This window comes from Streptomyces viridifaciens (assembly GCF_001888885.2).
GTDB classification, from domain to species: domain Bacteria; phylum Actinomycetota; class Actinomycetes; order Streptomycetales; family Streptomycetaceae; genus Kitasatospora; species Kitasatospora aureofaciens.
On sequence record NZ_CP090841.1, the window covers coordinates 6,496,734 to 6,727,419 of the forward strand.

Genomic DNA, 230,686 nt, shown 5'->3' on the forward strand with positions numbered 1-230,686 from the left:
TGCCCAGCTCCCGGCCGTCCCGGCTCTCCAGGTAGACCGCGTCGCCGGGGTGGCGGCGCGGCCGGTAGGCGTGGTGGGCGTGCAGATGGGCGGCGAAGACGCGGTGGCGCGCCGTCCAGGCCTCGCTGCCGGACTCGGCGGGCGGGGCGCCGGTGAGTGCCAGGGCGTCCCGCAGGAGTGCCTCGGTGGTGCGGGCGTCGTCCAGTCCGGCGAGCTGCCCGGGGTCGGGGAAGGCGGCGTCGACCATGGCGAGGGTGACCTCCCGGCCGGCCTCCGTCAGCAGGCCCGCGGTCTCGAAGGCCAGCACCGCGCCGAAGGACCAGCCGGCCAGGTGGACCGGTCCGGCCGGGTGGTCCCGCCCGATCCGGGCCGCGGCGGCCGCGGCCATCTCCTCGACGGTGGCGCCGACCGGCTCGGCGCAGTCCAGCCCGTACACGGCCAGCCGCGGGTCGAGCGCGGCGGTCAGGGCCAGGTAGCCCAGGGCGCTGCCGCCGACCGGCGGGAACAGCCACAGCGGCGCCGCGCCGGAGGGGCGCAGGGCCAGCACGTCCCAGCCGCCCGGGGCGTCCGGTGAGGGCGCCTCCAGCAGGGCGGCGAGGCGCTCGACCGTGTCGTGGGCGAACAGCTCGGCGACGCTCAGCCGGCGCTCGAAGTCCCGGCGCAGCCGCCCGATCAGCCGGACGGCGGCCAGCGAGTGCCCGCCGACCTGGAAGAAGCCCACGTCGACGCCGAAGTCCGCGGTGTCCAGCACGTCCGTCCAGGCGGCGGCGACCAGGCGCTCGGCCCCGGTCAGCGGCCGGGTGGGTGCGGTGGGCCTCCCGGTGTCCGCGGGGGAGGGGAGCCGCTTGCGGTCGACCTTGCCGCTGCCGGTCAGCGGCAGCTCGGGCAGCGGCTGCCAGGCGGCGGGCACCATGTGCCGGGGGAGCAGTCCCTCGGCGTGCCGGCGCAGCTCCGCGACCGGCAGCGCGCCGCCCGGCCGGACGGTGAAGTACCCGACCAGCCGCTCGCCGTCGAAGGTCACGGCGGCCGAGCCGCAGTCCGGGTGCGCCGACAGCGCGGCCTCGATCTCGCCCGGTTCGACCCGCATGCCGCGGATCTTCACCTGGGCGTCGGTCCGGCCCAGGTACTCGATCGCGCCGTCCGGGCGGCGCCGGGCGAGGTCCCCGGTGCGGTAGAGGCGCTCGGTGCTGCCGTCCGGCAGGGTGTGCTCGCGGAAGCGCTCGGCGGTCAGTTCCGGGCGGCCGTGGTAGCCGTCGGCCAGGCAGACGCCGCCGATGAACAGCTCGCCGGCGGTGCCGACCGGGACGGGGTGGCCGGACGGGTCCAGCAGGTGGATCCGGGTGTTGGCGATCGGACGGCCGATCGGCACGGTGTCCGCCTCGTCGCGTGAACAGTGCCAGCAGGTGACGTCCACGGCGGCCTCGGTGGGGCCGTACAGGTTCGCCAGGGCGGCCTTGGAGCGGTCCAGGAAGTCGCGCCGGAGGTCGGCCGGCAGCGCCTCGCCGCTGCACACCACCTGCCGCAGCGCGGTGGCGGCGGAGACGTCGGCGGCGTCCAGGAAGGCCCGCAGCATCGAGGGGACGAAGTGCGCCACGGTGATCGACTGCCGGGACAGCACCTGTTCCAGGTAGCCCGGGTCCCAGTGGCCGCCGGGCTCGGCGACGACCAGCCGGGCGCCCTCGCGCAGCGGCCAGAAGAACTCCCACACCGACACGTCGAAGGTGTACGGGGTCTTCTGCAGCACCCGGTCCTCGGCGGTCAGCCGGAACTCCTCCTGCATCCAGTCCAGCCGGTTGGCGATCGCCCGGTGGGACACCACCACGGCCTTGGGGCGGCCGGTGGAGCCGGAGGTGTGGATGACGTAAGCCGGGTCGCCCGGGCCGGTCCCGACGCCCGGGGCCCGCTCGCCGCACGCCGGATCGTCGGGCACGAACTCGACCCGCACGCCGGGTAGTTGGAGTCCTTCCGTTCCGGCGGCGGTCAGCACCACCCGGCAGTCGGCGTCGCTGAGCAGCCGGGCCGTGCGCTCCGCCGGGTCCGCCGGATCCAGCGGGACGTACGCGCCACCGGCCTTGAGCACGGCCAGCAGCGAGACCACCAGCTCCGCCGAGCGGTGCTGGACGATCCCCACGTGCTCGCCGGGCCGTACGCCGAGCGCGACCAGCCGGTGCGCCAGGGCGTTGGCCCGGCCGTCCAGTTCGGCGTAGCTCAGGACGCGGTCGCGGAACAGCACTGCGGGTGCCTGCGGGGTGGTCGCGGCCTGCCGTTCGACCGCCCGGTGCAGCAGCCGCGGACCGGGGTACTCCCGTTCCGTCCGGTTCCACTCCCGCAGCTCGGCCAGCTCCGCCCGGTCCAGCAGCGGGACGGCGGTGGGTGCGGCGGCCGGATCGGCCAGCAGGGCCCGGATCACGGCCACGTGGTAGCCGAAGTAGCGGTCGGCGTCGTCGGCGGCGATCCGGTCGGCGTCGTAGCGCAGGGCGAGCCCGATCAGGTCGGTCCCGGTGTCGCGGGAGAACTCCGAGCCCAGCAGGAAGTCGGTGGGGGTCCGGCTGCGCTCCTCCAGGACCTCCAGGTCGCCGGTGGGGACGGCCGACTCGTTGCGGAAGTGGGTGTAGTTGAAGAAGGTCTCGAAGGCGGCCGCGCCGGCCACCCGGCCGCGCAGTTCGGCCATCGGGAAGCGCCGGTGCGGCTGGACGGCGAGGTCCGTCGCGGCGACCTGCCGGATCAGCTCGGACCAGCTGCCGACCGCCAGGCGGCAGCGCACCGGCAGGGTGTTCAGGAACAGGCCGACCACCCGGTCCCCGTCCGGCTCGGCGATCCGGCCGTTGTACACGGCACCCGAGACCACGTCCTCGGAGCCGGTCAGCAGCGCGATCACCCGCAGGTGCACGGTGAGCAGCACGATCCGCACCGGGACCTGCAGCCGGGCGGCCAAGGCGACCAGCCCGGCGGAGAGTTCGGCCGGCAGTTCGCGCGGCACCACGGCCATGTCCGGCACCCCCGTGCCCGGAGTGGCCGGTACGGATCCGAGCGCGACGCCGTCGAGCTGCGCCTGCCAGAAGGCGAGCTGCTCAGCGTCCCGCACGGCCGCGCGCTCCAGGGCGACGAAGGAGCGGTAGTGGGCACCGGGCGCCGGCGGCAGGGCGGCCGGGCCGCCGCGCCCGAGGGCGGTGAGGTAGAGCGAGAGCAGCTCGCCGAACAGGATCCGCTCGCTCCAGCCGTCGATCACCGCGTGGTGGACCACCGTCCACAGCTGGACCTCGTCCCCGGCGAGCCGGGCGAGGTGGTAGCGGATCAGCGGAGGCCGCTCCCAGTCGAACAGGTGGCGGCCCTCCCAGTCGGTGCGCTGGTCGATCAGGGCCCGCTGCTCCTGCTCCGGCAGGCCGCGCAGGTCCTCGAAGCTCACCGGCGGCTCGGCGATCCGCCGGTGGACGACCTGGAGGGGTTCGCGGAAGCCGCCGGGGGCGAAGGAGGTGCGCAACAGCTCGTGGCGCTCCAGCAGCCGGGCGACGGCGGTGCGCCAGGCCTCGGCCGAGAACTCGACCCGCAGCCGGGTCAGCAACACGTCGTGGTACATCGCGGTGTGCGCCTGCTGGCCACTGCGGTAGAGCATGCCGGCCTGCAGGGCGGTCAGCGGGTAGGCGGCGACGGCGTCGGCGGGCAGCCGCGGCCGGTCCTCGGGGTGGACCAGCTCGAAGGGTCCGGGGGCCGCGGGGCCCGCGGCGGGCTCCGCGGTGCGCACCAGCGGGGCGAGCTCGCGGACGGTCTGGTTGCGCAGCAGGTCGCGGACCCGGAAGCCGAGGCCGCGGGCGCCGGCCCGGGCGACGATCTGCACGCTGCTGATGGAGTCGCCGCCGAGCTCGAAGAAGTTGTCGTCGATGCCGACGGCGGCGCGACCCAGCACCTCGGCCCACACCTCGGTGAGCACCCGCTCGGTCTCGTCACGCGGCGCGGAGTCCTCGGCGGCGGTGGGCGGCTGGGGGCGTTCGGGCTCGGAGGCCACGGCCGTACGGGCGGTGGCCCGCGGCGGCGAGGCGGAGCCGAGGAAGTCGGTCAGCGGTCGGTCCGGGCGTTCGGCGGCCAGTTCCAGCACCCGGGCGTAGCTCGCGGCGAAGTCGGCGATCCACTCGGGGGTGAACCGGTCGGCGCGGTACTCGAACTCGGCGACCGGTCCGTCCGCGGTCCGGTTGACCTGCAGGGACAGCTGGTACTTGGCGGTGACCGACGGGACCTCGACCGGGCGGAACTCCAACTCCCCGGCCCGCACCGGCTGGAAGAAGTCCTCGCCGACGGTGAAGGCGACCTGGAAGACCGGCGGGTGCCCCCGGTGCCGGGGCGGCCGGACCTCCTTCACCACCGTCTCGAAGGGTACGGCCTGGAGGTCCTGGGCCCGCAGGACGGCGGCACGCACCCGCTCGACCAGCTCCCGGAAGGTCCGCGGCCCGCTGAGGTCGGTGCGGACCGCGACCATGTTGACGAAGCAGCCGACCGTCGACTGGAACTCGGTCCGGCCGCGGTTGGCGGCAGGGGTGCCGACCACGAGGTCGCGCAGCCCGGTGCGGTCGGCGAGCAGCAGGTCGTACGCCGCCAGCAGGACGGTGAACGGGGTGGTGCGTAACCCGGTCGCCAGTGCGGCGAGCTGTTCGACGGCCGCGGCCGGCAGCGGGACGTCCGCGGTGCCGCCGGGGGCGGCGGTGGAGTCCGGGTCGGGCAGCGGGAGGTCCCCGGGCAGCTCCAGCACCGGCAGGTCGCCGGCGAGCAGTTCGGCCCACTCGTGCCGGGCCCGTTCACCGGCCGGGCTCGCCAGCCACTCGTCGTGCCAGAGCGAGTAGTCGCCGTACTGGTAGTTCACCCCGGGCAGGCCGGGCTCCGTCCCGGTGGTGAACGCCCGGTAGTGGGCGGCAAGTTCGTCGAGGACCAGCTTCGCCGACCAGCCGTCGAAGACCGCGTGGTGGGCGCAGAACATGACCACGTGGCTGCCGTCGGCGCAGTGCAGCAGTCCGGCCCGTATTAGTGGCCCGTTCTCGAGGTCGAAGGGGGCGCGGGCGTGGCGCGCCATTCGCTGTTCGCGTTCCTCGGCGTCCCGGCAGGTGGCGAGGCGCCATTCCCAGCGCGGTTCCGGATGGACGACCTGGAGGAGTCCCCGCTCGTGAATGCGGAAAGTGGTGCGCAGCGCCTCGTGCCGGGTGAGCACGGCGTCGAACGCATTGCGCAGCGCCGGGATGTCGACCGTTCCCCGGACTTCCCAGAAGCACGGGATGTGAAAGGTCGGTGCGTCACCGACGGTCTGCTGCGCGAGGAAGAGTTGCTCCTGGACCTTCGACGCCGGGAACGGATCCTCGTCCGCGGCGTCCGATTGGGCGGGGAACTCGCTGTCCACGGCTCGTAGACGCCCTTTCCTCCTGGGTGTGGAGACACGGATCGGCGTCCCCCAGGAACGTCAGCATACAGGCGGGAATTGGCTCGGCAAGGGGTGAGATCTTGCCGTGCCCGTAAGGGATTTGACCTCTGTCATGATCGCATCGAGTAGGGTAGTCTCGCCGCATCTTGCAGCGATGAGAGCGGGGGATCAACCCATGCCCGACCGTGTCGTTCCCATCTCGCCGCAGCAGCGCAGGCTGTGGCTGCTGCACAGCCTGCATCCGCGGCTCCCGCTCTACAACGGGCCCGTGGCGCACGAGATCCGGGGCGAACTCGATGTCCCGATGCTGGAACAGTCAATCCGTGCACTGATATCCCGTCATGCCGCACTGCGGACGGGTTTTTCCGTGGTGGACGACCAGCCCGTACAAGTGGTGGCCGAGCGACTGGAGTTCACCCTTCCCGTGCACGACCTGAGGGGGGATCCCGATTCCCTCCGGGCCCGGGTGCGCGAGGCCGCCGCCGCGCCGTTCGACCTGGAGCGCCCCGGGGTCTTCGACTTCCGGCTGTTCCGGTCGGCGGACGAGGAGTGGACGCTGCTGCTGAACCTCCACCACATCGTCACCGACGGCTGGTCCAACGCGGTGATCGCCGAGGAGATCGGCCGGGGCTACGCGGACGCGCTGGCCGGGCGCCCGCCCGCCGCCGAGGAGCCCGGCCACGGGTACGCCGAGTACGGTGCCGCGCTGGCCGAGCGGCTGGCCGACGGCCTGGCGGAGCGTCAACTCGCCTACTGGTCGGAGCACCTGTCCGGAGCCCCCGACCTGCTGCGACTTCCGCTGGACCGCCCCCGGCCGGCCCGGCAGCGCTTCCACGGCGAACTGCTGGACTTCGCGCTGGACGCCGGACTGGCCGAGCGGGTGCGGCAGACCGCGGCCCGCCACCGCACCACGGACTACGTGGTGCTGCTGGCCGCCTTCACCCTGCTGATGCACACCTACACCGGAGAGCGGGACGTGGTGGTCGGCGCACCGGTGTCCAACCGGGACGACGAGGCCCTCGACCGGACCGTCGGGTTCTTCGTCAACATCCTTCCGCTGCGCAGCCGGAGCCGGCGCGGCGAGAGCTTCTCGGAGTATCTCCAGCGCTGTCGGGCGACGTTCATCGGCGGATTCCGCAACCAGGCGGTACCTTTCGACGAAATCGTCAAGGTGACGGACAGTCAGGGCTTGCTCGGGCACTCTCCGCTGGTGCAGGCGGTATTCGGATACCACCAGCAGAGCGCGCCGGTCCTTCCACTGGAGGGCCTGCGGACGAGCCGCTGGAACGTGCCGACCGGATTCGTCCAGACGGACCTGGAGTTCGACCTCGCACGAGCCGAGGACGGTTCCGTGGCCGGAATCATCGCCTATGACAGCGACCTGTTCGACGAGACGACGATCGCCCGGCTCGGCGCGAATTACCGCGCTCTGCTGGAGGGGGCGTTGGCCGATCCGCAGTCGCCGCTGGACCGGCTCGAACTGCGTTCCGCCGAGGAAATTCGGTTCGACCGCGAGGTGAACGCAACCGCGGCGGAGTTTCCGGCGGACGCCTGCCTGCACGAGCTGTTCGAGGCGCAGGTCGAGCGCACCCCGGACGACGTCGCCGTGGTCTCGGAATCCGCGCAACTCAGCTACCGCGAACTCGACGCCCGTGCCGAGGCGTTGGCCCGGCGGCTGAGGGCGCGGGGCGTCGGCCCCGAGCGGGCGGTGGGCATCTGCCTGGAGCGCTCGGTGGAGCTGGTGGTGGGGCTGCTCGGCATCCTCAAGGCCGGGGGCGCCTACCTGCCGCTGGACCCGGCCAGCCCGCCGGCCCGGATCCGGCAGATCCTGGCCGACGCGGCCGCGCCGGTGCTGCTGGTGGACCGGGCGCTGGGGGAGGAGATCGACGCGGCCTCGGTCGGCGCCGAGCCCCTGGACCCGGCGGCCCTGGACCCGGCGGCCGCCCCGGACCCGGCGGCCCTGGACGCGGCCTTCCCGTCCGAAGGCACCGTGCACCGCCCGCACCCCGAGAACCTGGTCTCCGTCTACTACACCTCCGGCTCCACCGGCATGCCCAAGGGCGTGGCGAGCCGCCACCGCGGCTGGGTGAACCGGATGGTCTGGATGCAGCGCCGGCACCGCCTGGCCAGGGGCGAGACCGTTCTGCACAAGACCACCCTGACCTTCGACGACTCCGCCCTGGAGATCTTCTGGCCGCTGTCGGTCGGCGGCCGGGTGGCCGTGCTCGAACCCGGCCGCCACCGGGACCCGTTGGCGGTGCTGGAGGCCGCCACCCGCTACGAGTCGGTCTACCTCCAGGTCGTCCCGAGCATGCTGAGCTCGGTGCTCGACCTGGTGGAGCAGGCGCCCGAGCGGGTGCCGCCCCGGCTGCGCAACACCACCTCCAGCGGCGAAGCGCTCACCTCGGCGACGGTCGAGCGCTTCCACCGGCTGATGCCGGGCGCGCTGCACAACACCTGGGGTGCCACCGAGGTGTCGATCGACTCGACCTGCCACACCTGCGGCGCGGCCGACGAGACGGCCGCCGGACCGGTGAGCCTGGGCCGTCCGTTCGACAACAACACCGTGCACGTGCTGGACCGCGAGCTGCGGCCGGTGCCGGTCGGCGTGGTCGGCGACCTCTACATCGGAGGCCTGGGACTGGCCCGCGGCTACCTCAACGACCCGGCCCGTACGGCCGGCGCCTTCCTGCCCGACCCGTTCCGCCCCGGCGAGCGGCTCTACCGCACCGGCGACCAGGGCTTCCTGCACCCCGACGGCGGCTTCCGCTTCGTCGGGCGAAGCGACCACCAGGTGAAGATCCGCGGCATGCGGGTCGAACTCGGCGAGATCGAGACCGTGTTGCTCGGCCATCCGCAGGTGAAGGAGGCGGTGGTGGTGATCGCCGAGGAGGGCCCGGTGCAGCGGCTGGTGGCGTTCGTCACCGCCGTCGACCCGGCCGACCCGCCGGGCTTCGACGCCGTCAGGGAGCACGCCAAGGAGTGGCTGCCGCACTACATGATCCCGGCCCAGCTGGTGGTCGAGGACTCCTTCCCGCTCAACGCCAACGGCAAGGTCGACCGGCGGGCGCTGAAGGTGCCCGAGCCGCCGGCCGGCTCGCAGGCCTCCGGGGGCGAGGCGCCGCGGACGCCGTCCGAGCAGTTCGTCGCGGGGGTGTGGCGGGAGCTGCTCGGTGTCGAGCGGATCGGCGCCGAGGACGGCTTCTTCGTGCTGGGTGGGCACTCCCTGGTCGCCACCCGGTTCACCGCGCGGGTGCGCCAGCGCCTCGGCGTCGAGTTCCCGCTGGTCACGCTCTACTCGGAGCCGACCGTACGGGCGACGGCGAGGACGCTGGAGGAGCTCGTCGCGCAGAAGCTCGCCGCCGACGAGCAGGTGGCCGAGCGGTGACCGGCGGCTGGGACGCCGTGGTGGTGGGTGCCCGGGTCGCGGGCGCCGCCACCGCACTGCTGCTGGCCCGGCGCGGTCACAGGGTGCTGCTGATCGACCGGGCCGCGTTCCCCTCGGACACCATGTCCACCCTCTACATCCACCAGCCCGGCGTGGCCAAGCTCTCCGAGTGGGGCCTGCTCCCGGCGCTGCTGGACTCCGGCTGCCCGGTGCTGGACACCATCGGCTACGACGTCGGCGGCGTCCGGCTGGCCGGCCCCGCGCCGGTGATGCCGGGCGCCCCGGCCGCGTTGGCGCCGCGCCGCCTGGTGCTGGACCGGTTGCTGGTCGAGGCGGCCGTCAAGGCAGGCGTCGAGTTCGTGGACCGGGCCAACCTCCAGGAGCTGGTGCACTCCGAGGGAAGGGTCACCGGTGTCCGCTTCCGCACCGCGAGCGGCGTGCGCACCGAGCACGCCCGGCTGGTGGTCGGCGCCGACGGGATGCGCTCCCGGGTGGCCCAACTGGTCGAGGCTCCGGTGGAGTTGAGCGACCCGCGGGCCAGCTGCGTGTACTACACCGGCTGGGCCGGGATCAGCACCGGCTTCGGCTTCCACGAGAGCCCCGGCAACTGGATCGTCCGGATCCCCACCCACGACGACGTGACCCTGATCTCCACCTACTTCCCGCAGGACCGCTTCGCCGAGATCAAGCAGGACCCGTTCCGCCACCACCTGGCGGCCGTGCGCGGCACCGCGCCCGAGCTGTACGAGCAGCTCGCCGGGGCCGAGCAGGTCGAGCAGATCATCGGCACCGGTGACCAGCAGAACTACTTCCGCCGCGGGCACGGCCCCGGCTGGGTGCTGGTCGGCGACGCCGGGCACCACCTGGACACCATCAGCGCCCGCGGCATCACCAACGCCCTGCTCCAGGCCTTCTTCCTGGCCGAGGAGTTGGCGGGCCGGGTGGACGACCCGGCCGCCCCGGCCCGGTTCACCCGGCGCCGCGACGAGGAGCTGACCGAGCCGTACCGGAGCACGTTGGAGCTCGCCAGGCTCACGGTCACGCCCTCGCGGCTGCGGATGCTCCGCGAGATCGCCGGGTCCCCCGAGCTGACCCGCCGGTACTTCGCCGTCGTCGCGGGGATGCTCGGCATCGACGAGCTCTTCGACGAGGACGACCTCTTCGACGAGGACGAGCTCCTCGGCGACGACGACGGCCTCGATGGCGACGATGTGTTCTGATCCCTTTTCTGGAGGAACCGCGATGAGTCCCGCTCCACTCTCGCTCTGGGGCGGCGAGTCCCAACCGCCCTGTCTGCTGGCCGCGTTCCACGAGCAGGCGGTGGCGAGGGGCCCGCAGACCGCCGTCGTGGACGGCGCGCGAGGCGTCACCTACAGCGAGCTGCTGTCCTGGGTCCAGGGCATCGCCGAGGGCCTGACCGCGGCCGGGATCGGCCCGGGCGACCGGGTCGCCGTCACCGGGCGGCGCAGCGCCGCCGTGGTGGCCGCGATGCTCGGCACCATGTGGGCGGGCGCCACCTATCTCCCGCTGGACGCCGAGTACCCGGCGGCCCGGCTCGCCCACATGCTCAAGGACAGCGGCGCCGGCCTGCTGCTGTACGCGGACGAGGAGCCGGAGTTCGAGGTGCCGGTGCCCAGCCTGCCGATCTCCGGCCTGCCGACGAAGGGCACCGTCGATCCGGTGGCCTGCCGGTCCGAGCTGTGGACGTACATCATCTACACCTCCGGCTCCACCGGCCTGCCCAAGGGCGTGGCCGTCCCGCACAGCTGCCTGGACACCATGGTCGACTGGCAGCGCAACCACTCCGTGTGGCCGCACGTGCGCACCGCCCAGTTCGCCCCGCTCAACTTCGACGTCTCCTTCCAGGAGGTGCTGGGCACCCTGTGCGGCGGCGGCACGCTCGTCGTGGTGCCGGAGGAGCTGCGCCAGGACCCGTTCGAGCTGCTGGAGTGGCTGGGCGAGAACCGGATCGAGCGGCTCTTCCTCCCGTACGTGGCGCTGCAGATGCTCGCCGTGGCGGCCGCCGAGGAGGAGTCGCTGGACCACCTGGCGCTGGCCGAGGTCAACGCGGCCGGCGAGCAGCTGGTCTGCACGCCGGACATCCGCGAGCTGTTCGCCCGGCTGCCGCGGTGCCGGCTGAACAACCACTACGGGCAGAGCGAGTCCGCGATGGTCACGGCGCACACCCTGACCGGCCCCAGCAGCTCCTGGCCGGCGCTGCCGCCGATCGGCGCGCCGCTGCCGGGCTGCGAGCTGCTGATCGACCCGCTGGACGCGGCGGAGCCGAACGTCGGCGAACTGCTGGTGGCCGGTGCGCCGTTGTCGCCGGGCTACCTCAACCAGCCGGAGCTGAACGCCAAGCGCTTCGTCACCGTCGACCCGACCCCGCGCGGGCACACCGCCGCCTTCCGCACCGGCGACCTGGTCCGGCTGGAGGACGGTGTGGTGACCTTCCTGGCCCGCCGGGACAAGGACGTGAAGATCCGCGGCTACCGGGTCAACCTGCTGGAGATCGAGGTGCGGCTGCTGGAGCTGCCGACCGTCTCCGCCGCGGTCTGCGTGGCCCTGGACGACGGGCAGGGCTCGCGCTCGCTGCACTGCGCGGTGACGGTCGACTCCGGAGCCGAGCCGCTGGACGGCGCCCGGGCGGCGGCCGAGCTGCGCCGCAACCTGCCGGACCCGTACATCCCGCGCTCCTTCACCACGGTGGCCGCGCTGCCGCGCACCCACAGCGGCAAGGTGGACCGGGACGCGGTGGCCCGTACGCTCGCCGGGCGCTGACCCTCCCCGCACACCGAAAGGGCCGACCGCTGGAAACCGCCCCGCGGAGGTCGGCCCTTTCGGTGGGAGCGGTCAGAGCAGCGACGGCCGGGTGCTGGTGCCGCGCCGCTCGGTGACGATGGCGGCGACCTTGGCGACGGTGTCGGCGGCGATCAGGTCGGCCACCTTCAGCGCGGTGCCGAAGCGCCGGTTCAGCCGGCCGACGACCTGGATCGCGGCCAGCGAGTTGCCGCCGAGGTCGATGAAGGAGGCCGCGGCGCCCGGGACCTCGGCCAGGCCCAGCACCTCGTGCCAGGTCTCACCCACGGCGGTGCGGACGGCCGGGTCGGAGCCGTCCTCCGTCGTGGCGCCACTGCTGGCGGTGGCGCCGGCGGTGGCAGTGGCCTCGGCGGCGAGCCGTTCGAGTTCCGGCCGGGCGATCTTGCCGTTCTGGTTGACCGGCAGCTCGGCGAGCACGGAGACCCGGGCCGGGACCATGCTCTCCGGAAGCCGCTCGCGCAGGTGGGCCCGGAGGCCGTCGACCGAGGCCTCGGCCGGCCCGGCCACCGAGACGTAGGCGGCCAGCGACTGGGCGATGCCCGCCGGGTCGCGCACCGGCACCACGACGGCATCCGCCACCGCCGGGTGCTCGCGCAGGCAGGACTGGATCTCGCCGAGCTCGATCCGCACGCCGCCGATCTTCACCTGGTGGTCGACCCGGCCGATCAGCTCCAGCTCGCCGTCCGCCCGCAGCCGGGCCAGGTCGCCGGTGCGGTACAGCCGGGCGCCGGGGACGGCCGAGAAAGGGTCGGGCAGGAAGCGCTCGGCGGTGAAGGACGGGCGGTCCTGGTAGCCCCAGCCGACGCCAAGCCCGCCGAGGAACAGCTCGCCGAGCTGGTCCACCCCGGCGGGCGTGCCGAAGGAGTCCAGCACGTAGGCGCTCTGGTTGGTCATCGGCCGCCCGTACGGGATCGAGCGCCAGCGCGGGTCGACGTCGGCCACGTCGTAGTAGGTGCTGTCCACCGAGACCTCGGTGGCGCCGCCGAGGCTGATGAAGCGGGCCTGCGGGAACGCCGCGCGGGTCGCCTCCGGCTGGGCCACCGGGATCCAGTCCCCGCCCAGCAGGAAGGCCCGCAGCGCGCCGGTGCGGCCGGTGCCCCAGGTGCGCAGGAACTGGGCCAGCGAGGACGGGACGGAGTGCCAGACGGTGATCCCGGCGTGCTCGACCAGCTCGGCCCAGTGCTCGACGTCGTTCTCCCGCCCGCGCTCCGGCAGGACGAGGGTGGCGCCGGTCATCAGGGCGGCGAACACGTCGTAGACCGTCATGTCGAAGCTCGGCGAGGAGACGCCGAGGATCCGGTCGCCGGGGCCGAGGCCGTAGCGGGAGCTCAGGTCGAGGATCATGCTGGTCCGGCCGACGTGGTCGAGCAGCGCGCCCTTCGGCTCGCCCGACGAGCCCGAGGTGAAGATCACGTACGCGAGGTCCCGGCCGGTCACCTCGACCTCGGGCAGCGCCTCCCGGCCGGCGGTCGGCAGCTCCTCGACCGGGCCGAGCGGGATCACCGGTGCACCGGTCGTCGGGTCCCCGCTGTTGGCGGCGCCCGCGGCGTCGGCGACCACCACGTCCACCCGGCCCAGCCGGTGCAGCACCTCGCGGCGGTGGGCGGGCAGCATCGGGTCGAGCGGGACGAAGGCCGCACCGGTCTTCAGCGCCGCGTACGCCGCCACCACCAGCTCGGCGCTGCGGGTCGCCGCCACGCCGACCCGCCCGCCGGGCCCCACGCCGTGCCCGGCGATCCGGACGGCCAGGGCGTTGGCCCGGGCGTCGAGTTCGCCGTAGGTGAGGCTCAGCGGGCCCTGGACCACGGCGATCCGCTCCGGGCCTGCGGCCACCTGCCGTTCCACCCGGTGGTGCAGGCAGACCGGCTCGGTGAGCGGCGGCTGCGGGCGGTTCACCTCCGCGACCAGCTCGCGTTCGGCGGCGGTGAGGTGCTCGACCTGGTCGATCCGCAGCTCGTCGGGGGCGGCGAGGTAGGCCGCGAGGTGTGCGGCGATCCGGTCGGGCGCCTGCTCGTCGTCGGGGCGGGCGGCGGCCCGCAGGCGCAGCGTCCAGGTGCCGTCCTCGGCGGGGGAGAGGGCGAACACCGCCGGGGAGGACTGCGGGTCCACCGACAGCTCCAGCCCGGCCCCGAACGCCGCCCCGCGCCGGGAGAAGGCGGCCCGGCAGGACAGCAGGGTGGGTGTGGAGGATCCGGTTCCGGCCAGTTCGGCGGGCTCGACCCGCCACGCCGTCCAGGCTTCCGCGTCGTCGGCGCGGCCCCACACGGTGACCGGCCGCACGCCGCCGTAGCGCAGCAGCAGCGCGCACAGCCCGGCGGCGAGGTCCGAGGGCGCTCCGGCCCGCAGCCCGCTCAGCGGAGCGGACTCGACGGCCCCGGTGCGGTCGCTCCACAGCACCGGGAGGACGGGATCGGCGTGCTCGGTCATCGGGAAACTCCCTGGTCGGGTGCGTGAGGGGTGGCGGCGACGGCGGCCGGCAGCCGGGAGACGCGGGCGCCGGGGCGGTCCACGGCCGCCCGGAGCAGCGCCCGCAGCTGGTCGGCCAGGCCGGCCGCCCACGGCGCGTCGAACACCTCGGTCGAGTACTCGATGCTGAGCAGGAAGTCCGGGCCGTCCTCGATGAAGGTCACCGTGGCGTCGAAGGCGTGCTGCCCGGGGTACAGGTCGACGTCCTCGCAGTCCACACCTGGCAGCTCCGGGCGGCCCGGGGCGCTGCCGCCGGTGCGCAGCTGGAGGGTGACCTGGGCCAGCGGGTTGCGCCCGGGCCGGCGGGCGGGGGCGAGGTGGCGCACCACGCTGCCGAACGGTACCTCGTGGTCGATGGCCCGCAGGTTGGCGGCGTTCAGCCGGGCGGCCAGCTCGCAGAAGGCCGGGTCGTCGGCGAGGTCGGCGCGCAGCACCACCATGTTGACGAAGTAGCCGATCAGCGGTTCGAGTTCCGGTTCGCCGCGGCCGGCGAACAGGGTGGCGAAGGCGGTGTCCGGGCGCCCGGTGCGCTCGGTCAGGGCGAGCGAGAAGGCCGCGCCGAGCCAGGAGAACAGTGACACCCGGGCCGCCCGGGCGAGGTCGGTGAGCGCACGGTGCAGCTCCGGGTCGAGCCGTACGACGAGGCGGTCGGCGGCGAAGGACGGCCGCCGGGGGCGCTCCCGCCCGGCGGCCAGGTCGACGGCCGGGACGCCGCGCAGCTCCGTCTCCCAGTGGCCGAGCAGCTGCTCCAGCTCCGGTCCCTGGAAGCACTCGCGCTGCCACTGGGCGTATCGTCGGTACGGCACCGGCAGTTCGGGCAGCGCCGCCTCCGGGTCCTCTCCGGCCAGCAGAGCGGCGTAGCCGGCGGACAGTTCGTCGGTGAGCAGGCGCAACGACCATCCGTCGGTCGCGATGTGATGCATCACCAGACTGAGCACGTGCTCCTCGGGGCCGAGCCGGAACAGCCGCAGCCGGAACGGCCGACCTCCGGCCAGGTCGAAGGGCTCGCGCGCCTCCCGGCGCAGCGCCTCGGCGAGCTCGGCCCCGTCGGCGACCTCGCACAGCGGCACCTCGGCCCCCGCGGGCGGGAGCACCAGCTGGTACGGCTCGCCGTCGTCCTCGCGGAAGGCGGTGCGCAGCACCTCCTGGCGGCGCACGACGAGGGTCAGCGCGGCGTCCAGCAGGTCCGTCCGCAGCGGGCCACGCAGCCGGAAGGCGAGCGGGACGTGGTAGGCGGCCGTGCCGGGCACCAGCTGCTCGAACATCCACAACGCCTCCTGACCGGAGGACAGTTCGTACCGCTCGGCCGGGTCGGTCGCGCCGACGGAACCGGGCATCGTGCTCCCATCGGTGAAGAGTGCCGGGACATCTGTCGGATACCGGGAGGACGTCGCTCCCCGAAAGTCCAGGGTCGGGCCGCGCCGGGACCGAGTGCGCCGGCTGACGATCACCGCCCAGTCTGTCAGCCGTACGCACTCTGCGGAAGATCCTTCCCGCGGGTGGGCCGGAAAGCTCCACGGGAAAAGGTAGTTGGTTGTCATACCTCGGCGTCTGCGGTATCCCTTGATCCCGAACCTGTCCGGTGCATGCTCACTTTCGGGAGTCGCGAATGACCGGCACACACATCGCCGGCGGCCTCTTCACGACGGCGGCCGTGGGCATGGTGCGGTTGCCGTGCGATCGGTGGCTCGCCAATCGGCCGGTCCACCGGAGCAGTTCGCGTACGCATCCGGTCCCGGCACCGGTCCTGGCGCGATTCCTGAGCCTCGCCGAGGAGTCGACCGGCAGCCCGGAGGCCGGTCTCGCGGCCGTGCTCGCGGTGCTGCTGCACCATTACGCGGGCCAGCAGGACGTCCGGCTGGACTTCGACCGGGCGCGGGTGCGGATCGGCCTCACGGAGGACGCCGGGCTGCGCCGGATCTGGCAGGAGGTGGACGGTCAACTGGCCGGTCGGCGTACCGAGGTCGCCGAGACCGAAGTGGCCGAATCCGAGGCCCCGCTCACGGTCCGGCTGCGCCCCGACGGCACCGGCCCGGACGCCGTCCTGGAAGCCGCGTACGACCCGGCACTGCTGGACGGGCCGACCGTCGCCCGCGTCCTGGAGCACGCCGCCCGGCTGCTGGAAGCGCTGGTCACCGACCCCGACGGGCCGGTCCGGCACGCCCGGTTCGGTTCGGCGCAGGAGCGCGCGCGGATCCTCTCCGACTGGAACGGGACGCGCACGCCCTTCCCGGACTCGACCGTGGTGGCCGCCTTCGAGGAGCAGGTGCGGGCGACCCCGTCCGCGCCCGCCGTCGAGTTCGAGGGCGCGGTGCTCGGCTACGCCGAACTCGACCGGCGGGCGGGCCTGGTGAGCCGTCGGCTGCGGTCCGCCCAGGACTCCGGCTTCGTCGGCATCCACCTGGAGCGCTCGCTCGACCTGGTGGTGGCGATCCTCGGGGTGCTCAAGGCCGGGCTGGCCTACGTCCCGCTCGACCCCGAACTGCCCGCCGACCGGGTGCGCTACCTGGTCGAGGACTCCGGCGCCCGCACGGTGCTGTGCCGCCCCGAGGACATCGAGGTGCTCTCCGGCCACGGAGCCGACGCGTTGACCGTGCAACAGGCCGTCGAGGAACCGGGGGAGGAGACCGGAGGCCGCCCGGAGATCACCGGCGACACCCCGATCTACCTGATCTACACCTCCGGCTCCACCGGCCGCCCCAAGGGCGTGCTGAACCGCCACGCCGGGGTGTTCAACACCGTCCACTGGCGCCGGCAACGCTTCGAACTGGGTCCGGACGACCGGGTCCTGCAGAAGACCCCGTTCGGATTCGACGTCTCGGCCTGGGAGTTCCTCTGGCCACTGGTCTCCGGCGCCTGCCTGGTGGTCGCCCGTCCGGGCGGCCACCGGGACACCCGCTACCTCAAGCGGACCATCCGCGAACGCCGCATCACCGTGGTCCACTTCGTGCCGTCCATGCTCGACGCCTTCCTGGAGGAGGACGAACTGGCCGCGCACTGCGGGAGCCTGCGCCTGGTCTTCGCCAGCGGCGAGGCGCTCGCCCCGCCGACGATCCGGGCCTTCTTCGAGCAGCTGGACTGCGAGCTCCACAACCTGTACGGCCCCACCGAGGCCTCCATCGAGGTCTCGCACTGGCAGGCCGGGCCCGGGTTCGCCGGGCGCGACGTACCGATCGGCCGTCCGATCGCCAACACCGCTCTGTACGTCGTCGACGAGCGGCTCGAACCGGTGCCGATCGGCGTGGCGGGCGAGCTGTGCATCGGCGGCGTCCAGGTCGCGCTGGGCTACCACCGGCAGCCGGAGCTGACCCGCGAACGGTTCGTCGCCGATCCCTTCACCCCCGGGGCCCGGCTGTACCGCACCGGCGACCTCGCCCGGTACCGCACCGACGGGCAGATCGAGTACCTCGGGCGGCTGGACGACCAGGTCAAGATCAGCGGCTACCGGATCGAACCGGGCGAGATCGAGACCGTGCTGCGCGGGTTGCCGGGCGTCGGGCAGGCCGCGGTACTCCCGGTGGGGGAGGAGGGCGCCCGGCGGCTGGCGGCCTTCGTGGTGCCCGCGGACCCGGCGGCCTTCGACCCCGAACCCCTGCGGGCCGCGCTGGCCGAGGCACTGCCCGCCTACATGGTGCCGAAGCAGTTCACGGCCCTCGCGGCACTGCCCACCTCGACGAACGGCAAGCTCGACCGCCGTGCCCTGGCCGAACTCGCCCGGCCGACCGATCCGGCCCGGGCCCCCGCCGACGACGCCGGGGACTCCCATGACGTGAAGAACGCCGAGGACTCCGAGGACGCCGGGTCCGAGCTGGAGACGACCCTGCGCGCGCTGTTCGCCCGGTCGCTGGGCGTCGCCGAGGTCGGCCTCCATGACGACTACTTCGAACTGGGCGGCCACTCGCTGGCCGCCGTGAAGCTGGCGACCCGGATCCGGGCCGCGCTCGGCGTGGACCTCGACGTCTGGACCCTGTTCGACTTTCCCACCGTGGCCGAGCTGGCGCGCGAACTCGCCCGGCCGCTCTGACGAAGGACGGTCCCCCATGACAGCCCTACCCGCCTCCGGCCCCGCCGCGGAGGACTCCGACGACGCCGAGGACCCGGTGCGCGACCTGCTGGTCGCGGGCGCCGAGCGGCTCGCCGTCGACGACCCGGTGCTCCACCGGGTGCTGGCCCGCGAGCAGGCCCGGCAGAACGCCACCCTGTCGCTGGTGGCCTCCTCCAGCGTGGTCGACCCCTCGGTGCTGGCCGCCCAGGCCTCCACCGCGGTGAACGTGACCGCGGAGGGCTACCCCGGCCGCCGCTACCACGCCGGCTGCGGTGTCATCGACGACATCGAGAGCCTGGCGATCGAGCGCGCCATGAGCGTCTTCGGCGCCCGCTACGCCAACGTCCAGGCGCACTCGGCGACCACCGCCAACTACGCCGTGCTCTCCGCCCTGCTCGACCCGGGGGACACCCTGCTCGGGATGAACCTGGCCGAGGGCGGCCACCTGACCCACGGCAGCCCCGCCGCGTACGCGGGGCAGTACTTCGACGCCGTCGGCTACGGGCTGGACGCCAACGGGCTGATCGACTACGGCCAGGTGGCCGAGCTGGCCCGGGAGCACCGCCCCAAGGTGATCATCTGCGGGGCGACGGCCTACAGCCGGATCGTCGACTTCGCCCGCTTCCGGGCCGTCGCCGACGAGGTCGGCGCCTACCTGATGGCCGACATCTCGCACGTCGCCGGGCTGGTCGCGACCGGCCTGCACCCGAGCCCGGTCGACCACGCCCACATCACCACCGCCTGCACCCACAAGCAGCTGTTCGGCCCGCGCGGCGGGCTGATCCTGGTCGGCCGGGACCACGACGCCCCGGCGCCCAAGGGCAACGGCGACCTCACCGCCTTCCTCCAGCGCGCGATCTTCCCGTACTACCAGGGCGCCCCCGCGCTCAACAGCATCGCGGCGAAGGCCCGGGCCCTGGCGATCGTGGCCACCCCGGCCTTCGCGGCCACCACGGAGCGGATCGTCGCCTTCTCCCGCGGCATGGCGGCCGAACTCGTCGAGCGGGGCTACCCGATCGTCTCCGGCGGGACGGACAACCACACCGTCCTGGTGGACCTGCGCGCCCGCGGCCTCAGCGGCCTGGTGGCCGAGGAGGCGCTGGAGGAGTGCGGGATCGTGGTCAACAAGAACCGGGTGCCCGGTGACACCACTCCGCCGCTGGTCGGCGGCGGCGTCCGGCTCGGCTCCAACAGCGCCGCGCACCGCGGGATGTCCGGGGCCGAGGCGGCGCGCTGCGCCGAGCTGATCGACACCGTGCTGTCCGCCGTCACCCCGCTCGGCCCGCGCGCCTACCGACTGCCCGACGACGTCCGCTACTCGGTCTCCTCCCAGGTCGCCGAACTGGCGGCCAAGTTCCCCCTGCCCGGCTACGCCACCGTCTAGACACTCCCCAGGTTCCCCCCGAAGGCACCTGAATCCCTGGAAGGGCATGCACATGAGCGAGCTCGACGACGACCGCCGGTACCTGGTGGTCCTCAACGACGAGGAGCAGTACTCCGTCTGGCCGACCGAGCGGGACGTCCCGGCCGGCTGGCGGGCGGAGGGCTTCGAGGGCACCCGCCAGGAGTGCCTGGACCACGTGTCCCTGGTGTGGACCGACATGCGTCCGCTCAGCCTGCGGCGGGCCATGGAGACCGCCCGGGACTGACCGGCCCCGGGCCGTGGAGCCCCGCGCGGACGCCGAAGGACCCGGGGCGGTGCCCACCGCCCCGGGCCCTTCGCACCGCCCTGCTGCCCAGCTCACCCGGCGCTGCCGCCCAGCCGCAGGGCGCGCATGGTGTCGGCCACCTCGCGGTGCAGCCCCGAGCCGCTGGCGGCGAAGCGGTCCAGGACCCGCTGCTGGACCTCGGGGTCCTTCTCCTGGCTCAGCTTGAACATCACGTCGACCTTGGTCACCGTGAAGAAGAGGCCGCCGACCGCGCCGACGATCTGCCGGTGGTACTCCAGCGAGGGCGCGAGCGCCATCCCGTCCCCGAACCGGTCCTCCAGCGTCTGGGCGGTGGTGTGGACGATCGCCAGGGTCTCGTCGTCCCCGGCCAGTTCGACCGTGCCCTCCAGATGGACCGCCACGTAGTTCCAGGTCGGCGCGACCATGTCGGCCGAGTACAGGCTCGGGGTGACGTAGCCGTTCGGGCCGTGGAAGACGAGCTTCGCCGGGCCGCCGCCGGCGGCGGCCAGCTGCTGCCAGTGCGGGTTCGCCCGGGTCAGGTGCGCCCACAGCCGCATGCCCGACAGGGCGTCCTCGGGCGCGGCGTCGGGCGGTGCGATCACCGGGACGTGGGTGGCGTTCGGCACCGGGTCCCCGTTGCTGACCAGCACCGCGAGCGGGTGCCGCTCGATGATCCGCAGCGGCCAGTCGTCGCCGTCCACCTGGTAGAGCTTCGGCGTGAACACTCGTCCTCCTCAATGTCAGCGGGGTCGGCGGGAGCAGTGGGATCGGCGGGTGAGCGGCGCCGCGGGTCAGCCGGACAACGCCTTGACGAGCATGTCGCCGATCTCGCCGGCCCGGACCGCGGACAGGGAGAGCAGGGTCTCGGAGAGCCCGTGGCTGTGCTCGCCGAAGCCCTGGACGTAGATCCCGCACCGCACGCTCTCGTCGGTGACCACCCGGTGCTCCCGGTCGAGCCGCAGCCGGCCCTGGTCGTCCAGCGGGCAGTGCGGCAGCAGACCGTCCAGGAAGACGGCCGGATCGGTGCGGGTGTATCCGGTCGCGCACACCAGCGCCTGCGCCTCGATGACGGTGCTGGTGCCCGAGGACAGCGATTCGACGTCGATCCGCAGGCCGTCCGGAGTTTCCGTCACTTCGCTCACGCGGGAGACGTTGTGGAAATTCAGCCGGGGATTTCCGGCCACCTTTTCCAGATAGGCCTGCTGGAACAGCGAGTGCAGAAGATCGGCGTCCACCACCGAGTAGTTGGTGGAAGCGTGATAATCGATGAGGCGCTGCCGGACGTCGTCGGGCGCGGTGTGGAAACGGTCCACCGCCTCGGGGTTGAACACCTGGTTCGCGAACGGGCTGTCGTCGGCGACACTGAAGCCGTACCGGGCGTGCACCGAGTGGACCTGCGCCCGCGGGAAACGCGCGTGCAGGTGCTCGACCGCCTCCGCGGCGCTCTGGCCCGAGCCCAGCACGACGAAGGAGCGCGGGTCCTGCCGGGCGATCCGGTCCACCTCAGGAAGGAACTTGGCGGTGTGCCAGATCCGGGGCGAGGCCGGCAGGCCGGCGGGCAGCCGCGGCTCGATCCCGGCGGCTATCACCAGGTTGCGGGCGCGCTGGACCTGCCGGGTGCCGTCGGGGGCGACGAAGTGCACGTCGAGGAACTCGACCCCCTGCTCGGCGCTGACCGGCTCGACCGACACCACCCGCGCCCCGTACGAGACGAGGTCCGTGAAGCTCTCCGCGACCCACTCCAGGTAGTCGTGGAACTCCACCCGCAGCGGGTAGGGGGACTTGGTGTTGATGAAGTCCGCCAGTCGGCCCCTGGCCTGCAGATAGCACAGGAACGAGTACGGACTGGTCGGATTCCGCATGGTCACCAGGTCCTTGAGGTACGAGACCTGCATGGTCGCGCCCTCGATCAGCATGCCCCGGTGCCAGCCGAAGCGCGGTTGGGCCTCGAAGAAGCGCGCGCTCACCGGTGCCTCGCCGGCGATCTCCGCGATGGCGGCCGCGAGGGCCAGGTTCGAGGGGCCGAAGCCGATTCCGGCCACGTCGACGATGCCGGTCCCGGCGACCACGCCGGAACGTTGCCGCTCACCCACGGACTTCCCTGCTCTCTCCCTTTTGGGGATGGCCTGTCGGGGTCGACGATCAGTCCGGTCGACCGATGGCGGTGGTCAGGGCAGCACGTTGCCGCGGCTCCTGATCACTCCATGACAGTAGGAGCTGCCCCACCGGCTGTGCAAGCAAATGGGGGAAATCCCGATCCCGGGTGGGGCGTTGACCTTCTGACGGGGATGTGGATCGGGTTCACCCTTGACGGCGCATCGTCACGCTGAATAGCATCCGAAGCGTTCGAGGTGGCATAGCCGCATCCCAAGTCGACGACTCGGCAAAAGAGTTCGTTTCCGGCAATCCGAACTCCATTCACTGACTTATCGTCAAGAACTGACAAGGGCAAGGTTTCGCGCGAAGGGATCCGCGACCGCACCATGTTGGAATCACCGAGCACGACCGAGTCGGATCCCCGGCAGGGGTGGACCCTCGCGAGCCGCTTCTCCGCCGTCGCGGCGGCCTCCCCGGAGGCGACCGCCGTCCGCAGCGAGGCCGGAGACCTCCGCTACGCCGAACTGGACGCGGCCGCCGACGCCCTCGCCGCCCGGCTGCACGGGCGCGGCGTGCGCCGCGGCGACCGGGTCGGCGTCCTGCTGGAGCGATCGCCCCGGCTGATCGTCGCCCTGCTCGGCATCCTCAAGGCGGGTGCCGCGTACGTCGCCGTCGACCCGGGCGACCCGGTGGCCCGGCTGCGCACCGTCCTGGGCGACGCCGAGGTCGCGCTGGTGGTCACCGACGATCCCCAACGGGCCGGGGTGGACGGGGAGTTCCCGTCCCTGGACATCCAGGACACCCGGGGCGCCGGAGCCTGCGCGCCCACGGTCGAGCAGACCCCCGAGGACCTCGCCTACGTCGCCTACACCTCGGGCTCCACCGGCCGCCCCAAGGGCGTCTGCGTGCCGCACCGGGCCGTACTGCGCCTGGTCCTGGACGCCGCCTTCCTGGGCGCCCGGACCGACGACGTCTTCCTCCAGCTCGCCCCGGTCGCCTTCGACGCCTCCACCCTGGAGATCTGGGGCGCCCTGCTGAACGGCGGCTGCCTGGCCCTCGCCCCGGCCGGCCGGCTCGGACCGGCGGAGATCGTCAAGACCGTCCGCGACACCGGCACCACCGTGCTGTTCCTCACCACGGCCCTGTTCCACCAGGCGGTGGAGGCCGGACTGAGCGACCTGCCCGCCCTGCGGGCGCTGTACACCGGCGGCGAGGTTCTCTCCGCCGAACTCGTCGACCGCGCCGCCGCCGCCCTCCCCGGCACCCTGCTGTCGGCGGCCTACGGCCCCACCGAGAACACCACCTTCACCAGCACCCACCCCGTCCGCGAACCGCTCGGCGCGCGCGGCGTCCCGATCGGCGGACCGATCGACGGCACCGGCATGGTCGTCCTCGACGAGCGGCTGGACCCGGTGCCCGACGGCACCGTGGGCCGGCTCTTCGTCAACGGCGCCGGCCTCGCCCACGGCTACCTCGGACTGCCCGGCCTGACCGCCGACCGCTTCCTCCCCGACCCGTACGCGAGCACCCCCGGCGCCAGGATGTACGACACCGGCGACCTCGCCCTGCGCGCCCCGGACGGCGCCTTCGAATTCGCCGGGCGCGCCGACGGGCAGCTCAAGGTCAACGGCGTCCGGATCGAGTCCGACGACATCGAGGCCCGGCTTCGCCGCCACCCGGACGTCCAGGACGCCGCCGTCGTCCTCCAGGACCACGGCCCCGGCGACCGCCGGCTGGTCGCCTTCTACAGCGGCCCGTACGCCGTCTCCTCGGTCGAACTGCGCCGGGGCCTCGCCGAGGACCTCCCGGCCACGATGATCCCCTCCGCCCTGGTCTGGGTCGACCGGCTGCCGCTCAAGGCCAACGGCAAGGTCGACCGGGCCGCCCTCGCCGCCCGGCGCGGCCGGACCCGCCCGGACGGCGAGGTGCCCTACCGCGCGCCCGGCGACCGGATCGAGCGCCGGCTCACCGTGCTCTGGCAGGAGATCCTCGACGTCGAACCGGTCGGTGTCGACGACGACTTCTTCGACCTCGGCGGGCACTCGCTGACCGCCAGCCGGATCACCCGGGAGATCACCGCCGAGTTCGGGGCGGTGATCCGGGCCCGGGCCTTCTACCTCAACCCCACCGTGGCCGGGCTGGCGGAACACATCAGGACCCAGCGGTCGGAACCGGCCACCGATGCCCGGTCGGTTCCGGCCGCTGCACAGCCACCGGCCGTCGCACCGGCATCGAGCGCCGCGCAGGCACCGGCCGCCCCCGGGGCCGCGCAGTGAGGATCACCGTCCCCGGCGGCGCGCCGGAGCACGACCCCGAACGCACGGACCTCAGCGACCCCCACTTCTACGCCACCGGCGACCCGCACGCCGTCTGGCGGCACTACCGGCACAAGGCCCCGGTGACCAGGCTCGCCGTGCCCGGCGGCCGCACCTACGTCTCCGTCACCACGCACGCCGAGACCAGCACCGTCCTGCGCGACCACGCGCGGTACACCTCGCGGCGCGGCAACATGCTGTCCGTCCTCGGCGAGCAGGACCCGGCGGCCGACCGGATGATGGTCGCCAGCGACCCGCCGGTCCACGGCTACCTGCGCCGCCCCGTCGCCCAGGCGCTCTCCGCGCGCGAACTCGCCGCCCGCCGCCCGGCCGTCCGCCGGATGGCCCGGCTGCTGCTGGAGCCGCTGACGGGCGGCGAACCCTGGGACCTGGCGGCCGCGATGACGGCCTTCCCGATGATGTTCACCGGCGCACTGATGGGCCTGCCCGAGGCCGACTGGCCCGAACTGACCAGGCTCACCACGATCGCGATCGCCCCCGCCGACCCGTCCTCCCGGGACGACTCCGGCGGCCACCAGCTGGTCTCCGCCCACCACGAACTCTTCGACTACTTCGCCGAGGTGGCGGCCGCGCGCACTCCGCGCCAGGACCTGATCGGCCTGCTCCAGCAGCTCACCGTCGCGGACCGGACGATCCGGCTCGACGAGGTGATCTACAACTGCTACAACGTGCTGCTCGGCGCCAACGTCACCGCCCCGCACGTCATCGCGACCACGGTGAGCGCCTTCCTGGAGCACCCGGAGCAGTACCGGCGGCTGCTCGACGGCGACGCCACCGTCGCCTCCGCCGTCGAGGAGGGCCTGCGCTGGGCCTCCCCGGCCACCCACGCGATGCGCTACGCCACCGAGGACACCCGCCTCGGCGGCGAACCCGTACGGGCCGGTGAGGCGGTGGTCGCCTGGCTGGGATCGGCGAACCGGGACGAGTCCGTCTTCGACGAGCCGTACCGCTTCGACGTCGCCCGCACCCCCAACCGGCACCTCGCCTTCGGGTTCGGGCCGCACTACTGCGTCGGCGCGCCGCTCGCCCGGATCGCCCTGGCCGAGTTCTTCACCGAGGTCACCGAGCTGGTGGAGCGGTTCGAACCGGCCGGCCCGGTCGAGCACCTGGCCTCCAACTTCATCGCCGGGATCAAGCACCTGCCGGTGACCGCCCGGCTGCGCTGACCGCTCGCCCCCGCCCGGAACCCGGGCACGTGAGAACGAACGCACCATGCAACGAGAGGACCCTCCTGCCGTGATCGAGATGCGCAGTGACACCTTCACACTGCCGACGCCCGAGATGCTCACCGCAATGACCGAGGCGGAGCTCGGCGACGACGTCTACGGCGAGGACCCGACGGTCAACGAGCTCGAACGCCGCTCCGCCGAACTGACCGGCAAGGAGGCGGCCTGCTTCTTCCCCAGCGGCACCATGGCCAACCTGGCCTCGGTCATGGCCCACGCGCCGCGCGGAACCAAGGCCGTGGTCGGCACCGAGAGCGACATCTGGCTGTACGAGGCCGGCGGCGCCTCGGTCTGCGGCGGGGTCGTCTACGAGCCGGTGCCGAACCGGCCGGACGGCACGATCGCGCTGGCCGACCTCGCCGCCGCCTTCCCCGCCGACCCGGACGACCCGCAGTTCGCGCTGCCCTCGCTGATCTGCCTGGAGAACACCCACAACCGCTGCGGCGGCGCGGTGCTGCCGCTCGACTACCTCGCCGAGGTGCGCCGCTTCGCGGACGAACGCGGCGTCGCGGTGCACCTGGACGGCGCCCGGGTGGTCAACGCGGCGATCGCCGCCGGGGTCGAGGTCGCGGAGATCACCGCGCACGTCGACTCGGTGCAGTTCTGCCTCTCCAAGGGGCTCGGCGCGCCGGTCGGCTCGATGGTGGCCGGCAGCGAGGAGTTCGTCGGGAAGGTGCGCCGGCTGCGCAAGATGCTCGGCGGCGGGATGCGCCAGGTCGGACTGCTGGCGGCCGCCGCCCTGGTCGCCCTGGACACCCGGGAGCGGCTCGCCGAGGACCACGCCAACGCCCGGCGACTGGCCGAGGGGCTGGCGCTGATCCCCGGCGTGGAGATGGACCCGGACACCGTGAAGACCAACATCGTGATCTTCAAGGTCACCGACGAACGCTTCACCTGGCGCACCTTCCTGGCCTCGGTGCACCAGCAGGGCCTGGCGGTCACCGAGTTCGGCCACGGCCGGATCCGCGCGGTCGTCCACAACGGGGTGAGCGCCGAGGACGTGACGGCCGCCGTCGGCATCGTGGCCCGGGTGCTCAAGGAGGGCCCGACGGCCGGTTGAACCGGCCGCCGGGGCGCCGCGGGCGGCGGATCACGCCGTCCGCAGCACCTGCTCCACGAACGCGTCCAGGTTGGCGACCGTACGGGAGACCTGCTCCTCCAGCGTCAGGGACTCCTCCGGCCGGCTCACCGACGCCGACCGGCGCCTGCCGCGCACGTACAGCGAGCAGCCCAGGTCCGCGCAGATGTAGGTGCCGACGGTGTTTCCCTCGCGCCCGGCGGCACCGGCCCGCCGGGCGGAGAGCAGCGCCACCCCGCTGCCGCCGTGGATGGTGATGCACAGCGAGCACACGTTGGTCTTGGTCAGGCTGCGCCGGACGTTCGGCGCGCGGAGCGTGATCCCCACCAGGCCCTCGCCCCGTACGGCGACCAGGTAGCCGCGGTCGGGTGCGCCCGGATCCCGCCATCCCAGGAAGTCCAGGTCGTCCCACGGGAGTTCGGACAGGTTGCGGGGAACGCTGAGCCTGCGTGCCTCTCCCTTCGAGCAGTTGACGAAGGATTCACGAATCTCGTTCTCGGCAAGTGGACGCATCCGTCAGAGCCTAGGGCGTGTCCGACGCTTCCCGCCAGACGCACCCCGGTCGACCGCCGAGCGGGCGCCCCCGCCCTGTGCACTTCCCCGAGGCCTGCACCCCGGGCAGCCGGGCGGTGCTCCACCGGCCGCCACCGGCGGCCGGTGGGGCGTGAAGCGGGCGGGCGTGCGCCGGGCGTGACGTTCACGAATCAATGACAACGGGTAGTCGACTGGGTGCGAAAGGTAGCCAAGTGGGGGGTGATGCAGGGAGCGACGATGCCGGAACACGAGGAGCGGGGCGCGCGGGCCGAGTCGGAGGGCCGGGCCGGTCGGCGGGTGCCGCCGCAGGGCAGGCACGGCGAGGCCGCCGACGCCGAGGAGGCCGATCCCGGGAGACCGCTCGGGCCACCGGGGCCCGGGCGGGACGTCGATCCGGCGGCGCGCTGGCCCGACCTGATGCTGCCGCTGCTGCGCACTCCGACCTCCGCCCGCCCGCTGGTCGGTGTCGGCAAGCGCGACCGTGACGGCGCACCGGCCCCCGCCGAGGTCGCCGCCGTCGTTGATCTGGCCCTGCTGGTCGGCGAGTTGATGCTGGCCTACGGGGAGGCCGCGGAGGGGGTCGAGGCGGCGATGCTCGCCGTGGCGCGGACGTACCGGGCCGGCCCCTGCGATCCCCAGGTCACCTTCACCCGGGTGGCGATCTCCTACCAGCAGGGCCCCGGGGAGCCGCCGGTGACGGCCGAGCGGACGGTGCACCACCCCGCCGGGGACTACGCGGGGCTCGCGGCGCTGTTCCGGCTGGTCACCCGGATCACCGCGGGCGGCCTCGCCGTGGAGGCCGCCCACCGGAGGCTGCGGGCCGTGCGCCGGCACTGCCGCCACTACCCGGCCTGGGCCCTGGTGGTGTCCTCCGGTCTGCTGGCCGGTGCCGCGACGCTGCTGATCGGCGGCCGGTCCGACGCCCGGGCCTGGCTGGTGTTCGTCAGCGCCGTGGTGGCGGCGATGGCCGGTCACTGGCTCGCGGCGCTGGTGGGGCGGCACGACCTACCGGAGTTCTACCGGATCGCGGCGGCCGCGACCCCGGCCGCGGTGGTCGGCATCCTGCTGTCCTTCAACCAACTGCACCTGCGCGGCTCGGTGGTGATCACCGGCGGGCTCTACGCCCTGCTGCCCGGCTGGCCGATGGTGGCGGCGGTGCAGGACGGCCTCGCGGGCTTCTACCTCACCGCCGCCGCGCGGTTGCTGGAGGTGGTGTACCTGCTGGCCGGCGTGATCGTCGGGGTGATGACGGTGCTCTACGTCGGCGTCAACAACGGCGCCGACCTCGCCACCCAGAGTGTGCCGACCTCCCTGGCCGACCCGCCGCTCCAGCTGGCGGCGGCGATCCTGCTCGCCCTGGCCTTCGCGGTGCTGCTGAACACCGAGGCGGCCACGCTGCCGGCCGTCCTGGTCAACAGCACGGCCGGCTGGACGACGTACGCCGTGCTGGTCGGCGCCGGTGGGGAGCCGATCATGGCGACCGGGCTGGCCGCCGTGCTGGTCGGCCTGTCCGGCCAGCTGATGGCCCGGTACCGGGGCAGTTCCGCGCTGCCGTTCGTCACCGCCGCCCTGGGCCCGCTGCTGCCGGGTTCGCTGCTGTACTTCGGGATGCTGGCCTTCGTCCGAGGCGAACCGGAGACCGGACTCAGCGGGATGGGTCGGGCCACGGCCACGGCGATGGCCCTCGCGATCGGCGTGAACCTGGGCCGCGAGGCGGCCCGGCTGTTCCTCCCGGCCACGGGGGCGCCCCCGCCCGCCCGCCGGCGCGGGGGCCGCCACCGTCGCTGACCCGCCCGGGCCCGGACCGGTCCGCCGCCGGTCCCGGTCCGTCGCGGGGACGCGTCCCGTCGCGGGGACGCGTCCGTCGCCGGGATCTGTCCGGTGACGGAGGCGTCCGGCGGGCGTGGGCATGAACACGCGGGACGCGGTTAGACGAGTGGGGCAACGACCCCGATCGGAAGGATCCGCCGTGGCCGACCTCTCCCGCCCGCTGCCCGCCGCCCCCGAGCGCCACCGGAGCCCCCAGCCGGCAGGCGCCTGCCACACCTCCGAGGGCGCGGTCCCCTTCCTCCCGGCCCCCGCCCACCGCACCACCGCGAAGGAGGCGAAGGAACGCGAGGCGGCGGCGAAGGCCGTCTGCGCGGGCTGCGCGGTCCGGGTGGAGTGCCGCCGGCACGCGCTCGCGGCGCGGTTGCCGTACGGCGTCCGGGGCGGGCTGACCGCGGCGGAGCGCCGCGCCCTGTTCGCCGTCGATCCCACCCCCACGGCCGCCTGACGACCGCCGCCGAGGTCGGAGGCCGGTCGCGGGTTTGGTTGTCTCGTGCGGCGGTAGACGCGAGTCATGGGCAGGGTCGGAGAGGTGACGGCTCCGCCGCCCAGGGGCGGCTCCGACGCCGTGCGTCGCAGCCGGCCTTCCCGACCGCCGTCCCCACGACCCTCAGGGAGGACCTCGTGATCATCCTCGGCGTCATCCTGCTTATCGTCGGCTTCCTGCTCGGGATTTCGATCCTGTGGACGATCGGCATCGTCCTGGTCGTCATCGGCCTGATCCTGTGGCTCCTGGGGGCCCTCGGGCACGCTGTCGGTGGCCGCCGCCACTACTACTGACCAGCTGGAACGCGGTCGCGCCGGTACGGACCACCGTCCGTACCGGCGCGATTCACGTCCTCCCGGGGAGGACCCGCCTCAGGGCGCCACGGCGTCCGCCGCGGGCGGCTCCGGTTCGTCGTCGTCGCCGTCCGTGCCGCCCTTGTGGCGGACGTCGGCCGGGGTGGGGGCCGTGATAGAGCGTTCCTCGGCGGACCGTTCCCGGTCCCCGACCTTCCCCCGTGCCTTCTCCCGGACGTCGGCCGGGGTCGGCGCGGTGATCGAACGCTCCTCGGCGGACCGTTCCTGGGTCGGTTCGTCCGGCTGGGTCCCGTTCTGGTCACGCGTGGTCATGGCTTCCTCCCTTTCCGAGGCTGTCCGGGCCTTACGAGGCTGTCCGGACCCGTCCGAGTCGTCAGCGAACGGACGACCGGACGGGTGCCCCGAAATCCGCCCCCGAACCCTGGGCCCGGTGGCCGCACGCCGGGATCCACCCGGTCAGACGACGACGCCCGGTTCCAGGCCGTCCGGTTCCAGGCCGTCCGGTCCCAGCCCGTCCGGCGCGGCCCCCGGCCTCGGCGGGAGGACGGCTCCGGTACCGGTGCGGATGAGGACCGCGTGCAGCCGTCGTACGGCGCCCTCGGCGTCGGCGAGTGCCTCGGCGTCCGGTACGACGGTGCCGAAGGACTGCCGCCGGTCGGCGGGCAGGGAGCGCCAGGACAGGACGGGGGCCAATACGGTGCTGGCCCGGGCGAGGAACCAGGCCAGCTGGCCGTGGGTGCGGGCGATGCCGAGGGCGAGGACGGCGAGCGCCTCGCGCAGGCGCTCCAGGCGGTCCATGACCGGCAGCGGCTCCGGTCCGGTCTCGGCCCCGAGCGCCTGCGCGAGGCCCTCGGCGGTCTTCCGGGCCAGTGCGGCGTCCTGCGCGGCGAGTTCCCACAGGCCGTCCCGGAACTGCCGCTCGGCCTCCGCGGCGAGCGCCGCGACCTGCGCGCCCATGCCCGGACCGGGATGCGGTCGGCGGGCGGACGGCGTGCTGCGCGGGGTCATGGAGGCCCTTCCGGTGGGGTACGCACCCGGGCGGGGTGCTGTCCCACCGTGGTGCACCCTCACGCCCGCCCGCAGCTGCGGGAACGAAGCGACCTGCCCGGACGGGCGCCGGAACGAAGCCGGAGCGGGCAGGGAACGAGTGATCGGCTTTCGGTCGCGCCGAGTGGCGCGTAGCCTCGGCACCGATCCCGCAGACGGGGCGGCATGCCGATGGACGGGTGGCGGTGACGGTGGAGGAGTTGTCCTTCGACAGTACGAGCGCGGAGGCCACGGAGGAGTTCCTGTCCACGGCGTACACGCCGATGCGGATCGGCAAGTCGGCGGCGGACGCCAGGACCCGGATAAGCCGCAGGGCGGCGGGCCCGCTCAACGTGGACCGGCTCTCCTTCGGCTACGACATGGCCTACGACGCCGAGAGCCTCGGCCGGGTGTGCCTGCTCAGCATCCACGCCGGCACGGTCGTCGACCGGAGCGGGGCGGACGGGGAGCAGGGGGAGACGGTCTTCGGCCCCGGCGAGACCTTCCTGATCGCCCCGCCGGACGCCCCGTACCGCGGCGAGGTCCGCTCGGCCCGCTACACCATCGCGATGTTCGACACCGCGCTGCTGGACGCCATGGCGCCGGCCGGCGCCGAGGGCGCGCCGGTGCGGCTGACCGGCCTCCGGACCGTCGACGAGGCGGCGAACCGGCAGCTGGGCGCCGCGGTCGCCTACGTGCGCGACCACGTGCTGGACAACCCGGCCGCCTACGGGAACGAGCTGCTCCTCACCACCGCGGCCCAGCACCTGGCGGCGGCCACCCTGGCGGCCCTGCCCCACACCGGCCGCACCGATCCCGTCCCCGCCGACCGGACCGACGCCACGCCGGCCACGCTGCGCCGGGCGATCGCCTTCGTCGAGGCGAACGCGGACCGGGAGATCTCCCTCGCGGACATCGCTGCGGCCGCCTTCGTCACCCCGAGGGCGCTGCAGTACGCCTTCCGTCGGCACCTGGACACCACCCCGCTCGGCTACCTGCGCCGGGTGCGGCTGGACGCGGCCCACCGGGACCTGCTGGCCGCCGACCCGGCGACCGCCACGGTGACCGGGATCGCGATGCACTGGGGCTTCGCCCACCCCGGCCACTTCGCGAGCCTGTACCGCGCCGCGTACGGGCGTTCGCCGGGGTGGACCCTGCGCCTGCGGGACTGAGCGCTGCGCCTGCGGGACCGAGCGCCGTCACCGCGGCGAAACCCCGGGTGCCGACCGCCCGGCCCGGGCCGGGCGGTCGGCACCCGGCCTCAGCCCTCGTGCAGCGCCCACCGGCTGCCGTCGACCTGCGCCGTTCCCGGCAGGGCGATCAGCTCGGGCTTGAACAGCGGCGGCGCGCCCATCGCCGGCTCCCAGGTGGCCAGCGCCTCGTCCTGGGGGACCTCGATCCGCCGGCCGGCGGCCAGGTCGGTGACCACCTTCACCAGCAGCCGCACCCCGAGCGGCGCCAGGTGGTCGTGCCACAGGCTCCGGGCCGTCGAGCCCGGCGGCACGAACAGGTGCTCCTGGGCGGCGATCGGGCCGCCGTCGGTGCGCTCGGTGAGGTGGTAGACGCTGCCGCCGGTCACCTTGTCGCCGTCGCGGACCGTCCACCGGATCGCGTCCCGGCCGCGGTGCAGCGGCAGCAGGCTGGGGTGGTAGCCGATGGCCGCGACGGCGGCCCGGGCACGGGTCTCGCGGCCGAGGAAGGCATGCGAGTGCGCGGCGAGGATGATGTCCACCCCGTCCGGGACGTGCCGCGCGCGCAGTTCCGCCGAATCCGTCCAGGGGATGTCCCGGGGGTACGCCCAGGAGCGCAGGCGGTCCCAGCACATCGCGTTGCCCTCGTCGGACTGTCCCTTGCGCAGCCGGGGGGCGGCCGCGCCGACGATCTTGTGCCCTTCGTCCAGCAGCGCCTCCGCGACCTGCACGGCGAACGCGCCCTGCCCTGACAGGTAGATGTGCATCCTCACTCCTTCGGCCCGGCGGGGGCGTCCAGCCCGGCGGGATCGGGCTCGAACCGCACCGGCAGCGTCGAGAAGCCGGTGAGGAAGTTGGACCGGATCGGCAGCGCCTCGCCGGTCTGCTCGAAACCGGTGGTGAAGTCCCGCAGGGCGATCAGCAGTTCGGCGATCTCCACCTTGGCCAGGTACGAGCCGACGCAGAAGTGCGGGCCGTAGCCGAAGGCCAGGTGCCGGTTGGGGGTCCGGCCGAGGTCGAACACCCCGGGCCGGTCGAAGACCCGCTCGTCCCGGTTTCCGGAGGCGTGCCAGAGGGTGACGATCTCGCCGGGCCGCAGCCGTACGCCGTGCAGTTCGGTCTCCCGGACGACGCTGCGCCCGAAGTGCATGGTGGGCGAGGCCCAGCGCAGCACCTCGTCCACCGCGGTGTCGACGGCGACCTCGTGCCGCTTGAGGCGCCGCCACTCCCCGGGCCGGGCGGCGAGGGTGCGGACGCAGTCGATCATCGTCAGCCGGCTGGTCTCGTCGCCCCCGATGATCAGGCTGTAGCAGTTGAGCACCACGTCCTCGTCGGTCAGCGGCACGCCGTCGATCGCGCTGGCGACCAGCATGCTGATCACGTCGTCGCCGGGTGCCTCGCGCCGTTCCTCGACGAGGTCCATGAAGTACATCAGGATCTCGTTGCGGGCCATCTCGGAGTCGACCTCGTCGACGTCCTCGTCGTCCGTGGACAGCGCGGTCCGCGTCAGGCCGAGCAGGTGGTCCTGGTCCTGCCCGGGCACGCCGAGCAGGTTGGAGATGGTGGTCATCGGGATCCGGGCGGCGATCTGCTGGGCGAAGTCGCAGCCGCCGGACTCGACGGCCTCGCGGATCCACTGCCGGGTGTTGGCCCGGACGGTCCGGGCGACCTCGTCCAGCACCCTGGGGGAGAGCACCCGTTGGAGGATCTTGCGCAGCTCGTGGTGGCGGTGCCCGTCGGTGACGGCGAGCATCCGGCCGGCCCCGGCGTCGCCGCCGCCCAGCAGCGTGACGAGGACGTTGCCGCGCTCGGAGGTGAAGTTCCGGTCGTCCCGGTAGGTGGTCAGGATGTCGTCGTGGCGGGAGAGCACCCAGAAGCCGCGACGGCCGTCGACCGGCGGGTTCCAGTGCACGGGCGCGGTGTCCCGCAGGGTGCGCCAGAACCCGTCCAGGTCGTGGGTCGCGAAGGTGGCCGGGTCGCCCAGGTCCACGGTGGCCGGTGCCGGAGCCGGTGCGCTCATGCTCACCAGTCCGTTCGCCAGAACCGGCGGGGCCGGAACGGGTAGGTGGGCAGCGGCACCCGGTGGCTGGCCTCGCCCACGTGCAGGGCGGCGAAGTCCACCTGACGTCCGGTGACCCAGGCGGCGGCCAGCTCGGAGAGCGCCCGCTCGTCCCGGCCGGAGGGCACGATCCCGTGGTCGGTGCGGGAGAAGCCGTCGGAGTCGGTGCGCGGGGCAGCGGCGGTCGTGGTGGCCGGACCGCGGGCGTCGTCGGCCAGCGCCGCGATCAGCTCGGCGCGGCTGCGGACCACGGCCGCCCAGCGGCGGGGCATCACCTTGCGGCCGAGGTTGAGGCTGAAGCAGACGTCGTCCAGGCGGAGTCCGGGGTTCGCCTCCAGCCACTCCCGGAGCCGGGTGCGCTGCCGGGCCAGGGCGTCGTCGTCCAGGGCGGACAGGGTGGCCAGCCGCGGCCGGCCCTCGACCTCGGGGGCGCGCCGGGCGGGCGTCGGCGCCTCCTCCAGCAGCAGGTGGGCGTTGTAGCCGCCGCCGCCGATCGAGGTGATGCCCGCCCGGCGGATGCCCGCCTCCGGCTCCCAGTCGGCCCCTTCGAGCTGCGGCACGAAGGGGGTGCCGGGGAAGTCGAGGTCCGGGTTGACCTCGGTCAGGTTGATCGTCGCCGGGAGCTTCCGGTGGTACAGGGCGAGTGCGGCCTTGATCGCGCCGAAGCCGCCGGAGACCACACCGCCGTGGCCCACGTTGCCCTTGACCCCGCCGATCGAGGTGGTCGCGGTCTGCTTCCCGAACGCCATGGTCGCGGCGTGCACTTCGAGCTCGTCGGTCACCGGCAGGCCCAGGCCGTTGGCCTCGTACATGGAGACGGTGTCCGGGGCGACGCCGCCGACCTCCATGGCGCTCGCGATGCAGGCGCTCAGCCGTTCGGGCTGGGCCAGGCCGTACGCCATGGCGCTGACGCCGTTGTTGTTGACGGCCGAGCCCTTGACCACGGCGTAGACGTGGTCGCGGTCGGCGACGGCGTGGTTCAGCGGCTTCAGCAGCACGGTGACGACACCGCTGGACAGCGCGGTGCCGGTGCCGTTGGCGTCGAACGGGCGGCAGTGGCCGTCCTTCGACAGGATGCGGTTCTCCTCCCACAGGTGGCCGCGCGGGTGCGGCAGCCGGACCATCGCGCCACCGGCGATCGCCATGTCGGTCTGGCCGAGCAGCAGCGACTGACAGGCCAGGTGCACCGCGTAGTGGAAACCCGCGCAGACGGCCGCGACGGTGACGGCCTCGCCGGTGAGGCCCATGTAGTACAGGGCGTTGGAGGTCATGGTGTCCGGCGACCACGCCAGGCTGGCCTCGATCGCCTCGGGGCCGACCGACACCCGGTCCGGCGGGGAGCTGTAGAGCGCGGCGGTCTGCGGGTTGTTGGCGCCGTACATGCCGATCTCGGCGACGAGCCGGTCCGGGTCGTAGCCGCCGTCCTCCAGCGACTCCCAGGCGCTCTCCAGGAAGAGCCGGTTCTCCGGGGTCATCGCGGCCGCCATCCGGTCGCTGATGCCGAACACCGACGGGTCGAACTTGTCGTAGGTGTCGAGGACGCCGCACGCCCGGACGTAGAACGGGCTGTGGATCAGCGTCTCGTCGACGTGGATGTCGTCCTTGGCCAGGAAGGAGATGGACTCCCGGCCGTGGACGAGGTTGTCCCAGAACTGCTCCTTGGTGCGCGCTCCGGGCGCCCGTAGGGACATGCCGATGACGGCCACGTCGCCCGGGTCGTACTCCTGCTGGGGGCTGTCGGTCATGGGAGGGGGCTCCTGCTCCGTTGTCGAGTGAGGGTGGCTCAGCGGCTCAGCGGCCGACGGTGCCGCGGCCGCGCAGCGCGGCGCGACGGGTGCCGGCGCGCTCGCGGGCCGACCGGACCACCTCGGGGGTGGCGCCGCTCTCGTCGTCGAGCCATCGGGCGAGGGAGGAGATGTCGCGGAAGCTGAAGAGGTCGGGAACCCGGACCCGGCGCTCGAAGCGTCGGGTCATCAGCCGGGCCAGCCGGACCAGCAGCAGCGAGTCGCCGCCGAGGTCGTAGAAGGCGGACTGCACGTCGATGGCCGACGGTTCGAGGCCCAGGAGCTGGCCCCAGATCTCCGACAGGGCCACCTCGGTCGGCGTGCTCGCGGCCGTGAGCGGCCCGTCGGCGCCGGCGGCCGGCGGCTCGGGCAGCGCGTTGCGGTCGAGCTTCCCGCCGGGGCCGATCGGCAGGGCGGGCAGCACCACGAGCGTCGCGGGCACCATGTAGTCGGGCAGTTCGACGGCGAGCCGGCCGGTGACGGCGCTCTGCAGCGCGGCGTCCAGCCGGGGGCGGTCCGGCGCGGCGCCCTCGGCCGCGGGCACGACGTAGCCGACCAGGCGGTTGCCCCGGACGACGGCGGCGGCCTCCCGGACCTCGGGGCAGGCGGTCAGCCGGGCCTCGACCTCCTCCAGCTCGATCCGGTAGCCGCGCAGCTTGACCTGGTGGTCGGTCCGGCCGAGGAAGCGCAGCTCGCCGCCGTCGGTGAACTCGACGACGTCCCCGGTGCGGTACATCCGCTCGCCGCTGCGGAAGGGGTCGGGGAGGAATCGTTCGGCCGTGGTGCCCGGCCGGTTGACGTAGCCGTGGGCGAGGCCGGGGCCGCCGAGGTAGAGCTCCCCGGACGCACCGGCCGGCACCTGCCGCAGCTGCTCGTCGAGCACGTACACCCTGGTGGTCGGCGGGCCGATGGTCGGCTCGCCGGTCCCGTCCGCGGGCACCGGCCCAAAGGAGCAGAACACGGTTCCCTCGGTGGGGCCGTAGGCGTTGAACACCCGCTCGGCGCCGGTCTCCCGGTACGTCCGGTCCACCAGCTTGCGGCGCAGCGCCTCACCGCCGAACACCACCGAGCGTACGTTGGGCGGCAGGGCCCCGGCGTCCAGCAGGCCGTTCATGACGGACGGGACGACGTTCAGGTGGGTGATCCGGTCGGCGTACCGGCTCTCCGCCAGGTGTACCGCGCTCTCGACCAGCACGACGGCGCCGCCGCGGCACAGCGCGTTGAAGATCTCCATCACGGACATGTCGAAGCAGACCGAGCTCGCCGCCGAGATCCCGCTCAGGTCGCAGCCCTCCAGGACCCGGTCCAGCTCGGCGAGCATCGCCGTGCAGCCGCCGTGCCGGACGGCCACGCCCTTCGGCCGGCCGGTGGATCCGGAGGTGTAGATGACGTACGCGGTGTCCTCGGGCACCACCGGTACGGGCCGGGCGCCCGGCTCGGTGGTCACCGCGTCGCCCAGCACGACCACGGTCGGGCCGGGCGGGCAGGCGGCCCGGGAGCCGGGCGTGGTGAGCAGCAGGCGGGCGCCGCTGTCCCGGACCATGAAGGTCAGCCGGTCGGCGGGGTAGTTGGGGTCCAGCGGCAGGTAGCAGGCGCCGGTGCGCAGGGCCGCCAGGATGCCGACCAGCAGGTCGGGGGTGCGCTCGACGCAGATGCCGACCGGGACGCCCGGCGCCGCGCCGGCGGCGGCCAGCTGCTCGGCCAACTCCCGGGAGCGTTCGTTGAGTTCGCCGTAGGTCAGGACTCCGGCGTCGGAGTAGACCGCGGTCGCGTCGGGGCTCTTGACCGCCTGCTCCAGGAACTCCGAGTGCAGGGTCGCGGTCACCGGGCCGTCCCCTCGGGCAGGCCGGTCGGCGCGAGGCCGCCGAGGGGCAGGTCGGGTCGGGCGATCGAGTCGAAGAGCACGCTGCGGTACAGCGCGAGCAGTGCGGTCACGGTGTGCCTTTCCAGGTAACTCGGTTTGAACTGGACGTGGCCGGCCACCTCGCCGTCGATGTCGGCCATCGAGATCTCCAGGTCGAACTTGGCGAGGTGCCTGCGCACTTGGAGCGGCTCCAGCGGCAGGGCGCCGTCGGGAGTGAGGGTGCTGCCGACGCCGTGGAAGAGCTTGACGGAGCGGGGGAAGGCGTCCGAGGACAGCCAGTTCACCACCACGTCGAACCACGGGGAGCGGCCCTCGGCGCGCGGCGGCTTCAGCTGCGAGGCCAGCAGGTCGAGCGGGTAGTTCATGTGCTCCAGCAGGCCGAGCGAGAACGCGTGGACCTCGCGCAGCAGTTCGCGGAAGCTGCGGTCGGCGGCGGGGTTCGCCCGGACCAGCACCGTGTTGAGGTAGTAGCCGATGGCCGACTCCCAACCCGGCTCGGCCCGTTGGGCGATGGCGGTGGCCAGCACCGAGTCCTCCGTCCCGACCGCGCGGTTGAGTGTGGCGAAGAACCCGGCGAGGACGACGGTGCTGATCGACACGCCCTCGCGCAGCGCGAACTCCCTCAGCAGGCGGGTCTCTTCGGCGCTCCAGCGGAACGCCAGGTCGCGGCCCTCGTAGGTGACGCCCGGCGGCCGTTCCTTGTCGGACAGGTCGAGGTGGGCGGGCGGATCGGCCAGCTTCCGCGACCACCAGTCCAGCGCCGCGTCGGCCGCCGGGCTCGCCAGCCACTGCCGCTCCCGGGTGACGAACTCGGTGTACGGGGCGACGGGCGGGCCGGCGGCCGGGTCGGCGCCCTCGTAGTACTCCTGGAGCTCGCGGATCATGACGTCGGCGGAAGCCGCGTCCGAGGCGATGTGGTGGACGAGCACCAGCAGGTAGTGGTCGGCCGGCCCGCGGGTCAGGAGGACGACCCGCACCAGCGGCCCGTTGTCCAGGTCCAGCGGCCGGTGCCCGTGCCGGGCCAGCTCCTCGCGGGCCTGCTCGTCGTCCAGGTCGGAGGTGTCCACCACCAGGAACTCGTACACCGGCTCGTCCAGGATCACCTGGTACGGGCTGCCGCCGGCCTCCACGAAGAGGGTGCGCAGCGCGGGGTGGCGCAGCATGACGGCCCGTACGGCGCGCTCCAGGGCCTTCTCGTCGACCGCGGCCCGGATCCTGGCCGTCACCATGAAGTTGTAGGGCACGGCGTCCGGCGAGACCATCTGCATGAACCAGAGCGAGGCCTGGCCGTGCGAGGCGGGTGCCAGTCGGAGGCCGAGGCCCTCGGCGCGCAGCTGGTCCAGCGCGGGCGCGTCGGTGGCCTCCAGCAGGCCGCGGGCGTCCAGCTCGTCGAGCAGCTCCTCGGCGTCCAGTTCGGACAGCTCGGACAGCTCGGACAGCTCCGACAGCTCGGACAGTTCGGACGGGCCGTCGGGGAGCGTCCGGCCCGGCCCGGCCCCGACGGCCGCGGGCGGACCCGGAACGGCGGCCGGAACCGGGGCTGCGACCGGCGCGTGCTCCACCGGCTCCACCGGCTGCGGCGCGGCGGCCGGTCCGGCGGTGAGCTCGACGAAGTGGCCGACCACCTCGGAGATCGCCCGGCCGTCCAGGAACACCACCGGCGACACCCGGTGCCCGAACAGCGACTGCAGCTTGTTGACCAGCCGGATCGCCAGCATCGAGTCCAGACCGAAGTCGAGCAGGCTGGCGTTCGGGTCGAACCGGCCGACCGGCACGCCCAGCGCGTCGGCCAGCTCGGCGAGGACGACCTCCGCCACCGGCCGGCTCCCGGTCGGCTGCTGCTCCACGGGCCGGGCCTCGGGCACCGCCGCGACGGCGGCGGGCGCGGGCGCGGCCGCGGTCTCCACGGCCGGGGTGCGCGGCTCGGTGTCGATCCAGTAGCGCTCCCGCTGCCACTGGACGAGCGGGGTCTCCACCACCTCGACGTCGTCGGCGAACAGCCCGTCGAAGGTCAGCGGCAGCCCCCGGACGAACAGCGAGGCGGCGGCGCCCAGCAGGCAGCGCAGGTCGCTCTCCTCGCGCCGCAGCGAGTTGATCGCGTGCACCCGGGCGCCGCGGGTCAGGGCGATCTCCTCGACCGCGCCGCGCAGCGTCTCGTGCGGCCCGATCTCGACGAAGGTGCCGACGCCCTGGTCGACCAGTGTGCCGATGGTCTCCGCGAACCGGACCTGGTTGCGCAGGTTGTGCACCCAGTAGTCGACGTCGGCCGTCGGGTTCACCGCGCCGGCCACCGCGGTGGAGTGGAAGTCGATGCCGGGCGGCAGCGGGACGATGCCGTCGAGGGCCGCGCGCAGCGGCTGGATCAGCGGGTCCATGCCCGGGCTGTGCACGGGCCGTTCGACCCGGATCCGCCGGACCGAGATCCCGTCCCGCCCGAGTTCGGCCTCCAGGGCGTCGATCGCCTCGGGGGAGCCGGAGACCGCCGCGCTGGTGGGGCTGTTGACCACGGCGACGGCGGCGTGCCCGGCGTACGGCGCGAGCCGCGGCAGCAGCTCGGCCTCCGGCAGGTCGACCGAGATCATGGCGCCCACCGCGGCCTCGCGCTCCAGCAGGTGCGAGCGGGCGACCACGACCCGGGCGGCGTCCTCCAGCGAGAGCGCCCCGGCGACGCAGGCGGCCGCGACCTCACCCAGGCTGTGCCCGACCACGGCGGCCGGCTCGATGCCGAGGCCGAGCCAGACCTTCGCCAGCGAGACCTGGAGGGCGAACAGCACCGGCTGCTGGAAGTCCATCTCCTCGTACCGGGCCCGTTCGGCCGGGGCGGCCAGCTGCTCCAGCACCGAGCAGCCGCCGGCCGCCCGCACGGCCTCGTCGCAGGCCTGCATCCAGCTGCGGAAACCGACGTGCGAGCGCAGCAGTTCGCGGCCCATGCCGACCCACTGGGTGCCGCCGCCGGAGAACACCAGCGCCACCCGCCGGTCGATGTTGCCGGAGACCGCACCCGTGAGGACGTCGGGGTGCGGCGTTCCGGCGGCGACCCGGGCCAGGCCGTCCAGGACGTCCTGCCGGTTGCGGGCGAACAGCGCGATCCGGTGGCCGTGGTGGCTGCGCCGGGCGGCCAGGGTGTAGGCGAGGTCGGAGACCCGCAGGCCGGGGTCGCGCTCGACGTGGTTGGACAGCTCCCGGCAGGTGTCGGCCAGCGCCTCGGCGGTACGGGCCGTGACGGGCACCAGGTGCAGCCGCTCGTCGGCTGCGACGGCCCCGCGGCTCGGCGTGGTGTGCCGCCCCCGGTCGCCGGCCAGGAACGGGTGGGCGGCGACCGGCAGTCCGGCGGCGTACAGCGCGCCGAGCGAGCCGAGCAGGGTCGCGGCCTCGTCGGCGCCGCGGCGCATCGAGGGCAGGGTGGTCGCCGGGAGGATCTCCGACACCGACTTCAACAGCAGCGGGTGCGGGCTGAGTTCGACCACCGCGTCGACGTCGTGGTCGCGCAGCCTGGTCAGCGCGTCGACCACCCGGATCTCTTGGCGCAGGTTGTCCGCCCAGTAGTCCGGCCCGAGTTCGGCGCCGTCGACGGGCGCGCCGGTGACGGTCGAGATCATCGGGATGCGGGCGGTCCGCGGCCGGATGCCGTCGAGTTCGACCTTCAGCGGGGCGAGCACGTGGTCGACCAGCGGGGAGTGCGGGGCGTGGCCCATCCGTACCCGGTGGTTGGTGACGCCCGCCCCGGTCAGCCGCTGGACCAGGTCGTCGATCTCCTGCGGGGTGCCGGTGACCAGCGTGGAGTGCAGGCCGTTGCGGCCGGAGAGGGTGAGCCCACCGGTCAGGTGCGGCGTGACCTCGTCGGCGGCGGTCATCACCACGATGCCGTCGCCCCGCCCGACGGCCAGCTGCTGGAGCAGCCGGCCGTGATGAGCGGCCAGCCGGGAGGCGTCGTCGAAACCGAGCGCCCCGGCGACGTGGGCCGCGGCGAACTCGCCGACGCTCTGCCCCACCACGACGTCCGGCTCCACCCCCAGCGAGCGCCAGGCGTCGGCCAGGGCGACCTGGAGCGAGAACAGCAGCGGCTGGAAGACGTCCATGTCGTCCAGGCGGCCGTCGGGGGAGAGCAGTTGGTCGACCAGGGAGAAGCCCAGCAGCTCCCGCATCCGCCGGTCCGACCGCATCATCGACCGGCGGAACACGGGCAGGCCGGCGAGCAGCTGCCGGCCCATGCCCACCCACTGGGAGCCGTTGCCGGAGAACAGGAAGGCCACCCGGGGCCTGCGTCCGGGGCCCTCCCCGACGCTGAGCCCGTCAGCCGTCGCACCCCTGCCGAAGGCGTCGAGGGAGGCCCGGAGTTCGGCCATGTCGCGGGCGGTGGCCGCGAGCCGGAAGGCGCCCTCGCCGGGCTTCCGGGCGCACAGTGCGCGCAGGTCGTCCTCGTCGCGCAGCGCCCGGGCCCGTTCGGCCAGCGCCTCCCGGGAGTCCGCGGCGAGCAGCAGCAACGAGGCCTCGGGGCGCGGCAGTTCCTCGACCGCGACGTGGCAGATCGCGCCGCCGAAGCCGAAGGAGCTGACGCCTCCACGGCGGGCGTCGGAGCGCCGCGGCCAGGGCGTCAGCCGGTCCTGGACGGTGAGGTTGTACTCGTCGAACATGATCTGCGGGTTCGGCGCGCTGTAGTGCAGGCTCGGCGGCAGCACGCCGTTGCGCACCGACATCGCCAGCTTGACCAGGCCGACGATCCCGGCGGCCGCCTCCAGGTGGCCGACGTTGGACTTGACCGAGCCGAGCCGCAGCGGCTCCGTCCGGTCGCCGCCGAGCACCGCGCCGATGGCGTTGGCCTCGATCGGGTCGCCGAGGGGGGTCGCGGAGCCGTGGCACTCGATGTAGTCGACGAGGTGGGGTGCGATGCCGGCCCGCCGGTACGCGGTGCGCAGCATCTTCTCCTGCGCCTGGGGGTTGGGCGCCGTCATGCCGTTGCTCGGGCCGTCGTTGTTGGAGGAGCTGCCCTTGATCAGGCAGTAGACCGGCAGGTCGCGCTCCAGGGCGGCGCTCAGCGGGGCGAGCACGACGACACCGGCGCCCTCGCCGCGGACGTAGCCGTTGGCGCGGGCGTCGAAGGACTTGCAGCGGCCGTCCGGGGCGAGCGCGCCCATCTGGTCCATGGCGGTGTAGTAGTCGGAGACGAAGCTCAGGTTCACGCCGCCGGCGAGCACCAGGTCGCTCTCGCCCAGCTGGATCGACTGGCACCCCACGTGCACCGAGACCAGGGATCCGGCGCAGGCCGCGTCGATCGCCATGCTGGGGCCCTGGAGGCCGAGCAGGTAGGAGACCCGGTTGGCGATGATGCCGTCGTGCATCCCGGTCGCGGTGTGCGGGGTGATCTGGCTGTCGGGGCCGCGGTAGTGGGCCAGGGCGGCGTAGTCGCCCCAGCAGGAGGCCATGAACACCCCGGTGTCGGTGCCGACCAGGCTGTGCGGCGCGATGCCCGCGTCCTCCAGCGCCTCCCAGGCCAGCTCCAGGATCAGCCGCTGCTGGGGGTCCATCTGGACGGCCTCACGGGGCGAGATGCCGAAGAACAGCGGATCGAAGCGGTCGATGCCGTCGATGAACCCGCCCCAGCGGACCCGGTCGTTGAGCAGTTCCCGCCGTGCGGCCGGCACCGGTCCGACGGCGTCGCCGCCCTCGACCAGCAGCCGCCAGAACGAGGCCGGGTCCGGTCCGCCGGGGAACCGGCAGCCGATGCCCACGACCGCGACGGGCTCGTTCGCGGTCGTTCGGCGTCCGCCGCGGCGGTCGGCGTCCGGGGCGGGCTCGGCGGCGGGCGGCCCGTCGACCACCGCGCGGGCCAACTCCTCCACGCTCGGGTACTGCCACGGCCAGGTGGCCGGGACGGGCCGGCCGACGAACTCCGACAGAGCCGCGGCGAGGGCCACCGACTTCGCGGAGTCCAGCCCGTACCGGTGCATCGGCGTCCGGCGGTCCACGGCGTTCGCGGGCACGGCCAACAGCTCGGAAACACGGGAGAGCAGGAATTCCGTCACGGCGGACACGTCTCGCGCTGCACGTTCTCGGGGCATGGCGACTCCATGGGCAGGGCGGGTGGAATGGTGGGGTGGAGTTTTTCCGCCGACCGGCAGCCGGCGCATGGACAGCCGGACCGCGGAGGCGAATTCAGCCGCTTCCGGAATCCCGCATCACGAGCGTCACGACAGCTCGGGAGATCGCGGATCAGCGGGCCACTGTGAAGTTCTCGCCGACGCGTGCGGCTCGTGCCGATCGGTCCGGCGGCACGTTCGCCGCCGGGGACTGCGCGGCGTTGCTGTCCCGATCCGCCCTGAGCACGGAGAACGGGGGGGAAACACGGGAAACCCCAACCGGGGTGGGTATCGAAGTCGATCGTGTCAAGCGCAAGGGAATATGCGAATTGAGGTGCTTCGGATCACCGAGCATTTACCGACCAGCGGGTATGAGAGTGCCACTTGGTGAATGGGGAGACAAGCGTCGCCGGAGACTGGTCGGGCCAGTGGCGAGATTCGATCGCCAAAGTGTCCGATTCGATCTCCTAGGGGAGTGGGCGTATGAACCGCCTTGCCGCCGGGCCGAGTTGGCGCGGGGCGGGGTGGACAGCGGACGACCCGCCCGGGCAAGCTGATCCCCATGCCAGTTGCGAGTCTCGAGACGGCGCCAGTCGGCGCCGACCGCTCCTCAGCCGGTCGGCACTTCCCGCGGCCCCGGGTGGCCGCACCCCCCGGTGCACCACGCGGCGCACACCCCGGGATGTGCGAGGGCGGGCTCGCATGACCGACACCGCGGTCACGCCGCTGATCCGACCCGGACTGGCCCTCGGAGTGCTGGCTGGGGCGCTCGCCCTGGACGTGAGCGGCCTCGGGGTGCTCAACGCCGCCCTGCCGTCCATCGGCACGCGTTTCGACCTGAGCGACACCACGCTCCAGTGGGTGATGACCGCCTACGCCGTCACCTTTGCCGGCTTCCTGCTGGTGGGCGGCCGACTGGCCGACGTGCTCGGCCGGCGCCGGGTCTTCGAGGCGGGCGTCGCGGTCTTCACCGCCTCCGCCCTGGTCGGGGCGGTGGCCCCGAACACCGCCGTGCTGCTGGGCGCGCGCGCCGTCCAGGGCATCGGTGCCGCCCTCTCCGGACCGGCCGCGCTGGCCCTGCTCTCCGAGGCGTTCCCGGCCGGCCCGGCCCGCAACCGGGCGTTCAGCGTCTACGCGGCCGTCGGCGCCGCGAGCTTCAGCGGCGGGGTGATGCTGGGCGGCGTCCTGACCCAACTGCTCGGCTGGCGCTCGGTGCTGTGGTTCTCCGTACTGCTGGGGGCCGGCGTCCTGGCCGTCACCCGCATCGGACTGCCCGACGGCGCCGGGCACAGCGGCCGGCTGGACCTGCCTGGCGCCGTCGCGGGCACCCTCGGCCTCACCCTGCTGGTCGTCGGCGTGAGCAGCGGCGGCGCGACGGCCTGGATCGTGCTCGGCGCCGCGGCGCTCTGCCTGGTGCTGTTCGTCGTCCGCGAGCACCGCACCGCCGACCCGGTGCTGCCGCTCGGCCTCTTCCGGCTCACCTCGGTGCAGTCCGCGAGCCTGGCCGCGTTCCTCCAGTACATGGGCTCGGTCGGGATGCTGTTCTTCGCCCCGCTGTACCTCCAGGGGATGCTCGACTACTCCCCGTTCGAGTCCGGCCTGGCGCTGGTGCCGATGTCCCTGGCCGTCTTCCTCACCGCCAACTTCGCCACCGGCCGCCTGCTGGCCCGGTACACCCCGCGCACCCTGATGGCCGTCGGCCTGGTGCTGATCGGCGTGGGCACCGGCCTGTGGACGGCCACCCCGCACTCCGGCGGCTACGTGACGTACGTGCTGCCCGGCCTGGTGCTCAGCGGCGTCGGCCAGGGCCTGAACTTCCCCTCGATGACCACCGCGGGGCTCTCCGGCGTCCCGGCCGAGCAGCAGGGCGTGGCCGGCGCGGTGAACGTGGTGACGCAGCAGATCGGCGCCAGCGTCGGCGTGGCGCTGATGGTCCTGGTCGCCGGGACCCGCGAGGACCAGCTCGGGGGCTACCATCTCGCCTACGTCACCGCCGCCGTCGCGTGCCTCCTCGGCGCGGCGGTCATCGCCGTGGGCCGGCGGACCAGGGCCGCCCGGACCGGCTGACGGAGCTTGAGCACGGGGCGGGCCCGGTGCGCGAAGTGCCGCGCACCGGGCCCGCCCCGGGGAACTGCCGACGGGTCGTCCCGCCGTTATGCCACCGCCGCGCCCGCGCCCGCGGCCGTCACCGCCCGGGCCGCAGGGCCGCGGCCGCCGTCCGGCCGAGCCAGACGCCCAGCAGCGCCTGGACCAGGCCGATCAGCAGGGTGACCGCGACCACCAGCGAGGCGAGTGCCGGCAACCCGGCCAGGGCGGCCACCGTCCGGGCGGTGCCGGCCACGGCGTCGCCGGAGGCGACCCGCCACAGCAGCGGGGTGCCCCAGCCGGCGACCGCCGCCACCGCCGCCACCAGCACCGCCGTACGGGCGCGCAGGCCGCGGACCGCGGTCACCGCGCCGACCGGCAGGCCGACCGCGAAGGGCAGGTACCACAGGCTCCACAGCGAGCCGACGGCCACCAGGGCGGCGGCGCCGACCAGCGTGGCGGGGAGCGCCAGTGCGGCGGGGAGGGCCGGGCCGCCGCCGGCCGGGGCCGGGACCGCCGACTCCTCGGCCGGAGACTGCTTCTGAAGATCCGTCACGGTGCTCACGCTCCCGGTCGCAGGGTCCACACCTTGGTGGAGGCAGGTTGGTCCGCGGCCATCAGCAGCGGCAGTGAACGGCCGTCCCGCCAGTACGGGATGAAGGTTCGGTACCAGGGCGAGGCCGGGTTCTCGCTCTGGCCGCCCGGGTACACGGCCTGGGCGGTGGCGCTGCCCGGGCCCTTCCAGTCGACCACCATGCGCCAGCTCGGCCCGAAGGTGGAGTTCATCCCGCCGTCGGCCGCGTTGACGGTCCAGCGGTCCCCCTCGGCGGGCACCGGCCCGTAGCCGAGGGCGTCGGCGTCGGTCAGGGAGGGGACCTGCCGGGTGTGCACGCGGTCCCAGGTCCAGGTGGCGGGGTCGCTCCCGAGGTCCTGGGAGAGCTCGGAGACGGCCTGGGCGAACGCGGTGCGCATGGCGTCCGGCGCCGTGCGGGTCGGGCCGCCGGGGGAGGTGAACGCCGGGTTGGCGGGATCGTGCAGGGTCCAGGCCTCCAGGTCCTCGTCGAGGCTCGGCAGCGCGCTGGAGACCTTGAGGTACCAGCGGTCCTTCTCGACCGGCACCTTGGCCTGGTCCCACCAGGGCTGGAAGGTGGTCTCCAGGTAGTCGTTCCAGAAGGTCCACCAGATCGGCCCGCCGGCGACGGAGGGCCGCATGGTGGAGTCCCAGCGGTCGAGGACGTCGAGCGCGGCCTGCTGGCGGGCGTCGAGCTTCGTGCCGGCCAGCGCCTCCTTGAGGTGCGGCAGGATGACGGTGGCGAGGTAGTCGGTCGTGTCGTTCTGCAGCGTGGTGAAGTCGGCGGCCGTCATCGCCGGGTGGCTCTCCAGGAACTGGTAGATCCGGGCGGCCCGGTAGCCGTTGTCGAAGGCGTTGAAGGACGTGCCGATGTAGTACGGGTAGTCGGCCGACACCGGGCGCTGGTTGGCCGTCGCGATCACGTGGTTCGGCGGGTTGTAGGCCTGTGGGGTGGCGTCGAAGGGGATGGCGCCGACCACGTCGTACTCGCCGGTGCCGGGCAGCGGGAACCAGGGGTCGCCGGCCTTGGTGAGCGGGAAGTAGCCGGCCGCGACCACGCCGATGTTGCCGCCGCCGTCGGCGTAGGCGAAGTTGAGCGTGGGGGCGTGCCAGTCGGCCAGCGCGGTGCGGAACTCCTGGTAGTTGCGGGCCTTGTCGACGGCGAGCAGCACGGCCAGGTCGGGGGAGGGCACGTTGCCCATCCAGCTGACCGAGGTGGTCTGGCCGGCCCGGGTGATCACGGGCCCGTGCACCGTGAGGTCCACGGCGAGGTGCTCGGTGTCCCCGCCGCGGACCGGGATGGTGTACTCCACCCGCTGCATCGGGTGCCAGGCGTTGTTCCAGAAGTACTGGCCGGGGTGGTCGGGGCTGGTCCGCTCGCTGTAGAAGACGGTCGACTGGTTCTGCGCGTCCGTCAGGGACCAGGAGATGTCGGCGTTGCGGCCGATCAGCACGCCGGGCATACCGGCCATGCTGGCGCCGGTGGCGTTCGTCTCGGGGGAGGAGAGCGCGATCTGGTACCAGTACGAGGGCAGGGTCGTCGGCAGGTGCGGGTCGCCGGCCAGCATCGCGTTGCCGCCGGCCACCGCCGGGCCGTTCGCGACCCAGGCGTTGCTGTCCGGGAAGGTGTGCATCTGGGTGGCGGGCAGCGCGCGGATGGTGTCGAGCAGGGTCCGGGCCGCGGTGGCCTCCCCGGCGGGGTCGGGGGCGCCGGTGGGCGCCACGGGCGCGGGGCGCGGCTGCGAGCGGTTGGCGGCGGCCGGGACGTCGGGCCCCGCGGAGTTGACGTTGGCGGGCAGCGGCGCGGTGCCGAGGTCGCGGTACGGTCCGGGATCGTACGGCCGCTGGTCGTTGGCCGCGTGGACCGGGAACCAGTCCATGGTGCGCTGCGCGCCCAGGGAGTCCCGGAAGATCGCGTAGTCCAGCGGGGTGCTGGTGAAGTCCATGCTCTGGGTGAGGACTTCCTGGATCACCAGGCTGTCCACCGGGGTCCAGTCGGCGGGGTGGACGCCGGTGAGGGAGAAGATCGCCGGCCACTGCCCGTTGTGGCGCAGCTCGGAGATCCAGGCGTTGACGCCCCTGGTGTAGCTGGTGAGCGCGCGGCCCGCCGGGCTGTCGGGCGGGGTGGCGGCCCACTCGGCCTCGGCGGTGCGCAGCAGCCCCATCTGCAGCTCGAAGCGGTCGGATTCGAGGCTGGCCGGCCCGTTCAGCTCGGCCAGCCGGCCGCGGCCCGCGCGCCGTTCCAGGTCGAGCTGGGCGAGCCGGAACCGGGCGTGCAGGTAGCCCTGGGCCTGGAACAGGTCGTCGTCGGAGCCGGCTTTGACGGTGGGGACGCCGTTGTCGTCGAAGGCGACCGTGACGGGTGCCTTGAGCCCGGCCAGGTCGAGGGTCTCGGTGTGCGGGAGTTCGGCGCCCGCGGCGGAGTCCCACACACCCGCCCCGGGGACGAGCGCGGTTCCGAGGGCGGGGACAGGCCCGATGCCCAGCGCGAGCAGCGCGAGGACCAGGCCGGAGACGACGGCTGCCACCGCCGCGTGGGTGGCTGTGCGTATTCGCCGCGGCAAGTTGACTCCAGGGGTGCGAGGTTGAGCGGATGTCGGTGGGGAGGGGGCGGTCTCAGGACCAGAAGGTGTCCATCCGGCGGTGGATGCCCTCGACGGTGGTCCGCAGTTCGGCGTATCCGGCGGCGGAGCCGTAGACCGTCCCGATCAGCCACTCGGTGCCGGCCCGCCAGTCGGCCCGCCAGGTCGGGTCGATCCGGGCGTCGACCAGGTCCACGCCGGGGACGGCCTGGAGGTCGTCGATCAGCTCGCCGCCGCCGGGGGCGAGCCCGTCGGCGGGCGGGGAGAGGAAGTACTGGAAGGCCACGGCGGGGCAGGCTGCGCCCAGGGCGAGCACCGGGGCGGGCGGCGTGAAGTCGCCCAGGGCGAGCCGCAGAGCGAGGAGCAGCAGGTCGGTGCCGGCCGAGCGCTTGAGGACGTCCGAGACGTGCCCGCCCAGGCGTCCGTTGACCTCGATCAGCCGCGGACCGTCGGGGGTGAACTTGATCTCGGTGTGGGTGACGCCCTCGCGGATGCCGAGGGCCCGCAGCGCGCTCCGCTCCAGGGCCACCACCTGCTCGGCCAGGCCGTCCGGGAGCAGCGCGGGCGTGAAGTAGCCGGTCTCCCGGAAGGGGTGGGCCAGTGGCAGCTTGCCGGTGACCGCGACGGTGTGGATCTCGCCGTCCTTGACCGCGGACTCGATCGAGACGTAGTCGCCCCAGAACTCTCCCACCACGGTGGGGTCGCTCACCAGGTACTCCTCCAGCACGAACACCGCGGGGGTGGTCGCGTCGGTGGTGAACTCGGCGTACCGGTCGGCCAGTTCGTCGCTGCTGCGGACCAGGCAGGTGTCCACGCTGCCGGCGCCCGAGCGGGGCTTGAGGACGGCGGGCAGGCCGGTCGCGGCGAGCGCCGGGGCGAGGTCGGCGGCGGAGCGGACCGTCCGGCAGACGGTGGACTGCACCCCGGCCGCGGCGAGCGCCGCGCGCTGCTGGAACTTGTCGACCAGCACCTCGACGGTGGCACGGTCGTGGAACGGCAGCCCGCAGCGCTCGGCCACCGCGGCGGCCGAGCGGAGCAGGTGGTCGCTGAAGGTGATCACGCCGGAGGCGCCGAACCCGGCGGCCCGCTCGACGAGTTGCTCCTCGGTCAGCCCGGCCGTGTCCACCACGGTGGCCGACTTCGGCAGCCCGGCCAGGTCGGCGGCGGCCTTCGGGTCGCCGAGGTCGCCGAGGAAGACCACCGTGCAGAGCCGCCGGGCGGCGCCGAGGATGCCGCGCGGGGTGGCCGAGCCGCGGCCGTAGACGACCAGCAGCACCGGCAGGGGTGCGGCGGCGGGGGACTGGGGCCTGGTGTCGGAGGGTTCCACGGTCACTGCTCCTGGGGCCGGATCGGGGTGAAGGCCGCCCGCTCGGCGGCGACGGAGCGGTGCTCCCAGGCCTCGCGGTCACGCAGGTAGCGCGGCCGGTCGGCGACGATGGCCCGGGTCTCGGCCGAGCCGGCCGCGAGCCGCCAGCGCACCGAACCGGTGACCGGCGCCGAGCAGACGTCGATGAACGCCTGGGCGGCCTGGCGCAGCTCGCCGAACCAGCGGCCCTCCAGCGCCTCGCGGACCCACAGCTGCTCCTGGTGGAGCTTCTCCCGCACCAGCTCGGCGGCGAGGGTGGCGGTCTCCAGGTGGCGGCGCGAGCGCAGCAGCAGCCAGGCGGCGGGCATCTCGCGGATCTCCAGCACCTTCGACCCGTGGTCGAGGTGTTCGAGCCCGCTGTAGCGGCCCAGTCCGTGGGCGCCGACCAGGTGGTTGAGGGTGTCGATCAGTTCGGTCAGCGGCAGCGGCCGGCCGTCCACCGCGACGGGCCGGCCGGCCTCGAAGGCGACCTCGACGGTCTCCGGGGCCCCGGCGGGGCGCAACGCGCTCCAGCGGTAGAGCTCCTCGGGCACGGCGTGGTCCTCGGGGTCGTCGAGGATCCCCGACTCGAACTCCCGGCACCACAGGTTGGAGTCGCCGCTGACCAACCGCTCGCTGAGCTGGTCCAGGCCGACCTCCTTGAGTTCGCGCATCTTCTGCTCCCGGTCGACCGGATCCAGGTCGTACGGGCTGCCGTAGCGGCCGGCGAAGCCGAGCAGGCCGATGGCGCCGTTGAGCCGGCGCAGGGTGTTCTGCGAACGGTTGGCGGTGTGCAGCACCGTGGTGGCGCCGAGCTCCCGGGCGGTGGCGAGGGCGAGCTTGGCGATCAGCGGCCGGCTGAGCGTGGAGCTGACCGGGTGGGTGTCGAGGTAGACGGCGTGCGCGGCGATCGCCGGGCGGACGTAGTCCTCGGCGAACTCCTGCCGGCCGTCGAGCAGGTGGAGCCGGACGCCGAGCCGGTCGGCGATCCGCTGCTTGTGCTCGCCGCTCTCGTCCTCGCCGAGGTCGACGCTGACCGCGTGGACGTTGCGGGCGCCGGCCCGGACCAGGCGGTGCAGCAGGTAGCTGCTGTCCAGCCCGCCGCTGAACAGGGTGACGACCGGGGCGGACGGGTCGCGGGCGATCGTGTCGAGCTCGCCGAAGGAACGCAGGACCTGGGACGTCATCGGGCGGATCCCTCCACCCGGTGCTCGGCCAGGGCGGCGGTGAAGCCCGTCACGGTCGGCTCGTCGAAGGCGAGGTCCATCGGGACCTCGACGCCGAGCAGCGCCTCCAGCTTGCGCACCGCGCGCACCACCTTGAAGGAGTCCCCGCCGATGTCGAAGAAGTCGTCGTCCGGGCCGATCGCGGGTACGCCGAGGACCTCGCACCAGACCCCGGTGACCACGGCGGCCAGGTCGTCGCCGGCCGGCGGCCGCGCCTCGACGGCCGCGGTGGTGGCGGGCAGCACCTCCCCGGCCTGCTCGGTCAGCAGGGCGCGGTCCAGCTTGCCGTTGGCGGTCAGCGGCATCGCGGCCAGCGTGGCGAACGAGGCCGGGACCATGTAGGAGGGCAGCGCGTCGCGCAGCGCCCGGCGCACGGCGGCGGTGACGGCCTCGGGTACGGCGTCCGCCTCCAGGACCAGGAAGCCGACCAGCCGGGCGTCGCTGCCGCGGCCGTGGGCGACCGCGGCGGCCTGCCGCACGCCCGGCACGCGCAGGGCGGCGGACTCGATCTCGCCCAGTTCGATCCGGTAGCCGCGGATCTTCACCTGGAGGTCGACCCGGCCCAGGAACTCCAGGCCGCCCACCGGGTGGGTGCGGACCAGGTCGCCCGAGCGGTAGAGCGGTCCGGTGCCGTCGCCGAGGTGGTCCGGGACGAAGCGCTCCGCGGTCAGCTCGGGGCGGCTGAGGTAGCCGAGGGCCAGACCGGCGCCGCCGATGTAGAGCTCGCCGGGCTCGCCGTCCGGAACGGGCTTGCCGTCCTCGTCGAGGATCCACAGCGTGGTGTCCTCGATGGCCGGGCCGATGTAGACGGTGTCCAGGTCGGGGTCGCGCGGGGGCACCCAGGCGGTGCAGTAGATCGTGCACTCGCTCGGGCCGTAGAGGTTGGTGAGCGGGGCGGTGGACTGGGCGTGGAAGCGGCGGACCAGCTCGGGCGCGAGCGGTTCTCCGCCGGTGAGGACGCGGCGCAGGCCGTCGAAGCGCTCCTCGGGCCCTCGGGCCAGCAGGAACAGCTCCAGCAGCGAGACCACGCAGTAGAAGACGCTGATCTCCGCGGAGCGGATGGTCTCGGCGAGGTAGTCGGCGTCGCGCTGGCGGCCGGGGGCGGCGATGACGACGGTGGTGCCGGTGATCAGCGGCCAGTAGACCTCGATCAGGAACATGTCGAAGCTGCACGCGGTGTGGTGCAGCATCCGGTCGGACGGGCCGAGGCCGTGGCTGCGCTGCAGTGCCCGCAGCCGGGTCGTCACCGCGCGGTGGGGGATCAGCGAGGCCTTCGGGCGGCCGGTGGAGCCGGAGGTGTAGATGACCACGGCGGGCTGTTCGTCGAGGTCGGCCGCGGGTTCGAACGGCTCGGCCGGCTCGGTGGCCGCGCACTCGGCGACGGTGACCACCTCGACGCCGAGGTCGGCGGGGAACCGGGAGCGCAGTTCGGGGGTGGTGACGAGCAGCCGTGGCTCGCAGTCGGCCAGCATGTCGAGGGTCCGGGCGACCGGGTCGTTGACGTCGAAGGCGACCTGGGCGGCGCCGGCCAGGACGACGCCGGTCACGCCGATCACGAAGTCGGCCGAGCGCTCCAGGTAGACCGCCACCCGGTCGCCCGGGCGCACCCCGCGCCCGCGCAGCAGCGAGGCGACCCGCACGGTCCGGTCCCTGAGCTCCCCCGCGGTCAGCACCCGGTCGCCGTCGACCACGGCGGGGTGTGCCGGGTCGGCGTCCCACCGGGACAGCAGCAGGGTGTCGAGCCGTCGTCGGTCGTCGTCGAGGAGGGTGGCCGTAGTGCTAGCCATGGTCGTTCCTGTCCAATCGGTGTGTTCGGTGCGGGGCGTCCCGGCCGGGGTCGGCCGGGACGCCGGTCGGGTCACTGGCCGGCGGCGTCGGAGGCCGGGCCGATGGCCGCGCTCAGTTCGCGGACCGTGCCCGCGTCGAAGAGCAGCTCGATGTCGAGTGCGCGTCCGAGCTCCGCCTCCAACCGGGAGACGAGGCGCAGGGCGCGCAGCGAGTCGCCGCCCAGCTCGAAGAAGTCGTCGTCGGGACCGACCTCCGGCAGGGCCAGGACCTCGGCGAACAGCCTGGTCACCAGCGCCTCGTGGTCCGCGGCCCCGACCGGGGCGGCGGGCGCGGCCTCGTCGCCGGGCTGCGGCGGGGTGGGCAGGGCGAGCAGGTCGGTCTTGCCGGCCGGGGTGAGCGGCAGCTCGGCGAGGACGGCGACCGCCTCGGGGACCATGTACGAGGGCAGCGAGCGGCGCAGCCCGGCCTGGAGGCCGGCGGTGTCGAGCGGGGCGTCGCGGTCGGCGGGCACCACCCAGGCGACCAGGCGGCCCTCCCGTACGGCGACGGCGGAGCCGGCCACCTCGGGCAGGGCGAGCAGCACCTGCTCGATCTCCCCGGGCTCGATCCGGTAGCCGCGCAGCTTGAGCTGGCGGTCCATCCGGCCGAGCAGCTCGATCCGGCCGTCGGGCAGGCGGCGGGCGTGGTCGCCGGTGCGGTACATCCGGCCGCCGGTGAACGGGTCGGTGACGAACCGTTCCGCGGTCAGCTCGGGCCGCTGCCAGTAGCCCTGGGCCACGCCGTCGCCGCCGATGCACAGTTCGCCGACGCAGCCGACCGGGAGCAGCCGGCCGTCGACGGTGTCCAGCACGTGCAGCACGGTGTTGGAGATCGGCCGGCCGACGGTGACCCGGGTGGTGTCGGCGGTGATCGGCTCGACGCTGGAGTACACGGTGGTCTCGGTCGGGCCGTACATGTTCCACACCGAGGAGCCGCGTGCGGCCAGCGGGGCGGCCAGGTCGGCGGGGAAGGCCTCGCCGCAGCTGTAGAGCCGGGGCCGGCCGGCGCCCTGCCAGCCGGAGTCCAGCAGCGCCCGGTAGCGGGAGGGGGTGGCCTGCAGCGCGGTGATGCCGTGCTCCACGGCGTAGCGGTCGACCTCCCGGCCGCTCAGCCCGAGGGCCTGACCGCCCACGTGGACGGTGCCGCCGACCGCGAGTGGCACCAGCAGCTCGGCCAGCGAGGTGTCGAAGCCGAGCGTGGTGAGGGCGAGGAAGCGGGTGTCGCCGTCCAGGCCGGGGTGCCTGCGGGCCAGGCTGTCCACCAGGTTCGCCAGGGCCCGGTGGCCGACGGCGACGCCCTTGGGGCGGCCGGTGGAGCCGGAGGTGAACATCAGGTAGGCCAGCCCGTCCGGGGCGGCTCCCGGGAGCTCGACGGCCGGGGTGGAGGGGGGCTCGCCGGTGAGGTCGGCGGTGGTGAGGTCGAGGACGGTGCCGCCCCACCCGGCCAGTGCGGGCGCTCCGGTCGCGTCGACGAGCACCACGGCGGGCGCGGCGTCCGCCAGGACGAGGCGGATCCGCTCCACCGGGTGGGCCGGGTCGAGCGGGACGAACGCGGCTCCGGCGCGGGCGACCGCCAGCATCGCGGTCACCAGGTCGGCGCCGCGGCCCAGGCAGATGCCCACCCGGTCCGAGGGGCGCACCCCGCGTCCGACCAGCAGCCGGGCCAGGGCGTCGGCGCGCAGGTCCAGCTCCCGGTAGCCGTGGCGGTGGTGCTGGTCGACCACGGCGGGGTGGTCGGGCCGGTCGCGGACCGCCTCGTCGATCAGTCCTGACAGCAGGGCGGCCGGCTCGGTGCGGTCGATCCCGGTGCCGTTCCAGGTGTCCAGCTGCCGGGCGCGGGTCTCCTCGGTGACGGCCAGCAACTCCCCGACGGGGCGGCCGGGTTCGGCGGCGAGGCGGGTCAGCACGGCCACGACGTGGTCGAGCAGTGCCCGCGCCTCCTCCGGGGTGATCCGGCCGGAGTCCACCACCGCCTGCAGCTGCAGGTCGGCCGCGGCCCGGACGACCAGCGTGACCGGGTAGTTGGTCCGGGTCTCGTAGCGGACGTCGTCGACCGTGACCTCGCCGTGGGAGAGCACCGCCTCCGTCCGGTCCGGGTAGTTCTCGACCACCACGACGGTGTCGAACAGCGGCACGCCGGGGGCCGTCCCGGCCCAGCGCTGGATGTCGGTCAGCGCGGTGTGCTGGTGGTCCAGCACGGGGTGGCGGGTGGCGGCGTGCCGGGCCAGCCACTCGTCGCCGGGCAGCTCCCGGTCCACCCGTACCCGTACCGGGACGGTGTTGATGAACATCCCGACCATCTGCTCGGCGCCGTCCAGGCCGACCGGGCGCCCGGAGACGGTCACGCCGACCACGACGTCGTCGCGCCCGGAGTGGCGGGCGACCGTTCCCGCCCAGGCCGCCTCGACCAGGCCGCTGAAGGTGGTGGCCCGGGTGGCGGCCAGTCGCCGCAGGGTGGCGAGGGTTTCGGCGGGCAGTGCGGCCCGTACGGTGTGGAAGCCGCCGGTGGGCTTGGTGCCCGGACGCATCCCGGGCAGGGTCAGGGTCGCCGGCTCGCGGTGCTCCGCCAGGTACTCCGTCCAGAACGCCCGGTCGCGCTCCGGGTCCTGGCGGCCCAGCCAGGCGATGTAGTCGCGGAACGGTGGCGGCGCGGGCAGCTCGTCGGTGGAGCCGGACAGCCCGGCGGTGACCTCCGCCAGCAGCAGGGCCGCGGACCAGCCGTCCAGCAGCAGGTGGTGGTAGGTCCACACCACCAGGTGCTCGCCGGGCAGGCGCAGCACCAGCAGCCGCATCAGCGGCGGCCGGGTCAGGTCGAAGCGCTCGCGGGCCCGCTGCTCCAGCTCCTCGGCGACGGCGGTCGTGCGGGCCGCCTCGTCCAGGCCGGTCAGGTCGCGGAACTCGATCGGCAGCTCCGCCTTCGGCAGCACCACCTGGTGCGGGGTGCGGATGCGCTCCCGGACGAAGGCCGTGCGCAGCACCGGGTGCCGGGCGATCGCCCGCTGCCAGGCGGCGCCCAGCACGGCGAGGTCCAGCTCGCCGTGCACCCGGAAGGTGGTCAGCTCGACGTAGAGACCGTGCTCGGGGGAGGTGGTGCTGTGGTAGAGCATCCCCTCCTGGGTGGGCGAGAGGGGGTAGATGTCCTCGATGTCGTTCACTTGGTGTCCTCTCCTGACCGGAACAGGGCGAATACCCGGGCCAGGTCGTCTTCGCTGAGGTCCGCGTCCGAGAAGGCCTCGCGTGGCCCCGGCGAGGGGGCCGGGGAAGGGCCGGCGGGAGCGGTGGGCGGGGCTGTGGTGTCGGGCGCGGATTCGGCCGCCGGTTCGCGGTCCGCGCGGAGCCGGGCGGCGAGCTGCCCGACGGTGGGGTGGGCGAAGAGGTCGCCGGGAGAGACGGCCAGCCCGAGCCGCTGGAGTTCGCCGGTGATCTGCACGACCAGCAGGGAGTCGCCGCCGAGCTCGAACAGGCTGTCGTCCGGGCCGATGCCGGGCACGCCCAGCAGGCGGGACCAGACCGCGGCGATCCGCTCCTCCAGCTCCCCGGGGCCGTCCGGCCCGGCGTCCGGGGGCGCGGCCGCGACGGTGGCCGCGGCGACGGCGATGCGCTGCGCGGTGCCTCCGGCCGCGCGGGGGCTGACCAGGACGTGCGGGAGGTGACGGTTGGCCAGGATCCGGTCGAGCGCCAGCAGGCCCTCCCGGGTCGGGATCCCGCCCTGCTCGGGCCCGACCGCCCCCGCGGCGCCGGGCGCGCCGCCGTCCGGGCCGCCGGCCGGGGCCGGCCGCAGTACGAAGCCCTCGACGAGCACGCTCGGCACACCGTCCGGCGCGGCCACGACCACGTCGACGACCAGCGTGCCGCCCGCCGCGGCCGCACCGGAGCGGCGCCGGACGTGGACGACGGCATCGGGGCCGAGCGGGCCGAGCACCACCAGCCGCCGGTAGGCCACCGGCAGGTGGCTGCCGGTGCGGGCGGTGACGGCGCCGGTGGCGGTGTCCAGCAGTGCGGGGTGCAGCGGGTGCGCGGCCAGATCGCCGTGGAACGGCTCGGGCAGGCGCAGCCGCAGCATCGCCTCGCCCTCGCCCTCGCCCTGGCGGACCTCCGTGACGCTCTCCCAGCGCGGCCCGGTGCGCAGCCCGCTCGCCCCGCCGGGCCGCTGCCCGGCGGACGGCGCCACGGCGGCGCAGCGTCGCGCGAGCCCGTCGAGGTCGAGGCGCTCCGGGGAAGCGCCCCGGTACGGAGCGATCCGGCCCTGGGCGTGCGGCTTGGACGGCACGGCGCTGGAGCGGACCTCCCACAGGTGCCCGCCGTCGGGCGCCGGACGCAGCCGCACGGTCACCTCCGGGGGCTGGTCGACGGGCAGCCGCAGTGGGTGGGTGAACACCGCGTCCAGTTCGACCGGACCTTCCCCGATCGCCAACCGGTGCCCTGCGACGGCGAGTTCGAGCAGTGCGGTGCCGGGCAGGACCGGGGCGTCGCCGATCCGGTGTTCCTCGGCCGGCCAGGCCGTCTGCCCGCTGCGGCGCAGCCGCAGCTCCACCGTCCCGTCCGGCTCGGTGCGGCGGGCGTCGAAGAGGGCGTGGTCGAGCACCTCTCCCCCGTCGAGCCAGTCCCGCAGCCCGGAGCGGACCGCCATGCCGGTCTGCGACCACCGGTCCCAGCCGATCGACACGGCCGTCCGGGTGCCGGTGGCGAAGCTGTCCAGGAAGGCGTTGGCCCCGGTGTAGTCGGCCTGACCGACCGCGCCGGTGACCGCGAGCGCCGAGGAGCAGAGCACCAGCAACGGACGGTCACGGGCCGTCAGCCGCTCCAGCAGCACGGTGCCGAGCACCTTGGGGGCGAGCACCCGCGCCATCTCCTCGGGTCCGCGCAGTGCGGTGACGCCGCCACCGGCCACCCCGGCGGCGTGCACGACCCCGGCGATCGGGCCGTACGCGGCCCGCACCTCGTCGAGCGCGGCGGCCAGCGCGGCCTCGTCGGTGACGTCGGCCTGGACGAGGCACAGCCGGGCGCCGTGGGCGGTCAGCCCGGCGAGCGCCTCGGCCAGCTCCGGCGGGCAGCTCCCGGCGGGCACGGCGTCCGCGGGCCGCAGGCTGCGCCAGCCCTCGCCGTCGGGCACGGCGCGGCGGGTGAGCAGCACGAGGGTTCGGCCGGCTTCCTCGGCGAGCCGGCCGGCCACGGCCAGGCCGATCCCGCCGAGACCGCCGGTGACCAGCCACGGCCCGGCGGGCAGCGCGGGTTGCGGGGCGGCCGGGTCGGTGAGCACGGGCCGGTCCGGGGCGGGCGCCAGGTGGGCCCGGCCACGGACCGCGGTGAGCGGCGCGGGCGCCTGCTCGGAGCGCAGCCGCGCCACCACCGCGTCGGCGGCCAGGGCCAGTTCGGCGGGCTCCCGGGTGGGGCAGTCCAGGTCGAGCGCCTCGGCGGTGAGGCCGGGCACCTCCTGCGGCAGCACCCGGACGGCGCCGAGCCCGGCGGCTGCCTGCGGGGTGCGGGCGGGCTGCCCGTTGACCCCGTGGGCGGCGTCGGTGACCAGCAGCATCCGCAGCGGCCGGCCCGGGAAGGCCTCGCCCAGGGCGCGGACCAGCTGGGCCGGGACGGTCAGCGCGCGCAGGGCGCCGTCGGCCGCCTCGGCCGGGGTGGCCCGTTCCAGCGGCGGGTCGTCCAGCGCCTGGCACGAGACCACCGCGTCCGGCGGGGTGCCGCGCCCGGCCAGGGTGGCGGCCAGGGCGGTGCAGGAGGCGGGGTCCGCGGGGTCGAGGGTGAGCCCGGTGCCGTCCGGGCCGGCCGCCGCGCCGGGGGCGCGGACCAGGGTGACCAGGGCGCCCGCCGCGGTCAGCCGTTCGGCGACCGGCCCGGCGAGGCCGGCGTCGTCGGCGAGCAGCAGCACCGAGGCCGGGACGGGCCCGGTGCCGGCCGGCGGGAGGACGGGGGTCCAGGACAGGACGTGCAGCCAGGAGTCCACGCCGTCGGCGGCCGGGGTGGCGGTCGCGGCTGATGCGGCCGGGGCGGTGAGGGCGGCGGGCCCGGCGGGGCGCGGGCCGTCCCCGGCCGGTTCGAACCAGTGCCGGACCGGCTCGAACGGGTAGCCCGGCAGCGAGGCGTGCCGGCGCCCGGCCCGCTCCCCGAGGGCCGACCAGTCGAGCTCGGCGCCGCGCTCCCACAGCCGGCCCAGCGCGGTCAGTCGGGCGGGCGGCTGCGATCCGGCCGCGGCGGCGTCCAGGGTGGGCAGGGCCGGCCTGCCGGTGCCCAGGGTGCGCACGGCGAAGCCGGTCAGTCCCCGGCCGGGGCCGAGCTCCAGCAGCGGGCCGTCACCCGGCAGGGCGGCGAGCGCGTCGGCGAAGCGGACGGTGTGCCGCAGCTGGCGCGCCCAGTACTCCGGCGAGACGGCCTCCTCGGCGGTCAGCTCACGCCCGGTCAGGCCGGAGACCACCGGCAGGGCGGGGGCCTGCGCCGGGACGCCCGCCACCAGCCGGGCGAACTCCGCCAGCAGCGGCTCGGCGTCCCGGGTGTGGAAGGCGTGCCGGACGGCCAGCGGCCGGGCCGCGACGCCGCGCGCGGCCAGGCGCTCGGCCAGCCGGGCCACCGCCTCCGGGGCGCCGGCCGCCACGCAGCGGTCCGGTGCGTTGACGGCGGCGAGCTCCGGGCCCTCGGGGTCGTCCAGCAGCGCGCGCAACTCCGCCTCGGGCAGCGGGACGCTCAGCATCGCGCCCGGCTCCATGGCGCCCATCAACCGTCCGCGTTCGGCCACCAGCCGGGCGGCGCCGGGCAGTTCGAAGACCCCGGCGGCGCAGGCGGCCGCGAACTCGCCGACGCTGTGGCCGGCCAGCGCGACCGGCCGCAGGCCGAGCGATGTCCACCAGGCGGTGAGCGCGTACTCCACCGCGAACAGGGCCGGCTGGGCGACCTCGGTGCGGTCGAACAGGTCCGCGTGGGCCGGGTCGAGCAGCAGCGCGCGCAGCGGCGCGGCCGTCCACGGCCGCAGGGCGTCCAGGCAGCGGTCGAGCGCGGCGCGGAAGACCGGTTCGGCGCGGTACGGCTCCGCAGCCGTGCCCGGGCGGCCGGCGCCCTGGCCGGGGTACAGGAAGGCGACCTCCCGGCCGTCGCCGGTGGCCCGGACCGGGCGGGAGTGGTGGTGCCCCCCGGGCCCCGTCAGGACGGTGCGCCGCCAGGGGTGGTGCCTGCGCCTGGTCTGCAGGGTGAACGCGGCGTCGGCGGCCGTGGGTGCGGCCGGTCCGGCCAGTGCCGCGTCGAGTCGTTCGGTGGCCCGGTCGAGCGCCGACTCGCTGCGGGCGGACACCGGCAGCAGCTCCCACTCGCCGGCCGGCGCGGCGGCAGCGACGGGCAGCGGGGGAGCGTCCTGGACGATCAGGTGGGCGTTGGTGCCGCCGATGCCGAAGGAACTGACCCCGGCGATCCGGGTGCCGTCCGCACCGGGCCAGGGCTCGGCCTCGGTCAGCACCCGGAACAGGCGGGGGTCCAGCTCGGGGCTGGGGTTCTCGAAGTGGACGGTCGGCAGCAGCGTGCGGTGCTGCAGCGAGAGCACCGTCTTGATCAGCCCGGCCATCCCGGCGCAGGTGTCCAGGTGGCCGACGTTGGACTTGACCGCGCCGAGTACCCGGCGGGGGTCCGGGGCGTCGCCGAACACCCGGCTCAGCGCGGCGAGTTCGATCCGGTCGCCGAGGGCCGTCGCGGTGCCGTGCGCCTCGATGCAGGAGACCTCGTCGGGCGTGACCCCGGCCACCGACTGAGCGGCGGTGATCACCCGGACCTGGCCGTCCAGGCTCGGCGCGGTGAAGCCGACCTTGCGGTTCCCGTCGTTGTTGACCGCCGAGCCGAGCAGGACGGCCCGGACGGTGTCGCCGTCGGCGACCGCGTCGGCCAGCCGCTTGAGCACCACCACGCCGACGCCGCTGCCGAAGACCGTACCGGTCGCCCCGGCGTCGAAGGGCCGGCAGTGCCCGTCGGCGGAGAGGATCCCGCCCTCGGCGTGCAGGTAGCCGAGCCCCTGGCCGACCCCGGCGGAGACCGCCCCGGCCAGCGCCACGTCGCACTCGCCGCTCAGCAGCGCCTCGGCCGCCAGGTGGACGGCGACCAGGGCGGAGGAGCAGGCGCTCTGCACGCTCAGGCTCGGGCCGGTCAGGCCGAGCCGGTAGGAGGTCTGGGTGGCGAGGTAGTCCTTGTCGCCCGCGGCCAGCCACTGGACCTCGGCGCGGTCCGCCAAGTGGGCGGCGCGCGGCAGCAGTTGGTGCGTCAGGTAGGAGTTGAACCCGGCCGAGGCGTAGACGCCCACGCCGCCCTCGACCCCCTCGGTGGGCTGCCCGGCGTCCTCCAGCGCGGCGACCGCGCACTGCAGGAAGAGCCGGTGCTGGGGGTCCATCAGCTCGGCGTCGCGGGGCGGGATGCCGAAGTACTCGGCGTCGAACTCCGCCAGGCCCTCCAGTACGCCGCCGGCGCCCACGAACCGCGGGTCGGCCAGCCGGTCGGCCGGCACGCCCAGGGCCGTCAGCTCCTCGGGGGTGCGGAAGGTGATGTTCTCCCGACCCGCGACCAGGTCGGCCCAGAAGGTCCCGGCGTCGGGGGCGCCGGGGAACCGGCAGGCGAGGCCGGTGACGGCGATCGCGTCCGGCAGATCCGGCACCGCGGTGGCCGGGCCCTCGGGGGCGTGGGTGGACATCGGACTGCTCTCCTCACAGGTGGTGATCGACGCGGCTGGGGGCCGGCGGCCGGACCGGGCAGGGGTGCCCGGCCCGGCCGCCGGCCGCTCGGGTCAGCCGGTCGGGTTGGTGCCGGAGCCGCCCCGGCGGGCGGCACGGCGCCGTTCGTGGTGCTGCCGGCGGTCGCCGCCGGCGCTCGGTGCCTCCGTCGGTGCCTCCGGCCGGGCGCTGCTCCCGGGGGCCGGCGACGGCTCCGCGGCCGCCGCAGGGGCGGGCCGGTCCAGCAGATCGGCGAGGTGGCGGATCGTCGGCCGGTCGAACATCTCGACCACCGACAGCTCCTGCCCGAAGTCCTCGGCGATCCGCCGCTGGACCCGGACCAGGTGGATGGAGTTGGCGCCGGCCTCGAAGAAGTTGGTGTCGACGTCGACCTCCGCCCCGTCCATCACCTCCCGCCACAGTGCGGTGAGCCGCTCCACCGCGCCCGGCCCGGTGGGCCGCGCCGCCGTGCGCCGCGGCGGAACCGGCGCCGCGGGCGCGGCCGGGACGGCCGCCGGGAGGGCCGTGACGGCCGGGGTGGCCGCCGTGACGGCCGGGGCACCCAGCCTGGCGAGCGCCGCCCGGTCGACCTTGCCGTTGGCCGACAGCGGCAGCGCCTCCACCACCCGGACCAGCTGCGGCACCATGTAGCCGGGCAGCCGCTCGGCGAGCGCCTCCCGCAGTCCGAGCGTCCAGTCGGCGCCGGAGCCCGGCTCCTCGGCCGCCGCGCCCGGCGGCCGGCCGCCGACCAGGGTGTGCAGCACGCTCTGGCCGTCCTCCAGCAGCAGCGCGCCGCGCAGCGGCTCGGGGAACACGTCGCCGATCGGACAGAGCGCCACCGTGCAGTCACCGGCCCGGTGCCGCAGCAGCTGCGCCATCGCCCCGGCCTCCAACAGGCAGAAGCGGTCGGCGAGTTCGCCGTAGACCGGGGTGATCGCGGTGTTCCTGGCGACCAGGAAGAGGGCGAAGCCGGCCCGTTCGACCAGCGGCCGGTTGGCCTCGCTGTAGAGCGCCGGGTCCAGCGCCCGCTCCGCGCCCGGCGCGCCGTCGAGGGCGACCAGGGCCGGTCCGGCGGGGTCGACGTAGTAGGTGCCGGCCGCCAGGCCGGCCACCCCGCCGGGGGCGACGGCCAGGTAGGTCTGGACCGGGTACAGGCCGCCGGCCGACCCGTAGGCGTACCGGGGCACGCCGTCCTCGTCCTGGCGGGCGAGCACGGTCAGCAGCGCGTGCAGGTCGGCCAGGCGCACCGGGACGTCGGCGAAGCCGGTGGCGGCGCCGCGCAGTGCGGCGGCCCGGCGCAGCTCCAGGGTGTCGGCGGGGAGCGCGAAGGGCAGGACCTCACGGCCCGCCAGGTCGGCGCGGCGGCCGGGCTGGCGCAGTCGCGCCTCCAGCCGGCGGACCCGCTCGGCGTCCAGCGCCGGGGCGGGCGCCGGTGCCGGGGCGGCGGGCAGCGCACGGGCGGCCTCGCGGACCACGTAGGCCGCGAGCCGGGCACCGAGCCCGTCGCCCTCGACCAGCGCCGCGGCCTCCCGCACGCCGTCCATCCGGACCAGCGCGGATTCGATCTCGCCCAGCTCGATCCGCATGCCGCGCACCTTGACCTGGGAGTCCTCGCGGCCGAGGAACTCAAGGTCGCCGTCCGGCAGCAGCCGGGCCAGGTCGCCGGTGCGGTAGAGGCGCTCGCCGGTGACCGGGTGGGTCGGGAAGGCGCGGGCGGTGATCTCCGGGGCGTTGCGGTAGCCGACCGCCAGGCCCGCGCCGGTGATGAACAGGGCGCCGGCCACCCCGACCGGACGCGGCCGGAAGGCCTCGTCCAGGACGACCATGCCCTGGTTCCGCATCGGGCGGCCGTACGGGATGCTCGGGCGGTCCGGGTCGACCGCGCCGACCGGATGCAGCACCGACCAGATGGAGGCCTCGGTGGCGCCGCCCAGGCTGATCACCTCGGCCTTGGGCGCGAGCGCGCGGACGTTGTCGGGCATGCCGACCGGAATCCAGTCGCCGCTGAGCATCACCAGGCGAAGCGACTCCAGGTCGGCCGCCGGGTTGCCGTCGGCGTACGCCAGCAGCATCTCCATCAGCGCGGGGACGGAGTTCCAGACCGTGACCCGGTGCTCGGCCACCAGCCGGGACCAGCGTGCGGGGTCGCGTTCCTCACCGGCGCCTACCAGCACCAAGGCGGCCCCGGCGGCGAGGGCGCCGAAGACGTCGTAGACCGAGAGGTCGAAGCCGAGCGAGGAGATGCCGAGGACCCGGTCGGACGGCGTGACCCGGAAGCGGTCGTTGACGTCCACCACGGTGTTCAGCGCGCCCCGGTGGTCGATCATCACGCCCTTGGGGTCACCGGTGGAACCCGACGTGTAGATGACGTACGCGAGGTCCGCCGGGGTGGTCGGGACCGGCGCCGGAGGAACGTCGGCCGGGGTGGCCAGGGCCTGCTCGAAGCCCAGCAGGGTGACTCCGGCGGGCACGGCGTCCTCGGGGGCCCAGGACTCCCGGGCCAGCAGCGCGGTGGCGCCGGCGTGCTCCAGCGAGCGGGCGACCCGGGCGGCCGGGAGGCCGGCGTCCAGCGGCAGGTAGGCGCCGCCGGCCCGGATCACGCCTATCGCGGCGGCCACCTGCTCCCAGCCCCGGTCGGCGCGCACGCCGACCAGCTCGCCGGGGCGAACCCCGGCCGCCCGCAGCGCGTGGGCGACGGCCGCCGAGGCCCGTTCCAGTTCGCCGTAGGTCACCGTGCCGGTGGCCGAGACCACGGCGGTGAGGTCGGGCGAGGTCCGGGCCCGGTCGAGGAAGGGCTCGTGCAGCAGCCCGTCGGGCCGCGGGCCGTCGGTGGCGTTGAGCGCCCGGTAGGCGTCGAGCTGGGCGGCGGGCAGGACGACCAGGTGCGGGTCCGTCCAGGCGCCGGGCTGTTCGGCGAGCGCGGTGAGCAGGCCGGTGTAGGCCTCGAACATGGCGTCGAGCACGCCGTCGGGGAAGAGCTCCTCGACGGCGTCCCAGGTCAGCCGCAGCCGGCCCTCGTCCTCGGAGATCTGGTGGTCCAGCCAGACCTGCGGGGTCTGGGTGATGGTGTGGGCGACCTCGGCGCCCAGTTCCCGGAGCACCCGGCTGCCGCCCACGCCGTCGGCGCCGAGCTCGCTGGTGAAGACGACCGGCATGGCCGCCTCGGCGACCCCGCGCCGGCGGGCGAGTTCGCCGCCGACCCGGACGCCGCTGACCAGCTGGTGGTCGAGGTCCTCCCAGAGCCGGTCCTGCAGTCGGCGGGCCCGGTCGGCGAAGGAGCCGGCGGTCGCGCCGTCCACCTCGAACAGGCTGAGCGCGGTGAAGTCGCCGACCATGGCGGCCAGGTCGGGGTGGTCGCCGACCCGGTTGAACAGGGTGAGGTTGAGGGTGAAGCGGTCGGCCGTCGACCAGGTGCCGATCACGGTGGCGTAGGCGGCCAGCGCGAGCGCCGAGGGGGTGACCCGGCCGGCGGCGGCCCGGCTCTTCAGCCGCTCCCACAGTTCGGCGGGCAGGTGCGCCTCGCGGCGGCGGAACCTGGTCTCGGCCAGCTCCTCGGGGCGCCGCGCCAGCGGCAGGGCGGGGGCGGGCGGCAGGGTGTCCAGCCGCTCGTGCCAGTAGTCGAGGTCGCGCTGCAGGGCCGGGCCCCGGCGGCGGTCCTGCTCGGCCAGCACGTAGTCGCGGAAGGAGAGTTCGAGCGGGCGCGGGTCGAGCGTGCCCTGGTAGACGGCGAGCAGTTCGCGCAGCAGGATCTGCACGCTGCCGCCGTCGGCGATCAGGGTGTCGATGCTCAGGTGCAGCCGGACGTCGGCGCCCGCGGTGCGGCTGGCGCGCAGCTCGAACAGCGGCCAGGCGTCGGCCGGCAGCACCTGGTGCGACATCCGGGCGCGGGTCCCGGCGAGGCGCTCGGCCCGGTCCTGCTCCGGCAGGTCGCGCAGGTCGTCGACGGTCAGCTCGTAGGCGGGCACCTCGGGCAGGACGCGCTGGGTGCCGTCCTCGCCGAAGACCAGGCGCAGGGCGTCGTGCCGCGCCACCATCGACCGCCAGGCGTCCTGGAGCCGGAGCGGGTCGACGTCGGCGACGTCCACCTCCAGGTAGAGGTGGCAGGCGACGTCGCCGCCGACGGCGCCGCTGCGGCCGATCCAGTAGGCGCGCTGGACGTCGGTGAGCGGGAAGGGCTCGTGCCGGCGGGCCGGGTCGGGGACCAGCGCGGCCCGCTCGGCGGGGGCCCCGACGGCCCCGTCCGCGCCGAGCGCGTCCACCGCCCGGGCCAGCGCGGCCACGGTCGGCGAGTCGAACAGGGTGCGCAGCGGCAGCTGCACGTGCAGCTCGTCGCGGATGCCGGCGACCATCCGGGCGGCCAGCAGCGAGTGGCCGCCGAGTTCGAAGAAGTCCTCGCCGGTGCCGACCTCGTCGAGGCCGAGGGCCTCGCGCCAGATCCCGGCGATCCGCTCCTCGGTGGGCGTGGCCGGCGGGGTGCGGTCGCGGCCGGCGGCGGGCACGGACTCGGGCGCGGGCAGCGCCGCCCGGTCGACCTTGCCGTTGCCGGTGAGCGGTAGCGCGTCGAGCGTGAGGAAGCGGGACGGGACCAGGAAGCCGGGCAGCTGCCCGGCCAGGGCGGCCCGCAGCTCGGCCGAGGCCGGCGGCGCGGCCGGGTCCTCCGGCACCAGGTAGGCGGCCAGCGCGGCCCGGGAGGTGCCCAGACCGTAGGCGGTCACCACGCACTGGCGGATCCCGGGCAGCGCGGTGAGCGCGGCCTCGACCTCGCCGGTCTCGATCCGGAAGCCGCGGATCTTGACCTGGTGGTCGTTGCGCGACAGGTACTGGATCCGGCCGTCGGGGCGGGTGCGGACGAGGTCGCCGGTGCGGTACAGCCGCCCGGTCCCGGGGCGGGCCGTCTCGGGGCCGCCCGTCTCGGCGTCGGCCGTCTCGGCGTCGGCCGTCTCGGCGTCGGCCGTCTCCGGGTCGGCGACGAACCGCTCGTCGGTCAGTTCCGGCCGGTCGAGGTAGCCGGCCGTCACCCCGGCGCCGCCGATGAGGAGTTCCCCCGGCACACCGACGGGCACCCGGCGCCCGTACGGGTCGAGGACCCGGACGGTGGTGCCGGCGATCGGGCGGCCGATGGTGACCAGGCCCTCGTCCGGGTCGACCTCGTCGGCGGTGGACCAGACGGTGGTCTCGGTCGGCCCGTACATGTTGAGGATCCGGCCGTCGAGGTGCGCGGCCAGGCGGCGCACCAGGTCGGCGTCGAGTGCCTCGCCGCCGAGCAGCAGCCCGCGCAGGCCGCGCAGGGCCTCCGGGTCGGCCTCGTCCAGCAGGGTGCGGGCCCGCGAGGGGGTGCACTGCAGGTGGGTGACGCCGTGGGTGCGGATCAGCGCGGTCAGCTCGGTGTCGGCCGGGCCGGTGGCGGGTGCGGCGGCCGCGGTGCGGCGCAGCCCGGCCAGCCGGGGCAGGGCAGCCAGTGCGGTGTCGGTGTCGACGCCGAAGTCGACCAGGCAGCCGATCTCGTCGACCCCGATCTCGGCCAGCCGCTGAACCAGCGGCAGGCACTCCTCGGCGGTGCCGATCAGTGAGCCGTGGCCCAGGTAGCGGGCACAGGCGTGGTCGAGCAGCGCCTCCTGGTCCTCCGCGGTGAAGTCGCTGCTGCGGACGTCCATGCCGAGGCCGCGGGCCAGGTTCTCGATCAGGCCGACCGAGCTGCGCAGGTAGTCGCGGAACGGCTGCCGGGCGTGCGCCCGGACGTCGGCCGCGTCGGCGCCGATGTAGCTGTGCAGCATCAGGGTGACGTGCGGCTCACCGGCGTGGCCGGCCTCCCGCCAGGCCTCGCGGTACACGGCGATCTTCCCGGCGAGCTCCTCGGTGCTCTGGCCCAGCAGGTGGGTGAGCAGCCGGGCGCCGACCCGGCCGGCCGTGCGGCAGGTCTCGGGGTTGCCGGAGGAGGTGAGCCAGTACGGCAGTTCGGCCTGGACCGGGCGGGGCAGCACCTCGACGTCGACGGTGCGGCCGCCGGGCCCCTCGAAGGGGAGCCGCTCGCCGCGCCACAGCCGCCGGACCTGCTCGATGCCGCTGACGGTGAGCGCCTGGCGGTCCTGGTAGGCGTCCTTGGCGAGGACGAAGTCGTCGGCGTGCCAGCCCGAGGCGAAGGAGAGGCCGACCCGGCCGCCGGACAGGTTGTCGACGACCGACCACTCCTCGGCCACCCGTACGGGGTGGTGCAGCGGCAGCACCACGCTGCCGGCCCGGATGCCGATCCGCTCGGTCGCCCGGGCGATGGCGGCGGCCAGCACCGAGGGGGCCGGGAACGGCCCGCCGAAGGCGTGGAAGTGCCGCTCGGGGAGCCAGACCGCCGAGAAGCCGTTGGCGTCGGCGAAGCGGGCGCCGTCCAGCAGCAGCCGGTACTGCTCGGGGCCGGGCGCGGCGCCGGCGGTGTCGCTGGCGAAGTAGAACAGGCTGAACTCGGGGACGGCCCGGTCGGCCCGGGGCGCCGGGGCGGCGGCGGGCAGTGCCGTCCCGGGGTCGGGGTTGACCACCACCCGGTGGCCCCGGCTGAGGGTCCAGAGCAGCTCCAGGACGGAGATGTCGAAGGAGACGCTGGTGACGGCCAGCCAGGTCGACGGCTCGGCGGCGGTCGCGCCGTCGGTGCCGTCCGTGCCCTCGGCGAGCACGCGGTCCATCGCCGCCAGGAAGGCGGTGAGGTTGCGGCGCAGGACCACGACGCCCTTGGGGCGGCCGGTCGAGCCGGAGGTGTGGATGACGTAGGCGGGCGCGTCCGGGTCCACCGGCGCGGGCTCGGCGGGGGCGTTGCCGGTCGGTGCCGGGGCGTCCAGGTCGAGCAGCGGGGCGCCGGCCGGTGCCGAGGCCCGGGTCGCGGCGTGCACCAGGACGGCGGTGGGCCGGGCGTCCTCGACCACGTGGGCCAGCCGGGCGGCCGGGTAGTCGGGGTCGAGCGGCAGGTACGCGGCGCCGGCCCGGAGCACGGCGAGCATGGCGGCGGGCAGGTCGGTGCCGCGGCGCAGGCACAGGCCGACCCGGTCGCCGGGGCGCACCCCGGCGGCGCGCAGCCGGGCGAGCAGCTCGTCGACCCGCGCGTCCAGCGCGGCGTAGGTGAGGGCCTGGTCCGGGCGGCCGCCGGGCAGCACGGCCTCGGCGTCGGGGTGGGTGCGGACGGCCTCGGCGAAGGCCGTCACGACGTCCACGGCGTCCTCGGGCAGCGGCCCGCCGTCCCCGGCGGCGGTCAGCAGGGCCCGCTCCACGGCGGTGAGCGCGAGCAGCTCGGAGAGCCGCAGGCCGGGGTCGGAGGCGCCGCGGGCGAGCACCCGCCGCAGCGCCTCCGTCAGCTCGCGCACGGTGTCGTCGTCGAACAGGTCCCGGCTGAACTCGCAGACGCCGGCGGTGGTCGCGCCGTCCCGGGCGAGCTCCAGGCTCAGGTCGGTGCGGCACAGCCCGTTGTCCAGCTCGACGAGTTCGACGTCGACCCCGGGCAGGTCGATGTCCGGCGCGGGGACGTTCCGGTAGCCGAACTGCACCTGGTAGAGCGGTGCGTGGCTCAGGTCGCGGTCCGGGCGCAGCTCGCGGACCAGGCGCTCGAAGGGCACCTGGGCGTGGGCGAGCGCGCCGAGGGCGGTCTCCCGGACCCGGTCGAGCAGCTCGCCGAAGGTCGGGTCGCCGGAGAGGTCCGAGCGCATCACCAGGCTGTTGACGAACATGCCGACCAGACCAGCGAGTTCGGGCCGGTCACGGCCCGCGGTGGGCACGCCGACCAGGACGTCCTGCTGGCCGGAGTGGCGCATCAGGACGGCCTGCCAGGCCGCCAGGGTGACCATGAACGGGGTCGCCCGGGCGGTGCGCGCGGCCTGCTCCACGGCCTCGGTGGTGGCGGCGTCCAGGGTGAAGTGCACCCGGCCGCCCCGGTGGCTGGGCACGGCCGGGCGGGACCGGTCGGTGGCCAGTTCCAGGACGTGCGGGGCTCCGGCCAGGCGCTCGCGCCAGTAGGCGAGCGGCTCGGCCAGCGCCTCGTCGGTGAGTTCGCCGCGCTGCCACTGCGCCCAGTCGGCGTACTGCACGGTGAGCGGCCCGGGCACCGGGCCGCCCTCGCGGAAGGCCCGGTAGCGGCCGCAGAGTTCCTCCACCAGCACCGAGCGGGACCAGGCGTCGCCGACCAGGTGGTGGTTGACCACGACCAGCAGGGCGCGTTCCGGCGTGGAGCGGATCAGCAGGGCGCGCAGCAGCGGCCCGTGCTCCGGGTCGAACGGCAGGGCGGCCTCCCGCTCGGCGAGTTCGCGCTCCTGCTGCTCGCTCCAGCCGGCCTCGCCGTCCTGCGGCTCGACCACCCGGAGCACCGGCCCGGCCTGCTCCAGCACCCGCTGCACCGGTCCGTCCGCGTCGGTGGCCACGACGGTGCGCAGCGCCTCGTGCCGCTCCACCAGGCCGGTCAGCGCGGCCTCCAGGGCGGCGACGTCCAGCGCGCCGGTCAGGCGCAGCCCGACGTACTCGTTGAACACCCCGAGGCCGGGGGTGAGTTGCTCCACGAACCAGAGCCGCTCCTGGCCGAAGGACAGCGGCGCGGGCCGCGAGCGGTCGCGCGGCGGCAGCGTCGGCGCGGCGGCGGGACCGGGGGTGGCGGCGGCGCCCGGGGCCGCGCCGGCGCGGCCCCGGGCGCGCGCCTCGAAGGCGGCGCGCTGCTCGGGGGTGAGCCGGGCGAGGCGGTCCTCGCGGCCCCGGGGGTTGCGGCCTGCGGGGTTGGTCACTGCTGCTCCAGTTCGGCGATGATGCGGTCTTCGATCTCGACGGCGAGGTCGGCGATGCGGCCGCCCTCGAAGAAGAGCCGGGCGGGGACGTCGACCCCGAACTCGGCCCGCAGCCGGGCCGCGACCTGGGCGGCCAGCAGCGAGTGGCCGCCGAGCTCCAGGAAGTCGTCCTCCACCCCGACCCGGTCGAGGCCGAGCAGTTCGGCGTAGATCTGGGCCAGGCGCTCCTCGGTCGCGGTGGCCGGGGCGGTGTACGGGGTGGCGAGCTCGGGGCGCGGCAGGGCGGCCGTCCGGGGCAGGTCGGCGGCCGGGGCGGTGGAGGTGCGCAGCGTGCCGTCGGTGATCCCGGCGCCGACCCGGGCCACCACGGCCCGGCCGGCCGGGCCGTCGAGCAGCGCGGCGAAGGCGCGGGCACCCTGCTCGGGGGTGAGCGCGCCGGCCAGCATCTCGGCCTGGAAGGCCCGCAGGGCCTCCGGGACCTCGGCCTGGCTGGCCATGCCGACCCGGGCCCACATGTCCCAGTCGACGGCCACCGCGAACCGCTCGCCGCGCGCGGCCTCGGCCTCCGCGACGGCGGCCAGGTAGGCGTTGGCGGCCGCGTAGTCGGACTGGCCGTAGGTCGGGATCAGGGTGGCGAGCGAGGAGCAGAGCACCAGCACCTCGGCCTCGCCGGGCCGCAGCGCGGCCAGCAGGTGGCGCAGGCCGGCGGTCTTCGGGGCGAGCACCGCGCGCATGCTGTCGTCGGAGCGCAGCTCCACCGAGCCGCCGCCGGGCACACCGGCCGCGTGGATCACGCCGTCGATCCGTCCGAAGGCCGACCGGGCCTGCTCCAGCGCCCGGTCGAGCGATTCGGCGTCGGTGACGTCGGCGCGCACCGCCAGCACCTCGGCGCCGACCCCGCGCAGTCCCGCCAGGGCGGTCTCGGCGGCCTCGCCGCCGGTCCCGCGGCCGAGCAGGACGAGCCGGGCGACCCCGGCACCGGCCAGGTAGCGGGCCAGGGTCAGGCCGATCCCGCCGAGGCCGCCGGTGATCAGCCAGGTGCTGTCGGCGCGCACCCGGGCCGGGGCCGCGGGGACGGGCCGCTCGGCGCGCTCGACCGTGCGGGAGAGCAGGGCGCCGTCGCGCAGGGCGAGCAGCGGGGCGGGACCGGTGAGCACGGCGCGCACCACCGCGGTGGCGGCCGCCTCGTCCAGAGCGGCCCCGGCGGCGAGGTCGACCTGGGTGCAGCGCAGGTTGCGGTACTCCTCGCCGAACACCTGGACCGGGCCGCTGAGCAGGGCCGCGGCGGGCCGGGGCCGCTCGCCGGGGGCGGCCGGGAAGGCCCCGGCGGTCACCACGCCGAGCCGCACCTCGTGCACCACGCTCTCGGCGGACATCGCCCGGGCGAGGCGGACCAGGCCGAAGTAGCCGTCGGTCTCGTCCGCGGTCTCGTCGAGCCCCCAGGCGTACAGGACGGCGGTGGGCGTGCGGACCAGGGCGCGCAGGTCGGCGAGCAGCTTGGCGTACTGGGCCGGGTCGGCCGGGTCGAGTTCGTAGACGCCCCGGCGCACCCGGCGGTACCCGGTGCCGGGCTGGACGGTGGTGACGATCTGGCCGCGCGCGGTCAGCAGGTCGACCAGCGGCTGGGCGGCGCCGGCCCGGTCCAGCAGGACCAGCCAGGTCTGCCGGCGCCCGCTCAGCGGGTCCTCCCCGGCCGGGCCGGTCAGCGGGTGCCAGCCGATGGTGGCGTGCACCGCGTCGGGATCCGAGGCGGGCAGCGCGGTGGCGGGCGCCCGTCCGGGGACGGTGGGCTCGATCCAGTGCGGCAGCCGCTCGAAGGGGTAGCCGGGCAGGTCGGCGGGGCGGGCCGCGGCGTCGAGCGGCTCCCAGTCGACCGGGGCGCCGTGCGTCCACAGGCTGCCGAGGGCGAGCACGGCGCTGCCGGGCTCGTCCTCGGGGCCGCGGCGGCCGCGGGTGGGCAGTGGCGGCTGGGCGAGCCGCGGTGCGGCGGTGCCGTCGGCGGCCGAGCGGGCCAGGTCGGTCAGGACGCTGCCGGGGCCGGTCTCCACCAGCACCATCCGCTCGTCGAGCGCGGCCAGGCGGGTGAGTCCGTCGTGGAACCGGACCGGGGAGAGCATCTGGCGGGTCCAGTACCCGGGATCGGTGGCCTGCTCCGGGGTGATCCAGTCGCCGGTGAGGTTGGAGAGGAACGGCACGGTGGGCTCGCGCAGCGTCACCTTGGCCAGTTCGGCGGCGAACCGCTCGGCGGCCGGGGCGCACAGGGCGCTGTGGAAGGCCCGGTCCACCGGCAGGGCGAGGGCGCGCAGGCCGCGCTCGCCGAGTTCGGCGGCGGCGCGCTCGGCGGCCCCGGGAGTGCCGGACAGCACGGCGGCGGCCGGGCCGTTGACGGCGGCGAGGTCCAGGCCGTGCCTGGCGGCGAGGTCGGCGGCGGCCGCCTCGTCCAGCGGGACGGCCAGCATCGCGCCGGGCGCGGTGGCCTCCATCAGCCGGCCGCGGGCGGCGACCAGGGCGAGCGCCTCGGGCAGGTCGAGGACGCCGGAGAGCAACGCGGCGGTGTACTCGCCGAGGCTGTGGCCGAGCAGGGCGGCCGGGCGGACGCCCCAGTGCCGCCACAGGGCGGCCAGGGCGTGCCCGACCGCGAGGACGGCCGGCTGGGTGACGGAGCTGCGGCGCAGCTGCTCGGCGTCGCCGCTGCGGAGCAGTTCGACCAGGTCGAGGCCCAGGTGCGGGCGCAGCAGCTCGGAGGCCTCGTCCAGGGCGGTGCGGAACACCGGGTGCGCCGCGTGCAGGCCGAGGGCCATGCCCGGGTACTGGGCGCCCTGGCCGGGCAGCAGGAAGGCGACGGGCGCGGCGCCCTGCCCGGCGCGGGCCCGGACGGACTCCCGGCGGCCGCCCCCGCGCAGCGCGGCGATCGCGTCGGCGGTGTCGCGGGCGACCACGACCCGGCGCTGGACCAGTCGGCGGCGGCCGGTGCGCAGGGTGCGGGCGACGTCCGCGAGCGGGCGGTCCGGGTGGGCGGCGAGGTCCTCGGCGAGCCGCTCGGCGGCGGCGTCCAGGGCGGTGCCGGTGCGGGCGGACAGCGGCAGGGCGACCGGGACGGCGGTCGGTCCGGCGGCCTCCCGGGCGGCGGCCGCGGGGGCCTGCTCCAGGATCACGTGGGCGTTGGTGCCGCCGATGCCGAAGGCGCTGACGGCGGCCCGGCGCGGGCCCTCGGAGACCGGCCAGTCGGTGAGGTCGGCGGGGACGAAGAACGGGCTGTCGGCCAGGCCGAGTCCAGGATTGACGGATTCGGCGTGCAGGCTGGCCGGGATCCGGCCGTTGCGGACGGCCAGGACGGCCTTGATCAGGCCGGTGACGCCCGCGGCGGTGTCCAGGTGGCCGAGGTTGGACTTGACCGAGCCGAGGCCGCACCAGCCGGTGGCCGAGCGCAGCTCGGCGTCCTGTTCGGCGCGGAAGGCGGCGGTGAGCGCCTCGACCTCGATCGGGTCGCCGATCGGGGTGCCGGTGCCGTGCGCCTCGACGTAGCCGATGGTGTCCGGCGCGACGCCCGCGACGGACAGCGCCTCGCGGATCACCGCGGTCTGCCCGGCCACCCCGGGAGCGGTGTAACCCGCCTTGTTGGCGCCGTCGTTGTTGACGGCCGAGCCGAGGATGACGGCGTGCACCCGGTCGCCGTCGGCGAGCGCGTCGGCGAGGCGCTTGAGCACCACGACGCCCGCGCCGTTGCCGAAGACCGTGCCGGCCGCCTCGGCACCGAAGGGCCGGCAGTGCCCGTCCGGGGACTCGATGCCGCCGGGCACCGGCAGGTAGCCGGAGCGGTGCGGCACGGTGACGGTGACGCCGCCGGCCAGGGCGAGGTCGCACTCTTCGGAGAGCAGGCTCTGCACCGCGAGGTGCACCGCCACCAGCGAGGTCGAGCAGGCGGTCTGCACGCTGACCGCCGGCCCGCGCAGGTTGAGCTTGTACGCGGCCCGGGCGGCCAGCTGGTCGGGCTGGTTGCCCTGGAAGAGCATCGGCACGCCGAGCGAGTCCCGCAGGTCGGTGCGCGGCAGCAGGTTGTGGATCAGGTAGGTGCTCAGCAGCGATCCGGCGTAGACCGCGACCGGCCCGCGCGCCCGGTCGGGGTCGCAGCCCGCGTCCTCCAGGGCCGCCCAGGCGCACTCCAGGAAGATCCGCTGCTGGGGGTCGATGACCGAGGCTTCCAGCGCGTTGTAGCCGAACAGCTGGGAGTCGAAGCCGGCGACGTCCGACAGCACGCCCTTGGCGGCCACGTACCCGGGCTTGCCCGACTCCTCGTCCGGCACTCCGTCGGCCCGCAGCTCCTCCGGGCCGAAGCGGCTGATCGCCTCGGTGCCGGCGGCCAGCAGCTCCCACAGCGCGTCGACGGAATCGGCTCCGGGGAAGCGGCCCGCGAGGCCGACGACGGCGACCCGGCCGTCGGTCTCGGCCGCGTCGGGAAGGACCGGCTGTGCGTTCAAGGTGTTCTCCGTGGTGTGGTGGGCTCCGCGCGCGGCGGGGCGGGCAGGACCGGGGGCGACCGGGTACGGGGCCGGGGCTCAGACCGCCATCAGGTAGCGCTGGAAGCGGGGCATGAGGATCTCCAGGGCCCGGACCTCGACGGGCGTCAGCTCGGGGTGCCAGACGTCCCAGAGCAGGACGGCGCGCTGCTGGGTGCCCTTGTTCCACGCCTCGTGGATGAAGCTGTCGTCGAAGAGGATGACCTTGCCCTCCTCCCAGCCGCGCTCGTCGTCGGCGACCTTGATGGCGCAGCCGGGCGGGACGATCAGCGGCAGGTGCGCGGTGAGCAGCAGGTTCACGCCGCCGGTGTGCGGGGTGATGTGCACGCCGGGGTTGAGGATGGTGAACATGCCGTCGCGCGGGCCGTGCGGGGTCGCGGACACGGCGGCGTGGGTCTCGGGGCAGCGCTCGCGGACCTCGTCGCGCCACTCCCCGTTGCGGTAGAGCTGGTAGGTGTCCCAGCCCTGCCAGCCGAGCTCCTTGGTGTACAGGTCCTCGTACGGGGCGAAGCGGGCCTGTTCCTCGCGCAGCGCCAGGAACTCCGCCTTGATCGCCTCGTACGACTCCTCCACCCGTGCCACCCACGGCAGTTCGGCGGTGTCGTGCCAGGGCAGGGCGCTGATCCCGGGGAAGAACAGCCGGGTCGGTTCCTGGTCCTCGTGCAGGTACTCGGGGGCCTGCTCCCCGGTGAGGATGCGCAGGCACTCCTCGACCCGCTCCAGCCCCTCGGTGCCGAGGGCGCCGTGCAGCTCCGTCATCACGCTCTGGACGTCCATGGTTTCAGTCCCTCCCTGTCGGTGTGTACTGGTCGGCGGTGTCCGCCCCCTCGGCCCGGTCGCGGGCCTCGCGGCGGGCCCTGGCCCGGGCGCGGACGGCGTTCTGCCGCCGTTCGCCGCGCGGTTCGGCGGCTGCGGCCGGGGTCCGGTCGCCCGTGCTGCCGGTGCCGTCGGTGAGACCGGCCGCGAACTCGGCGATGGTCGGCCGGCCGAAGACGTCGACCAGCCGGACCGGCCGGTTGAGCCGGCGGGCCAGCTCCAGCTGGAGCCGGGCGGCCAGCAGCGAGTCGCCGCCGGCTTCGAAGAAGTTGGTGTGCCGGCCCACCGGGCCGCTGCCCAGCAACTGTTGCCAGGCGTCGGCGACGAGCTGTTCGACGCCGGCCAGCGGGGTGGCGTCGGTGGGCCGCGCGGCGGCCCCGGGGAGCGGCAGCCGGGCCCGGTCCCGCTTGTTGGTGCGGGTCCTGGGCAGGGCGTCCAGCAGCATCACGGTGTCCGGCACCACCGCGGCGGGCAGCCGTTCGGCGAGGTGGGTCCGCAGGTCGGCGCCGGTGACCCCGGGCGCGGCGACCGCGTAGCCCACCAGCCGTCGGGCCGGACCCTCGCCGTGCGCGGCGGCCGCGGCCTCGCGCACCCCGGGGTGCAGCTCCAGCAGGGCTTCGATCTCCTCCAGCTCGATCCGGTTGCCGCGGATCTTGAGCTGGCTTCCGATCCGGCCGGTGAACGCCAGTTCGCCGTCCGGCAGCCGGCGGCCGAGGTCCCCGGTGCGGTACAGCCGGCCGCCGTCCTCCCAGGGGTCGGCGACGTACGCCCGGGCGCTCTCCTCGGGGCGGCGGTGGTAGGAGCCGGCCAGCAGGTCGCTGCGCAGGTGGATCTCGCCGACCACCCCGACCGGGCAGAGCCGGCCGCGGTGGTCCAGGACGACCGCCTCGCGGCCCGGGATGGGCAGGCCGATCGGCACCCCGGTGGGGAACTCCTCGCCCGGCGCCAGCTCGCGGTGGGTCGCCAGCACGCACTCGGTGGGCCCGTACAGGTTGTGCAGCCGGGGCCGGTCGGGGCGGTGCGCCCAGGTGGCGGCCAGGGCCACCGGGAGCACCTCGCCGGCCATCAGGACGTGTTCCAGGTCGGGCAGTCGCGTCCCGGTCGCGTCCAGTGCCTCGGTGACCAGCTGGAAGAAGGCCGGGACGGTCTGGATCTGGGTGATCCGCTCGGCCCTCAGCCACTCGGCCACCGCGAGCGGGTCGCGGCGCAGTCCGTCCGGCGGCAGGCAGAGCACCGCCCCCGAGCAGAGCGCGGCGAACACCTCGGTGTAGGCGGCGTCGTATGTGAACGGCGCCCACTGGGCGATCCGGCTGTCCGGCCGGATGCCGAAGCGTTCGCGCTGCCAGTCGGCGAACTGGGCGAGCGCGGCGTGCGGCAGGGCGATGCCCTTGGGGGTGCCGGTGGAACCGGAGGTGTAGACCAGGCAGAGCGGGTCGCCGGGGGCCGCGGGGGAGGCGGCCGGGGCGGGGCCGGCGGGGGCTCCGGTGTCCGGCGGGCACGGGTCGAGGGTCTCGACCGGGACGCCGGCGAAGTCCCCGCCGTCCCCGCGCAGCCCGGGGCGGCGGGCGAGCGCCGTCTCGGCGGCCAGCAGGCAGACCGGTTCCGCGTCGGCCAGCAGGGTCGTCAGCCGGGCGTCCGGGTCGGCCGGGTCGAGCACCGCGAAGGCGGCGCCGGTCTTGGCCACGCCGAGGATCGCGGCGGTCTGCACCGGACCGGCGGGCAGCAGCACCGAGACGAACCGGCCGGGTCCGGCGCCGTGCGCCAGCAGCCGGGTCGCGACGGCGTCGCTCCAGGCGTCCAGCTGTCGGTAGTCGACCGTCAGGCCGTAGGCGCGGATCGCGGGGGCGTCCGGGTGGGCGGCCGCTCGGGCCCGGAACAGCTCGGCGACCGACCGGGCGTACTCGGCGCGCACCCGGCCGGCCGGGCGGCCCGGAGCGGGGGCGGGCAGTCCCGGGTCGGCGAGCTCGACCGCGTCCAGCGGGGCGTCGGGCGCGGCCAGGGCGGCCCGCAGCAGGGTGTCGAAGTGCCGGGCGAACCGGGTGGCGAAGTCCGGGCCGAAGCGGTCGGCGGCGTACTCCAGCCCGCCGTCGATCCGGTCGGCGTGCTCGTCCAGGGCCAGCGTGAGGTCGTACTTGGCGGTGCCGGTGGGCAGTTGCCGCAGCACGCCGGTGGCCCCGCCCAGCCGGACCGCGGTCGGCGGCGCGGCCTGGAACACCAGTGAGGCCTGCGCCAGACTGGGCCGGCCCGGCTCGCGGGGCAGTCCGAGGCCGGCCACCAGCCGGTCGAAGGCGACCAGCGGACGGCCCAGGTCGGCCGCCAGCGCTCCGCCGGTGCGGGCGACCAGCTCGGCGAAGGAGGGTGTGCCGGACAGGTCCACCCGCACCGGCAGGGTGTTCACCAGGGAGCCGACCAGCGGCTCCAGTTCGGGCCGGTCCCGGTTGGCCGCGGGGACCCCGACGACCACGTCGTCGCTGCCCGCGTAGCGGCCCAGCAGGGCCGCGTACACCGTGAGCAGCAGGGTGAACGGCGTGGTGCGAAGGCGCGCCGCGCCCTCGCGCAGCCCGGCCGTCACCGCCGGTGCCAGCGCGACCGGAAGGGTCGCGCCGGAACCGGCCGGGCGGGTCAGCGCGGGCACGTCGGTGGGCAGGTCCAGCACCCCGGGGTGCCCGTCGAGCCGCTCCAGCCAGTACGCCAGCTGCTGCTGACGCTCCGTCACGGCTTCCTCGGCGGCGAGGTCGGCCGCGTGGTCGGCGAAGCCCAGCTCCAGGGCGGGCGGCGGTTCGGCCAGGCCGAGGCGCGCGGCGTAGAGCGCGGCCAGCTCGCGCACGGCCACCCCGATGGACCAGCCGTCCACCGCGAGGTGGTGCGCGGTGCACAGCAGCACCGAGCGCTCCGGCCCGGTCCGGACCAGGGTGAGCCGCAGCAGGGGTCCGGCGGCCAGGTCGAAGGGCCGGACCGCCTCGGCACGGGCGAGCGCGGGCACCTCCCCGGGCGTCGCATCCAGGACGGCGAGGGCCGGTGCGGCGGTCGGCGCCAGCAGCAGGACGGGGCCCTCCTCGCGCAGGTCGCAGCGGGCGGCCAGCACCGGGTGGCGCGCCACCAGGTCGGCGAAGGCGCCCTGGAGGGCGTCCCGGTCCACCGGACCGGTCAGCTCCAGCTCGGCCGGCAGGTGGTAGGCGGGCGATTCCGGGTCGAGCCGGTGCAGCAGCCACAGCTGTCGTTGCTGGTCGGTCATCGGGACGGTGTCGGGTGCGGGGCGGGCGGTGCGGCCGGCCGGGGCGGCCGCAGCGGCGGCCGCCGGGGTACGGGCCAGTGCGGCCGGGGTGGGGTCGGTGTAGAACTCGGCGAGCGAGGGCGCGCCGCCGAACCGGGCCCGGACCCGGCCGAGCAGGCGGCTGGCGGCGATGGAGTTGCCGCCCGCGGCGAAGAAGTCGTCGGCGGTGCCCACCCGTTCGGCCGGCAGGCCCAGCACCTCCGCCCAGAGCGCAACGGCGGCCCGCTCGGCCGCGGTGACCGGCTCGGTCCGCTGTGCGGCGGCGAACTCCCCGACCCGGCGCAGCAGTTCGGGCCGGTCCACCTTGCCGCTGGTGTTCAGCGGCAGTGCGGGCAGCACGGCGATCGTGCCGGGCACGGCGGCCGCGGGCAGCCGCTCGCGCAGGTGGCGGCGCAGCGACTCGGGCAGGCCGTCGTCCTTGGCCCGGACGGTGACGAAGGCGACCAGCCGGGGGCCGGCCGGCTGCTGCCGGTCCACGACCACGGCCGCCTGGCGGACCGCGGGGTGGGCGGTCAGCAGGGACTCCACCTCGCCGACCTCGATCCGGTGGCCGAGGATCTTGACCTGCTGGTCGGCCCGGCCGAGCACCAGGATCCGGCCGTCCGGAAGGTGCCGCGCCAGATCGCCGGTGCGGTAGACGGTGCCGCCGGCCGGGTCCACCGGGTCGGGCACGAAGGCGGCGGCGGTGAGCTCGGGGCGGTTGCGGTACCCGGCGGTCACGCCGGCCCCGCCGATCACCAGCTCGCCGACGGCGCCGCGCGGCACCGGGCGCAGCCGCCGGTCGAGTACGTAGCAGACCGTGCGCGCGACCGGGCGGCCGACCGTGACGGGCTCGCCGGAGCGAACCCGTCCGACGGTGGACCAGATGGTGGTCTCGGTGGGCCCGTACAGGTTCCACAGCTCGGCGCAGCGGGTCAGCAGCCGTTCGGCGAGGTCGCCGTCCAGGGCCTCGCCACCGCACAGCGCCCGCAGGCCGGGCCGCCCCGGCCAGCCGCCGTCCAGCAGTCCGCGCCAGAGCGAGGGAGTGGCCTGCATCACGGTGGCGCCGCTGCTCTCCAGCAGGGCGCCGAGCGCCTCGGCGTCCCGGACGCTCGCGCGCGGGGCGACCACGACCCGGCCGCCGGCCAGCAGCGGGGCGAACAGTTCCAGGACCGATATGTCGAAGGTGATCGAGGTGACGGCGAGCAGGGTGTCCTCGGGACCGAGGCCCGGCTCGGCGGAGACCACGCTGTGCAGCAGGTTGGCCACGCAGCCGTGCGGGACCGCGACGCCCTTGGGCAGCCCGGTGGAGCCCGAGGTGTACATCAGGTAGGCGAGGTCCTCGGGGGCCGGGCCGGGCGGCGGGGCCGCGGACGGCTCCGGTCCGTCGGCCAGCAGCGCGGCCGGGTCGGCGGCGGGCAGGCCCGGCACGCCGTCGCCGATCAGCAGCCGGGCGCCGCTGTCGGTGAGCACGTGCTCGGCGCGCGCGGCGGGCATGGCCCCGTCCAGCGGGACGAGGGCGGCCCCGGCCCGCCAGATGCCGACGATCAGCGGCACCAGCGCGGCGTCGCGGTCCACTCGCAGGGCCACCCGGTCGCCGGGCAGCACGCCGTGACGGGTGGTCAGCCGGTGGGCGACCCGGTCGGCGGCCGCGTCGGCGCCGGCCCGGGTGAAGGCGGCGCCGGGGGACTCGACTGCCGGGGCGGTGCCGTCCCGCCGGGCGAGCTCTGCCAGTGCCGCGGGGACGGTGGCCCAGGCGCGTCCGCCGTCCGGTGCCCGGTTGAACTCCGTCAGGACCTGGTAGCGGCGCGGCTCGGAGAGCACCGGCAGTTCGGTCAGCGGCCGGTCCGGGTCGGCGACGGCGGCTTCCAGCAGGCACAGCAGCGAGTCCGCGAAGTCGGCCGCCGTCTCCGGGGCGAGCAGCGCGGTGCGGTACTCCAGGGTGGCGTCCAGTGCGCCCGAGGGGCGCGGCCGGAGGAAGAAGGTCAGGTCGTACTTGGCGGTGCCGCTGTGCGAGGGTGCGGGGGTGGTCCGGACGCCGGGCAGCTCCAGGGTGGTGGTGGGGCCGCTGTGGAAGGAGTACATCAGCTGGAACAGCGGGGTCCGTCCGCCGGCGGCCCGGCCGAGGCGCTCCACCACCAGGTCGAAGGGGGTGTCCCGGTGCCGGAGGTCGGCCTTCAGCTGCTGCCGCGTGCGGGCCAGGGCCTGCCGGAAGCCGGGTTCGCCGCCGAGGTCGGTGCGGTGGGCCACGATGTTGAGCAGCGGGCCGACCACGCCCCCCAGGGCGGTCCGGTTGCGGGTCGCCACCGGCATGCCGACCACCACGTCGTCCTGGCCGGTCCAGCGGGCGGCGGTGGCGCAGAAGGCGGTCAGCAGCACCGTGGACAGGCTGGCGAGTTCGGCCCGGCCGAAGGCACTGAGCCGGGCCGCCAGTTCGGCGGGGACGGTGAAGTGGTGCAGTGCCCCGGCGACCGGGTCGCCGCCCAGACCGGGGTCGGTGGGCAGGTCGGCGGTGGGCAGTTCCCCGGCGAGCCGGGACGTCCAGTGGTCGAGCCCGCCGCCGTCACCGGCCTCGGCGCGCTGCCAGGCGGCGTAGTCGCCGAAGTCGGGGCCGCCGGCCGGGGCGGGGGCCCCGGTGCCGGGCTCGGCGGCGTAGCAGGCGCCGAGGGATTCCAGGAAGACGCCGAAGCCCCAGGCGTCGACCACGATGTGGTGGGCGGTGAACAGCAGCAGCGAGCGGTCCTCGCCCAGCCGGAACAGGTGGGTCCGCATGAGCGGGGGGCGGTCGAGGTCGAAGGGCACGGCCACGGCGCGGGCGACCAGCTCCGCGAGCCGCTCCGCCCGCTCGGGCTCGGGCACCCCGGTCAGGTCGACGGTCTCGACGGTGGGTCGGACGCGTTCGGCGAACAGCTGCCAGGGTTCGCCGGCGCCGTCGGGGGCGACGGAGCAGCGCATCATCTCGTGCCGCCGCGCGACCTCGGCGAGCGCCCGCTCCAGGGCGGCCGGGTCCAGCGGGCCGTTGACGTGGAAGGCGGCGCTCTCGTTGTGCAGGGCGGTGCCGGGCAGGACCTGCTCGGCCCGCCAGATGGAGCGCTGGGCGTACGAGAGCGGGGCGCGGCCGCGGTCGGCGCGCAGCGGCAGGGAGGTGTCGCGGCTCACCGGCGCTCACCGTCCGGGCGGGCTCCGTCGCGGCCGGCGGCGACGGCCGCGGCCAGCCCGGCGACGGTGGGGGCGCCGACGTAGACCCGCAACGGCACCTCGACGCCGAAGCGGGTGCGCAGTCCGTCCAGCAGCCGGGCGATGCCCAGCGAGTCCCCGCCGAGCAGGGCGAAGTCGTCGTGCCGGCCGACGCTGGGAACGTGCAGCAGCTCGCGCCAGAGCTCGGCGATCCCGGCCTCCAGGCCCTCCAGCGGCTGTTCGCCGGTGTGGCCGGCCCGGGCGGCGGCGGGGCTGGGCAGCGCCCGTCGGTCGGCCTTGCCGCTGAGGGTGCGCGGGATGGCGGAGAGCCGCAGGTACAGGGCGGGCCGGGCGGGGGCGGGCAGGGTCTCGGCGGCGTGACCGCGCAGTTCCTCGTCGGTGACGCCCTCGGCGACCAGGTAGGCGCACAGCACCGGCTCGCCGTCGGTCTCCTCGACCAAGGCGGCGCAGACGTCGGCGACGCCGGGGTGGCGGCGCAGCCCGTCCTCGATCTCGCCGAGTTCGACCCGGGCGCCGTGTACCTTGACCTGCTGGTCGCGGCGGCCGAGGACCTCCAGGGCGCCGTCGGCGCGCAGCCGGCCGAGGTCGCCGGTGCGGTAGCGGTCCGGCCCGGCGAAGCCGCCGGGGGTGCCGCCCAGGTAGCCGCGCAGCGGGAACGGGGTGCGGATCTCGATCTCGCCGATCGCCTCCGTGACGGGGCGTCCGGCGACCAGCACGCGGACCTCGACCCCGGGCATCGGGCAGCCGGCCGGGACGGTCTCGGCCTCGGCGTCCTCGGCGGTGAGCCGGCGGAAGACCTTGGTCATGGTGGTCTCGGACGGGCCGTAGAGGTTGACCAGCTCCTTGTCGGCCCCGAACAGGCCGCGCCACCAGGTGATGTCGGCGGGGCGGACCGGCTCGCCGGCCAGCAGGGCGGCGCGCAGCCGGGGCAGGGAGCCGGCGGTGAGCCCGGCGGCGCGCAGGGTGCGGAACACGGTGGGGACGCAGTGCAGCAGCTCGATCCGCTGCTCGGTCAGCCAGTCGCCGAGGGCCGCGCCGACCGGAACCGCACCGGGCGAGGGGACGACGGCGGTGCCGCCGGCGCAGAGCGGGACGAGGGCGTCGCGCAGGAAGGCGTCGAAGCCGGGGGAGGTGAGCATGGAGACCCGGGTGCCGGGCGCGATGCCGAACTCGGCGATCTCCCAGTCCAGGAAGTGGGCGACGGCCTCGAAGCTGCCCAGGATGCCCTTGGGACGGCCGGTGGTGCCCGAGGTGAAGTAGACGTATCCGGCGTCGGGGCCGTCGAGGCCGCGCCAGTGGTCGGCCGTCCACGGCAGGCCGGTGACGGACTCGGTCTCCAGCAGGGGCAGTTCGCCCTGTCCGGCGGCGGCCAGGGCGGCGCGCCCGGCGGCGTCGGCGAGTACGGTGCCCGGCCGCAGGTCCGCCAGCAGGGCGGTCCAGCGCGCGGCGGGCTGACGGGTGTCGACCGGGGCGAACGCGCGGCCGGTGGCGGCGCAGGCGAGGATCGCGGCGACCACCGGGACGGGGTCGGCACTGGCCACCAGGACGGGGCCGGTGCCCTCGGCGAGCCGGGCCCGCAGGCCGGTGGCCAGCTCGGCCAGTTCGCGGTGGCTCCAGTCCCGCCCGGCGGTGGCGAGGGCGGGTTCGGCGGCTCGGTGCTCGACCTGGTCGGCCCAGCGGTCGAGGATGCTCGTGTGGCTCACAACTCTCCGTTCATGATCCGGCGGGCCACGACCGTCAGCGGGTCGAGGGAGGGCAGTTCCCCGCCCAGACCGGAGTCCTCGATCGCCCTGGTGACCAGGTGCAGTTCGGTGCAGGCGGCGACGAAGGCCCGCACGCCGTAGCGGGGCAGGGTCTCGCGCAGGAAGTCGATGGTGCGGGCGGGGTCCTCACCGCGCTTGAGGCGGTGGATGCGCTCGTGCAGCGCGTCCTGGTCCGCCGGGTGCAGCGCGACCAGCCGTTCGGCGGCGCGGGCGCCGGCCGGGCCGGAGGTGAGCAGGCCGGCCCGGGCGGTGCCGGAGGAGCAGAGCAGCAGGTGCGGTTCGGTGGCCGCGGCCAGTTCCTCGTGCACCACGTCGACCAGGGAGACGCAGCGCTCCGCGAGTTCGGCGGGCAGGTCGCCGAGCACGTGGTGGGCGGTGATGCAGGCGATCACGGTGCGCTCCGCGCCGGCCGCCAGCAGGCCGCGCAGCGAGGTCTCCACGGCGCGGCGCAGTGCGTCGAGTTCACCGCTGCCGATGGCCTCGGTGCGGTCCACCACGGCGGGGTCGGACCACAGCAGCAGCCGGGGGGTGTCCTGCTCGGGCTGGAGCCGGCAGGCCCGGTAGACGGTGCGCAGCAGTTCGGTGGAGGCCAGCGGCCCCATGCCGCCGAGCACGCCGATCAGCGGGTGTTCCGGGCGGTCGCCGGGGGCGGCGGGCGGCGCGGTGGCGGTGAGGGTCATCCCAGGCACGGCAGGTCGAACTCCTCGACGAAGAGGGCGAAGGTCGCGACGAGCATCAGGTAGTCGGTGTCCAGGTGGGCGTGCACCTGGCGGCCGTCGGTGCGCTGGCGCGCGGTCAGGGCGGCGACGGTGTCCGGGTCGAAGTAGCCCTGGCGGCGGACGGTCGCGGGGGAGATCAGCTCCTCGAACCAGTCGGCGCCGGTGTTCAGCAGGTGGCTGCTGGTCTGGCCGCGGAAGCCGTACTTCTGCCGGCCGAGCACTTCGGCGGGGACGAGCCCCTCGGCCGCCCGGCGCAGGACGGCCTTCTCCCGGCCGTGGGCGAGCATCAGCTCCGGCGGGACCGTGGTGGCGTGGTCGACCACGGCGTTCGCCAGGAAGGGGAAGCGCAGTTCGACGCCGTTGGCCAGGGCCATCCGGTCGCCGTGATCGCCGAGCAGGTGGTCGGCGAGCCGCAGGTGGTAGTCGAGGTAGGAGCGCTGGTGCAGTGGGTGGCGCCCGGCCAGCCGCTCGGGGTCGACCAGGCGCTGGCTGGTGACGGAGAACTCGTCCAGCGCGTGGGCCAGGTCCTCGGCGTACAGCTCGCGGCGGAACTCCTGGGCGGGCAGCTGGTCCTGTTCGTAGGCGAGGTCGACACCCCACATCCGGTGCCGGAACTCCCGTTCCAGGGAGGCGTCCAGCCCGGTGAGCCGGCTGCCGCCGAGGCCGGTGGCGTCGAAGCGGTAGCCGGGATAGCCGCCGAACAGCTCGTCGGCGCCCTCGCCGCTGAGCGCGCCGACCGTCCCGGCGGCGCGCACGGCCTCGGACAGCGCGAGCGAGCAGACGTTGTACGACTCGCGGACGGGGGCCTCGGCGTGCCGCACCATCGCGGCGATCCGCTCGGCGACCTCGTGCTCGCCGACCGGCACCTCGTGGTGGTCGGTTCCGAGCTTGCCCGCGACCAGCCGCTGGTGCGGGCCCTCGTCGAAGTCCCGGCCGGGGAAGGTGACCGAGAAGCTGGGCCACGCGTGGCCGGGCCGGGCCCGGGACATCAGGGCGCCGATCAGGCTGGAGTCGAGGCCACCGCTGAGGTACGTGCCGATCGGCACGTCGGCGACCAGCCGGCTGCGGACGGCGGTGTCGAGCAGCCCGACGGTGCTGTCGGCGAACCGGTCCAGCTCCCGGTCCAGGTCCGCGGGGGCCACCGGGGCGAGGTCGGCGGCGAGCGGGAAGTCGAGGTCCCAGTACCGCTCGGTGCGCACTCCGGTGCAGTCGGCGATCAGCCGTTCCCCGGGGCGCAGCGCACTGATGCCCTCGAACATGGTGCGGGGGCTGACCAGCCCGGGCAGGGTCAGCACCTGGTCGAGGCCGCGCAGGTCGACCCGGGTGCGCACGGCGGGGTGGCGCAGGATCGCCTTGACCTCGGAGGCGAAGATCAGCAGGCCGTCGGTGACGGTGTAGAAGAGCGGGACGATGCCGGCGCGGTCCCGGGCGAGCAGCAGCCGCCGCTCGGCGGCGTCGTGCAGGGCGAAGCCGAACTGGCCGTCCAGATGGGCGGTCAGCTCCTTGCCGTACTCCCGGTAGAGGTGGAGCAGCACCTCGGTGTCGTTCTCGGTGCGGAAGCGGTGTCCGCGGCGGCCCAGCGCGGTGCGCAGCTCGCGGTGGTTGTAGATCTCGCCGTTGCAGACCGAGACGAGCGTCCCGTCCTCGGTGCGGTGCGGCTGGTTGCCGTGGGCGAGGTCGTTCAGGGCCAGCCGGCGGAAGCCGAGGGCGATGCCGTCCGCGGTGTGGTGGCCGTCGTCGTCGGGCCCCCGGTGCACCAGGCAGGCCGTCATCGCGGCGACCGCCTCGGCGTCGGCCGGGCGACCACCGCCCAGGACGAATACGCCGGTTATTCCGCACATTGTGTCCGCCCTCTCCCGTGGATGTTCGCAGGTTTCGTCGGAAATATTTCCGGAAATATCCGGGAGAAGCCCGGACGGATAGCACCGTAACAGAGTCGGATGGCCCGGGAAAGAGCGAGATTTCACCGTGTGAATCGACTGTTTCCGGGCACTGAAAATTCCCGCCACGGCCGGATCGATAATCTCCGGGACATGTCGGATGCCGGGCTGGACCTATCTGAAAATCAGCGCATAAAGTCTTCCCGGAGGCCTGGTCCTCAGGCTTCTTCGAATTGACCGGGAACGAAAGAGAAGAATTGATGACCGGATGGCCCGCCGTATTGCCCGACGAGGTGGCCCGATGGACGCCGTGGCACCGTGATGCCGAGCCGGACGGGGGGTCCGGGTCCGTACGCGTCTACTGCCTGCCGCACGCCGGCGGCTCCGCCAGCGCCTACCTCCCCTGGGCCCGGGACACCGGCCAGCCGGACCTGACGGTGGTCCCGGTGGAACTGCCCGGCCGCGGCACCCGCCTCGCCGAGCCGCCGGCGGCCGGCATGGACGAGGTCGTCGACGGCGTGCTCGCCGTGCTGGCGAGCCGTCCGGCCGACGAGCCGTTCATCCTCCTCGGCCACAGCATGGGCTCGCGGATCGTCTACGAGACGACCCGCCGGCTCGCCGCCGACGGGCGGCCGCTGCCGCTGTCCCTGGTGGTCTCGGGCGGCCGGGCGCCCGGCACGCCGGACGTGGCCCAGCTCCACGACCTCACCGACGACGACCTCCTGGAGCGCCTCGTCGAGCTGGGCGGGACCCCGGCCGAGGTCCTGGAGTTCCAGGACCTGATGCGGATGGTGCTTCCGGTGCTCCGGGCGGACGTCACACTGCTGGCCGAGTACAACGAGCGGATCCGGCCGACCGTGCTGCCCTGCCCGGTACTGGCGCTCGGCGGCTCGGACGACCTGATGGCCGGCCCGGAGTGGATCACCGGCTGGCGCTGCACCACGGCGGCGCGCTTCCGCCACCGCATCCTGCCGGGCGACCACTTCTTCCTGCACCAGCAGCGGAGCGAGGTGCTCGCGGAGCTCGCGGCGGAGGCCCGGGCGGGCCTGGAGGCCCAGGGAGCCTGACCCCCGCCGGCCGGCCCCCCGCGGAGCCGGCCGGCAAACGGCGGTTCGTCCGGAACACTCCGGACGGATCGCCGTCACCGGGCCCCGTCGGCCCGCCGGAGGGCGGCCGCGACGACCCGGGCGATCTCGTCGATCGGTCCGGCGCTGGCGAGGTCCAGGTGCCGGGCGGCGACCGGATGGTCCAGCACCGGCCCGCTGGTGTGGGCCCGCCAGGTGGCCACCGTCTCCTCCGGCCGGTTGTCGGCGGAGGCGGTGAAGACCACCACCGGCGCGTCCAGCACCCCCGGCGTCCAGCCGGTCATCAGCCCGGCGTGGTAGCGGCAGGAGTCGAGGAAGACCGCCAGCTGCTCCTCGTCGCGCGGCGCGGCCTCGCGCAGCGCGACGGCGAGCCGGTCGAGCAGCTCCGAGGGCTTCGGCCGCCAGCGGTTCGCCAGCACGGCGGCCACCTCCTCGTCGGGCGCGCCGATCGTGGTCAGCAGCTCGGCCAGCACGACGGTCTCGTCCACCTCCCCGGCGTCCGCCGGGGCCGGCAGGCTGTCGAGCAGCGCCACCAGGTCGACCTCCTCGCCCTCCTCGCGCAGCAGGACGCCGATCTGGTGGGCGACCAGCCCACCGAACGACCAGCCGAGCAGCCGGTACGGTCCGTGCGGCCGGACGGCCCGGATCCGCTCCAGGTACTCCCGCGCCAGCCCGTCCATGGTCGCGGGCCGCGGCCCGCCGCCGACCGGGCCGATGCCCTGGAAGGCGTGGACCGGTTGGTCCGGGTCGAGGCCGCGCAGCAGGCCGAGGAAGCCGAGGCCGTCGCCGGTCACCGGGTGGATGCAGAACAGCGGCGGCCGGTCGCCGGTGCCCCGCAGGGCCAGCAGCGGCTCGAAGGCCGCCTCGGCGGCTCCGGGCGGCGGCCCGGCCAGCCGCTCGGCCAGCGCCGCGGGGGTCGGCGCCTCGAACAGCGCCCGGACGGGCAGTTCGGTGCCGAACTCCGCGTGGATCCGCTCGACCAGCCGGATCAGCAGCAGGGAGTGGCCGCCGAGCAGGAAGAAGTCGTCCTCCGGACCCACCTGCGGTACGTCGAGCAGCTCCGCGAACAGCGCGACCAGGGTGCGCTCGGCCGGCGTCCGCGGCTCCCGGGCCCGGCTCTCCACGTGGGTCTGCGGTTCGGGCAGCCGCCGGCGGTCCAGCTTGCCGTTGACGCTCACCGGGAGCGCGCCGAGCGTCACGTAGGCGGTCGGCACCATGAACTCGGGCAGGTGGCTGCGCAGATGGGCGCGCAGCGCGGCGGCCGTGGGCGGCTGCGCCGACGGGGCCGGGACCACGTAGGCGACCACCCGGACGGCGCCGGCCCGGTCCTCGCGGACGGCGACCGCGCAGGCCGAGACCGCCGGGTGCTCGCCCAGCCGGGCCTCGATCTCGCCGAGCTCGATCCGGTAGCCGCGCACCTTCACCTGGCCGTCCACCCGGCCCAGGTACTCCACCGCGCCGTCGCGGCGGCGACGGGCCAGGTCGCCGGTGCGGTACATCCGGGCGCCCGGAGCGCCGTGCGGGTCGGCGACGAAGCGCTCGGCGGTGAGCGCCGGACGGCCGAGGTAGCCGTACGCGAGCTGCTCGCCGGACAGGTAGAGCTCGCCCGGCACGCCCGGTGGCACCGGGTTCAGGGCGGCGTCCAGCACGTAGGCGCCGGTGTTCCAGACCGGCCGCCCGATCGGCACCGGACGCGGCTGCTCGTCCGCCGGGCCGCACTCCCAGGCGGTCACCTCGACGGAGGCCTCGGTCGGTCCGTACAGGTTGGCCAGCCGGACGCCCGGGAGCACCTGCCGGAACCGGCGCACGGTGGCCGCCGAGAGCGCCTCGCCGCTGGCCACCACCAGGCGCAGCCCGGCGTGGTCGGCGGCCTGCGGATGCTGCAGGAACGCGTCCAGCATGGACGGCACGAACTGGGCGACGGTGACGTTCCGGCGGCGGATCAGGTCCGCCAGGTAGGCCGGGTCGCGGTGCCCGTCCGGCTTGGCCACCACCAGGGTGGCGCCGGCGACCAGCGGCCAGAAGAACTCCCAGACCGAGACGTCGAAGCTGGACGAGGTCTTCTGCAGCACCGCGTCGGCGGCCGTCAGCCGGTACTCCTCCTGGCCCCAGCGCAGCCGGTTGACGATGCCCCGGTGCGGGACCAGCACGCCCTTGGGGCGGCCGGTGGAGCCGGAGGTGTAGATGACGTACGCCGGGTCCTCGGGGCCCGGTGCGGTCAGGGTGACGCCGCCGGGCGTCGGCAGGTCCTCCGGGGACAGGCACGGCACGCCGTCGGCGGGGCCGAGCAGCGCGAGCTGTTCGGGGGCGGCGACCACGGCGGCCGGGCGGGCGTCCGCCAGCATGAAGGCGAGCCGGTCGGCCGGGTAGTCGGGGTCGAGCGGGAGATAGGCACCGCCGGCCCGGTGGACGGCGCACAGCGCCACCACGAGCTCCACCGACCGGGGCACGGCCACCGCGACCAGGGTGCCCGGGCGGACGCCCACGGCGGCGAGCCGGTGGGCCATCGCCTCGATCCGGCGGTCGAGTTCGGCCGGGTCGAGCTCCTCGCCCTCGAAGACCAGCGCCGGGGTGCCGGACGGGGCGGCGAGGCGCTCCCGCACCAGCGCGGCCAGCGTGGTCGGCGCCAGCGCCCGCCGCTCGCCGACGGAGCCGGCCAGCAGGCCGGGCAGCTCGCCCTCCGCGGCCAGGTCCAGGCGGCCGATCGGCCGCTCCGGGTCGGCTGCCGCCGCGCCGAGCAGCCGCGCCAGGTGGCGGGCGATCGCCTCGATGGTGGTCCGGTCGAACAGGTCGGTGCGGTACTCGATCGCGCCGCTCAGCTCGCCGTCCGGTCCGGTGGGCGCCCCGAGGGTGACGGTGAGGTCGAACTTGGCCGGCGCCGGACCGGCGGCGAGCAACTCGCTCTCCAGGCCCGGGATGTCCACGGCGGGAGCGGCCTGGTCCATCACCAGGGCGACCTGGAACAGCGGGTGGCGGCCGGGGGAGCGCTCGGGGTTGACCAGTTCGACGATCCGCTCGAACGGCAGGTCCTGGTGGGCGTAGGCGGCCAGGTCGGCGTCCCGGACCCGGAGCAGCAGTTCGCGGAAGCCCGGGTCGCCGTCGGTGTCGGTGCGCAGCACCAGGGTGTTGACGAAGAAGCCGACCAGGTCGTCGAGGGCCTCGTCGGTGCGGCCGGCGATCGGGGCGCCGATCGGGATGTCGGTGCCCGCGCCGAGGCGGGTGAGCAGCGCCGCGAGACCGGCCTGAACGGCCATGAAGAGGCTGGCGCCGTGCGCCCGGGCGAGCGCCGCCAGGGCCCGGTGGTCCTCGGCGGCCAGCCGCAGCGGGACGTGGCCGGCCTGCGGACCGGTCTCGGCGGTGCGGCGCCGGTCCACGGGCAGGGCGATCTCCTCGGGCAGGCCGGCCAGGGCCTCGCTCCAGTACTGCCACTGGCGGGCGGCCGGGCTGGCCGGGTCCCGGTCGTCTCCGAGGAGGGCGAGCTGCCACTGGGTGTAGTCGGCGTACTGGACGGGCAGGTCGGGCCACTCGGGCGCCCGGCCGGCCGACCGGGCCCGGTAGGCGGTGCCCAGGTCGCGGGCGAGCGGGCCCAGCGACCAGCCGTCGCAGGCGATGTGGTGGACCGTCAGCAGCAGGACGTGTCGGTCGGGCGCGAGGGCGAGGAGGTCGGCGCGCAGCGGTGGCTCGGCGGCGAGGTCGAAGGGCCGGGCGGCGGCGGTGCGCAGCGCCTCGGCCAGCTCATCCTCGCTCATCCGGGTGGCGTCGACACGGCGCAGCAGCGGGGGCAGCCGGTCCGGGTCGTGGACCAGCTGCCGGGGGCCCTGCGCGTCGGCGGGGAACACGGTGCGCAGGGCCTCGTGGCGGACCGCGCAGTCGCGCAGGGCCTCGGCGAGCGCGTCGTCGTCGAGGTCGCCGCGCAGGTGCAGGGCGAGCGGAATGTGGTAGGCGTCGCTCAGCGGGTCCAGCTGCTGCAGGAACCAGAGCCGGCGCTGGGCGTGCGAGAGCGGGATCCGCTCGGGCCGGGCGGCGGCGGCCAGCACGGGGCGACACCGGTCGGTGTCCACGAGGCGGGCCAGTCCGGCGGCGGTGGGGCTCTCGAAGACCGCTCGGATGGGCAGTTCGGCGCCCAGGGCGGTGCGCACCCGGCTGACCAGCCGGGTGGCCAGCAGCGAGTGGCCGCCGAGCGCGAAGAAGTCGTCGTCGGGGCCGACCGCGGGGACGCCGAGGACCTCGGCGAGCAGCGCGCAGAGCGCGGCCTCGCGGGCGTCCCGGGGAGCCCGGGACGGGCCGGTGGCGGCGCGCAGCCCGGGCTCGGGAAGGGCCGAACCGTCCAGCTTGCCGCTGGAGTTGAGCGGCAGCCGGTCGAGTACGGCGTACGCCGCCGGGATCATGTAGTCGGGCAGCCGGCCCGCCAGCAGTTCGCGCACCTCGGCGAGGTCGGGGGCGTTGCCGTCCTCGGTCACCAGGTAGGCGGCCAGGTAGCGTTCCTCGGCGCTGTCGCCGCGGGCCAGGACGGCGGCCTGGAGGACGGCGGGGTGGCGCAGCAGCACCGCCTCGACCTCGCCGGGCTCGATCCGGAAGCCGCGGATCTTGATCTGCCCGTCGGCCCGGCCGAGGTACTCCACCTGGCCGTCGCGGCGCATCCGGGCGAGGTCGCCGGTGCGGTACATCCGGGCCCCGGGCGGGCCGTACGGGTCGGCGACGAAGCGCTCGGCGGTCAGGCCGGGGCGGCGCAGGTAGCCACGGGCCAGGTGCGGCCCGGACAGGTACAGCTCGCCGGGCACGCCGAGCGGGACGGGGCGCAGCCGCTCGTCCAGCACCTGGGCGCGGGTGTTGTCGAGGGGGCGGCCGATGACCGGGGTCGCGCTGTCCGTCAGGTCGCAGGCGAGCGCGTCGACGGTGCACTCGGTCGGTCCGTAGTAGTTGAACACCGCGACGTCGGGCAGGGCGGAGAGCTCGGTCCACAGCGCCGGGCCGACGGCCTCGCCGCCGAGCATCAGCACCGTCGGCCGGTGCTCGCCCTCGGCGAACAGACCGGCCGCGGTGAGCGCCGGGACGTAGGTCGGGGTGAGGTCGAGGAAGTCCAGGCGCTCGCGGCGGACGTAGTCGACCAGGGCCTGGGGGTCGAGCCGGACCTCGTCGCTCAGCAGGTGCAGCGGGTGGCCCTCCAGCAGCCAGAACAGCGGCTCCCAGGCGGTGTCGAAGGTGATCGAGGCGACCAGGCCGAGCTGGAGGCGCCGGCCTCCGGGGCCGCCGGACGGCCGGACCATCCGGGTGCGGTGGTGCTGCATCAGGCTGCTGAGGCCGCCGTGCGGGATCACCACGCCCTTGGGGACGCCGGTCGACCCGGAGGTGTGGATGACGTAGGCCGGGTCGAGCGGGCCGGTGGGGCCGGTGCGGTCGGCGTCGGTCAGGTCGCCGCCGGGGTGGGCGGCGACGGCGGCGCGGACCTCGGGCTCGTCCAGGAGCAGGACGGGCGCGGCGGCCGGCAGCCGCCCGGCGTCCGCGACGGTGGCCAGCACGCAGACCGGGTCGGCGTCCGCGAGGACGGCGGCCAGCCGCTCGCGCGGCGAGGCGGGGCTGACCGGGACGTAGGCGGCGCCCGACTTGAGCACGGCGAGCAGGGCGATCAGCAGGTCGGTGGTGCGTGGCAGCGCCAGCACGACGTACCTCTCGGGGCCGGCCCCGCGCCGCACGAGCTCCCGGGCGAGCCGGTTGGCCCGCTCGTTGACCTCGGCGAAGGTGAGCCGGCCGTCCTCCGCGACGAGGGCGGTGACCTCGCCCTCCAGCGCGGCGCGCTGCTCGAAGGCGGTGTGGTAGGTGACGGTGGAGGCGGGCAGGGCGGGCCCGGCGGCGCGTTCCAGGAGGTCCAGCCGGTCGTCGGCGGAGAGCAGGTCGTGGGCGCCGATCGGCTGGTCCGGGTCGGCGGCGACCGCGGCGAGCAGCCGGCCGAGCCGGACGGTCAGGGCCTCGGCGCCGGTCCGGGTGAACAGGTCGGTGCTGTACTCGACGAAGCAGCCGAGCCCGGCGGGGGCGCCGTCGGCGTCGTGCAGCTCCCGGACGTTGAAGGACAGGTCGAACTTGGCGCCGCCCGGGCCCGCCTCGGCGATCTCGGTCTCGATGCCGGGCAGGGCGAGGCTCGCCTCGGGGGTGTTCTGGAAGGCCAGCATGACCTGGAACAGCGGGTGCCAGGCCAGCGACCGGTGCGGATTGAGCGCGGTGATCAGCCGCTCGAAGGGGAACTCCTGGTGGGCGAAGCCCTGGAGGTCGGTGCGGCGCACCCGCTTGAGCAGCTCGCGGAAGGTCGGGTCGCCGGAGGTGTCCAGGCGCAGGACCAGCGGGTTGACGAAATAGCCGACGACCTCGTCGTAGCGCTCGTCGGTGCGCCCGGCGATCGGGCTGGCGATCGGGATGTCCGTACCGGCCCCGGAGCGGGTCAGTGTGGCGGCCAGTGCGGCCTGGAGCACCATGAACATGCTGACCCGGCAGGAGCGGGACAGGGCGAGCAGCTCGCGGTGCAGCTCGGCCGGGAGGTCCCAGGGGAAGAACTCGCCCCGGTGCGACATCGCGGCCGGCCGCGGGTGGTCGGTGGGCAGTTCCAGGAAGTCCGGCAGGCCCGCCAGGGCCTCGCGCCAGTAGGCGAGCTGGCGGCCGCCGCTGCTCTGCGGGTCGTCCAGGTCGCCGAGGTTCGCGTGCTGGCGCACGGCGTACTCGGCGTACGTGGCGGGCAGCGGGGACCAGATCGGTGCCCGGCCCTGCCGCCGGGCCAGGTACGCGGTGCTGAGGTCGCGGGCCAGCGGGGCCATCGACCAGCCGTCACCGGCGATGTGGTGCAGCACCATCTGGACCACGTGCTCGCGCGGGCCGAGCGAGAACAGCCGCACCCGCAGCGGCACTTCCGACTCCAGGTCGAAGACGTGCCCGGACTCGGCCCCGATCAGGGCGGGCAGCTCCGCCTCGGTGGTGGGCACCACGGTGAGCACCGGGGGCACCTCGGCCATCGGCAGCACGTGCTGGCGCGGCACGCCGTCCCGCTCGGGGAACACGGTGCGCAGGGCCGCGTGCCGTTCCAGCACGTCGTCCAGCGCGGCCCGGAGCGCCTCGTGGTCGACCTCGCCGGTCAGCCGCAGGGCGACCGGGACGTTGTACGAGGCGTCCCCGCCCTGGAGACGGTCGTTGAACCAGAGCGCCAACTGCGCGTACGACAGCGGTGTTTCCGCGGGCAGGCTGTGTTCGCCCAGCACAGGGCTTCCCTCCAGGTCAATCCGTCCCGCGGGCCTGGTGGGCCGGGTGGGACGGACGGTGGTTGTCCGGTGGCTCTTGGCCGTTGGGGCCCGCCGACGTCCATCGGCGGGGGTACTGCCGCATGCTGCGAGGGGGTCAGGCGGTCCAGCGATAGGTCAGGTCGGGCTCGTTCTCCTCGTTGCGGCTGCCGTCGTTGCTGTCCACCGGGACGAAGCCGTGCCGCTCGTAGAAGGCGCGGGCCCCGGTGTTCCGCTGGAAGACGTGCAGTGAGAGCTCCTCGGGGCTCGCCTCCTTGACGGCCCCCAGCAGCAGCGTCCCGATGCCGCGGCGGCGGACGTCGGGACGCAGGTAGAGGTGGTCGAGCAGGGCGCCGTCGAGTGCGGCGAAGCCCAGGAGGGCCCCGGTGCCGGCGTCCTCGGCCAGCCAGACCCGGGTGTCCGCGAGCACCACGTTGGTGACCCACCACAGCGTGGCCTCGTCACTGTGCAGGCGGGGGAGGTAGGGCATGGCCGCCGCGCGGGAGGCGAGGAAGACCTCGGTGACGGCCGCGGCGTCCTCCGCCCGCGCGGCCCGCAGGTGGACGTTACCGGTGAACGGTGCGTCGGATTGCATCCACATCTCCTTGAACGGGGCCTCGCGGGCGGTGCTGCCGCGGGTTGGCCATCAAGGGTGGAAACGAGAGATCGACACCCATCGCACACTGACGGCAACGTCGTTGGAGCGGCGGGTGGTTGAGCCGAAATTCCCCCCGGATGGGCCGGCTTCGAAGCGGTCCCAGCGGCATTGATCTCCGGTCAACATAACACCTGGTCATGGACATGGGAACCCCCTCCGGGCGGGTTCCTGACAGGGCTATTCTGCGGTTAGATGAGCGCGGTCCGTGCGGGCGATCGGAAATGAACCTGCAACACTCCGTGGGCCGTTGTGACATCACGTCGGCCGGGTGTGACCCGAATCCGGTCATGGGCCGGCCCCGATTTTCCCGTCCCGAGGACACCGGTCGACCCGGCGCGGTCGGACTCCGCGACTTCCCCGGGATTACCGGGAGTTCCAAGACCCTTCCCAGAGCCTTCCCGAAAGGAGCGGCCCGCGTGGACACCCCTGCCGTCCGAATCAGCGGTGCGGTCAAGACCTTCGGCACCACCACGGCGGTGGGCGGCCTGGACCTGGAGGTGCCCGCCGGCATGTTCCTGGGCCTGCTCGGACCCAACGGCGCCGGCAAGTCCACCACCATGCGGATGCTCACCGGACAGACCCGGGCGGACTCGGGCACGGTCGAGGTCTTCGGGCACCGGATGCCGGACGACTCCCGCCGCGCCCGCTCCCTGGTCGGCGTCGTTCCGCAGCACGACAACATCGACCCAGAACTGACGGTCCGACAGAACCTGGACGTCTTCGTCCGCTTCACGGCCCTGCCGCGCGCCGGGTATCGTGACGCCGTCGACCGCGCCCTGGCCGCGGTCCGCCTCACCGACCGCGCCGACACCCGGGCCGACGCGCTCTCCGGCGGCATGCGCCGCCGGGTCCTGCTCGCCCGGGGCATCGTCAACAACCCGCGGCTGCTGCTCATGGACGAGCCCACCGTCGGTCTCGACCCGCAGATCCGCCAGGACCTGTGGGACGTCATCGACGGGATGCGCGAGAGCGGCACCACCGTGGTGATGTCGACCCACTACATCGAGGAGGCCGAACGGCTCGCCGACGAGGTGGCGGTGGTGTTCGGCGGCCGACTGATCGCCCGGGGCACCCCCGCGGAACTGCTGCACGCGCACGCGGGCGCCCAGGCCGCCGAGTACCGGGGCGACGCGGCCCGGCGCGAACTGGTCGAGGCCGAAGCCGCCCGGGCCGGGCTGCCCAGCCGCCGCACCGGGCCGGCCGTCTCCGTGCTGCGGGCCGAGACCGTCCCCGCGCGGATGCACGAGCGCCTCGGCTCTCCGGACGTGCTGCGTCCGACCTCCCTCGAGGACGTCTTCGTCGCCCTGACCGGAGAACTGTTCGGCTGAGATCCGGCTGAAACCGCCCGCGCCGTCGCGCCCCGCGAGCCGGCCGCCCCCGTCGGGGGCGGCCGGCCGGCGGCCGCCCGCCGGACAACGAGAGGACATCCGATGACCACGGCGACGCCCACGCCCCGCACCCGGGAGCAGGCCGGCCCCGCCGCCGGACCCGGCCGCCCGTCGGCCCTGTGGCCGACCATGCGCGCGGTCTGGCTGCGCGAGCTGCTGCTCTTCCGCCGCTACTGGCCCGCCATCACCTTCGGCTCGCTGATCGAGCCGCTCGTCTACATGACCGGCTTCGGCCTGGGCTTCAGCCGGCTGATCGACTCCGTCCAGGGCCACCCCTACCCGCAGTTCGTCGGCGTCGGCATGGTGGTCACCTCGGTGCTCTTCGCCTCGGCCTTCGCCGGGATGTTCGAGAGCTTCAACCGCCGCAAGTACCAGAAGATCTACGACGCCGTCCTGTGCCAGCCCGTCGACGTCTGGGAACTGGTCACCGCCGAGGGCTCCTGGATCGCCGTCAAGTCCTCCGTGTACGGCACCGCGCCCCTGCTGGTCACCCTCGCCATCGGCCTCCCGCCGACGCCGGAACTGCTGCTGGTGCCGCTGGTGGCGCTGGTCTCCGGCTTCGCCTTCGCCCTGCTCGGAATGTGGGTGTCCTGCCTGGTGCCGGCCATCGACTGGCTGCGGCTCGTGGTCTCCGGCGTCCTGACCCCGCTGGTGATGGCCGCGGGCGTGTTCTTCCCGCTGGACGGCCTGCCCGGCTGGGTCCACGCCGTCGCCGCCGTCAACCCGATCTACCACTGCACCCAGACGGTCCGGCACGCCGCCTTCGGGACGCTGGGCGCGGCGGACGCGCTGCACGGAGCCGTGCTGGCCGGATTCGCCGCCCTCGCCTGGTACCTGGCCGTCCGCGGGATGCGTCGGCGACTCATCGACTGAACCGGGGAAAGAGCGCGCGGGAGCGCGCCACACACCCCCCGACCGACCCGGGGCCCGGTCTTCCGCCGGGCACCGCGCAGACCAAGGAGAACCACGTCCATGACGGACACCACCCGACCGGGCGCGAGCGAGCGGCCGCCGGTCCGCACCGCGAGCCCGCGCCGTTTCCTGATGTGCCGGCCCAGTCACTTCGGCGTCAGCTACTCCATCAATCCCTGGATGCACCCGGAGAAGCCGGTCGACGGCGAGCGCGCGCTCGCCCAGTGGACCCGGCTGCGCGACCTCTACCGCGAACTCGGCCACACCGTCGAGGAGATCGACCCGCTGCCCGGCCTGCCCGACATGGTCTTCGCGGCCAACGGCGCCACCGTGATCGACGGGAAGGTGCTGGGCGCGCGCTTCCGCCACGCCGAGCGCACCGCCGAGGGCCCGGCCTACCTCTCCTGGTTCCGCGACCAGGGCTACTCCGAGCTCCTGTGGCCCGAGCACATCAACGAGGGCGAGGGCGACTACCTGCTGGTCGGCCGCCGTCTGCTGGCCGGCACCGGTTTCCGCACCGACCCGAGGTCGCACGCGGAGGCCCAGGAGTTCTTCGGCGTCCCGGTGACCGGCCTGACCCTGGTGAACCCGGAGTTCTACCACCTGGACACCGCCCTCGCCGTCCTGTCCGACGACGAGGTCATGTACTACCCGGCGGCCTTCACCCCCGGAAGCCGCGCGGTGCTGCGCGAACTCTTCCCGGACGCCATCCTGGCCACCGACGAGGACGCCGCGGTCTTCGGCCTCAACGCGCTCTCCGACGGCCGGCACGTGCTGCTGCCGGAATCGGCCACCCACCTGATCGGCGAGCTGCGCCGGCGCGGCTTCGAGCCGATCGGCGTGGACCTCACCGAGCTGCTCAAGGCGGGCGGCAGCGTCAAGTGCTGCACCCTGGAGCTGCGCGGCCACTGACCGCCCCGGCCCCACCCAACCGAGAGAGGACCGACCCGATGACGAACCCCTTCGACGACCCGGACGCCGACTACCTGGTCCTGGTCAACGACGAGGGCCAGCACTCCCTGTGGCCCGCCTTCGCCCCGGCCCCCGCCGGCTGGCAGCCCACCTTCGGCCCGGCCGGACGGCAGGACTGCGTCGACCACATCGAGACCACCTGGACCGACATCCGCCCCAACAGCCTGGCGGAGGCCACCACCCGGCGGCCCGCCCTCGGCTGACCACAGCCGGCGAATCCGGCCGCCGGGTCATGGTTCGCCGCCGCGACTCGAAGGGGAACATCCGTTTCATGACCTCCCTGCTGCTCTCCCGCCGCGACCTCGACTTCCTGCTGTACGAATGGCTGGACGTCCCGTCCCTCACCGCGCGGCCGCGGTACGCCGACCACTCGCGGGAGACCTTCGACGCCGCCCTCGACCTCAGCGAGCAGGTGGCCACCCGGCACTTCGCGCCGCACAACAAGCGGAACGACGCCGAGGAGCCGCGCTTCGACGGCGAACGGGTCCACCTGATCCCGGAGGTCGGCGAGGCGCTGTCGGTCTTCGCCGGGACCGGCCTGCTCGGCAGCGCCATGGACTACGAGGTCGGCGGCGCCCAGCTGCCCTCCGTCGTGGCCAGCGCCTGCTTCGCCTGGTTCCAGGCCGCCAACCCGGGCACCGCGGCGTACCCCTTCCTGACCGCGGGCAACGCCAACCTGCTGCTGGCGCACGGCAGTCCCGAACAGATCGACACCTACGTCCGGCCGATGGTGGAGGGCCGGTTCTTCGGCACCATGTGCCTGTCGGAGCCGCAGGCCGGCTCCTCGCTCGCCGACCTCCGTACGCGGGCCGAGCCCCAGGACGACGGCACGTACCGGCTGTTCGGCAACAAGATGTGGATCTCCGGCGGCGAGCACGAGCTGTCCGAGAACATCGTCCACCTGGTGCTGGCCCGGATCCCCGGCGGCCCGCCCGGGGTGAAGGGCCTGTCGCTGTTCATCGTGCCCAAGGTCCTGGTCGGCGCCGACGGCTCGCTCGGCGAGCGCAACGACGTCGTCCTGGCCGGGCTCAACCACAAGATGGGCTTCCGGGGCACCACCAACACCCTGCTCAACTTCGGCGAGGGCGTGCACCGGCCGGGCGGCGAGCCAGGCGCCGTCGGACACCTGGTCGGCGAACCGCACCGCGGCCTGGCGTACATGTTCCACATGATGAACGAGGCCCGGATCGGCGTCGGCCTCGGCGCCACCGCGCTGGGCTGCACCGGCTACCTGCACGCCCTCGACTACGCCCGCGCCCGCCCCCAGGGCCGCCCGATCGGCGCCAAGGACCCGGACTCCCCGCAGGTGCCGATCATCGCCCACACCGACGTACGCCGCATGCTACTCGCCCAGAAGTCCTACACCGAGGGGGCGTTGGCCCTGGTCCTGTACTGCGGCCGGCTCCTCGACGAGGAACGCACCGGCGCCTCGCCCGAGGACCGCGCCCGCGCCGAGCTGCTGCTGGACGTCCTCACCCCGATCGCCAAGAGCTGGCCCTCCCAGTGGTGCCTGGAGGCCAACAGCCTCGCCATCCAGGTGCACGGCGGCTACGGCTACACCCGCGAGTACAACGTCGAGCAGTTCTACCGCGACAACCGGCTCAACCCCATCCACGAAGGCACCCACGGCATCCACGGCCTGGACCTGCTCGGCCGCAAGGTCGTCATGGACGGCGGCGCCGGGCTGCGCCTGCTCGTCGAGACCATCTCGGCGACCACCGCCCGTGCCAAGGCCGCTGGCCGCGAGGCCGCCGACTATGCGGCACAGCTCGACGAGGCCGTGCAGCGCACCGTCTCGGTCACCGAGCGGCTGTGGGGAACCGGCGACCCGGAAACGGCGCTGGCCAACGCCACCGTCTACCTCGAAGCGGTCGGCCACACCGTCGTCGCCTGGCTCTGGCTGGAACAGTTCCTCGCCGCCGAAGCCGGCAGCGAGCCCTTCCACGACGGCAAGCGGCACGCCTGCCGGTTCTTCTTCCGCCACGAACTCCCCAGGACCGGGCCCCAGTTCGACCTCCTGGAGAGCCTGGACCGGACCGCCGTGGAGATCCCCGACGACGCCTTCTGACTCGGCTACGAGCTACGCCCGGTCCAGGGCGAAGGCGACCTGCCGCTCGCTGGGCCGCCCCTGACCGGGCAACCGCTGCCGTGACGCGGCGGATCGGTGCACGGTTCCGGGGCCTCCGCTCCCTAAGCTGGCCCGGTGTACCGGGTGGCCCCCCTCTCCGCCGCCCGGCGACCCCGGCGAGAGGTGGGACCGGCAGCATGACGACGGCCGTGGTGGTCGGCAGCGGGCCGAACGGGCTCGCCGCCGCGATCCGCCTCGCCCAGGAGGGCGTGCGGGTACGGGTGCTGGAGGCGCGGGAGACCATCGGCGGCGGCACCCGGTCCGGCGAGCGGACGCTGCCGGGGCTGATCCACGACGACTGCTCCGCCTTCCACCCCACCGGCGTCGCCTCGCCGTTCCTGCGCTCCCTGGGCCTGGAGGAGTACGGGCTGCGCTGGCTCCGGGCCGGGGCGGAGCTGGCCCACCCCCTGGACTCGGGTGCCGCCGGGGTGCTGTGGCGCGACGTGGACCGGACGGCCGCGCAGCTGCCGCCGGCGGACGGCCGGACGTGGCGGCGGGTGTTCGGACGGCTGGCGAGCAACTTCGACCGGCTCGCGGACGACGTCCTCGGCCCCCTCCTGCACGTGCCCGCCGCGCCGCTCGCCCTGGCCGAGTTCGGCGCCCAGGCCGTGCTGCCCGCCCCGTGGACCGCACGGCAGTGGAGCGGCGAGCAGGCCCGGGCGCTGTTCGGCGGGGCGGCGGCCCACGCGTTCGGCTCGCTCGGCGGGCCGTTCGGCAGCGCCATCGGCCTGATGCTGGTCGCCGTCGGCCACGCCCACGGGTGGCCGGTGGCGCAGGGCGGCTCGCAGGCGGTCACCACCGCGATGGCGCGGCTGCTGCAGCGGCTCGGCGGCACCGTCGAGACCGGGGTGGAGGTCCTCCACCTCGACCAGCTCGACCGGCCCGATCTCGTCCTGCTGGACACCGGCCCGCACGCCGCTGTCCGGATCCTGGGCGACCGCCTGCCGCCCCGGACCGCCCGGGCCTACCGCCGGTACCGGTACGGCCCCGCGGCCTTCAAGGTGGACCTGGCGGTCGAGGGCGGCATCCCGTGGACCAACGAGCACTGCCGGGCGGCGGGCACCGTCCACCTCGGCGGCACCTTCGAGGAGGTCGTCGCCGCCGAGGAGGCGACCTCCCGCGGCCGGATGCCCCGCCGCCCCTTCGTGCTGGTCGGCCAGCAGTACCTGGCCGACCCGTCCCGCTCGGCCGGGGACCTCCACCCCGTCTACGCCTACGCCCACGTCCCGCACGGCTACCGGGGCGACGCGACCGAGCCGGTCCTGGACCAGATCGAGCGCTTCGCCCCCGGCTTCCGGCCGCGGATCCGCGCCCGGTACGTCCGCACGGCGGCCCGGCTGCACTCGGACAACCCCAACCACGTCGGCGGCGACATCACGGGCGGCGCCAACACCGCCCGCCAACTCCTCCTGCGCCCCCGCCCCACCCGCGACCCCTACGCCACCGGAATCCCCGGCGTCTACCTCTGCTCCGCCGCCACCCCACCGGGCGCCGGAGTGCACGGCATGGCCGGCTTCCACGCGGCGCAGTCGGCCCTGAGGCACCTGGCGCGGCGATGAACCCGCCGGCGCGGGGGTCGCTCCACGTGCACCCGGCTACCCGAGGGGCGCCTGCGGCAGGGTGCTGGGGCAGAGGCGGCGCGGCTGCTTGTCGCCCTTGAGCTTGGCGTCCACGCAGCCGCCGGGGAGTGCGGCGGGGCCGTAGGTGCTGGTGCCGAAGTTGGCGGTGACCTGGAGCACGCCGTTGCCGAAGCCGGTCTGCTGCACCTGGTGGTCCGCGGTCAGGTAGCGGAAGTCGGTCATCGGCTGGGTCCCGGCGGCCTGGTGCAGGGGCGCGAAGTACTGCTGGAGTGCGGCGAGTTGCTTGCCGTCGGCGTCGAGCGTCGGGCCGTTGAGCGTCAGGTTCAGCGGGGTGTTCTGCAGGATCGCCTGCAACGCCCGGGTGGTCTCCAGCGCGGGGAACTTGGTGTAGGACAGCTCCCACCGGTCGAGGTTGACCTGGGCGTCGTGCAACGCGGTCTCCAGCAGGGGGATCCGGTACGTCGGGTCGAACACGGCCTTGGTCAGGTCGTCCGGCAGGGTGACCGGCTTGAAGAAGACGCCCGGTGCGGCGGCCGGCGCGTAGCCGCCCCAGACCTCCCTGTTCTTCTCCAGTGGCCACAGTCCGTCCGCCGGCGGGGTCAGCGAGCCGTGGCTGAAGTCGATGACCGGGCCGGCCCAGCTGTGCGCGGACTCGGAGCCGAGCACCAGCTTGTCCGGGCCGGACAGTTGGCGCATCCGGGCGATCCGGTTGGCCTTGTCCTGCTGCTGGTTCATCGGGTGGTCGGGGCTGTAGTCGTCGTACAGCTCGCCGGCCGCGTCCACGTCCAGGAAGTAGCTGTTCGCCCCGTTGGCGGTCATCTGCGTGGTGCGCTGGGCGAGGAACTCGCCGTGCTGTGCGAATGCCTGGGAACTGAGGTAACAGCCGCGATCGTGGAAGCCCGCGAGCACGGAGCCGTCCTGCTGGTGGATGCAGTAGCCCGGGTAGACCGGCGCCGGCCAGGCGGAGGTGGGGGCATCGGCGGTGGCCGGGTCCTGCCCGTTGGCGAACGAGTCGTACGGGCCGACCAGGTAGCCCGCCCGCTTCGCGGCGGCCACCGCCTGGGCGTCCATCGGGTGGTCGTCGGCGTCGTAGCCGAGCCAGAGCCGGGACAGGCCGAGCGCCTGCATCTGCTGGACGCCCTGCGCGGTGCGGGCGCTGCCCCAGGTGTAGGCGTGGAAGGCGCCGAGCAGCTTGCCGACCTCGGGGTTGGCGGCCATCTTGGCGCTCAGCGTGACCAGTTGGCCTTCGTCGCTGAGCCAGCGGCGGTAGTCCTGAGCCGGGGCGACGGGGGAGGGCGCGGTGAGCGCGAAGGTGACCGTGTAGTCCCGGGTGCCCGCCTGCTGGGAGAACGTGTGCACGGCGGTGCCGCGCAGACGGCCGTCCTGGGAGCTGAGGCCCAGTGAGGTGCCGACCGGCTGCGGCACCAGGTAGCTGACGCCTGCTCCGGCCAGCGTGTAGCCCCACAGCGGCATGCTCAGGTCGGTTTCGAGGCCGTAGCCGGCGCCGGCCACTCCGGTCCGGGTCGAGTTCCAGAACGGGTCGGCAACCGGAACGCCCAGCCCCTCGCCGCGCGGCAGTTGCAGCTGGGTGGCGGACGGGTCGGTGCCGGTGACCGGCCAGGACAGCGAGGCGCCGTCCTGCTCGCTGTGCACGGTGACCTGCAGCCGACCGCGCACCGCGGCGGCCGTGACGCTCAGGCCCTGCGCCGGCAGCGTCCAACTCGCGGCGCCGCCCTTGACGGTGATCGGGCCGGGTGCGCCCAGCGGCTGCGCCGCAGGTGCGGAGAGGGTCAGGGTCCGGTGGTCGCGGCCCCGCGCGGTGATGGCCAGCGAGTCGGTCCGCAGCTGTGCGACGCCGCCGTTCACCGGGATGTCCAGGACGTTGCCGTGCAGCCGGATCGAGAGGTCGGCAGGCGCCGGGGCGGCCGGGCGGGTCGTCGCGCCTTGGGCGGCCGAGCAGGTCGCGCTGACGAGGGTGGCGGTGCTCACCAGCGCGATCGCCGCCACCGTCGCGCGGCGGTGGCGGGCACGTCGCGGGCGTTGCGGGGAAGGCTGCGGAGTCGGGTTCGTGGTCGTCATGCTGTGGAAGGGTGTCGGCAGGTCATAAGAAGACTTCTTATGAATCGTCAGCGGCGCTGCGCCCCACGCCACAGTCAGCGCGCCGACCACCCCGGCGGCCGGGTTCAGCCGGGCAGCGCCAGCCGGAACAGCGAGCCGCCGCCCGGGGCGTTCTCGGCGGTGAGGGTGGCGCCGTGGGCGCGGGCGATCTGCCGGGCCATCGCGAGTCCCAGACCGGAGCCGGGCAGCGCGCGGGCCGCCGAGGCGCGGTAGAAGCGGTCGAAGACGTACGGCAGGTCCTCCGGCGTGATGCCGGGGCCGTGGTCGCGCACGGTCAGTTCCAGGCCGGCCGTGAGGCGCACCTCGACCGTGCCGCCCGCAGGGCTGAACTTGGCCGCGTTGTCCAGCAGGTTGGACAGCAGCCGGGCGAGCCGGGCCGGCACCCCCGGGACGGTGCGCTCCCCGGCCGTGTCCACCAGGGTGAAGCCGATCGCGGGCCAGTGCTCGCGGGCGGCGTCCACGCTGTGCGCGACCAGTGGGCCGACCCGGACCTCTTCGAGCAGCGGCTGCGGCTCCTCGTCGCGGGCCAGCTCGATCAGGTCGTTGACCATGCCGGTCACCTCGCGCAGCTGGCGGCCCAGCGCGGCGGCCGCCCGCTCGCGCTGGCCGTCGGTCAACCGGTCCGCGCGGGCCAGGAGTTCGGCGTTGGTACGGAGCGCCGTGAGCGGGGTGCGCAGTTCGTGCGAGGCGTCCGCGACCAGTCGGCGCTGGGCGGCCACGGACTGTTCCAGCTCGCCGAGCATGGTGTTGAAGCTGCCCGCGAGTCTGGTCAGTTCGTCCTCCCGGCGGCCGGGCGGCAGCTCGATGCGCAGGCCGGCGTCGCGGGTGTCGGCGATCCGTTCGGCGGTCCTGGTCAGCCGGGTGACCGGGGCGAGTCCGGTGCGGGCGACCGTGTGGCCGAGCGCGGCGGCCAGCAGCACCCCGGCCGCGGCGACGGCCGCCATCAGCTCGCCGGCCTGCCGTACGCCCTCCTGTGCGGTGTCGGCGCGCAGCGCCACCTGGACGGCCTGCCGGATGCCGGCGGGGGTGGTGGTCATCGGGGTGGTGAGCATCCGGGCCGGGTGGCCGCCGATGGTGAGGTCGGTGAACCGGCCGCCGCGCTCGCGGGCCGCGACCTGGCGGGTGGCGGCCGTGACCGGCAACAGGTACGGCTGGGCCGGGTCCTTGGCAGGGTCGGCGGGCACGATCTGGGCGCACGCGGGAGCGGCCAGGTAGCCGCACTCGCCGTAGACCACCTGGGGTCCCTGGCCGCGGTGCTGCTGCTGGACCAGGGTTGCCTGCTGGACGAGGTGCAGGTCGAGCTGGTGCTCGAGCTCGTAGCGGACGACGGTGAAGGCCGCCGCGCTGACGCCGACGGCGACCAGCGCGACCGCGGCCGTGCAGGCCAGCGCCAGCCGGGTGCGCAGCGGACGGCGCCGGCGCCAGCGGGCGTGCGCCGTCACCGCTCCGCCAGCCGGTAGCCCACCCCGTGCACGGTGTGCACCAGCCGTGGCCCGCCGCCGGCCTCCAGCTTTCGGCGCAGGTAACCGATATACACCGCCAGCGAGTTGGAGTCGGGGCCGAAGTCCGATCCCCATACCCGTTCCATGATCACTTCGCGCGGCAGGACCTGGCCGGGGTGGCGCAGCAGGACCTCCAGCAGGGCGAACTCGGTGCGCGAGAAGTCCAGTGGGCGGCCGCCGCGGCTGCCGGTGCGGGTGATCGGGTCGGCCACGAGGTCGGCGTACCGGTACTCGGCCTCCTCGACGGCCGGTGCGCTGCGGCGCAGCAGGGCGCGCAGCCGGGCGGTCAGCTCGTCCAGTGCGAAGGGCTTCACCAGGTAGTCGTCGGCGCCCGCGTCCAGGCCGTCGACCCGCTCGCTCACCGAGTCGCGGGCGGTCAGCACCAGGATCGGGATCCGGTCGCCCAGGGCCCGCAGCCGGCGGCAGACCGCCAGGCCGTCGAGCGCAGGCATCATCAGGTCGAGCACCATGGCGTCGGGCTGCCAGCGGGCCACCTCGCCGAGCGCCGCCAGCCCGTCGGCGGCGCCGCGCACCTGGTAGCCCTCGACCGCCAGCCCGTCCTCGACGGCGGCGCGCACCTCCGGGTCGTCGTCCACGACCAGCACCTTCTGCCCGTTGCTCATGCGGGTAACCCTCTCAAACCGACTCTGAGAACTCTCTTACATCGGCTCGCCGGGCTGCCGGGCAGGCGGACGGAACACGGGGACCGGCCCCTCTCCGTGGCGTCCGAGCCGCCGCCCCCACCGCCCCGGTGCCCGCTGCTCCGGCGCCGTCGGGCACCAGGGCAGCGGGCACCGGGGCCGGGGCGACGGGGTCACCCCGGGCCCGGCGGGTGCTCACCGCGCGGGCACGCCGGTGCTACCGCGCCGCCGCCGCCCGCCCGGCGGCCGGGAGGGCATCCTCCGGGTCCCGCCCCGGCAGGGCCCGCAGGATCGCCTCGACGCTCTGCCCGGCGTCGCCGAAGAGCATGCCGGTGTTGTCCCGGAAGAACAGCGGGTTCTGCACCCCCGCGTAGCCGGAGGCCATCGAGCGCTTGAAGACGATCACCTGCTCGGCCTCCCACACCCGCAGGACCGGCATCCCGGCGATCGGGCTGGCCGGGTCGTCGGTGGCGGCCGGATTGACGGTGTCGTTGGCGCCGATGACGAGGACGACCGAGGTCGCGTCGAAGTCGTCGTTGATCTCGTCCATCTCCAGGACGATGTCGTAGGGCACCTTCGCCTCGGCGAGCAGCACGTTCATGTGCCCGGGCAGGCGCCCGGCGACGGGGTGCACCCCGAAGCGGACCTCGACCCCGCGCTCGCGCAGCCGCTGCGTCAACTCGGCCACCGGGTGCTGGGCCTGGGCCACGGCCATGCCGTAGCCGGGGGTGATCACCACTGACCGGGCCCGGTCGAGCAGCCCGGCGACCTCCTCGGCGTGGACCTCGCGGTGCTCGCCCTGTTCCCCGCCCCCACCGGACGGGCCCTCGATGCCGAAACCACCGGCGATCACGGACAGGAAGGAGCGGTTCATGGCCTTGCACATGATGTACGAGAGGTAGGCGCCGGAGGAGCCGACCAGCGCCCCGGTGACGATGAGCAGGTTGTTGTCGAGCAGGAACCCCGAGGCGGCCGCGGCCCAGCCCGAGTAGCTGTTCAGCATGGAGACGACCACGGGCATGTCGCCGCCGCCGATCGAGGCGACCAGGTGCCAGCCCAGGGCGAGCGCCAGCAGGGTGACCGCGACCATCGGGACCGGGCCCGGGCCGGCCGTGAACCAGACCGTCAGCCCCAGGAAGGCGGCCAGCGCGCCGAGGTTGAGGGCGTTCTTCCCGGGCAGCGTCAGCGGACGCGAGGCGATCCGGGCGGACAGCTTCAGGAAGGCCACGACGGAGCCGGTGAAGGTGACCGCGCCGATGAAGACGCCGATGAAGACCTCGGCGTGGTGGATGCCGAGCAGGTCACCGGCGATCCGGGTCTGGCCGGACCCGTGGGACTCGACCTCCAGATAGCTGTTCCAGCCGACCAGGACGGCGGCGAGACCGACGAAGCTGTGCAGGACGGCGATCAGCTCGGGCATCTGGGTCATCTCAACCCGCCGCGCCCGCCACAGCCCGGCCGCACCGCCGATCGCCATCGCGACCACGATCAGCGCGACCGCGCCGGCGGTGACGCTCTGCGCCGCCACCACGACGGTGGCGACCAGCGCGAGGGCCATGCCGGCGATGCCGTAGACGACACCGGCCCGCGAGGTCCGGTGCTGGGAGAGCCCGGCGAGGCTGAGGATGAACAGCAGCGCGGCGACCAGGTCCGCGGCGTGCGAGGCCGTCGTGGAAGTCATCGGGCTCAACGCCTTTCGGGGGAGGTCGAGAACATCGACAGCATGCGGCGGGTGACGGCGAAGCCGCCGAAGATGTTCACGCTGGTCAGCAGCACGGCGACGAAGGACAGCAGGGTGACGACGCGGCTCTCGTGACCGATCTGCAGCAGGGCCCCGATCACCACGATTCCGGAGATCGCGTTGGTCACCGACATCAGCGGGGTGTGCAGGGCGTGGTGCACCTTGCCGATGACGTAGTAGCCGATGACCACGGCGAGGGCGAACACCGTGAGGTTCTGGGCGAGTTGGGCCGGTGCGACGGCGGTCAGCAGGAAGGCCGCGAGCATCCCCGCGCCGATCAGGCCGAAGCGCGCCGCGGGGCCGAGGCGGGGCCGTCCCGGTTCCACGGCAGTGGATGCCGGCGCGGCGGGTTGCGCGGCCGGAGCGGCCGACACCGCCACGGGCGGCGGCGGCCAGGTGATCTCGCCGTCGCGGACGACCGTCACGGCCCGCTGGACCACGTCGTCGAAGTCGAGGGCCAACCGGCCGTCCCGGCCGGGCGTCAGCAGCTTCAACAGGTTGACCAGGTTGGTGCCGAACAACTGCGAGGCCTGGGCGGGTAGTCGGGCCGCCAGGTCGGTGTACCCGATGATGGTGACGCCGTTGTCGGTGACCACAGTCCGGCCCGCCACGGTGCCCTCGACGTTCCCGCCCTGCGCGGCGGCCATGTCCACGATGACGCTGCCGGGCCGCATCGCCGCCACGTCCTCGGCCGTGACCAGCCGCGGGGCCGGGCGGCCGGGGATCAGCGCGGTCGTGACGATGATGTCCACGTCCTTCGCCTGCTCGTGGTACAGCGCCGCGGCGGCGCGGTCGTACTCGGCGGACGTCGCCTTGGCGTACCCGTCGGTGCTCGCCTCCTGGGCGACTTCCACGGCCAGGTACTCGCCGCCCAACGACCTTACCTGGTCGGCCACTTCGGGCCGGGGGTCGGTCGCTCGGACGATCGCACCCAGGCTGGACGCGGCGCCGATGGCGGCCAGGCCGGCCACGCCCGCGCCCGCCACGAGGACCTTCGCCGGCGGGACCTTGCCCGCGGCGGTGACCTGGCCGGTGAAGAAGCGCCCGAACACGTGGGCCGCCTCGATCACCGCCCGGTACCCGGCGATGTTGGCCATCGAGCTGAGCACGTCCATCGACTGCGCCCGGGAGATCCGCGGGACGGCGTCCAGCGCCAGCGCGGTGACGCCGTGGGCGGAGAGCGCCTTGAGCAGCTCGGGATGCTGTGCGGGCGCGATCAGGCCGACCAGGGTGGCGCCCTCGCGCAGCCGGGCGATCTCGCCGTCCGTCGGGGCGTTGATCTTCAGGACCACCTCCGCCGCCCAGGCGTCGCCGATGCGCGCCCCGGCCTCGGTGTAGGCGGCGTCGGTGAAGCCCGAGGCGGCACCGGCCTCCGGCTCGACGACGACGTCGTAGCCGAGACCGAGCAACTGCCGCACCGTCGCCGGTGTCGCCGCGACGCGGGCGTCCCCGCTGGACGACTCGGCGACCACGCCGATGGACTGGGGTGGGGGCTGGGTCGGGACAAGTGCAGACATGTCTGGTGTCTCCCTCGTCGAAGAGCGCTGCTGACCGGGGGGATGGGCGGCCGGGGGAGGATCCCCGGCCGTCGGTCGAAGGAACGTACTCCTACCCGGTTTGCGAACCGATGGCGCGAACCAGTGACGAGCCTCACTCACTCGCACGGAGGATGGCCGGATGTGACCGGGCGCCCGCCGCCTCCCGGGGGGGCGTCCCCTCCGGATCCCGAGGGCCCGGCGACGGCCCTCGGTGGGGCTGCTCAGGTGACCGGCCGGGCTCCGGGGCTCGGCGGGCGACAGCAGTCACGCGTCGGTGCCTCTGGCGGCCGTTGCGGCCGTTGCGGCCGCTCGTCCGAACCGTTCGGTGTCGGCGAGGCAGAAAGCGGTGGCACGGGCTGCGTCGGTGAGGCAGATCCGGCGCCGGTCGGGGACGACGGTGGCGAGCACCGGCATGGACAGTGCATGGGCGAGGCCGGTCGCGGCTCCGGCCGGGGCGCCCCGTGGGCCCAGACGCGGGGTGAGGGCTGCCCGGGCCAGGTGGCGCACGCCGAGGACGCCGGCGGTCGCGCAGGTCACGGTGTCGGGAGGCCGGCCGGCCAGGACGGTGCAGACGTAGGACGGACGGACGAGCAGCAGCGATCCCCAGGCGGCTCGAACGCCCAGGAGTACTCGGTGCTCGATCACCGGCGGTTCCTGGCGAACGCCACTGAGACGCCCGCCGCCAGCAGCCCGCCGGCCACGGCGCAGACGGTCCCGGTGTGCTGGGAGGCCCAGAGCTGGAAGCTGCGGGAGTGGGACCGCTCGTCGAACTCGCCGTGCGCCCCGTGGTCGGTGCCGTCGGCGCCGTCCACGGGGTGCCACAGGTTGTTCGGCCGTCCCGGGGTGACACTGTCGCCGGTCTGCTGGGAGTCGTAGCCGGTGCGGGCGAGGTAGCGGTCCAGGAGCGGGGCGGCTGCCTTCTGCGCGAGGATGGTGGCGGCCGTGCTCGCGCCCACCCAGTACTGCTTGCGCCGAGGGTGGTCCGCCGCGTACGCCACGGCCCGGGCGCACACCTCGGGCTGGTAGATGGGCGGCACGGGCTGCGGGTGGCGCGGCAGCCGGGACAGCACCCAGGAGAACTGCGGGGTGTTGGCCGCCGGCATCTGGACGACGGTGACGCGGACCTCGCTCCCCTCGTGCAGCAGCTCGCAGCGCACCGATTCGGTGAACCCGTTGACGGCGTGCTTCGCGCCGCAGTACGCGGACTGCAGCGGAATGGCGCGGGCGCCCAGCGCGGAGCCGACCTGGACGATCGTGCCCCGGTTGCGCGGCTTCATCCGCTCCAGGGCGGCCATCGTGCCGTAAACGAAGCCCAGGTACGTCACCTCGGTGACCCGCCGGAACTCCTCCGGCCGGATCTCGTCGAAGGGCGCGAACACGGAGGTGAAGGCGACGTTGATCCACACGTCGATCGCGCCGAACCGCTCCTCCGCCCGGTCCGCGGCGTCGGACACCGCCTGGTGGTCGGCGACGTCCGTCGGCAGGGCCAGGGCGGTGCCGCCGGCCCGTTCGACCTCCGCGGCGGCCGCCTCCAGCCCCGCGCTGCCCCGGGCGAGCAACACCACGTTCGCGCCCCGGCGGCCGAACAGCCGTGCCGTGGCACGGCCGATGCCGGCACTCGCGCCGGTGATCACCACCGTCTGGGTCATGTCACTCCGATCGTCCACGTAGCGTGCGGCCGCGCTCCGGCCGGGGCCGCGAGCGGGCCGCGTGCCGACCACAGCGCTGCGGCGCCGGCTCAGGGGCCGGCGGCAGTTGTCGACGACATGCGTGTGTCCGCACGGGCGGGGCCGAAACGGGCGACCATCCGATCGGGCGGTTGGCGGCACGCGGCGGACCGGGCGTTCCGGCTCCGCCCCGGGCCGCCCGCGAGCTGTGCGGCACGATCGGCCGGGTGGCCGGGGGAGTCCCGGAATCAGAGTTTGAACATCGCGGTGTACGGGTGGGTGATGCGTTCCTGCCGTGATCCGAAGTCGACGAGGACCGCGACGTCGCCGTCGCCCTCGACGCCGATGACCCGGCCGAGGCCGTACCCGTCATGGGTGACCCGGTCACCGACGGTGAAGTGCTTGGGCAGTGCCTCCGGCCGGGGCTTGAAGGGGCTGGTGGGCAGGGGGCGGCGACTTGCTGCAAATTTCGTCATCCCGGCCAGTATGCGCCTGGAAGCCCGGCCGCGGGGCTCCCCGGCGCGTACGAGTTCGGGACCGGGGGTGAAAGCTCCCGACGCGGCGGGCCGCGGCCTGCTACAGTCGACCTAGTTGCAGTAGTGGTTCCCATGAACTTTGTGTGCGCCTGCTGATGTTTTGCAGGCGCATTTTTTGTTCCCCGGCTCTTCCCCGGTGGGCGCTCCATGCGGTGACTCGAGGCCCGCGCCGTGCGTGCTTCGGACAGTCCCTTGAAGGAGATTTTTAATGGCTAATGGCACTGTGAAGTGGTTCAACTCGGAGAAGGGCTTCGGCTTCATCGAGCAGGAGGGTGGCGGCCCCGACGTCTTCGCCCACTACTCGAACATCAACGCCAACGGCTTCCGTGAGCTGCTCGAGGGCCAGAAGGTCGAGTTCGACGTCACGCAGGGCCAGAAGGGCCCGCAGGCCGAGAACATTCGCCCGCTGTAGTTCTTCTGCCACGGCACCCGCCTAGCAGCGAGGGGCCCGTACCGCGCGCAAGTGCCCGGTGCGGGCCCCTCGGTCATCGCGCCACGGCGCGTCCCTCCGGTCGTTCAGGCCGCTGACTCCGCCACCGGCGGCCATCCCCACGCGAGACGCACAGCGCCGCGTCCGGATCGGCGCCCTGCCGTGACAGCTCACGGTTGTAGGTTCTCCGCTCCCGTCGCCGCGGTGAGCGCCCACCACGGGTGACGTGCCGAACGGTTCCACCGTCCATGCTCCGCCCGTCACACTCCGGCCCGTTCCCTTGCGGTCTCCGTCGGCGCCCCGCGCCGCGGAGTATTCCTCGTGGCGTGCCGTCCCGAGGAAGGTCCTCCGCATGGCCAGCTCCAGTCGCTCCTCCTACCACTCCCACCGCGACACCGACTTCCGCTCCGCGGCCGGTTCCCGCTCCGGTGGCGGCTCTTTCCACGGTGACCGGCCTGCCGGAGGGCGACGCCCCTCCGGCCGGACCCGGGGCTCCTCCGCACAGGGCGAGTTCGCGATGCCGGTGAGCACCACCCCGGAGCTGCCGGCCGTCGAGTCCTTCGACGAACTGGACATGCCGAAGGCGCTGCTGTCGGTGCTGACCGGCCAGGGCGTCACCGAGCCGTTCCCGATCCAGGCCGCGACGCTGCCGAACTCGCTGGCCGGCCGCGATCTCCTCGGACGGGGCCGGACCGGCTCCGGCAAGACCATCGCGTTCGGCCTCGCCGTGCTGGCGCGCACCGCCGGGCAGAGGGCCGAGCCGGGGTACCCGCTGGCCGTCGTGCTGGTTCCCACCCGCGAGCTCGCGCAGCAGGTCACCGAGGCCCTCACCCCCTACGCCCGGGCCGTGCGCCTGCGGATGGTGACCGTGGTGGGCGGGACGTCGATGAGTCGCCAGGCATGGATGCTGAACCGCGGGGCGGAGATCGTGGTGGCCACGCCGGGCCGGCTCAGGGACCTGGTCCAGCGTGGTGACTGCCGGCTGGACCGGGTCGGCATCACGGTGCTCGACGAGGCCGACCAGATGACCGACATGGGCTTCCTGCCGCAGGTCACCGAGCTCCTCGACCAGGTTGCCGAAGGCGGCCAGACCATGCTGTTCTCCGCCACCCTGGACCGCAACGTCGACCGCCTGGTGCGGCGCTTCCTCAAGGACCCGGTCGCGCACTCGGTGGACCCGTCCGCGGGAGCGGTCAGCACCATGGAGCACCACGTGCTGCACGTGCAGAACTTCGACAAGGACGCCACGATCGCCCACATCGCGTCCCGCGACGGCAGGGTGATCATGTTCATCGACACCAAGCACGGCGCCGACCGTCTGGTGGACGACCTGCTCGCGAACGGGGTGAAGGCCGCGGCCCTGCACGGCGGCAAGTCCCAGCCTCAGCGCACCCGCACCCTGGAGCAGTTCCGCACCGGCCAGGTGACCGCGTTGATCGCGACCAACGTCGCCGCCCGCGGCATCCACGTCGACGGGCTCGACCTCGTCGTCAACGTGGACCCGCCGGGCGACCACACGGACTACCTCCACCGGGGCGGCCGCACCGCCCGGGCCGGCGAGTCCGGCACCGTCGTCACGCTGGTGCTGCCCAACCAGCGCCGCGGGATGGCCCGCGTGATGGCAACGGCCGGCATCACACCCGTCACCACCAGGGTCAGCGCCGGTGACGAGGAGCTGGCCCGCATCACTGGCGCCCGCGTGCCCACCGGCATCCCCACGGTGATTCCCGACCCCGTCGTCGAGCGGCCGCGCCGCAGCCCGTCCACGAGCCGCGGCGGCCGCAGCCGCCCCGCCGACGCGGCCGGTGACGCCCGGGCCGCCTACGGCCGCGACGGCCAGGGTTCCTCCGGCCGCCGCCGGACGCCCGGACGCGCCGCCGCCCGCGTCGCGTAGCACCGGGAGCGGGCCCGGCTCGCGGCGCGGACCGGCGGCGGGTCCGCGCCCCGCCGCCGGCGCTGCCCCGAGGGGGCCGCCGACCGTCGCGACGCCGTCTCAGGCGGGCAGTGCCCACTTCTGGTTGGCGCCGCCGGTGCAGTCCCAGATCTGCACCTGGGTGCCCGCGGTGGTGGACCACCCGGGGTCGTCCAGGCACTTGCCGGACTGCGGGTTGTACAGCGAGCCGTCGGAGCGCGGGATCCAGACCTGGGAGCCGGTGTTGTTGCAGGTGTAGAGGTCCACCGCTGTGCCGTTCGCGGTGCCGGCCGCGTACACGTCCAGGCACTTGCCCAGCACGTGCAGCGTGCTGCCGGCCTGGACGACCGTCCACTGCTGGGCGGGTGTGCCGTTGCAGGTGTAGATCTGCACCGGGTTGTAGTCGGCGGTGGAGGCGGCGCGGTCGTCCAGGCAGAGGCCGCCGTAGCCGGTGATCGCCGAACCGCCACCGCTGCCGCCGCCGGTGGTGGTGTACGCCGCGACGGAGGCGACGCTCATCGTGGCCCCGGAGGTGGTGGCGGCCGTCGGGGTGGTGCACCCGCAGACGCCGTTGGGGAAGCCGCCGCCGATGGCCAGGTCGAGGATGACGGACAGCGGGTGGTCGAAGGCCTGCTGCCAGACGGCGGTGCCGACCTGGCTCTCCGTCACGGTGAAGTACGCTGCGCCGTCGAGGTACCAGGTGATCGACTCGGCGGCGGTGTTGGTGCGGTCCAGGACCATCGCGTAGTCGTGGTAGCCGCTCTGGCAGCCCGGGCAGGCGCGCAGGCCGCTGCCGATCCCGTTGCCCTCGTTGCACACGCCGCCGGGAGAGGTGCCGCAGTGGACGGTACCGGCCACCTGCGAGCGGGCGTTGACGTCCTCCATGATGTCGATCTCGCCGTTCTCGGGCCACTGCCCCGGGCCCAGCATCCAGAACGCGGGCCAGTACCCCAGCCCGCCGGCGGGGGCGGGCTGCATGATCGAGGCGGTGACCTCCAGCTTGCCGCCGGCCGGCGCGCCGGCGACCGCGCTCGGCGTCCGGATCCGGCCCGAGGTCCAGGAGCCGCCGCTGCCGAGGGCGGTGATGTCCAGGTGGCCGTTGCCGTCGAGGTGGACGTTGGCGGTCGAGTCGGTCATGGTCTCGATCTCGCCGGTCCCGAAGTTCGAGCCCGGGCCGGTGTCGTAGGTCCAGTTCGCGCCGGACGGTCGTGCGCCTGCGGGGCCGGAGAAGTCGTCGCTGAACACGGTCGTCCACCCCGGTGGCGGCCCGGCGGCGGCTACCGGGGCGGTCGCCGCGGTGGTGGCGGCGGTGGCGGTGGCGGGCGCCTGGCCGATCAGCGCGACGAGCATGCCGAGGGTGGCCAGGACCGCGAGTCGGCGGCCGGGCCGGGTGAGCTGGCGAGCGCGTCGGCCGGTGCGGCGGCGCGCGGGGTCACGGGTCATCTGCGGCTCCCAACGGAAGGGGCGCGGATCCGGCCCGCGAGGTGGGGTGGGGGCCGGGTCCGCGGAGCGGGGGCTTCGGTCCGGCGGATCTGCCGGACGGGCTCTGGAGTCGTCCCATCGTGTGCTGAGCTGAGGCGCATTCAACTCCTGTACCTGTCAAAGCGTCAAGAGGATGGAAGGGTACTCGGTGTCATCAACTCGTGAAGACCCCGGCTGTTCTCGTTGCCACCCCGCCGCCAAGGGTTGGCGGGCCCTGCCGGACCCTCGCCTGACCGGTCACCCGGGTCGGCCCGCAGCAGGGGCGCCGACATGAGCGAGGCCGGGATCGGTGTGAGACTGGGCACGGAAGGGGTGATCCCCGGGTCGGACCCACCGCACGCGTCCGCCGGTCCCGGCACTGTTCGGAGAGGCAAGCGTGCCGAGGAGTTGCCATGGCAACGGCGAGATGGTTCTTCGAGCCAGGTCACACTGCGGCGGAGTTCAGCGCCAGACACATGATGGTCACGTACGTGCGCGGACAGTTCAAGAACGTGCACGGTTTCCTGGAGATCGACCCGGACGACCCGGAGAAGGCCCAGGTGGAGGCGACGATCGACGCGACGCAGGTCTACACCGGGCAGCCCGACCGCGACACCCACCTGCGCAGCGCCGACTTCTTCGACGTCGAGCGCTTTCCGACCTGGACGTTCACCGGGTCCCGCATCCGCCAGGTGAGCGCGAACGACTTCGAGGTGACGGGTGAACTCACCATTCGCGGAGTGACACGCTCCGTGACGTTCGATGTGACGTACCTGGGACAGTGGGACACCCCCTGGTGGGAGGGCGACCGGGATCTCGGTCCACGGCGCCGGGCCGGATTCGTCGCCAGGTCACGCATCAACCGCCACGACTTCGGCGTGAGTTGGAACGATGTGGTCGACCGGGGCGGTGTCGTCGTAAGCGACATGGTCGACGTCACGGTCGACGTCGAGGCGGTCCTGGAGCCCGCCGCGACGGCAGGCTGACCCGCAACGGGGAGAACACAGGCCGAAGAGCCACCAGCCTGTTCGGCGGTCCGTCCGGCCCTCCGCCGGCTTCGGGTGTGCGCACCCCCGGACTGGGTGGCAGCGTGGAGGAGAGACCCGATACGGGGACGGCCTGCATGCACAGAGCGGACAGCCACGCCACCGGGGGCACGGACCCTGGCGGACCGGGGGAACACCGGTACGCCAGCGGGCGGTCAACCTCGAGCCCGGGGGTGCGCAGTGTCGCCGGGCAGGTGTTCCTGTGGCTACTGGTCGTAGTGGTGCTGCTGGTCGGCGCCGGGCTGACGGCGCTCGTCCTGCAGGCCCGCGGCTACGCCACGAGTGACGCCGCGCACCGCACGCGCGCCGCGGCCGTCACCATGGCGCAGGTCCCCACGGTGGTGGACGCTCTGGACAGCTCCCACCCGACCGCGGTGCTGCAGCCGCTGGCTCTGGACATCATGAAGAAGGGCGGCTTCGACTACGTCGTGATCGCCGGCCCCGACGGGACGCGATACGCGCAGACCGCGCAGCCCGAGCTGATCGGGAAGCACCTCATCGGCCCGTACCAGCAGGCCCTCAAGGGACCGATCACCGTCAGCTTCACCGCGCCCCTCGGACGGGTCGTGGAAAGCAGCGCGCCGGTCACCAGGCCGGACGGCTCGGCCGCCGGCATAGTCCAGGTCGGCTACACCGTCGCGCACGCGAGCAGCGCGGTGAGCAGTCAGCTGCCGGTCCTGTTCGGCGGCGCGGCCGCCGCGCTCGCCGTGGGCACCGGCGGGGCAGTGCTGGTGCGGCGGCGGCTGCGCCGCCAGACCCACGGGCTGGGCCCGGCCGAGATGACGCGGATGTACGAGCAGCACGACGCGGTGCTGCACGCGGTCCGCGAGGGCGTGCTGATCGTCGGCGGGGACGGGCGGGCGCTGCTGGCGAACGACGAGGCCCGGCGGCTGCTGAAGCTGCCGCCCGAGGTGGAGGGGAGGCCGATCGCCGAGCTCGGACTCGATCCGGGGCTGGCGGAGCTGCTGGCGTCCGGGCAGGCCGCCACCGACGAGGTGCATCCGGCCGGGGACCGGCTGCTCGCCGTCAACATCCGCCCAACGGAGCCGTTCGGCGGCGGGCCCGGCAGCGTCGCGACGATCCGGGACACCACCGAGCTGCGGGCACTGGCCGGGCAGGCCGAGGCGGCCCGGGGCCGGCTGCAGCTGCTCTACGACGCCGGGCTGCGGGTCGGCACCACCCTGGACATCGTGCGGACCACCCAGGAACTGGTGGATGTGGCGGTTCCCCGGTTCGCGGACTTCGCCACCGTCGAGCTGGCCGAGGCGGTGCTGCGCGGTGACGAGCCGCTCCCCGGCACGGGCGACGCCGGAGGCCCGCGGATCCGCCGGGTGGCCGCCGCCGGCATCCGCGAGGACCGGCCGTTCTACCCGGTGGGCTCGCAGATCAGCCCGCAGCCCGGCACGCCGGAGGCCACTGCCCTGGGGAGCGGGCGTGCCGCGCTGGTGGCCGACCTGTGTCAGGCGCACGCCTGGCGGGCACGCGACCCGCAGACCGCCGACCGGATCCTGGCGTACGGGGTCCACTCGCTGATCTCCACGCCGTTGAAAGCGCGCGGGCGGGCCCTGGGCACGGTCAGCTTCTGGCGCGCGGGGCAGTCGGAGCCGTTCGGGCCGGAGGACGTCGCCTTCGCCGAGGAGCTGATCGCCCGCGCGGTGATCTGCGTCGACAACGCCCGCCGCTACACCCGCGAGCGCCGGATGGCCGAGGCACTGCAGCGCAGCCTGCTGCCCCGAGGACTGCCCGAGCAGAGCGCCCTGGAGGCGGCCTACCGCTACCTGCCGGCACTGCACAGGGTCGGCGGCGACTGGTTCGACGTCATCCCGCTGCCCGGCTTCCGGGTGGCGCTGGTCGTCGGCGACGTCGTCGGTCACGGCCTGCACGCCGCCGCCACCATGGGCCGACTGCGCACAGCCGTCCTCAACTTCGCCACCCTCGACCTGCCCCCGGACGAGTTGCTCGCCCGTCTCGACGAACTGGTCGCCCGGCTCGACCAGGGCGAGGCGGGAGAAGGCGACGTCGAGGGCCAGGACGAGGGCGAGGGCGAGCTGACGGTCACGGGCGCCACCTGCCTGTACGCGATCTACGACCCGGTCTCCGGGCACTGCACCATGGCGCGGGCGGGTCACCCACCGCCCACACTGGTGCACGTCGACGGCAGCGTGGAATTCGTCGACCTGCCCGCCGGGCCACCCCTCGGCGTGGGCGGCCTGCCCTTCGAAACCACCGAACTCCAGCTGGCACCCGGCGCCGTCCTGGTCCTCTACACCGACGGACTCGTCACCAGTCGCGACCGCGACCTGGAGAACGGACTCGCCACGCTGCGCCGTTCCCTGGCGAACGCCCACGCGGACGCCTCCCCGGAGGACCTCTGCCGGGCCGTGTTCGACGCGCTCGCCCCGCCCCGTCCGAGCGACGACATCGCACTCCTCGTCGCACGCACGCAACTGCTCGCGCCCGACCAGGTGGCCACCTGGGACGTACCCGACGACTTCGCCGCCGTCTCCCTCATCCGCAACGCGTGCAACGACCAGCTCACCGCCTGGGACCTGGAGGAACTGACCTTCACCACCGAGCTGATCCTCAGCGAACTGGTCACCAACGCCATCCGCTACGGCACCGGGCCCATCCGCGTCCGGATGCTGCGCGACACCAGCCTGGTCTGCGAGGTCTCCGACGGCAGCAGCACCGCGCCGCACCTGCGCTACGCGGACACCACGGACGAGGGCGGACGGGGCCTGTTCCTGGTGGCCCAGCTGGCCGAACGATGGGGAACCAGGTACACGGCACGCGGCAAGGTCATCTGGGCGGAGCAACCACTGACCGCACCGGAATACCAGTTCGAGGCGATGCTGTTGTGACCCCGGGTGCGGGGAGTTGCTCCCGCCGCGCCCCTGCCGGTGCCGGAACGGGCGTTGCACACCTCGCGGCGGATCGCCCCGGGAGACCCGAGTGAGCCCAGGGGCGGGTGACTCGATCCCGTGTACGGGTGGCGAACGTGCTGGCCAGTCCCACAATTTGCGGGTTTCGGAGCCCTCTGACGCCCGTTCGGCAGGTCCAAACCACGCTAGCTTGGCGCCATGGATATCACGACGACCCAAACAACGGTGAAGTTCGACGTCAAGGTGGTCGCGGCCGCCTCGACCACGGTGGTGCTCTGGGCCTCCGCCTTCGTCGCGATCCGGGACGCGGGCGGCGCGTTCGGCCCGGGAGCGCTGGCGCTGGGCCGGCTGCTGACCGGCGCGCTGGCGCTGCTGGCCCTGTTGCTGGTGCGCGGCGAGGGGCTGCCGCCGCGCGCCGCCTGGCCCGGGATCCTGACCTCCGGGGTGCTCTGGTTCGGGCTCTACATGGTCGCGCTCAACTGGGGTGAGGAGAAGGTCGACGCGGGCACCGCCGCGATGGTGGTCAACATCGGCCCGGTGCTGATCGCGCTGCTCGGCGGCTGGCTGCTCAAGGAGGGCTTCCCGCGCAGCCTGCTGGCGGGCATGGCCGTCTCGTTCGCCGGCGCGATCGTGGTCGGCGCCTCGACGTCCGGGGGCGGTGGCAGTTCGGTCCTCGGCATCGTGCTGTGCGTGCTGGCGGCGGCGGCCTACGCCTCGGGCGTGGTGAGCCAGAAGCCCGCCCTGCGGCACGCCTCGCCGCTGCAGACGACCGCGTTCGGCTGCCTGGTCGGCGCGGTGGCCTGCCTGCCGTTCAGCCCGCAGCTGGTGGACCAGGTCGGGCACGCGCCACTGCGGGCCGTCCTGGACATGGTCTACCTCGGCCTGTTCCCGACCGCGCTGGCCTTCACCACCTGGGCCTACGCGCTCTCCCGCACGACCGCGGGCAAGATGGGCGCCACCACGTACGCGGTGCCGGCCCTGGTGGTCCTGATGTCCTGGGCCGTCCTCGGCGAGGTGCCCGGCTGGCTGACGCTGCTCGGCGGCGTGCTCTGCCTGGGCGGTGTGGCGGTCTCCCGGCGCCGTTGACGATGCCGCACACCGGTCGCGCGGGGTGGGGCTCCCGCGCGGCGCAGGGCAGGTCCGTCCCGTGCCGGAGCGCGGGGCGGCGCTACAGCACCAGGGTGGTCTCGCTGCGGCCCAGCAGGTAGCCCAGGTGCAGCCGGTTCTTGGCGCCCAGGCCGTCCTTGATGGCGGCGACGTGCGCCTGCAGCGAGCGCTCGCTGATGCCCAGCCGGCGGGCGATCACCTTGTCCGAGTGTCCCTCCACCAGTAGCCGCCGGATCGACTCGCGGATCGCCGGCACCACCTCGGGTGCGGCCTGGGCGGCGTGGATGGGGACGAACGGGAACGGCTCGGCGCGGTCCCAGGAGCGCTCGAAGACGTCGCTGAGGAAGCGCACCACGGACGGCTCGGTGATCATCGAGGCCACCGTGCGGTCGTCGTTGGCGGAGATGAACGCGGTGCTGCGGTCGATCACGATCAGCCGGTCGAAGAACTCGGCCAGGGTGCGCACCTGGACGCCGTGGTCGGTCACCATGCGGACGTAGTTCTTGGTGGCCTCGTCGAACCGCGTGGTGTGCTGGTAGAGGGTGCGCATGGCCACCCCGCCGGCGATCTGACGGCGCACCGACTCCAGCGCCTCGTCGAGCACCGCGCCGGGCCTGGGGCCGTCCGGCTGGGCGGTGAGGATCTCCCGCTCGGCGTCCTCCAGGGCGGTCTGGATGGTCCGGTTGATCTCCGGCAGCCCGTGCAGGTGCACCACCCCCGGCGTGCCGGGCTCCCCGGCCACCGCCGCCGGGCTCTCCTTCTCCTCGGTCTGCTGCTTGGCCAACTGGGCGAGCGCGAGCTTCAGGGCGGCCTCGACCAGGTTGTCGCTGAGGTTCCGGCCCTGTGCTGTCACCTCGGGCACCAGCGCCCCCCCGGCGTTGCCCTGCGCGTCCGATTTGTCCGATCCTGCTCGCATATAGACCCCTCGGTTAACTGCAATGCGACGACCCGAACCATCCTAGGTCTGGAGCCGTGAACCCAGCCAGGGGAAGGTTGGTTGTGCGGGCGGCGGAACTCCCCGAAGGACAGAGGGAAACCCGCCACGGCACCCGAACTCGACGATTCTGCAAAGAAACTGAGCATCCATCAGATGCTCCGACGCAACGCGCCGAATTCCGGAATTGACGCTCAATCAGCTCTGCCCGGAAAACCTTCCCCGATCAAAGCTTTCACGAAAGAGGTCTGCCATGCGCCAGTACGCCTCCGTCCGGATCATCGCCCCGCTCGTCCTCCTGCTGGCCCCGGTGGCCGGTGTGCTCGCCGGTACCTCGCTGCTGCACGGCACCGCCGCGGCCGCGGTGCAGAACCGCGCCGACGTGGGCTGGAACAACGGCCCGGTCGGCGGAACCGTCACCTCCACCCCCACCCCGGCGCCCACCGCCTGACCCTCCCGGCCCACCGCCGCCAGATCCGAAGAGAGCAGCCGTCTGCCATGTCCGACTCACCGTGGTTCGTTTCCCGCCCCACCAGCAGCCGGGCCCCGTACCTGGCCTACTGCTTCCCGCACGCCGGCGGCAACGCCCGTTCGTTCCTGAGCTGGCAGCAGCACCTGGAGGCCGATGCCGAACTGGTCGGCGTCTGCGCCCCCGGGCGCGGCCTGCGACTGGACGAGCTGAGCCCGGCCGGCATCGCCGAGCTGGCCGAGGGCGCCGCCCGGGCCGTCGCGGCCGCCGCGGACCGTCCGTTCCTGCTCTTCGGCCACAGCTTCGGAGCCGTGCTCGCCTTCGAGACGGCCCGCCGACTGCGCGAACACCCCTTGCTGAGGCACCTGGTGGCGTCCGGCTGCGCCGCCCCGCGGTTGCTGCCGAGCGAGCGCGTACGGCAGACGGCCAAGCTGCGCGGCCAGGAGTTCACCGAGGCGGTCGCCTTCTTCGGCGGCCTGCCGCCCGAGGTGCTCGCCGAGCCCGAACTGCAGGACCTGCTGCTGCCGGGCCTGCGGGCCGACTTCCACCTGGTCTCCGGCTACCGCTACCAGCCGGACGAGCCGCTGCCGATCGGCATCTCGCTGGTCAACGGCCGCGAGGACCCGCACGTGGGGCCGGCCGAACTGCGCCACTGGGAGCACGAGTCCGTGCTGCCGCTGCGCTACCACTGGGCCGACGGCGGCCACTTCTACTTCGGCCCCGACCCGGCGCCCGCGGTCGATCTGCTGCGCTCACTCATTCGTGCGGATTCCAGCGCGCCGAGCGCGCGGGAGGAACACGTCGAACTTATCTAGTTGTGCCGCCGGAACCACGGGTGGCAACCCGTCCGGAACCGCAGCCGGGGAAACCCCCGCAACTCGCGTCACAACAGAGAGGAGCCTGCGATGCAGTCCGCAGCCGCAGACCAGTACCACCGCGCCCGGGTATTCCGGGAACTCCACGAGCGGTCCACCGCCTTCGTGATTCCGAATCCCTGGGACGCCGGATCCGCCAAACTGCTGGCCGGCCTCGGCTTCCCGGCGCTCGCGACCACCAGCGCCGGCCTGGCCTTCTCACTGGGCCGCCCCGACGGCGACAACCGGGTGAGCCGGACCGAGGCCCTGGCCAATGCCGCGGACATCGTGGCCGCCACACCGCTGCCGGTCACCGCGGACCTGGAGAGCGGCTACGGGCCGAGCCCCGAGGACGTCGCCGAGACCATCCGGCTGGCCGCCCGGGCTGGCCTGGTGGGCGGTTCGATCGAGGACGCCACCGGGGACCCGCAGGCGCCGGTGCTGGATCAGACGGCGGCCGCGGACCGGGTCCGGGCGGCGGTCGACGCCGCGCGCTCGCTCGACTTCCCCTTCACGGTCACGGCGCGGGCGGAGAACTTCCTCTACGGCCGCCCGGACCTGAAGGACACGGTCGCGCGGCTGCAGGCCTACCAGGAGGCCGGCGCGGACGTGCTCTACGCCCCGGGCCTGCCGGACGCCGACGCGGTGCGCACGGTCTGCGCCGAGCTGGACCGCCCGGTCAACGTGCTGGCCGCAGCCGGCGGCCTGAGCCTGTCGGTCGCGCAGCTGGCCGAGCTCGGCGTGCGGCGGATCAGCCTGGGATCCGCCCTGGTCCGCGCCGCGCTGGGCGGGCTGCTGGCCGCGGCCGAGGAGGTGCGCACCACCGGGACCTTCGGGTTCGCGGCGCGGGCGCTGCCGTACGCCAGGGCCAACGAGATCTTCACCAAGCTCTCCGACATCCATCGACCCCCGAAGGAAGAGACGTCATGAGTGTCCTGCAGGCCCCGCGGTACGTCCTGGGAGAGGAGGAGTTGGACCACACCGAGGTCGAGTGCCTGGCCGAACGGGCCGCCGAGCTGAAGATGGTGCCCAGGGCCGCGCTCTGGGGCTGGGGGTCGGTGCGCCGCACCGGCCGCGGCCTGGCGGAGCTGGCGATCGACAGCGGCACGGCCACGCTGCGGGCGGCGGGGGTGGACCCGGCCGAGGTGGACGCGCTGATCCTGTGCTCCACCCGGTTCCCGGGCGGGCCGCGCACCCACGGCCGGTTCGTGGAGCGGATCCTGACCGGGACCGGCCTCGAGCGCGCGGCGTTCCTCGGGATCACCCTGAACCGCTGCACCAACCTGCTGGTCGCCCTCGACACCGCGCACGCGCTGGTGGCGGCCGGCCGGCACCGCCGGATCCTGGTCGTCACCACGGACCGGATCGAGGACGAGAAGGAGCGGATGGAGAGCTTCGCGCTCTTCAGCGACGGGGCGGCGAGCTGCCTGGTCTCGGCCGGCACCACGGTCGGGGACACGGCCGGGGCCGGGACCGGGCTCGGCGCCCACTACCGGATCCGGTCCACCGCCGGCGCCCAGGAGGCGGCCGCGCTGGACTGGTCGCACGAGATCAGCGCCGACCTGGCCCGGGAGGCCAACGGGCGCCTGCTGGCGCCGCTCGACCTGGCGCTCGACCAGGTGGACGGACTTCTGCACGCCAACCTGTTCCTGCCGCTGGTCACCATGAAGGAGCGCCAGGCCGGCTTCACCGCCCGCCAGCTGTACACCGCGAACATCACCCGGATCGGGCACTGCTTCGCCGCGGACCCGCTGATCAACCTGGCCGACCAGGAACGCGCCGGACTGCTGCGCGACGGCGGCCACTACCTGGCCGCGGTCAGCGTGCCGGGCTCGCGGGTCGCCGTCCTGCTCCAGCGCGACGGCGGCTGACACCCCACCGGCCGATCCGCCGCCGGCCCGGCCCCGCCCGGGCCGCCCGTCGCGCCCGCCCTCCCCAGAACCCCTCCCGCCGCGCTGCCCGCCGTCCGTGGGTCGCCCCGGCGCGCCCTGCCACGCCACCGTCCGATGGAGTGCCCGTGTACGCCCACCAGACCCACGACCTCGACGACCTGACCACCTCGCTGCCCGTTGGCGACTTCGAGTTCAGCCCCACCGCGCAGGCCGAGGCCGAAGCGGTGCTGGCCGCCGGCCCGGCCGTGACCTACCACCGGCTGCTCGCCGACCAGGAGTCCCAGACCACCCTGCTGGTGGCCCGCCGGGTGCTGGCCGCCTTCCTCGCCGCGGAGGACCCCGGCGCCGGGCCGGTCACCGCGGACGCGCTCACCGCCCTGGTGGCCGGCGCCCGGGCGGAGCTCGCCCCGACGGCGGCCCGGTTGACCGCCACGCCCGCCGACCGGGCCGTCGCGCTGCGCGGCCGGGCCCCGGTCGCGCTGCTGGCCGGCTGCTGGCTGGACACCGTCTCGCAGCCCGCCACCCAGCCCGCCCTGGTGGTGAACCGGCTCTACGCCCAGTACTTCGCGCTCAAGGGCGGGGGCCGCCCGCAGCACTCCGTGCCGCAGCGGCGCCGCCGCGCGCTGGAGGACGCCGGGGTGCTGCTGCCGCAGCCGGAGGAGGCGGATTTCCTCGTCCGGGCCCGGGCCCGCCCGTTGGCCGCCCTGCACGGCGCCTTCCTGCTGGCCCTGTCCCGGCTGCCCGCCGCCTTCCTGCCGGAGGTGGTCGGCGTCCAGTACGCCTTCCACGCGCTCGGCCTGGACGACCTGCTGAACGGCACCGAGCCGACGCTCGCGGTCGACGAGCTGCTCGCCGAGTACCTGGAGCTGACCGAACGGTCGGACACCGGGGCGCAGGACCGGCGGCGACTGGCCGCGGCGGTCCGGCTGGTGGTGCGGATCGAGCGCGAGCAGCTCGCCCTGCTGGCCGAACTGGTCTCCCACCGGGCCGGGTTGTCGGTGGACGCGCGGGCCGCCGAGATCGTCGAGCGGCACCGCCCGTTCGCCGGACGCCAGCACAAGAACGTCAAGATCGGCGGCAAGCTGCTCTCCGAGACCTTCGCCGACCCGCAGTTCGACCTCGACGCCTTCATGGCCGAGTTCCGCGCCTCCCGCCAGCTGCGCCCGCTGCGGAGCGGCGGCTGCCCGTTCACCCGGGCGGTCAAGTTCGGCGGCCCGATGTTCGGCATCTTCGACGAGGCCGAGGCCGCGGTCTTCAAGGAGTGGGCCGAGTCGGTCGCCGCCGGCGAGCCGGCCGGTGCTCCGCTGCGGCCCGACACCAGCGGCGACGAGCAGGCCGCGCACTGGCAGCGGGCCGTGCTCGCCACCGCCCCGCCGGACGTGCGGTTCGCCGAGGCGTCCCCGGCCGACGACCGCGAGTTCTTCCACCGGCTGGTCAACATCGAGCAGTTCCCCAACACCCTGCCGCTGGCCGCGCGGACCGCCGAAGAGGGCCTGGAACGGGCCGAACTGCTCTTCCGCCACGGCGCCGGCGGCCGGTACACCGACGCCAGCTGGTTCGACTACACCGCCGAGGCGCTGCTGGAGCGGGTGGACCGGATCTACTGGGACAAGCTGGTCGGCCCGTACCGCGCACTCCAGGAGGTGCCGGACCGCGACGAGGTGATCTTCCACCAGAAGACCCTCGCCCTCGGCAGCCTGATCGACGGCACCTGGGCCTACCGGATCGGCAACCACGGCCGCTACCACCGGCAGAGCGACGCGATGCTGTTCTCGATCTACGCCGACGAGATGGGCCGCGGCGAGCTCGCCAAGAACCACATCACGCTGATCCGCCAGGTGCTGGCCAGCATGGACGTCCGGCTGCCGCACATCCGCTCGGCGGAGTTCCTGGACCAGGGCGAACTGCCGGACGAGCTCTACCGGTTCTCGATCCACCAGATCTGCCTGGCGCTGTTCCCGGACCGGCTGCACAGCGAGATCCTCGGCTACAACCTCGGGATCGAGATGTTCGGGCTCGGCGAGATGCGCCTGCACGAGGTGCAGAAGCTGCGCCGCCACAACCTGGACACCGCCTACGAGGAAGCGCACCTGTCGATCGACAACTTCTCGGCCGGCCACGCCCGCCAGTCCGCCGAGATCATCGTCTCCCACCTGGACGGGGTGCGCCGGGAGGCGGGCGAGGCGGCCGTGCGGCGCGAGTGGCGCCGGATCTGGCGCGGCTACGCCTCCTTCGCCTGGTTCGTGGAGCACCAGCTGGTCAACTCGCTGGCCACCGAGGCCGACACCGCCGACGACCTGGTCATCTGAGGAGCCTGCCGTGACCCCCAACGCCTTCGACCCGGAGATCCTCCGGCTGCCCTTCTACACCGACGAGCACCGCGACCGCGCCCAGCGGCTGGGCCGGTGGTGCGAGGAGCGGGCCGCGCTCTGGACCGAACTGCGCACCGACGGCCCCGACAAGGCCGTGCGCCGGGCGCTGGCCGCGCTCGGCGAGGCCGGCTGGCTGGCCTTCCTGGACGACGAGGAGCCCGGCACCGACGGCGACTACCGCTCGGTGTGCCTGGCCCGCGAGGCGCTCGCCTACGCCGAGGACCTGGCCGACTTCGCCTTCGCGATCCAGGTGCTCTCGGCCACCCCGATCCTGCGGTACGGCAGTCCCGAGCAGCGGCGGCGCTACCTGCCGGGCCTGGCGGCCGGCACCCTGGCCGGCGCCTTCGCGGTCTCCGAGGAGCAGTCCGGCTCGGACGTCGCCGCGGTGGCGCTGACCGCCGAGCGGGACGGCGAGGAGTACGTGCTCAACGGCGGCAAGGCGTGGATCGCCAACGGAACGGTGGCGGACGTGGTCTGCGTGATCGCCCGGACGGGCGAGGGACCGGGGCCGCTGGGGCTGACCGCCTTCCTGGTCCCCGGTGACACCCCGGGCCTGCGGGTGCGCGAGCCGATCGACGCGATCGCGCCCCGTCCGTTCGCCCACCTGGCGTTCGAGGACTGCCGGGTGCCCGCCGACGCGGTGCTCGGCCGGCCCGGGCGTGGCTTCGTGGTGGCGATGGACCTGCTGGAGCGGGCCCGGATGACGGTGGGCGCGGCCGCGCTCGGCTTCGCCCGGCGGGCCGCCGACGCGGCCCAGGCACGGGCCCGGCAGCGCGCCATCTACGGCGGGGTGCTGTTCGACCTGCCCACGGTCAAGTTCGACCTGGCTGCCATGGAGGTCGAGTTGAACGCGTCCGCGCTGCTGGTCGGGCGGGCCGCCTGGGAGCTGGACCGGGGGCACCGGGGGTTCGGCAAGCACTCCAGCATCGCCAAGCTGCAGGCCACCGAGGCGGCGCAGCGGATCGTCGACCGGTGCGTGCAGCTGCACGGCGCCGCCGGGCTGGTCGCCGACAGCCTGCCCGAACGCCTGTACCGGCAGATCCGGGCGCTGCGTGTCTACGAGGGCGCCTCGGAGGTTCAACAGCTGACCATCGCCGGTGCGCTGGACGCGCGCCGGGCCCGCTGACGTCCCGTCAAGGAGCAGAGCTTCCATGCAGACCCCGACGAACCCGGTCGAGGCCGTCCGGCACCCCGACCCGTACCCGTACTACGCGCGGCTGACCGCGGAACGTCCGTTCGGCTGGGACGAGCAGCTGCAGGCCTGGGTGGCCGCCGACGCCGCCTCGGTCACCGCCGCGCTGTCGGCCGCCGAACTGCGGGTCCGCCCGCCGGGCGAGCCGGTGCCGACCGGGCTGCTCGGCACCGCTGCCGGCGCGGTCTTCGGCGACCTGGTCCGGATGACCGACGGCCCGGACCAGCAGCGCCTCAAGCAGGTGGTGCTGGACGCGCTCGGCGAGGCCGAGCCGGCCGAGGCGGGCAAGCTGGCCGCCGAGCGGACCCGGCAGAGCCTGGAGCGGGCCGGCGGCCCCGGCTTCGAGGAGCTGATGTTCCAGGTGCCGGCCCGCGTGGTGGCCGCGCTGTGCGGCCTGGACGCCGGGCTGGAGCCGGAGGCGGCGCGACTGGTGGGGGACTTCGTGCAGTGCATCCCCGCCGGTGCCACGGCGGAGCAGCAGCGGGCGGCCGCGGAGGCCGCGGCGCGGCTGCGGGAGCTGCTCGGGCCGGGCCTGACCGGTGCCGAGCCGACCGGGCTGCTGGCCGCCCTGGTCCGGGCGGCCGGTCGGCGGGACTGGCCGCGGACGGCGCCGCTGCTGGCCAACGCCGTGGGCTTCCTCTCGCAGACCTACGACGCGACGGCCGGTCTGATCGGCAACTCGCTGCTGGCGCTGCGCGAGCAGCCGGCCGGCGACCTCGCCGCGCTGGCCCGCGAGGTGGCCCGGCACGACGCGCCGATCCAGAACACCCGCCGGTTCGCGGCCGAGCCCTGGCGGTTCGGCGCGGCGACCGTGCAGCCCGGACAGGCCGTGCTGGTGGTACTCGCCGCCGCCAACCGCGACCCCGCGGCCAATCCCGACCCGCACGCCTTCGACCCCGCCCGCCCCGCGCCCAGCTGCTTCACCTTCGGCGCCGGCCCGCACCGCTGCCCGGGCGCCGACCTCGCGGTGGCGATCACCGCGGGCGTCCTGGACGAACTGCTGGCGCACGGCTTCGAGGCGGCCGCGCTGCCCGCCGGGCCGAGCTACCGGGCCCTGGCGAACGCGCGCATCCCGCTGCTCTGAGCAGCCCCGTCCGACTTCGGCCCAGCCGCATTCGACTGGCACCGCCCTACCCCCGCACGACCACATCCAGGAAGGACGAGATCGATGGCAGAGCAGCCGCGGCTGTGGATCCGGCACGAGGTGCGCGCCAGCGAGCGCCGGGCCCCGCTGGTGCCGCAGGACGCACGCCGGCTGGTGGAGCTGGGATTCCACCTGACCGTGGAGGAGTCCCCGCAGCGGGTGTACCCGCTGGACGAGTACCTGGCCGCCGGCTGCCAGGGAGCCGAGGCCGGCTCCTGGACCGAGGCCCCCGAACCGGCGTACGTCCTCGGGCTCAAGGAGCTCCCGGACCTGCCCGAGCAGCTGATTCACCGTCATATCTTCTTCGGGCACGCCTACAAGGGCCAGCAGGGCAGTCGTGAGCTGCTCGCCAGGTTCGCCCGCGGCGGCGGCGAGCTGCTCGACCTGGAGTACCTGGTGGACGACACCGGGCGCCGGCTGGCCGCCTTCGGCTACTGGGCCGGCTATGTGGGTGCGGCGCTCGGCGTGCTGCAGGCCCGCGGTCGGCTCACCGCCCCGCTGTGCCCGCTGTCCAAGGGCGAGCTGGACCGGCGGCTGCGCGATTCGATGCGCGCCGGCGCCCCGGACGCGCTGGTGATCGGCGCGCTCGGCCGCTGCGGGCGCGGCGCGGTGGACGCGCTGGAGGTGGCCGGGCTGGCCGCCACCTGCTGGGACCAGGAGGAGACCCGCGAACTGGACCGCGCCGCGCTGCTCCACCACGACCTGCTGGTCAACACCGTGCTGACGTCCCGTCCGATTCCGCCGTTCCTGCGCCCCGCCGACCTCCCGGTCGCCGACCGGCGGCTGAGCCTGGTGGTCGACGTGACCTGCGACGTCACCTCCGACCTCAACGTGCTGCCGGTCTACCGCGCCGTCACCGACTGGTCCGAGCCGGTGCGCCGCCTGCACCAGGACCCGCCGCTCGACCTGATCGCCATCGACAACCTGCCCTCGCTGCTGCCGGCCGAGGCCAGCCGGGCCTTCTCCGCGGAACTGGTCGCCCAGCTGCGCACCCTGGCCGACCCGGCCGCGCCCTGGCGGCACTGCCGGGCCGACTTCCGGGCCGCCTGCCGCCGACACGAACTGGAGGCCGTCCATGTCTGAGCCGTCCGTGACCGACCTCTCGACCGCGATACGCACGGTGCACTGGATCGGCACCGGGCTCTCCACCGGCCGCAGCGGCCTGGAGCTGCTGCTGGAGCACGGTGCCCGCGTGGTGCTCTGGGGCCGGACCGCGGCCAAGGCCGAACAGTGCCTCGCGGCCCGCGGCCTGGCCGGCCGGGCCGGGGCCCGCGCCTTCGACACGGCGGCCCTGGCCGCCGCGCTGGCCCCCGGCGACGTGCTGGTGTCGATGCTCCCGGCGGCCCACCACCCCGAGCTGCTGCGCCTCGCGCTGGCGCACGGTGCCCACTTCGCCTGCTCCAGCTACGTCTCGCCGGAGCTGGCCGAACTGGCGGCCACGGCCGAGCGGACCGTGGTGCTCACCGAGGCGGGCCTGGACCCGGGCATCGACCACCTGATGGCCCACCGCCTGGTCGAACTCGGCCGCACCGCCGCCGGGGAGGCCGCCTGCACCGCCGACTTCACCTCCTACTGCGGCGGACTGCCCGCCGAGCTCAACGAGTTCCGCTACCGCTTCAGCTGGGCCCCGCTCGGTGTGCTCAACGCGCTGCGCTCGCCGGCCCGCTATCTGCGCGACTGGCAGGTGCGCACCGCGCCGCGCCCCTGGCAGGCGACCACCGAGTACCCGGTGGCCGGCGAGCAGTTCGAGGTGTACCCCAACCGCGACAGCCTGCCCTTCGCCGAGCAGTACGACTTCCCGCCGCAGTGGCGCAAGCGCTCCTTCGTCCGCGGCACGCTGCGCCCGGCCGGCTGGCGGGCCGCCTGGTCCGAGGTCTTCGCCACCGTGGAGTCCGGCGACGACGGGCGGATCGCGGCACTGGCGGGCGAGTTGGCCGAGCGCCACCCGATGCGCGAGACGGACCGCGACCGCGTGGTGCTCGCCGTGGCACTGGACCTGAGCTGGACCGACGGCGCCTGGTCGGGGAACTGCCTGCTTGACCTGCGCGGCGACGAGCGGGAGAGCGCCATGGCCCTGCTGGTCTCGCTGCCGTTGGCGTACGGCATCACCCGGATCCTCGACGGCGCGCTGGCCCCGGGCCTGCACCGGGCCGCCGAGGACGCCCGGGAGGCCGAACAGTGGCTGGACTTCCTGGCCGCGCGCGGCATCACCACCGAGCTGCGCACCACCGAAAGCACGACGCGAGGAGCACTGCTGTGACCGATCGACGACCACCGGCCTTCGTCCTGACCGGAGCCTTCTGGGTGGTCTGCCGCAATCCGCGCTACCTGCAGGAGCTGGCCGCCCGCGGGCTGAAGATCCTGCTGATCACCCCGCGCGGCTGGCGCGAGCGCGCGCTGGCCGCCCAGGCCGACCCGACCGGGCCGGCCGCCATGATCGACGAGATCGCCTTCGTGGACGGTGAGCTGAACCAGGACGGCTCGTTCACCGCAGGCGTGCTGGCACGGGCCGCCGACTGGCGGGCGCGCTACCGGATCGTCGGCGCCTACGCGGTGGGCGAGACCCTGGTGGAGCCCACCGGGCTGCTGGCCGACGCGCTGGGCCTGCCCGGCCCGGGCCTGCGGGCCACCCGGGTCTGCCGCTCCAAGCCGCTGCAGCGCTGGTACCTGCCGGAGTTCGCGCCGCCCGGCGCGGTGCTGCCGGCGGCCGAGCGGGCCGCCTTCGAACCGGCCTCGGTCGAATACCCCGTGGTGCTCAAGCCCGCTGCCCGACACTCCAGTTCGGGTGTGGTGACGGTCGGCGACGAGCAGGTGCTGGCCGCGCGGCTGGCCGACTACCCGGAGCACGAGACGCTGCTGGTGGAGCAGAAGGTGGTCGGCCAGGAGTACTCGGTGGAGAGCCTGGTGCAGGAGGGCAAGGTGGTCTTCGCCTCGGTCACCCGCAAGACCACCACCGAGTCGCACGCGGCCACCTTCGTCGAGCTGTCGCACTCGGTGCCGAGCGCGCCGGAGCCGGTGGACCGGGCGCTGCTGGAGGCCAACGCCACCATGCTGGCGGCGCTCGACTTCGGCAGCGGGATAGCCCACGCCGAGTGGCGGGTGGACGCCGCCGGCCGCCCGGTGCTGATGGAGGTGGCCGCCCGCACCCCGGGCGACGGCCTGCTGGCCCTCTACCGGTTGGCCACCGGGGAGCCGCTGGAACCGGAGATCGTCCGGCTGGCGCTGGGCGAACCGGCCGACTACCCCGAGCCGCGCCGCTGGACCCGGCAGGTCTACCTGGAGCACCGGGAGGGGATCCTGGACGACGTCCGGGTGGACTGGCCCGGCGTCCGGCCGGTCTGGCTGGGCGAGGCCGGGATCTGGCCGGACCCGCCGGTCGGCGGCCCCAACGGGCCGGGGGAGCTGCGCGCGGTGCTGGTGCTCAAGGAGCGCGGCAGCCGGCTCGGCCCGCTGGAGAGCTCCGAGGACCGCGCGGTCTGCTTCCTGATCGACGCCCCGTCACCCGAGGAGCTGGACGCGCTGGAGCAGCGGGTGCGCGCGGCGGTGGCGATCGAGGTGCGCGATGTCGACTGACACCGTCCGCCCGGAGCCGGCTGCGCAGGTGCAGACGGTGGCCGAACCGGCGCCGGCCCGGGTGACCGTCTGGGCCACCTTCCGGGACGCGCCGCTCGCGGTGAAGACCGTGCTGGCCGGCGTGCTGGTCAACCGGCTGAGCGGCTTCCTCAACGTCTTCCTGGTGCTCTTCCTCGGCTCGAAGGGCTACTCCGAACCGGAGACCGTGCTGGCACTGGGCGTGTACGGCGGTGGCGCCGTGCTCGGCGTACTGGTCGGCGGCTCCCTCGCGGACCGGCTGGGCGTGCGCAACGCCACCGTGGCCAGCATGGGCACGACCGCGGTGCTCACGGCGGCCCTGCTCTACCTGCCCGGGTACGGCCTGCTGATGGCGGCGGTCGGCCTGGCCGGCCTCAGCGCGCAGGTCTTCCGGCCCGCCTCGGCCACGCTGCTCGCCGAACTCACGCCGGACGATCGGCAGGTGATGGTCTTCGCGATGTACCGCTTCGGCCTGAACCTGGGCGCCACCGCGGCCCCGCTGGTCGGCTTCTGGCTCTACCACGCGGGCCACGACCGGTACCTGCTGCTCTTCTGGGGCGAGGCGCTGATCGCGCTGGCCTACGCGGTCCTCGCACTGGCCACGCTGCCCGCCGCCACCCGCCGCAGTGCCACCGCGGCCGCGGCGCCGCAGACCGGCGGCTACCGGGCCGTGCTGCGCGACCGCCGCTACCTGCGCTACCTGGCCGCCGCCTTCTGCCACGCCGTGGTCTACGTCCAGTACCTGTCCACCCTGCCGCTGTTCGTGCAGGACCGGCACCTTGCCATCGTCTGGTACACGGTCGCGGTCTCGCTCAACGGTGTCGTGGTGATCGCCTTCGAGCTGCTGGTCACCCGGCTCGCCCAGTCCTGGCCGGCGCGGATCACCATCGGCCTGGGGTTCGCCCTGGTCGGTGCCGGAGTGGCCTGCTACGCACTGCCGATCGGAGCGGCCGCGATCGTGCTGGGCACCCTGGTCTGGTCGATCGGCGAGATCATCGGCGGCCCCACGGTGTTCGCCTACCCCGGGACCGCCGGGCCGGAGCAGCTGAAGGGCCGCTACATCGGCAGCTTCCAGTTCGTGTTCGGCCTGGGCAGTGCGCTCGGTCCGATGCTGGGCGGCTGGCTGTTCATCCAGGCCGGCGTGCTGGTCTGGCCGCTGCTGGCGCTCGGTTCGCTGGCGGCCACCGTACTGGGCCTGGCCGCCGTTCGGCCCTCGCCCCGCGCGGGCTGACCCTCCCCCCACCCGACTTCCCCGACGCCCCGTTGGGCGGGCAGTGCGCTGTGCCCGCTTCTCCACCTTCGTCGTCCGAGAACAAAGAGAGGCCCGCGACATGTCCCACACCCACCCCGCCGAGGCCCACTACACCTGCCTGGGTGTCGGCGCCGGCCCCGCCAACCTGAGCCTGGCCTCACTGCTGCACAGCGTGCCCGAGGTCAGCAACCTCTTCCTCGACCGCAAGGAGAAGTTCGGCTGGCACGACGGGCAGCAGATGCCCGGCTCCACCCTGCAGGTCTCGCTCTACAAGGACCTGGTCAGCCTGACCGACCCCACCAACCCGTTCTCCTTCCTCGCCTACCTGCACGAGCACGGCCGGATCTACCACTTCCTCAACGCCCAGTTCAGCGACGTGCCCCGGCAGGAGTTCCGCAACTACCTGGACTGGGCCAGCCGCCGCAACCCGAACGTGCGGTTCGGCGAGGAGGTGCGGGCGGTCGACTTCGACGGCGCGCGGTTCGTGGTGGACACCGACCGGCGCCGGCTGACCGCGGACAACCTGGTGCTCGGGGTGGGCAGCCGCCCGTGGGTGCCGCCGCAGGCCGCCGGGCTGATCGGCCCGACCCAGTTCCACGTCAGCGAGTTCCTGGACCGGGCCCAGCACCTGGGCGACAAGCGGGTCGCGGTGATCGGCGGCGGCCAGTCCGGCGCCGAGGCCTTCCTGGAGCTCATCTCGCGGTCGGGCAGCGAGCTGCCGCGCCGGGTCTCCTGGATCTCCCGCCGGCGCAACTACTTCCCGATCGACGACTCGCCCTTCACCAACGACTTCTACATGCCGGGCCACGCCGAGTACTTCTACCGGCTGGCGCCGGCGGCCCGGGAGCGGTTCAACGCCGAGCACAACCTGACCAGCGACGGGGTCTCCGAGGCCACCCTGCGGGAGATCTACCAGCGGATCTACGTCCACCGGTTCATCGAGGGCGCCGAGGACCTGGTGGCGCTGGCCCCCAACCGCACCATGGAGACGGTGCGGGCGGCCGAGGGCGGCGGCTGGACGGTCGAGGTGCGCCACAACGACCAGCGCCAGGGCACCGAGCGCTTCGACGCCGACGTGATCGTCTGGGCCACCGGTTTCCGCCCGGCCGCCACCGACTTCCTGGCCCCGATCGCCGACCGCCTGGAGCGCGAGGGTGAGGAACTGCGGATCGACCAGGACTACGCGGTCCGCTGGGACGGTCCGGCCGACCGGAACGTCTTCGTGCAGAACGCGGCCAAGCAGCAGCGCGGCCTGGCCGACCCCAACCTCAGCCTGAACGCCTGGCGCAGCCGCCGGATCGTCGACCGGATCCGCGGGCTGCGCAGCAACGAGCCGCTGGAGTCCTTCATCGACTGGTCCGCCAAGGTCGGGGCCGACGCCGGCTGGGGGGTGTGAGCGGCGATGAATGAGGTGGACATCGCGGTCGTCGGCGGCGGCATCATCGGCTGCCTGACCGCGCGCGAACTGCTCGCCCGTCGCCCGGAGCGGACGGTGGCGGTGCTGGACCGGGACTCGGTCGGCTCCGGCGCCAGCCGCCGCTCGGCCGGCCTGCACTTCCCGCGCGGCGCGACCGGCCGGGTGCGCGGCATGGCCGCCTACAGCCAGCAGTACTACGCCGAACTGTCCTCGCACCGACCGGAACTGCCGATCCACCAGGTCGGCATGGACGTGGTCGGCGCGGAGCAGACGGTGCGCCGGAGCTACCTGGCCAGTGCCCGGCCGACCCCGGCCACCGCGGGCGTCTGGCAGGTCGAGGGCGGCCAGTACGCGGACGTGTCGGGTCTGACCGGTCGGCTCGCCAGCGAGCTGCGCGGCGGCGCGGTGGTGCACGAGGGCACCGGGGTCACCGCGATCGGGCTCGACCCCGAGCGGATCACCCTGGCGCTGAGCAGCGGCGGCGAACTGACGGCAGGTCAGGTGGTGCTGGCGCCCGGGCCGTGGATCGCGGCCCCCGCCTGGCGCGAGCTGGTCGCTCCGTTGGGGGTGCGGGTGAAGAAGGTGGTCGCGCTGCACATCGACCTGGTGCCCGCACCGACCGACCGGGTGGTCGTCTTCCAGGCGGAGGACGCCTTCCTGCTCCCGCTGCACGACCGCGGGCACTGGCTGTTCAGCTACACCTGCCAGGAGTGGGGCGTGGACCCCGACGCGCTGGGCGAGGGCCTGTCCGACCAGGACCTCGGCGACGCGCTGGCGGTGCTGCGCGCCGTGGCCCCCGAGTACGCGGCGCACTGCGCCTCCGGGCGGGTCTTCTGCGACGCCTACAGCGGCACCGGGGAGCCGATCGTCTGCCCGCTGCCCGCCGACCCGCGGGTGGTCTTCGCCGGCGCCGCCAACGGCTCCGGCTACCGGCTGGCCCCCGCGATCGCCGCGCAGGCCGCCGATCTGATCGACATTCCGTTCCTGACCAGTCCGACCAGGAGTCACGCATGATACTGAGCAGCTACGACGAGGGCGTGCTGCACGAGGCCTTCGGCATCGACATGAGCAGCATCGAGGGAATCGCGGGAAGCCAGGGCCCGGGCGCCGGCTGGGGCCGGGTGGCCCCGGGCGTCAGCTCCGAGCTGCACCGGCACGACGAGACCGAGTTCTTCGTGATCGTGGCCGGCCGCGGCGAGTTCGAGGTCGACGGGGAGCGCCATCCGGCGGTGCCGGGCACGGTGGCCCTGTTCGAGCCCTTCGAGACGCACGTGCTGCACAACACCGGCGCCGACGACCTGGTGTTCGTCACCCAGTACTGGCGCGACGCCGAGCGCGCGGCCCGGGCGGCCACCGCCCCCGCGGGCACCGGTTTCGGGGACCGGCCGGTCTTCGTCTTCTCCACTCCGCCCACCCCGAACGGGGACCTCCACCTGGGCCACCTCTCCGGCCCGTACCTGGGGGCCGACGCGTTCGTCCGGTTCCAGCGGATGAACGGCGCCCGCGCCTGGCACCTGACCGGCAGCGATGACTTCCAGAGCTACGTGGTCGGCGCGGCCGAGCGCGACGGGAACACCCCGGCCGGGACCGCCGCGCACTTCAGCGCGGAGATCGCTGCCACCCTGGAGCTGATGGACATCCCGCTGGACCAGTACACGGTGACCAACGCGGACGCCGAGTACCCGGACGGGCTCCGGGAGTTCTTCACCCGGCTGGTCGACTCCGGCACGGTCGCCCCCAAGGCCGCACCGGCCCTGTTCGACGGTGAGACCGGCGCCTACCTCTACGAGGTGGACGCCAAGGGCACCTGCCCGACCTGCGCCGCCGGGACCAGCGGCAACATCTGCGAGGAGTGCGGCGAGCCCAACCTGGTGGTCGACCTGGTCGCGCCGCGCTCGGCCCGCTCGCAGGCAGCGCCGCGGACCGGCACCGCGACCCGCTTCTCGCTGCCGCTGCACGAGTTCGAGGACGAGATCGCCGCGCACCACCGACTGGGCCGGGTCCCGGTCCGGCTGCGTGACCTCGCCCGGCGGCTGTTCGCCCGCCCGGAACTGGACATCCCGGTCAGTCACCCGGCCGACTGGGGCGTGCGCCCGGCCGAGGAGGCCGGCGCCGACCAGGTGATCTGGGTCTGGCCGGAGATGTCCTACGGCTTCCTGCACGGCATCCAGGCGCTCGGCCGCCGGCTGGACCAGGACTGGCGGGCCGCCGAGCCCGCCGCGGACTGGAAGATCGTCCACTTCTTCGGCTACGACAACAGCTTCTACCACGGCGTGCTCTACCCGGCGCTGTACCGGGTCGCGTACCCCGACTGGACGCCTGACATCGACTACCACGTCAACGAGTTCTACCTGCTGGAGGGCGCCAAGTTCTCCACCAGCCGGCGGCACGCGATCTGGGGCAAGGAGATCCTCGGCGCCGACACGGTCGACGCGGTGCGGTTCTTCCTCAGCCTGACCCGACCCGAGGGCCGGCGCACCAACTTCCGCCGCGAGGAGTACCAGAGGGTGCTGACCGAGACCCTGGTCGGCACCTGGGAGCACTGGCTGACCGACCTGGGCGCCCGGGTCCGCAAGGGGTACGACGGTGCGGCGCCGGACGCCGGCAACTGGACCCCGGAGCAGACCGCGTTCCTGGCCCGGCTCGGCGCCCGGCTGACCGCGGTGACCGGGGCGCTCGGCCAGGCCGGGTTCTCGCTCAACCAGGCCGCCGCCGAACTGGACGGCATCGTGCGTGACACGGTCCGGTTCGCCGAGCTGGAGAGCCTGACGGCGGACGACGCCCGCTGGCGGGCCGAGGCCCGCACCGCGGTGGCGCTGGAGCTGGCGGCCGCGAAGCTGCTGGCCCGGGTGGCGGCGCCGGTGATGCCGCGCTTCGCCGCCCGGCTGTCGGCCGCGCTGGGCCTGCCGGAGCCGGCGCACTGGCCGACCTCGGTCGAGCTGCTGGCGCCGGGCACCGAGGTCACCCTGGCGGACGCGGTGTTCTTCGCCGCCCCGGCCGCCGTGGCCGCCGAACCGCCCGAACACCTGGGCCTGCTCACCGACCTCGTCACCGAGGCGCTCCAGCTGGCCGAACGGCCGGCCGCCGACGCCACCCTGATCGATCTGGGCACCAGCTCGCTGCAGGCGGTCCAGCTGCAGTACCAGCTGCTCACCGCGCTGGACGTGGACGTGCTGGTGGACGAGCTGCTCGGCGAGCACGACCTGACCGCACTGGCCGGGCTGATCGGCGAGCGGGCGGCCACGGCGGTCGTGGAGGCGGCGGCATGAACGCCGAACTCGTCGAACTGGTCCATGACATCGAGGAGCGGGGCCTGTCCGTCTCGGTGACCGGTGGGGACCTTCGCCTGCAGGGCATGCGCGACCGGATGGACCCGGAACTGGTCGGCCGCATCAAGCGGTTGAAGGCCGAGCTGATCCAGCACCTGAGCGAGGCCACCCCGCACGAGAGCGGCAGCTTCCCGCTCACCCCGCTGCAGCACGCCTACCTGCTGGGCCGCGGCGGAGTGTTCGAGATCTCCACCGCCAGTCACGTCTACCACGAGATCGAGGGGCACTGGGACGTCGGCCGGCTGGAGACGGCGCTGAACGCGGTGATCGGCCGGCACGACGCGCTGCGGGCCCGGTTCACCGAGGACGGCCGCCAGGTGGTGGAGGCCTCGGTCGCCCCGGTGCTGATCGAGCGGCTGGACCTGCGCGGGCAGAGCCCCGAGCAGCAGCTGCGGACCCGGGCCGCGCTGCGGGAGCAGCGCTCGCACCGGGTGCTGCCCGCCGACCGCGCGCCGCTGCTGGCGGTGGAGGTGACCGAGCTCTCCGACCGGGCGATGGTGCTGCACGTCAGCCACGACGGCCTGGTGATGGACGGGATCAGCTCCTTCCTGTTCTTCCGCGAGTGGTGGCGGGCCTACCAGGGCGAGTCGGCCGCCGAGGGCACCGGACTGGCGCTGGAGGACTACGTCTCGGCGCTGGCGGCGGCGGCGGTCAAGGCGCCCGCGGCCCGCTCCCGGGCCTACTGGGCGGGCCGGCTGGACCAGTTGGCGGCCCACCCCGACCTGCCGGTGGCGGCGAGCCCGGCCGCGATCACCCGGCCGCGGTTCGTCCAGCGCCAGGTGCGGCTGGACGCCGCACAGTGGGCCGCGTTCAAGCGCCGGGCGGCGGGAGAGGGGCTCACCCCGTCCGGCGCGCTGCTGGCCGCCTACGGCGAGGTGCTCTCCCGCTGGGGCGCCGGCGAGCGGTTCACCGTGACCACCACGGTGGCCAACCGCCCGCCGGTGCACCACCGGATCGCCGAGGCCGTCGGCCAGTTCTCCGACACCCTGCTGGTGGAGATCGAGGTCGACCGCGGCAAGCCGTTCGCGGCCCGGGCCCAGGCGCTCCAGCGGCGGCTGCGCACCGACCTGGACCACCGGCACCAGTCCGGCATCGAGGTGCTGCGCGAGCTGGGCCGGCGGCGCGGCAGCGCCGAGGCGCGGATGCCGTTCACCTTCAACAGCGCGATCGGCTACACCGAGGAGGTGGACGGCTCGGCGTTCGAACTGTTCGGTCCGGAGGTGTTCAGCGTCAGCCAGACCCCGCAGATCTGGCTGAACGCCTTCGCGATGGAGCAGCACCAGAGCCTGGTGATCCAGCTCGACGGGCTGGACGAGCTGTTCCCGGCCGGCCTGCTGGAGGCCCTGACCCAGGGCTACCAGTCCCTGCTGGAGCAGCTGCTGGAGGAGCGGAGCTGGGCCCGCACCGGCTTCGACCTGCTCCCCGGCGACCAGCTGCGGCGCCGGTGGGAGGCCAACGACACCGCCGTGGAGCTGCCCGAGGTGCTGCTCCAGGACGCCTTCACCAAGCGGGCGACCAGCTGCCCGGACAACCCCGCCCTGATCACCTCCCAGCTCCGGATGAGCTACGGCGAACTGCACCGCCGTGCGGCGCTGACCGCCGCCTGGCTGCGCTCGCACGGAGTCGGGCGCAACGAGCTGGTGGGCCTGGTGATGCGGCGCGGGCCGGAGCAGATCATCGGCATCCTGGCCACGGTGCTGGCCGGGGCCGCCTACCTGCCGGTGGACGCCGCACTGCCCGAGGAGCGCCGCCGGTACATGCTGGCCGACGGCGAGGTCCGCTGCGTGCTGACCAACGTGGCCGACGCCGACCGGGACGGCCGCGCCGTCCTGCGGCTGGACGCCACCGCCCCGGCGCCGACCGGTGCGCCCGCGCTGCTCGAACCGCTGGCCGGTGCCGACCCGGACGACCTGGCCTACGTTCTCTACACCTCCGGCACCACCGGCGCGCCCAAGGGCGTGATGGTCACCCACCGCAACGTGGCCAACGTGGTGGCCGACTGCTACACCCGGTTCGGCATCCACCAGGACGACCGGTTCTTCGCGATCAGCGCCTTCAACTTCGACCTGTCGGTCTGGGACGTGTTCGGCGCGCTGACCGCGGGCGCCGCGCTGGTGATGCCGGACGCCGACCGGGCGGTCGACCCCGCGCACTGGCTGCGGATGTGCGAGTCGGGCGGGGTGACGGTGTGGAACTCGGTGCCCGCCATCGTCGGCCTGATGCACGACCAGGCGCTGGCCGAGGGCACGGCGCCGCCGGCCCTGCGGCTGGTGATGATGAGCGGGGACCGGCTGCCGCCGGCGCTGCCGGCGGCGCTGCGCCGACTGGTACCGGGCCTGGAGGTGGTCTCGCTCGGCGGACCGACCGAGACCACGGTCTGGAACATCCTGCACCCGGTCGAGGAGTGGGAGGACGGCTCCGAGTCCATCCCCTACGGCCGTCCGAACGCCAACAACCGCGCCTACGTGCTGGACGCGGACGGCCAGGACGCGCCGGACTGGGTGACCGGCGAGATCTGCGGCGCCGGCACCGGTGTGGCCAGGGGCTACTGGCGCAACGAGGAGCGCACCGCCGAGAAGTTCGGCTACGACGAGCGGCTGGGCGAGCGGCTCTACCGGACCGGCGACCTGGGCCGCTACCTGCCCAGCGGCGAGATCCAGATCCTGGGCCGCAGCGACTTCCAGATCAAGGTCAACGGCTACCGGATCGAGGCCGGCGAGGTGGAGACCAGGCTGGCCGCGCTGCCGGCGGTGCGGCAGGCCGTGGTGGTCCGCCAGGAGGGCAGCCGCGGCGACCGGCTGGTGGCCCACCTGGTGCCCGCCGCCGCCGACCGGCCCGATGTGCTGGCCATCCGTCAGGAGCTGCGGGAGGCGCTGCCCGAGTACATGGTGCCGGCCGCCGTGGTGTGGCACGAGGAGCTGCCGCTGACCCGCAACGGCAAGGTGGACCGGGGCGAGCTGATCCGCCGGGCGCCGGCGGCCGAGCCGGCCGAGCAGGCGGCCGCGCCGGTGGCCGACGACGGCGAGGCCGGGCCGACCGAGACCGAACTGACCCGAATCTGGGCGCAGATCCTGCACCGGCCGGTGGTCGGGCCGCACGACAACCTCTACGCACTGGGCGGCGACTCGATCAGCGCCGCGCGGATCCTCACCGCGGTGCGCAAGCGGTTCGGCGTGGGCATCCAACTGGGCCAGCTGGCAGCGCTGGAGACGGTGCGACTGATGGCCGCGCACGTGGACGCGGTCGTGGCGGCGAAGGAGGCGCAGCGGTGATCGTCAACCGGATCACGGCGAACGCGCCGACCGGCGGGCGGATCTCGTTCGCCAGGCTGGACGGCACCGAGACCCTGGAGCTGGTGGAACTGCACCGCCGGGCCGGGCGGTTGGCGGGCGCGCTGGCCGAACTGGGAATCGGTCCGGGCGACCGGATCGGGATCCTGGCGGCCAACAGCCCGCAGTGGGTGCTGCTGGACCTGGCGGCGCTCTGGCTGGGCGCCGAGACGGCCGGCTTCGAGCCCGGCAAGTTCGAGCCCGACCAGCAGCTGGTCAGCCGGTACGGACTGCGGCTGCTGTTCACCGACCGCCCGGCCGAGGCCGCCGGCGTGCTGCCGCTGGCCGAGGTGGACCGGCTGGTGGAGAAGGCCGACTCGGCACCCGAACCGGTGGTCTGGGAGCCCGACCGGGTGACCACCGTCAAGTTCACCTCCGGCAGCACCGGCGAGCCCAAGGGCCTGGGCGCCACGGCCGCTTCGATCGACAGCTCGCTGCGCGCGGTCCAGGACATGTTCCACCACCGGCCGGGCGACGACCTGTTCGTCTTCCTGCCGCTGTCGCTGCTGCAGCAGCGGTACTGGATCTACTCCGCGCTGCGGCACGGCCACGACGTGACCGTCTCCACCTACGAGGCCGCCTTCGCCACCCTGCGGCGGGCCCGGCCGACCGTGGTGATGGGCGTGCCGGCCTTCTTCGAGACCGCCCGTCGGCACATCGGGGCGCGGGCGGCCCGGTCGGGAAAGCCGGTCGGCGAGCAGGCCGTGCAGCTCTTCGGCGACCGGATCCGCTACCTGTGGACCGGCTCCGCCCCGGCGGCCCCCGCGACGCTGCGCTTCTTCAACGAGGCCGGACTGCCGATCTTCGAGGGCTACGGCCTGAACGAGACCTGCATCGTGGCCAAGAACCACCCCGGCGCCTCCCGCGAGGGCAGCGTCGGCCGGGTGGTGCCCGGCAAGGAGGTGCTGCTGGACGCCGACGGCGTGATCAGCGTGCGCAGCGACCACCCCGTCAACGACCACTACGCCTACGCCGCCCCCGGCGACAGCGAGAAGGTCTTCCGGCCCGGCGGCATCGTCCGCACCGGCGACCTCGGCCTGATCGACCAGGACGGCTACCTCTACATCCTCGGCCGCGCGGACGACGTGATCGTGCTGGAGAACGGCAAGAAGATCGTGGTCCGGCCGATCGAGGAGCGGCTGGCCTCCGGGCCCGCCATCACCGAGGCGGTGCTGTTCTGTCCGCGGCAGACCGAGTTGGTCGCCGTGGTCCGCCCCGCGCACTACCCGCCCGACGAGGCCGTGATCGCCGACGCGCTCGCCGACGCCAACGCGGCGCTCGGCAAGGACGAGCGGATCGCCCGGGCGATCGTCGCCCGTGAGCCGTTCACCGTCGAGAACGGCCTGCTCACCTCGCAGTTCAAACCCCGGCGCCCGCAGATCCGGGCCGCCTACGCAGCTGACCTCGCCAACCCCCAGGAGGGTATCCATGCACGCTGAGACCGAGACCGCGGCCCGGGAGAACCTGGTGCTGGTGCTGACCAGTCCGGTCGAGCCGGAGGAGGTCGACCCCGACGCCGACCTGGCTGCCCGCTACGGCCTGACCTCGCTCAACAAGGTGCTCTTCCTCACCTCGCTGTGCGACGAGACCGGCACCGAGCTGTCCCGCTTCACCGAGCACGACCTGGCCCGGATGACCACGCTGCGCAAGGTCGTCGACGCCGTCGCCCCGTCGACCATCGAGGCGGTGTGACCATGGGAACCTGGGCCGTTCACGCACCGGTGGTGCTGGAGAACGAGTTCGTGCGGCTGAGCCCGCTGACCGCCGCCGACCGGGACGGGCTGCGCACGATCGCGCTGGCGCCGGACATCTGGCGGTACTTCGTCACCCGGATCGATACCCCGGAGGACTACGAGGCCTTCTTCGACGCCACCCTGGCGGACCACCAGGCATGCCGGCGGGCGGTGTTCGTGATCACCGACAAGCGGACCGGGCGGGTGGCCGGCTCGATGAGCTTCGGCAACATGGCCGAGGCCGACGGGCGCCTGGAGATCGGCTGGTCCTGGCTGGGCCTGGACTTCCAGGGCCGGGGGGTCAACCGCTGGGCCAAGTACCTGCTGCTGCGGCACGCCTTCGAGAACCTGGGCGCCCTGCGGGTGGAGTTCAAGACCGACGAGCTGAACAAGCAGGCACGGCGCGGACTGCTGAACATCGGCGCCCGCGAGGAGGGGACGCTGCGCAGCTTCAACCCGATGCCGGACGGCCGGCGGCGCAACGCCGTCTTCTACAGCGTGCTGCGCGACGAATGGCCCGAGGTGCGCGAGCAGTTGGCCCGCGGCCCCCGGGTGGTCCGACAGGAGGGGGCATGACCGGGCGACTGCTGCTGGAGGGCACCGCGTTCGAGCGCGGGGAGCAGCACGGGCGGTCACTGGCCGGTGAGCTGCGCGCCTTCCTGGACGACGGGCTGGCCCGGCTCAACCACCTGACGGCCACCCCGCTGACCCTGGACGGGCTGCGGCCGCGGATCGACGCCTACCGGGCGGCGGTCGAGGCCGCAACCCCGGACCTGGCCGCCGAGGTCGAGGGCCTGGCCGCCGGGGCCGGGCTGAGCCCCGCCGAGGCCTGGCTGCTCCAGCTGCGGCGGGAGATCATGGGCTACCAGAAGGTGCCGACGGCCGGCGACTGCACCACCTACGCACGGGCCGGCGGTCGGTACACCGGGCACCCGGTGCTGGCCCAGACCGTGGACCTGAACGGCAATCTGGACGACGCGATCAGCGTGCTGGACGTGGCGCCGGCCGGGTCCGCCCGGCGCTCGCTGGTGCTCTCCTTCGCCGGACTGCTCGGGTACCTCGGGCTGAACAGCGACGGGCTGGCGATCGGGATCAACCTGGTGCTCGGCGGGGACTGGCGGCCCGGGCTCCCCCCGTACCTGGCGATCCGCCACCTGCTGGACACTGCGGACAGCGTGACGCGGGCGCTGGAGCTGCTGCGCGGGATGCGGCTGGCCAGCTCCCGCTCGCTGACCCTGTGCGACCGGGAGCGGGCCGTCTGCGTCGAGGTCCTGGGCGACGAGCTGCGGGTGCGGGAGGGGTACCAGACCGCGCACACCAACCACTTCCTGGACCCGGACCTGGCGCGCGGCGACGAGCTGAACGTGTTCGCCCGCAACTCCTCGGTGCGCCGCCTCAAGGAAGCCGAGGCCGGGCTCGCCGAGCTCGACCCGGCGGCCGGGCCGGAGGAGCACTTCGCACTGCTGTCCAGGCCGCCGATCTGCGTGCCCGACGAGGGCGACATCCGGCGCGAGCGCACGGTCGCCGCCGTGGTGCTGCTGCCCGGGCGCGGGGAACTGCACCTGCGACCCGGTGACCCCTCCCGATCGGCCACGCAGGTCTTCGGCCTGCGGCCGACGTGACGGCCCCGGGCGCAGGGGTGGAGGCCTGGCTCGCCGACCTGGCGGCCGACGCCGAGCCCCTGTCGCCGGCGCACTACGAGGTGGACCTGACCGAGGAGGAGCGCCGCCGGGCGGCCGGTTACCTGAACGGCGAGGACGCCCGGCTCTTCCTGCGGTCCCGACTGGTCGTCCGGCGGCTGCTGGCCGCGCGGCTGGGGGAGGCCCCGGGAGCGGTGCGGCTGGCGCGGACCAGGGGCGGCAAGCCCTACCTGCCGGACCATCCGGAGCTGAAGGTGAGCTGGTCGCGCTCGGAGGACCTGCTGCTGCTCGGCATCTCGGACCGAGGGGCGCTGGGGGTGGACCTGGAGCGGATCCGGCTCATCCCGTCCGCCACCCAGGTGCTCGCCTCGCTCTACCCGGCCCTGCCCCCGCAGGCCGACGGGGCCGGACCGGAGTTCTTCTTCTCCGCCTGGACCCTGCTGGAGGCCGCTGTGAAGGCCACCGGTCGGGGGCTGGCCCAGGGGGTGGGGGACGTGACCCTCTCCTTCCCCGCGCGCGGCGGCGCCGCCCTGCTGGGGATCGCCCGGACCGGGGGCGAGCCGTGGGCGGCGAGCACGGCGCTGCTGGAGGCGCCGGCGACGACGGACGCCCGGCTGATGGCCTCATTCGTGACGCGGGGTCAGCTCGGTCGGATCTGGCTGCGGCGGTGGCCGCCGGAGGGGAGTGCGGGAGATGGCTGAGTCGGCGGTGCTGCACGCGGTGGTCCCACTGCTGACGGTGCAGCGGTTGCGCGAGCGCCTGGCCCCGGTGGCCGACGACCCGCGGTTCACGGTCGTCGTGCGGGACGGCTGGGACGGGCCCCAGGCGTGGGTCGGCTGTCCGGCCGGTCCGGGAGTTGCGGGGGAGGTGGAGCGGGTGCTGCGCGTTCCCGGTGGCGGTGCTGCCGGGGCGGTGCCTGTGGCGGGCGAGGTGCCCACGGCCGGGGCGCGGGCGGTCACGTTGACCGGGCCGTTCCCGGCCGCGGCGGGGCTCGCGGTCGAGGACGCGGCCGTGCTCGCCCTGGCCGGCTGGCAGGAACTGCTGCGGCGCCGTCCGGAGCAGGACCGGAGCCGCTACTCCTTCGCCCTGCACGCGGAGCCGGTGCTCCCCGACGGGTGGCTGCTCCAGTCCTGGGTCAACCCCGCGTTCGGTCCGGTGCAGTTCACGGTCCGGTCCGGGTCACGGCTGGCGGTCAGCTCGCCGGGCCGGGTCGGGCGCGAGGAGCTGACCGTGCTGCTCGCGGAGTGGACCCTGCTGGTGGCCCGGGCCGGTGCGCCCGGCTAGCCCGGCCCCCGGTGGCGGGGGCGAGGCCGTCCCGACGGCCTGCGCCCCCTCACCGGCCCGCTGCCCGGTCGCCGTCGGCGGTCGCCGTCTCCCCGGCGCCGTCGGCGTGGTCGGTCGGCGGCACGGCTGCCCGCCCGTCGCCCAGGTGATGTCCTGCTACCGGACGCTGGCGGGCCTGGAGACGCAACTCGCCGCAACCCCGGGCCGGCGCCCCGCCCCGGTCCGGCGTCGGGACGGGGCACCACGGCATCCGGACCGGCCCCCGGGACCCGCCGGGGGACCCGTCGGGGCCGGATCAGTGCCCGACCGCCACCTTGGCCGCCACGATGCACAGGCCCAGAAGGAGGTTCACCACGCCCTCGACGGCCGCCTGGCCGGTGGAGGCGCCGGCCCGACGGGCGCCCAGGGTCGCCCAGCCCACCTGCTGCGCCACGGCGACGCCGACGGCCAGCCAGGCGCTGTCGCCCGTCCCGAGCCAGGGGCTGACCAACACCGCCAGGGCCGGGAGCGCCGAGGCCTCGACGAGCGGCCACTCCTCCCGGCCGACCTCCCGCACCCGGTGCCACCCGACCCGGCGGCCGACCTCGCGCTCTCCCGCCAGGTGCGCGTAGACGTGGGCGACCCAGAAGACCAGCCCGTTGACCACCAGCAGCAGGATGAGCGACAGCCGCGGACGGGTTTCGTGCACTCCGGAGGCCGCGATCACGGAGGCGGCCAGCATCGAACCGTAGACCGCTCCGGCGTAGTCCGTCCGGTCGGCGGTTCCCTCCGGGGCCGGCCCGCGCGCGGTGGGAGGACGGCTGTCGGGCATGGACACGATGCGCCTCCTCCCGTCCCCGGCCGGGGACGACCGTCGAACCCGCTCAGCCCATGATCACCCGTTCCCCGGCGCGCCGCCTCCCCTCCGGCAGGTGAGCGGGCCCCGTCGCCGCCCGCTCACCGCGGACGAGTACCGGCGCGCAAAGGAGCTCGTCCTCACCTGACGCGCCCCTCGACAGCGCCCCCCGGCCCGGTGGCCCCCCGACCGCCGGGCCGTACGGTAGACGCCTTTTCGAGCAGGATCCGCACCGTTCGAATCTTCCCCTTGGCTGCCCGGCACCGGTCACCTCACTGATCGGCGAGCCCCTGTTGCCGTGGCCGATGGGCCGCTGGGGTGATGTGCGGCGACATGGTCGTCAATGTGGTCGTGAATGGTTTGCGGAGCCGTTACCCGCACCGCATGATCGGCCGTGTTCGGTCTTCCTCGATCTCGGGCAGTCGGTGCGGTCTCCCGTGCGCCCGCTTCCGGCCGGGCGCACGGGAGCCACGGTCCAGGTCAGAGAGGGACGGCATGTCGCAACGCTTCGGCAGGACTCGCTGGAAGCGCTTCGCCGTCGTCCTGCTGCCGTCTCTCGCGGCCACCGCGGCCCTCGTGGCCGGGATGGCCGAGAACGCGCTCGCCGCGTCCTTCCTCATCTCCGGCGAGGAGTTCAAGGTCTCCGCCGAGGAGCTCCATGGCGAAGGCTTCAGCCTGTACGGCACGGTGGACCTCACCCGCGAGCACGACCCGGTGCCGGTCATGGTGACGGGGTTCGAGTCCGCCACGATCCACGGGCTCTGCCAGTCGGCAGTCTTCCCGATCCCGGTGCTCGGCACCTTCACGCTGCGGCTCACCGGTGACAAGCGAGCGGCCACCGCGAAGGGGTTCTTCATCGACGCGAAGCACTTGGCGGCCGACCAGTCGAGCTCCCACCACCTCGACATCGGGGTCGCCGCCGGAGCGCTCACCAAGGGCGAAATCAGCCAGGGCGATCGGGACTCGCGCTTCTTCAACCCCAACAGCCCCGCACAGCAGGCCAGTTCGATCAACCTGACCGACGTGCGGGTGACCGCGGTCGCGGTAGCGGCCGGCAGCTTCGATGTTCCCGGTCTGGGTGTTTCGCTGGTGCGCGGCCGGGACGAGTGCTTCTGACCTGCCGATCCGGTACCCCGATGTCCCGTCTCAATCCCATCGACCGCACAGGGAGTCGCCACGTGTGGAACAGAACCACGGCCCCGTGGTCCCAGCCGCGCGAGGCGATCGCCACAGCCCGACGGGAGTTCCGCGTCTGGCGCGGCACCCGCCCCTTCTGGGCCGGCCTGCTGACGTTCAGCGGCGGCCTGCCGATCCTCTACTTCCCCTTCCCCTATGCCCACCTCAGCCCGGGCGGTCTCGGCCTGGCGCTCTCCACCACCGCGGGCGCGGGCTCACTCCTCATCGGGTGCCTGCTGATCACGCTGGGTGTCATGCTCTGGCTCCAGCAGCAGGTGCGGATCTTCGCCGGGGTCGCCGCGATCCTGCTCGCACTGCTCTCCGTGCCGGTCGCCAACTTCGGCGGCTTCTTCCTGGGGCTGCTGCCCGGGCTCATCGGCGGCTCGCTTGCCTGCGCCTGGGCACCACCGGACAACGGCGGCCCGGTGGAGCCGGAGATTCCGGAGTGAACCGCGACAGGGCCCGTGCCACGCGGATCGCGCGGGCGCGGGCCCTTTCGGGTCATCCCAGTGGTCCCTGTCCGGCCCCCGGGGTGAGGGGGAGGATGGTCAAGGTCTCGGGTGCGGTGCTGGCGGCCGAGGGGTGGCTCAGTACCAGTGGTGGGTCTGCCAGAAGGCCCAGGCGGCGTTGGGGCTGCCGTAGCGGGTGTTCATGTAGTCCAGCGTCCACTTGATCTGGGTGGCGGGGTTGGTCTTCCAGTCGGCGCCGGCGGAGGCCATCTTGGAGGCCGGCAGGGCCTGGCCCAGTCCGTAGGAGCCCGAGCTCGGGTTGGTCGCGGTCACGTTCCAGCCGGACTCGTGGGAGACGATCTGGCTGAAGGAGGCCAGCTGGTCCGCGGGGACGATCTGGGCGGCGATGGCCTGCGGGGAGGCGTCCGCGGCCGAGGCCATGGTGGGGACCGCGGCGGCACCCAGGGCGGTCAGACCGGCGGCGCCGGCGAGGATTGCGGCAGAGGTACGCATACGCAGCTTGAAAGTGGGCATATAGAGCAAGACCTCAATCGGGTTGGGCCGAGTCACCCCCCGTTTTGGACCGTGGCCGGACAGGGGCCATAACGGTCGCGGGGAGTGACTTGGCGGTAGGCCGCTCACCGGCGGGACAGGTGCCGGTGTGGCGATGCAGCAATTGTTGCCAGGTGGGATCGGTTTTCGACAAGCCCCCCCTTGCTACGATCCGCTGTCGTATCCGGCGCTTCCGTCGGCGCTGGTTCTCGGGGCGGCTCGTGCGGTCGGCGACGGTGCTGAGCTGGGCAAATGCCGCGGTCGGGGGTGGCGGGTGGCGCCTGGGGCGACCACTATCGCCCGTCGTGGACCTGTTCAGGTGTGAGCAGGGTCACGGTTTATGTCGGGGTTTGTCCCATTTATCCGCTACTGACCGAGTCGCCGTCCGTGCTCTGTGTGCAGACGATCAGCCCGGGGCTGAGACCGGCGTCACGCTCCCGCCGTACGGGTACCGGATCGCCGACCGCCAGGGGCGGAGGTGTCGCGGGCGACGGAGGGGCATCGCGCCGGTTCGCCGCCGACCTGCCAGTCCCTCGGTGTCATGCTGTAGGCGGCACGGAAGGCGCGGCTGAAATGGCTGGAGTTGGCGAAGCCCCAGCGGCGGGCGATCCCCGCCACCCCGAGTTCCGCGGCCACCGGGCGGAGGAGGTCCCGGCTGCACCGCTCCAGCCGCTGGGTCCGGATCCACCCGCCGACCGTGGTGCCCTCGCGTTGGAAGAGCTTGTGGAGGAAGCGGACCGACATGAAGTTCGCCTCCGCGATCGTGGACGGCGACAGGTCCGGATCACGGAGGTTGCGCAGGATGTGCGCCTTGACCCGCTCCAGCGAGGCCGCGCTCCGCGGGGCCTGCGGCCGGGAGCGTCGGGACCGGTCGTCGACCAGCAGCGCCAGCAGGTCGAGCGCGGTCGCTGCGGCCCGACGGCCGGCGGCCTCGTCCAGCACCTCCGCCTCGCGCGCCAAACGCGAGAGGTAGGTCGCCACCAGCGCGGCGCTGCCTTCGGTCCCGCTGAACGGGGTCGCGGTCAGCGCCCGCAGGTCCCGCTCCGAGACGTCCAGCGCCGCGCGGGGGAAGTGGAAGGACGCGAAGACGAACCCCTCCTCCATCTTCTTCCGGAAGACCCGGGAGGTGTCGGTGATGGGGAGCTCGCCCGGCCGGACGACCGACTCCCTGCCGTCCTGCTCCTTGAGCGCGGTGCCACGCTCCTGCAGACTGAGGATCAGTGACGGGTGGCCACCGTCGGCGATCATGCGCCGACTGCGCGTCACCACCTGCGGGGCTGCCTGGACCTTCGTTATCCGCACCGGGCCGAGCTGGTGGCAGACGATCGCCCCGGGCGAAGGCACCTCCTCCAGGAGGTCCACCACAATCGGCACGAAGGCGTGGGACGCCGCCTCGTGCCAGCTCGCCGCCCGGTCGGAGGCGGACAGTCGCGCGGTGGAGAGAGATACGGGCACCGGGTTCCTCTCGGGTCGGTCGGCCGGCGGTGGTCCCGTCCACCGCTGCGCCTTCCGGGTCACCATGCCAGCGGGCCCGGGGCGGGACATCGCGTGAACCCACTAGATCGGGGTGACCCTCACTTGACGGCCGCACCCGTGGCGGCGCTGGTGACGTGGCGCTGGGCGACCACGAGCAGGACGGCGGCGGGCAGCGATGCCAGGACGGTGGTGGCCATCACGGCGTTCCACTGGTTGGTGTGGGCGCCCAGGTACCGGTAGACGCCCAGGGTGATCGGCCGGACGGTGTCCGTGGTGGTCAGGGTGAGGGCGAAGAGGAAGTCGCTCCAGGCGAAGAGGAAGGTGAAGACGCCGGCCGTGATCAACGCGTTCCGGCTCAACGGGAGTACCACGGAACGGAAGACGCGCAGTCGGCCCGCGCCGTCCACCCGCGCGGCCTCGATGATCTCCTCGGGGATGCCCCGCATGAACGAGTGCAGGATGACGATCGCGAAGGGGACGCCGGCGGTGGAGTCGGCGAGGACCAGCCCCAGGTGGGAGTTCAGGAGCCCCAGGTCGTTGTAGGCGCCGTAGAGTGCGTCGGCCACCACGATGCTCGGCACCGTCTGGGTGGTCAGGATGCCGAGGAGTACGACGTTGGTGCCGCGTAGGCGGAACCGGGCCAGCGCGTGCGCGGCCGGCGCGGCGAGTGCCAGGCTGAGCGCCGCGCTGCCGAGGGCCACCACGAGGCTGGTGACGAGGTTGTGTCCCTGGTCGCGCAGCGCGGTGGCGTACCCGCTGAAGTCCGGGTGGAGCGGGAACCACCCTCCGCCCAGGGTGTTGCCGGCCGGCTGGAGGGAGGCGTTCACCATCCAGTAGACGGGGAACAGCATCAGTGCGAGCACGACGGTCCCGACGAGGGCGGACAGCAGGCCGCCGCGGCCGGGTGAGCGCTTCACGGGATCGCCTCTCAGACGGTCCGGGCGCGTCGGTCGGCGCGCAGATAGAGGACGGCGAACACCAGCGACAGGACGATGAGCAGGTTGCCCATCGCGGCGCCGCGCCCGAAGTCGAACTGCCGGAAGGACAGTTCGTAGGACTGGGTGGCGATGGTCCCGGTGGCGTCGGCCGGTCCTCCGCCCGTGACCACCAGGATGATGTCCAGCACCTTGACGGTGTAGACCGCGCCCAGCACGAGCACCACGCTCACCACCGGCCGCAGCAGTGGCCAGGTGATGTGGCGGAACGAGGCCAGCGAGCCGGCGCCGTCCAGCTTCGCCGCCTCGTAGAGGTGCGGGGGGATGTCCTGCAGACCGCCGTACAGGATCGCGGTGTTGAAGGGGACGCCGACCCAGACGTTGACCAGGACCACTGACAGCAGCGCCTGGGAGGTGCCGGTGAGCCAAGGGACGCCGGACGACGAGAGGTGGAGGCCGCGCAGCACCGCGTTGACGACGCCGGTGTCGGGGTCGAGCATCCACTTCCAGGTGGTTCCGGAGGCGACCAGCGGCAGCAGCCACGGCAGCAGCAGGAGCGATCGCAGCACGCCGCCGAGCGGGAAGCGGCGCCGGAAGAACAGGGCGAGGGCCAGGCCGACGGCGAACTGTCCCAGGACCGAGCCGACCGTGAACACGGCCGTGGTCAGCAGGGTTCGGGGGAAACGGCTCGACGAGAGGATCGCCGCGTAGTTCCGCAGCCCGACGAACGGGGCGTCACCGGTGTAGAAGGTCGTGACGGTGTACCGCTGAAAACTCATCACGACGTTCTCGACGACCGGGTAGCCGAAGAACAGCAGCAGGTACGCGGCGGCGGGCGCGATGAACAGCCACCGTGCCCATCGCTCCCCGTGCCGAACCGGCACCGGGTCAGTGGCCGGTCGCGGTCTGCTGCGCATGGCTGAGGGCTTCCTCCGGTGTCTGCTCACCCGTCAGCGCGGACTGGATCGCGGTGTAGATCCCCGTCGCCGCCTTGGGCCACTCGGTGCCGAGCTCGCTGGTACGGGCGCGCGCCGCCGCCACGCTCCGGGCGAAGGCGGCCGTCGACGGGTTCTCCTCGGCGTGCTGGGCGGCCACCGAGGTACGGGAGGGCACGGTGTGGTGCTCCTGGGCCAGGGTGAGCATGTTCGAGGGGGAGTTCAGACAGGAGAGGACCCGGGCCGCCTTCTCCTGCCGGGCCTTGGAAGGGTTCTGCGGGACCGCCCACACCTCGCCGCCGAGCGGGGTCACCGGGCTCTGTCCCAGCCGGGGGACGGGCACGGGGGCCACTCCCCAGTGCAGGTTCGCGTCCTTCTCCAGGGCCGGGATGCGCCACGGGCCGTTGATCATCATGGCCGTCCGTCCGGCGACGAACTGGTCGTGGACGTCGGCCTGCGTCCAGTTCAGCACCGACTTCGACATGGATCCGCTCTTCACCAGGTCGACCCAGAGCTGGAGCGCCTGCGCGGCCTGGGGGGTGTCCAACTGCCGCTCGTCACCGCCGTTGGACCACAGGAAGGGCAGGAACTGCCAGGTGCCCTCGAAGGTGGCGTTCGCGTCGACCGCCATGCCGTAGCGCCCGGGACGGGTCAACGCGGCCGCGGCCGCCTTCAGTTCGTCCCAGGTCCTCGGGACGGCGACGCCGGCCTCGGCGAGCATGTCCTTGTTGTAGATCAGGGCGACGGTGCTGACGTTGGGGGCCAGTCCGTACACCCTGCCCTGGTAGGTGCCCGCCGACACGATGCCCTGGGCGAAACCGTCGGCGTCGATGCCGTATCCGTCCAGCGGGGTCAGCGCGCCGGTCCGGGCGATCTGCTGCAGATCGGGGTTGTCGAGCATCAGCAGGTCGGGGAGGGTTCGCGAGGACGCCTGCTGCAGGACCTTGGGGATCAGGGACGCCCCCGGGACGCTCGTCTGCTCGACCCGCACCCCGACCGTCCGGCCGCACGCGGTGAGCAGGTCGCCCCACTGGGTGTGTTCGGATTCGTCGGTGTAGTAGTCGAGCGCGGTGATGGCGGTGACCTCGCCCCCGGCCGCCCCGGAACCGGCGTTGTGACCGCACCCGGTGGCGGCCGGCACCAGGAGGAGGATCCCGGTCAGGAGGGCGGCGATCCGCCGAGCCGACGATCTGGCCGGTGAGGTCATGCTGGTGCCTTTGCCGGGTGACGGGGTGACGGGGTGACGGGGTGACTGGTGACGGGGACGGGTCGTGCGAAACGGGGCGGACTGCGGGGGCGCCGTTCACCGGACCAGCCGGACCCTTCCGTTCGAACGCATATTAAACACCCCCGAAAGTGCCCATGGCGTGCCGGGTGGCCTCCCGGATCATCGCCACCACGGCGTCGGGCCGCGACAGCGGGACGGCGTGCGAGGCGTCCAGCACGTACTCGGTGGCCGCCATGCGCTGGGCCATGAAGCGCTGGGCGGCGGGGTTGAGCATCCGGTCGGCGGTCGCGATGGCGTACCAGGACGGCTTGGACGCCCAGGCCGGCGAACCCGATCTGTCGGTCAGCGCGCCGCAGGCGATCGGGCGTTGTGCCGCGGACAGCGCCTGCTCGACCGCCGGTGGCAGGTCGTCGGCGTACACCTGTCGGAACCGTTCCGCACGGATGTACACCTCGCTGTCGGGGCCGGAGGGGAAGGCCGTGGTGATGGTGGCGTCGGCCAGCGGGGAGGGGGCGAAGCGATTGGTGATGTCCAGCACGCACTCGCCCGCATCGAGGCCGAACGCGGCGACGTAGCACAGGGCCACCACCTGGTCGGCGTCACCGGCCGCGTGGGTGATCACCGCGCCGCCGTAGCCGTGGCCGACCAGGACGACGGGGGTGTCGAGGTCTCGCACCAGGCTCCTGACGCACGCGGCGTCATGCTCCAGGCCGCGCAGCGGGTTCGCCGGGGCGTGCACCGCCACTCCGGCGGCGTGCAGCAGGTCGACGACCCCCGCCCAGGACGAGGCGTCGGTGAACGCGCCGTGCACCAGTACGACGGTCGGCGGAACGGGGGAGGGGCTGTGCATGCCGATCACCTTCGACTGGGCGGGGCGGGCGATGACCCAGCCAATCGTGTCCGGCCGTGGCGGGGCATCGCGTGAACGTACCAACGTGCCCCGCTCAGCCCTCGGGCAGGGAGGCGACCAGGTTGGCGAGCTGGACCCGGGAGCCGATCGACAGCTTGCGGAAGACGGACGTCAGATGGGTGTTGACGGTGTGCGGGGACACCACGAGCACATCGGCGGCCGAGCGGTTGGTGTGGCCCTGGGCGATGAGGCGCGCGACCTTCTCCTCCGAGGCGGTGAGGGCACCCCAGCCCTGGACGGGGCGCTGCACGGTCGCGGCCCGCCGGCCGCCGGCCCCGGTGCTCTCCATGGCGTGTTGGACGCGTGCCGCCTCGGCGTGGGCGCCCGCCCCGGCGAACGTGCCGTGCGCGTGGGCCAGCACGGTCGCTGCCGGGCCGGGCCGCCCCGCGGCCAGCAGGGCCAGGCCGAGATCGGCGTGGGCGGCGGCCCGGGTCAGCGGGCGGGGGCTCGCCTCGAGCAGTTCCACGGCGTGTCCGAGCACGGCGGGGTCGTTCCGCACGAGCCCGCGCGCCTGCGCCGCGACGCCCGTGGCGGTCGGCACGGACGGGTTGCGTCCGGCGTGGGCCTCGGCCTGCGCGGCCAGGTCCTCGGCGAGCCGCCGCTCCCCGCCGCGCAGGGACATCCGGACCGCGGCGTCGACCCAGTCGCGCAGCAGCCGCCACCGCATGAAGGGCCCCTGCTGCTGCACCCGGCGGATCCGGTCGACGGCGAGTGCGACGTCCCCGTCGGCCTCGGCGTGGACGGCCTCCAGGAAGCGCACCGCGGCCGTGTTGCCCGGGTTCGGTTTGACGGCCAGTCGTTCCCGGGCGGCGAGCAGGTGCTCCCGGGCCGCCTCCCGGTCGCCGCGCAGCAGGGCGATCCGGGAGCGGATCACCCGACCGTTCAGCTGCTGGACGGACACCCGCACCTCGTCCTCCAGACGTTCCATGGTCACGAAGTCGGCCTCGGCGTCGTCGAGCCGGCCGAGCCCCAGGTCGTGCTGGCCCTGGGCCCACAGCAGCATGGCCTGACGCACCGCCCCGCCCCGCTCCGCCGCCCGCAGGAGCAGGCGCTCGGCGGAGGCGAAGTCGTCCACGTGCAGGTGCGCGACGACCTCCTCGGGGAGGAAGGCGGAGTCGATGGCGCTGAGCGCGGCGAAGCGCTCCAGCGCGACCGCGTTCTCCCCCGCGTTCAGCGCGGTCTCGCCCAGTCCGGACAGGGCCAGCACATGGGCCTCCCGGTCGCCGATGTCGGTGGCGGTCCGCAGTGCGGTCTCGCCGGCCTCCCGGGCCGCGGCCAGGTCACGGCCCCGGGACAGGGCCAGCGCGCGCAGGGCGGCCAGCCGGGCGCAGATCTCCGGGGCGGAGCCGCCCGCGGCGAGCGCGGCCTCGGCCCGGCGGCGCAGCTCGTCGGTGAGGTCCATGGTCCACAGCGCCCCGCCCAGGGCTGACTGCAACCGGCCGAAGGTCTCCAGCGGCGGCCGGCCGGCCAACAGCCGGTCGCCGGTCTCCAGCGCCTCGCTGTTGCGGCCGGCCCGGGTCAGGCAGAGGATCGTCTGCTCGCCCACCTCGAACTTCAACTGTCCTGACGATGGCGACAGTTCGAGGGCTCGCAGCATCAGGTCGGCCGCCGGCCCCGGGGTGACCGCCAGCACCTCGTCGGCGACTCGCCGGAGCAGTGTCACAGCCTCCTCGTCCCCGGGTACGGCACCCCGGAGGATGTGCGGCACCGCGTCGATCGGCTGCCGGCCCGCGGAGACCAGGCGGCGGGCGGCCTCGCGGTGCAGGGCCTTCCGGGCCGACGGCGGGATGTCGGCGTAGACCGCCTGGCGCAGCAAGTCGTGCCGGAAGACCAGCTGGTCGCCGTCGTCGTCCAGGAGCCCGGCGCGGACGGCCTCCTCGAGCGCGGGGAACAGGGCGGCGGCCGGGCGGTCGCAGAGCGCGGCGGCGTCCTCGAAGCCGAACCGGCGGCCCAGCACCGCGCCCATCTGGAGGAAGCGCAGCGTGCCGGGCTGCAGGGACCGGAGCCTGCCGCGCACGCCGACCACGAGCCGGGAGGGCACGGTCTCCTGCGAGGCGTCGGCGGTCCGCAGTCCGGCCAGCATCTCGATCGCCAGGAACGGGTTCCCGCCGGCGCCGTCGAGCAGGTCCCGCACCCATGCGTCGACCGCCGGTCCGAGCGTGTCGTCGGCCAGTTGACCGATGGCCGCGCCGGACAGCGGGCCCAGGGACACCGTGACCGTCGGAAGGTTCCCGGTGGCCGCCGCCACGATCTCCTCCGCCGGGCCGGCCGGCTCCCGGCGCCCGGTCAGCATCCACAGGACCGGCGAGGTCCGCAGGCGGGTCGGCAGCTGCTGCAGGGCGAAGCGGCTCAGCGCGTCGGCCCACTGCACGTCGTCCAGGCCGATCAGCACCGGCGTGTCGGTGGCCCTGGCCTCGATCGCCTCCGCCAGGCGCTCCACCAGCCAGATCCGCTGGTCATGGTTGCGGGCGAGATCGGCGAGGTCGTCGCCGGACAGCAGCGGCCGGTCGCCGTGCAGGACGCTGGCCGCCAACGACGAGAGCGGCACGATGCGGTGCAGCTCATCGGCCTTGCCGAGGCCCACGGAGAAGCCCGCCGCACCGGCCCGGGACGCGGCCTCGGCCAGCAGGGTGGTCTTGCCGATGCCCGGTTCCCCCTGGATCAGGGCCAGCCCCCCGCTCCCGGTGCGGGCCACCGAGGCGATCAGCGCCTGGAGCTCTGCGAGCTCGGCCTCCCGGCCGCGCAGGCCACGATGGGACAGCGGACCGCCTGACCCTGCCATTCGAGCTTCTTCCCGTCCGCCCACGCCTGCCGAAGCCGGGCTCCGTCCGTGCCGCTGTTCCCGGCTCCAGAGGGTACGCCGTGGGTGGTCGGCCGCTTCACCGGAGGTGGCGCCGGTCCGGCTGTCACGTGGCAGGTGCGGGGTGGCCGGATCCGGACGCCGCCGGCGCCGGCCGGCCGCTGCGGTCCCTCCCGGAGGAGATCGCGGGAGAACTGCCAGACGCCTGCTTCGGGGCGGCGGATCCGCCGCCCACGCCAGGGAGGGGGTTGGCGGGGATGTTCCGGTGGTGCACGGCGACGTGACGGCCCGTGCACCTTCCCGCCAGCGGGCTCGGCCGGGAAGCGGGCTCGCCCCGGCCGTGCCCCTGGTCGGGAGCGGCGCGGTCAGGTGGTCTCGCCGCTCGTCGCAGCTTCGGCGCCGGTGGACCGAACTTCATTGCCGTGCAAGCTCGTTGATCTTCCGGGAAACGTGTCGGCGGGACCTTCTCCGAGGAGTGGATGCCGCGCGGGATGAGCGCCGTCCGGGTCGGGCGGAGCCGCCGGAACCTCGGCTTGTTGAAGTTTGTCCAGTCGTTCCACTCCTTGTATGAATGGCGCCGGAAGGACTTCCCCTCCTGAACGCCCCGTTGCCGGTGGCTCACCGCCCAGCCGTGCGGCGAGCCACCCTCGCCAGCATCCGCACAGCACCACTTCCAACCGGTCGGAGCCTCCCGTGAACCAGTCGGGTCCCTCACCCGTGTCCGAAACCCCCGCGCCCGAAGTCGCGGTCCACCAGCTTGACCAGGCCACCCACGATGGCGGCAACGGCTGCATCGACGTCCTCTCCCCGCCGCCCGGAACCGATCCCGAGGACTGCCTCCACGTCGCCCTGCACGTCCACGGCGCGGCCTCCGTCCGGCGCGGCGGGGCCAGCACCGTGCTGGCCCCGGGGGACCTGTTGATCGGTACCACCCCGCATCCGGCGGGCCTGCTGCAGGACTCCGAGTGCCGGATGCTCCGCTTCCGCGTCCCCTGCTTCTACCTCGGTGTCCGGCACGACGACGTCCGGCGTGCGGGCGGGCTGCTGGCCCGGGGGAACGAGGGAATCGGCTCGCTCGCCTCCCAGTTCCTCCGCACGCTCGCCGCCCAGGCGCGGGCCCACCGGGCCCGGCCGGGCAACCACCTCGCGCGCAGCGTCTCCGACATCGTCGCCATTCTGGTGACCGAGCTGCTCGACCGGGAGAACCCGGAACACCCCACCGGCGCGGCCGAGTTGCTGTCCCGGATCCGCGCCCACATCGAGGAGAACCTCGCCGACCCGGACCTCTCGCCCGAATCGATCGCCCGCTCGCAGCACATCTCGGTGCGCTATCTCCACAAGCTCTTCCAGCAGGACGGGACGACCGTGGGCCAGTGGGTGCGGCGACGCCGGCTGGACGCCTGCCGCCGGGAGCTGGAGCGCCCGTCCCGTCGGCAGAGCAGTGTGTCCGCCGTCGCGCACCGCTGGGGCTTCGTCAGCCACTCCCACTTCAGCCGGGCGTTCCGCGAGGCCTTCGGCGTCTCGCCCCGCGAGTGGCAGGCCTACGCCACCCGGACCGAGGGCCACAACCCTGCCTCCTGATTCCTCCCGTCGGCGGCGCCGAGCCGAGCCCGGTGGTGCTGTTCCTGCCAGGTCTGGGCTGGTCGCTCGGGGACGCCGCCTGGGCTCCGGCCGGCGGGCGTCCCGGTGGTGGCGACGCGCTACCAGGGGGTGTCGCGCGGCTTCCTGCTGCTCGGCGCACGCTGCCCCACCGGCACGACCCGGGCCGCGCTGCCGCAGGTCGGCCACCGTGCACACGGCGCCGCACCGCCGGTCCCGGTGACGACGGACGGTGCAGCGCCGGGTAGCGGCTCGGCCTGCGGGCGGTCACCGGTCGGTGTGGATCTCCGCGATGTAGCCGCCCGGGAACCTGACCATCGCGCTGTCCTGGCCGCCGGCCGAGACCGGTCCCCACAGCACCGTCGCGCCGGCCGTCTTCGCGCGGTCCAGGGTCGCGCCGAGGTCCGGCACGCCGTAGCCGGTGGTCTCCAGGCCGAACGGGTGGGGCAGGTGGCCGTCCGTCACCGTGACGGTGGTGGTGCCGAAGCCGGAGGTGAGACGGATGAGCCGGTAGGTCGTCCCCGGCAGGCCGATCGCGGCGCCGTCGGCGTGCCGGTCGTCGGAGACGATGCGGCCCTTGGTGAAGGCGAGGTAGCTGTCCAGGAAGGCGCGGACCGAGTCCGGCGACAGGTAGAGCCGGTTCTCCGGCACGCTGGCCAGGGCAGGATACGACGTCGGGGCGTTGTGCACGTAGAGCTGCGCGCTGATCCCGCCGGGGAACTGGACAACGGCGTCCCGACCGATCGGGTCGGCGAACGGCGCCACGGTGACGGCCGCGCCGTCGGCGCGGGCGGCTCGGACCGCCTGGTCGAGGTCGGTCACCAGCCAGCCGGTGCGCTCGGTGCCGAACGGATACGGGACGGGCGTGGTGTAGTCGAACACCGACAGCGTGCCGACCGGCGACACCACCAGCTCGGACAGCGTCCGGCTGGGCGTCGGGGTCACCTGGGTGGAGACCGGCCCGATCGTGGTGCCGCCGAAGGTGGACGTCCAGCTGGTCACGAAGGCCTGCTCGGTGCCGGGTGCGACGTAGACGTGGGTGGTGTCGTACTGCGGGCCGACGGCGAACTGGTGGTGCGAGCCCGGCCTCGCCGGGGTGCTCTGGGTTGCCGAGGCGGTGGGGATCGCCGTCAGAGCGGCGACCGCCGCCGCCAACGGGACCACGCGTCGGACGAGTCGAAGCTTCACGGGTGACCTCCTGGTCATGGTTCGCGCCCGGAGCCCGCTCGAGCGGGCTCCGGGCGCGGGTGTGGTCGGTACCGCCGTCGCCGTCCGGACCCGGGGCGGTGACGGCGGTACCGGCGATGGGACGGACGGCCGCGGTCGGGGGAACGCGGCCGTCCGGGTCACTTCGCGAGGAAGGCGAGCAGCGCGGTGTTCACTTCCTCGGCGTGGGTCCAGAGCAGGCCGTGCGGCGCGCCCTCGACCTCCACGTACTCGGCGGAGGGCAGCGCCTTGTGGAAGACCCGGGCGGTGTTCTCGATGGGCAGGGTGCGGTCGCCGGTGCCGTGCAGGATCAGCGCGGGGACGTCGATGCGGGGGATGTCGGCGCGGAAGTCGGTGTACCAGGTGGTGGGCGCGGCCGCGGCGGCGAAGAAGCCGCCGCTCGCCGCGGTGTTCCAGCTGTTGCGGACGGCCTCCTCGCTGATCCGGGTGCCGAGGTTCTCGTCCAGGTTGTAGAAGTCGTTGAAGAAGCCGGTGTAGAAGGCGTAGCGGTCGGCCTTCACGGCGGCGACGATGCCGTCGAAGAACTCCTGCGGGGCGGCGCCGTCCGGGTTGTCGTCGGTCTTCAGCAGGAACGGCTCCAGGGAGGCCAGGAAGGCGACCTTGGCGATGCGGGCAGTGCCGTAGGAGGACACGTACCGGGCGACCTCGCCGGTGCCCATCGAGAAGCCGACCAGCACGGCGTCCTGGAGGTCGAGGGTCTCCAGCACGGTGTTGAGGTCCGCGGCGAAGGTGTCGTAGTCGTAGCCGGTGGTGGGCTGGGAGGACTGGCCGAAGCCGCGGCGGTCGTAGGTGATGACCCGGTAGCCGGCGTCGAGCAGCGCGGCGCTCTGCCGCTCCCAGGAGTGCCCGCTCAGCGGGAACCCGTGGATGAGGACGACCGGCTGCCCAGTGCCGTGGTCCTCGTAGTAGAGGTCGATGGAGGTGGAGTTCTCCTGGCCGACGGTGATGAACGGCATGGGGTTTCTTCCTATCTTCCGGACAGCGTGTGGCTGCGATGGGGCTCACGCTAGGGGCGGCCGTCGCCGGCTTGTTGCCTCGGAGAGCACCCGGTGTCGTCCGAGAGTGCTCCGCGTGCGCCCGGCGGCTCACACGGGCTCAACTCCCGCGCGGGTGCGCGGAAGGACCGCAGGAAGTGCGCGGTCGGAACAGGCCGTGGGCCCGCGCGTTCCTAGCCTGATCCCCCCGAACGATCCAGATGTCCCCAGGAGCGCCATGACCAGCCAGCCACACCTTCATCAACACGCCGCCGAGATCCAGGAGTTCGGCACCGTTACCCAGCTGCCGATCGCGCTCTCCCACGACGCCCGGCAGTACTCGTGCCAGCGGCTCAACCGCGTCCTCGCGGACACCCAGTTCCTGTACGCGCTGTACAAGAAGTGCCACTGGGGCATGCGCGGGCCGACCGCATACCAGCTGCACCTGCTCTTCGACAAGCACGCCCAGGAGCAACTGGAGCTGGTCGACGCGCTCGCCGAACGGGTGCAGACGCTCGGCGGGGTCGCCGTGGGCGACCCCCGGCACGCCGCGCGGATCACCGGGGTGCCGCGCCCGCCGGACGGCATCGAGGACGTGCACTCGATGCTCTCGCGGCTCCTCGACGCGCACGAGACCATCCTCGCCGACGTCCGCGACGCCGCCACCCGGGTGGCCGGGCTCGGCGACGACGGCACCCAGGACCTCCTGGTCTCCCAGATCATCCGCACCGGTGAGACCCAGGTCTGGTTCCTCGCCGAGCACCTGGTCGTCACCCCCGAGACCGGGGCGTGACCGCGGGCCGGGTTCGTTCGTCGGCGGGCCCGGCCCGCTCAGTGCCGGGTCCGTTCGTCGGCGGGCCCGGCACTTCTTCGTGCCGTTCACCGGTTTCGGCGCTGCCCGCGCGATCGCGGAAGCCGCGCGGGCGGCCGGCGGGCGGCCGTACCTGTCCCCCCGTCGTGCTCGGAGTGCTGTGCCCGGACGCCATCCGTTCACCCGCCGGGGCCCCGCGGCGGGCGCGGTCGCGGCGGGGGAGAGGCGCTGCGGACCGCAGGCCGTGGGCAAACGCGACTCGGCCGTGCTCGTACCCGAGGACCGGGATGGAGCACGGCGAGTCGCGTCCCGCCGTCGGATCCGGGCGGTCGGACGGGGCCACCGACTACAGGGTCCGGCGCACACCCGCCTGCCGTTCCAGCCGGTTCAGCTGGTCGGCCAGCCCCGCGTGCATGGCCTCCCGCACGTGACCGCTGCGACCGATCCACAGGGCCTCCCTGCCCCGGAGCTCCTCCAGCATCAGGGCGTAGGCGGCGTACATCGCGACCGCGGCCAGGAGCATGCCGAGCGCCCCGGCGGCCTGGCCCAGCCAGGCCGCACCCGAGAGGCCGTAGAGGCCGGCGACGAAGTAGCGCGGTACGGCGATCAGCAGGAGCACCCACAGCACCTTCTTCGGCTTGGCCACCGATGCCATCAGCGCGGCGAAGACCGTGAAGGTCAGGTTCATCACGCCCAGCACCTGCCCCCCGCCGTGGGCGTCCGTCGACGTGACCAGCCCGTTGGCCAGCCAGGCGCCGGCGAACCCGCCCATCAGCGTCGCCGCGATGACGTCCCGGGCACCGAACGCCAGTACGCTGACGAGGAGTTGGAGTACGAAGGCGGAGAAGACCGTGAGTGCCACGGCCTGCCGGTGCGCACCGTCGATCAGGCCGAGCTGCAGGCTGCTGGTCACGACCGAGGAGATGGCCACCGTGAAGAAGCCCAGGGGCATCGGCGAGGCGATCGGCCGCAGGGTGATCCGTGTCATGGCGTGCAGGTTCGGCTCGGCTCCGGTGCCGGCCGTCGGATCCGTGCCGGTGGGCGTCTCGATCCCGGCCACCGTCGGGGCCGGCTCACGCCCGCGCCCGTCTTCCCTCGTTGCCGCCACCATCATCTTGCTCCTCGCTCTCGGTACTTCGCGTCCTCGGGGTGGCCGCCAACAGGGTGGCCACCCGGTTCGTCTGCGACGCGCCCCGGTTGGTGGGCTGAAATCGCTTCAGAAGACTATGAGTTGGGATGATCCGGGACTTGTCCCGATGTGTACGGCCGCTGTTGCGCCCGTGCCCGCCGAGGGAGCCGGGCCTCCCCGCATGCGAACGGGCCCCCGGGCAGCGGAACTGTCCAGGGGCCCGGGCCCGTTCGGTCGCGGCCGTCTCAGGCGCGGTGCAGGGCGAGCCTGGTGGCCAGGCCGCCGCCCACACCGGCGACGAGGGCCGCGGGCAGCCACCACAGCGGCCACTGGGCCAGGCCGAGGGCGCCGTCGACCGACCACTGTCCGGGGCCGGTGGCGGTCAGCGCCGCGCCGATGACGATCAGGACGAACGGGAACTCGTACCCGTCGTGCTGCACCCACAGCCCGTGGGGCCACTTGACCGTCAGCGCGACGGTCATCACCCCCATGACGCCCGCGCCGGCCAGCGGAGTGAGCAGGCCGAGGGCCAGCATCAGCCCGGCCCCGACCTGGGTGCCACCGGCGGCTATCGCGGTGAGCTTGCCGCCGCGGAAGCCGTCGCCCCGGAACTCGGCGCTGCCGCCCTCCAGACCGCCGCCGCCGAGGTGGAAGCTGACCTTCTGGACGCCATGACCCGCGATCAGCAGACCGGCGACCAGGCGCAGCAGGAGAAGGCCCGTGTTCATTTCGGACTCCGTTGGGTCGGTGCGGTCGGTCAGCCGGCGGCGTGCGGGTTGATCATGGACTGGGCGTAGACCAGGCCCAGGCCGTAGGCGCCGCCGTGCTCCTTGACCAGCTCGGTCACCGGGACGTAGGTCTCGGTGCGGGCCCAGTCGCGCTGGAGCTCCAGCAGGACCTGGATCCAGGTGACGGGCACGGCGCCGGCGGCGGTCATCCGCTGCAGGGCGTGCTCGTGGGCCAGCGGGCTGACCCCGCCGGAGGCGTCGGCGACGACGTAGACCTCGTAGCCCTGGTCCAGCGCGGAGAGGGCCGGCAGGACGAGGCAGACCTCGGTCCACAGGCCGGAGAGGATGATCTTCTTGCGGCCGGTCGCCTTGACCGCCTCGACCAAGGCCTCGTCCTCCCAGGCGTTCATGCTGGTGCGGTCGATGATCTCCTGGCCGGGGAAGACGGCCTTCAGCTGGGGGAGGATCGGGCCGGAGAAGGACTCGGCGGCGACGGTGGACAGCACCGTCGGCACGCCGAAGATCTTGGCGGCCTTCGCCAGGCCGACGGTGGCGTTGATGATCGCGGTGCGGTCGCCGCTGCCGGTGCCGAAGAACATCTGCGGCTGGTGGTCGACGAACAGCATCATCGCGTTGTCGGGGGTGAGCAGGTCCGGGCTCGGGGCGGCGTGGACGTTGGCGAAGTCGACCATGGGTCTTCTCTTCCCTTGTGGATGCGAATAATTGACGACACATCAGGGGCCTCCCGCATCACCGGGGTGCCTCGTTCGACGACGCTAGTGCGCGGCGGCCCGGGTGCTCTGCCCGCTGTGCGCCCGGGATTGTCCTGACAACGCACGACCGGCCGGACCGGGCCGGCCGCCGCTTCAGTGCGCTGCGGGGCCATCGGTCATGCGCTGCGGACGTCCTTCGCGCGTGTCGGCTGCCTAGGTTCGCCGGGTGGCCCCGTCGGGCCGCGATCAGCCAGCGGAAAGGCGGCAACCCGTGCAGATCGGGATATTCAGCGTCGGCGACGTGACGGTCGATCCGGCCACGGGACGGGCACCGAGCGAGCGCGAGCGCATCAAGGCGATGCTGACCATCGCGCTCAAGGCCGAGGAGGTCGGCCTGGACGTCTTCGCCATGGGCGAGCACCACAACCCGCCGTTCGTCCCGTCCTCCCCGACGACCATGCTCGGCTGGATCGCCGCGAAGACCGAGCGGATCATCCTGTCCACCGCGACCACGCTGATCACCACCAACGACCCGGTGAAGATCGCCGAGGACTACGCGATGCTGCAGCACGTCGCCGACGGCCGCATCGACCTGATGCTCGGGCGCGGGAACACCGGCCCGGTCTACCCGTGGTTCGGCCAGGACATCCGTCAGGGCATCCCGCTCGCGGTGGAGAACTACGCGCTGCTGCACCGGCTTTGGCGCGAGGACGTGGTCGACTGGGAAGGCCGCTTCCGCACCCCGCTGCAGGCCTTCACCGCCACGCCCAGGCCGCTGGACGGCGTGCCGCCGTTCGTCTGGCACGGTTCGATCCGCAGCCCCGAGATCGCCGAACAGGCCGCCTACTACGGCGACGGCTTCTTCCACAACAACATCTTCTGGCCCCAGGAGCACACCCGGCGGATGGTCGGGCTCTACCGCGAGCGCTTCGCCCACCACGGCCACGGCACGCCCGAGCAGGCGATCGTCGGCCTCGGCGGGCAGGTGTTCATGCGGAAGAACTCCCAGGACGCGGTGCGCGAGTTCCGCCCGTACTTCGACAACGCGCCGGTGTACGGGCACGGGCCCTCGCTGGAGGAGTTCACCGAGCAGACCCCGCTGACCGTCGGCAGCCCGCAGGAGGTCATCGAGCGCACCCTCGGCTTCCGCGAGGCCGTCGGTGACTACCAGCGCCAGCTGTTCCTGATGGACCACGCAGGACTGCCGCTGAAGACGGTGCTGGAGCAGCTCGACATCCTCGGCGAGGAGGTCGTGCCCGTCCTGCGTGAGGAGTTCGCCAAGGGCCGGCCCGCGACCGTTCCCGACGCCCCCACCCACGCCACGCTCCGGGACGCCGTTCCCGCCGCCTCCTGACCAGGACGGAGCCCTCCATGGAACCGACCTCGCCGATCACGCTCGCCGTGATCTCGGGCGGGCTCAGCCAGCCCTCGTCCACCCGTCTGCTCGCGGACCGCCTCACCGAGGCCGCCACCGGCCACCTGGCCCGGGCCGACCGTGAAGTCCTGGTGCACCTGCGGGAGTTGCGTCCCCTGGCCACCCCCATCTCGCACCACCTGCTCTCCGGATTTCCCGCCCAGTCGCTGGGTGAGGCGCTGGAGGAGGTGAGCACGGCGGACGCGCTGATAGCCGTGTCCCCGATCTTCTCGGCCTCCTACAGCGGCCTGTTCAAGTCGTTCTTCGACCTGCTCGACCCCGGCGCCCTGGCGGGCAAGCCGGTGCTGATCGGCGCGACGGGCGGCACCGCGCGCCACTCCCTGGCCCTGGAACACGCGCTGCGCCCGCTGTTCGCCTACCAGCGCGCGCTCGTCGCGCCGACCGCGGTCTTCGCGGCCTCCGAGGACTGGGGCGGGACGGGCGACACGCACACCGACAGCCTGCCGGCGCGGATCGAACGGGCCGGCGGAGAGCTCGCGGCGCTGGTCCTCGCGGCCCCGGCGCATCCGCGGCCGGCCGGCAGCCCAGCGGTGACTCCCTCCGCGCTCGGCTTCCACTGACACCGCGCACACCCTCCACCCCCACCGCCGAACACCACCGAACGAAGGGACCTCCCTTGTCCACCATGCCCGTCGCCGGAATCCGTCCCGGCACCCACGACCAGCCCGCCGACCTCGTCGTGCGCAACGCCAAGGTGCACACCAACGACCCGCGCCGCCCCCGGGCCACCGCTGTGGCCATCCGGGACGGACTGATCCAGGCCGTCGGCGACGACGCGGACGTCGTCCCGCTGGTCGGTCCCGACACCCGGGTGGTCGACGCGCTCGGCCGTCGGGCCGTTCCCGGACTCAACGACGCGCACCTGCACGTCATCCGCGGCGGCCTCAACTACGTGCTGGAGCTGCGCTGGGACGGCGTTCCGACGCTGCGCGAGGCCTTGGCCATGCTCAGGCTCCAGGCCGAGCGCACCCCGCCCGGCCAGTGGGTGCGGGTGGTCGGCGGCTGGTCCGCCGACCAGTTCGCCGAGCGGCGCCTGCCCACCCTGGAGGAGCTCAACGCCGCGGCGCCCGACACCCCCGTCTTCGTGCTGCACCTCTACCAGTCGGCGCTGCTCAACCGGGCCGCGCTGCGCGCCGCCGGCTTCACCCGGGACACCCCCGACCCGGCGGGCGGCCAGATCGTCCGCGGACACGACGGCGAGCCCACCGGCCTGCTGATCGCCGCCCCCGGCGCGCTGCTGCTCTACTCCACCCTGGCCAAGGCGCCCGTACTGGACGAGGCCGACCGCATCGGCTCCACCCGGCACTTCCTGCGCGAGCTGAACCGCTTCGGCCTCACCTCCGCGATCGACGCCGCCGGCGGATTCCAGAGCTTCCCCGAGAACTACGGCACCGTCATGGAACTCGCCCGCCAGGGCGAGCTGACCCTGCGCATCGCCTACCACCTCTTCCCGCAGACCGCGGGGCAGGAGCTGGACGATCTCACCCGCTGGGTCAACACCGTGCGCCCCGGGGAGGGCGACGAGTGGCTGCGGCTCAACGGCGCGGGGGAGAACCTCACCTGGGCCGCCGCCGACTTCGAGAACTTCACCGAACCCCGGCCGCAACTGGGCGCGTATGAGAGCGAGTTCGAGAAGGCCGTCCGCCTGCTGACGGAGAACGGCTGGGGCTTCCGGCTGCACGCCACCTACGACGAGACCATCCGCCGCGACCTCGCCGTCTTCGAGAAGCTCGCCGCCGAGGGCCTCTTCCCGCAGGGCAACCGCTGGCTCTTCGACCACGCCGAGACCGTCAGCCCGGCCAGCCTCGACCGCATCGCCGCCCTGGGCGGCGCCGTCTCCGTGCAGAACCGCCTCTCCTTCCAGGGCGAGGCGTTCGTCTCGCGCTACGGCGCTCCGGCCGCCGCCGAGGCACCGCCGCTGCGCGCGATGCTGGACCGGGGCCTGACCGTCGCCGCGGGCACCGACGCCACCCGGGTGTCCTCCTACAACCCCTGGGTGGCCCTGCACTGGCTCGTCTCCGGTCGGGCGGTCAGTGGACGGCGCCTCGCGGCCGAGCACAACCGGCTCAGCCGCGAGCAGGCCCTGGAGCTCTACACCCTCGGCGGCGCCCGACTCACCGGCGAGGAGGAGGTCAAGGGCCGTCTGACGGTCGGCAGCTACGCGGACCTCGCACTGCTCAGCGCCGACTACTTCAGCGTGCCCGAGGCCGACATCGCGCACATCGAGTCCGTCCTCACCGTCGTCGGCGGACGCATCGTCCACGCCGCGGCGGAGCACCAGGGGCTGGCTCCCGAACTGCCCGAGGTGTCGCCGTCCTGGAGTCCGGTCACCCGGTTCGGCGGCTACCACGCCACCCCCGCCCCCAGCCTGACCGCCCCCAGCCTGACCGGCGTCCGCCAGGCCGAGGGCGTGCTGGAGGCCGTGGCCGCCTCCGGCGAGCAGCACGCCTGGCGCGCGGCGCGCGGCCTCGCCCTGCCCGGGCAGCCGCAGGTGCCGCTGGACCCCTGCTTCTTCTGACTTCTTCTGACCGGAAGCCGGTTCCGCCCGGGGCACCGCCGGACCACGGCGGTGCCCCCACCCACGTTCCCCCTACCGCCCGAGGACCCGTCGTGACCACGCCCGCACCCGATTCCCGGACCGTACCCCCGCCGCCGGTTCCCGGACCGAAGATCCACGACCGCCACCCGCTCGCACTGGCCCTGTTCGGCCTCACCCTGGTCAGCGGTCTGATCGACGCCGTCAGCTACCTAGGCCTCGGCCACGTCTTCACCGCGAACATGACCGGCAACGTCGTCGTCATCGCCTTCGCGCTCGCCGGAGCACCCGGATTCTCCGTCACCGGCTCACTGACCTCGCTCGCAGCCTTCCTCCTCGGCGCGCTCCTGGCCGGCAGGATCGCCACCCGGCACGCCGGAACCCGGCGCCCCGCACAGCTGCGCGCGGTCTTCATCCTGGAGGTCGCGCTGTACGGTGCGGCCGCCGCCACCGTCTTCGCCCGGAGCGCGGACGGGCCCGCGCAGTACGCCGTGATCGCCCTGCTCGCCCTGGCGATGGGCATCCGCAACGGCACCGTACGCGGCCTCGGCGTGCCGGACCTCACCACCACCGTGCTCACCCTCACCCTGACCGGCCTGGCCGCCGACTCCCGCCTCGCCGGCGGCACCGCCCCCCGCCGACGCAGGAAGATCCTCTCCGTCGTCACCATGCTCGCCGGCGCCGCCCCGGGCGCCGTCCTCGTGCTGCACGGACAGACCGCCTGGGCCCTGGTCGCCAGTGCCGTCCTGGCCGGCGGCACCCTCCTGCTCTACCGCGAGTGACAGGCGCTCCGGCACCATCTGTCGCAGTAGGTCCGTCGCGACCCGACGTCCGGCTCCACTTCGACGGTCCAGAGGCCCGTGGAGATACGGGGCCCGCGCACAGGGCGGCCGTGCTCAACGAGTTGTTCGGCCTGTGCACATGACGAACGTCGACAGTGGGGTCAGCGAGTGGGCGGGGGAACGGGGCGGTGCTGGAGGTCGACCGGGTTCTCGCCGTCGTTCGGCGGGAGCGTGGGTGCGGGGCTCGCCTGTGGCGGGGTCGCCTGCTCCGGTGTCGGGGCGGTGGTGCCCGCTGGCGCCGTCCGGCCGGGAGCCGCACTGGTGCCCGTGGCCAGGGGTCGTGCGCTGGGGCTCGCGGTGGTCGGGGCCGGTACGGGGGCCGGCTCGCCGGAGGCGATGCCGGGCGGTGGTGCCGGGACCGCGGTGGACGCCGGAACCGTGGTCCGGGAGGGCGGTGCCGATGGGGTTCCGCCGCCGGTTCCTCCGCTGGATGCGCAGGCGGTCGCGGTGAGGGCGAGGAGTAGGCCGGCTGCTGGGAGGGCGGCGATTCTCTTCATAGTGGCGGTCTCCGGTCTCGTTCGGTCCGCGGTTGGACGGCATCAACGAGGAAGCGGTTCCGACTGTGCCGGTGCCCGGCGCGCTCGGGGGAGCGGGCCGGGCACCGGTGGAGCCGGAGGGGACGGATCAGCCCTCGACCTCGTCGCGCCGGCCGTGGCCGAGGCTGTGGAGGTTGAAGGACCAGATGCCGCGGCCGAAGGTGGCGGCGTAGAGCTTGCCGTCGGGGCCGAGCTTGAGCTGCTGGACGGAGGTGGTGGGCAGGTTGCGGCCCAGCACCCGGAAGTCGGTCTCGCCGGGTGCGCGGTAGAAGGCGGCGAGGTCGGTACCGAGGGCGAGGCCGCCGTTCGGCAGGATCTTGACCGAGGTGGCCGGGACGTCGGGGAGGTTGGCGGAGACGTCGGTCCAGGTGGTGCCGCCGTCGTGGGTCTCGAAGAGGTGCCCGATGCCGGCGCCCGGGCCTTCCGTCCAGGTCCGGGAGAAGCCGTTGAAGGCGACGAAGACGTGCTTGGCGTCGTTCTCGTCGACGGCGAAGGAGGAGATGTAGCGGTTGGGCAGGGCGCCGTCGACGGGCAGGTCGAGCTGGTGCCAGCCGGTGCCGTCGGTGTTGCCGACGGCGATGCCGCGGCTGAAGCCCTGGTTGTTGCAGGGGCCGCACCAGCCCGCGTAGACGGTGCCGTTGACGGTGGCGACGGCGGTGGCGACGTGTCCGGCGCCGAGGTCGTAGGCGGAGGTCCACTCGCTGCCGCTGCGGATCGCGAAGCCCTTGTTCTGGACCCAGACGTGCCGGCCGCCGGCGATCCAGGTGTTGACGTTCTTCGGGTCGCTGGTGATCGGCGCGATGAAGCGGGCGGCGCTGGTGTCCTTGTCGGGCGGGGCGACCTCGTAGGAGGTGGCCTTGGTCGGGTCGGTGTTCCAGCTGCCGTCGTTGACGGCGCAGTTCTGGGTGACCCACATGTCGAGGTAGACGTACTCCGCGGCGGTGTTGCAGCCGTTGGCGGGGTCGACGATGGTGTCGGCGCCGTCGCCGCCGAAGTTGGAGCCCATCACCTTGTCATGGGCGCGCAGGATGGACTGGCCGTTGTCCTGGAGGCCGCCGGTGACGATGACGCCCTTGCCGGAGCGGTCCGCCGGGTCCTTGCCGACGCCGACCGAGTAGTACTGGAGGGTGTCGATGGTGCCGTCGGCCAGCGACTTCCAGTCCTTGGCGTGGCCGCCGGAGTCGACGGCGCCGTTGACCGGGCGGGTGTAGATGCCGCCGTCGTTGCCGACGTAGACGCTGGTCTTGCCCTTGTAGCTGCCGATGGCGACGGCGTGCTGGTCGGAGTGGGTGGTCGACGAGCAGTCACCGGTCTGCTTGGTGGGGTCGATGCTCCAGCACGGGAACGGGAAGTTCCAGTAGGGGCCGGGGACGATCCAGGTGTTGCCGCCGTTCTTCGTCTCCAGGACCTCTTCCAGGCCCGCGTAGACGTGGTCGGGGTTGGCGGGGTCGACCTGGAGGAACTGGTTGTACCAGGCCTGGATGCCCGGCTGGTAGCCGGCGCCCTGGAGGGCGGAGCCGGAGTTCTTGATCTTGTCCTTGTCCGCGATCAGCGTCCACGGGCCGGACGGGGAACCGGACTTGGAGACGTAGATGCCCTTGAGGCCGGTGTCCGGGTTGTGCGCCATGACGTCCGGGGACTGGTCGATGGCGTAGTAGCGCGAGCCGTCCGCCGAGCGGGCGAAGGTCACGTTGCCGACGTTCGCGGCGTCGGTGGGAAGGTCGCCGAGCGAGGCGACGCGCTGCCAGCTGCCGTCCGCGGCCTTGCTGTAGAAGCCGTTGTAGGTGTCGCCGCCGCGCCAGCCGACCGCGAGGACCACCTTGGTCGGATCCTTGGGGTCGATCGCGATGTCGTTGGCGATGTTCTTGTACGGCGCGCTCGGGTCGGCCGCCTTCGCGCCGCCGGGCAGGTAGTCGGGGTTGGGCGCGAACTCCAGGGTCCACGGGCCGGACAGGGTGGTGGTGGAGTGGCTCCACACGCCGCGGCTGGTGGCCGCCCACACCTTGCCGCCGCCGAAGCGCAGCGCGTGGATGATCGTGGACTCCAGCTCGGCGCCGCCGACCCGGTTGCCGGGCTGGAACTCGCCGTGCTTGGGGTCCGCGAGGACGTACACGCCGGTGCCGACGTAGGAGGTGGCGCCGGTGTTGGACTCGCCGGTGGCGTACCAGAGCCGCCCGCCCTCGTCGAGGTTCAGCGCGCCGGTGGAGAGGGACGGCAGCTTGTCCGAGATGGACTTCCACTGGCCGCCGCCGGTGCTGGAGCGGAACACGCCACCGTTGGCGCCGCCCGCGTACACGTAGCCGTCGTTGTCGGCCGCGATGCCGGTGATCCGGCCGGTGGTGAATCCGGCGCCGCCGCTGGAGTTGGAGTTGACGTCGCGGTAGCGCGGGTCGTCCTCGTTGTAAGGCTTGTTGGTGACGTGGTCCCAGCTGCCGCCGGTGTGCGGCATCGACTGCAGCTGCGACCAGGCCGCGCCGTACGCGCCGGGGGCGACGACGCCGGGGGCGGTGCGGGCCTCGGTGTACTGGGCGGTGCCTTCGGCGGAGTTCTCCGCCTCGTCGCCCTCGTCCTCGCCGGGAGCGGCGGACGACGCCTTGGCGCTGAAGGCGGGGCCGGCGGTCGCGGCCGTGCCCTGGACCTTCTTCGCGTGCTTCTTGCCGATCTCGGCCTGCTGCTGGGCCTGGTGCGGGCGGGGCTTGGGCGTCTCGGACGGCGCGGCGAGGGCCTGGGTGGTGGTCAGTCCGAGCGCGGTCAGGGTGACGGCGGGCAGCAGCAGCCGTCGGCGTTGCCTGTTGGGCACGATGGTGGGTCCCTCCCCATGCGGCGGGTCGCGAGGTCGTGCGGTCCCGGCGGAAACAGACCGAAGCCTCGCGGCTCAACGGGTCGGAGTGAAGGGAATTCTCATAACGAATGCCTAAAACCAAATCAGTGAAGAAAGTTGAAGGACAACAGAAAGCCCCGCCTTCCCGCAGGCGGCGGGAAGGCGGGGCGGGAACGTCAGCGGCGGACGGCCGCGGGCAGGGTCCGTTCCCGGTCGGGCGCGGTGTAGAGCACCGGCCCCAGGGCGTAGGCGTCGGCGCGATCGTCCGCCAGGACGACCAGATGGCCTGCCGCCAGCAGGCGTCGTACCGCCGCCACCGTCGCACGCTGCCGTGCCATTCCGTGTGTGGTGACCAGCACGCGCACGGCGAGGACGGCGAGGAGGGCCCCGGCAGTCGCCCCGATTCCCCACGGCACCGGATCCGCCGCGGCCAGGACGCGCGGCTCACTGTGCAGATGCGCCCGCACGGGTGGGAGGTTGGCCAAACCGGCGAGGGACAACGCGGTCAGGCCCCACCCGGTGGCGGCGGCTGCCGTCGCCGCGAGACAGGTGAGCACCCGGACGCCGGCCGCCGGCGTGAGGTGCCGGGAGGCGCGGGGTGCCACGGCGGCCACTGCGACGGGAACGAGCAGCAGCAGGTAGACGGTGAAGTACACGGGCGGCCCCCGGCGTCGCAGTACCTACTCGCGGGTGTCGAGCAGGTCGCGCAGTGCCCGCTCGTCCTCCGGATCGAGCCCGGCGACGAAATGCTGGAGGATCGCCGCGCGGTCGGCACCTCGGGCGAGCGCCTGGTTCATCTGCGAGGCGACCTCGTCGGCCGGCCCCCGCCGCGGTGCGTAGGCGTGCGCCCGGCTGGACCGCTCACGGTCGAGCAGGCCCTTGGCGTGCAGTCGGCCCAGGACGGTGAGCACCGTCTTGGCCAGGAGCTCCGGATCACCGAGCGCCTCGTGCACCTCGGAGGCCGTCATCGGGCGGGCCCGGGCCCACAGCACGGCCATGACCTCGGCCTCCAGCGCGCCGTGCTCGCGCCGTCGCTCGCCCACGTCCCCTCCGTCCCCCACCACCGATCGCATCGCTCGGTGGTGGCGAGACTCTACCCGTCCGGGGAGCCGGTGATCCCCTGGCGGGCGGTGGTTTCCCGGAGGGCGCCGCGCGGGTCGGGCGGTCTTCATGAGCCCGGTTCGGCGCGGCGGGCGAGCAGCCGGTAGGCGTTGGACATTCCGGTGCGGCCCGCGACGCGGGCGATCAGACGGTCGAGCAGGGCGGCCAGCAGGAGGACGGGCGCGCCGGCCAGGAGGACCGCGGTCCGAAGCGCCCGGCTCGGGCGGCCCGGCGGGCTGCCGGGCAGCCAGGGGGCGTCCTCGCGCGGTGCGATCTCGTCCAGCAGGAGCCAGCAAGCGGCCAGCAGGTCGATCGGGTCGTGCGGTTCGCGGTGCTGTTCGAGCAGGACGGTGAAGCCCAGCTCGCCCAGGCGGCGGCGCAGGTTGGCTACCGGTACGAGATGCAGGTGCTGGGGTTGCAGCCAGGGCAGCCACCAGCGGCCGAGTAGCCGGGCGTAGCGGCTCCCGGGGTCGGGCACCTCGATCAGGAGCAGGCCGTTCGGTCGCAACGCCTGTCGGGCGGCGGCGAGTTCGCGGGCCGGGTCGGTGCTGTGCTCCAGGTAGTGGAACATGCTGACGACGTCGTACTGCCCGGCGAGCTCGGGCGCCAGCGCGGGGAAGGAGCCCCGGAAACCGCGGCGCAGTCGGCCGTGCCGCTCGGCCAGCTCGACGCCCTCGGTGAGATCCAGGCCGTCGAAGGCGGTGTCGGGGAAGAGCCCGCGGGCGGTCTCGCAGAAGTGTCCGTGGCCGGTGCCGACGTCCAGCCAGCTGCCGGGGGCGGCGGCGAACGCGGTGACGGACAGCGCGCGGTTGCGGTAGGCGGCCGCCCGGGTGCCGAACATGCCGCCGAGGCGCTGCTCGCCGAGGCCGTCGTAGAAGTCACGGTAGTAGAACTCCAGGCCCGCGCTGCTGAGTCGGGGGTTCTGGAAGACGTGCCCGCAGTCCTGGCAGGCGTCCAGCACGAAGCGGCCCGGCTTGTGCTGGAGCAGGTCGGTGGTGCGCAGCCGGACGGTCAGCCGGGCGGACTCGCACCACGGGCAGGTGGCGCGGCGCGGTCCGAAGAACCGGCCGGTGCCGTCGGCCAGTTCGGCCTGGTAGGCGGGACGCCGGGCGGCGACCTGCGCGCCGCGGTCCGCGGGCCCGGTTTCGGCGGTGGTCAACGCGTTCTCCTCTCCGACGGCTGCGGGACCTCGCGGAGCAGCCGTTCCACCTGGGTGGCGGCGCGGGCCGCGCCGCCGGCCGCCCGGAAGGAAGCGGCGATACGCCGGGCGGCGGCGCGGTGCCCGGGGTCGTCCAGCACCATGTCCACGGCCTGGCCGAGGCGGTCCGCGCTGCTGCGGCCGAAGCGCACCCGCACACCGGCGCCGGCCGCCACCACCTGGCCGGCGACTACCGGCTGGTCGTCCCGGATCGGCGCGACCACCAGCGGCACGCCGTGCCACAGTGCCTCGCAGACCGTGTTGTGCCCGGCGTGGCAGACCACGGCCGAGCAGTGCGCCAGCAGCTGGAGCTGCGGCACGAACGGCAGCACCAGGACGTCCGGGTCGGCCGCCGGCTCGCCGAGGACGCAGCCGGGGTCGACGATCACCGCCTGGAGGCGGTCGGACCGGGCCCGCAAGGCCGTCTGGCCATCCGCCAGGAAGGCCGCGCCGACGTCGGTGTTGGCCGTGCCGAGGGTGACCAGCACGGTGGCCCGGTCCGGGTCCAGCCACTCCCACGGGAACGCCGTGGAGGCCGGGCGTCCGGCGATCGAGGGGCCGACGAAGCAGACCTGGCGGTCTGCCTGCGGGCCGGCCAACTCGGCCGTGGTGAAGGCGAGGACGAGGTGCGGGGAGAAGCGCGGATCGGCGGCGCCGGCCGGGTCGCCGAGGCGGTGGCGCAGGTCGGTCAGCAGGCCGGAGATCCACGCCTCGACGAGCGGCATGCCGTCCAGCGCTCCGGTGAACTCGGCGGAGGTGGTCGCCGAGGTGGCCCACGGCAGGCCGAGCCGCTCGGCGACCAGCGGGCCGGCCAGCGCCTGCTGGTCGACCACCAGGAGGTCGGGCTCGAAGTCGGTCACCGCCGCAGCCACTCCGGGAGCCATTGCCTCGGCGAGCGGGACCAGGAAGTCCTCCCAGAGGAACTTCAGCGCCGCCGTGCCGCGCAGCTCCGGCGGCCGTCGCACGGCGCTGCCGGGCTCTGCTCCGGGAGCGACCGCACAGGGGAACACCTCGGCCGCCGGCCCGGCGAGCGGGCGGACCAGCTCCGGCAGTCCGGCCCAGGCGACCGTATGCCCGCGGGCGGCGAGCTCGGCCGCGACGCCCACGGTCGGGTTGACGTGCCCGACCAGCGGCGGGACGACGAACAGCACCCGGCTCACACCAGGCTCCTCTTGGCCACCGCGGGTTGCAGCCGCCGCCCGGCCTGCGGGCCGCGCAGCGCGACGCCGTGCCCGGCGAACCAGGAAAGCGTCAACTCGCGTACCACATCCGGTGCTTCGATGAGGATGGAGTGCTCCTGGCCCGGCACCACGACGCTGCGGCAGTCGGGCAGCAGGGCGTCCAGCCAGGCGGCCTGGTCGGCCAGGTCGGACTCGCTGCCGTAGACGGCCAGGACCGGGCAGTGGATCGCCCGCAGTTCCGCTTCGGCGGGCAGCCGACTCGCCGGGATGTCCCGGGCCAGCGAGGTGCCGGCCAGCAGCGCCCCGGCCGAGCGGGCCAGCCGGGCGGTGTGCGCGCCGCGCTGGGTGGCGACCCAGGCGAGGGTGTCCTCGTCGCGCAGGTGCTGCTCGGAGCGCCGCAGGATGCCGTCCAGCTTGCCGGCCCACCCGGGTGAGGCCGGCTCCGACTCGATCGCGAGGATGCAGGCCACCTGGGACGGCCGGCGGGAGGCCAGGCCGAAGGCCACCGTGCCGCCGAAGGAGTTGCCGACCAGGTGCACCCGGTCGGTGACGGCCAGCCGGTCCAGCAGCCGCTCCAGATCGCCGACGAACTGCTCCAGCTTGTAGCCGGCGGGCGGCCGGGCGGTGCGGCCGTGGCCGCGCTGGTCGTACATCAGCACCTCGACGCCGGCCGCGGCGAGGGCGGGAGCGAGGGTGAAGTAGAAGCTGGCGAGGCTGTCCGTGAGCAGCCCGTGCAGCAGGACGGCCGTGGCGGCGGGCGGACGGCCGTCCTGCGGGCCGAGCCGCTGCACGTGGCAGCGCAGGCCGTCGAGGTCGACGAAGGTCATGGTCAGGCCCGTTCTCCGGGCTGGAGTCGGTCGACCACGTACTCGACCAGGCGGCCGACGGTCAGGCCGATGATCTCGTCGAGTTCCATGCCCGCGACGAACTCGGCGAAGTTGATCCGGTCGCCCCAGCGCTCCCGCAGCTGTCCGGCCAGTGTGACCAGGTCGATGCTCTCCAGGCCGAGGTCCTCGGTGAACCGCGTCTGCATGGTGACCTCGGCGTCGCCCAGGCCGCAATCGTCGAGCACCACGGTCAGCATGCCGGCGAGCTCGGCCAGGACCTCCGGCTCGGTGGGCGGGCGCAGGCCCGTGGGGTGTTCGCTGATGGTCACTTGGCTCGGTTCCCTTCAGGATGCTCGGGGTGGTGGGAATGGTCGAGGTCGTCGGTGGTCCAGGCCACCACGTACTGCCGGGGCGGCAGGTCGGGTGGGCTGCTGAGGCGGGTGCAGCGCACCCGGTGGGTGCGGGGGCCGTCGGGCCCGACGACGGCGACGAGCAGCGCGGACGGTTCCGCGGCGACCACCGTGAAGTCGCGCGGTCGGCCGCTGAGTCCGGTCCGCTCGGCCTTGGCCGCGGCCTCCTTCGCGGCCCAGAACCGGGTGAACCACAGGGCCTCGGGCTCGCCGTCGCCGGCCCGGCAGGCGGCCAGCAGCTCCAGCTCCGCCTGGCCGAGCGCGACCTGGAGGGTCTCGGCCGGGCGCGGAGTGACTTCCTCGATGTCGATGCCGACGCGGGGTACGCCAGCGGGCCGGGCCGGTCTGGCGACGGCCACCGCGATCTCCGGGCGGTGGGCCAGCGAGACCTCCAGCTCGGGCAGCCGCAGGCCGTGAAGGCCGCGGACCAGGGGCCGGCCGGACGGGTCGTTGAGTACCTCGATCTCGGCGGGGAACGGCCGGCGTCCGTCCTCGGCCCACAGCAGGCGTCGGATCGCGTCCTTCGCCGCGATCCGGCCCAGCAGCCAGGCCCGGCGCGTCCGGGGCGGCTGTTGCTCGTATCGGGCGCGCTCGGCGGAGCCCAGGTGGTTGCGCATGATCAGGTCGCGGGAGGCGAGATCCGGCCAGCGCTCGTGCAGCAGCACCCAGCCGCCGGGCTGCGGCCGGGAGAGCGTCGCGCGCTCCACGAAGCGTTCGGTCGGTCTGGTGTCGGGATGGCTGTCGAAGCGGCGGTCCTGCCAGCCCTGCACCTGCGCCCAGACCCGGCCGCCGGACTGCAGTTGCACCTCGGCTTCGAGGGTGTCGTCGGTCAGGGCGGTGATCCGGATGTGGCAGGGGAGCCGGGCGCCGGGCTCGGGTGGCGGCCCGTAGAAGCACAGTCGGCGGATGCCGACCGGGAAGACCACGGAACGGTCGGTGCGGGTGGCCATGATCCAATAGCCGAGCAGCTGGCCGACGTTGTCGAGCAGCGCGCCCGGGGCGGCGGGTACAGTGATCACGCCGCGGACGTGGTTCTCGCCGATCGCGGTCAGTTCGGTCACGCCCTGGAACGCCGGGCCATGGAACATCCAGCGCTCTTGGTAGAGCCCGGCGGCGGTGAGGTCCGGGGTTCGTTCGGCGGTGGGTTGCACCGGCCAGGGGGCGGGCGGCTGATCGTACCGATGCGTCAGTTCGACCGTTCCGTTGGCGAATTTGCCGAAGAAGGCGGCGAGGCGGCCCGGCCCGGCGTCCTTGAGGGTGATCTCCACGTCCAGCGGCGTGGCAGCCGGTACCCACTGCTCGAACCGCAGGTCGGACAGCGCGGCGGTGACCCGCTCTGGGTCGGCCCGCTCGGCGGCGTCCATCAGGTGCTGGATGATCGTGGTGGCGGGGACCACCGGCCAGCGGTCCGACACCTCGGGCCAGCCCGGCCGTTGGCGGAAGAAGCAGTGGTCCAGCAAGTACGGCATGGTGTCCACGGAGATCCGCAGCCTGCCGGCCCGGGGCGGTTCGGTCCGCGGTGTCGCGAGTGCCGGGGCGGGGCTGAACCGCCGTCGCGCGCCGATCAGTTCGGCCGCCGTCCGCTCGGTCTCCCGTAGCAGCGCGCCGAGTTCGGCCGCCACCGGGAAGCGGGCCGCGAGCGCGGCCAGTTCGCCGACCGGCGGCGTGGACACCGTCCCTGCGGCCGGACCCAGTTCGGATCGCAGGATGGTGAGCGCGGTCGGGTCCAGCGAGACCAGCGCGCTGTCGAGGTCGACCGGTACGGCCGGGTGCGGGCGTTGCTCGGGGGCGGTGGGCAGCAGGGCGGCGGCGTCCGGCGAGGCGCCGTCCGCCCAGAGCGCCGCGGCGACCCGGCGCAGTTGCGCCAGCCCGTCCCGGTGCGGGGAGTTGGCGGCGACGACCAGGTGTTCGCGCTTGCCCAGGGTGTCGCCCACCAGCGAGCCCAGCTGCCCGGTGCCGACCTGGACGAAGGCTCGGAACCCGGCCTCGTACATCGCCTCGACCAGCGGCCGGAATCGGACCGGCTCCAGAAGGTGACGCAGGAACAGCGTACGCACCTCGGCCTCACCGGCCGGGAAGGGCGCCGCGGTCGTCCCCGACCACACCGGCACGGTGGGCCGGTGGAGTTCGAAGCGCTCGGCGGCCTCCCGGATCGGCGCAAGGTACGGCCCCAGCATCGGGGTGTGGAAGCCCGACTGGAACGGCAGTACCTGGCCGAGGATGCCGCGGGCGCGGAAGTGCCGGACCATCTCGGCGACCGGCTGCTCCGGGCCGCAGACGATCGCCTGCTGCGGCGCATTGTCGTGCGACAGCACCACCTCCGCCAGGCCCTCCACCGTCGCCAGCGCGTCGAGCACCTCGGCCGCCGAGGTGCCGAGGGCGGCGAAGGCGAGGCCGGGAACGTGCAGCGAGGCGGGGTCGAAGGTGTCCAGGAAGGAGTCCACCGCGGCGCCGGAGTGCAGCCCGGCGCAGATCATCGCCGTCCACTCGCCGACGCTGTGCCCGGCGACGCCGTCCGGCCGCACGCCGATCCGGCGCAGCGCGGCGTCCAGCAGTCGGCCGACACCGACCACGCCGGCGCCGTGCCGGGCGACGTCGCCCACCTGTGCGGTGTCGGCGCCGAGTGGGCGGGGCAGGCCGAAGTGGTCGGCCACCTCCGTCACCCGGGGGGTGAACTCGCCCTCCAGCCCGGGGAAGAGGAACGCCACCCGCCCGGCCGCGTGCTCCCCGAGCAGGGGGCGCGGTGCGAACCAGACGTCGTTGCGCCCGCGCCAGGCCCGGCCGCGGCTCACCGCCCGCCGGGCCAGCGCCAGCCGCTCGGCGGTCGGGTCGACGATCGCCACCCGGCAGCGCGGCGCGGGTCCGCCCCGCTCGGGCAGGCCGGCGGCCAGGACGGCGGAGTCCCCGGCCGCCAGCAGCTGCGCCAGCTGCTCCGGCTCGTCGGCGGCCAGCCGCAGCACCCGCTCTGGCTCGGCCACGACAGCCGGCCGCACGGGCGCAAGAGCGGGCGAGGAGCCTGCATCGGGGGCCTGCTCCAGTACCACGTGGGCGTTGATACCGCCGAAGCCGAAGGCGTTCACCGCCGCGCGCCGCGGGCCCGGACCGGGCTCCCAGGGCTGTGCCGCGCCGATGGTGCGAAAGCGTGTCGCGGCCAGGGCCGGGTGCGGGTCGTCGCAGTGCAGCGTGGGCAGCAGCAGCCCGTGGTACACCGCGAGCGCCGCCTTGACGAGGCCCGCGATGCCGGCGGCCGGCATGGTGTGGCCGATCATCGACTTGACCGAGCCGAGTACCGAGCGCTCCGAACCCTCCGACGCCCGGCCGAACACTGCAGCCAGCGTGGTGAGTTCGGCGGCGTCGCCGGCCGGGGTCGCGGTGCCGTGCGCCTCCAGCAGGCCGAGCGCGCCGGGCGCGGCCGGGTCGAGCCCGGCCGCCTGCCAGGCCGCCCGCACCGCCCGGCTCTGCCCGCCGGGGTCGGGGTTGGTGAGCCCGGCCGTCCGGCCGTCGCCGGCCACCCCGGTGCCCCGGATCACCGCGTAGACGCGGTCCCCGTCGCGCTCGGCATCAGCGAGCCGCTTGAGCACCACCACGCCGGTGCCCTCGCCGATCAGGATGCCGTCGGCCTGCCGGTGGAACGGGCGGATCCGCTGGCTCGGCGAGAGCGCCCGCAGCTGGGCGAACACGCTCCACAGCGTGACGTCGTGGCAGTGGTGCACCCCGCCCGCGAGGACCGCGTCGCAGCGTCCGGTCGCCAGCTCGCCCACCGCCTGGTCCACCGCGACGAGCGACGACGCGCAGGCCGCGTCCACGGTGTAGGCGGGGCCGCGCAGGTCGAGCCGGTTGGCCAGCCGGGAGGCAGCCAGGTTCGGCACCAGGCCGATCGCCGACTCCGGCCGGTCAGGCCCCAGTCGCTGCACGAACACCTCGCGCACGCGGTTCAGTTGAGGCTGCGTCAGTTCCGGCAGCAGCTCGCCCAGGGTGCGGACCAGCTGGTGAGCGCTGCGCACGCGCTGGTCGAGCCGGACCAGGCCCGGCGTCAGGTACCCGCCGCGGCCCAGCACCACCCCGACCCGGTCGCGGTCCGGGAGGCGGTCGGCTCCGCCGGCGTCCGCGATGGCCGCCGCGGCGACCTGGAGCGCGATCAGCTGGTCGGGCTCGGTGCCGGCGAGCGAGTTCGGCATCAGGCCGAACCGGGTCGGCTGCACCTCGGCCAGCCCGTCGACGAAGCCGCCGCGCCGGCAGTACAGCCGGTCCGGCGCGGCCGGCCCAAAGGCGGCCTCCGGGTCGTAGTACTCCGCGTCCCAACGCCCCTCGGGGACGTCCGTGATCGCGTCGACGCCGTCGACCAGGTTCCGCCAGTAGGCCGCCAGGTCGGGCGCGCCGGGCAGCAGTACGGCCATGCCCACCACCGCCACAGGGGGAAGCTGGGTTCCGATCAGGGCCACCGCGCTGTCACCAGCCTGACGCGGTGTAGACCACGGACGGTACCGATTCCTCGCCCCAGGCCAGCTCGCGCAGTAGTGCCAGCGTGCCCGCGTCCGGATCGATCAGCCGTACGCCCCGCCGCCGGTAGTCCCGGGCCAGTTCCTCGGAGACCATGCCGCCGTGTGCTCCGGACGGCGCCCACGGGCCCCAGTGGACGGTCAGCGCCCGGCCGCCGGTCCGCAGCGTCCAGCGGGCGCCCAGCTCCTCCAGTGCGTCGTTCGCCGCGGCGTAGTCGGCCTGGCCGCGGTTGCCCAGCGCGGCCGCGATGCTGCCGAACAGCACGGTGAACCGCGGCCGCGCTGGGAGTTCGGCCAGCGCGTCGAGCAGGGCGGCGGCGCCGTGCGCCTTGGTGGCGAAGACCCGCCGGAACGACTCCGGGTCCTTCTCCGCCAGCAGCTTGTCCTCGATCACGCCCGCGGCATAGACCACGCCGTCCAGCCGGCCGTACTCGGCGTGCACCTCCTTGACGGCCTGCCGGAGGGCGGCCGGATCGGCGGCGTTCACCGTCCGGTAGCGGGCCGGCGAGCCCAGCGCGGACAGCTCGTCGAGCGTCGCCGCGACCTCGCGCCCGGCCAGCAGGCGGGACGCCGCGGCGTCGACCTTCGGCAACGGGACGCCCTGCCGGGCGAGTGCGGCCCGTAGCGCGGAACGGTCGCGGGCGGCGGCCGTCGCCGGGTCCTCGGGGCCCTCCGGGGCGGCGGTCCGGCCCAGCAGCTCCAGCCGGCAGTGGCCGGCTGCGGCGAGCGTCGCCGCGAACCGCGCGGTGATCCCGCGCGCGCCGCCGACCAGCAGCACCACGGCGTCGCGGTCCAGCCCCAGCGCGGCGGCCTCCGCCACGCCGTCGTCGGCCGGGCCGGCACCGGTGCGGCCCAGCACGCCGAGGCCGGCCTCGGCGAGCGCCAGCCCCTGGCGGCCGGCCGGCCCGCGCAGCACCACCGGCTCCCGGTCGTCGGCCAGCAGCTCCGCGACCAGCGCGTCCGCCGCCTCGGCCGGCTCGACTTCGACCAGCCGGACCGTGCTGTCCGGGTACTCGCGCGCCAGCGTGCGGAACAGCCCGCGCAGCCCGTCCGCCCGGCCACCGGCGGACGGCGCCGCAGGGCGGGCGGCGAGCAGGCGGCGCGGCGCCAGGGCCAGTGCGGCCTGCAGGGCGGGTATACAGCCGGGCAGCACCGGCGCGCCGAGCTCGGCGAGCGGGTCGAGGAGCAGAACGCCGTCCAACCGGCCGTCTGCGGTGGAGAGCTCGTGTGCCGCATCGAACGGCAGGGCGTCTGCGCCGGCCGCGCCGAGACGGGCGGCGAGCGCGGCGGCGAGGCCGTGGCCGTCGTCGCCCAGCAGGGCGAAACGGCGGCCCGCGAGTGTGTCCGGCGATCCGGTGGGGTCGGGCAGCGGAACGGCGGCGAACCGCAGGCGGACCGGCTCGTGGCCGGCCACGACGACGGCGGGTTCAGGGGCGGCCGCGGGTTCCGGGTTCGGTTGGGTGGTGTGGGTGGTGAGCCAGGTGGTGATGGCTGTGACGGTGCGGGCGCGGGAGAGTTCTTCGATCTGTCGGTCGTCGAGGGTGGTGAGGTCGGTGTCGGTGGTGGTGAGGCGGCGGGCGAGTTGGCCGATGATTTCGGTGCGCTTGATGGAGTCGATGCTGAGGTCGGCTTCGAGGTCGAGGTGGGGTTCGATCATGTCGGCCGGGTAGCCGGTGCGTTCGCTGATGGTCTCGACCACGACGTGCAGCAGGTTTACCGGTTCGGACGCCGCGAGCACCGTCGGCTCGGCGGCCGCGGCCGGCAGCGCCGGGGCCACCGGGGTAACCGCGGGAGCGACGGGGGCCGGCCGGGCCGGCGCCGCCGCCGCGCCGCCGAAGTACGTCATCAGCACGTCCCGTTGGGCCGCGATCAGTTCCCGGCTGGTGCGCAGGTAGTCCGCCACCAGCGCGTCACCCGCACCTTCGTACCCGCCGTTCGCCTGCGGTGCCTGCGCGGTCATCAGAGCCTCCGGTACGGGTCGGGCCGGCGCCAGCGCACCGGGTAGCAGGTCTCCGGCGGCCGTCCGCACCAAGTGCCCGTCCACCGTCCAGCCGGGCCGGCGCGTGGTGCGCACCCGGCCGGGGTCCACCGCGTCCCGGCCGCGCAGCAGCGGCCCGGTACGCACCGGCACTCCCGCGACCGCCAGTTCGGCCAGCGCGTCGAGGAAGCCCGGCAGCCCGCGGCGACGCCCCTCGACAGCCACCACGCGGTGCGGCCGCTCGCCGAGGACGGCCGACACCAGACCGGTCAGCACCGACCCCGGGCCGGCCTCGACGAAGACGCGCGCACCGGTTCGGTACATCGCCTCGATCTGCTCGACGAAACGCACCGGTGCGCCGATCTGCGCCGCGAGTTCGGCCCGCACCCCGGCCGGGTCCGCCGGGTAGGCGGCCGCGGTCCGGTTCGACCAGACCGGGAACTCCGGCGCGCGTACCGTCCGGGAGGCCAGCGCCGCCGCGAAGCACTCGCCCGCGCCGCCGACCAGCGGGCTGTGGAAGGCACATGCGACGGGCAGCCGCTTGACCCCGAACCCGGCCGCCCGCAGCAGCTCGCCTGCCGCCGCGACCGCCTCCGTCCCACCGGAGATCACCGTCTGTCGTGGCGAGTTGTGGTTCGCGATCACCACGCTGCCGGCCGCGCCGGACGCCGTGAGGGCTCGCCCGACCTCCTCCGAGCCGGCCGCCACCGCGGCCATCGAGCCCGGATCCGCGCCCTCGCCGACCGCGTCCACGATCGCCCGGGCCCGCTCCGCGCTGAGCGCCGGCAGGTCCTCCGCGCCGAGCGCCCCGGCCGCGCACAGCGCGACCAACTCGCCGTAGCTGTGACCCCCTGCCAGGTCCGGGCGCACCCCGGCAAGCGCCAGCAGCTCGTACGCCGCGAGACCGGTCACGCCGAGCACCGGCTGCGCCACCCGGGTGTCGGTCACCGCCGCGCGCTGCGCCTCGCGGTCCTCCGGTGTGAAGGCCGCCGGCGGGTACAGCACCTCGGCGAACTCCCGGCCGAGCCGTAGCTGACGCTGCAACACCGGGAAGGCCGTGAACAGCTCCGCGAACATCCCCGGGCGCTGGCTGCCCTGCCCCGGGAACAGGAACGCCACCTGCCCGGCCTCGACGCCCGCGGACCCGGCCAGGTGCAGCCCATCCGCCGGAGCGTGCTCCCCGGCCCGCGCGCGGTACAGCAGCCCGGTCAACTCGGCCACGTCCGAGGCCACCACGGCGATCTGCACCGGCCCGCGTCCTGCCTCCGCCCGGCGGGACGCTGCCAGGGCCAGATCCCGCAGCCGCCACGGCTCGCCGTCCGCCGCCAGTTGCAGCAGTTCCTCGACCCAGCGCAGCGCTCCGGCCCGGTCCGTGCCGCGGAACAGGAACAGCTCGGCCGGCCACTGCGGCAGGCCGTGCACCGGCGGCGGGCTGTCGTAACCGCGCAGCACCGCGTGGAAGTTGGTGCCGCCGAAACCGAACGCGCTGACTCCGGCGATCCGTTCGGCCGGCGGTACCGCCCACGGCCGTGCCTCGGCGTGGAAGACGAACGGGCTCTCCGCCTCCCGCCAGGCCGGGTTCGGCCGCTCCAGGTGCAGGGTCGGGGGCTTGACGCCGGTGTACAGGGCCAGCGACGCCTTGATCAGACCGGCCAGGCCCGCCGCGCACTTGGTGTGCCCGATCTGCGACTTGACCGACCCGAGCGCGCAACTCCCCGGCGCCGCCCCGGCCTCCGTGAAAACCTCGGTCAGCGTGGCCAGTTCGGCCCGGTCGCCGACCACCGTCCCGGTGCCGTGTGCCTCCACCAGTCCCACCTCGGCCGGCCCGACCCCGGCACCGCGGTACGCGCGCTCCAGCGCCGCCCGCTGCCCCTCGGGGCGCGGGGCCGTCAGGCCCAGCGAACGGCCGTCGCTCGCGCTGCCGACGCCCTGGACCACCGCATACACCCGGTCGCCGTCCCGCTCCGCGTCCGCCAGACGCTTGAGCACCAGGCAGCCCACGCCCTCGCCCAGCGCGATGCCGTCCGCCGAGGCGTCGAACGGACGGGAGCGGCCGGTCGGCGAGAGCGCGTGCACCGAGGCGAACAGCAGGTAGTCGTTGATCCCGTTGTGCAGGTCCGCGCCGCCGCACAGCGCCAGGTCGCTGGTGCCCGCGACCAGCTCCTTGCAGGCCACGTCCAGCGCCGCCAGCGAGGACGCACAGGCCGCGTCCACCGTGAAGTTGGCGCCGCCCAGGTCCAGCCGGTTGGCGATCCGGCCCGAGATGACGTTCGCCAGCATGCCCGGGAAGGAGTCCTCGGTGAGCTTGGGCAGCTGCGCCGCGAGCGGCTCCGGCACCCGGCCCAGGTACGCCGGCAGCACCGACGCCAGCACCCCGGCGTTCGACAGGTCACTGCCCGCCTCCGCGCCGAACACCACCGTGGTCCGGGAGCGGTCGAAGCTCCGCCCGCCCTCCGCTCCGCCGCCGTCGTAGCCGGCGTCCACCAGCGCCCGGCGCGCGGCCTCCAGCGCCAGCAGCTGGACCGGCTCGATGCTGGCCAGGGCGGTCGGCGGGATGCCGTAGCTCAGCGGGTCGAACGGGATCGGCGGCAGGAAGCCGCCCCACCTGGACGGCGTGCTGCCGGGCTCGCCGTCCGGCGAGTAGTACAGTGCCGGGTCCCAGCGCTCGGCGGGCACCTCGGTGACCGCGTCGACCCCGGCCACCACGTTGGCCCAGAAGGCCGGTAGATCCGGCGCGTTCGGGAACATGCCCGCCATGCCGATCACCGCGATCTCCAGCGGCGCGGCCACCGGGTCGGCCTCCGCGGCCGGCTCCAGCTCCAGCTGCTGGACCAACTGCGCGGCCCGGGCGGCCAGGAACTCAGCCGCGCCGGTGCTGACCGCCGTGTGCAGCTCGGCCAGCGTGGTGGCGGCCGAGCGCAGCACCGCGACCTGGCCGGCCATGAACATCCCGCGGGCCAGCTGCTCCTGCTCGTCGACGCCGGTCAGCGAACCCGCCACCCGGTCCAGGCCCTTGCTGGCGACCCGCAGCCGGCCCACGTTCAACTGCTCCAGCCGCTCCCAGACTTCGCGCTCCGGCACGCCGTCCGCCCGAAGCCGCTCGCGGGTCCGCCGGAACTCCGCGGTGAACGGGCTCGGCACGCAGCGGGTGGCGTGGCCCGGCGCCGTCTGCAGAAGCTCCGTCCCGCGCGCGGCCAGCACCTGCCGCTGGAACTGCGGCTGGACGGCGCCCAGGGCGACCGCCTCCTCGGTGAACAGGTACGCCGTGCCCATCAGCAGGCCCGCCGCCACGCCCCGGTCCGCCAGCGGTGCGGCGAGCGCCGCCACCATCGCCGCCGACCGCTCGTCGTGCACGCCTCCCGCGAGCAGCACCTCGACTCGGGTGACCGCGTCCGCGGCGTCCAGGAAGTCCGAGAGCACGGCCAACTGGGCCTCCCAGAGAGGGAAGCTGTGCTGCGGCCCGACATGCCCGCCGCACTCCGAACCCTCGAAGACGAACCGGCGCGCCCCGTCCTCCAGGAACTGCCGCAGCAGGCCGGGGGAGGGGACGTGCAGGAATGTCCGGATCCCGGCCTGCTCCAACGTCCTTGCCTGCGACGGGCGTCCGCCCGCGATCACCGCGTGAGTGGGTCGCGCGGCCAGGACCTCGTCCAGCTGGGCGCCTCGCACCTCCTCCGGAGCGAAGCCCAACACGCCGACACCCCAGGCGAGACCGCCCGCTGCCGCGCTCGTGCGGGCCAGCAGCTCGCGGGTCTGCTCGCGGTCCGCCAGCGCCAGCGCGACGAACGGCAGCGCACCGGCGGCGGCCACCGCCGCGGCGAAGGCCGGCTGGTCGCTGACCCTGGTCATCGGCCCCTGCGCCACCGGCAGTTCGCTGCCCAGCACGTCACACATCCGCGCGTCCGGCCCGAGCAGCGCGGCGGCCGCGCCCGGCGCCGCCGCGGCCCGCAGCCCGTCCAGCACCGCGTCCCGGACGGCCCGCACCGCTCGGCCGGCGGTTCTCCAGCGGTCGGCGAATCTCTGTGCCAGGAAGCAGTCTTGACCTAGCGCCAGTTCCATGCGCGATCCGTCCGGCTGAGCGCGCCGGAGCGCGCGGCGGCCGTCTACGAGCACGGTCTCGGAGCCGTCCAGGCCGCGAAGGGCGGCGGCGGCCTCGTCCGGCGGGGCCGACTCGGCCAGCAGGGCCAGCTGGCTGTCCAGCACCACCCCGGCCGCACCGCCCGCCACGGCCGCCGCCGCGGTGTGCGGCCCGATCCCGCCGCACGCCCATACGGGCACGGCGATCTCCGGTGCCGCCAGGAGCTGTTGCAGCAGCACGAAGGTGCTCAGCTCCCCGACCCGCCCGCCGCACTCGCTGCCACGCGCGACCAGGCCGTGCGCGCCGGCCCGCAGCGCCGCCAACGCCTCGGCCAGATCCGTCACTTCGGCGAGTACCCGGTACTCGCCGGCCAGCCTCGCCACGTCCCAGCCCGGGGTCGGCGCCGCCAGCACCACGGTGTGCGGGCCAGCGCCGCCCGGGGAGCGCAGCTCAGCGGGTGTCAGGCCGCAGTCGGGCTCGACCCGCACCCCGAACCGGCCGGGGGTGCGTTCGTACAGTCGGGCGAGTTCCTCGCGCGTCCGGCGGTCGCCGGTGCCGAGGTCGAGCACGCCGAGCGCGCCCGCCCGGCACACGGCCTCCGCCAGGCCAGCGTCCGGTGCGTGGAACGGGGTGATCCCGATGACGAGGTCGACCAGCGGGGGATTGGGCCTCATGGGCACTCCGGTGTGAGTCACGGTGCAGTCGGGGGCAGGTGCGACTCCTGGCGCAGTGGGCTACGAGCCTCGCGAAGGGGGAGTGCGAGGCATCGTTGCGCGATCCGCTGGCCGGTTGAAGAATGACCCTACCGATTGGTAGGCCTGGCAAGGTTAAGCCAAAGTCACATGTGCATGTCAATATCCTGCACGTGGCTGACCCACTCTCCGGCGATCACTCAACCGGCGTGCCCGGCAGACAACTTGCCCCGCTCCTCCGGGTGGTCAGGGCTGCCGCATGAAGGGCTGGACAACTGACGCGCCACTGGGGGCACCCCGCAGGCCACAGTCGAAAACCGGTCAGACCTTCGCCGAGGCTCGGGCGGCGGCGGACCAGGAACACCGCCGCCACATGCTGATCGGTCTCAAGGTCCGGCTGTACATGACGCCGAGCAGCGAAGACTGGGATCTTCCCGCCAGCCTGTAGGCACGACTGAGGAGTTGAGTCCGCGCCTACTGCTCCTTGGTCCAGCCTTGCGTGCTGCAGACTGGGGAAACGAGTTCACGGGTTGTCGGCCGGTCGGCATGTCGCCGCCCGGCCGACCCGTTCGCTCATGCCGCAGTCAGTTCCTTCTCAAGGTCATCTGGGAAGAGGAAGCTCAGGGTGTTCTTGGCAACGTAGGCCTTCACCTTGGACTTCAGAAGGAGCCGCCGTCGGCTGGCGACGTCACTGTCGTCCCACTGCGAAGCGAAGGTCGAGCCCGTGGGCCGTAGCGCCCTTGGCTTCGGTTGCAGCGCTTGTGCTACGGACTTTCGGCGTTCCGCGAGGCTGTTGATGCGCTGAAGATACTCCCCGTGCCCGCCCTCGTACTCGTACAGGCCCATGTCCTTCTCCGCTCGGATGTCGCTCATCGCCCGCGAGATGGATTCGGCCGTCTCGTAGCGTTCCGGGGATGCCTGACACGGCACGGGCTCGACGACTTGTACCGTCGAGAACAGCTGGGCGACGATGGCGCTGAACTGCTCCTCGACGAAATCCATGGAGGCCGTGGTGTCGCACCGCACCGCGGTGACGTTCGCGGGAGCCCCGCAGCGGCTTGTGCATTTCGTTCAACCGGGCGGTCGCACCGGAAGCACTCAGGGGACCCGGAACAGCGCTGACCGGACGCCGGTCCTGGGGCTCCGCCAGCGTGCGACGTCCGCGAATCGTAAGGCTGCGATTCACGGAGTCCGCCGCGGCCGGCTCCTACAGTGGCCGGGACGTTCTTCCCCTGAGAGGCGGTAGAGATGACGGTGCATCAGGAAGAGTCGTGGGCCGAGGTGGGTGTGATCGGCGGTTCGGGGCTGTACGCGCTGCTGGACGAGGTGGCGGAGGTGCGGGTCGACACGCCGTACGGTCCGCCCAGTGACGCGCTGTTCGTGGGCGAGGTGGCGGGGCGGCGGGTGGCGTTCGTGCCCCGGCACGGGCGCGGCCACGGGCTGCCGCCGCACCGGATCGACTACCGGGCCAACCTGTGGGCGCTGCGCTCGCTGGGGGTGCGGCAGGTGCTCGCGCCGTGCGCGGTGGGCGGGCTGCGGCCGGAGTACGGGCCGGGCACGCTGCTGGTGCCGGACCAGTTCGTGGACCGGACCTCGGGGCGGGTGCAGACCTTCTACGACGGGCTGCCGCTGCCGGACGGCTCGGTGCCCGAGGTGGTGCACGTGTCGATGGCCGACCCGTACTGCCCGGCCGGGCGGCGGGCCGCGCTGGAGGCGGCGCGCGGGGCGGCCTGGGATCCGGTGGACGGCGGGACGCTGGTGGTGATCGAGGGTCCGCGCTTCTCCACCCGGGCCGAGTCCCGCTGGTTCACCGCCAACGGCTGGTCGGTGGTCGGCATGACCGGGCACCCCGAGGCGGTGCTGGCGCGTGAACTCGGGCTCTGCTACACCTCGGTGGCACTCGTGACCGACCACGACGCCGGCGTGGAGGCCGGCGAGGGCGTCACCCAGGCCGAGGTGCTCAAGGTCTTCGCGGGGAGCGTCGACCGGCTGCGCACGGTGCTGTTCAAGGCGATCGGGATGCTGCCCGCCGACCGCGCGTGCGTCTGCTCGCACGCCTTGGACGGCCTCACGACCGGCCTTCCCGGCGACTGACCGCTCCGAACCGGTGGTGCCACCGCCGCGCGGTGCTTACGGATTCCGAACGGCGGTCCCGCCGGTGCCGACGGCGGGCAGGTGTCGGTGGCAGGGTGGGCGCGTGCTCACCCGTACTTCCCTGACCTGCGCCCTTGCGGTCGCCGCCCTCGCGGTGGCCCTCGCACTGACCGTGACCGGCGGCGGGACGCTCGCTGACCGGTCGCCGCTCTACGACTGGTACACGCTCGACGCCGCGCTCTTCGTCCTCGCGCTGCTCCTGCTGCGGAAGGTGAGCCGCCGTCACGTGGTGCCGCTGGTGCTGACCGGGAGCGTCCTGGTCGCCGCGGCCGGGTTGCTGGCGCCGCCGCGTACCAGCGACGACGCCTACCGGTACGTGTGGGACGGGCGGGTCCAGGCGGCCGGGCTCTCCCCGTACGCGTACACCCCGGACGACCCGGCGCTGGTCCGGCTGCGCGACGCGGGCCTGTTCCCGGTGGGGGACGGCTGTGCGACCTGGGACGAGCGGCGGACGGCGGCCGGGGACTGCACCCGTATCAACCGGCCGGCCGTGCACACCGTCTACCCGCCGGTCGCGGAGGCCTGGTTCCTCGCCGCGCACCCCTTCGGTGGCGGGGTGCGCGGTGCGCAGGCCGCCGGTGCGCTGCTGGCCGTCGCCACCACCGGTGTGCTGCTGGCGGTCGGGCGGGGCAGCCGGCGGGCGGCGCTGTGGGGGTGGTGTCCGGGCGTGACGGTGTGGGCGGTCAACGACGCGCACGTGGACACCCTCGGCGCGCTCCTCATGGTGGCCGGGTTGGGCTGTGCGGCCCGCCGCCGGGCCGGTGCCGGGGGCGCCCTGCTCGGGGCGGCGGTCGCGACCAAGCTGCTGCCGGCGCTCGCCCTGCCCGGTGCGGTGTCCGGGCTGCTGGCCCGGCGGCCGACGAAGGGCGACCTGACGGTGCTCGCGGCGGCCCTCGGTACATTCCTGCTGGCCTACCTGCCGTACGTCGCCGTCTCCGGTTCCGGCGTCCTGGGCTACCTGCCCGGGTACCTGCGGGAGGAGGGCTACGAGCAGGGGCACCTCGACCGGTTCGGGTTGCTGCGGGTGGTCGTGCCGGACCGGTGGGCCGCGTGGGCGGCCGCCCTGGCGCTGGGTGCCGTGGTGCTGTGGGTGCTGCGGCGCGGTGATCCCCACCGTCCGTGGCGGGGCGCCCTCCTGGTGACGGGGACGGCCCTGCTGCTCGTCGCGCCGAGCTACCCCTGGTACGGACTGCTGGTGGTGGCCCTGGTGGCGCTCGACGGGCGGTGGGAGTGGCTGGCTGTCCCGGCGGCCGGACAGGCGCTCTACCTGGTGGGCGGGCCGCAGGCGCAGCGCACCGCCTACGCGGCCGCCCTGGCCTGCGTCCTGGTGGTGCCGGCGCTGCGCAGGCTCGTGAGCGCCGTGCCGGTCCGGTCGGCGCGCGGCGCGGCGCCGGAGATGACGAAACCCTGACGGAACACCGCCGTCACTGGCCGGGACCCGCGCCGACCTGGTCGAATCGGGGCCGTGGACAGAAAAGCGGAACACCCCGAGGGCACGCCCGTGGGCCGGCGGGTCGTGCTCGGGCTGCTCGGCCTGGGCGCCGTGGGCGTCGCGGCCGGCCCGTACCTGCAGCGGGCCGAGTCGTCGTTGGCGGAACGTGACCCGAGCGGCCTGAGCGGGCTGCTGCCGGGCAACAACGGCTTCCGGTACTACTCGGTGGTGACCTCCGTCCCCGAGCGGACCGCGGTCGACTACACCCTCACCGTGGACGGACTGGTGGAGCGCCCCGCCACCCACCGGCTGGCCGACCTGCAGGCGATGCCGCAGCGGCGGCTGGTCAAGGACGTCCAGTGCGTCACCGGGTGGCGGGTGCCGGACACCCCGTTCGAGGGGGTGCCGCTGGCCCACCTCCTCGACGCCGCCGGGGTCAAGCCGGGAGCCAAGGCCGTGCGCTTCAGCTGTTTCGACGGCGCGTACACCGAGAGCCTCACCCTGGAGCAGGCCAGGCGGGACGACGTGCTGGTCGCACTGCGCATGCAGGACAATCCGATCGCGCACGACCACGGCGGGCCGGTGCGGCTGTACGTCGCGCCGATGTACTTCTACAAGTCCGCGAAGTGGCTCTCGGGCATCACCGTCACCGACGCGGTCCAGCCCGGGTACTGGGAGCGGAACGGATACGACGTCGACGCCTGGGTCGGCCGGTCGAACGGGCGGGACGATGCGCCGACGAGCTGAACTGATCCTCCGGTTCACCCGCGCCGAGCGCTGGGTGCACCGTACGACCGCCGCGCTGACGGGCGTCTGCCTGGCCACGGCCGCTTGCCTCTACCTCGCGCCGCTCGCCGAACTGGTCGGCAACCGGCCGCTGGTCGTCACCGTGCACGTGTGGTGCGGCCTGGCGCTGCCGGTGCCGCTGCTGCTCGGACTCGCCTCCCGGGCGGTGCGGGCGGACGTCACCCGGCTGAGCCGGTTCACCCCGGCGGACTGGCAGTGGTTGCGGGCCGTGCGCGCCCGAGCGGCACACCGGCCGGCCGGGAAGTTCAACGCCGGGCAGAAGCTCTACGCGCAGTGGACCCTCGGCTCGATGCTGGTGATCGTCGGCACCGGGCTGCTGATGTGGCTCACCCACCTCGCCCCACCGTCCTGGCGGACCGGCGCGACCTTCGTGCACGACTGGCTGGCCGCCGCCATCGCCGTCGTGGTCGCCGGGCACATCCGGATGGCCTGGCGGGACCGGGAGGCGCGGCTCGGGATGCGGACCGGCCTGGTGGAGCGACACTGGGCCGAGCGCGAGCACCCGCAGTGGCAGGCCACGGACGCGGAGCGCGAGCACCCGCACTGGCAGACCACGGACGCCGAGCGCTAAGGACTGTCCGGGCGAGCGGCATCGTGCCACAGCCCCTGGACCGCGGCGCCCGTCAGCCCCCGCGTCCAGGGGCTCTCACGCCTTGTGCAGCGCGAGTCACCCCTTGCGCAGCGCGAGGAAAGGGCGGCCGTGCGAGGTCCAGCGCTCCGCCTCGACGAGGCCCGCGGTGCGGGCCCGTCGCAGGGTTGCGGCCGGCCCGAGACGGGCCCAGGGGAACGGCGGGCCCAGGCGGCCGTCCGGGCCTTCCACCCGGACGACGGCGCGTTCGTCCACCTCCTCCGGCTCCACCTCCACCAGCAACAGCCCGTTCGGTGCGATGAGTTCGGCGCCCCGGCGGAGCAGGGCGTCGGGGTCGCCGCCGATGCCGAGGTTGCCGTCGGCGAGCAGCGCGGCGCCCCAGCGGCCCTCGGCGGGCAGACGGTCGAACACCGATCGGCAGAGCGCCGGACCGCCGAGGTGCCGGGTCCGCGCCACGGCGGCGCCGGTGATGTCGACACCGAGCGCCGGGACGCCGAGGGCCAGCAGGGCGGCGACCAGGCGGCCGGGCCCGCAGCCCAGGTCCACCACCGGCGCGTTCAGCCGCAGGCAGCGCCGCAGCAGGCTGTGGTCGCTCGCGGCGGCGGGCGCGCACCAGCGTTCGACATCGAGGGGGATGCGCGCGCCGTCCTCCTGGCGCAGCCACAGCGGGCCGCGCCCGGCGCGGACGGCCTCGGCGAACGGATCGTCCACCCACGCGGCAGCCGGGGCGGTCATCCGGCCGTCCCCGGTGCGGCGTCGATCGAGCGCAGGCACGCGGCGAACGTGGTCTGCGGCGCCTCTGCGGCGACCCGGCGCGCGGCGGCGATGGTGTCCACGTCGGTGGCCAGGTCGAGGTGGTGGACCGTCAGCCCGGCGGCGGCGAGGCGGGCGAGCAGCGCACGCCCGGTGTCGGGCGTGGACATCGGTACGCCCAGCAGTAGCCGTCGGGCGAGTCGCCCGGTGGGACGCGCCAGCCCGAGGGCCCAGAACCCGCCGTCCGCCGCGGGCCCGTACCAGGCGTCCACGCCGGGGCGGCGGGCGGCCGACAGCGGCTCGGCCAGCGCGGCCGCGTCCAACTGCGGGGTGTCCATGCCGACCAGCAGAGCGGGTGCCCGCGGGGCCACCCGGGCGGCCCGCGCGAAGGCGGCGGCCAGGCGTTCGTCGAGCCCGCCCGTGCACTGCGGCACGACCTCCCACCCCGGTGGCAGCCACCCACCCGGTTCGCCGTCCAGCACCAGCAGCCGCCGCCCGGCGGGCACCCGGCTCAGGGTGGCGAGGGTGTCCTCGAGCGCGGCTCCCGCCAGTGTCGCCGCCTGCTCGGGGGTGCAGGGCGGGGTGAGGCGGGTCTTCACCCGCCCGGGCACCGGAGACTTCGCGATGACCAGCAGGGTGGGCGTCGGCGCGGCCAGCACGGCCCGCATGTCCCGTACGGCCTGCCGGGTGCCGCGCAGCGTCCCGGTCACCTTGGAGCGGCCGGTTCGGGGCAGGTAGTCGACGGCGGTCTCGGCGATCCGCATCCCGGCCGCCGAGGCGGCGAGCACCATCTCCAGCGGATAGCCGGAGCGGCGGTCGCCCAGCCCGAGCGCGAGCAGCCGCTCCCGGTGTGCGGCGCGCATCGGCCCCAGGTCGTGCAGCGGCGCGCCGGTGCGGGCGCGCAGGCGGCGGGCCAGCAGGGCGTTGGCGAGCCGGGCGTGCGCCGGCCACGCGCCGGCCCCCGCGGGGTGGCGCCGGCCGAGCACGAGGTCCGCCGAGCCCGCCGCGACCGGCGCGGCGACCCGCGGCAGTTGGGCCGGGTCGAGCGAGCCGTCGCAGTCCATGAAGCAGACCAACTCGGCCGTCGCGGCGAGGAGTCCGGCATGGCAGGCGGCACCGAAGCCGCGCCGGCTCTCCTCGACGACGGTCGCGCCCAGGCAGCGGGCCAATTCCGCGGAGCCGTCCCGCGAACCGTTGTCCACGACGATCGCCCGCCAACCGGCGGGGACGCGTGCGAGCACCCAGGGGAGGGCCTCGGCCTCATCGAGGCAGGGCAGGACGACATCAGCGACAAGGGGAGGGGTCACGTCGGCCACGCTAACCGCGGTCGGGCCCGTCGAAGCCGAACCGCGCCCTTACAGAAGTGCGACGTCCGGGCACCGCTGGCCCGTTCGGGGGATCTTACGGAACCCGGACGTCGGACCTGGCGTGGCGCTCGGCGCTCGCCGGGGCTCGTATCCTCGGCGGGGTGAACGAAAGCCCCGCCACCCCAGGACCGCCGTGCCCCGGCCGCATTCTGGTGATCGACGACGACCCGACCGTCGCCGAGGTCGTCGCCGGCTACCTCACCCGGGCCGGCCACCGGGTCGACCGCGCCGCCGACGGCGACGGGGGCCTTGCCCTGGCCCGATCCCATCGCCCGGACCTGCTGGTTCTGGACCTCATGCTCCCCGGCATCGACGGCCTGGAGATCCTGCGCAGGTTGCGCGCCTCCGAGTACGGCGCCGGGCTGCCGGTCGTCATGCTCACGGCCAAGGGCGACGAGGCCGACCGCATCCTCGGCCTGGAACTGGGCGCGGACGACTACGTCACCAAGCCCTTCAGCCCGCGGGAACTCGTCCTGCGGGTCCAGTCCGTGCTGCGCCGCTCCCGGGCCGCCGCTCCCGCGTCCCCCGTCGGCGGCCCGGTGGTCTCCGGAGACATCGCGCTCGACCCGCAGGGCCGCCGTGTCCACCGTGGGGGGCGTGAACTGCTCCTCACCCTGCGGGAGTTCGACCTCCTGGCGTTCCTCCTCCGGCACCCGCAGACGGTGTTCTCCCGCCAGGAGCTGATGGAACGCGTGTGGGGCTGGGACTTCGGGGACCTGTCCACCGTCACCGTCCACATCCGCCGGCTGCGCGAGAAGATCGAGGACGACCCGGCCGCGCCGGTACTGATCACCACCGTCTGGGGCGTCGGCTACCGCTACGACCCGGCGACCGGGCAGGAGGGCGGCCCGGCGTGAAGGACCTGCTGCTGATCGCCCTGTTCGCCGCGCTCGGCGCCGGCGGGGCCGGTCTGCTCGGCTGGGCGGCCGTCCGGCTGCTGCGCCGGCGCTCGCTCGCGCTGGCGCTGTTCTGCGTCGCCGCCGTCACCGTGCTGGCGGTCACCTCCGGCACCTTCGCCGTCGCCCAGGCGATGTTCCTGTCCCGGCACGACCTCGGGGTCGTGATCACGGTGCTGGTGATGGCCTCGGTGGTGTCGCTGGCGACCGCCGCGCTGCTCGGCCGCCAGGTCGTGGCCGGGGGCAGGGCGCTGACCGTGGCCGCCCGCACCGTGGGCAGCGACACCGGGTTCACCGCGCCGGAGCCCCCGCTGGGCCTGGAACTGGCCCAGCTCAGCGAGGAGCTCGCCGCCACCAGCGCCCGACTGGCCGAGTCCAGGGCCCGCGCGCAGGCCCTGGACACCTCCCGCCGGGAGCTGATCGCCTGGATCTCGCACGACCTGCGCACTCCGCTGGCGGGGCTGCGAGCCATGGCCGAGGCGCTGGAGGACGGCGTCGCGGAGCACCCGCAGCGGTACCTGCAGCGGATGCGGACCGAGGTCGAGCGGCTGACCGGGATGGTGGACGACCTCTTCGAGCTCTCGCGCATCCAGGCGGGGGCGTTGGCCCTGTCGCTGTCCCGGGTGTCCGTCTACGACCTCGTCGACGACGCGCTCGCCGGGGCCCACCCCCTGGCCCGGAAGCGCGGTGTCCGCCTGGAGGGCCGGCAGGTCGCCGCCGAGCCCGTCGAGGTGGACAGTGGCGAGATCACCCGGGTACTCGGAAACCTCCTGGTCAACGCGATCCGTTCGACCCCCGAGGACGGCGTGGTCGCGGTCTCCGCCCGCAGGGAGGCCGACGAGGTGGTGCTCTCGGTCACCGACGGCTGCGGCGGCATCCCGGAGCAGGACCTGCCCCGGGTGTTCGAAACGGGGTGGCGCGGCAGTGCCGCCCGCACGCCCCGGCCGGCCGACCAGGCGAATCCGCGTCGGCCGAGCGAGGGCGGGGGCAGCGGTGCCGGGCTCGGGCTCGCCATCGTCCGCGGCATCGTCGAGGCGCACGCCGGGCGCGCCCGGGTCCGCAACGTCGCCGGGGGCTGCTGCTTCGAGATCGTCCTCCCCGCCGCGCGAACCTGAGGTCACGCGCGCAGCGGCGCCGCCGCGAACTCCGCCATCCCCTCGGCGAACGGGACCTGGGCACGCCAGTCGAGCTCCTCGCGCAGGCGGGAGGAGTCCGCGGTGATGTGCCGGACGTCGCCGAGCCGGTACTCGCCGGTCACCACCGGGGCCGGACCGCCGTGAGCGGCGGCCAGCGCCCGGGCCATCTCCCCGATCGTGTGCACCTCGCCGCTGCCCACGTTGTAGGCCCGGGCGTCGCCCGGCGGCCGACCGACGACCGCCTTGAGCGCGGCCAGGTTGGCGGCGGCGACGTCCTCGACGTGGACGAAGTCCCGGCGCTGGCCGCCGTCCTCGAACACCTGGGGCGCCTCGCCCCGGGCCAGGGCGGAGCGGAACAGCGAGGCCACCCCGGCGTACGGTGTGTCGCGCGGCATCCCCGGCCCGTAGACGTTGTGGTAGCGCAGCGTCAGAACGCGGCCTCCGCAGGCTCGGGCCCAGGCGCCCGCCAGGTGCTCCTGGGCCAGCTTGGTGGCCGCGTACACGTTGCGCGGATCGGTCGGCGCGTCCTCCGTCACCAGCCCGGGGCGCAGTTGTGCGCCGCACCGCGGGCACGGCGGCTCGAACCGGCCGGCGTCCAGTTCGTCCGGGCGGCGCGGACCGGGCGAGACGTCCCCGTGCACAGGGCACCGGTACCGGCCCTCGCCGTAGACCACCATCGACCCGGCGAGCACGAGGTTCCGTACCCCGGATCGCGCCATCGCGGCGAGCAGGACGGCGGTGCCCAGGTCGTTGCAGCCCGCGTAGGCGGGCGCGTCGTCGAGATCCAGCCCCAGGCCCACCATCGCGGCCTGGTGGCATACCGCGTCCACTCCGGCCAGCGCCTGCCCGACCGCCGCCGCGTCCCGCACGTCCCCGCGCCGCAGTTCCACGTCGTCCGGCAGTACGGGCATTACCCCGGAGGGGTGGACGGCGGGCAGCAGCGCGTCCAGGACGCGGACCTCGTGACCGGCCGCCGCCAGGGCCCGTACGACCGTCGAACCGATGAACCCGGCACCGCCGGTGACCAGAATCCTCATGGCCGGAGACCCTACCGGCCGACGCGGGCATCGCGTCACGGACGATCCGTGCCCGACGGGTCTGCGGACCCGTCGGTGATCGAGGGTCACCACGACCACCAGCAGGACCTGGTGGACCTGGCCACCGGCTCGGGCCAGGCGGCCCAGCACCTTGCTGTCGGCCACCCGCACACACTGGCGATATGTCACGCCCCACAGGGCGCACGTCCCGCACGAGGTTGGCCCACGAACCGGCCGTCATACTTCCTTAAGCACCGCACTCCTTCATCGCGTGCGGCCCGCCGAGTAGCGTCCCGTACAGGCCGGTTGAAACCGCGCCTACGTGCCTGTCGCAGGGCAGACGTCGACGACACGGGTACGAACAGGCGACAACAAGAAGGAGGCGCGGTGGACAGGCCTCGCTTGCCCAAGCGCGCTATCGCGCTCGTGGCGGTCCTGGCCCTGACCGTCCTGGCCGCCTGCTGACCATCGACGGCTCCCTGACCGCCTACCACGGCGACCCCACCATGATCGACCTTCAAGCTCTCGGCCGCGTCATCTGACGGCCTCAGCCCCTCGCTGTCTGCCTCCACAGGAGTAGAGCACCGATGTCGCCGAACTTCGATGTCAACTGGGTGCGCTGCGGCGTCGCACCCCAGCGTCATGGGGCCACCGTGCGGGGATCCGTGAGTGCGAAGCGCCGGTTCGACCGTTCGGCTGGCGACGGACACCCGCATGCCCACCAGGCAGGGAAAGCCGGCCCGATCTGTGCCAGTTTGTAGCTGGCGGCGTGACAGGCACTGATGGGGCGGTGAGGTTCGATCCGCTCCTTTGAGATTCGACACGCGGACAAGGAGACGGCGGATGGGCAGCAGCGGACGGCCGCCGGCCCCGGGTTCCGACGGGCCGCAGCGCCCGAGACCGGAGGAGGAGCACGCGCGGGGGCGCATCGGGCGCGTTCGCGCTGCCGCGGCGGCGCGGGCCACCAAGGGGGCCGCTCGTACCCGGGCCCTCGTGCGGCGAATCGAGCAGACCCCTCCGCCCCCAGGGCCGTTCCGTCCCGGCTTTTGGCGCAGCCCGATCCGCGGCCCCTGGCTGACCTCGGTGTTCGGCCTGGTGCTGCTGTTCGGCATCCCGGTCCTCTTCGTGACCGGCGCGCTGTCCTACGCCGCCTACAACCCTGGCCTCGGACGGCTCAACGACCAGACACCGGACAAGGGCCTGCTGGGCTTCTACCTTTTCGACTGGCCCACGCATCCCTACTGGCTCTATCGGCTGACCCAGGGCGTGCACGTGACCCTCGGCGTGGTCCTGGTGCCGGTGGTGCTGGCGAAACTGTGGTCGGTGATCCCGAAGCTGTTCGAGTGGCCGCCGGCCCGCAGCGCCGCCCATGCGCTGGAGCGGCTGTCGCTGCTGGCGCTGGTGGGCGGGGTTGTCTTCGAGTTCGTCACCGGGATCCTCAACACCCAGCTCTACTACGTCTTCCCGGGCTCCTTCTACACCCTGCACTTCTACGGCGCCTGGGTGTTCATCGCCGCGTTCATCGTCCACGTGTGCCTCAAACTCGGCCGGATGACCCGCGCGCTGCGCTCCCGCAACCTGCTGACGGAGCTGCGCACCGGCCTCGACGGCACCCGGCCGGAGCTCCCCGACCCGGATGGCCTGGTCCCGACCGCTTCCGCCGCGCCGACCATGAGCCGGCGCGGCACGCTCGCCATGGTGGGCGGCGGCTCGCTGCTCCTCCTGGCGGTCACCGCGGGACAGAGCATCGGCGGTCGGCTGCGCGGCACCGCCCTGCTCGCGCCGCACAACCGGGAACCGGGCAGTGGACCGAACGGCTTCCAGATCAACAAGACGGCCGCCGCTGTCGGCATCAACCCGGCGCATGTCGGCCCGGACTGGCGGCTGGAGGTCCACGGCCCCGGACCGATGCTCGTCTTCACCCGCACACAGCTCCTCGCGATGCCCCAGCAAGCCGCCGCCCTGCCGATCGCCTGCGTGGAGGGATGGTCCACCCCCGACCAGCACTGGAGCGGCCTTCGGCTAGCCGACCTGGCCGCCCTGGCGGGCCTGCCGGACGCCGGAAGCGTCCTGGTGGAGTCCGTCCAACCACCCGGCCCCTACAGCTCGGTGGTACTGCGGGGCAACCAGATCCACGACCCCCGATCACTGCTCGCCCTGCGCGTCAACGGCGCGGACCTCTCACTCGACCACGGCTACCCGGCCCGCATCATCGTCCCGGCCAACCCCGGCGTGAACAACACCAAGTGGGTGCACCGACTCACCTTCAGGACCTGACATGGCGCGCTTCGTCCGCTGGTACGGCTCCGGGCCCCTGCACCTCCTCGTCCTGATCTGCTCCTTCGCCCTCACCGGCTACGCCCTGGTGCGCCTGTTCGCCGAGCGCCCGCTCGGGGTGGCGATCTGGTTCGTCGGCGCGGCCATCGGCCACGACCTGATCCTGCTGCCCCTGTACTCACTCGCGGACCTCTCGGCCCAGTCCGTGCTGCGCCACCGCCCGGAACGCACTCCCGCGGTGCCGTGGATCAACTATCTGCGCGTGCCCGCCTTCCTGTCCGGTGTCCTGCTGCTCGTGTGGTTTCCCTTGATCCTCAATCTGTCGATCCCCTACCAGGGCGACACGCGGCTGCCGGAGGACGTCTTCCTCGGCCGATGGCTGGCCATCACCGCCGTGCTCTTCGCCGCCTCCGCACTGGCCTTCACCCTCAAGCTTCGCCGCGTCCGGCGGGCCGCTCACGCCGACTCGACGGACTACAGAACGTAACTGCTTCGGCGTGCCCTTCACGAAATCCGTGCCTGAACCGTTTTCACCCGTCACCGAGAACCGGACACAGGCATCCCACCAGCAGCCATCGGCCAAGGGCCCGGACCGACCAGGTGATGGACGCCTCGCACGTCTACGTCGGCGCCCGCTGCCCGTCGCCATCCCGACCGCTGCTCATCGGCCACCCCATCGCGGCCCCGGCCGCTCCCTCCCGCCGCCACGTCTTGTGCCGCGCGGCGCACCCCACCGCTGACCAACGAACAGGGCCGGGGCCCGCGCAATCGTGCGCCGGCCCCGGCCCTGGTGGTAGCGGGGACAGGATTTGAACCTGCGACCTCTGGGTTATGAGCCCAGCGAGCTACCGAGCTGCTCCACCCCGCGTCGGTGAGATCACTCTAAGCGATGACCGTGCCAACACGAAATCGGTTTCCCGCGCTGGGCCGCTGGGCCGGCCCACACTGGACGCCCACGGTCGGTGGGCAGTGGCAGCATCAGCGGCTCGCCGCACGCGGTGGCGCGCTCCGCGTCGCAGTCCGGGAACTCGGCGGCCTCGGCCGTTGCCTCCTCACGCAACTCCGGCTCGGAGCCCGGACGGCCGCCGAGCGGGCCCTTGCACGTCCAGCACGGTGGCCGCTTCGCATGGGCCTCACGGACGGCCTGCAGGGCGTCCAGGAGCGCGGTGTCTGGGCTGTGCGCCGTGCAGGATGCGGTCAGCTCTGCCTCTCTTCGCAGTCAGGACGCGCAGTCGCGGCAGATGGGCCGGCCGTTCCCGTCCTCACCGGCGAGTTGGGCGCGGTGGTGGACCAGGAAGCAGGTCATGCAGGTGAACTCGTCCTGCTGAAGGGGCACAACGTGGACGGTGAGTTCCTCGCCGGACAGGTCGGCACCCGGAAGCTCGAGGCCTTCGGCGGCCTCCGTGTCGACGTCGACTGCGGAGCCCTGCTTGTCATCACGCCGGCTTTTCAGTTCCTCGATGCTGTCGTCGCTGGCGTCGTCACCAGTGTTGCGCGGGGCGTCGTAGTCGGTTGCCAAGGCGTACCTTCTCGTCAAGGGTCGGTTCCGGAGGGCGAGTCGTACCGCTTGCCCGGGTGGCGGAGTGCCGGCACGCCGCGAGTTTGAACGGGCCGGTCGCAAGGCCAGTACCGCGCCTGGGGCCGACCCTACGCCGTCCTGGCTGCCGATCCCCGCCCGTAACGCCGAGCCCCGGCACAACGACCGGCCGGGGAGCGCCAAGGAACCGGCCGCCCTCCACCACGCCGCCTACACCAGGCAGGCCGCGGCCAGCTGGGCGCGCCAGCTCGCCGCCCGTCAGAAGTACCGGCTCCACCGCAGGCTACTGGACATCACGGCCGACCAGATCGAGCAGGCCAGCAGCCACGAAATCATCCCCGGCAGCGAGGGCGAGCAGGCCTGTGTGCAGCTGGCGTCGGTAGTACCAGCGCTCGGCCGAGGCGATTGGCTCAGCCGAGGCGATCGAAGGTGGCCGGCACCGGCAGCGTCCCCCAGTGCGACAGCGGCCAGGCCACTACGAAGGCGCGCCCGATCACGTTCTGCACCGGCACGAACCCGCCGCCCGGCTCGTCCGTGTGGTAGCGCGAGTCCCGGGAATCGTTGCGGTGGTCGCCCATCACCCACAGCTTGTCCTTGGGCACCTTGACCGTCCCCACCGGCCGGTCCCCGCACGGCGTCGCCCCGGGGTAGAGGTACGGCTCGTCCAGCGCCACCCCGTTGACCCGCACCGGTGCGCCCGCCTCGCAGTCCACGGTGTCGCCGCCGACCGCGATCACCCGCTTGATCAGGTCCTTCTCGTCGGCCGCCGGCGCCAGCCCGACGAAGCTCAGCGCCTTCTGCACCCCGCTCACCCGCGGCGTCGGCTCGTCCCTCAGCCAGTTCCCGGGATCCCGGAAGACCACCACGTCCCCGCGCTCCGGCTTCGCCCCGAACCACGGCGTGAACTTGTCCACCAGCACCCGGTCACCCACCTGCAGGGTGTTCCGCATCGAGCCGGACGGGATCGAGAACGCCTGCACGAAGAAGGTCTTGAGCCCCAGGGCCAGCACCAGCGCCACCGCCACGAGGATCAGCATCTCCTGCCACCACGGGCGCTTCTTCCGTTCCCGCCGCCGGCGCCGGCCGCTCTCCCGCCCCTCGTCCGGCGCGATCTCCAACCCAGCACTCATCGCTGGCTCCCCTCCGTGCCGTCCCCGTCTCGGTCGCGGCGAGTATCCAGGGCCGCCTGTCGACCGGCCGTAAGGACCGATGCGATGGCTTCGACTGCGAAGGCGGCAGGGGCCCTGCCATGCGCCAAGGCTTCCGGGATGTTGTTCATTTCTTGGTGTCGGCGCGAAGCCAGTCGAACAGCGTCCGGTACAGCTGGCGAACCGGTTCGGGTCGGTCGTCTCCGTAAAGGTCGTCGGCAATGGTGTAGTCCTTGGCGCTGAGCAGGCACGTCAGCATGCGGTACGAGGGTCGGGCCCGTGCCAGAACGTCGGCTTCGAGCCACACGGCCGTGCCAGGGGTGCTGGGCGCGAGGCTGTCGTACTCGTATACGGGATCGAGCGAGGTGATCAGCCAGCGCCCGCCGCGGCGTTCGGCGCGGTACAGCAGGCGCGCATGTGAGGTGAGGTCCACTTCGACGCCGTGGAGATCGCCGCGCAGGTGGATGGCCGCGCCGATCTCGACGACTGCGCGGTCGCCGACGACGTCGACCGTCGCCGGGGAAAGGATATGTGTCGCGGCGTCACCGCGCGCGGCCATCTCCTGAGACGCGGCGATGAACGCCGCTCCCCGTCCGCGGAACCAGCTGAGGCGTATTGCGGCATCCGGGGCCAGGCACTCTCGCATGAGGTCCCACCAGCCGCGGTCGCGAGCCCGGCGTTCGTGGAGGACCAGCTGGGCCACGGCGGTGACGTCGTTCATGGTTGCTCCTGCCGGTTCACTGGGCCCACGGCGGCGCGAAGGTGACCCCGCCGACGGTCGCCTTCATGCCAGCGCTGGTCACGGCCGTGAGCTTGGCGGGATCGTGTGGGCAGCCGTTGCGCAGTTGCAGGGTCGAGTGAGCGGGCACGATGATCGCGTCGCCCGCCTCGGCGAGTACGTCCTCGCCCGCGACAGTCGCCGAGACCTTGCCTTCGATGACCACGAAGACTTCTTCGCGGTCCATGCTGTGGGTCTCGCTGTGGACGCCGGGTGCCAGTTCCAGCGCCCAGATGGCCAGCTCGGTGCTGCCGCGGGAGGGGACGGCAAGCGGGCGGAAGGTGAAGCCGTCGCGCTCGAATGTGGGCGCGTCGGCGAGGGGGGTCAGGGGCCCGGTCACTCCCAGAGATATAGTCAACTAGCTTGACCATATGAAGATAGGCCGATCTCAGGAATCGGTCAACTGGATTGACTACTTTGTTTGGGGAGCCGCCGTGCCGCCCAGTCCCGACTTCACCGAAGCGCGCCCAGGCCAGGTACCGCTGCTGCTGGCCGTGACGTACCGCGCGATGACCGACCGGTTCCACGCCCTGCTGGCCGAGCGGGGCCGGGAGCCGCTGCGTCCGGCACACGGATACACCTTCCGGTATCTGGCCTCACATCCGCATGCGACGACCGTCGACCTCGCGGCGCATCTCGGGGTGACGAAGCAGGCGACCTCGAAGGCGGTCGCGGAGCTGGAGGACTGGGGCTACGTCGAACGGCGCCCGTACACCACCGACAAACGGGCCCAGGTGCTCGCTTTGACCACCCGCGGACGCGAGTACCTGGAACTGGCCGACGAACTGTGGACGACGGTCGAGGGACAGCTGGCCGACGTCATCGGCACCGAGCGCCTGGCCGCCCTCGACCGGGACCTGCGGACTTACATCGCCGCGGTTCACGCGGATCAGGAAGTTTCGTTCAGACCCGTGTGGTGAGCGGACTGCGCGCGGCGGCCCCGCGCAGGCGATGCCCCAGATCCGATCGTGCTGGACGGCGTCGTCCTCATGGACATCCGCATGCCCGAGCTCGACGGGCTGGAGGCCACCCGCCGGATCGTCGCGGCCCACAAGAACGTCCGCGTGCTCGTCCTGACGACCTTCGACCTCGACGAATACGTCCACGACGCCCTGCGCGCCGCAGCGAGCGGTTTCCTTCTCAAGGACACCCCACCCGCCGAACTCGTCGCGGCGATCCGGGTGATCGCCCGGGGCGAGGCGCTGCTGGACCCCGGGATCACCAAGCGCCTCATCGAGCAGTTCGCCCGGATGCCCGAGCCGGGCCGCCGCTCGACCATCGGCCGTCCCCCGGTCGGCGTCGCGCCGGACCGGGGCGAGTGCAGCCTGCCGCAGCGGCCCGACGCCCCCACCGACCCTGACAGGTTCCCGGCGGGGGCGTCGGCGTTCCCGCTCCCGTCCCGGCCACTGGGGCGGGTGATGTGTGTCACTTCGGGCGGGCCCGTGCAGCATGCAGCGGTGGAAGGCCGTCATGGGTGCGGGAACATCAAAGGAGGAGAGCATGAGTGCATCGGCGTGCAGCTGGTGAGGCTGGGCAGGCGCGGCAGGGATGCCCGGAGGATCGACTTCGTCGAGTTCGTCCAGCAGCGCTCGGCGGCGCTGTTCCGGACCGCCTACATCCTGACCGGAAGTCAGGACAGTGCGGAGGACCTGCTGCAGGAGGCCCTGGAAAAGGCGTGCCGGCACTGGAACCGGGTCGCCGTCGCGGACTCGCCGGAGGCCTACGTCCGCCGGATCGTGGTGAACCTGGCCAACGACCGGTGGCGCAGGCTCCGCCGGATCGGCGAGCGTTCGCACGACGTGGAGCACGCCGACCCCCGCGATCCGTACCGGCTGGTGGATCTCCGTGACGAGCTGGTGCAGGCACTGCACGCCCTGCCGATCGGGATGCGCAGCGTCGTGGTGCTGTACTACCTCCACGACATGGGGGACCGGGAGATCGCCGAGGCGCTCCGGATCTCACCCGGCTCCGTACGCTCGCAACTCGCCCGCGGGCTGGCCAGACTGCGCACCGCGGTGCCCCAGCCCGAACCGCCTCCGCCCGCACCGGACGGCCACCGAACCGCCCCGCTGCCCCAGTTCGAAGGTGCGTGATGACCCCGTTCCCGCCCGACGACCAGACCGGACACCACGGCCCCATGCCGGGCCCCGACTTCAGAGAGGCACTGATCCAGGCCATGGACGACTTCGCGAACGACGCACACCCCCCCGCCTTCGACGGCACCGCCATCCTGCACCGTACTCGCCGACGGCGCGGCCTCGTCGCCGTCACGGCATCGGCGGCCGCCATCGTGCTCACGGCCGGCACGGCCTTCGCCCTGCACGACTCCGGCCGGCCGACCGGCCGCAACGCCGCCGCTTCCGGTGTCTCCGCGACCGCGTCCGCCGTCCCGAACACCCCCTCGCCCGTCCCCGGCACCACCGCCACCGCGTCCCCCGGCGTCCCGATGGGAAGCGGGACGCCCTCGCCCAGCGCCCACAGCGAACCGGGGCCGGGCGACGCCTCCGTCACCGTCCCCGCGGTCCTCGGCATGACCCAGGACCGGGCCGAGAAGATCCTCACGGAGGCCGGACTGAAGATCGGACGCGTCCAGGACTTCACCGACTGGAACACCCCGGCCGGAGCGGTGATCAACACGGAGCCACGGCCCGGTGCCGCCGTCGCCCCGGACTCGGCCGTCGTCCTCTTCGTCTCGAAGGGGAAGCCCTGAGCAGGCTCAACCGGCGCCGACCCGGCCGGGCCCGGTGCCCGGCGGGCCCCGGGCCGTCTCTGCCGACCCGTGCCCACCCGTACCCACCGCGCCCAAGGGGCGGCGACCCCTTGTCCGGGGCCGCTGGTCTGCCGAATCGGGCCCGTTGCCCGGCGGGCTGGTGGAGGTGCGGGCGGAGGTGTCGGCGGAGGTGCCGTACGGCTCCTTGTCCGGACCAGGCAAGGAGCCGTACGGCCGGTGCGGCAGGTCGGAGGCCCGGTCGCCGTCGCCGGGGTCGGACGCCGGGAGAGCGGTGACGGCATCGAGCATGGCCTGCAACCCGCGCCGCAGGCGCTCATCAGCATCGTCACCGAATGCGCAACCGTGCTGGCGCTCCTCGCAGCCGGATACCTCACCGTGCGGCACGGAAAGCTACCCGCATCCCGTCCACCGACCGCGAGCTGAAGACGAACGACGCCACGCAAGACCCCGTTGCAGGCCACCGCGCTCATGAACCGGCGCGCTGCGGACGCCTCATGACGGGCCACCGGCGCACCGCGTTGGAGGGGGCCCGCGCGAGATCTTCCGAAAGCTCATCCTCCGCACCCCCCCGTGAACTCGCCGGCCACGGCAGGCTGATCGCACCGTCGTAGACGAGGTGGGAGCAGGCGGCCGGCCGCGTCACCCAGGTGCCGCACGTGCCCCGAGATCGGCTGCGCGGCGGTCGTCAGGCGTCGGGCGGGCGGATCCGACCGGTCCGTTTGACCGTGCTGAGAATCCGGGTCACCTCCAGGCTGCGGGTGTCGTCGATCGATCCGACGGTCCTGGTCAGGAAGGTGTAGAGCCCGCCGAGGTCCTCGGCTGCGACGGCCACCAGCAGGTTCGCCGTTCCGGTCGTCGCCGCGGCGAACCGTACCTGCGGATGCCGGCTCAGCTCGTGTCCGATCGCTTCCAGGCTGCCGGGGCCGGTGGCGATCCACAGCAGCGCCTCGGTGCCGATGCCCAGCAGTCTCAGGTCCAGTTCGCACGCCAGTCGGACCATGTGCCCGGAGGTGAGCAGGTCCAGGCGACGGCGCACGGTCGAGGCCGAGGTGCCCAGTCGGGTGGCCAGGTCGTCGTAGCCGGCGCGTGCGTTGGTGGCCAGCTGGTCGATGAGTGCCTCGTCCAGCGGTTGGATCTCGGGCGCGGCGCCGGGCTCGCGCAGGATGGGGGTGAGGGAGTCGAACTGATCGGTGGTCAGCAGTCCCCCGCTCCAGGCGAACCCCGCGGGGAACACCTTCATCAGGTCGTAGGCGTCCCAGGACTGGACGTCGGTGGTGGCGGGCAGGTCGCGCAGCAGGAGTGAGGTGCGGGCCTGGGGTCCGTCGAGGAAGAGCACGCTGCTGATCTCGTCCCCTCCGCCGAGGATGTCGACCCACACCGTGTCGGCCCGGCGCGCGAGCCCCGCGGCGATCGCCCTGATGCGGCTGGGGCGGCACCGGATCCGCAAAGCCATCGGGATCAGGTGCGGAAAGCGGTCGGGATTGCGCACCGCGGTGGGCCGCAGCGTGCCGTCGTGCAGCAGCGGCGTCGCGCGGCGCACGACCGTGCGCTCGGAGAGGCCGAGGGTCCTGGCGACCGTTCGCCAGGACGCTCGCGGCGACGCCATCAGCACCGCGGCGATCCGTCGCTCCGTCTCGTCCAGCTCCGCTCTGACATGTCCCATATCCAGCAGAATCCCATGACTTCTGGCGTACATCACGCAGCGATGCAGGGTCTATCGCGGCTTTCCGTTGCTCGACGATAGACCAGAGCCATCCCCGCTCCGGCAAGGAAGGCGATACCCATGGACCTGATCGAGCGCCCCGTGGTGACCACCGAGTCGGGCAGCGTCCGAGGCACTGCCGAGGACGGCGTCGCCGCCTTCCGCGGCGTCCCCTACGCGGCTTCGCCGGTGGGAGAGCGGCGTTTCGCCGCCCCCGCGCAGCACCCGAGATGGCCGGGCCTGCGCGACGCCGACCGCCCCGGCCCGTCCGTCCCGCAGAGCCCCTCCCGTCTGGAAGCGGTCATGGGACGGCGCACGCCCGACTGGAACGAGGACGGCTCGCTCACCCTCAACGTGTGGACCCCGAGCCTGCCGGCCGACGGCGCAGCCCCGCGCGCCCTGCCGGTCCTGCTGTGGTTCCACGGCGGCGGGTTCACCAGCGGATCCGGTGGCTGGGACTGGTACGACGGCCGCAACCTGGCCGCTGCCGGCGAGATCGTCGTCGTCACCGCCAACTACCGTCTCGGCCCACTCGGCTACCTCTACCTGCCGGAACACGGCATCGAGAACCTCGGCGTGCAGGACCAGGCAGCCGCCCTCGCCTGGGTGCGTCGCAACATCGCATCCTTCGGCGGCGACCCCGACAACCTCACCGTCGGCGGCCAGTCCGCCGGAGCGTTCTCCGCCCTCTACCTCGCCCTCTCCCCGGTCACCGGCCCGCACATCAACCGCCTCATCACCCAGAGCGGCCCGTTCGGGCTCGGCCCGCAAGACCCCGAGGAAGCCGCCGACCACGCCCGCAGCTACCTCGACCTCCTCGGGCTGAACGGCAGCCCGGACCCGCGCGCCGCGCTGCGCGCCGTCCCGGTCGTGCAGCTCCTGGCCGCCTACCAACAGCTCTCCCAGGACCTCTCCCGCCCGGGCAACGTCGCCCCGCCGATGTACCCCGTCCTCGGCGCCACCGGCATGCCGGTGGCCTGGCAGCAGGCCGTGGCCACCGGACGGCTCGACGGCAAGGACCTGCTGACCGGCACCACCAGGAACGAGATGACCTCGTTCTTCGCGTTCGACCCGCGCATCCGAGCCATCACGGCCGGCCAGGCCCGCTCGATCGTGGCCGGACAGACCGGCGGCGGCGCCGAGCGGTTCGACCGCGCCGCCGCCCGGCTCCCGGGCGCGGCACCGAGCGAGGTCCTGACCGAGGTCGCGACGGAACTCGTCTTCCGTGACGGGACCATCGCCATCGCCGACCACCATGCCGCGGCCGACAACCCGGCCTACGTTTACCAGTTCGACCACGCCCCGGCCGGCGACCCCGCGCCTCTGGGGGCCGCGCACTGCGTCGAACTCCCCTTCTTCTTCAACACCTTCGACGCCTACCCCGACAGCCCCATGCTCGGCGAGGCCACCGCCGCCGCCCGCGCTCTCGGTGATACCTTCTCCCGCGCGGCAGCGGCCTTCACAGCCACCGGGCGGCCCGCCACGGACGGGTGGCAGCCGTACGCATCCGCAGACCCGACGAGTATCCGGCACTTCGCCTGATACGCGCCTCGCCATCCGGCCTCCCGGGTCCCAGGAGGCCGGCGTTGGTGCCGACAGCGGCTCATTGCCGGTTCAGTGGCTCCAGCGCGAGACCGGCCAGTGCGTGGCCACCTGATGCTGCGGATCCCCACCGCTGTGCTGGGGCCGCAGCGGCGCGCCGTCGACGGTGGCGAAGACGCGCCCCTCCGGTGGCGCGTCCGGCGGGAGCAGGGACGACTGGTGGTCGGCCTGGCGGTGGACGGCGGCCATGGCCCGCCGCGCCACCCCGACGAGGGCGGTTTTGTCCGCCGTCCTTCTCGGGGCAGGGGGAGTCAGTCGCGGGTGCCCAGGGTGTCGTGCGAGACCTGCCAGAGCAGGGTGGCCGCCTCGGTGTCGAGTGCGTATTCGGCGACGCCGGTGCGGGCGCCGAGTTCGCCGCGGACGGCTTCGTTGCAGTCCTCGAAGTAGCGGCCGCTGACGCCCTCCAGCAGTGGCGAGGCCGCGAGCAGGACGGAGGTCGCCGCGCCCTGCTCCGTGGTCTTCCACTTCAGCTCCGTGCCGCCGGCGGCCTGGGCGCGCAGCCGGGCTAGCTCCTCGTCGGAGACGTGGCGCTGGAGGTTGGTGCGGATTCCGCCGGGCATCAGGGCGTTGGCGGTGATGCCGTCCGCGGCCCAGCGCTTGGCGGCCTCGACCGCAAACAGGACGTTGGCGGTCTTGGACTGGCCGTAGGCGGACCAGGGCTCGTAGGGGCGCTCGCGGAAGTGGATGTCGTCGAAGACGACGGGGGAGCGGTGGTGGGCGCTGGAGCTGACGGCCACGACGCGCCGCCGTCCTGCGCCAGGGCCGCGTGCAGGCCGGTGGACAGTGCGAAGTGCCCGAGGTGGTTGGTGGCGAACTGGAGCTCCCAGCCCTCCGGTGTGCGGAGCTCGGGCGAGGCCATCACGCCGGCGTTGTTGACCAGGATGTGCAGCGGCCCGTCCCAGGCGGCGGTGAACGCGGCGACGGAGGCCTGGTCGGCCAGGTCCAGGGGATGGACGTGGATGTCCTTGTTGCCGGTGGTCGCGGTGATGTCCTCGGTGGTGCGGGCGCCTACGGCGAGGTCCCGGACGGCGAGGGTGACCTGGGCGCCCGCCGAGGCGAGGGCACGCGCGGTCTCGACGCCGATGCCGGAGGCCCCGCCGGTGACGACGGCGCGGCGGCCGGTCAGGTCGACGCCCGCGATGACCTCGGCGGCGGTCGACTCGGCGCCGAAGGGCGTGGTGAAGCGAGCGGGGGGACGGAGGATCCTCCGCTTGCAACCGACCCGCGTTCGAACGGAGTAGGTGGCCGACCGCCCGCGGGGCAGGAGGAGGAATCGCCGTGACCGCCGCCAACCCCCGGCCGCTGCGCGCCGACGCGCGCCGCAACCGCGACCGCTTGATCGAGGTGGCCGCACGGGCCTTATCGAGGACGCCGCCCAGCAAGACCCGCTGAACCACCCACTGGGTTGCGCCTCAAGTGCCCACTGAACGCGGCGCGGTTTTCAGTGGGCGGAGAGTCCGCAGCGCCCTCAAGGTTTGACCATCAGATGTCGCAACTGATCAAGCAACCGAACCCGAAGGAGCGGAAGATGAGCGAACGCAGCAAGTTCCTGGAACCGATCACCCGGGAGAACGCCGCCGTGGTGCTGGTCGACCACCAGGTGGGCCTCCTGTCCGGCGTCCGGGACATCCCCCTGGGCGAGCTGAAGCACAACGTGGTAGCGCTGGCGAAGGCGGCGACCGCGCTGGACGTTCCGCTGGTCGTGACCACCACCGCGGCCGAGAGCATGTGGGGGCCGACCTTCCCCGAACTGGTCCAGGCCCTGCCCACCGGGCAGAAGATCATCGACCGGAGCACGGTCAACGCCTGGCACGACGGCAGGGTCCGCGAGGCCGTCGAGGCCACCAGACGGCAGAAACTGATCTTCGCAGGGGTGTCCCTGGAGGTATGCGCGGCACTGCCGGCGATCGCCGCGACAGCGGCCGGGCACGACGCGTACGTCGCCGTGGACGCCTCCGGCACCTTCAGCCGGACGAAGCGGGAGGCCGGACTGCTGCGCATGCAGCAGGCGGGCGTGGTCGTCAGCGACTACGCCACCCTCATGGTCGAGGCGCTGGCCGACAACGCCGCCCCCGAGTCCGGCGCCGTCTACGCCGCCCTCGACATGCCGTTCGCCGTCCTGGTCGGCCAGATCTCCGCGGCCTACCAGGCATAGAGGCCACGGAAGCAGCAATGTAGGACCGGCAGGGCTCGCGCGAGTCCGGTACTCCCGCGCGCGGAGCGGAAAGTTCACCGCTGCGGATCCCGCCGACGTGGCGAGCGCGTGACGGGCTCATGGACGCCCTCGCGTCCGCGCTGGATGGGCGACTGCCGCTACCGGGAGGGCGCGCTCGCGCGGGCTTCGAGGAACGAGAGAGCCGGAGAGTTGTCCCGCGAGCGCGTTCCAGCGTGCGGATCGTTCCCCGCTCTGCCTCCCATGGCGGCTCCGGTTCGAAGCCGCGGTCTCCCTCCGCTCGGGTGACCGCCTGTGGGTCCTCTGCCCCGGTTGCCGTGGGCCATGCAGGGCATCAAGTGCCGCCGTTCGACGGATGCGGCGGTTGGTCCGATGCGGCTGTCGTCCGGTTGGGACACCTTCCTTGCACGGGGGTACCGGGGGATAGCACGGCCCGAAGAGGAGCCCGGTGTCGTCCGGGTTCCGCACCGCTTGCCCGTCATTCACCTGTGTGGTTGGAGAAAGGACCCTCGCGTTGTCTGATCCTGTCGTCCTCGTCACGGGCGCGCTCACCGGTATCGGCCGTGCCACCGCCGTCGCTTACGCCCGTCAGGGCGCGAACCTGGTGGTCTCCGGCCGCCATGAGGACGTGGGTGAGCAACTCGTCAGGGAACTGGCCGACCTCGGCGCCCAGGCTGAGTTCGTGCGTGCCGACGTCCGCTTCGACGCCGAGGTGGAGGAGCTCGTCGACCGCGCGGTCGCGCGGTTCGGACGGCTCGACGTCGCCGTCAACAACGCCGGCACCGAGGGAACGCCGTGCCCCGTCGGCGAGGTGACCGACGAGCGTTACCAAGGCATCTTCGACACCAACGTCAAGGGGACGCTGTTCTGCCTGAAACACGAGTTCCGGGTCATGAGGGAACAGGGCGGCGGCAGCATCGTCAACGTCAGTTCCTGCTTCGGCCTGATGGGCTACCCCGAGGCGGCCCTCTACGTCGGCAGCAAGCATGCCGTCGCCGGCATCACCAAGGCGGCCGCACTCGAAGGCGCCGCTCACGGTGTCCGCGTCAACGCGGTCGCGCCCGGATTCACCCGGACCGCCATGTACGAGCGGTTCACCGGCGACGACGCGGCGCGTGACGCGGTCGATTCGGTGCTGCCCATGCACCGGGCGGGTACCCCGGAGGAGATCGCCGAGACTGTCCGCTTCCTGGGCTCGGCCGAGGCGAGCTACGTCACCGGGCACATCCTCCTGGTCGACGGCGGCCTCATGGCCGGCGGGCCCCTGTTCCCGAGCCCGTGAACCGGGTCAGAGGCCGGTCACGGCCCGAGTACGGCTATGAGGAGCACAGATGGCCGCTGCTGCGGCCAGGCATGACGGCCGTGCGCGCACCGCGCGTTACATGACCCGGGGATGTGGCCCCGCCGGCCCCGACCGGATGTGAGGGAGCGATGAGCGAAGCACGTGATCACCAGGAGAGCGGCGCCTATGACGTGGTCGTGCTGGGTGCCGGTCCGGTCGGCCAGAACGTCGCCGACCGTGCCCGCGCCGCCGGCCTCACCGTGGCCGTCGTGGAGCGTGAACTGGTCGGCGGCGAATGTTCCTACTGGGCCTGCGCCCCCAGCAAGGCCCTACTGCGGCCGGTCATCGCTCTCGCCGACGCCCGCCGCGTGGACGGAGCCCGGCAGGCCGTCACCGGTCCGCTCGACACCGACCGGGTCTTCGCCCGCCCGACCATTACGTCAGCGACTGGGACGACACCGGACAGGCCGAGTGGGTGAAGTCCATCGGTGCCGACCTCTTCCGCGGTCACGGCCGCCTCGACGGCCCTCGCCGCATCACGGTCACCGGGGACGACGGCGAACGCCTCACCCTCACCGCCCGGCACGCAGTCGCCATCGCCACCGGCAGTCGGCCGCTGCTGCCCGACCTCCCGGGCATCGGGGAGGTCCGGCCCTGGACGAACCGGCACGGCACCGACTCCAGCACCGTGCCCGGCCGGCTCGCCATCGTCGGGGGCGGCGGCGGCGCCATCGAGATGGCCACCCTCTGGCAGGGCCTGGGCTCCCAGGTCACCCTGCTCGCCCGCCGCCGCCTGGTCTCCCGCATGGAACCCTTCGCGGGCGAGCTCGTCGCACACAGCCTCACCCAGGCGGGCGTGGACGTGCGGATCGGCACCCAGGTCGCCGCCGTGCGCCGCCCGGACCCCGCCGGGCCTGTCACCCTCACCCTCGACGACGGCAGCGACCTGCGGGCCGACGAGGTCATGTTCGCCACCGGTCGGGCCCCCGGCACCGAGGACATCGGCCTGGACACGGTCGGTCTCTTTCCGGGCACGTGGCTGGAGGTGGACACCACGTGCCTGGTCCGCGGGGTCGACGGCGCGTGGCTGTACGCCGTGGGCGACGTCAACCACCGGGCCCTGCTCACCCACCAGGGCAAGTACCAGGCGCGGCCCGCCGGCGACGCCATCGGCGCCCGCGCCGCGGGCCTGCCCCTGGACGACGGCCCGTGGGGTGACCACGCCACCACCGCCGACCAGCACGCCGTGCCCCAGGTGTTCTTCACCGACCCCGAGGCGGCCGCCGTGGGCCTGACCGCCGAGCAGGCGGCCCGGTCCGGCCACCGCGTCAAGGTCGTCGACCTCGACTTCACCGCCGCCCAGGGCGCCAATCTCCACGCCGACGACTACCGTGGTCACGCGCGGATGGTGGTCGACCTCGATCGGGAGGTCCTGCTCGTCTGGTTCCCCCTCATCCTCGACCTGTCGATCCCCTACGCCGGTGCCGCACGACTGCCCGAAGACGTCTACCTCGGCCGATGGCTGGCCATCACCGCCGTGCTCTTCGCCGCCTCCGCACTGGCCCTCGCACTCAAACTCCGCCGCGTCCATCGAGCCGCCCGCGCCACCAAAACGACCCGCAGCGGGTCGTGACGCCGCACCATGACGTTGAGGAGATACGACGTAGGCCGGCCCGGCACCGAGAGTGGGGCGCGGCACCAGGTCGTGCCACCCGGTCGGGGCAGCCGTCGGCGGCCGGCACGTGCGATCCACCGATCGTGGTGATTGGGTGGGGGTGAATCCGCCGTGCAGGGAGGCTGGGATCAATGACACTCGTCAGGCGCCTGGAGAGCTCTGCGGCGCAGGCGACTGCTCACGTCGTCCCGGCGGGGCCGCGTCCGGTCCGAGGTGGACGGGCTGCGACGCATGAGTGCGCGACCGATCGGTGACCACGCGTTGCTGTCCGACTGCCGCTCGGCCGCGCTGGTCACCTGCGACGGCTCGGTGGACTGGTTGTGCCTGCCCCGGTTCGACAGCGCGGCGATCTTCGCCCGACTCCTCGACGAGGACGCCGGCCACTGGTCCATCCGCCCTACCGGCTCGGTCGACATCAGCCGCCGCTACGTCGAAGACACCCTTGTTCTGGAGACGACCTTCCGCACGACCGCGGGTACGGCGGTCCTGCACGATGCCCTTGCCCTGGGGCGGCGCGAACGCGGGCACGCGCTCGGCACCAATTCCCCCGGAACGCTCCTGCGGCAGATCACCTGCACCGAAGGGTGGGTGAACATCGAGATCGCCTACGCCCCGCGCCCGGAGTTCGGACTCGTCCACCCACTGCTCTCGACCGTGCGAGGCGGGCTCGCGGCATACGGGGGCGCCCATGTTCTGCTGCTGTCGAGCCCCGTCGACCTGCGGGTGAGCGGCTCCACAGCGCACGGCCGAATCCCGCTCTCGGCGGGGCACCGCCTCGAATTCGCCCTGCACGTCGAACCGGCGTGGGAAAGGGAGCCGGTGGGCTGGCGGGCGGGGCGGATCCGGCGCCGCATGTCCGACACCATCGACGGCTGGCGCTCCTGGTCGAAGCTCCACCGCGGCTACGTCGGCCCCTGGCAGGACGAGGTGGGCCACAGCGGACGCGTGCTGCGAGCCCTGACCTTCGCGCCCACCGGAGCCATCGTCGCCGCGCCCACCACCTCCCTGCCCGAGACAACGGGCGGGACGCGCAACTGGGACTACCGCTACACCTGGGTCCGCGACGCGAGCTTCACCCTTCAGGCGCTTGCCACGGCCGCCTGCGACAAGGAGAAGAACCGCTTCTTCGGCTTCCTCGCCCGGGCCGCGGCAACCCAACTCGACCGCGGCGTCGACCTGCAGATCATGTACGGCATCGGCGGGGAACGCGACCTGAGCGAGCGGCTCCTGCCCCACCTGACCGGCTGGCGCAACAGCCGCCCCGTTCGAATCGGCAACGACGCCTGGCGCCAACGCCAACTCGACGTCTACGGCGAACTCCTCGACGCCGCCCACCAGACCCTCCCGCCCGGTGAGCCCCTCGACCCGGCCACACGCACCCTCCTGCTCCATGCGGCCGAGGCAGCCGCCCAACGGTGGCCCCAACCGGATCAGGGCATCTGGGAAAGACGCGGACCCAGCAGACACTTCCTCCACTCGAAACTGATGTGCTGGGTCGCCCTGGACCGCGCCATCGCCATGGCCCCCGCCCTCCAGGCCGACGAACGCCTGCCCCACTGGCAGCACGAGCGCGACCAGATCCGCCAAGCCATCGAACGACGTGGTTGGAACTCCGACCTGGGCGCCTTCACTCAGGCATTCGACAGCGACGACCTCGACGCCTCCGTGCTGATGCTGCCCATCGTCGGCTTCCTACCACCGCACGACCCCCGCGTCCAATCCACCGTGTTCGCCATCGCCACCCAACTGACCGACCGCAACGGCCTGGTCCGCCGCTACCTCACCGACGAGCTGCGGGAAGAAGAAGGCACCTTCCTGCTGTGCACCTTCTGGCTTGCCCAAGCCCTCGCCCTCACCGGCCACACCACCCGCGCACGACACGCCTTCCAGGCCGCCCTCGCACACGCCAACGACCTCGGCCTGATGGCCGAGGAGACCGACTCCACCACGGCAGAGGCACTCGGCAACTTCCCCCAAGCCTTCAGCCACATCGGGCTCATCAACGCCGCTCGCGCTATCCGCGATGCCGAGCGACAAACGATGCGCGCCCAGTAGGTGAACGACACGTGTCCACGGCGTGCAGCACGAACGGAAGCCACCCGTTCTCCGTGCCGGTGGTGTTGCCTCGTCACCGGCAGCGGCGAATGGCCGGCAGAGGCTTCCGGTCAGCCTGCCCTGCCGTCTTCGGCCTGCAGGAGTTCGACGATGATCTCGATGCCGAGCGCGTAGGCCGGCGTGCCGGAGGTGATGAGCGAGGTCTCGGCGACGCCGATGAGGTCGGCGATGCCGGCGCCCGCATGGAGCGCTCCCCGGGCGTGGATCCGGGCGGGTTCTGCCCGGCCGAGAGCCAGCAGCTGCCCGAAGTGGACCAGCTGCTGTACCCGCCCGCCGAGTGGACTGTCGGTCAGCACGATGTGCCGCAGTGCCGCGAACGCCTCCTCCGTAGGGAGCTGGCCGAAGGCTTGAGCCACCCGCAAACGGTCCTCCCCCCACCCGGGACGACTCCGAGCGTCGAGCGGTAGCGATCCCGCAGAACCTCGGAACGCTGCGTGAAGATGTCATCCGTCATGACGAAACTCGTGCGATCGAGGCTCGGACAGCCTTCAGGGCGCCTTCGGGGAAGTTCACGGCCCCGCCGATCGCTGCCGCGGCGATCTCGGCCTCGGCCCTTTCCTCGATCGCCACCACGAGGGGGCCGACGGCAGCCGCGTCCGGGCCGAACACCAGCAGGCCGTGGTTGGCCAGAAGGACCGAGGCTGTCGTGGGGCGTGGTTCCCAGCTACTCCAGCGAGGACTACACCGACGCCACCGGCCGCCGCACCGTCTCGGTGTTCACCTCCACCATCTTCGGACTGGCCGAACCCGAAGCCGGAGCCGCCGAGCAGGCCCTGGTGACCGCGGCGGTGTGGACGATGCTCCACCAACCCGTCCCCACGAGCGCGATGCCGACCGCGTCCGGCTGAAGCCACGCGAACACCGGACCGGCCAGGGGCTCGGCCCTGGCCGTGGGCGCTTGCGGGATCGGCAAGCCACTCGCGCAGGTAGCCGGCCACCGTTGTGCAGCGGTCCTCGTAGACCCCGCGCAGCTCACCGTCCAGCACCCGTGCCATCTCCCGGGCGGCTTCCGCGTGGGTGGCGAAGCCACCGCGGCGGCGGGTGCGGCGACGGCCGTCCTAGGGGGCGAGGTCGACGGCGTACGTCCACGTACCGTGCTTGGCGTCCGCGATCAGCTGCGGGCACCACGGGCCGAGCTGCTTCCTGTTCTCGTCCTGGCAACCGCACCGGCGGTAGACCCGGCCCCTGCTCCTGCGCTGTCCCATCGGTGATTCCTCCTTGGACTGGATGATGCCGGGTCCAAGGTTCGCCGGGCGGCCGGGCTGACTACGCCGGCTCAGGCCTCGTAATCGAAGTGCGCCGTGACCGGCGCGTGGTCAGACCACCGCTCGGCGTGGGAGGCGGGCCGCTCCACGTATGCCTTCGTGGCTCGGCGTGCGATACCCCCCGTTGTACAAATCATGTCGATTCGCCAGCCGGAGTCGTTGTCGAAGGCGCGGCCGCGGTAGGACCACCAGGTGTAGGGGCCGGTGCGGTCGGGGTGGAGGGCGCGGACGACGTCGACGTAGCCGGCCTCGTCGTAGACGCGGGAGAGCCAGGCGCGTTCCTCGGGGAGGAAGCCGGCGGACTTCTGGTTGGCCTTCCAGTTCTTGAGGTCCTCGGGGCGGTGGGCGATGTTCCAGTCGCCGCAGACCACGACCTCGCGGCCGGCGGCGGTGGCGCGGGCGCGCAGGGCGGTGAGGTGGACGAGGAACTCCACCATGAAGCGTTCCTTCTCATCCTGGCGCTCGGTGCCGACCTCGCCGGAGGGCAGGTAGAGACTGGCGACGGTCAGGCCCGGGAGGTCGATCTCGACGTAGCGGCCGGAATTGTCGAATTCTTCGGATCCGAATCCGATCGCGGTGCGCTGCGGTTCCTGGCGGGAGAGGATGGCGACGCCGGCCCGGCCCTTGGCGACGGAGGGGGCCCAGACCGCGTGCCAGCCGTCCAGGTCGCGCAGTTCGACGGGCAGCTGCCCGGGCTCGGAGCGCACCTCCTGGAGGCAGATCACGTCCGCCTCCGTTCCGGCCAGCCACTCGACGAAGCCCTTCTTGGCGGCCGCCCGGATTCCGTTCACGTTCACACTCGTCACCACGATCACCCGGGCAGCCTACCCATTGGTCGTGTCCGTCCCGAACCGTGACGCGCGGCGGGGGTCGTGGCACGGCGCCGGCGCGGGCTGTCGTGAACGTGGCATGAATGTTCGCGACGGTCGTATCAAGCCGTGCCATTGGTCTTGACCATCTCCGGAGGCAGCCCCTAGGGTCGCTTACTGCAAGGACCTTTAATAAAGAAGGACGGATAAAGGCTCGCTCTCCCACCTGCCGCAACAGCGGGCAGCGGGCCCGGGTTCCGCCCTCCTTGTCGTAGGGCGGACAGACCAGGTGGAGGACACGGTGGGCACGGTCGGGACGACGGGACAGCTTTCGGCGGTGCCGGAACCGAAGTACTGGCATCTGCGCACGGTGCTGCTGCGGGCCATCGACTCGGAGTTCTCCACCGGCGAGGTCCTGCCGAACGAGCGCGACCTCTCCGCCCGCTTCGGTGTCGCCCGGGCGACGCTGCGGCAGGCCCTGGACCAGCTGGAGCTTGAGGGCCGGCTGGTCCGTCGCCGGGGGATCGGCACCCTGATCGCCGCCCCGCGGGTCGGCGTCCCGGTCAACCGGCAGGAGGAGGGCTGGCCCGGAGCCGGCCGCAGCCAGGCCTGGCGCACGGTGGACTGCACCACCGCCCCGGCCTCCGCGCAGCTGGCCAAGGGCCTGGGCATCGCCGAGGGCGCCACCGTGCACACCGTCCGCCGGGTCCGCCTGGTCGAGGGCCGTGCGATGGCGACCGAGTCGCTGCACGTCCCGGCCTCCGCGCTGCCGCACCTGCCCGGCTTCCGGGCCGAGAGCGACCGGGCCCGCTCGGTGCTGCGTCAGCTGGAGCGTCTGGAGGTGGACGGTGAGTCCCGCGCCGTCGAGCTCGGTGTCGCCGAGGCCGACGAGGCCGCCCTGCTGGAGCGCCCCCCGGGCACCCCGGTGCTGGTCATGACCACCCAGTACGCCTCGGCCGGCCGCCTGGTGGCGCTCGCGGTCTCCACCTACCGCGCGGACACCTGCAAGCTGACCTTCGGCGAGACCGGCCTGGTCGAGGTCACCCCGGTCGCCGCGACCTCCGAGGTCCGCACCGCCTCCTGAACCATTCCGCACCCACCCTCGGACAGCGGCCCGGACGCCAACTGGCGTCCGGGCCGCTGTCGTTGTCTGGCCTCCGGTCCCCGACCTTCGACCCCCGCGCCCGACCTCCGGGCCTGGGGTGGGTCCGGCTCACACACGGGGCGGGTCCACCGCGAAGAGCTGGTCCTCCACGTGGTCCAGGGCGACGCGCAGGGCGCCCATGGAGACGACCTCCGAGCCGAGCGCGGCCAGCGCCACCTCCGGCGCCCGCAGGGTGAACTGGGCCAGCCGCTCGCGCAGCGGCTCCAGGACGCCGTCCAGGCCGGCCGCCCAGCCACCGATGACCACCAGCTGGGGGTCGATGGCGAGGACCAGGGCGGCGACGCCCTGGACGAGCCTGGTCAGGAAGCGGTCCATGGCGACCTTGGCGACCTCGTCGCCCTCCCGGGCGAGCCGCAGGACGCGGGCGACGGCGGCCTCGTCGAGGGGGTTGAGCGGCTTGCCGGTGGTGGAGAGCAGCTTCTCCGGGGTGACTTCCTGGCCGAGCAGGTGCAGGGCGCCGATCTCGCCGGCGGCGCCGCCGTAGCCGCGGTGGAGCTTGCCGTTGATGAGCGATCCGGCGCCGGGGCTGAGGCCGGCCATCACGAAGACCACGTCGTCGGCGCCGACGGCCGCGCCCTGCCAGTGTTCGGCGATGGCGGCGAGGTTGGCGTCGTTCTCGATCAGGACGGGGCAGCGGAAGGAGCGCCGCAGTCGGGCGCCGAGGTCGAGGCCGGTCCAGCCGGGCATCGCGGTGCCGAGCCGGATGGTGCCCTCGCGGTCGACGATGCCGGGGGTGCCGATGCCGACGGCCCACAGGTTGTCCCGGGAGATGCCCGCCTTGCGCAGGACCTCGGCGACGGCGGCGCGGACGGCGGTGAGCCGCTCCTCCGCGTCCAGGGTCTCGTCGACCGGCTTGAAGTGACTGCCCACCACCTCGCCGGTGAGGTCGGCGAGGATGACCCGGATGTCGTGCACGCCGATCTCGATGCCGAGGATGTGCCCGGCCTCGGCGCGGAAGCGGAACCAGCGGGCCGGGCGGCCGCGGCGGCCGGTGCCCGGCTGGCCGTCCTCCCGGGGCTGCTCGACCTCGGCGACCAGTCCGGTCTCGACCAGGCCCTCGATCACGCCCTCGACGGTCGGCCGGGAGAGCCCGGTCTCGCCGACGAGCTGAGTGAGGGTCACGGAATGGCCGGTCCGCAGCGCCCGAAGCGTGACCGCCGCGTTGATCCGCCGCAGCAGCGAGGAGTCTCCTCCGGTGAGCCGATCCGCCAATGCGATGCCCTTCGCCGTTCGCGCGACTGCCCTGGCGCGCGGTGTCGAGTGCGCGGAGCCCACCGAGTGGCCCGCGGGGGTCTGCCCCCGGTACGCCGGCACGGGCGGCGCGCCGCCGCCCGCCGGACAGGCCCTGGGGCCGGAGCCTACCGGGGGACGCCCCGGCGCGGCGAGGATTCCCGCAGCTCACCCGGGCTTCGGTATCGAAATGGTACGGATCGGGGTGGCAGTACGTGACCCTTGCTTCACCGGTCGAGCACGGCCGGCCCCCGCCCCGGGCGCCGGCCCCGTACGGACCAGCGGGAGCGCACCGACAGCAGCGAGCCGATGCTGAGCCAGGAGCACGCGGAGAACGCGCTGAAGACGGAGCCGGCCGAGCCGACGGACAGCACGCTGCCGACCGAGCCGATGGAGAGGACGGACCCGACCGAGCCGATGGACAGCAGCGAGCCGATGGAACCGATGGAACCGATCGAGCCGAGCGAGGTGCGGGAGCGGATCGAACGCACGGAAGCGGCCATGCGCCCGATCGTAGCCCGCGGACGGTGCGGTCAGTCGACCCGTGCCGCGAACAGTCCCTGCCCCAGCAGCCCCATCGGGTGCCCGTCCGCCGGCAGAGTGAGCACGGTGGGGCAGCCCGCGGCGGTGAGGGCGCCCCGCCAGTGGTCGGCCGGGTGGGCGGTGAGGCCGCGGTGGTCACCGGTGATCAGCAGGTCGAGCTGTTCGGTGACGGGTGCGAGCAGCAGCAGCCGGCCGCCGGGGGCGAGCTGGTCGACGAGCGCCGGAACCTCCTCGTCGGGACGGCCGGCGGCGGTGGCGACCACGACGTCGTAGCGTCCGCCGTCGGGGGCGAGGTGGTGGTCGGCGTTCTGCCGGGGCCGGGCGGCCAAGGCGCGGGCGACGGCGGTCTCGGCGCCGTCGCGGTCGAGTTCGAGGACCCGCAGCGGCCGCGGCCCGTCGTGGGTCTCGGCGGTGGCGCGCACGAGTGTGCCGAGCGCGGCGCCGAGGTAGCCGCGGGCGGCGGCCCAGCGGACCGGGGCGGCGGCGGGGCGGGGCGTCTCCTCGCCGGTGAGCAGCTTGGGCAGGCGCAGTGCGCTGCGTCGGACCCGATCCAGAACGGGGGCGGTGCCGAGGCCGTCGGCCCAGCTCTCGACGGCGGGCCGCCAGGCCTCCCGGACGTGGGCGGCGGTGATTTCGGGGGTGCCGTGGAAGAGCGGGCCCTGGGCGCCGCCGTCCTGGCGGGTGATCAGGCCGTGCCGGGCGAGGGCGTCCAGCCAGCGGCCGACCCGGGGGCGCTGGGCGGGGGTGACGAGGGCGGTGGCCAGGAGTTCGGCCTCCGACCAGCCGCGGGAGGGGTCGGTGAGCACTCCGGCCTGCTGGAGGGTGTGCAGCAGGGCGCTGAGGACGGCCCGGTCGAGGTGGGCGCCGAACCCTGTGATCTGTTCGGCGGTGACGCCGATGCTGTGCTTCCAGGCGGCGGCGGTGGCGGTCTCGGCGTCGGCGCGCAGCCGCCGGTCGGCGGCCTCGGCCTGGCTGTGCGGGGCACGGACGTGGGCGAGGACGGCGCCGAGGGCGTCGACGGCGGCGTACACGTCGTCCTGCCGGGGCTCCGGTCCGACGTGCAGGACCAGGCGCAGCGCGGCGAGGCTGTGCTCGGCCAGGCCGGGCTGGCGGCTGAGCCGCCAGAGCAGGGTGGAGGGCAGGCTGAGGTGGGTGGTGCCGTTGGCGGCGATGGCGGTGAGCTGCTGTTCGGGCGCCTGGTCGGGGTCGGCGCAGTGCACGGTGCCGCCGGCCAGCAGGGTGGCCAGGGCGAGTTCCACGGCGAGGTCGGTGGCCGGGTGCAGCACGGTGTGCCGGATCGGTGGCGGGCCGAGGACGCCGGCCCAGTGGCGGAGCCGCTCCTCGGCGGCGCGGGCGGCGGAGGGCGCCAGTGCGGCGTGTTCGGCGACGCGATCGGCGAGGGCCCGCGGCAGGCCGCCCGGCGGGGAGACGCCGAGCAGCAGGCCGATGCCGCTGATCGCGCGTCCGTCGGCGACGACGGCGGGCCGGTCGCCGAGCTCGCGCAGCGCGCTGACCAGCGCAGGGGTCGAGGCCAAGGTGATCACTCCGGGGTGCGGGGGAGAAGCCGCACTACTGAACCATGGGTCCGGGCCCGCAGCGGGCGCCGCCGAGTCAAAATTCCGTAATGATTTTCATATCGGCCAGCCAAGCGGCGACGGGAATCCCGGCACGAAGGCGCCGGAACCTCGCATTCCGGAACCACTGCGCACGCTATTGACAGGTGTGTCCGGGTGCTGGATTACTTGGCCAGGGCCCGTCCAGACCGAACGATCGGTCGGGCTCCCAGGATCGGCCGACCTGCGAAGGAGCGACGATGACCGGCAGCTCATCCGAACCGGGACGGGGCCCGGACCGAGGCCTGGGGCGAGGCCTGGGGCGACGCCTCGGACGAGGCCCGGGGCGACGCCTGGGGGAGCCGATTCCACCCGCCCTGCTGGACGCCGGTGAACGGATGGGCGTCGATGAACTGCGCGCCCACCAGCTCGACCGCCTCCGCGCCACCCTGCGGCACGCCTACGACAACGTCGAGCTCTACCGCCGCAAGTTCGACGCGGCCGGCGTGCGCCCCGAGGACTGCCGCACCCTGGACGACCTCGCCCGGTTCCCCTTCACCACCAAGGCCGACCTGCGCGAGGGCTACCCCTTCGGCATGTTCGCCGTCCCGATGGAGCAGGTCCGCCGGATCCACGCCTCCAGCGGCACCACCGGGCGCCCGACCGTGGTCGGCTACACCGAGAACGACCTGTCCATGTGGGCCGACGTGGTCGCCCGCTCGATCCGCGCGGCCGGCGGCCGCCCCGGCCACAAGGTGCACATCGCATACGGCTACGGGCTGTTCACGGGCGGCCTGGGTGCCCACTGCGGCGCCGAACGAGCCGGCTGCACCGTCATTCCGGCCTCCGGCGGCATGACCGCCCGGCAGGTTCAGCTGATCCAGGACTTCCGCCCCGAGATCATCATGGTCACCCCGTCCTACCTGCTCACCCTGCTGGACGAGTTCGAGAAGCAGGGCCTCGACCCGCGCGCCAGCTCGCTGAAGGTGGGCATCTTCGGTGCCGAGCCCTGGACGGAGGAGATGCGGCGCGAGATCGAGGAACGGCTCGACCTGCACGCCGTCGACATCTACGGCCTCTCCGAGGTGGTCGGCCCCGGCATCGCCCAGGAGTGCGTGGAGACCAAGGACGGGCTGCACATCTGGGAGGACCACTTCTACCCGGAGATCGTGGACCCCTTCACCGACCTGGTGATGCCCGCGGGCGAGGGCGGCGAGCTGGTCTTCACCTCCCTCACCAAGGAGGCGCTGCCGGTCGTCCGCTACCGCACCCGCGATCTCAGCAGACTGTTGCCGGGCACCGCGCGGCCGGCCTTCCGGCGGATGGAGAAGGTCACCGGGCGCAGCGACGACATGATCATCCTGCGCGGGGTGAACCTCTTCCCGACCCAGATCGAGGAGATCCTGCTGCGCACGCCGGGTGTCGCCCCGCACTTCCAGCTGCGGCTGACCAGGCAGGGGCGGATGGACCACCTGACGGTGCGGGTGGAGGCCCGCCCGGAGGCGCCCGCCGAACTGCGGGCGGCGGCCCGGGAGTCGATCGTCCGGGCGGTGAAGGACGGGGTGGGCGTGACGGTCGCGGCCGAGGTGGTGGATCCGTACACGTTGGAGCGCTCGGTCGGGAAGATCAAGCGGGTGGTGGACGAGCGGTCCTGAGAAGTGGGACGAGCGTTCGCGCAAAGAGGACGAGCGTTCGCGCGAAGAGGAGGTCGGAGGCGCACGGCTGTCCGGGGGGTGATGCCGTGCGCCTCCGACGTCTACAGCAATGTAGACGGTCAGTGGGCGATGAGTCCAGCCACGCGGCGGTGGGATCGTGCGGACAGGGCCAGGGCTACCGCCATCAGCACGGCCAGGGCCAGGCTGACCGGGCCGGTGCCCAGGCCGATGCCGCCGCGGTCCGCGCCGACGCCCAGCCAGTCCGCGAACGAGGCGCCCAGCGGGCGGGTCAGCACGTACGCCCACCAGAACCCGGCCACGGGGCCCACCCAGCGGGCCCGCGCCGCCACCGCCGGAACGGCGATCAGCACCGCGAAGCCCACACCGGCCACCAGGTAGCCGAGGTCGAGGGTGGCCGCCGTCAGGTCGCCGAGCGCGGTGCCCAGCGCGAAGGTCAGCAGCACGGCCGCCCAGTAGAACAGCTCCCGGCGCAGCCCGGTCACCCGGTCGATCGCCAGCGAGCCCTCCACCAGGTGCCAGAGCAGGAACAGCGCCGCCAGCGCCCCCGCCAGCGCACCGGCCGACAGCGCGTACGGGACGCCGAGCGCGACGTGCGCCACGTCGGCGACCATCGTGCCGAACACGCTCACCAGCACGACCACCGCCCAGTACAGCCCGGGCACGCAGCGGCGGGTGCGCAGCTGCACCAGCAGGGTGACGGCCAGCAGCAGTCCGGCGGCGCCCACCGCCAGGACCGGGTCGAAGGTCTTGGCGAGGAAGTCCGACAGGGTCTCGCCCATGCCGGTGGTCAGCACCTTCACCACCCAGAACCAGCCGTCCACCACGGGGACCTTGCTGGCGGCCCGGACGCCGTCCGGCGCGGCGGGGCGGGGTGCGGCCGGCGCGTAGGACCGGGCCACGTCAGCCCTCCGAGCCGTCGACGACGGTGTTGGAGGTGAGCTGGCCGTCGGTGCCGTCCACCGTCACCAGGTGGCGCACGCCGTCCTGGCCGACGACCGTCACGGCCCAGGCCGCGCCGCCGCCCTGCGCGGTCACCCGGCTCAGCGACTCGGCACGGCCGCCGGGGACGGCGGCCTGGGCCTTGTCCAGGGCGGCGGAGGCGGCGAAGGAGGGCAGCGGGGCGGGCGCCTCGCCGTGGCCGTGCCCGCGCTGCTTCCCGTGCCCGTTCCCGGTCCCGTGCTCGTTCCCGGTCCCGCGCTCGTTCCCGTACTCGTGACCGTTCCCGTACTCGTGCCCGTTCCCGTCCTCGGACCGGGCCGCCGCCTCGCGCTGCCCGTGCCCGTGCCCGCGCTCCCCGTGTCCCTCGTGCGCCGCTGCCGCGACCGCGAGCCCGCCCCCGGCGAGCAGCGCCACCGCCGCCACCGACGCGGCTATCCGGCGCTCCCGCCCGCCCGCCCAGGCGCGCAGGCGCTCCGCGCGCCGACGGCGGGGCGCGAGCGGCGGCACCTCCGGGATCTCCGGCTCGATCCCGGGCTGCGGGGTGGTGGACGACAGGGGGTCGGTCATCGGGGGCACTCCTTGCCTCGTGCGGCTGCTGCGCTCAGCGTCCGGCCCGGTACCGCCCGGGCCGCGCCCGGCGATCATGGCGGACCGTACCTGAACCTGCGCTTAAGGCGGGTCGGGAGCTCTCAGGAGCACCTGGCACCCTGAAGGGATGCACATACTCGTCGTGGAGGACGAACACCGGATGGCCACCGCGCTGCGGCGCGGGCTGGAGGCCGACGGACACACCGTCGACACCGCCCACAACGGCCCCGAGGGCCTCGCCCTCGCCGAGCGACACCCCTACGACGTGATCGTCCTCGACATCATGCTGCCCGGCCTCAACGGCTACCGGGTCTGCGCCCGGCTGCGCGCGGGCGGCTGCCGGGCCGGCATCCTGATGCTCACCGCCAAGGACGGTGAGTGGGACGAGGCCGAGGCCCTGGACACCGGTGCCGACGACTACCTCTCCAAGCCGTTCTCCTTCGTCGTGCTGCTCGCCCGGCTGCGCGCCCTGCACCGGCGGATCGACCGGCAGCGCCCCCGGCTGCACACCCTCGGCGACCTGGTCCTGGACGCCAACGCCCGCACCTGCACCCGGGCCGGCACCCCCACTCACCTGACCGCCCGCGAGTTCGCGATCCTGGAACACCTGGCCGCCCGGGCCGGGACGGTGGTCTCCAAGCGCGAGATCCTCGACCACGTCTGGGACGCCGACCACGACGCCGACCCGAGCATCGTCGAGGTGCACGTCCACGCGCTGCGGCGCAAGATCGACGCGCCCTTCGGCCGGGCCGCCCTGCAGACCATGCGCGGCGCAGGCTACCGGCTCGACCCGGCCGGCGGCTGACGTGCTCCGACCTCGGCAACTCCCCTCTCCACTGCGCCGGTTCGTCCCCCGTACGGTACGGGCCCGGGCCACCGCGGCCGCCGGTACGGTGCTGGCCGCCGCGCTCGCCCTGGCCGGGGCCGGACTGCTCGCCGCCGTGCACGCCGACCTGGTCGCCTCGGCCGCCTCCGCCACCCGCCAGCAGGCCGAGTCGGTCGCCCAACTCGCCGTCCAGGGGCGGCTGGTGCCCGTCCTGCACCCCGCCCACGGCACCGACTTCCTCCAGGTCGTCGACGCCCGCGGCACCGTCCTCGCCGCCAGCCCCAACCTGGCCGGCCGCCCCGCCCTGGCCACCGCGCGGCGCACCGGCTCGCACACCACCGACGACGTCGACCCGCTGTACGACCACCACCGCCAGCGGCTCGCCGCCGTCACC

At 74.0% G+C, this 230,686-nt stretch carries 157 protein-coding genes, 1 tRNA gene and 4 pseudogenes (2 of these 162 only partly in view); 79 read left to right on the plus strand and 83 right to left on the minus strand.

Going from position 1 to position 230,686, the window contains the following annotated elements; genetic code table 11:
• Window positions 1-5,380 carry the 5' portion of a non-ribosomal peptide synthetase gene (locus BOQ63_RS36445; RefSeq protein WP_150476249.1) on the minus strand. 137 nt of this gene lie to the left of the window's left edge, so only the first 5,380 of its 5,517 coding nucleotides appear in the window; the start codon lies at window positions 5,378-5,380; its stop codon lies off the left edge, out of view.
• Window positions 5,381-5,576: 196 nt separating this feature from the next.
• Between BOQ63_RS36445 and BOQ63_RS36450 the strand changes: the two genes are divergently transcribed.
• The 3 genes from BOQ63_RS36450 to BOQ63_RS36460 are packed head-to-tail and all read left to right on the plus strand — an operon-like array spanning window position 5,577 to window position 11,570.
• The gene (locus tag BOQ63_RS36450) at window positions 5,577-8,789 is read left to right on the plus strand and encodes a non-ribosomal peptide synthetase (RefSeq protein ID WP_072655693.1); all 3,213 of its coding nucleotides are present in this window, start codon (window positions 5,577-5,579) and stop codon (window positions 8,787-8,789) included.
• Window positions 8,786-10,009, plus strand: coding sequence for an NAD(P)/FAD-dependent oxidoreductase (locus tag BOQ63_RS36455; protein WP_072655694.1), 1,224 nt, complete (start codon window positions 8,786-8,788; stop codon window positions 10,007-10,009). The genes BOQ63_RS36450 and BOQ63_RS36455 overlap by 4 nt, the downstream gene beginning before the upstream one ends.
• A gap of 22 nt (window positions 10,010-10,031) precedes the next feature.
• Window positions 10,032-11,570 (plus strand): AMP-binding protein, encoded by a 1,539-nt coding sequence (locus tag BOQ63_RS36460; RefSeq protein WP_030283584.1) that lies wholly within the window; start codon window positions 10,032-10,034, stop codon window positions 11,568-11,570.
• A gap of 72 nt (window positions 11,571-11,642) precedes the next feature.
• On the opposite strand, the gene BOQ63_RS36465 is transcribed toward BOQ63_RS36460, so the two are convergent.
• Both BOQ63_RS36465 and BOQ63_RS36470 read right to left on the minus strand, forming a co-directional pair.
• Window positions 11,643-14,036, minus strand: coding sequence for a non-ribosomal peptide synthetase (locus tag BOQ63_RS36465; protein WP_150476250.1), 2,394 nt, complete (start codon window positions 14,034-14,036; stop codon window positions 11,643-11,645).
• Complete coding sequence (locus BOQ63_RS36470) at window positions 14,033-15,412, minus strand: condensation domain-containing protein (protein WP_030283588.1); 1,380 nt, start codon at window positions 15,410-15,412, stop codon at window positions 14,033-14,035. Before BOQ63_RS36470 ends, BOQ63_RS36465 begins: the two co-directional genes overlap by 4 nt.
• A gap of 272 nt (window positions 15,413-15,684) precedes the next feature.
• Between BOQ63_RS36470 and BOQ63_RS36475 the strand changes: the two genes are divergently transcribed.
• Genes BOQ63_RS36475 through BOQ63_RS36485 form a run of 3 tightly spaced genes read left to right on the plus strand, consistent with a single transcriptional unit; the run spans window position 15,685 to window position 19,769 of the window.
• Window positions 15,685-18,099: a non-ribosomal peptide synthetase gene (locus BOQ63_RS36475; RefSeq protein WP_051746836.1), complete on the plus strand. Its 2,415-nt coding sequence runs from the start codon at window positions 15,685-15,687 to the stop codon at window positions 18,097-18,099.
• A gap of 16 nt (window positions 18,100-18,115) precedes the next feature.
• Window positions 18,116-19,504 carry a serine hydroxymethyltransferase gene (gene glyA, locus BOQ63_RS36480; protein ID WP_078867289.1) on the plus strand — a complete coding sequence of 463 codons (1,389 nt, stop codon included), beginning with the start codon at window positions 18,116-18,118 and terminating at the stop codon, window positions 19,502-19,504.
• Window positions 19,505-19,556: 52 nt separating this feature from the next.
• Complete coding sequence (locus BOQ63_RS36485; protein WP_030283593.1) at window positions 19,557-19,769, plus strand: MbtH family protein; 213 nt, start codon at window positions 19,557-19,559, stop codon at window positions 19,767-19,769.
• 92 nt (window positions 19,770-19,861) lie between these two features.
• Here BOQ63_RS36485 and BOQ63_RS36490 read toward each other — a convergent pair whose 3' ends face one another.
• Window positions 19,862-20,515, minus strand: a complete 654-nt coding sequence (locus BOQ63_RS36490; protein WP_046386483.1) for an FMN-binding negative transcriptional regulator — start codon at window positions 20,513-20,515, stop codon at window positions 19,862-19,864.
• Between the two features lie 66 nt (window positions 20,516-20,581).
• Complete coding sequence (locus BOQ63_RS36495) at window positions 20,582-21,883, minus strand: lysine N(6)-hydroxylase/L-ornithine N(5)-oxygenase family protein (protein ID WP_167395824.1); 1,302 nt, start codon at window positions 21,881-21,883, stop codon at window positions 20,582-20,584.
• A gap of 390 nt (window positions 21,884-22,273) precedes the next feature.
• Here BOQ63_RS36495 and BOQ63_RS36500 point away from each other — a divergent pair, with 390 nt between their 5' ends.
• The 3 genes from BOQ63_RS36500 to BOQ63_RS36510 all read left to right on the plus strand — a co-directional run bounded on the left by BOQ63_RS36500 (window position 22,274) and on the right by BOQ63_RS36510 (window position 26,509).
• Window positions 22,274-24,163 (plus strand): non-ribosomal peptide synthetase, encoded by a 1,890-nt coding sequence (locus BOQ63_RS36500; protein ID WP_072655697.1) that lies wholly within the window; start codon window positions 22,274-22,276, stop codon window positions 24,161-24,163.
• Window positions 24,160-25,389 carry a cytochrome P450 gene (locus tag BOQ63_RS36505; RefSeq protein ID WP_030283598.1) on the plus strand — a complete coding sequence of 410 codons (1,230 nt, stop codon included), beginning with the start codon at window positions 24,160-24,162 and terminating at the stop codon, window positions 25,387-25,389. Before BOQ63_RS36500 ends, BOQ63_RS36505 begins: the two co-directional genes overlap by 4 nt.
• Window positions 25,390-25,468: 79 nt before the next feature.
• Window positions 25,469-26,509 carry a GntG family PLP-dependent aldolase gene (locus tag BOQ63_RS36510; RefSeq protein WP_223886319.1) on the plus strand — a complete coding sequence of 347 codons (1,041 nt, stop codon included), beginning with the start codon at window positions 25,469-25,471 and terminating at the stop codon, window positions 26,507-26,509.
• A 30-nt stretch (window positions 26,510-26,539) separates the two neighbouring features.
• On the opposite strand, the gene BOQ63_RS36515 is transcribed toward BOQ63_RS36510, so the two are convergent.
• Complete coding sequence (locus BOQ63_RS36515) at window positions 26,540-27,040, minus strand: FBP domain-containing protein (RefSeq protein ID WP_030283600.1); 501 nt, start codon at window positions 27,038-27,040, stop codon at window positions 26,540-26,542.
• A gap of 258 nt (window positions 27,041-27,298) precedes the next feature.
• Here BOQ63_RS36515 and BOQ63_RS36520 point away from each other — a divergent pair, with 258 nt between their 5' ends.
• From BOQ63_RS36520 to BOQ63_RS36530, 3 genes are all read left to right on the plus strand, one after another.
• Window positions 27,299-28,849 (plus strand): threonine/serine exporter family protein, encoded by a 1,551-nt coding sequence (locus BOQ63_RS36520; RefSeq protein ID WP_191093623.1) that lies wholly within the window; start codon window positions 27,299-27,301, stop codon window positions 28,847-28,849.
• A 181-nt stretch (window positions 28,850-29,030) separates the two neighbouring features.
• A complete protein-coding gene (locus tag BOQ63_RS36525; protein WP_030283604.1) occupies window positions 29,031-29,336 on the plus strand; it encodes a WhiB family transcriptional regulator in 306 nt (101 codons plus the stop codon).
• Window positions 29,337-29,512: 176 nt separating this feature from the next.
• Window positions 29,513-29,668, plus strand: coding sequence for a DUF6131 family protein (locus BOQ63_RS36530; RefSeq protein WP_094742860.1), 156 nt, complete (start codon window positions 29,513-29,515; stop codon window positions 29,666-29,668).
• A 78-nt stretch (window positions 29,669-29,746) separates the two neighbouring features.
• Here the strand turns inward: BOQ63_RS36530 and BOQ63_RS36535 are convergent, their stop codons facing one another.
• Window positions 29,747-30,001, minus strand: a complete 255-nt coding sequence (locus BOQ63_RS36535; RefSeq protein WP_072655699.1) for a hypothetical protein — start codon at window positions 29,999-30,001, stop codon at window positions 29,747-29,749.
• Window positions 30,002-30,145: 144 nt separating this feature from the next.
• Window positions 30,146-30,697, minus strand: coding sequence for a hypothetical protein (locus tag BOQ63_RS36540; RefSeq protein ID WP_072655700.1), 552 nt, complete (start codon window positions 30,695-30,697; stop codon window positions 30,146-30,148).
• A gap of 218 nt (window positions 30,698-30,915) precedes the next feature.
• On the opposite strand from BOQ63_RS36540, the gene BOQ63_RS36545 reads away from it, so the two are divergent.
• Window positions 30,916-31,887, plus strand: coding sequence for a helix-turn-helix transcriptional regulator (locus BOQ63_RS36545; RefSeq protein WP_223886139.1), 972 nt, complete (start codon window positions 30,916-30,918; stop codon window positions 31,885-31,887).
• An 89-nt stretch (window positions 31,888-31,976) separates the two neighbouring features.
• On the opposite strand, the gene BOQ63_RS36550 is transcribed toward BOQ63_RS36545, so the two are convergent.
• From BOQ63_RS36550 to BOQ63_RS36570, 5 genes are read right to left on the minus strand one after another with little or no spacing between them, the layout of a single operon-like run.
• Complete coding sequence (locus BOQ63_RS36550) at window positions 31,977-32,672, minus strand: formyltransferase family protein (protein ID WP_030550852.1); 696 nt, start codon at window positions 32,670-32,672, stop codon at window positions 31,977-31,979.
• A 2-nt stretch (window positions 32,673-32,674) separates the two neighbouring features.
• A complete protein-coding gene (locus BOQ63_RS36555) occupies window positions 32,675-33,925 on the minus strand; it encodes a cytochrome P450 (RefSeq protein WP_030550851.1) in 1,251 nt (416 codons plus the stop codon).
• Between the two features lie 2 nt (window positions 33,926-33,927).
• Window positions 33,928-35,709 carry a beta-ketoacyl synthase N-terminal-like domain-containing protein gene (locus BOQ63_RS36560; protein WP_030550846.1) on the minus strand — a complete coding sequence of 594 codons (1,782 nt, stop codon included), beginning with the start codon at window positions 35,707-35,709 and terminating at the stop codon, window positions 33,928-33,930.
• Window positions 35,710-35,755: 46 nt separating this feature from the next.
• The gene (locus BOQ63_RS36565) at window positions 35,756-37,573 is read right to left on the minus strand and encodes a non-ribosomal peptide synthetase (protein WP_150476252.1); all 1,818 of its coding nucleotides are present in this window, start codon (window positions 37,571-37,573) and stop codon (window positions 35,756-35,758) included.
• Entirely contained in the window at window positions 37,570-43,644 is a 6,075-nt protein-coding gene (locus BOQ63_RS36570) for an acyltransferase domain-containing protein (protein ID WP_499504747.1), read from the minus strand. Before BOQ63_RS36570 ends, BOQ63_RS36565 begins: the two co-directional genes overlap by 4 nt.
• Before the next feature lie 747 nt (window positions 43,645-44,391).
• Here BOQ63_RS36570 and BOQ63_RS36575 point away from each other — a divergent pair.
• On the plus strand, window positions 44,392-45,756 hold the full coding sequence (locus BOQ63_RS36575; protein WP_030283619.1) for an MFS transporter: 1,365 nt from the start codon (window positions 44,392-44,394) through the stop codon (window positions 45,754-45,756).
• 118 nt (window positions 45,757-45,874) lie between these two features.
• On the opposite strand, the gene BOQ63_RS36580 is transcribed toward BOQ63_RS36575, so the two are convergent.
• The 14 genes from BOQ63_RS36580 to asnB all read right to left on the minus strand — a co-directional run bounded on the left by BOQ63_RS36580 (window position 45,875) and on the right by asnB (window position 86,862).
• Window positions 45,875-46,330: a hypothetical protein gene (locus tag BOQ63_RS36580; protein WP_150476254.1), complete on the minus strand. Its 456-nt coding sequence runs from the start codon at window positions 46,328-46,330 to the stop codon at window positions 45,875-45,877.
• 5 nt (window positions 46,331-46,335) lie between these two features.
• Complete coding sequence (locus BOQ63_RS36585; RefSeq protein WP_050366950.1) at window positions 46,336-48,873, minus strand: penicillin acylase family protein; 2,538 nt, start codon at window positions 48,871-48,873, stop codon at window positions 46,336-46,338.
• Window positions 48,874-48,961: 88 nt separating this feature from the next.
• Window positions 48,962-50,254 carry an ATP-grasp domain-containing protein gene (locus BOQ63_RS36590; protein WP_051746838.1) on the minus strand — a complete coding sequence of 431 codons (1,293 nt, stop codon included), beginning with the start codon at window positions 50,252-50,254 and terminating at the stop codon, window positions 48,962-48,964.
• A 2-nt stretch (window positions 50,255-50,256) separates the two neighbouring features.
• Complete coding sequence (locus tag BOQ63_RS36595) at window positions 50,257-51,459, minus strand: argininosuccinate synthase-related protein (RefSeq protein WP_030283630.1); 1,203 nt, start codon at window positions 51,457-51,459, stop codon at window positions 50,257-50,259.
• Window positions 51,456-53,285 carry a non-ribosomal peptide synthetase gene (locus tag BOQ63_RS36600; RefSeq protein ID WP_150476255.1) on the minus strand — a complete coding sequence of 610 codons (1,830 nt, stop codon included), beginning with the start codon at window positions 53,283-53,285 and terminating at the stop codon, window positions 51,456-51,458. Before BOQ63_RS36600 ends, BOQ63_RS36595 begins: the two co-directional genes overlap by 4 nt.
• Before the next feature lie 71 nt (window positions 53,286-53,356).
• Window positions 53,357-56,479, minus strand: coding sequence for a non-ribosomal peptide synthetase (locus BOQ63_RS36605; RefSeq protein ID WP_051746840.1), 3,123 nt, complete (start codon window positions 56,477-56,479; stop codon window positions 53,357-53,359).
• Window positions 56,476-61,992 carry a type I polyketide synthase gene (locus BOQ63_RS36610; RefSeq protein WP_150476256.1) on the minus strand — a complete coding sequence of 1,839 codons (5,517 nt, stop codon included), beginning with the start codon at window positions 61,990-61,992 and terminating at the stop codon, window positions 56,476-56,478. The genes BOQ63_RS36605 and BOQ63_RS36610 overlap by 4 nt, the downstream gene beginning before the upstream one ends.
• Window positions 61,993-62,085: 93 nt before the next feature.
• Window positions 62,086-70,755 (minus strand): non-ribosomal peptide synthetase, encoded by an 8,670-nt coding sequence (locus BOQ63_RS36615; protein WP_150476257.1) that lies wholly within the window; start codon window positions 70,753-70,755, stop codon window positions 62,086-62,088.
• Complete coding sequence (locus tag BOQ63_RS36620; RefSeq protein ID WP_150476258.1) at window positions 70,752-75,233, minus strand: type I polyketide synthase; 4,482 nt, start codon at window positions 75,231-75,233, stop codon at window positions 70,752-70,754. The genes BOQ63_RS36615 and BOQ63_RS36620 overlap by 4 nt, the downstream gene beginning before the upstream one ends.
• A 78-nt stretch (window positions 75,234-75,311) precedes the next feature.
• A complete protein-coding gene (locus BOQ63_RS36625; protein WP_072655710.1) occupies window positions 75,312-76,049 on the minus strand; it encodes an aspartyl/asparaginyl beta-hydroxylase domain-containing protein in 738 nt (245 codons plus the stop codon).
• A gap of 4 nt (window positions 76,050-76,053) precedes the next feature.
• The gene (locus tag BOQ63_RS36630; protein ID WP_454130779.1) at window positions 76,054-82,500 is read right to left on the minus strand and encodes a non-ribosomal peptide synthetase; all 6,447 of its coding nucleotides are present in this window, start codon (window positions 82,498-82,500) and stop codon (window positions 76,054-76,056) included.
• Window positions 82,497-84,242 carry a non-ribosomal peptide synthetase gene (locus tag BOQ63_RS36635; RefSeq protein WP_150476260.1) on the minus strand — a complete coding sequence of 582 codons (1,746 nt, stop codon included), beginning with the start codon at window positions 84,240-84,242 and terminating at the stop codon, window positions 82,497-82,499. The genes BOQ63_RS36630 and BOQ63_RS36635 overlap by 4 nt, the downstream gene beginning before the upstream one ends.
• The gene (locus BOQ63_RS36640; RefSeq protein WP_046386497.1) at window positions 84,239-84,982 is read right to left on the minus strand and encodes an aspartate/glutamate racemase family protein; all 744 of its coding nucleotides are present in this window, start codon (window positions 84,980-84,982) and stop codon (window positions 84,239-84,241) included. Before BOQ63_RS36640 ends, BOQ63_RS36635 begins: the two co-directional genes overlap by 4 nt.
• Window positions 84,979-86,862, minus strand: a complete 1,884-nt coding sequence (gene asnB, locus BOQ63_RS36645) for an asparagine synthase (glutamine-hydrolyzing) (RefSeq protein WP_030283653.1) — start codon at window positions 86,860-86,862, stop codon at window positions 84,979-84,981. The genes BOQ63_RS36640 and asnB overlap by 4 nt, the downstream gene beginning before the upstream one ends.
• Before the next feature lie 299 nt (window positions 86,863-87,161).
• Between asnB and BOQ63_RS36650 the strand changes: the two genes are divergently transcribed.
• Window positions 87,162-87,968 (plus strand): thioesterase II family protein, encoded by an 807-nt coding sequence (locus tag BOQ63_RS36650; protein ID WP_078656509.1) that lies wholly within the window; start codon window positions 87,162-87,164, stop codon window positions 87,966-87,968.
• A gap of 74 nt (window positions 87,969-88,042) precedes the next feature.
• Here the strand turns inward: BOQ63_RS36650 and BOQ63_RS36655 are convergent, their stop codons facing one another.
• Both BOQ63_RS36655 and BOQ63_RS36660 read right to left on the minus strand, forming a co-directional pair.
• Entirely contained in the window at window positions 88,043-95,227 is a 7,185-nt protein-coding gene (locus tag BOQ63_RS36655; RefSeq protein ID WP_150476261.1) for a non-ribosomal peptide synthetase, read from the minus strand.
• A gap of 136 nt (window positions 95,228-95,363) precedes the next feature.
• Complete coding sequence (locus tag BOQ63_RS36660; RefSeq protein ID WP_030283659.1) at window positions 95,364-95,840, minus strand: GNAT family N-acetyltransferase; 477 nt, start codon at window positions 95,838-95,840, stop codon at window positions 95,364-95,366.
• Window positions 95,841-96,319: 479 nt separating this feature from the next.
• Here BOQ63_RS36660 and BOQ63_RS36665 point away from each other — a divergent pair, with 479 nt between their 5' ends.
• The 6 genes from BOQ63_RS36665 (at window position 96,320) to BOQ63_RS36690 (ending at window position 102,862) form a co-directional block, all read left to right on the plus strand.
• Entirely contained in the window at window positions 96,320-97,231 is a 912-nt protein-coding gene (locus tag BOQ63_RS36665) for an ABC transporter ATP-binding protein (protein ID WP_030283661.1), read from the plus strand.
• 102 nt (window positions 97,232-97,333) lie between these two features.
• A complete protein-coding gene (locus BOQ63_RS36670; protein WP_030283663.1) occupies window positions 97,334-98,164 on the plus strand; it encodes an ABC transporter permease in 831 nt (276 codons plus the stop codon).
• 99 nt (window positions 98,165-98,263) lie between these two features.
• A complete protein-coding gene (gene ddaH, locus BOQ63_RS36675) occupies window positions 98,264-99,115 on the plus strand; it encodes a dimethylargininase (protein WP_030283665.1) in 852 nt (283 codons plus the stop codon).
• A gap of 38 nt (window positions 99,116-99,153) precedes the next feature.
• On the plus strand, window positions 99,154-99,378 hold the full coding sequence (locus tag BOQ63_RS36680; RefSeq protein WP_030283667.1) for an MbtH family protein: 225 nt from the start codon (window positions 99,154-99,156) through the stop codon (window positions 99,376-99,378).
• Window positions 99,379-99,446: 68 nt separating this feature from the next.
• On the plus strand, window positions 99,447-101,243 hold the full coding sequence (locus BOQ63_RS36685; RefSeq protein ID WP_072655711.1) for an acyl-CoA dehydrogenase: 1,797 nt from the start codon (window positions 99,447-99,449) through the stop codon (window positions 101,241-101,243).
• A 197-nt stretch (window positions 101,244-101,440) separates the two neighbouring features.
• Entirely contained in the window at window positions 101,441-102,862 is a 1,422-nt protein-coding gene (locus tag BOQ63_RS36690; protein ID WP_030550807.1) for a phytoene desaturase family protein, read from the plus strand.
• A 36-nt stretch (window positions 102,863-102,898) separates the two neighbouring features.
• Here BOQ63_RS36690 and BOQ63_RS36695 read toward each other — a convergent pair whose 3' ends face one another.
• The 8 genes from BOQ63_RS36695 to BOQ63_RS36730 form a co-directional block, all read right to left on the minus strand.
• Window positions 102,899-104,962, minus strand: coding sequence for a glycoside hydrolase (locus tag BOQ63_RS36695; RefSeq protein WP_079183911.1), 2,064 nt, complete (start codon window positions 104,960-104,962; stop codon window positions 102,899-102,901).
• A 104-nt stretch (window positions 104,963-105,066) separates the two neighbouring features.
• Complete coding sequence (locus tag BOQ63_RS36700; RefSeq protein ID WP_072655714.1) at window positions 105,067-106,443, minus strand: sensor histidine kinase; 1,377 nt, start codon at window positions 106,441-106,443, stop codon at window positions 105,067-105,069.
• Window positions 106,440-107,126 (minus strand): response regulator transcription factor, encoded by a 687-nt coding sequence (locus BOQ63_RS36705; RefSeq protein WP_030283679.1) that lies wholly within the window; start codon window positions 107,124-107,126, stop codon window positions 106,440-106,442. Before BOQ63_RS36705 ends, BOQ63_RS36700 begins: the two co-directional genes overlap by 4 nt.
• Window positions 107,127-107,361: 235 nt before the next feature.
• On the minus strand, window positions 107,362-108,825 hold the full coding sequence (gene pntB, locus BOQ63_RS36710) for a Re/Si-specific NAD(P)(+) transhydrogenase subunit beta (protein ID WP_150476262.1): 1,464 nt from the start codon (window positions 108,823-108,825) through the stop codon (window positions 107,362-107,364).
• Between the two features lie 5 nt (window positions 108,826-108,830).
• Window positions 108,831-110,402 (minus strand): Re/Si-specific NAD(P)(+) transhydrogenase subunit alpha, encoded by a 1,572-nt coding sequence (locus BOQ63_RS36715; RefSeq protein WP_030283684.1) that lies wholly within the window; start codon window positions 110,400-110,402, stop codon window positions 108,831-108,833.
• Window positions 110,403-110,687: 285 nt separating this feature from the next.
• The gene (locus BOQ63_RS36720) at window positions 110,688-111,068 is read right to left on the minus strand and encodes a hypothetical protein (protein ID WP_051746846.1); all 381 of its coding nucleotides are present in this window, start codon (window positions 111,066-111,068) and stop codon (window positions 110,688-110,690) included.
• Window positions 111,065-112,072: an SDR family oxidoreductase gene (locus tag BOQ63_RS36725; protein ID WP_030283688.1), complete on the minus strand. Its 1,008-nt coding sequence runs from the start codon at window positions 112,070-112,072 to the stop codon at window positions 111,065-111,067. Before BOQ63_RS36725 ends, BOQ63_RS36720 begins: the two co-directional genes overlap by 4 nt.
• Window positions 112,073-112,338: 266 nt before the next feature.
• On the minus strand, window positions 112,339-112,566 hold the full coding sequence (locus BOQ63_RS36730) for a hypothetical protein (RefSeq protein ID WP_030283690.1): 228 nt from the start codon (window positions 112,564-112,566) through the stop codon (window positions 112,339-112,341).
• Between the two features lie 268 nt (window positions 112,567-112,834).
• Between BOQ63_RS36730 and BOQ63_RS36735 the strand changes: the two genes are divergently transcribed.
• Window positions 112,835-113,038, plus strand: coding sequence for a cold-shock protein (locus BOQ63_RS36735; protein ID WP_045694210.1), 204 nt, complete (start codon window positions 112,835-112,837; stop codon window positions 113,036-113,038).
• 370 nt (window positions 113,039-113,408) lie between these two features.
• A complete protein-coding gene (locus BOQ63_RS36740; protein ID WP_150476263.1) occupies window positions 113,409-114,950 on the plus strand; it encodes a DEAD/DEAH box helicase in 1,542 nt (513 codons plus the stop codon).
• A 99-nt stretch (window positions 114,951-115,049) separates the two neighbouring features.
• On the opposite strand, the gene BOQ63_RS36745 is transcribed toward BOQ63_RS36740, so the two are convergent.
• Entirely contained in the window at window positions 115,050-116,411 is a 1,362-nt protein-coding gene (locus BOQ63_RS36745; RefSeq protein ID WP_150476264.1) for a ricin-type beta-trefoil lectin domain protein, read from the minus strand.
• A 431-nt stretch (window positions 116,412-116,842) separates the two neighbouring features.
• Between BOQ63_RS36745 and BOQ63_RS36750 the strand changes: the two genes are divergently transcribed.
• The 3 genes from BOQ63_RS36750 to BOQ63_RS36760 all read left to right on the plus strand — a co-directional run bounded on the left by BOQ63_RS36750 (window position 116,843) and on the right by BOQ63_RS36760 (window position 121,443).
• On the plus strand, window positions 116,843-117,415 hold the full coding sequence (locus BOQ63_RS36750; protein ID WP_030557407.1) for a YceI family protein: 573 nt from the start codon (window positions 116,843-116,845) through the stop codon (window positions 117,413-117,415).
• 137 nt (window positions 117,416-117,552) lie between these two features.
• Window positions 117,553-120,336, plus strand: coding sequence for a SpoIIE family protein phosphatase (locus BOQ63_RS36755; RefSeq protein WP_079183915.1), 2,784 nt, complete (start codon window positions 117,553-117,555; stop codon window positions 120,334-120,336).
• 219 nt (window positions 120,337-120,555) lie between these two features.
• Window positions 120,556-121,443, plus strand: coding sequence for a DMT family transporter (locus tag BOQ63_RS36760; protein ID WP_030279096.1), 888 nt, complete (start codon window positions 120,556-120,558; stop codon window positions 121,441-121,443).
• A gap of 82 nt (window positions 121,444-121,525) precedes the next feature.
• Here BOQ63_RS36760 and BOQ63_RS36765 read toward each other — a convergent pair whose 3' ends face one another.
• Complete coding sequence (locus BOQ63_RS36765; RefSeq protein ID WP_050366958.1) at window positions 121,526-122,380, minus strand: helix-turn-helix transcriptional regulator; 855 nt, start codon at window positions 122,378-122,380, stop codon at window positions 121,526-121,528.
• A 271-nt stretch (window positions 122,381-122,651) separates the two neighbouring features.
• Between BOQ63_RS36765 and BOQ63_RS36770 the strand changes: the two genes are divergently transcribed.
• The 21 genes from BOQ63_RS36770 (at window position 122,652) to BOQ63_RS36870 (ending at window position 147,896) form a co-directional block, all read left to right on the plus strand.
• A complete protein-coding gene (locus BOQ63_RS36770; RefSeq protein WP_072655716.1) occupies window positions 122,652-122,849 on the plus strand; it encodes a hypothetical protein in 198 nt (65 codons plus the stop codon).
• 47 nt (window positions 122,850-122,896) lie between these two features.
• Window positions 122,897-123,682, plus strand: coding sequence for a thioesterase II family protein (locus BOQ63_RS36775; protein ID WP_072655717.1), 786 nt, complete (start codon window positions 122,897-122,899; stop codon window positions 123,680-123,682).
• A 90-nt stretch (window positions 123,683-123,772) separates the two neighbouring features.
• On the plus strand, window positions 123,773-124,651 hold the full coding sequence (locus tag BOQ63_RS36780) for an isocitrate lyase/PEP mutase family protein (protein ID WP_072655718.1): 879 nt from the start codon (window positions 123,773-123,775) through the stop codon (window positions 124,649-124,651).
• A complete protein-coding gene (locus BOQ63_RS36785; RefSeq protein ID WP_030279085.1) occupies window positions 124,648-125,592 on the plus strand; it encodes a beta-ketoacyl-[acyl-carrier-protein] synthase family protein in 945 nt (314 codons plus the stop codon). The genes BOQ63_RS36780 and BOQ63_RS36785 overlap by 4 nt, the downstream gene beginning before the upstream one ends.
• Before the next feature lie 146 nt (window positions 125,593-125,738).
• Window positions 125,739-127,922 (plus strand): iron-containing redox enzyme family protein, encoded by a 2,184-nt coding sequence (locus tag BOQ63_RS36790; protein WP_078867030.1) that lies wholly within the window; start codon window positions 125,739-125,741, stop codon window positions 127,920-127,922.
• Window positions 127,923-127,932: 10 nt separating this feature from the next.
• Window positions 127,933-129,111, plus strand: coding sequence for an acyl-CoA dehydrogenase family protein (locus BOQ63_RS36795; RefSeq protein ID WP_030279081.1), 1,179 nt, complete (start codon window positions 127,933-127,935; stop codon window positions 129,109-129,111).
• A gap of 25 nt (window positions 129,112-129,136) precedes the next feature.
• Complete coding sequence (locus BOQ63_RS36800) at window positions 129,137-130,261, plus strand: cytochrome P450 (RefSeq protein ID WP_030279079.1); 1,125 nt, start codon at window positions 129,137-129,139, stop codon at window positions 130,259-130,261.
• Window positions 130,262-130,345: 84 nt separating this feature from the next.
• Window positions 130,346-131,404 carry a saccharopine dehydrogenase gene (locus BOQ63_RS36805; RefSeq protein ID WP_030597010.1) on the plus strand — a complete coding sequence of 353 codons (1,059 nt, stop codon included), beginning with the start codon at window positions 130,346-130,348 and terminating at the stop codon, window positions 131,402-131,404.
• Window positions 131,397-132,581, plus strand: coding sequence for a saccharopine dehydrogenase family protein (locus BOQ63_RS36810; protein WP_079183916.1), 1,185 nt, complete (start codon window positions 131,397-131,399; stop codon window positions 132,579-132,581). Before BOQ63_RS36805 ends, BOQ63_RS36810 begins: the two co-directional genes overlap by 8 nt.
• Window positions 132,578-133,894 (plus strand): ATP-grasp domain-containing protein, encoded by a 1,317-nt coding sequence (locus BOQ63_RS36815; protein WP_072655720.1) that lies wholly within the window; start codon window positions 132,578-132,580, stop codon window positions 133,892-133,894. The genes BOQ63_RS36810 and BOQ63_RS36815 overlap by 4 nt, the downstream gene beginning before the upstream one ends.
• A complete protein-coding gene (locus BOQ63_RS36820; protein WP_072655721.1) occupies window positions 133,884-135,143 on the plus strand; it encodes an MFS transporter in 1,260 nt (419 codons plus the stop codon). Before BOQ63_RS36815 ends, BOQ63_RS36820 begins: the two co-directional genes overlap by 11 nt.
• A 100-nt stretch (window positions 135,144-135,243) precedes the next feature.
• A complete protein-coding gene (locus BOQ63_RS36825; RefSeq protein WP_030279070.1) occupies window positions 135,244-136,560 on the plus strand; it encodes a lysine N(6)-hydroxylase/L-ornithine N(5)-oxygenase family protein in 1,317 nt (438 codons plus the stop codon).
• A gap of 6 nt (window positions 136,561-136,566) precedes the next feature.
• Complete coding sequence (locus tag BOQ63_RS36830; protein ID WP_030279068.1) at window positions 136,567-137,595, plus strand: NAD(P)/FAD-dependent oxidoreductase; 1,029 nt, start codon at window positions 136,567-136,569, stop codon at window positions 137,593-137,595.
• Window positions 137,592-139,850 (plus strand): class I tRNA ligase family protein, encoded by a 2,259-nt coding sequence (locus BOQ63_RS36835; RefSeq protein ID WP_030279065.1) that lies wholly within the window; start codon window positions 137,592-137,594, stop codon window positions 139,848-139,850. Before BOQ63_RS36830 ends, BOQ63_RS36835 begins: the two co-directional genes overlap by 4 nt.
• Window positions 139,847-143,182, plus strand: coding sequence for a non-ribosomal peptide synthetase (locus tag BOQ63_RS36840; RefSeq protein WP_072655722.1), 3,336 nt, complete (start codon window positions 139,847-139,849; stop codon window positions 143,180-143,182). Before BOQ63_RS36835 ends, BOQ63_RS36840 begins: the two co-directional genes overlap by 4 nt.
• Complete coding sequence (locus BOQ63_RS36845) at window positions 143,179-144,678, plus strand: AMP-binding protein (RefSeq protein ID WP_223886141.1); 1,500 nt, start codon at window positions 143,179-143,181, stop codon at window positions 144,676-144,678. Before BOQ63_RS36840 ends, BOQ63_RS36845 begins: the two co-directional genes overlap by 4 nt.
• Entirely contained in the window at window positions 144,668-144,931 is a 264-nt protein-coding gene (locus tag BOQ63_RS36850) for a phosphopantetheine-binding protein (RefSeq protein WP_030279059.1), read from the plus strand. Before BOQ63_RS36845 ends, BOQ63_RS36850 begins: the two co-directional genes overlap by 11 nt.
• A 2-nt stretch (window positions 144,932-144,933) precedes the next feature.
• Entirely contained in the window at window positions 144,934-145,548 is a 615-nt protein-coding gene (locus BOQ63_RS36855) for a GNAT family N-acetyltransferase (protein WP_030279057.1), read from the plus strand.
• Complete coding sequence (locus tag BOQ63_RS36860) at window positions 145,545-146,594, plus strand: C45 family autoproteolytic acyltransferase/hydrolase (protein WP_030279055.1); 1,050 nt, start codon at window positions 145,545-145,547, stop codon at window positions 146,592-146,594. Before BOQ63_RS36855 ends, BOQ63_RS36860 begins: the two co-directional genes overlap by 4 nt.
• Window positions 146,591-147,313 carry a 4'-phosphopantetheinyl transferase family protein gene (locus BOQ63_RS36865; RefSeq protein WP_157846514.1) on the plus strand — a complete coding sequence of 241 codons (723 nt, stop codon included), beginning with the start codon at window positions 146,591-146,593 and terminating at the stop codon, window positions 147,311-147,313. The genes BOQ63_RS36860 and BOQ63_RS36865 overlap by 4 nt, the downstream gene beginning before the upstream one ends.
• Window positions 147,306-147,896, plus strand: a complete 591-nt coding sequence (locus tag BOQ63_RS36870) for a hypothetical protein (RefSeq protein WP_143174843.1) — start codon at window positions 147,306-147,308, stop codon at window positions 147,894-147,896. The genes BOQ63_RS36865 and BOQ63_RS36870 overlap by 8 nt, the downstream gene beginning before the upstream one ends.
• A 295-nt stretch (window positions 147,897-148,191) precedes the next feature.
• On the opposite strand, the gene BOQ63_RS36875 is transcribed toward BOQ63_RS36870, so the two are convergent.
• On the minus strand, window positions 148,192-148,707 hold the full coding sequence (locus tag BOQ63_RS36875) for a hypothetical protein (protein ID WP_030557419.1): 516 nt from the start codon (window positions 148,705-148,707) through the stop codon (window positions 148,192-148,194).
• 519 nt (window positions 148,708-149,226) lie between these two features.
• On the opposite strand from BOQ63_RS36875, the gene BOQ63_RS36880 reads away from it, so the two are divergent.
• Together BOQ63_RS36880 and BOQ63_RS36885 are read left to right on the plus strand one after the other, a co-directional pair.
• A complete protein-coding gene (locus BOQ63_RS36880; protein WP_030279049.1) occupies window positions 149,227-149,847 on the plus strand; it encodes a DUF6230 family protein in 621 nt (206 codons plus the stop codon).
• 62 nt (window positions 149,848-149,909) lie between these two features.
• Window positions 149,910-150,356, plus strand: coding sequence for a DUF6114 domain-containing protein (locus tag BOQ63_RS36885; protein WP_050366961.1), 447 nt, complete (start codon window positions 149,910-149,912; stop codon window positions 150,354-150,356).
• 138 nt (window positions 150,357-150,494) lie between these two features.
• Here the strand turns inward: BOQ63_RS36885 and BOQ63_RS36890 are convergent, their stop codons facing one another.
• The 8 genes from BOQ63_RS36890 to BOQ63_RS36925 form a co-directional block, all read right to left on the minus strand.
• A complete protein-coding gene (locus BOQ63_RS36890; RefSeq protein ID WP_046386634.1) occupies window positions 150,495-150,890 on the minus strand; it encodes an aggregation-promoting factor C-terminal-like domain-containing protein in 396 nt (131 codons plus the stop codon).
• Window positions 150,891-151,337: 447 nt separating this feature from the next.
• Complete coding sequence (locus BOQ63_RS36895; protein WP_072655724.1) at window positions 151,338-152,363, minus strand: helix-turn-helix domain-containing protein; 1,026 nt, start codon at window positions 152,361-152,363, stop codon at window positions 151,338-151,340.
• Window positions 152,364-152,482: 119 nt separating this feature from the next.
• On the minus strand, window positions 152,483-153,301 hold the full coding sequence (locus BOQ63_RS36900; RefSeq protein ID WP_072655725.1) for a carbohydrate ABC transporter permease: 819 nt from the start codon (window positions 153,299-153,301) through the stop codon (window positions 152,483-152,485).
• An 11-nt stretch (window positions 153,302-153,312) separates the two neighbouring features.
• The gene (locus tag BOQ63_RS36905; RefSeq protein WP_046386633.1) at window positions 153,313-154,236 is read right to left on the minus strand and encodes a carbohydrate ABC transporter permease; all 924 of its coding nucleotides are present in this window, start codon (window positions 154,234-154,236) and stop codon (window positions 153,313-153,315) included.
• Window positions 154,208-155,461 (minus strand): ABC transporter substrate-binding protein, encoded by a 1,254-nt coding sequence (locus BOQ63_RS36910; RefSeq protein WP_030279036.1) that lies wholly within the window; start codon window positions 155,459-155,461, stop codon window positions 154,208-154,210. The genes BOQ63_RS36905 and BOQ63_RS36910 overlap by 29 nt, the downstream gene beginning before the upstream one ends.
• A gap of 133 nt (window positions 155,462-155,594) precedes the next feature.
• Complete coding sequence (locus BOQ63_RS36915; protein ID WP_030557423.1) at window positions 155,595-156,332, minus strand: alpha/beta fold hydrolase; 738 nt, start codon at window positions 156,330-156,332, stop codon at window positions 155,595-155,597.
• A gap of 94 nt (window positions 156,333-156,426) precedes the next feature.
• Window positions 156,427-159,174 (minus strand): helix-turn-helix transcriptional regulator, encoded by a 2,748-nt coding sequence (locus BOQ63_RS36920; RefSeq protein WP_030279031.1) that lies wholly within the window; start codon window positions 159,172-159,174, stop codon window positions 156,427-156,429.
• A complete protein-coding gene (locus BOQ63_RS36925; protein WP_107488589.1) occupies window positions 159,096-159,488 on the minus strand; it encodes an SsgA family sporulation/cell division regulator in 393 nt (130 codons plus the stop codon). Before BOQ63_RS36925 ends, BOQ63_RS36920 begins: the two co-directional genes overlap by 79 nt.
• 421 nt (window positions 159,489-159,909) lie before the next feature.
• On the opposite strand from BOQ63_RS36925, the gene BOQ63_RS36930 reads away from it, so the two are divergent.
• A complete protein-coding gene (locus tag BOQ63_RS36930) occupies window positions 159,910-160,773 on the plus strand; it encodes a helix-turn-helix domain-containing protein (protein ID WP_063737952.1) in 864 nt (287 codons plus the stop codon).
• A gap of 285 nt (window positions 160,774-161,058) precedes the next feature.
• Here BOQ63_RS36930 and BOQ63_RS36935 read toward each other — a convergent pair whose 3' ends face one another.
• Together BOQ63_RS36935 and BOQ63_RS36940 are read right to left on the minus strand one after the other, a co-directional pair.
• The gene (locus BOQ63_RS36935) at window positions 161,059-161,979 is read right to left on the minus strand and encodes a VOC family protein (protein WP_037828217.1); all 921 of its coding nucleotides are present in this window, start codon (window positions 161,977-161,979) and stop codon (window positions 161,059-161,061) included.
• 158 nt (window positions 161,980-162,137) lie between these two features.
• A complete protein-coding gene (locus BOQ63_RS36940; RefSeq protein WP_030279028.1) occupies window positions 162,138-162,974 on the minus strand; it encodes an alpha/beta fold hydrolase in 837 nt (278 codons plus the stop codon).
• 256 nt (window positions 162,975-163,230) lie between these two features.
• On the opposite strand from BOQ63_RS36940, the gene BOQ63_RS36945 reads away from it, so the two are divergent.
• Window positions 163,231-163,785 carry a Dps family protein gene (locus BOQ63_RS36945; RefSeq protein WP_030279023.1) on the plus strand — a complete coding sequence of 185 codons (555 nt, stop codon included), beginning with the start codon at window positions 163,231-163,233 and terminating at the stop codon, window positions 163,783-163,785.
• Between the two features lie 364 nt (window positions 163,786-164,149).
• Here the strand turns inward: BOQ63_RS36945 and BOQ63_RS36950 are convergent, their stop codons facing one another.
• The 3 genes from BOQ63_RS36950 to BOQ63_RS36960 all read right to left on the minus strand — a co-directional run bounded on the left by BOQ63_RS36950 (window position 164,150) and on the right by BOQ63_RS36960 (window position 166,352).
• Complete coding sequence (locus BOQ63_RS36950; protein ID WP_037828282.1) at window positions 164,150-164,791, minus strand: GPR1/FUN34/YaaH family transporter; 642 nt, start codon at window positions 164,789-164,791, stop codon at window positions 164,150-164,152.
• A 386-nt stretch (window positions 164,792-165,177) separates the two neighbouring features.
• A complete protein-coding gene (locus BOQ63_RS36955) occupies window positions 165,178-165,660 on the minus strand; it encodes a DoxX family protein (RefSeq protein WP_030279019.1) in 483 nt (160 codons plus the stop codon).
• 29 nt (window positions 165,661-165,689) lie between these two features.
• A complete protein-coding gene (locus tag BOQ63_RS36960; RefSeq protein ID WP_030279016.1) occupies window positions 165,690-166,352 on the minus strand; it encodes a hydrolase in 663 nt (220 codons plus the stop codon).
• Between the two features lie 292 nt (window positions 166,353-166,644).
• On the opposite strand from BOQ63_RS36960, the gene BOQ63_RS36965 reads away from it, so the two are divergent.
• The 4 genes from BOQ63_RS36965 to BOQ63_RS36980 all read left to right on the plus strand — a co-directional run bounded on the left by BOQ63_RS36965 (window position 166,645) and on the right by BOQ63_RS36980 (window position 171,126).
• Window positions 166,645-167,727 carry an LLM class flavin-dependent oxidoreductase gene (locus BOQ63_RS36965; RefSeq protein ID WP_150476266.1) on the plus strand — a complete coding sequence of 361 codons (1,083 nt, stop codon included), beginning with the start codon at window positions 166,645-166,647 and terminating at the stop codon, window positions 167,725-167,727.
• 17 nt (window positions 167,728-167,744) lie between these two features.
• Window positions 167,745-168,368, plus strand: a complete 624-nt coding sequence (locus BOQ63_RS36970) for a CE1759 family FMN reductase (protein ID WP_046385716.1) — start codon at window positions 167,745-167,747, stop codon at window positions 168,366-168,368.
• 65 nt (window positions 168,369-168,433) lie between these two features.
• Complete coding sequence (locus BOQ63_RS36975) at window positions 168,434-170,326, plus strand: amidohydrolase (protein ID WP_191093683.1); 1,893 nt, start codon at window positions 168,434-168,436, stop codon at window positions 170,324-170,326.
• Window positions 170,327-170,418: 92 nt separating this feature from the next.
• Window positions 170,419-171,126: a YoaK family protein gene (locus BOQ63_RS36980; protein WP_454131469.1), complete on the plus strand. Its 708-nt coding sequence runs from the start codon at window positions 170,419-170,421 to the stop codon at window positions 171,124-171,126.
• A 684-nt stretch (window positions 171,127-171,810) separates the two neighbouring features.
• On the opposite strand, the gene BOQ63_RS36985 is transcribed toward BOQ63_RS36980, so the two are convergent.
• The 9 genes from BOQ63_RS36985 to BOQ63_RS37025 all read right to left on the minus strand — a co-directional run bounded on the left by BOQ63_RS36985 (window position 171,811) and on the right by BOQ63_RS37025 (window position 190,489).
• Window positions 171,811-174,522, minus strand: coding sequence for a glycosyl hydrolase (locus BOQ63_RS36985; RefSeq protein WP_435821425.1), 2,712 nt, complete (start codon window positions 174,520-174,522; stop codon window positions 171,811-171,813).
• Window positions 174,523-174,719: 197 nt separating this feature from the next.
• On the minus strand, window positions 174,720-175,199 hold the full coding sequence (locus BOQ63_RS36990) for a hypothetical protein (RefSeq protein WP_072655730.1): 480 nt from the start codon (window positions 175,197-175,199) through the stop codon (window positions 174,720-174,722).
• Between the two features lie 24 nt (window positions 175,200-175,223).
• Window positions 175,224-175,586, minus strand: coding sequence for a BlaI/MecI/CopY family transcriptional regulator (locus BOQ63_RS36995; protein ID WP_223886143.1), 363 nt, complete (start codon window positions 175,584-175,586; stop codon window positions 175,224-175,226).
• Window positions 175,587-175,711: 125 nt separating this feature from the next.
• Window positions 175,712-176,803: a class I SAM-dependent methyltransferase gene (locus tag BOQ63_RS37000; protein ID WP_030550776.1), complete on the minus strand. Its 1,092-nt coding sequence runs from the start codon at window positions 176,801-176,803 to the stop codon at window positions 175,712-175,714.
• Window positions 176,800-178,002, minus strand: a complete 1,203-nt coding sequence (locus BOQ63_RS37005; RefSeq protein WP_030278995.1) for a glycosyltransferase — start codon at window positions 178,000-178,002, stop codon at window positions 176,800-176,802. The genes BOQ63_RS37000 and BOQ63_RS37005 overlap by 4 nt, the downstream gene beginning before the upstream one ends.
• Window positions 177,999-178,850 (minus strand): alpha/beta fold hydrolase, encoded by an 852-nt coding sequence (locus BOQ63_RS37010; protein ID WP_072655731.1) that lies wholly within the window; start codon window positions 178,848-178,850, stop codon window positions 177,999-178,001. The genes BOQ63_RS37005 and BOQ63_RS37010 overlap by 4 nt, the downstream gene beginning before the upstream one ends.
• A gap of 2 nt (window positions 178,851-178,852) precedes the next feature.
• A complete protein-coding gene (locus BOQ63_RS37015) occupies window positions 178,853-179,107 on the minus strand; it encodes an acyl carrier protein (RefSeq protein ID WP_046385904.1) in 255 nt (84 codons plus the stop codon).
• A gap of 68 nt (window positions 179,108-179,175) precedes the next feature.
• Window positions 179,176-183,702: a type I polyketide synthase gene (locus BOQ63_RS37020; RefSeq protein ID WP_223886144.1), complete on the minus strand. Its 4,527-nt coding sequence runs from the start codon at window positions 183,700-183,702 to the stop codon at window positions 179,176-179,178.
• Between the two features lie 7 nt (window positions 183,703-183,709).
• Window positions 183,710-190,489, minus strand: a complete 6,780-nt coding sequence (locus BOQ63_RS37025; RefSeq protein ID WP_150476268.1) for a type I polyketide synthase — start codon at window positions 190,487-190,489, stop codon at window positions 183,710-183,712.
• 277 nt (window positions 190,490-190,766) lie between these two features.
• On the opposite strand from BOQ63_RS37025, the gene BOQ63_RS37030 reads away from it, so the two are divergent.
• Window positions 190,767-190,955, plus strand: coding sequence for a hypothetical protein (locus BOQ63_RS37030; RefSeq protein WP_143174844.1), 189 nt, complete (start codon window positions 190,767-190,769; stop codon window positions 190,953-190,955).
• Between the two features lie 125 nt (window positions 190,956-191,080).
• Here BOQ63_RS37030 and BOQ63_RS37035 read toward each other — a convergent pair whose 3' ends face one another.
• Entirely contained in the window at window positions 191,081-191,509 is a 429-nt protein-coding gene (locus tag BOQ63_RS37035; RefSeq protein ID WP_143174845.1) for a hypothetical protein, read from the minus strand.
• A gap of 246 nt (window positions 191,510-191,755) precedes the next feature.
• Here BOQ63_RS37035 and BOQ63_RS37040 point away from each other — a divergent pair, with 246 nt between their 5' ends.
• The 4 genes from BOQ63_RS37040 to BOQ63_RS37055 all read left to right on the plus strand — a co-directional run bounded on the left by BOQ63_RS37040 (window position 191,756) and on the right by BOQ63_RS37055 (window position 195,471).
• A complete protein-coding gene (locus tag BOQ63_RS37040) occupies window positions 191,756-192,601 on the plus strand; it encodes an S-methyl-5'-thioadenosine phosphorylase (RefSeq protein ID WP_072655737.1) in 846 nt (281 codons plus the stop codon).
• Between the two features lie 103 nt (window positions 192,602-192,704).
• Complete coding sequence (locus BOQ63_RS37045; RefSeq protein ID WP_072655738.1) at window positions 192,705-194,072, plus strand: glycosyltransferase 87 family protein; 1,368 nt, start codon at window positions 192,705-192,707, stop codon at window positions 194,070-194,072.
• A 54-nt stretch (window positions 194,073-194,126) separates the two neighbouring features.
• The gene (locus BOQ63_RS37050) at window positions 194,127-194,840 is read left to right on the plus strand and encodes a molybdopterin-dependent oxidoreductase (RefSeq protein WP_223886145.1); all 714 of its coding nucleotides are present in this window, start codon (window positions 194,127-194,129) and stop codon (window positions 194,838-194,840) included.
• A complete protein-coding gene (locus BOQ63_RS37055) occupies window positions 194,824-195,471 on the plus strand; it encodes a cytochrome b/b6 domain-containing protein (RefSeq protein WP_046385900.1) in 648 nt (215 codons plus the stop codon). Before BOQ63_RS37050 ends, BOQ63_RS37055 begins: the two co-directional genes overlap by 17 nt.
• Before the next feature lie 96 nt (window positions 195,472-195,567).
• Here the strand turns inward: BOQ63_RS37055 and BOQ63_RS37060 are convergent, their stop codons facing one another.
• The 3 genes and pseudogenes from BOQ63_RS37060 to BOQ63_RS37070 form a co-directional block, all read right to left on the minus strand.
• Window positions 195,568-196,224, minus strand: a complete 657-nt coding sequence (locus tag BOQ63_RS37060; RefSeq protein WP_030278975.1) for a class I SAM-dependent methyltransferase — start codon at window positions 196,222-196,224, stop codon at window positions 195,568-195,570.
• The gene (locus BOQ63_RS37065) at window positions 196,221-196,853 is read right to left on the minus strand and encodes a TIGR04282 family arsenosugar biosynthesis glycosyltransferase (protein ID WP_373298763.1); all 633 of its coding nucleotides are present in this window, start codon (window positions 196,851-196,853) and stop codon (window positions 196,221-196,223) included. Before BOQ63_RS37065 ends, BOQ63_RS37060 begins: the two co-directional genes overlap by 4 nt.
• Window positions 196,851-197,558 (minus strand): annotated as a pseudogene (locus tag BOQ63_RS37070) (glycosyltransferase family 2 protein); the annotation flags it as partial. The gene BOQ63_RS37065 and the pseudogene BOQ63_RS37070, both read right to left, overlap by 3 nt.
• Before the next feature lie 152 nt (window positions 197,559-197,710).
• Here BOQ63_RS37070 and BOQ63_RS37075 point away from each other — a divergent pair.
• Together BOQ63_RS37075 and BOQ63_RS37080 are read left to right on the plus strand one after the other, a co-directional pair.
• Window positions 197,711-198,466, plus strand: coding sequence for a response regulator transcription factor (locus tag BOQ63_RS37075; RefSeq protein WP_051746564.1), 756 nt, complete (start codon window positions 197,711-197,713; stop codon window positions 198,464-198,466).
• A complete protein-coding gene (locus tag BOQ63_RS37080; protein WP_030278969.1) occupies window positions 198,463-199,620 on the plus strand; it encodes a sensor histidine kinase in 1,158 nt (385 codons plus the stop codon). Before BOQ63_RS37075 ends, BOQ63_RS37080 begins: the two co-directional genes overlap by 4 nt.
• Before the next feature lie 2 nt (window positions 199,621-199,622).
• Here the strand turns inward: BOQ63_RS37080 and BOQ63_RS37085 are convergent, their stop codons facing one another.
• Window positions 199,623-200,678 (minus strand): NAD-dependent epimerase/dehydratase family protein, encoded by a 1,056-nt coding sequence (locus tag BOQ63_RS37085; RefSeq protein ID WP_030278967.1) that lies wholly within the window; start codon window positions 200,676-200,678, stop codon window positions 199,623-199,625.
• A gap of 993 nt (window positions 200,679-201,671) precedes the next feature.
• On the opposite strand from BOQ63_RS37085, the gene BOQ63_RS37090 reads away from it, so the two are divergent.
• Window positions 201,672-202,955: a molybdopterin-dependent oxidoreductase gene (locus BOQ63_RS37090; protein ID WP_051746579.1), complete on the plus strand. Its 1,284-nt coding sequence runs from the start codon at window positions 201,672-201,674 to the stop codon at window positions 202,953-202,955.
• A gap of 1 nt (window position 202,956) precedes the next feature.
• A complete protein-coding gene (locus BOQ63_RS37095; RefSeq protein WP_072655741.1) occupies window positions 202,957-203,442 on the plus strand; it encodes a hypothetical protein in 486 nt (161 codons plus the stop codon).
• Between the two features lie 304 nt (window positions 203,443-203,746).
• Here BOQ63_RS37095 and BOQ63_RS37100 read toward each other — a convergent pair.
• The 5 genes from BOQ63_RS37100 to BOQ63_RS37120 form a co-directional block, all read right to left on the minus strand.
• Window positions 203,747-203,823, minus strand: a tRNA-Met gene (locus BOQ63_RS37100).
• Window positions 203,824-204,174: 351 nt separating this feature from the next.
• A complete protein-coding gene (locus BOQ63_RS37105) occupies window positions 204,175-204,474 on the minus strand; it encodes a DUF4193 domain-containing protein (protein ID WP_030278960.1) in 300 nt (99 codons plus the stop codon).
• 428 nt (window positions 204,475-204,902) lie between these two features.
• Complete coding sequence (gene lepB, locus BOQ63_RS37110; protein ID WP_046385901.1) at window positions 204,903-205,622, minus strand: signal peptidase I; 720 nt, start codon at window positions 205,620-205,622, stop codon at window positions 204,903-204,905.
• Between the two features lie 145 nt (window positions 205,623-205,767).
• Entirely contained in the window at window positions 205,768-206,361 is a 594-nt protein-coding gene (locus BOQ63_RS37115) for a nuclear transport factor 2 family protein (RefSeq protein WP_072655742.1), read from the minus strand.
• A 16-nt stretch (window positions 206,362-206,377) separates the two neighbouring features.
• Window positions 206,378-206,758 carry a cupin domain-containing protein gene (locus tag BOQ63_RS37120; RefSeq protein ID WP_030278953.1) on the minus strand — a complete coding sequence of 127 codons (381 nt, stop codon included), beginning with the start codon at window positions 206,756-206,758 and terminating at the stop codon, window positions 206,378-206,380.
• Between the two features lie 31 nt (window positions 206,759-206,789).
• Between BOQ63_RS37120 and BOQ63_RS37125 the strand changes: the two genes are divergently transcribed.
• The 5 genes and pseudogenes from BOQ63_RS37125 (at window position 206,790) to BOQ63_RS37145 (ending at window position 209,572) form a co-directional block, all read left to right on the plus strand.
• Window positions 206,790-207,338 carry a MarR family winged helix-turn-helix transcriptional regulator gene (locus BOQ63_RS37125; protein WP_223886147.1) on the plus strand — a complete coding sequence of 183 codons (549 nt, stop codon included), beginning with the start codon at window positions 206,790-206,792 and terminating at the stop codon, window positions 207,336-207,338.
• A 51-nt stretch (window positions 207,339-207,389) separates the two neighbouring features.
• Window positions 207,390-207,680, plus strand: a pseudogene (locus tag BOQ63_RS37130) (response regulator); the annotation flags it as partial.
• Window positions 207,669-208,511, plus strand: a complete 843-nt coding sequence (locus BOQ63_RS37135; protein ID WP_454130581.1) for a SigE family RNA polymerase sigma factor — start codon at window positions 207,669-207,671, stop codon at window positions 208,509-208,511. The pseudogene BOQ63_RS37130 and the gene BOQ63_RS37135, both read left to right, overlap by 12 nt.
• Window positions 208,511-209,128, plus strand: a complete 618-nt coding sequence (locus BOQ63_RS37140; protein WP_030278944.1) for a PASTA domain-containing protein — start codon at window positions 208,511-208,513, stop codon at window positions 209,126-209,128. Before BOQ63_RS37135 ends, BOQ63_RS37140 begins: the two co-directional genes overlap by 1 nt.
• 237 nt (window positions 209,129-209,365) lie before the next feature.
• Window positions 209,366-209,572 (plus strand): hypothetical protein, encoded by a 207-nt coding sequence (locus BOQ63_RS37145; RefSeq protein WP_030550754.1) that lies wholly within the window; start codon window positions 209,366-209,368, stop codon window positions 209,570-209,572.
• Between the two features lie 262 nt (window positions 209,573-209,834).
• Here the strand turns inward: BOQ63_RS37145 and BOQ63_RS37150 are convergent, their stop codons facing one another.
• Complete coding sequence (locus tag BOQ63_RS37150; protein ID WP_072655743.1) at window positions 209,835-210,812, minus strand: Lrp/AsnC family transcriptional regulator; 978 nt, start codon at window positions 210,810-210,812, stop codon at window positions 209,835-209,837.
• A 120-nt stretch (window positions 210,813-210,932) separates the two neighbouring features.
• On the opposite strand from BOQ63_RS37150, the gene BOQ63_RS37155 reads away from it, so the two are divergent.
• Window positions 210,933-212,393, plus strand: a complete 1,461-nt coding sequence (locus tag BOQ63_RS37155) for a carboxylesterase/lipase family protein (RefSeq protein WP_072655744.1) — start codon at window positions 210,933-210,935, stop codon at window positions 212,391-212,393.
• 72 nt (window positions 212,394-212,465) lie between these two features.
• On the opposite strand, the gene BOQ63_RS37160 is transcribed toward BOQ63_RS37155, so the two are convergent.
• On the minus strand, window positions 212,466-212,642 hold the full coding sequence (locus BOQ63_RS37160) for a hypothetical protein (protein ID WP_167395831.1): 177 nt from the start codon (window positions 212,640-212,642) through the stop codon (window positions 212,466-212,468).
• A 62-nt stretch (window positions 212,643-212,704) separates the two neighbouring features.
• Window positions 212,705-213,657, minus strand: a pseudogene (locus tag BOQ63_RS37165) (SDR family NAD(P)-dependent oxidoreductase).
• Window positions 213,658-213,981: 324 nt separating this feature from the next.
• On the opposite strand from BOQ63_RS37165, the gene BOQ63_RS37170 reads away from it, so the two are divergent.
• From BOQ63_RS37170 to BOQ63_RS37185, 4 genes and pseudogenes are all read left to right on the plus strand, one after another.
• Window positions 213,982-214,608, plus strand: coding sequence for an isochorismatase family protein (locus BOQ63_RS37170; RefSeq protein WP_072656437.1), 627 nt, complete (start codon window positions 213,982-213,984; stop codon window positions 214,606-214,608).
• A 466-nt stretch (window positions 214,609-215,074) separates the two neighbouring features.
• The gene (locus BOQ63_RS37175; RefSeq protein ID WP_223886148.1) at window positions 215,075-215,908 is read left to right on the plus strand and encodes an SDR family NAD(P)-dependent oxidoreductase; all 834 of its coding nucleotides are present in this window, start codon (window positions 215,075-215,077) and stop codon (window positions 215,906-215,908) included.
• 149 nt (window positions 215,909-216,057) lie between these two features.
• Window positions 216,058-217,346, plus strand: a pseudogene (locus tag BOQ63_RS37180) (dihydrolipoyl dehydrogenase family protein); the annotation flags it as partial.
• 468 nt (window positions 217,347-217,814) lie between these two features.
• Window positions 217,815-219,638: a glycoside hydrolase family 15 protein gene (locus BOQ63_RS37185; protein WP_072655745.1), complete on the plus strand. Its 1,824-nt coding sequence runs from the start codon at window positions 217,815-217,817 to the stop codon at window positions 219,636-219,638.
• A 110-nt stretch (window positions 219,639-219,748) separates the two neighbouring features.
• Here BOQ63_RS37185 and BOQ63_RS37190 read toward each other — a convergent pair whose 3' ends face one another.
• Window positions 219,749-220,054 carry a carboxymuconolactone decarboxylase family protein gene (locus BOQ63_RS37190; protein WP_223886149.1) on the minus strand — a complete coding sequence of 102 codons (306 nt, stop codon included), beginning with the start codon at window positions 220,052-220,054 and terminating at the stop codon, window positions 219,749-219,751.
• A 297-nt stretch (window positions 220,055-220,351) separates the two neighbouring features.
• Here BOQ63_RS37190 and BOQ63_RS37195 point away from each other — a divergent pair, with 297 nt between their 5' ends.
• Window positions 220,352-220,546 carry a hypothetical protein gene (locus BOQ63_RS37195; RefSeq protein WP_030278924.1) on the plus strand — a complete coding sequence of 65 codons (195 nt, stop codon included), beginning with the start codon at window positions 220,352-220,354 and terminating at the stop codon, window positions 220,544-220,546.
• Between the two features lie 210 nt (window positions 220,547-220,756).
• On the opposite strand, the gene BOQ63_RS37200 is transcribed toward BOQ63_RS37195, so the two are convergent.
• Complete coding sequence (locus BOQ63_RS37200; protein ID WP_157846553.1) at window positions 220,757-220,903, minus strand: hypothetical protein; 147 nt, start codon at window positions 220,901-220,903, stop codon at window positions 220,757-220,759.
• 71 nt (window positions 220,904-220,974) lie between these two features.
• Complete coding sequence (locus BOQ63_RS37205; protein WP_030278922.1) at window positions 220,975-221,778, minus strand: exodeoxyribonuclease III; 804 nt, start codon at window positions 221,776-221,778, stop codon at window positions 220,975-220,977.
• Window positions 221,779-222,109: 331 nt separating this feature from the next.
• Here BOQ63_RS37205 and BOQ63_RS37210 point away from each other — a divergent pair, with 331 nt between their 5' ends.
• Complete coding sequence (locus BOQ63_RS37210) at window positions 222,110-222,856, plus strand: GntR family transcriptional regulator (protein WP_223886150.1); 747 nt, start codon at window positions 222,110-222,112, stop codon at window positions 222,854-222,856.
• Window positions 222,857-222,985: 129 nt separating this feature from the next.
• On the opposite strand, the gene BOQ63_RS37215 is transcribed toward BOQ63_RS37210, so the two are convergent.
• From BOQ63_RS37215 to BOQ63_RS37225, 3 genes are all read right to left on the minus strand, one after another.
• Window positions 222,986-224,149, minus strand: coding sequence for an ROK family transcriptional regulator (locus BOQ63_RS37215; protein WP_030550746.1), 1,164 nt, complete (start codon window positions 224,147-224,149; stop codon window positions 222,986-222,988).
• Between the two features lie 245 nt (window positions 224,150-224,394).
• Window positions 224,395-224,670, minus strand: a complete 276-nt coding sequence (locus BOQ63_RS37220) for a hypothetical protein (protein WP_107488592.1) — start codon at window positions 224,668-224,670, stop codon at window positions 224,395-224,397.
• Between the two features lie 30 nt (window positions 224,671-224,700).
• Window positions 224,701-226,245 carry a class I SAM-dependent methyltransferase gene (locus BOQ63_RS37225; protein ID WP_150476270.1) on the minus strand — a complete coding sequence of 515 codons (1,545 nt, stop codon included), beginning with the start codon at window positions 226,243-226,245 and terminating at the stop codon, window positions 224,701-224,703.
• 416 nt (window positions 226,246-226,661) lie between these two features.
• On the opposite strand from BOQ63_RS37225, the gene paaK reads away from it, so the two are divergent.
• Entirely contained in the window at window positions 226,662-227,918 is a 1,257-nt protein-coding gene (gene paaK / locus BOQ63_RS37230) for a phenylacetate--CoA ligase PaaK (RefSeq protein ID WP_223886151.1), read from the plus strand.
• 119 nt (window positions 227,919-228,037) lie between these two features.
• Here the strand turns inward: paaK and BOQ63_RS37235 are convergent, their stop codons facing one another.
• Together BOQ63_RS37235 and BOQ63_RS37240 are read right to left on the minus strand one after the other, a co-directional pair.
• Entirely contained in the window at window positions 228,038-228,838 is an 801-nt protein-coding gene (locus BOQ63_RS37235; RefSeq protein ID WP_046385903.1) for a COG4705 family protein, read from the minus strand.
• Between the two features lies 1 nt (window position 228,839).
• Window positions 228,840-229,445, minus strand: a complete 606-nt coding sequence (locus BOQ63_RS37240; RefSeq protein ID WP_150476271.1) for a hypothetical protein — start codon at window positions 229,443-229,445, stop codon at window positions 228,840-228,842.
• A gap of 148 nt (window positions 229,446-229,593) precedes the next feature.
• On the opposite strand from BOQ63_RS37240, the gene BOQ63_RS37245 reads away from it, so the two are divergent.
• Both BOQ63_RS37245 and BOQ63_RS37250 read left to right on the plus strand, forming a co-directional pair.
• Window positions 229,594-230,271 carry a response regulator transcription factor gene (locus BOQ63_RS37245; RefSeq protein ID WP_030278905.1) on the plus strand — a complete coding sequence of 226 codons (678 nt, stop codon included), beginning with the start codon at window positions 229,594-229,596 and terminating at the stop codon, window positions 230,269-230,271.
• A gap of 1 nt (window position 230,272) precedes the next feature.
• Window positions 230,273-230,686, plus strand: the 5' end (the start) of a protein-coding gene (locus BOQ63_RS37250) for a sensor histidine kinase (RefSeq protein ID WP_223886152.1). The gene runs 975 nt beyond the window's last position; 414 of the gene's 1,389 nt are visible here — the first part of the coding sequence; its start codon is at window positions 230,273-230,275; the stop codon falls past the right edge of the window.

Excerpts from the sequence above, each read along its gene's own strand:
- BOQ63_RS37170 (WP_072656437.1), top strand. The coding sequence starts at position 213,982 with ATGAGCGAACGCAGCAAGTTCCTGGAACCGATCACCCGGGAGAACGCC.
- BOQ63_RS36890 (WP_046386634.1), bottom strand. The coding sequence starts at position 150,890 with ATGCCCACTTTCAAGCTGCGTATGCGTACCTCTGCCGCAATCCTCGCC.
- BOQ63_RS36850 (WP_030279059.1), top strand. The coding sequence starts at position 144,668 with ATGCACGCTGAGACCGAGACCGCGGCCCGGGAGAACCTGGTGCTGGTG.
- BOQ63_RS36450 (WP_072655693.1), top strand. The coding sequence starts at position 5,577 with ATGCCCGACCGTGTCGTTCCCATCTCGCCGCAGCAGCGCAGGCTGTGG.
- BOQ63_RS36650 (WP_078656509.1), top strand. The coding sequence starts at position 87,162 with ATGACCGGATGGCCCGCCGTATTGCCCGACGAGGTGGCCCGATGGACG.
- BOQ63_RS36535 (WP_072655699.1), bottom strand. The coding sequence starts at position 30,001 with ATGACCACGCGTGACCAGAACGGGACCCAGCCGGACGAACCGACCCAG.
- BOQ63_RS37115 (WP_072655742.1), bottom strand. The coding sequence starts at position 206,361 with ATGAACGACGTCACCGCCGTGGCCCAGCTGGTCCTCCACGAACGCCGG.
- BOQ63_RS37155 (WP_072655744.1), top strand. The coding sequence starts at position 210,933 with ATGGACCTGATCGAGCGCCCCGTGGTGACCACCGAGTCGGGCAGCGTC.
- ddaH (WP_030283665.1), top strand. The coding sequence starts at position 98,264 with ATGACGGACACCACCCGACCGGGCGCGAGCGAGCGGCCGCCGGTCCGC.
- BOQ63_RS36660 (WP_030283659.1), bottom strand. The coding sequence starts at position 95,840 with ATGCAATCCGACGCACCGTTCACCGGTAACGTCCACCTGCGGGCCGCG.
- BOQ63_RS37160 (WP_167395831.1), bottom strand. The coding sequence starts at position 212,642 with ATGGCCGCCGTCCACCGCCAGGCCGACCACCAGTCGTCCCTGCTCCCG.
- BOQ63_RS36465 (WP_150476250.1), bottom strand. The coding sequence starts at position 14,036 with ATGACCGAGCACGCCGATCCCGTCCTCCCGGTGCTGTGGAGCGACCGC.
- BOQ63_RS36670 (WP_030283663.1), top strand. The coding sequence starts at position 97,334 with ATGACCACGGCGACGCCCACGCCCCGCACCCGGGAGCAGGCCGGCCCC.
- BOQ63_RS36740 (WP_150476263.1), top strand. The coding sequence starts at position 113,409 with ATGGCCAGCTCCAGTCGCTCCTCCTACCACTCCCACCGCGACACCGAC.
- BOQ63_RS36945 (WP_030279023.1), top strand. The coding sequence starts at position 163,231 with ATGACCAGCCAGCCACACCTTCATCAACACGCCGCCGAGATCCAGGAG.
- BOQ63_RS36780 (WP_072655718.1), top strand. The coding sequence starts at position 123,773 with ATGCAGTCCGCAGCCGCAGACCAGTACCACCGCGCCCGGGTATTCCGG.
- BOQ63_RS36970 (WP_046385716.1), top strand. The coding sequence starts at position 167,745 with ATGGAACCGACCTCGCCGATCACGCTCGCCGTGATCTCGGGCGGGCTC.
- BOQ63_RS36485 (WP_030283593.1), top strand. The coding sequence starts at position 19,557 with ATGAGCGAGCTCGACGACGACCGCCGGTACCTGGTGGTCCTCAACGAC.
- pntB (WP_150476262.1), bottom strand. The coding sequence starts at position 108,825 with ATGACTTCCACGACGGCCTCGCACGCCGCGGACCTGGTCGCCGCGCTG.
- paaK (WP_223886151.1), top strand. The coding sequence starts at position 226,662 with ATGGGCGTCGATGAACTGCGCGCCCACCAGCTCGACCGCCTCCGCGCC.
- BOQ63_RS36940 (WP_030279028.1), bottom strand. The coding sequence starts at position 162,974 with ATGCCGTTCATCACCGTCGGCCAGGAGAACTCCACCTCCATCGACCTC.
- BOQ63_RS36750 (WP_030557407.1), top strand. The coding sequence starts at position 116,843 with ATGGCAACGGCGAGATGGTTCTTCGAGCCAGGTCACACTGCGGCGGAG.
- BOQ63_RS36920 (WP_030279031.1), bottom strand. The coding sequence starts at position 159,174 with ATGGCAGGGTCAGGCGGTCCGCTGTCCCATCGTGGCCTGCGCGGCCGG.
- BOQ63_RS37245 (WP_030278905.1), top strand. The coding sequence starts at position 229,594 with ATGCACATACTCGTCGTGGAGGACGAACACCGGATGGCCACCGCGCTG.
- BOQ63_RS36775 (WP_072655717.1), top strand. The coding sequence starts at position 122,897 with ATGTCCGACTCACCGTGGTTCGTTTCCCGCCCCACCAGCAGCCGGGCC.
- BOQ63_RS36860 (WP_030279055.1), top strand. The coding sequence starts at position 145,545 with ATGACCGGGCGACTGCTGCTGGAGGGCACCGCGTTCGAGCGCGGGGAG.
- BOQ63_RS36880 (WP_030279049.1), top strand. The coding sequence starts at position 149,227 with ATGTCGCAACGCTTCGGCAGGACTCGCTGGAAGCGCTTCGCCGTCGTC.
- BOQ63_RS36785 (WP_030279085.1), top strand. The coding sequence starts at position 124,648 with ATGAGTGTCCTGCAGGCCCCGCGGTACGTCCTGGGAGAGGAGGAGTTG.
- BOQ63_RS36810 (WP_079183916.1), top strand. The coding sequence starts at position 131,397 with ATGTCTGAGCCGTCCGTGACCGACCTCTCGACCGCGATACGCACGGTG.
- BOQ63_RS37030 (WP_143174844.1), top strand. The coding sequence starts at position 190,767 with ATGAAGGGCTGGACAACTGACGCGCCACTGGGGGCACCCCGCAGGCCA.
- asnB (WP_030283653.1), bottom strand. The coding sequence starts at position 86,862 with ATGTGCGGAATAACCGGCGTATTCGTCCTGGGCGGTGGTCGCCCGGCC.
- BOQ63_RS37185 (WP_072655745.1), top strand. The coding sequence starts at position 217,815 with ATGAGTGCGCGACCGATCGGTGACCACGCGTTGCTGTCCGACTGCCGC.
- BOQ63_RS37125 (WP_223886147.1), top strand. The coding sequence starts at position 206,790 with ATGAAGATAGGCCGATCTCAGGAATCGGTCAACTGGATTGACTACTTT.
- BOQ63_RS36975 (WP_191093683.1), top strand. The coding sequence starts at position 168,434 with ATGCCCGTCGCCGGAATCCGTCCCGGCACCCACGACCAGCCCGCCGAC.
- BOQ63_RS36500 (WP_072655697.1), top strand. The coding sequence starts at position 22,274 with ATGTTGGAATCACCGAGCACGACCGAGTCGGATCCCCGGCAGGGGTGG.
- BOQ63_RS37015 (WP_046385904.1), bottom strand. The coding sequence starts at position 179,107 with ATGCTGACCGTGGTGCTCGACGATTGCGGCCTGGGCGACGCCGAGGTC.
- BOQ63_RS36910 (WP_030279036.1), bottom strand. The coding sequence starts at position 155,461 with ATGACCTCACCGGCCAGATCGTCGGCTCGGCGGATCGCCGCCCTCCTG.
- BOQ63_RS36690 (WP_030550807.1), top strand. The coding sequence starts at position 101,441 with ATGACGACGGCCGTGGTGGTCGGCAGCGGGCCGAACGGGCTCGCCGCC.
- BOQ63_RS36745 (WP_150476264.1), bottom strand. The coding sequence starts at position 116,411 with ATGACCCGTGACCCCGCGCGCCGCCGCACCGGCCGACGCGCTCGCCAG.
- BOQ63_RS36955 (WP_030279019.1), bottom strand. The coding sequence starts at position 165,660 with ATGAACACGGGCCTTCTCCTGCTGCGCCTGGTCGCCGGTCTGCTGATC.
- BOQ63_RS36695 (WP_079183911.1), bottom strand. The coding sequence starts at position 104,962 with ATGACGACCACGAACCCGACTCCGCAGCCTTCCCCGCAACGCCCGCGA.
- BOQ63_RS37010 (WP_072655731.1), bottom strand. The coding sequence starts at position 178,850 with ATGACCTTCGTCGACCTCGACGGCCTGCGCTGCCACGTGCAGCGGCTC.
- BOQ63_RS36840 (WP_072655722.1), top strand. The coding sequence starts at position 139,847 with ATGAACGCCGAACTCGTCGAACTGGTCCATGACATCGAGGAGCGGGGC.
- BOQ63_RS36835 (WP_030279065.1), top strand. The coding sequence starts at position 137,592 with ATGATACTGAGCAGCTACGACGAGGGCGTGCTGCACGAGGCCTTCGGC.
- BOQ63_RS37055 (WP_046385900.1), top strand. The coding sequence starts at position 194,824 with ATGCGCCGACGAGCTGAACTGATCCTCCGGTTCACCCGCGCCGAGCGC.
- BOQ63_RS36950 (WP_037828282.1), bottom strand. The coding sequence starts at position 164,791 with ATGACACGGATCACCCTGCGGCCGATCGCCTCGCCGATGCCCCTGGGC.
- BOQ63_RS37135 (WP_454130581.1), top strand. The coding sequence starts at position 207,669 with ATGCCCGAGCCGGGCCGCCGCTCGACCATCGGCCGTCCCCCGGTCGGC.
- lepB (WP_046385901.1), bottom strand. The coding sequence starts at position 205,622 with ATGAGTGCTGGGTTGGAGATCGCGCCGGACGAGGGGCGGGAGAGCGGC.
- BOQ63_RS36625 (WP_072655710.1), bottom strand. The coding sequence starts at position 76,049 with ATGGACGTCCAGAGCGTGATGACGGAGCTGCACGGCGCCCTCGGCACC.
- BOQ63_RS36595 (WP_030283630.1), bottom strand. The coding sequence starts at position 51,459 with ATGACGTCCCAGGTCCTGCGTTCCTTCGGCGAGCTCGACACGATCGCC.
- BOQ63_RS36760 (WP_030279096.1), top strand. The coding sequence starts at position 120,556 with ATGGATATCACGACGACCCAAACAACGGTGAAGTTCGACGTCAAGGTG.
- BOQ63_RS36765 (WP_050366958.1), bottom strand. The coding sequence starts at position 122,380 with ATGCGAGCAGGATCGGACAAATCGGACGCGCAGGGCAACGCCGGGGGG.
- BOQ63_RS36550 (WP_030550852.1), bottom strand. The coding sequence starts at position 32,672 with ATGCACATCTACCTGTCAGGGCAGGGCGCGTTCGCCGTGCAGGTCGCG.
- BOQ63_RS36705 (WP_030283679.1), bottom strand. The coding sequence starts at position 107,126 with ATGAGCAACGGGCAGAAGGTGCTGGTCGTGGACGACGACCCGGAGGTG.
- BOQ63_RS36680 (WP_030283667.1), top strand. The coding sequence starts at position 99,154 with ATGACGAACCCCTTCGACGACCCGGACGCCGACTACCTGGTCCTGGTC.
- BOQ63_RS36510 (WP_223886319.1), top strand. The coding sequence starts at position 25,469 with ATGCGCAGTGACACCTTCACACTGCCGACGCCCGAGATGCTCACCGCA.
- BOQ63_RS36960 (WP_030279016.1), bottom strand. The coding sequence starts at position 166,352 with ATGGTCGACTTCGCCAACGTCCACGCCGCCCCGAGCCCGGACCTGCTC.
- BOQ63_RS36735 (WP_045694210.1), top strand. The coding sequence starts at position 112,835 with ATGGCTAATGGCACTGTGAAGTGGTTCAACTCGGAGAAGGGCTTCGGC.
- BOQ63_RS36515 (WP_030283600.1), bottom strand. The coding sequence starts at position 27,040 with ATGCGTCCACTTGCCGAGAACGAGATTCGTGAATCCTTCGTCAACTGC.
- BOQ63_RS36685 (WP_072655711.1), top strand. The coding sequence starts at position 99,447 with ATGACCTCCCTGCTGCTCTCCCGCCGCGACCTCGACTTCCTGCTGTAC.
- BOQ63_RS36725 (WP_030283688.1), bottom strand. The coding sequence starts at position 112,072 with ATGACCCAGACGGTGGTGATCACCGGCGCGAGTGCCGGCATCGGCCGT.
- BOQ63_RS36770 (WP_072655716.1), top strand. The coding sequence starts at position 122,652 with ATGCGCCAGTACGCCTCCGTCCGGATCATCGCCCCGCTCGTCCTCCTG.
- BOQ63_RS37025 (WP_150476268.1), bottom strand. The coding sequence starts at position 190,489 with ATGAGGCCCAATCCCCCGCTGGTCGACCTCGTCATCGGGATCACCCCG.
- BOQ63_RS36640 (WP_046386497.1), bottom strand. The coding sequence starts at position 84,982 with ATGACCCTCACCGCCACCGCGCCGCCCGCCGCCCCCGGCGACCGCCCG.
- glyA (WP_078867289.1), top strand. The coding sequence starts at position 18,116 with ATGACAGCCCTACCCGCCTCCGGCCCCGCCGCGGAGGACTCCGACGAC.
- BOQ63_RS36475 (WP_051746836.1), top strand. The coding sequence starts at position 15,685 with ATGACCGGCACACACATCGCCGGCGGCCTCTTCACGACGGCGGCCGTG.
- BOQ63_RS37200 (WP_157846553.1), bottom strand. The coding sequence starts at position 220,903 with ATGGGACAGCGCAGGAGCAGGGGCCGGGTCTACCGCCGGTGCGGTTGC.
- BOQ63_RS36555 (WP_030550851.1), bottom strand. The coding sequence starts at position 33,925 with ATGAGCGCACCGGCTCCGGCACCGGCCACCGTGGACCTGGGCGACCCG.
- BOQ63_RS37040 (WP_072655737.1), top strand. The coding sequence starts at position 191,756 with ATGACGGTGCATCAGGAAGAGTCGTGGGCCGAGGTGGGTGTGATCGGC.
- BOQ63_RS37220 (WP_107488592.1), bottom strand. The coding sequence starts at position 224,670 with ATGGCCGCTTCCGTGCGTTCGATCCGCTCCCGCACCTCGCTCGGCTCG.
- BOQ63_RS36610 (WP_150476256.1), bottom strand. The coding sequence starts at position 61,992 with ATGTCCACCCACGCCCCCGAGGGCCCGGCCACCGCGGTGCCGGATCTG.
- BOQ63_RS36820 (WP_072655721.1), top strand. The coding sequence starts at position 133,884 with ATGTCGACTGACACCGTCCGCCCGGAGCCGGCTGCGCAGGTGCAGACG.
- BOQ63_RS36540 (WP_072655700.1), bottom strand. The coding sequence starts at position 30,697 with ATGACCCCGCGCAGCACGCCGTCCGCCCGCCGACCGCATCCCGGTCCG.
- BOQ63_RS36855 (WP_030279057.1), top strand. The coding sequence starts at position 144,934 with ATGGGAACCTGGGCCGTTCACGCACCGGTGGTGCTGGAGAACGAGTTC.
- BOQ63_RS36715 (WP_030283684.1), bottom strand. The coding sequence starts at position 110,402 with ATGTCTGCACTTGTCCCGACCCAGCCCCCACCCCAGTCCATCGGCGTG.
- BOQ63_RS36825 (WP_030279070.1), top strand. The coding sequence starts at position 135,244 with ATGTCCCACACCCACCCCGCCGAGGCCCACTACACCTGCCTGGGTGTC.
- BOQ63_RS37240 (WP_150476271.1), bottom strand. The coding sequence starts at position 229,445 with ATGACCGACCCCCTGTCGTCCACCACCCCGCAGCCCGGGATCGAGCCG.
- BOQ63_RS36460 (WP_030283584.1), top strand. The coding sequence starts at position 10,032 with ATGAGTCCCGCTCCACTCTCGCTCTGGGGCGGCGAGTCCCAACCGCCC.
- BOQ63_RS36875 (WP_030557419.1), bottom strand. The coding sequence starts at position 148,707 with ATGCCCGACAGCCGTCCTCCCACCGCGCGCGGGCCGGCCCCGGAGGGA.
- BOQ63_RS37060 (WP_030278975.1), bottom strand. The coding sequence starts at position 196,224 with ATGACCGCCCCGGCTGCCGCGTGGGTGGACGATCCGTTCGCCGAGGCC.
- BOQ63_RS36800 (WP_030279079.1), top strand. The coding sequence starts at position 129,137 with ATGCAGACCCCGACGAACCCGGTCGAGGCCGTCCGGCACCCCGACCCG.
- BOQ63_RS37035 (WP_143174845.1), bottom strand. The coding sequence starts at position 191,509 with ATGGATTTCGTCGAGGAGCAGTTCAGCGCCATCGTCGCCCAGCTGTTC.
- BOQ63_RS36575 (WP_030283619.1), top strand. The coding sequence starts at position 44,392 with ATGACCGACACCGCGGTCACGCCGCTGATCCGACCCGGACTGGCCCTC.
- BOQ63_RS37095 (WP_072655741.1), top strand. The coding sequence starts at position 202,957 with ATGGCGCGCTTCGTCCGCTGGTACGGCTCCGGGCCCCTGCACCTCCTC.
- BOQ63_RS36755 (WP_079183915.1), top strand. The coding sequence starts at position 117,553 with ATGCACAGAGCGGACAGCCACGCCACCGGGGGCACGGACCCTGGCGGA.
- BOQ63_RS36470 (WP_030283588.1), bottom strand. The coding sequence starts at position 15,412 with ATGCCCGGTTCCGTCGGCGCGACCGACCCGGCCGAGCGGTACGAACTG.
- BOQ63_RS36905 (WP_046386633.1), bottom strand. The coding sequence starts at position 154,236 with ATGCGCAGCAGACCGCGACCGGCCACTGACCCGGTGCCGGTTCGGCAC.
- BOQ63_RS37150 (WP_072655743.1), bottom strand. The coding sequence starts at position 210,812 with ATGGGACATGTCAGAGCGGAGCTGGACGAGACGGAGCGACGGATCGCC.
- BOQ63_RS36915 (WP_030557423.1), bottom strand. The coding sequence starts at position 156,332 with ATGCACAGCCCCTCCCCCGTTCCGCCGACCGTCGTACTGGTGCACGGC.
- BOQ63_RS36730 (WP_030283690.1), bottom strand. The coding sequence starts at position 112,566 with ATGACGAAATTTGCAGCAAGTCGCCGCCCCCTGCCCACCAGCCCCTTC.
- BOQ63_RS36870 (WP_143174843.1), top strand. The coding sequence starts at position 147,306 with ATGGCTGAGTCGGCGGTGCTGCACGCGGTGGTCCCACTGCTGACGGTG.
- BOQ63_RS36520 (WP_191093623.1), top strand. The coding sequence starts at position 27,299 with ATGCCGGAACACGAGGAGCGGGGCGCGCGGGCCGAGTCGGAGGGCCGG.
- BOQ63_RS37085 (WP_030278967.1), bottom strand. The coding sequence starts at position 200,678 with ATGAGGATTCTGGTCACCGGCGGTGCCGGGTTCATCGGTTCGACGGTC.
- BOQ63_RS36805 (WP_030597010.1), top strand. The coding sequence starts at position 130,346 with ATGGCAGAGCAGCCGCGGCTGTGGATCCGGCACGAGGTGCGCGCCAGC.
- BOQ63_RS36830 (WP_030279068.1), top strand. The coding sequence starts at position 136,567 with ATGAATGAGGTGGACATCGCGGTCGTCGGCGGCGGCATCATCGGCTGC.
- BOQ63_RS36600 (WP_150476255.1), bottom strand. The coding sequence starts at position 53,285 with ATGGCTAGCACTACGGCCACCCTCCTCGACGACGACCGACGACGGCTC.
- BOQ63_RS36560 (WP_030550846.1), bottom strand. The coding sequence starts at position 35,709 with ATGACCGACAGCCCCCAGCAGGAGTACGACCCGGGCGACGTGGCCGTC.
- BOQ63_RS37140 (WP_030278944.1), top strand. The coding sequence starts at position 208,511 with ATGACCCCGTTCCCGCCCGACGACCAGACCGGACACCACGGCCCCATG.